Below are 226,276 nucleotides of genomic sequence, written 5' to 3' on the forward strand. Positions count from 1 at the left end.
CTTCATAGCGCCGGCTTCCCGATATGCGCCACCGTGGCGATCTCCACCAGCGCCTCTGGCTTCACCAGGCCGCACTGAATGCAGAACCGAGCCGGCTTATCGCCGGGGAAGAACTCGGCGTAAACTTCGTTAATCGCGGCGTAGTTTTTCCAGTCGGTGATAAAGATGCTGTTGAAGGTCACATCCTCCATACTGCCCCCCGCCGTTTCGATAACGCTGCGGATGGTCTCCAGAACGTGACGGGTTTGCGCCTTTGGGTCGCCGATATAGACCACGTTGTTTTGCTTATCGAACGGCAGCGTACCGGAGACGTACACCACGCCATCGGCCAGCGTGCCGGGAACGAAAGGGGCGATCGGCGTGGTGGTGCCGGGTGGAATAATGACCTGTTTAGGCATAACGTTTCTCCTCCGGGAACGGGATGGGGCTGGCGGGCTGCAGGGCATCGCAGAAGCTGGCGACGTCGCTGACCCAGCCAAAGAAGGTCTCAATATTGAACAGCGCCGCCTGCTGAGCGAAGGCCGGCCCGGCCTGATGGGTGGCGTCCTCCAGCACGATGCCGAAATATTCGAGGAAGAAGCCGTCGCGCAGGGTGGACTCCACGCAGACGTTGGTGGCGATACCGGTGAACACCAGGTGGCGAATGCCGCGGCTGCGCAAGATGCTGTCCAACTGGGTGTTGTAGAAGCCGCTGTAGCGCGGTTTCGGCAGCACCACGTCGCCCGGCTGCGGCCTGAGCTCATCGACCAGCTGGTAGTCCCAGCCGCCTTTAGCCAGCAGCTTGCCCTGCAGCTCGGGGCGGCGGCGCATGGTCTTCAGGGCGTTGGATTTATGGTAATTGGGCGAGCCGGGGCCGCCGGCCTCCATGTACTGGTCGTCCCAGCCGTTCTGAAACCAGATAATCAGCATCCCGGCGGCGCGGGCGGCGGCGACGGCGGTGTTAATGTTGTCGATAACCGGCCGGGTGGCGGAGACGTCAAAACCGGCCAGATCGAGATAGCCGCCCTGGCTTGCGTAGGCGTTTTGCATATCCACCACGATCAGCGCGCTGTTTTGCGCCGCGAAGGTTAGGGATTCCGGGCGAGCGGGAAGGGTAATCATCAGGCAACCTCGCGAGTAGCGGTGGCAATATGGTCGCGGCAGCGCATCAGCGGCTGAATGCGCTCGCCGAAGGCGTCAATGCCGCCGAGGAAATCATCAAAGGTCAGCAGCACGCCGTCGGTACCGGGGACCGCGGCGACTTCATCAAGCATGCGGGCGACGCTGGCGTAGGAGCCGACGAGGGTGCCCATGTTGATATTGACCGCCGAGGTGGGGTCGGCCATCTGGCGGACGTTGGTATCGCTGCCGGAGCGGGTATCCTTCTGGCTCTGCTCGGTGAGCCACGCCAGCGCCTCTTCGTCGGCTCCGGCCTTGTAGTGCTCCCATTTGGCGCGTGCGGCTTCATCCGTTTCGTCGGCGATAACCATAAACAGCACGTACGAGCCGACGTCGCGGCCGGTTTTTTCCGCCGCCTGCATCATGCGCGCGGCGGTTGGGGCGAAGGCGGCCGGGGTGTTGACCCCTTTGCCGAAGCAGAAGTTGTAGTCGGCGTACTGGGCGGAGAAGGCCATGCCGGCATCGCTTTGCCCGGCGCAGATAACCTTCATCGGCTGCGACGGCTGCGGGCTGACGCGGCAGTCGTTCATCGTGAAGTGGTCGCCCTTAAAGTCGCTCTTCCCGGTACCCCACAGATCGCGCAGCACCTGGACATATTCGCTGAGATAGTCGTAGCGGCTGGCGAAATAGTCGTCACCCGGCCAGATCCCCATCTGCTCGTACTCCGGCTTTTGCCAGCCGGTGACCAGGTTAACGCCGAAGCGGCCGCCGGAAATGGAGTCGATGGTGGAGGCCATCCGGGCGACGATGGCCGGAGGCAGGGTCAGGGTGGCGGCGGTGGCGTAGATCTGGATCCGCGACGTCACCGCCGCCAGGCCCGCCATCAGGGTGAAGGATTCGAGATTATGATCCCAGAATTCGGTTTTACCGCCAAAGCCGCGCAGCTTGATCATCGACAGCGCGAAGTCAAAGTTGTAGTGCTCGGCTTTCTGCACAATAGCTTTATTCAGCTCAAACGTCGGCATGTACTGCGGGGCATGGGTGGAAATGAGCCAGCCGTTATTGCCGATCGGAACGAAGACACCAATTTTCATATGCACCTCTTTGCGGTCGTTAAACAAGAAGGCGTGCGGCGCTGCATCCTGCATCTCCCTGAGCCACCTCGCTAATCTGATAAAGCAAAGACGATGCCAGTTTTACAAAAGCCAATGTTATTAATGTGTTGCTTAATGGTTGCCGGATGTGATGCCGAGAAAAGTAGACTAAATGGTCAAAATTGGTGCACGAAAAAACGGCAGTCATGCGCAATTGGGGTGCAGGAGGTCGTGTCGGCGATGGGCTTTTGCTATGCTGATGGCGGTGAAACAAGGAGATAACAAATGGCACAGGGCGCCGAGAAAAAAAGCGGCAAGCGTTCGCTGGCGGTGAGCGCAAAGAAAGAGGCTATCCTCGCCGCCGCGCTGGACGCGTTTTCGCAATTTGGCATTCACGGCACGCGGCTTGAGCAGGTTGCGGAGCTGTCCGGGGTATCGAAAACCAATTTGCTTTACTACTACCCGTCGAAAGAGGCGCTGTACGTTGCCGTTTTACAGCAGATCCTCACCATCTGGCTGGCGCCGCTGAAGGCCTTTCGCGAAGATATCAGCCCGCTGGTGGCGATCCGCGAGTACATACGCCTGAAGCTGGAGGTCTCCCGCGATCATCCGCAGGCGTCAAAGCTGTTCTGCCTCGAGATGCTGCAGGGCGCGCCGCTGCTGATGGGGGAGCTGACCGGCGATCTGAAAGCGCTGGTGGATGAAAAGTCGGCGATCGTTTCCGGCTGGGTTGAAAGCGGCAAGCTGGCGCCGGTCGATCCCCAGCACCTGATCTTTATGATCTGGGCCACCACGCAGCATTACGCCGATTTTGCCACCCAGATTGAGGCGGTGACCGGCGCAACGCTGCGTGATGAAGCGTTCTTTCAGCAGACCGTGGAAAACGTTCAGCGGATGATCGTTGAAGGGATCCGGGTACGCTAGTTGGCCGGCGGCAGCGGGCAGCTCTGATCGCCATCTTCACACTGCAGCAGCGAGGAGAGGTACGATTCACGCTCTACGGTTTTGTCCGCCATGCACTGGTTGATCAGCATCGGCTGGACGCTGCCGCCTTCGGCCCCGGAGGTTAAAAACGCGCAGTCGGCGTCGCGCAGCGCGATCCACGCCAGCTGGGATTTCTTCAGCAGCGCCTGCTGGCTGGCTGAGGCACGCTTCAGGGCCTGCTGGTAGGTCTGGTTGAGCTTGCCGTCGGCCGCCTGATACTGCGCCGCCGTGCACTGGTTCATCTCCATTTGATTGTTGGCGTTGGCGCATTCGTCCGCCAGCGCCTGCCCGCTTGCTAACAGGGCGGCAAGTGCGAGTAAAGTGCGTTTCATTGTTCCACTCCCATACATAAAAAAGGCCCCCGTCCGGGAGCCTTAATTAACCACAGCTTTGGCCTGCTGTCATCTGGTCTGCGATCCCCCGGCGGCGGGCTAGGGTTTTGCCCGACGCCGCCTGCGGGAATCGGCCTTAGCCGATGGTCATCAGGCTGGCGTTGCCGCCCGCCGCCGCGGTATTGACGCTCAGCGAGCGCTCGATATAGAGGCGCTCGAGCAGCAGGTTGGTTTCGCCGCGGGCGAATCCCTGTACCGAAACAATCGCCCCGTCCCGCGCCGCCACCTGCTCGCACAGCGCGCGCAGCTGATCGGAGTCGCCGTGGTAAATCACCGCGTCGAAGGACTGGGCGGTGAGATCGGCCTCTTTGGCGAAGTGGATGCGCTCGCTGACTTCGCGCGGCAGCTTCTTCGCCAGTTCGCGATGCAGGGCGTTATCCGGCCACAGGAGCTCGCAGCCGACGGCGGCAACTGCCGCCAGCTGGGTCAGCGCATCCTGTTCATTATCCGCCACGCACAGCACGCGGTCGCGGGGGATAAAGGTCAGGGTGTTGCGCTCGCCGGTCGGCCCCGGCAGCAGGCGCTGGGTGCCGGCCTGCGCCTGTTCGCTATACTGCTGGCACAACGCCTGCAGCTCCGGCCGGCCTGTGGCCCACTGCTGCAGGGCAACCAGCGGTTTTTCCAGCAGGGTTTTCAACTGTGCGTCCAGCGGACGTTCAGCGTCCTGGCGGGCGAGGGTTGCGCCGACGGCGTTCTGCGGACGGCTTGAGAGCAGGCGGTACAGATACAGCGGACCGCCCGCTTTCGGGCCGGTGCCCGACAGGCCTTCGCCGCCGAACGGCTGAACGCCAACCACCGCGCCGACCATATTACGGTTGACGTACAGGTTGCCGACTTTTGCGCTGCCGGTGACCTGGGCAATGGTTTCGTCGATGCGGGTATGGACCCCGAGCGTCAGGCCGTAGCCGGAAGCGTTGATCTGCTCAACCAGCCGATCCAGCGCGTTGCGGTTGTAGCGCACCACGTGCAGAACCGGGCCAAAGACCTCTTTTTTCAGCTCGTCAAAGCTGTCGAGCTCGATAAGCGTCGGCGGAACGAAGGTTCCGCTCTGCCATTCGCGCGCGTCGTCGCTGTTCTCGCGCACCGCCTGGAAGACGTTGCGCCCCTTGGCGCGCAGCGTCTGAATGTGGCGCTCGATATTCTCTTTCGCTTCGGCATCAATCACCGGCCCGATATCGGTGGTCAGGCGGCCAGGGTTGCCCATCCGGCATTCGCCCATCGCGCCGCGCAGCATGGTCAGCGTATGGTCGGCAATCTCCTCCTGCAGGCACAGCACCCTCAGCGCGGAGCAGCGCTGGCCGGCGCTGTCGAAGGCGGAGGCGAGCACGTCAACCACCACCTGCTCGGTCAGCGCCGACGAGTCGACGATCATCGCGTTCATGCCGCCGGTTTCAGCGATCAGCGGCGTCGGACGCCCCTGGGCATCAAGGCGGCTGGCGATATTGCGCTGCAGCAGCGTCGCGACCTCGGTGGAGCCGGTAAACATCACCCCGCGCACGCGGTGGTCGCCGGTGAGCGCGGCGCCGACGGTTTCCCCGCGGCCCGGCAGCAGCTGGATAACGCCCGGCGGGACGCCGGCCTCCAGCAGAATCGCCACGCCCTGAGCGGCGATCAGCGGCGTCTGCTCGGCGGGTTTCGCCAGTACGCTGTTGCCAGCGGCCAGCGCGGCGGCAATTTGCCCGGTGAAGATCGCCAGCGGGAAGTTCCACGGGCTGATGCACACCACCGGCCCCAGCGGACGGTGGGTTTCATTATCAAAGTCGTCGCGAACCTGGCCGGCGTAGTAGTGCAGGAAGTCGACCGCTTCACGAACTTCGGCGATGGCGTTGCTGAAGGTTTTACCCGCTTCGCGCACCAGAATCCCGATCAGCGTTTGCGTTTGGCCTTCCATCAGGATCGCCGCGCGTTCGAGGATGGCCGCGCGCTCCTGCGGCGGGGTGGCGAACCAGATCGGCGCGCAGTTGACCGCGCTGGTCAGCGCCTGCTGTACCTCTTCGTCGCTGGCTTCGCGCACGTGGCCGACGATATCCTTCGGCTCGGCAGGGTTAACGATCGCCTGCAGCTCGCCTTCGGCAGCCGGATGCTCCAGCATCGGCAGAGCCTGCCACTTGTGCAGGGCGCTGTTGAGTAAAGAGGAGGAGAGGGAGGCGAGGCGGTGCTCGTTCGCCAGATCCAGCCCCGCGGAGTTGCTGCGGCCCTGACCATAAAGGTCGCGCGGCAGCGGAATTTTCGGATGCGGCAGGCCGGCCTGGCCCTCCTGCTGCGCCAGCTTCTCGACCGCGCTGACCGGATCGGCGACCAGTTCGTCAAGCGGCAGGCTGGTATCGGCGATGCGGTTGACGAAGGAGGTGTTGGCGCCGTTCTCCAGCAGGCGGCGTACCAGGTAGGCCAGCAGGGTTTCGTGGGTGCCGACCGGGGCATAGATTCGGCACGGTCGGTTGAGCTTGCCGTCGGCCACTTTGCCTACCACCTGCTCATACAGCGGCTCGCCCATGCCGTGCAGGCACTGGAACTCGTACTGACCCGGGTAATAGTTCTGCCCCGCCAGCTGGTAAATGGCCGCCAGGGTGTGGGCGTTGTGGGTGGCGAACTGCGGGTAAATCAGGCTCGGCACCGTCAGCAGCTTTTTCGCGCAGGCGAGATAGGAGACGTCGGTGTAAACCTTGCGGGTATAAACCGGGTAGCCTTCCAGGCCGTCCATCTGCGCGCGCTTGATTTCGCTGTCCCAGTAGGCGCCCTTGACCAGGCGGATCATCAGACGGCGGCGGCTGCGGGTGGCGAGATCGATCAGCGAGTCGATCACGAACGGGCAGCGCTTCTGATAGGCCTGAATAACGAAGCCGATCCCGTTCCAGCCCGCCAGCTCTGGCTCAAAGCACAGCTTCTCCAGCAGGTCGAGAGAGATCTCCAGGCGATCGGCCTCTTCGGCGTCGATATTAATGCCGATATCGTACTGGCGTGCCAGCAGGGTCAGCGACTTCAGGCGCGGATAGAGCTCATCCATCACCCGATCGTACTGCGCGCGGCTGTAGCGCGGATGCAGGGCGGAGAGCTTGATGGAGATCCCCGGCCCCTCATAGATGCCGCGGCCGTTGGAGGCTTTGCCGATCGCGTGAATGGCCTGCTGATAGGAGACCATATAGGCCTGGGCGTCGGCGGCGGTCAGCGCCGCTTCCCCGAGCATATCGTAGGAGTAGCGGAAGCCTTTCTCTTCGAGCTTGCGGGCGTTGGCCAGCGCTTCGGCGATGGTTTCGCCGGTGACGAACTGCTCGCCCATCAGGCGCATCGCCATATCAACGCCTTTGCGAATCAGCGGCTCGCCGCTTTTGCCAATGATGCGGTTCAGCGAACGCGACAGGCTGGTTTCATTGTGGGTGGAGACCAGCTTGCCGGTAAACAGCAGCCCCCAGGTGGCGGCGTTAACGAACAGCGACGGGCTGCGGCCGATATGCGACTGCCAGTTACCGTTGCTGATCTTGTCGCGGATCAGGGCGTCGCGAGTGGCTTTATCCGGAATACGCAGCAGCGCCTCCGCGAGGCACATCAGCGCCACGCCCTCCTGCGAGGAGAGGGAGAACTCCTGCAGCAGGCTCTGCACCATCCCGGCGCGCCCGCTGGCGTTTTTTTGATTGCGCAGCTTTTCCGCCAGCGTCCAGGCGAGCTTGTGCGCCTGTTCGCCCAGCGCCTGCGGCAGGCGGGCCTGCTCGAGGAGCATCGGCACGGCGTCGGTTTCGGCGCGGCGATAAGCGGCGGTAATGTCCGCCCGCGCCACCGACTGCGGCAGGATCTGCTCGGCAAATTCAAGGAACGGCTGGTACGGCTCTTCGCTCAGCGGACCCGCTTCGTCGCTTTCGTTGGCCGCGCCGGAGAGCAGCGCCGGAAGCTCGGGCAGCGATTCATCATTCTCCAGCTTTTCCAGATAGTTGAAAATCGCCTGCTTAATTAGCCAGTGCGGCGTGCGGTCGATACGGCTGGCGGCGGACTTTATGCGTTCGCGCGTAGCTTCGTCAAGTTTAACGCCCATGGTGGTGGTGCCCATGTCATGAACTCCTGTTATTGGTCATTCGCTTCATCCATGACCCGACCCGTATTGTGGCGGCATGCTTCGGCGAGCTGATCTTCTGTGCGGTTATGCGGTTGCGTAGGAATATCTACTATGTTGCAACTTTGTGCAACCTTGTTAATCGCAACTTGTGGGTCAGACTGAAAAATGGGTTTGTTGTTAAATTTAATAATGGGATTAGCGGTAATTTAACCTTTATTTAAAGGCGTATTTACCTGCGTTAGTTAACAGTTTTACAAGGTGCAACCAATAAAAACGTGAGGAAGTGCAACCTATAACAAAATGAGGTTTGGTCATCGGCGGAATTAGTGTAAATGCTGTGTTAAATCGTTTGTGAAAAACCGCAGCTTCCGTCAGGATACGGTCGCCCAATACAACCATTGTGCCATTACCCCGTTCCGGTAGTGGAATAAAACGACAAATCTGGACGCTGTCGACAAAAAATCTGGAGATTTGCATGGCTATTAGCACCCCGATGTTGGTGACTTTTACTATTTATATATTTGGCATGGTACTGATCGGGTTTATTGCCTGGCGTTCGACGAAGAACTTCGATGATTATATTCTCGGTGGCCGTAGCCTCGGTCCCTTCGTGACCGCGCTGTCCGCTGGAGCCTCGGATATGAGCGGCTGGCTGCTGATGGGGCTGCCGGGAGCCATATTTCTTTCCGGTATTTCCGAGAGCTGGATTGCCATCGGCCTGACGCTGGGGGCGTGGGTTAACTGGAAGCTGGTAGCCGGTCGCCTGCGCGTTCATACCGAGGTGAATAATAACGCGCTGACCCTGCCGGACTATTTCACCGGCCGCTTTGAAGATAAAAGCCGGGTGCTGCGTATTATCTCCGCGCTGGTTATTTTACTGTTCTTCACTATTTATTGTGCCTCCGGCATCGTTGCCGGTGCGCGTCTGTTTGAAAGCACCTTTGGCATGAGCTACGAAACGGCGCTGTGGGCCGGTGCTGCCGCGACGATTATTTATACCTTCGTCGGCGGATTCCTCGCGGTAAGCTGGACCGATACCGTGCAGGCCAGCCTGATGATTTTCGCGCTGATCCTGACGCCGGTGATGGTGATTATTTCCGTTGGCGGCTTCGGCGATTCGCTGGAGGTGATTAAGCAAAAGAGCATTGAAAACGTCGATATGCTGAAGGGGCTTAATTTCGTCGCCATTATCTCGCTGATGGGCTGGGGGCTGGGCTACTTTGGTCAACCGCATATTCTGGCTCGCTTTATGGCGGCGGACTCCCATCACAGTATCGTCCACGCTCGCCGTATCAGCATGACCTGGATGATCTTCTGCCTGGCGGGCGCCGTGGCGGTTGGCTTCTTCGGCATCGCGTGGTTTAACAACAACCCGGCGCTGGCCGGGGCGGTAAATCAGAACTCCGAGCGCGTGTTTATTGAACTGGCGCAAATCCTGTTTAACCCGTGGATTGCCGGTATCCTGCTGTCGGCGATTCTGGCGGCGGTGATGTCAACCCTGAGCTGCCAGCTGCTGGTCTGTTCCAGCGCGATCACCGAGGATTTGTATAAGGCATTCCTGCGCAAGAACGCCGGGCAGAAAGAGCTGGTGTGGGTGGGTCGGATGATGGTGCTGGTGGTGGCGCTGATTGCTATCGCGCTGGCGGCCAATCCGGACAACCGCGTGCTGGGCCTGGTGAGCTACGCGTGGGCGGGCTTCGGTGCGGCCTTCGGTCCGGTGGTGCTGTTCTCCGTTATGTGGTCACGCATGACCCGCAACGGCGCGCTGGCCGGTATGGTTATCGGCGCGCTGACCGTTATCGTCTGGAAACAGTTTGGCTGGCTTGGCCTGTACGAAATCATCCCTGGCTTCATCTTTGGCAGCCTCGGGATTGTGGTCTTCAGCCTGCTGAGCAAAGCGCCTTCGGCATCCATGCAGCAGCGTTTTGCCGAGGCCGACGCCCACTATCACTCCGCGCCGCCGGTCCGCGCGACCGCAGAGTAAGCATAGGCTTTCTGCTAAAGCCCGCCTCAGGCGGGCTTTTTTGTCTCCGCGGTTCGCCGCAGCCGGACCGAGACCGACGGGAACCCTCTTGCTAATTCTCTGAAAATACGCTGATATCTGAGCACAAATAACAATGAGGATAGCAATATGAGTTTCAGACAGGGTGCAATGGCGCTGGTGCTGGCAGGGCTGCTTGGCGGCTGCGTGGCACCAGCCAAAACGACCGTTTCAGCGCCGGCTGCCGGCGCCTGCCCGGCGGACAATTCCATGGAGCAGACCACGCTGTACTTTGGCCTCAGCCGTCCGGCGGGTAAAGATATCACCCCCGCGGAGTGGCAGCAGTTTGTTGACCGCGACGTCACCCCGCGCTTTCGCGACGGCCTGACGGTATTTGATGCCCGGGGCCAGTGGCTGGGTAACGACGGGAGCGTGGCGCGCGAGCAGAGCAAGGCGCTGATGCTGATCCACGGGAAAGATGCGAAGAGCGAAGAGGGGATTGAGGCGCTGCGCACGATCTATAAGTCGCGCTTCGCCCAGGAGTCGGTGATGCGCGTCGATCGCCAGGTTTGCGTTCATTTCTAAATAAGCGTTATTGCTGAATAAGGCTTATTGCTTAAGAAAAGGCGGGGCGATGCCCCGCCTTAATTGCGGCGATATTCGCGGCGCAAGCTCGCGCTTACAGCACCAGACCGGCGAAGCTGGCGGAGAGCAGGCTGACCAGCGTCGCGCCGTAGACCAGGCGCAGGCCGAAGCGGGAAACAATGTTGCCCTGCGGCTCGTTAAGCCCCTTAATGGCGCCGGCGATAATGCCAATCGAGGCAAAGTTAGCAAAAGAGACCAGGAAGACCGACAGAATGCCCAGCCCGCGCGGCGTCATGCCGGCGGCAATTTTCTGCAGCTCGATCATCGCGACAAACTCGTTGGCCACCAGCTTGGTCGCCATAATACTCCCGGCGTTCAGCGCATCGCTGAGCGGAATACCGATCAGCCACGCCAGCGGGTAAAAGACGTAGCCCAGAATCTGCTGGAAGCTGAGGCCAAATACGGTAGCGAAGAGGGCGTTAACGGCGCTGATTAAGGCAATAAAGCCCATCAGCATTGCCAGAATAATCATCGCAACCTTGAAGCCAGCCAGAATATATTCGCCCAGCATTTCAAAGAAGCTCTGCGACTCATGCAGCTTCTCCAGCTTAATCTCTTCTTCGCTGCCCGGTCGCGTCGGGTTAATAATGGACAGCACAATAAAGGTGCTGAACATATTGAGGATCAGCGCCGCGACGACGTATTTCGCGTCCAGCATGCTCATATAGGCGCCAACAATCGACAGCGACACCGTCGACATCGCGGTGGCGGCCATGGTGAACAGCCGGCGAGAGGAGAGATCTCCGAGCACGCCCTTATAGGCAATGAAGTTTTCCGACTGTCCGAGGATCAGCGAGCTGACGGCGTTAAAGGACTCGAGCTTGCCCATGCCGTTGACCTTTGACAGCAGAGTGCCGATGACGCGAATAAAAATGGGCAGAATGCGCCAGTGCTGGAGAATACCAATCAGCGCGGAGATAAAGACAATCGGGCACAGCACGCCGAGGAAAATAAAGGCCAGGCCTTTTTCACTCATGCCGCCAAATACAAAGTTGGTGCCCTCAGCGGCAAAGCCGAGTAATGAGGTGAAAAAGCCGGAGATATTTTTAACTATCCACAGGCCGCTTTCGGCGTGAAGAAAAAAGAAAGCCAGGGCAATTTCAATAACAATTAACTGGATAATATAGCGAAAGCGGATTTTTTGTCGGTCATAGCTGGCAAGCCAGGCAAGGCCAAGGATAACCACCAGCGCCAGCAGGAAGTGTAAAAACTGAGTCATATTATTCTTTTCGCAGATAAATAAGGCCGCTATTTAGCCACAGCCGCTACGCCCGGTAAATATCTGCTGCGAAAAAACCGTCGATCCTGTTCATCGCCGCTGGCACAGGCGAATACTTGCCTAAGTAATTATTTTCCAGCGATTAATTTACACCTCGTCATCATTCTCTACACATTTCACTTGTGTTTCTGATTATTGTAATGATAATCACTATCAGAAATATTTACCTATCTTTGCATCCGTTGACTGCGGCTCACATTTAAGGATGTCTGCATGTTTGTTCCATTTCTCATCATGTTACGTGAAGGCCTGGAGGCCGCGCTGATTGTCAGCCTGATCGCCAGCTATCTGAAACGCACTCAGCGTGGAAACTGGATTGGCGTAATGTGGATTGGGGTCTTCCTCGCGGCGGCGCTGTGCCTCGGCCTGGGGATCTTTATCAACGAAACAACCGGTGAATTTCCGCAGCGTGAACAGGAGCTGTTTGAGGGCATCGTGGCGCTGGTCGCGGTCTTTATCCTGACCTGGATGGTGTTCTGGATGCGCAAGGTGTCGCGCAACGTGAAGCAGCAGCTGGAGCAGGCGGTGGATAACGCCCTGCAGCGCGGTAACAACCACGGCTGGGCGCTGGTGATGATGGTCTTTTTTGCCGTCGCGCGCGAAGGGCTGGAGTCGGTATTTTTCCTGCTGGCGGCGTTCCAGCAGGATGTCGGTATCTGGCCGCCGCTGGGCGCGATACTTGGCCTCGCCACCGCAGTCGTCCTCGGTTTCCTGCTGTACTGGGGCGGCATCCGTCTTAACCTCGGCGCGTTCTTCAAGTGGACCAGCCTGTTCATCCTGCTGGTCGCCGCGGGCCTTGCCGCCGGCGCCATTCGCGCCTTTCACGAGGCCGGGCTGTGGAACCACTTCCAGGACGTGGCGTTCGATCTGAGCGGCGTGCTGTCGACGCACAGCCTGTTCGGTACGCTGCTTGAAGGCATCTTTGGCTATCAGGAAGCGCCGACCGTCAGCGAAGTGGCGGTGTACTTTATCTATTTGATTCCGGCGCTGGTGCTGTTTGCGCTGCCGCCGCGTAGCAATCCAGCAGCCTCGCGTACCGCTCCGCTTAAGTAGGGCGCCGCAGGATATATCGTTACAACATACTTACCGAAAGGGATGATCATAATGACTCATTTTCGCCGTAATGCGCTGCAGCTTGCCGTCGCAGCGTTGTTCAGCTCCGCCTTTTGCGTCCAGGCTGCGGATATTCCGCAGGTAAAAGTGACCGTTAATGACAAGCAGTGTGAACCGATGAACGTGACCGTGAAAGCGGGTAAAACGCAGTTCATCATTCAGAACCACAGTCAGAAGGCGCTGGAGTGGGAGATCCTTAAAGGCGTGATGGTCGTGGAAGAGCGCGAAAACATTGCGCCGGGCTTTACGCAAAAGCTGACGGCTAACCTGCAGCCGGGCGAATACGATATGACCTGCGGCCTGCTGACTAACCCGAAAGGGAAGCTGATTGTCACCGGTGCGGCCACCCAAGACGCGGCGAAAGCCGACGCGCTGCTGAGCCTCGGCGAAGCGATTACCGCCTATAAAGCCTACGTCACGGCACAAACAGCCCAGCTGGTTAGCGGCACGAAGGCCTTCACCGACGCGGTGAAAGCGGGCGATATCGAAAAAGCGAAAGCGCTGTATGCCCCGACGCGTCAGCACTACGAGCGCATCGAACCGATCGCCGAGCTGTTCTCCGATCTTGACGGCAGCATTGATGCCCGTGAAGACGACTACGAGAAGAAGGCGGAAGATCCGAAATTCACCGGCTTCCACCGTCTGGAAAAAGCCCTGTTTGGCGACAACAGCACCAAGGGCATGGAGAGCTACGCCGACCGTCTGAACAGCGACGTGCTGGAGCTGCAAAAGCGCATCAGCGAGCTGGCGTTCCCGCCGTCTAAAGTGGTGGGTGGCGCGGCGGGCCTGATTGAAGAAGTGGCCGCCAGCAAAATCAGTGGCGAAGAAGATCGCTACAGCCACACCGACCTGTGGGATTTCCAGGCCAACGTTGACGGCGCGCAGAAAATTGTCGACCTGCTGCGTCCGCAGCTGCAAAAAGAGAACGCCGCGCTGCTGGCGAAAGTTGACGCTAACTTCAAGAAAGTTGACGCGATCCTCGCGAAATACCGCACCAAAGACGGCTATGAGACCTATGACAAGCTGACCGATGCGGATCGTAACGCGCTGAAAGGCCCGATCACCACCCTGGCGGAAGATCTGGCTCAGCTGCGCGGGATCCTGGGTCTGGACTAAAGCGATGGCAGAACAGAAGCAATTCGACGTGAATGAACCTTCACGTCGGCGGTTACTAAAAGGGATCGGCGCGCTAGGCGGCGCGCTGGCTATCACCGGCGGCTGTCCGGTTGCGCATGCGGCCAAAAGCACCAGCTCGCCGGGCACGCTGTCGCCCAACGCGCGTATGGAGGAGCAGCCCTTTTATGGCCTGCACCAGGCGGGGATCCTCACCCCGCAGCAAACCGCGATGATGCTGGTGGCCTTCGACGTGCTGGCCAGCGATAAGGCCGACCTCGAGCGGCTGTTTCGTCTGCTGACCCAGCGTATTGCCTTCCTCACCAAGGGCGGGCCGGCGCCGGACACGCCGAATCCGCGCCTGCCGCCGATGGACTCGGGCATTCTCGGGCCGTGGATCGCCCCGGATAACCTGACGATGACCGTTTCGGTCGGCCATTCGCTGTTTGACGCGCGCTACGGGTTAGCGAGTCACGCGCCGAAGAAGCTGCAGAAGATGACGCGCTTTCCCAACGATTCGCTGGATGCCGCGCTCTGTCACGGCGATCTGCTGCTACAGATTTGCGCCAACACCCAGGATACGGTGATCCACGCGCTGCGCGATGTGATTAAGCATACTCCGGATCTGCTGAGCGTCCGCTGGAAGCGCGAGGGCTTTATCTCCGATAGCGCCGCGCGGAGCAAAGGCAAGGAGACGCCGGTTAACCTGCTGGGCTTTAAGGACGGTACGGCGAACCCGGTCAGCACCGACGGCGCGCTGATGGACGAGGTAGTTTGGGTTACCGCCGGGCAGGGAGAACCGGCGTGGGCGACGGGCGGCAGCTACCAGGCGGCGCGTATTATCCAGTTCCACGTTGAGTTCTGGGATCGTACGCCGCTGAAAGAGCAGCAGACTATTTTCGGTCGCGACAAGCACAGCGGCGCGCCGCTGGGAATGCAGCACGAGCACGACGTGCCGGATTACGCAAAGGATCCCGATGGCGATATTATCGCCCTCGATAGCCACATCCGGCTGGCTAACCCGCGTACGCCGCAGACCCAGTCGAGCCTGATGATGCGCCGCGGCTACAGCTATTCGCTGGGGGTGACCAACTCCGGGCAGCTGGATATGGGGCTGCTGTTTGTCTGCTATCAGCACGATCTGGAAAAAGGTTTCCTGACGGTGCAAAAGCGTCTCAACGGCGAAGCGCTGGAGGAGTACGTCAAGCCGATCGGCGGCGGCTACTTCTTTGCGCTGCCGGGCGTCAAGGATAGCCAGCACTACCTGGCGCAGTCCCTGCTTGAAGCCTGACGTTCCTGCCCGCAAGGGCAGGGCGTTTTCTGCTGTTTTTCCATTCTTTTTTTGTATTTCCTGCCTTGTGTTATTTTTCTGTAATCTAATTGTCGGAAACTCTCCAGAGCTGCAATGAAAATTATTTGTTGTCTGTATGTGAAAAATAAGTTGCATTAAGAATTATTTTTGATGTACTTATTACAGACGCGGTAGTTCCCGGCAGTGATGTCGTTTCACTATGGAGATCGCGAATGCCCGATTGCTGTAACGGAAAATGTAAAACTTCTTACCGTACTCATCAGCACGGGGGCCACACTTCCGGCCGCGATTCCCACACCCCAAATATTTCTCCAGTCACTACAGACCATCCTAACCCAGACCGGGTGAGCGGTGCGCGTAGCCGTGACCCGTTGTCAATTCGACAGGCAAGCAATGGCTTACAAGGAAGCCAAACCTCAATCGTTCGTGCGCATAATCGCGTCGATATTGACGCGTGTGATGTAAACCAACAACGCAAGGTGCTATCCATGGGAAGACAAAAAGCAGTGACCAAAGCTCGTCGTGAGGCCAAACGTGTGCTGAGACAGGATTCGCGCAGCCATAAGCAGCGCGAAGAAGAATCGGTCACATCGCTTGTGCAAATGAGTGGCGTAGAAGCCATTGGCATGGCGCGGGACAGCCGCGATTTATCGCCGATTGAAGCGCGCAATGACGCTCAGGTGCATTATTTGAATGCCATCGACAATAAACAGCTGATCTTTGCCACCGGTGAAGCCGGGTGCGGGAAGACCTGGATTAGCGCGGCAAAAGCAGCTGAAGCCCTGATCCATAAGGATGTGGACAGAATTATTGTTACCCGTCCCGTTCTGCAAGCCGATGAAGACCTCGGCTTCTTACCGGGAGATATCGCCGAGAAATTCGCCCCCTATTTCCGCCCCGTTTATGACGTGCTGGTGAGAAGGCTGGGCGCTTCCTTTATGCAATACTGCCTGCGGCCGGAAATCGGCAAGGTGGAAATCGCGCCGTTCGCCTATATGCGCGGACGTACATTTGAAAATGCGGTTGTGATTCTGGACGAGGCTCAGAACGTGACCGCTGCGCAAATGAAAATGTTTTTGACCCGCCTCGGGGAGAACGTGACGGTTATCGTCAACGGCGACATTACCCAGTGTGATTTACCCTCTGGCGTAAGGTCTGGCCTGGTCGATGCGCTGGCGCGTTTTGAAGAAGACGAGATGGTTGGTATTGTCCGCTTTACGACCGACGACTGCGTCCGCTCGATGCTCTGCCAGCGAGCGCTGAAAGCCTACTACTAGCGGTTATATTTAGTGCAAAGCCCGGGGAAACCCGGGCTTTGTTTTTTCTGCGCGGAGCCTATCCCGACGCGGTGCGTGGCTTAGCCAATCGCCCCCAGCGCATCTTCGCTGCCCTGATTTTTCGGCAGCAGGTACAGGGTGGCGAAAATGTCCAGCAGATAGAGCAGGGCCAGCAGGGTGATCGCCGCGGTAAACGACCAGTGGCTGACGAACAGGCCAATCACCAGCGGGCCAAATCCGCCGACGCCGCGCCCCAGATTAAACAGCACGTTCTGCGCGGTGGCGCGCACTTTCAGCGGGTAGGTATCGGAGATAAGCGCCCCGTAGCCGCCGATCATCCCGTTGACGAACATCCCCATCAGCGCTCCGGTAAACAGCATGACGACAGGGTCGCGCAGCTGGGCGTAGATAATGACCATCACCACGGCGCCGACCTGGTATATAAGGAAGATTTTCCAGCGCGGGAAGCGATCCGCCAGCACGCCAAACAGCCAGATGCCGAAGGTCATCCCCACCACAGTGACCGCCGTCCACAGTCCGGATTTGGTCAGCGAAAAGCCAAAGCTGGAGGAGAGATAGCTGGGCATCCAGATCATCAGGCCGTAGTAGCCAAAATTCTGCACCGAACACAGGATCAGAATGCCGATACTGGCCTTCGAGGTGGCTCTGTCGGCAAACAGCATCTTGATCCGCGCCGTGAACGACATCTCCTCAGCGACGCGGCTATCTTTGGTAAACGCCTCGGGTTCGCCCATGCCGCGGCGGATGGCAAATGAGACCAGCGCCGGCAGCAGGCCGACCAGAAACATCCCGCGCCAGCCGATGATGTCCAGCAGGAGCGGGGTGATAAAGGCGGCAAGCAGGACTCCTAGCTGCCAGCCGATGCCGACCCATGCCGAGGCCCGGTTGCGCTTATGGGCGGGCCAGACTTCGGCAATCAGCGCCATGCCGATACCGAATTCGCCGCCGAGGCCCATGCCCGCCAGGGTGCGATAGGCCAGCAGATCCCAATAGCCCTGGGCGACCGCACAAAGACCGGTAAAAACGGAGAACATCAAAATTGTGAAGGTCAGGACGCGAATGCGCCCCAGGCGATCGCTGAGATGACCAAACAAAATCCCGCCCAGCACCGCGCCAATGAGCGTCCAGGTGACGAGAGAACCCGCCTGAGAGGTGCTAAGCGCCAGAGAAGCGCTGATTGCCGGCAGCATGAAGCCGAGGATTAGCAGGTCGAAACCATCCATTGCGTAGCCGCTGATCGCCGCGACCATGGCTTTAGCCGGCGTCACGCCGCGTTTGTTTTGTGGGGAAGAGAAGGTCATGTCCAGGCCTTAGGATGAAATTGTGCGCCAAGTATAGATTTGTCAGCGATCGTAATCTACTGCAAAGAGGGGCCCAGGGTGGGGAGGCGCGAGCAAAGCCGGAGCATCGTCAGATGCCCCGCCGTATCGATAAACGAGACGAAATAGTGATGAATAGCGGGCGTCGCCCCATGGAGAGGAAACCAGGGCTTTGTTATTTCCGTTTACAGCAGGTTTTGTAATGAGGGTGCGGCCATCGTGGCTTCAAAAGGGATGATATCGGCCCTGGCAACGCCTGATTGCTGGAACGGATCCTGGCTGAGCGTGGCGCGCAGCGTTTCCATATCATCGCCCCTGGCGAGGATCACGCCGCCAGAACGGGGCATTTTACGACCCGAGGCCAGAAACAAGCCGTCGGCATACCCCTTTTTAAGCCACTCCACGTGCGCGGGAAGCAGGGCGTCAACGTCATCCAGCGGTTTAACGTAAGTCAGAACCACAACGGCAATCGTGCTCATTTTTATATCCATGTTGTTGTTGGGTATATAAAAGTAGCATAGGGGGACCAGGGGCGGTAGCCGGATGAGCGCTGTTTCGTTTCGGGGCGCTCCCTGTGAATGGGGGAGGCAACAGGCGAAAAAAAAGCCCGTACTTGCGTACGAGCTCTTCTTCAAATATGGCGGTGAGAGAGGGGTTCGAACCCTCGATACGTTGCCGTATACACACTTTCCAGGCGTGCTCCTTCAGCCACTCGGACACCTCACCATATTGTTTCGCTGCACACCTTGGGTGGGCAACGGGGCGGTACTATAGGGAGTTGCGCTAAAACGGTCAAGCAGTATTTATTCTTTCCTTACCGTTCGCTCAAGCAATGAACACCGCCCCGGCAAAAAAGGCCGGGGCGGTGGCTTTAACGCTGTGAATCAAGCTGTTCGCCGTTCTTCACCACGTCCTGTGCTTTGGCGTAGCTCTCAATCAGCAGCTGATAGGCCGGGAACACTTTAGTATAAACCTCGGCCCACTCGGCGGCGTCAGGACGGTTCCAGGTCCGCTGCAGCTCGGACGCCACCGCGGCGGTATCCATCGGAATGACGCCGGCCTGAACGACGCGAGCCAGCGTTATCTCCTGCGCCATCTTGCTGTAGGTGCCTGAAGCGTCGATAACCGCGAAGACCTTATAGCCATCGGCGACGGCCGCAATAGACGGAAACGCCATGCACACGCTGGTAATGGTGCCCGCGATAATCAGCGTTTTGCGCCCGGTGGCCTTCACTGCCGCCACGAAATCCGGGTTATCCCAGGCGTTAATTTCACCCTTGCGCGCAATATAGCGAGCATGCGGCGCATTCTCATGGATCTCAGGGATCAGCGGACCATTAGGCCCCTGCGGTACCGAGGCGGTGGTGATGACCGGGATCCCCGCAAGGGAGGCCATCTTCGCCAACGCGGCGGCCCGGGCGCGCAGTTCCGGCATGGGCATATCGCCAACGGTCTGGAACAGGCCGCTCTGATGGTCAATCAGCAGCATGGCGCTGTCGTTTACGTCAATCACCGGGCGAGCCCCGTTAAAATTAGCTGGAGTAGACATTTTTTGTACCTCTGTAGCGTCAGATTTGGCCAAAGCGGCCGCTATTAAAATCGCGCACCGCTTCGGCGATTTGCGTTTTGCTGTTCATGACAAATGGGCCATAGCCGACGATAGGCTCACCCAGCGGTTCGCCGGCCAGCAGCAGGACTTTGGCATCAGCGGTAGCGCTCAGGTGCAGCGTTTCACCCTGCTGACTCAACACCACCAGCTGCCCTTCGCGCGCATTTTCAGCGCCGTTAACGCTGATTTCACCTTCAAGAACAACCAGCGCGGTGCTCCAGCCGGCAGGCTGGCGTAACGAGACGTCGTGGCCCTGCGTCAGCTGCATATCCCAGACGTTCAGCGGCGAGAAGGTGCGCGCCGGGCCGGAAACGTCGGCGTAATCACCGGCGATGACCCGAACGTGGCCTGCGTTATCCGGCAGCGCGACGCGGGGAATGAGGTCAGCGGTGATGCTCTGGTAGCCGGGCGCGGCCATTTTGTCTTTGGCCGGCAGGTTGACCCACAGCTGGATCATCTTCAGCTCGCCGCCGGTACGGGTAAATTCCGCCGAGTGGAACTCTTCGTGCAGGATCCCGGCGCCCGCCGTCATCCACTGCACATCGCCGGGGCCAATCACGCCGCCTTTGCCGGTCGAGTCGCGGTGCTCAACTTCACCTGAATACACGACGGTTACGGTTTCAAACCCGCGATGCGGATGCTCGCCAACGCCGTGTTTGCCGCTTCCCGCCGGGAAGCTATGCGGCCCGGCGTAATCCAGCAGCAGGAAGGGGCTCAGCTGCTCGCCGTGGGTTTGATAAGAAAACAGCGAGCGTACCGGGAAACCGTTACCGACCCAGTGCTGGGATGGCGCGGTATAGACGCCTGTAATCTGTTTCATTGTTCTCTCCTGTGCGGTTGTTTCGATGTCGATAAGCTTAGATGCGCGGCTAATATCCCGGTAGATAGCAAAAATGACCTATACTGTTCTAAAAATGGAACGATGGGGGAAGGATGCAGGATCTCAACGACTTAGCCTGGTTTGTCCAGGTGGTGGATCATGGCGGATTCGCCGCTGCGGGTCGGGCGCTCGATCAGCCTAAATCGAAGCTCAGCCGCCGCATTGCCCAGCTGGAAGAGCGGCTCGGCGTGCGCTTGATTCATCGCACCACAAGGCAGTTCGCGGTAACCGAAGTTGGGCAGACGTTTTATCAGCACTGCAAAGCGATGCTGATCGAGGCCGAGGCGGCGCAGCAGGCGGTGGATACCCTGCGTTCTGAGCCGCGCGGCAGCGTGAAGCTCACCTGTCCGGTTACCCTCCTGCATGTGCATATTGGCCCGATGCTGGCGCGCTTTATGCAGCGCTATCCGGGGGTGAACGTGCATCTGGAGGCAACCAACCGACGGGTTGATGTGGTCGGTGAGGGGGTTGACGTGGCTATTCGCGTGCGCCCGCGGCCCTTCGATGATAGCGATCTGGTGATGCGGGTGCTGGCCGATCGCGGGCACCGGCTGTTTGCCAGCCCCGCGCTGGTGGCGCGCATGGGGCAGCCGCAGGCGCCGTCTGAACTCAGCGAGTGGCCGGGACTGAGCCTGGCCACCGGCAAACATCAGCATAAATGGCAGCTGAGCGGTCCGCAGGGCGCTCGCGCGGAGGTCTATTTTACGCCGCGAATGGTGACCACCGACATGCTGGCGCTGTGCGAAGCGGCGGTCGCCGGCATTGGCGTTGTTCAGCTGCCGCTATTAATGGCGCGCGATCGGCTGGCGGCGGGTGAGCTGGTGGTGGTACTTGACGAGTGGCAGCCGCGCCGGGAGGTGATTCATGCGGTCTTTGCCTCACGTCGCGGGCTATTGCCGTCGGTGCGCGCGCTGGTGGATTTCCTCAGCGAAGAGTATCAGCGGATGGAGGAGGATTAGCTCCGGGGCGTGGGTTTCTCTCTCATAGTGATGGGCATGTCCGGCGAGGATAACCGACTCTTTGCCTGCGCCACCGTTGCGGTGAGGCTTAAGGTCGGTACGTTATCGGTCATCGGCAGAGCGCCGTTCAGGCTGCACAACGGACGAAAAAAAAGCCCGTACTTGCGTACGAGCTCTTCTTCAAATATGGCGGTGAGGGAGGGGTTCGAACCCTCGATACGTTGCCGTATACACACTTTCCAGGCGTGCTCCTTCAGCCACTCGGACACCTCACCATATTGTCGTTCCCGTTGTCGCTGGGAACGGGCGCTAATTTAGGGAAATACGTATCTCTCGTCAATCAACTTTTTAAAAAAAGCGCGCGTTTAGCCAAACTTCGCGCAACCTGCTGGCGAAACGCACGACAATCGTTTTTTTTGTCGCCACTCTCTTTTTCCCGCCGGCCTGGCGAAATTTGCTATGCTGGCAAACCAATAGAAAACAACAAGTAAAATACGACGCTAACGCAAACCTGCTTAAGACATTAGCTATCAGGAGTCACAATGGAGATTATCTTTTACCACCCGACGTTTGATATCCCGTACTGGATTGCCGAGCTGGAAAAACAGCTCCCCGGTGCGCGCGTACGTGAGTGGAAGCCTGGCGACGATCGGCCCGCCGACTATGCGCTGGTCTGGCACCCGCCGGTGGAAATGCTCCAGGGCCGCGACCTAAAGGCCGTCTTTGCGCTCGGCGCGGGGGTGGACTCGATCCTCAGCAAGCTGCGCGAATATCCGCAGATGCTGCCGCTATCGATTCCGCTGTTCCGCCTGGAAGATACCGGTATGGGGCTGCAGATGCAGGAGTATGCGGTCAGCCAGGTGCTGCACTGGTTCCGCCGGTTTGACGATTATCAGGCGCTGAAGCAGCAGGCGCGCTGGCAGCCGCTCGATGAATATCGGCGCGAAGATTTTACCATCGGCATCATGGGGGCCGGCGTGCTTGGCGCGAAGGTTGCGCAAGGGCTGCAGGCATGGGGCTTTCCGCTACGTAGCTGGAGCCGCAGCCGCAAGGCGTGGCCGCAGGTGCAAAGCTTTGCCGGGGCGGACGAGCTGAATGAATTCCTGCGCGAAACCCGGGTCCTGATCAACCTGCTGCCCAACACGGCGGAGACGGTCGGCATTATTAATCAGCAGCTACTGGCGCAGCTTCCGGACGGCAGCTATGTTCTCAACCTGGCGCGCGGCGTCCATGTCGTTGAAGACGATCTGCTGGCGGCGCTGGAAAGCGGTAAACTTAAAGGCGCCATGCTTGATGTCTTTAGCCGCGAGCCGCTCCCGGCAGCAAGCCCGCTGTGGGCGCATCCGCGAGTGGCAATGACGCCGCATATCGCCGCGGTGACGCGGCCGCAGGAAGCGATTACCTATATAGCCGGTACGATTAGCCAGCTCGAGCGAGGGGAAACGGTCGGCGGGCAGGTCGATCGCCAGCGCGGTTATTAAAAGAGAACCCCGCTGCGGCGGGGTTTTGCTAATCATACGTCCTGATTCCTGCTATTCTTGCCACAAACAGAGAAGGAGATTGTGATGTATCCTGTTGACCTGCACATGCATACCGTCGCCAGTACCCACGCCTACAGCACCCTGCACGATTACATTGCCGAAGCAAAGCGTAAAGGGATCAAACTCTTTGCGATCACTGACCATGGCCCGGATATGGCCGATGCGCCGCACTACTGGCACTTCGTCAATATGCGCATCTGGCCGCGGCTGGTGGACGGCGTTGGCATTCTGCGCGGTATTGAAGCCAATATTAAAAATATCCACGGTGAAATTGACTGCTCCGGTCCGATGCTCACCTCCCTGGACCTGTTCATTGCGGGCTTCCATGAGCCGGTCTTTCCACCGCAGGACAAAGCAACCCATACCGAGGCGATGATCGCCGCGATGGCGAGCGGGGCGGTGCACATTATCAGCCACCCGGGCAACCCTAAATATCCGGTTGATATCCCGGCCGTCGCCGAAGCGGCGGCAAAATACCAGGTGGCGCTGGAAATCAACAACTCCTCTTTTATCTCTTCACGCGTAGGCAGTGAAGATAACTGCCGGGCCATCGCCGCCGCGGTGCGTGATGCCGGAGGCTGGGTGGCCCTTGGCTCTGATTCGCATACTGCCTTTACGCTGGGCGAATTCAGGGAGTGCCGCAAGATCCTCGATGAGGTGAATTTCCCCGAGGAGAGGATCCTTAACGTTTCTCCGCGCCGGCTGCTGAACTTCCTTGAATCTCGCGGGATGCCGGCGATCGCTGAGTTTGCCGATCTTTAATTTGTCTAACTGGAATAAATGAATGAACGAGTTTTCAATCCTCTGCCGCGTGCTGGGCTCCCTGTACTATCGTCAGCCACAGGACCCGCTGCTGGTGCCGCTGTTTACCCTTATTCGTGAAGGCAAGCTGGCGGCAAGCTGGCCGCTGGAGCAGGATGAGCAGCTGGAGCGCCTGCAAAAAAGCTGCGACGTGCAGCCGCTGGCCGCCGATTACAACGCGCTGTTTGTCGGCGAAGAGTGCGGCGTCCCGCCGTACCGTAGCGCCTGGGTTGAGGGCGCTACGGAGGCCGAAGTTCGTGGCTTTCTGAGCGAGCACGGGATCCCAACAGGAGAGGGGCGAGCCGACCATATTGGTTCCCTGCTGCTGGCCGCTTCGTGGCTTGAGGATCATGCGACGGAGGATGAAAGCGAGACCCTGGAAACGCTGTTTGCCGACTATATTCTGCCGTGGTGCGGGATCTTCCTCGGCAAGGTCGAAGCCCATGCGGTGACGCCTTTCTGGCGGACAATGGCGCCGCTGACGCGCGAGGCGCTCTCCGCCATGTGGGACGAGCTGCAGGAAGAGAACGAAGAGTAAATGTGATTAATATCACAATTCAAATGCAACAAAGAGAATGCCATTTCAGATAGTGTGCTCAGGATCGCATTTGGAGGGTGCGTATCTGCTATGATACGCGCCATGAACATACTTCTCGCAATTGCAATAACGACGGGCATTCTCTCCGGGATCTGGGGATGGGTGGCGGTCGCGCTCGGCCTGCTGAGCTGGGCGGGCTTTCTCGGCTGTACGGCCTATTTTGCCTGCCCGCAGGGCGGCCTGAAAGGGCTGCTGATCTCTACATGTACGGTGATGAGCGGCGTGATATGGGCCCAGGCGATCGTCTACGGCAGCGCGCTGGCACCGCATCTGGAGCTCCTCGGCTATATGATAACCGGCATCGTGGCGTTTCTGATGTGCATTCAGGCGCGTCAGGTACTGCTCTCCTTCGTGCCCGGAACCTTTATCGGCGCCTGCGCAACCTTTGCCGGCGGCGGCGACTGGCGACTGATTGTGCCTTCTCTGGCGCTGGGGCTGGTTTTTGGCTACGCGATGAAAAACAGCGGACTCTGGCTGGCGGCGCGGGCGGAAAAGAGTAAATCGTTGGCCCACGAAACCCCCGACGAAGCCTAAGCGGCGCTGTCCCACACCTAAAACAGGACCTCAGGTCCTGTTTTGCTTTTCTGTACATCACTTTCCCTGCTTGCGCAGCGCTCCTTTGCGCCACGGCGAGCGTAACACACCCCCGCACTGTACTCTCGAAGCCGTTTTATTCGATGGCTAATCATATTGTTACGCCCTGGTCCAGGCGAAAAATTGAACGGATTGCCGGTCGGTAGCCCGCAAAAGGGAGCCTGCGCGAGGAAAACAGCAAGCCAGTGCAATTAAAGTATATTAATCCGCAACATACCCTTGCTATTCTGGCAACCGAATATCGCGCATTGCCGGGCCTCGGGCTTTCGTCCTCGGGGCCGTCATGCGATATTACCGCTAAGCTTTACTTAAGACGTTTGCCGACAGGAGGCGAAATGGCTGTTAAACCTGAGGTTATTCTCGGAGACATCACGACGCTGGCCGTCGATGTTATCGTCAACGCTGCTAACCCTTCACTGCTCGGCGGCGGCGGGGTTGATGGCGCTATTCATCGGGCCGCCGGGCCGGAGCTGCTGGCCGCGTGCAAAATAGTGCGTCAGCAGCAGGGCGAGTGCGCTCCCGGTCATGCGGTGATCACCACCGCCGGCCAGCTCCCGGCCAGCGCGGTTATTCACGCCGTTGGGCCGGTCTGGCACGGCGGCGATCGCCAGGAGGCTGAACTGCTGGCCGATGCCTATAAAAACAGCCTGCAGCTGGCGGCGGCGAATAGCTACCGCTCTATTGCCTTCCCGGCAATCAGTACCGGCGTGTACGGCTACCCTAAGCAGGCTGCGGCGGAGATCGCCGTGCGGACGGTGAACGCCTTTCTCACGCGCTACAATCCGCTGGAACGCGTCTGCTTTGTCTGTTTTGATGCCGAAACGGCTGAGATTTATCACCGCCTGCTGCAGGCACAATAAGCGCAGCGCAGCCGACGCTGCTGGCCAGGCAGGCGTCAGTAATTATCAATGAAGGAGATCCGTTGGTGGCTGAGGGAAAGGTAGCGCAAAAGCAGCTCGTTCGTCGGGCGGAGATTGTTTCTGCTGCACAAGCATGTTTTGCCGCAAAAGGGCTCCACGGCGCATCCGTTGCCGATATTGCCCGCGAGGCCGGGCTTAGCGTAGGGCAGCTGTACCGCATATTTGCCAGCAAAGAGGAGATTATCGAGGCGATAGTCAGCGAAATTGTTCACGCCAGGGTGGAGGAGATGATTCGCGGCAATCACGACCTCGAGCGGATGGCATTGATGCTGGCTGGCGTCATACCGCCGTCGGCCGCCACGATAACCGACAGCTATCTGCTGATGGAGATTAACGCCGAAGCCTCGAGAAACCCGCGCCTGCGCGAAATTTTACAGCAGGCCGATCGGCGCCTGAAAGAGGAGGGCGGGCGGCTTACCCGTCACTCTCATCCCGAGATGTCGGCGGCGCAGATCGATGCCGCCACTGAACTGATTGCGATATTAACCGAGGGCGCGGCGTATCGTCGCGAGCTGACCACCGCAGCGGAGGCCAATAAGCCGGCGATGGCCGCGATCTATCGCGACCTGTTCCAGCTTCTGTTTGACAAAAAATAATCTTCGCTAGCCTGCTCCGGGGCCGCGTGCCTGGCGCAGCCCCGCCGCGGCTATCCGTTGGCCGAAACCTGCGGCTTCGGCGTTTTAGTCTGGAATTTTCCCGAAAAGAGGAAGCGCAGCAGCGGGATCCGCAGATGAATTTCGTAGAGGATCACCGCAATCCCCACCACAAAAATCAGCCCGGCAATAAAGCCTAAGGTGTTTGATTGGATAGCCGGAGCAATCCATGCGCCGTACAGCAGGGTGAGCGGGTGGTGCACCAGATAGATAAACAGCGAGGCATTGACAAAATATGTCACCCGCGCCGACTGGAAGTTCAGCAGGCGGTGCCCAAGGGAAAACACCACGTTAACCATCCACAGTCCGAGCACCATGGTAATGACGTACTCGGTTTCAAACATCCACGCGTCCCCGGAGCCGTACTGCTGGTTCAGGCGGTAGGCGATAAAGCCCAGCAGCGCCCCGACGTAGCACCACGGCGACGGCCGGGTGAACAGCGCTTTCAGGCGCGGGTTGATAAAGGTCTGCGCGCCGAGAATGAAGAACGGCAGGTAGAACAGGGTCTGCATGACGATAAAATTAAACAGGCCGTTGCTGAGAATCGGCGGGTAGAGAATAAACAGCGTGCGGCGAATCAGCGCGTAGAGCACGCCGAGCGCGAGAAAAATCATCGACAGCTGAGACAATGTGACGGTGTCACCAAGGCTCGGGCCGCCTTCCGTGCGGCGCCCGGTGAGCCATTTGAACAGCACCACCCCGAGGGTGGTGAGAACGACCAGCACCAGTAAAAACCACAGATGCGAGATCAGTTCCCAGGCGAGGGTGTTGAATTTGTCGTACCCTGAGAGCGCGTGCCAGCTATCGGCTTTGCCGTTGACGTACTGCAGCATAATAAACTGCGGCAGGGTCAGCAGCGGAATGGCGGTTAACAGGGGGATGCCCACGCGCTCAACCCGCACTTTCCACCATTTTTTTAGCGGATAGCGAAGAAAAAGCATGTAGGAGAAGTAGCCGGAGATGACGAAAAAAACCTGCATGCGAAATGCATGAATAAAATCGTTGAACAGCGTCAGCCACCACGAAGGTTCGGCGCTATTAACATGCCAGCTGTGGCTGGAATAGATAAGCGATATGTGAAAAGGTATCCCCAGCAACATTAACCATGCGCGGATGCTATCGAAGAAATATTCACGTTCTACTGGCGCATTATTCATACAGTTTCACTACATTCTCAGACAATTCGTCTTATCACTCAAGGTGATAACGTTTAAATTCTCAGCAACCCTACATCAACTCTGGATACCTGTCTCCAGGATAAGCACGCAAAGTGCAAAAGTGACAGAGAACTGTCCATTACCTGTACTGCTAAGCTGAACAATGCAGGGATTATGTTGTCGGATTGCCTGAATTTCCATTAAAATAGATCGGATCGATTTAAGCACACAAAGGGGGAAGTGCTTACTTATATGAAACATAAACCACAGATGATGAAAATGCGCTGGTTAAGCGCAGCCGTAATGTTGTCCCTGTGTACTTCATCTGCATGGGCGTTTAGCATTGATGACGTTGCAAAAGAGGCAAAATCGTTAGCCGGGAAGGGCTATGAAGCGCCGAAGAGCAACCTGCCCTCCGTTTTCCGTGACATGAAATACGCGGACTACCAGCAAATCCAGTTTAACCACGATAAAGCATACTGGAACAACCAGAAGACCCCGTTCAAACTTGAATTTTATCATCAGGGCATGTACTTCGACACGCCGGTCACTATCAACGAAGTGACTGCAAGTAGCGTGCATAAGATCAAATATAACCCGGACTATTTCAATTTTGGCAGCGTCCAGCATGACAAAGACACGGTCAAAGACCTTGGCTTTGCCGGGTTTAAAGTGCTGTACCCGATCAACAGCAAAGATAAGAATGACGAAATTGTCAGCATGCTCGGAGCCAGCTATTTCCGCGTACTGGGCCAGGGCCAGGTTTACGGGCTCTCCGCTCGCGGCCTTGCTATCGATACCGCGCTGCCTTCAGGCGAAGAGTTCCCGCGTTTTCGCGAGTTCTGGATCGAGCGCCCAAAAGCGACCGACAAGCGTCTGACGATTTATGCTCTGCTCGATTCCCCGCGCGCAACCGGAGCGTATCGTTTTGTCATTATGCCGGGTCGCGATACCGTGGTTGACGTGCAGTCCAAGGTTTATCTGCGTGACAAGGTCGGTAAGCTGGGCGTTGCACCGCTGACCAGCATGTTCCTGTTTGGGCCGAATCAGCCCTCTCCGGCGACAAACTACCGTCCGGCGCTGCACGACTCTAACGGTCTCTCTATTCTCGCCGGCAACGGGGAGTGGATCTGGCGTCCGCTGAACAATCCGAAGCATCTGGCCGTCAGCAGCTACGCGATGGAAAATCCGCAAGGGTTTGGCCTGCTGCAGCGCGGACGTCAGTTCTCTCGCTTTGAAGATCTCGACGACCGCTACGATCTGCGCCCGAGCGCATGGATCACGCCGAAAGGTGACTGGGGTAAAGGTAAAATCGAACTGGTTGAGATTCCAACCAACGATGAAACTAACGATAACATCGTGACCTACTGGACGCCGGATCAGCTGCCGGAGCCGGGTAAAGAGATGAACTTCAAATACTCTATTACCTTCAGCCGCGATGAAGACAAGCTGCACGCGCCGGATAACGCCTACGTGATGCAGACCCGTCGTTCCACCGGCGATGTGAAGCAGTCGAACCTGATTCGTCAGCCGGACGGTACTATCGCCTTCATCGTTGATTTCACCGGCGCTGAGATGAAAAAACTGCCGTCAGATACGCCGGTAACGGCGCAGGCGAGCATTGGCGATAACGCGGAGATCGTGGAGAACGCGGTGCGTTACAACCCGATCACCAAGGGCTGGCGTATGATTCTGCGCGTGAAAGTGAAAGATCCGAAGAAAACCACGGAAATGCGCGCTGCGCTGGTCAATGCCGACCAGACGCTGAGTGAAACCTGGAGCTATCAGCTGCCTGCTAATGAATAACATAACCAAGTACATTGACGCCTTACCGCTGTCGGGTGCAGAGAAGTCTGCACTTCCTGATACCAGCCTGAAGGCGGTACATGAAGCGCTGGACGCCGATCGTCACGATTTTCCCCGCGAAGACGATTCCCCTCTCGGGTCGGTGAAAGCGCGGCTGGAGCATAGCTGGCCGGACGCGCTGGCGGGCGATCAGCTCATCAAAGATGATGAAGGTCGCACCCAGCTGCACGCCATGCCGAAGGCGAAGCGCTCCTCTATGTTCCCGGATCCGTGGCGGACCAACCCGGTCGGCCGCTTCTGGGATCGGCTGCGTGGACGCGATGTCACCCCGCGCTATCTTTCTCGTCTGACCAAAGAAGAGCAGGAAAACGAACAGAAATGGCGCACCGCCGGTACCATCCGTCGCTACACGTTGCTGCTGCTAACGCTGGCGCAGACCGTCGTTGCGACCTGGTACATGAAAACCATTCTGCCGTATCAGGGCTGGGCGTTAATCAACCCCGCCGACATGGTAGGGCAGAACCTGTGGGTTTCATTTATGCAGCTGCTGCCGTATATGCTGCAAACCGGCATTCTGATCCTCTTTGCGGTCCTCTTCTGCTGGGTATCAGCGGGGTTCTGGACGGCGCTGATGGGCTTCCTGCAGCTGCTGATGGGGCGCGATAAGTACAGTATTTCCGCCTCCACCGTCGGCGACGAGCCGCTGAATCCGGCGCATCGGACGGCGCTTATCATGCCTATCTGTAACGAGGACGTCGATCGCGTATTCGCCGGTCTGCGCGCCACCTGGGAATCGGTGAAGGCGACGGGCCAGCAGCAGCACTTCGACGTTTACATCCTCAGCGACAGCTACAACCCGGATATCTGCGTAGCGGAGCAAAAGGCGTGGATGGAGCTGATTGCTGAAGTCCAGGGGGAAGGGCAGATTTTCTATCGCCGTCGTCGTCGTCGCGTGAAGCGTAAAAGCGGCAACATCGATGACTTCTGCCGTCGCTGGGGCAGCCAGTATAGCTACATGGTGGTGCTGGACGCCGACTCGGTGATGTCCGGCGAGTGCCTGACCGGTCTGGTGCGCCTGATGGAAGCGAACCCGAATGCCGGGATCATCCAGTCCTCGCCGCGCGCCTCCGGAATGGACACCCTCTACGCCCGTTGCCAGCAGTTCGCGACCCGCGTATACGGCCCGCTGTTTACCGCCGGTTTGCACTTCTGGCAGCTTGGTGAGTCGCACTACTGGGGTCATAACGCCATTATCCGCGTAAAACCGTTCATTGAGCACTGCGCGCTGGCGCCGCTGCCGGGTGAAGGCTCTTTCGCCGGATCGATTCTGTCGCACGACTTCGTGGAAGCCGCGCTAATGCGTCGCGCCGGCTGGGGCGTGTGGATTGCCTATGACCTGCCGGGCTCCTATGAGGAGCTGCCGCCGAACCTGCTGGATGAACTGAAGCGTGACCGTCGCTGGTGCCACGGTAACCTGATGAACTTCCGCCTGTTCCTGGTTAAAGGTATGCACCCGGTACACCGGGCGGTGTTCCTGACCGGCGTCATGTCCTATCTCTCCGCGCCGCTGTGGTTTATGTTCCTCGCCCTGTCGACCGCTCTGCAGGTAGTGCACGCGCTCACCGAGCCGCAGTACTTCCTGCAGCCGCGTCAGCTGTTCCCGGTCTGGCCGCAGTGGCGTCCGGAGCTGGCGATAGCCCTGTTTGCCTCAACCATGGTGCTGCTGTTCCTGCCGAAGCTGCTGAGCATCATTCTGGTGTGGTGCAAAGGGTCGAAAGAGTACGGCGGGTTTATCCGCGTGACCCTCTCTCTGCTGCTGGAGGTGCTGTTCTCCGTGCTGCTGGCGCCGGTACGTATGCTGTTCCACACCGTATTTGTGGTCAGCGCGTTCCTCGGCTGGGAAGTGGTCTGGAACTCGCCGCAGCGTGATGACGACTCCACCCCGTGGGGCGAAGCGTTTATGCGCCACGGTTCACAGCTGCTGCTGGGCCTGGTTTGGGCCGTCGGCATGGCGTGGCTGGATCTGCGCTTCCTGTTCTGGCTGGCGCCGATCGTCTTCTCGCTGATTCTGTCGCCGTTTGTGTCGGTGATCTCCAGCCGGGCGACCATTGGTCTGCGTACCAAACGCTGGAAGCTGTTCCTGATCCCGGAAGAGTACTCCCCGCCGCAGGTGCTGAAAGATACCGACGCCTACCTGACCCTGAACCGTCAGCGTTCGCTGGATGATGGCTTTATGCACGCCGTGTTTAACCCGTCGTTTAACGCGCTGGCAACGGCAATGGCTACCGCTCGTCACCGCCACGGTCCGATCCTCGATATCGCCCGTGAACGTCACGTTGAGCAGGCGCTGAACGAGACGCCGGATAAACTTAACCGCGACCGTCGTCTGGTGCTGTTAAGCGATCCGGTGACCCTGTCGCGCCTGCACTATCGCGTATGGGCCGCGCCGGAGAAATACTCTTCGTGGGTGGATGCCTATGGCAAACTAGCGCTGAATCCGCTGGCGTTAAAAACGAAGTAAGCCGCACGTTAAGAAAAATACCGGCAATTTTGCCGGTATTTTTTTCTCCAGGAATTGAGGTTACAGATGAGAATTTTGCTGGTCATCGTCATGACCGTGGTACTCAGCGGTTGCGGCAGCATTATTAGCCGCACGGTGCCGGGGCAGGGGCACGGCAATCAGTATTACCCCGGCGTCCAGTGGGACGTTCGCGACTCGCCGTGGCGCTATATCACCATCCTCGACCTGCCTTTTTCGCTGGTGTTCGACACGCTGCTGCTGCCGCTTGATGCGAGCCACGGCCCCTACAATTAGCTAGCGCTCGTCCCACTCATCGGCCGCCGTCTGACCCTCTTCCGTATCCAGTGAGGGTTCAAGCTGAAACTCACCCTCGTCCCATTCATGGAGCGTATTCTCTTCCAGCCACTCCTGGCGGAGCTCTATCTCGTCGTAGTCGCCGTCAAAAACGCTCTGCGCCGCTTCGCCGCTGAGCATCGGCAGGCACTCGCCTTCCCCCTCATCGTCGGCAAAGAACTCGGCCTGCCAGGCAATATCGCCATCCTGCAAGACGTACTTCTGGATATTCAGCTGCTCGACGTTGGCGCTCTCCTCGTCGCTCTCCGGATTATTGGCCAGGTACTCTTCGCGGGCTGCATCGATAGCTTCTTCGAGCGTGGCATAGAAAACGGAATCCTTTGGCATGGCTAACCCCCTAAGAAGAATGAGAAATGGACACGATCCAATCTATAGAAGGCGGCGGGCGATGCGTCAAGGGCAAGGAGGCTTTGCGGACCTAATTTACCGAACGATCGCCGGAGCCCCGGCCGTCAGAGGGTTCGCTGCTTCGCGGCTGACGTAAGGTGATGGTCGAGTAGATAGCGTTGAACAGCACCACGCAGGCGGTGACCAAAAAGACCGCCCGGAAGCCATAGTTGGCGGAGACGGAGGCGCCGATGAGCGGGCCGGTGACGTTGCCAATATCGCGAAACGACTGGTTATAGCTGAAGATGCGGCCGGCGACCTGGCTGGTGGAGTTGTACACCAGCAGCGTTTGCACCGCCGGCAGCAGCGCACCGTCGGCGGCGCCGAGCAGGAAACGCAAAATGCCCAGCTGCAGCGGGGTCTGGACGAATGACATCGGAATAAGCAGCATAACGGAGAGGATCAGCGCCACGATGAGGATTTTTTCCGGCCCGATCCGATCTCCCAGCCGGCCGAGACGCGGGGCGCTGATCAGGGCAGCCACGCCGGGCACGGAGGCGATCATCCCGCTGATAAAGGCAATATTGCTGATGTCTCCGCTCAGATCCCGCACGTACAGCGTCAGGATCGGCGCAATCGACCCGGTCGCAACCTGGATAATCAGGGTAGTGACGAACAGGCTGAGTACCAGTTTTGGGCTTTTCAGGGAGGAGAAGACGTCTCTGGCGCTAAGCATCTCTTTTTTCGCCACCGGCACAAACTGCTCGCGAATGAAGAACAGCGTCAGGAGGAAACAGATAAACAGGACGCTGGCGGTGAGAAAGAAGACGGGGCGCAGGCCCCACAGGTCAGCGAGAAAACCGCCGGCCAGCGGGCCAAGCAGGGCGCCGCTGACCGCCCCGGTGGAGAGCGTACCCAGCGCCCATCCGCTCTTCTGGCGAGGAATTTGGGTGGCGATAAGGGCGTTGGCGTTCGGGATAAACCCGCCTAACAGTCCCAGCAGCGCGCGCAGCAGCAGAAATTGCCAGATATTTTGCGCCAGCCCCATCAGCGCCATGACGATAGCCATTCCGAGCGCGGAACGGAGCAGCATGATTTTGCGACCTTTTCGGTCGGCCAGGCCGCCCCAGAACGGTGAGGCAACGGCAGAGAAAAGAAAGGTAATGCTGAAGACCAGCCCCGACCACATATTGAGGGCGCCGTGGCCCGTTACGCCGAGCTGTTCAACGTAAAGCGGAAGGAACGGCATCACGAGGCTGAACGCCGCGCCGGTTAAAAAACAGCCGAACCAGGTGACGGTAAGATTGCGTTTCCAGTTAACAGGTAGATCGGCAGACGACATAGGTTCCCACTGGCCTGCGCTGCAGGTCAAAAGTTGAAAATATGAGCCTGCTAATTATGCGCCTGAGAAAGGATTGCTGCAACGGAGGAGGGCTTTTAATGCTAAGGTCGTGGCCCCCGAACGGGGGCTTTGTGCGTAATAACGGCGGCTATTCGTAGCGCGAAGGAACGCCGGGTGGGCGCGATTTGAAGCGGCGATGCATCCACATATACTGCTCCGGTGCCATCAGAATGCACTTCTCGACGATGTGGTTCATCCACAGGGCGGTCGTCTGTGGGTCGTCCAGCGGCGGATCGCACTCCGGCGGCAGAATAATCAGCTCATAGCCTTTACCGTCGGGCTTACGCCGCGGCACGAAGGGAACGATGCAGGCTTTCGACATTTTTGCCAGCATCCAGGTACCGGAGGTGGTGGCGGCCTGTTCGACGGCGAAAAAAGGCACGAAGACGCTGGAGGCCGGGCCGTAGTCGTGGTCCGGCGCGTACCAGATAACATCGCCTTTTTTCAGCGCCCGAACCATGCCCTTCAGGTCCTTACGGTCGATCATATCCTTGTTGGAGCGCAGTCGTCCCCACGTCTGCAGCCAGTCGATAACCGGATTATCATTCGGGCGATAGACGCCAATACCTGGCTCATTCATCCCGAACATGCGGGCGCCCATTTCGAGAGTGAGGAAGTGGATACCGATCAGCAGAATGCCGCGTTTTTGTGCCTGTACGGCCCTGATATGTTCGACGCCGATAGAGTCGGTCCAGCGCGCAATGCGGCGCGCAGGCCAGAACCAGGCCATACCGGTTTCCATCAGGCCCATGCCAACGGATTCAAAATTTTGTTTTATCAGCTGACGACGTTCCTGCTCGCTCTTCTCGGGAAAGCAGAGCTCCAGGTTACGGTAGGCAATTTTTGCGCGCCGGGTCATCAGGCGCATCGCGAGTCGACCCAGGGCAGTACCCAGGCGATAAATCAGCGGATAGGGGAGCTGGACAACGAGCCACAGCAGGCCGATTCCTGGCCAAAGTAGCCAATAGCGCGGATGCAGCAACGCCACGGAAAATTTAGGTAAATGGGTCATCTCATACCTGTTTAATTAAGCAACGCGTTATATTATCGCATTTTTTTATGGTTCAGCCAAAACCAGCGGCCCGGTTGGCATTTATTGTTAAATCAGAGCGAAGGTTGCGGTAAAAAATGTAGCGTGAAATGTATGGATGTAAATTAATGCCTTTTTACTATATGATGCCGGCCGTTTGTTTTACTCATTTTTATGTCGAGCAGGTACACCATGCCAGTGTTACATAACCGCATTTCAAATGAGACGTTAAAAGCGCAGATGTTGGCCGAGAGCGAGCCGCGCACGACGATCTCTTTCTATAAGTACTTCACCATCGTTGACCCAAAAGCGACGCGCGACGCCCTGTGGATTGCGCTGACTAAGCTGAACGTGTTTGGCCGTATTTACCTGGCCCACGAAGGGATCAATGCGCAAATCAGCGTCCCGCAAAGCCGCGTTGAGGCCCTGCGCGAATATCTGTACGCCTTCAACCCGGCGCTGGAAGGGCTGCGCATGAACGTCGCCCTCGACGACGACGGTAAATCATTCTGGGTGCTGCGCCTGAAGGTGCGTGACCGAATTGTTGCCGACGGTATCGATGACGAGACCTTTGATGCCTCTGACGTCGGTGACTACCTGAAGGCTGCGGAAGTTAACGCGATGCTGGACGATCCCGACGCGATCTTTATCGATATGCGTAACCATTACGAATACGAAGTGGGGCATTTCGAACAGGCGCTGGAAATTCCCGCCGACACCTTCCGCGATCAGCTGCCGAAGGCGGTTGAGATGATGCAGGAGCATAAAGATAAAAAAATCGTTATGTACTGTACCGGCGGTATCCGCTGCGAAAAAGCCAGCGCGTGGATGAAACACAACGGCTTCAGCAAGGTCTGGCACATTGAAGGCGGCATCATTGAGTATGCGCGTCGCGCGCGCGAGCAGGGTCTGCCGGTGCGTTTTATCGGTAAAAACTTTGTTTTTGATGAGCGCATGGGCGAGCGTATTTCTGACGACATCATCGCGCACTGTCATCAGTGCGGTGAGCCCTGCGATAGCCACACCAACTGCCTGAACGACGGCTGCCATCTGCTGTTTATCCAGTGTCCGAGCTGCGCGGAGAAGTTTGCCGGATGCTGCAGTGAATCCTGTATGGAAGAGCATAAGCTGCCGGAAGAGGAGCAGCGTCAGCTGCGGGCCGGGCGTGAGAATGGGAATAAGATTTTCAATAAATCCCGCGGGCGTCTGAATACCAAGCTCGGGATCCCGGATCCTGAGACGTCAGAAAAACCATAGCCAGACGAGGTCGATAATGGCCAGCAGCAGCCACAGAGCGAGATAGATCATAAAGTGCTCGCGGACGTTGTTGATCAGTAAGTCATACAGGCGACGCATAGGATCTCTCAGTGATAAACGGCCTCCGATGAGGCCGTTTTTTTATTGGTGCAGTGGCGGCACCGCGGGTGGGCCATTATTGCTGAAAGCGGGCCAGCGAGAAGGGGGTCAGATCAAACGCTGGCGATTCTCCGCGGGCAAACTGGACGGCGATTTCGCCCAAAACCGGCGCAAATTTAAAGCCATGGCCGCTTAATCCGCTGATGAGCAGCGTTTGCGGATGACCGGGGAGCGTATCGATAATGAAGTCCTCATCCGGCGTATTGTCATAGGTGCAGGATGCGCCGTGCAGGCAGCCGCCGATGCCGGGCAGGACGTTGCGCAGGAAACTGAACGATTCCGAACCGTCCGTTGCCACGCTGCCAAACGGCGTGCGCTCCTGGGCACTGGAGATAAGCTGCCCGCCGTTGTGCTTGCCTATCTTGAGTTCATTATCTTCCGCCGGGAAGCCGTAGAACTGGTCGCCGTTGGGCAGCTCGCCGGTAAACGCCGGGAAGTTGTTTTTGCTGCTATAGCGGCCATCGGCCTGGAACCAGGCAAAGATTTTGCGCACCGGCTGAACCGGCAATTCCGGCAGCAGGCGGGTTACCCAGGTACCGGCGCTGATCAGCAGCTTTTGCGCGCTGTACTGGCCATCCGCGGTGTCGATAGTGACGCCATCCTGGTGATGGTCGATAGCGGTGACCGGACAGTTGAACAGCTGCGCGCAGCCCGCTTCACGGGCCAGGCGAATCCAGGTTTCAATGGCCAGCTCGCTGCGCAGGACGCCTGATGCCGGCTCAAAAACCCCGCGATAGCCCTCAGGCACGCGAATCTCCGGCCAGCGGGCCATAATGGCCTGGGCGTCCATCTCTTCGACGTTAAGCTCAAATTCACGAGCGCTGTTCATGACGTTGGTGAGAAACGCAGACTCCGCCGGGCCAAGATTGATAACCCCGGTACGCTCAAAAACGGCTTCACCGCTGAGGGTCGCCAGTTCATCCCACAGCTGCTGCGCCCGCAGCACCAGAGGGACATATCGTTCACCTTCACCATAGGCGTGGCGAATAAGACGCGTATTGCCGTGATGACTGCCTTCCTGATGCGGAGGCTGGTGGGCGTCGATCATCAGAACGTTGAGTCCTGCGCGACGAGCGTAATAGCCTGCGGCGGCGCCGGTTGAGCCGCTGCCGATAATGATGAGGTCGTATTGCATGGTATGTTCCGGGTTTTTGCTTTATTAGCAGGGTAATTAACAACCCGCACTTATACAAGCCCGAAAATAAATCAGGCACCAATCGGTGCCCGTTTAGTTAGAGTATATGGATGACCGCAGAATCACTAATGTCTGCGGTACTCATTTACCTGGTATTCACCTGCTTCAATCTTCGCAATACCGGCTTCAAGAATAGAAATAAATTGACGTGCGACGTCCGTCGTCAGCCATAAAGTCTGGCCAATTTCAGCTTCATTACTGCTTTCATGAGTGGGGTTCTGGTAGTGCAGGCGCAACATCAGCGCGTCATAGCTATCTACGGTGCTGATGTCCCATCCGACGAGGGGATGGGTCTGGATGACTTCATTATTCTTTTCCATCATAACCCCTTATTCATATGTTAAAAGACAACAATTCTCGAGGTTTAATGCATATTTTTTGAAGCAAGTTAATTATATCAGGTGTTAAGAATAAACTCGAGAAATTAACGCGCGCGGGGCGAGCTTTTCTCTTTTTGCCGCTTTTTTGCGCAAATTTTGTCCCGCTGTACGTTATTTTGTAAGGAAATAATCAGGAAATTAAAGAAAAGTCTGAGTATTCAGGAAGAGGGAATAAAAAAGCCGGGGCGACCCGGCAAAAGAAGCACAATGAGGGAGCAAATTAATTTGCTGTACCGGTCAGATTTCGAGCTGCATGAGCCTGGAGCAGGCAAAAACCTCGATGAACGACCTGAGGTATTTTGCACCGCCGTCTGCATACAACTCGAATGACTCAGGGTACGTCGTGGATAAACCAGTCATCAGCGCTTTCCCAGGTTTCTTGCAGGATTTCGCTTATCCGGTCTTTATCTTCTTTAAGGCCACCAATAACAGAAAGATTGTTAGCGGTGGCGAAGCGTACGGTTACCTGGCTTGGTTTGGCCGGGAACTGCTGATCGATACGTCGGGAGAGTTCATTATTCAGCGCTTCTAAAGCGCCGCTCGGTAAGGCGGTAGTTTTGGCGATAGACACTTCGATGCGCATGATAGCCCCCTGTGTAATATACTGTTTATTTATACAGTATCATTTGCGTATTTACAACAGAGGGCTGCGTTTTATTTTTTCATCGTCCAGCGCACGGTTTCACCGGCCAGGAAGGGGACCAGCGTGTCGCCAGGCAGCGCGATGCTCTCTGCCACAACGCTCTCTTCGCGCACCAGCTCAACAAAGGTCTCGTTGACCGGCAGGCCGTAGAAGCGCGGGCCGTTAAGCGAGCAAAACGCCTCGAAGTGCTGCAGCGCATTTATCTCTTCAAACACCGTCGCGTAGCTGCCCAGCGCGGTCGGCGCATTAAAGCAGCCGGCGCATCCGCAGCTGGCTTCCTTACGATGACGGGCGTGCGGCGCGGAGTCGGTGCCGAGAAACGCGCGCGTAAAGCCGCTGGCGACCAGCTCGCGCAGCGCCTGCTGGTGAATATTACGTTTGAGGATCGGCAGGCAGTAAAGGTGCGGACGAATACCGCCAACCAGCATGTGGTTACGGTTAAACATCAGATGCTGCGGCGTAATGGTGGCGGCCAGCAGCTCGTTACCATCGCGAACGTACTCTGCGGCGTCTTTGGTGGTGATATGTTCGAACACCACCTTCAGGCCCGGCAGGCGCTGGCGCAGCGGCTCCATGACCGTCTCGATAAAGCGCGCTTCGCGATCGAAAATATCGATTTCCGCATGCGTGACTTCGCCGTGGACCAGCAGCGGCATGCCGAGTTTTTCCATGCGCTCAAGCACCGGCATAATGGCATCGATGCTGGTCACGCCGTGGCTGGAGTTAGTGGTGGCATTGGCCGGGTAGAGTTTAGCCGCGGTGAAAACGCCGGCCTCAAATCCGCGCGCCAGCTCGGCTGGGTCGAGCGTATCGGTGAGGTAGCAGGTCATCAGAGGGGTAAAGTCATGCCCGGCGGGCACGGCGTTAAGGATCCGCTGGCGATAGGCGACGGCGGCTTCAACGGTGGTGACAGGCGGCGCCAGATTCGGCATCACGATCGCCCGACCGTAAAACTCGCTGGTGTAAGGCACGACGGTTTCCAGCATATCGTCATCGCGCAGATGGATGTGCCAGTCGTCAGGGCGACGGATTTTCAGTACCTGGGGTTGTGCTGTCATGGAAGGCTCCGGCTAATAGGTTCAGTCATCAGGGCTGTTTTTCACCGGGCACAAAGGATAAGCGTAAACGTTTTCCTTTGCATCAACTTCCGTAAAAAAACGGGCGCCTGGCGCCCGTGATGTTAATTGGTGAAGGGGATGATTATCTCACCCGGCTTGACCTCTATACCTTTCGCGTACTTTTTCGCCAGCGCTTCGCCGGTGCTGGCGTCTTCGCGCAGAACGTAGGCGGGCTGCTGGTTAAAATAGCTGCGCAGGGATTGATTCAGGTAGGGGATCAGCGTCTGCACGACCGACTGCAGCTTCTCCGGCGCGACTTTCGCATCGACGACTTCCATCTCCTGCAGGAAGATCGCTCCTTTTTCCTTGTTGAATACCGGCAGCGCTTTCAGCTTAAGGTCAATCGTGGCTTTTTGATTACCGAACAGCGAATTGAGATCCAGGCTGGCAACGCCGCTCAAAGTCACCTTATTCGGCTCCTCGCGACCAATCGCACTGGTTAAATTGTGCAGTTCAATATGCGCATCCGCCACGCCCGGCAGGCCGATATCCTTGGCGAAGTGATTACGTTTCTGCAGCGCCTGATTAATTTCCTGTTCGCTTACCGAATACTGCGTAAGCTGATTACAGCCGCTCAGGAGGCCGCTCACGATAAGCGCGGCCACGATAAACATCTTTTTCATTGGGTTCCTTAACGTAATGCCATGGACTCATCCTGACACAAAGCAGCATGGCCTGCCAGCACCACAGGCGCTAGCGGAAAATGCTGAAAATCAGCCCGGCATGACGCAGCGAATCAGGTTCGTGGCTCCAGCATGCCGGAGGCCGAACGCCTGGCGCTGAATTGCCACCATAGGGCGATAAAGGTAATGAAGCCGATAATACCCAGCATCAGCCACGGCAGCTCCGGCTGATTGACCGCTTTACCGGCGTCAAATAGCCACCCGCCGCCGGCGTAGCCGAAGGCCCCACCAAAGGCCAGCCCCAGTCGACTAAAGCCCATATAGCTGCCGCGCGCGCGGGCGTCGGCCAGCGATGCACCCAGGGTTTCACGCGCCGGCTCGGCGATGATCGACCCCATATAGAAAATGCAAATCAGCGTAAACAGCTGCTGCAGGTTGCTGGTTAAGCCGATCGGCAGCATGGCCAGCGTCATGACCAGCAGGCCGGCCATCAGCCGATGCTCCAGCCGATAGCGCTTTTCACTCCAGCGGGCAATCGGGTAGAGCAGCGTCAGGGAGATAGCCGCTTCAATGGCATACATCCATTTGACGGCGGCAGGGGAACCGGCGATGTCGTTGACCATAATCGGCAGCATCAGCATGACCTGCACCGCCAGCATGTAATAGCCGGTTAGCGTCAGGACATAGGTCACGAAGCGCCTGTCGCGCAGCACGCGCCCCAGCCCCTCGCGCACCGGCGTTTTCACCGTCGACAGCTTCCACGCCGGGAGATACCAGGCGTTAAAGCCGGCGCAGGCGACGAACAGCGCCGCGCCGACGCTGCAGACGAGGCGGAAATCGTACTGTAACAACCAGCTGCCGAGCAGGGCGCCGATGACCGCGCCGGCGCTGTCCTGCATCATCAGAATCGAAAAGAAGCGGCCGCGCTGATGCGGACGCACCAGCTTAACGACCAGCGCCGCGCGCGGCGGGTCAAACAGCGTCCCGCCGAGGCCAGAGAGAATGCAGGATAGCCAGAGTACCCACGGCTCGTGGGCCACCGCCATCGCGGCAAAGCCGCCCGCGCGCATCAGCATACCGGTGACGATCATCGGCTTGGCGCCGAAGCGGTCGGCAACCGCGCCGCCAAAAATCCCCAGACCCTGCTGAACCAGCTGGCGCAGGCCGAGGGCGATCCCGACCATCAGCGCGGCCCAGCCCATCTGGTCAACAAAGCGAATGGAAATCAGCGGGAAGACGACAAAAAAGCCGAGAACGACCAGCATATTGTCGACCAACAGGAAGTATTTACCCAGGCTCCTTGCCTGCGATACGCGGGACATTTCCCCTCCTGGGAAAATAGAGATTAGCCTTTCTAGTGTGCGGGGAAGAGCGGGCGTTTCCCAGCGTACCTGCGACAATATTTTTTTATCAAAAAGCAAGTTTGATAGAGGCTATTCATCGAAAAGGGGAGATGGTGCAGAAAATGGTATGTTGCTGTTTTCACACCGTCGTTCAGGACAGGTATAGTGAAGGGAGCAGGGTAATAAGTCAGGGGAACAGGAGAGGGGAATGTTTGGCTACCGCAGTAACGTACCAAAGGTGCGTTTGACGACGGACAGGCTGGTGACGCGGCTGGTCCACGATCGTGACGCCTGGCGTCTGGCCGACTACTACGCGGAGAATAAAGGGTTCTTAAAACCCTGGGAGCCGGTGCGCGATGACAGCCACTGCTACCCCTCCGGCTGGCAGGCGCGCTTGTCGATGATTTCGGAGTTTCATAAGCAGGGATCGGCGTTCTACTTTGCGCTCCTCGATCCGCAAGAAAAAGAGATAGTCGGCGTGGCGAATTTTTCGAACGTGGTGCGCGGGTCGTTTCATGCCTGCTACCTCGGCTACTCCATCGGCGAGAAGTGGCAGGGGCAGGGCCTGATGTTTGAAGCGCTGACTTCGGCGATTCGCTATATGCAGCGCACGCAGCATATCCATCGCATCATGGCCAACTATATGCCGCACAACCAGCGCAGCGGCGATTTGCTGGCGCGTCTTGGCTTTGAAAAAGAGGGTTACGCCAAAGATTATCTGCTAATCGATGGCCAGTGGCGTGACCACGTATTGACGGCGTTGACGACACCGGACTGGATCCCGGGTCGCTAAGGAGAGAGCATGAAATATCAGTTAACCGCGCACGAAGCGCGCGTTATTGGCTGCCTGCTGGAGAAACAGGTCACGACGCCGGAGCAGTATCCTCTATCGGTTAACGCGGTGGTGACCGCCTGCAACCAGAAAACCAACCGCGAGCCGGTGATGTCGCTCAGCGAAAGCGATATCCAGGACCTGCTGGATACGTTAGTTAAGCGCCATTTCCTGCGCACGGTGAGCGGGTTTGGCAATCGGGTGACCAAATACGAACAGCGCTTTTGCAACTCCGAGTTCGGCGATCTGAAGCTGACCCCGGCGGAGGTCGCGGTGGTCACGACGCTGCTGCTGCGCGGCGCGCAGACGCCGGGCGAGCTGCGCAGCCGGGCGCAAAGAATGTACGAATTTAGCGATATGGCGGAAATCGAAGGCGTGCTCGAGACGCTGGCAGGCCGCGAGGATGGCCCCTTTGTCGCGCGTCTGCCTCGCGAGCCGGGGAAGCGCGAATGCCGCTACATGCATCTGTTCTGCGATGATATGGACTCGCTGATTACGGCGGTAGAAGCGGTATCGCCGGCGGGAGACGATCTCCAGACCCGGGTTGAGGTGCTGGAGGCCGAAGTGGCGGAACTTAAAGAGCGGCTGGCCTCGCTGCTGGCTCATCTGGGGGATTAATCGTGACGGCGAAACTACGCGTTGGAGTGGTGGGACTGGGCGGCATTGCGCAGAAGGCCTGGCTCCCGGTGTTAGGCGCCGCGGACGGCTGGACGCTGCAGGCGGCCTGGTCTCCGGGGAAAGAGAAGGCGCTGCGCGTCTGCGAAACCTGGCGTATACCCTACGCTGACTCTCTGGAGCAGCTGGCGGCGCAGTGCGATGCGGTCTTTGTCCATACCTCAACGGCCTCGCATTTTGAGGTCGTCAGCCGGCTGCTTGGCGCCGGGGTGCATGTCTGCGTGGATAAGCCGCTGGCGGATAAGCTCAGCGATGCCGAATCCCTGGTCGAGCTGGCCGCCCGCCGTGGGCTAACGCTGATGGTCGGATTTAACCGTCGCTTTGCGCCGCTCTATCGCGAGCTGAAAGCGCATCTGGACGATGCCGCCTCGCTGCGTATGGATAAGCATCGCAGCGACAGCGTCGGTCACGATCTGCGCTTTACGCTGCTTGATGACTACCTGCATGTGGTCGATACCGCGCTGTGGCTGGCCGGCGGGAAGGCGCGTCTCAGCGGCGGTTTGCTGCAAACCACCGCCCAGGGCGAAATGCTCTATGCTGAGCACCACTTCAGCTCGTCGCAGCTGGAGGTGACCACCAGCATGCACCGGCGCGCCGGCAGCCAGCGGGAGTGGGTGCAGGCGGTTACCGACGGCGGCCTGTATGAGGTTCGCGATATGCGCGAGTGGCACGAAGAGCGCGGTCAGGGCGTGGTTCAGCGTCCGGTTCCCGGCTGGCAAACCACCCTCGAGCAGCGCGGCTTTGTCGGCTGCGCGCGTCATTTTATCGAATGCGTGCAAAATCAGACGGTTCCCGAAACCGCTGGCGAACAGGCGCTGCTGGCCCAGCGCATCGTTGAAAAGCTGTGGCGCGAGGCGATGAGCGAATAATTCGTTGTAACATCTGGCAGTAGTAATTCATGACGAACCCGGTAGACTATCGCCACTTTCCAGCGCCCGCCATTGCGGGCGTTTTACTTCAGGGTTGTGGAAAACACCTCAATGAACCTTTTAAAATCACTGGCGGCAGTCAGTTCGATGACCATGTTTTCGCGCGTGCTGGGCTTTGCGCGAGACGCCATCGTCGCGCGTATTTTTGGTGCCGGCATGGCGACGGACGCCTTTTTTGTGGCGTTCAAATTACCGAATCTGCTGCGGCGCATTTTTGCCGAAGGCGCGTTTTCTCAGGCGTTTGTACCGATACTGGCGGAATATAAAAGCAAACAGGGCGAAGACGCCACCCGCGTATTTGTCTCCTATGTTTCAGGCCTGCTGACGCTGGTTCTGGCGGTAGTCACCGTGCTCGGCATGCTGGCCGCGCCGTGGGTCATCACCGTGACCGCGCCAGGGTTTGCCGACTCCCCGGATAAATTTGCGCTGACGACCCAGCTGCTGCGCATCACTTTTCCCTATATTTTGCTTATCTCGCTGGCCTCGTTAGCTGGCGCGATCCTTAACACCTGGAACCGTTTTTCGGTCCCTGCCTTTGCGCCGACTTTTCTTAACGTCAGCATGATTGGCTTTGCGCTATTTGCGGCACCGTATTTCCACCCACCGATGCTGGCAATGGCGTGGGCGGTCACCGTCGGCGGCGTGCTGCAGCTGGCGTATCAGCTGCCGCATCTGAAAAAAATCGGCATGCTGGTGCTGCCGCGTATCAGCCTGAAAGACGCCGGTGCGGTGCGGGTAGTAAAACAGATGGGGCCGGCGATCCTCGGCGTATCCGTCAGCCAGATCTCACTGATTATCAACACCATATTCGCCTCTTTCCTCGTTTCCGGGTCGGTCTCCTGGATGTACTACGCCGATCGCCTGATGGAGTTTCCCTCCGGCGTGCTGGGCGTGGCGCTGGGGACCATCCTGCTGCCGTCGCTGTCGAAAAGCTTTGCCAGCGGCAATCATGATGAGTACTGCCGTTTGATGGACTGGGGGCTGCGCCTGTGCTTCCTGCTGGCCCTGCCGAGCGCGGTGGCGCTGGGGATCCTCGCGAAGCCGCTGACGGTAGCCCTGTTCCAGTACGGCAAGTTTAGCGCCTTTGATGCGGCGATGACCCAGCGCGCGCTGGTGGCCTATTCGGTCGGCCTGATGGGGCTCATCGTCGTCAAGGTCCTGGCGCCGGGGTTCTACTCGCGCCAGGATATTAAAACGCCGGTTAAAATCGCCATCGTCACCCTGATTATGACCCAGGTGATGAACCTGATCTTTATCGGCCCGCTGAAGCATGCCGGCCTGTCGCTCTCTATCGGGCTTGCCGCCTGCCTCAACGCCGCGCTGCTCTACTGGCAGCTGCGTAAGCAAAAAATATTCACTCCGCAGCCGGGCTGGTTTACCTTCCTGCTGCGTCTGGTGATTGCGGTGCTGGTGATGTCTGCGGCGCTGCTCGGGATGATGTATATCATGCCGGAGTGGTCCCAGGGGACCATGCCGTTCCGTCTGCTGCGCCTGATGGCGGTGGTGGGGGTTGGCGTGGTGGCCTATTTTGCCAGCCTGCTGCTGCTGGGCTTTAGGGTGAAAGAGTTTGCCCGACGCACGGCCTGAAGCTAAACGCCGGGTAGAAACAGACCCGCTCCGCAGCGCGGAGCGGGTTTTTTTATTCTTCTGCGCGCTGCAGCGCCGCGATCCGTGCGTTTTCCAGCAGGCGAATTGCAAGGGCGATTGCGCCCGCGGCGACGGCCAGAATCACCACGCCGTTCCAGCCGGCTATCACGTACAGCTTGCTGCCGAGCACGGAGCCGAGCGACATACCAATAAAGACCCCGGTGAACAGCAGGGCGTTCAGCCTGCCGCGGGCCTGCGGCTCCAGGCCGTAGACGAGGTTCTGGTGCGCCACGAGGCTTGACTGCAGGCCAAGGTCGAAGCCGATAGCCGCGATGGCGATCAGTACCAGCTGGCCGTGAGGCGGCAGGACCGGCATCAGGAACATCAGGGCAAAAGAGAGGGTAACCAGCGCGGCACCCAGCTGGGTGACCTTCCCGGCGCCATACTTATCCGCCAGGCCACCGGCCAGCGGTGCGGCGAGCGCGCCCGCGGCCCCGGCGATGCCGAATCCACCGGCAACGGCGCTGCCCATCTGATAGCGTTCGAGCAGCATGACCGCCAGCGTTGACCAGAAGGCGCTGAAGGCGACGGAGAGGAACCCCTGCGCCAGCGCGGCGCGGCGCAGAGCGGGGTAGCGCTGCCACAGATGCGCCATCGACTTCATAAGCTGCGGATAGCTCAGCGCGGAGTGAATTTCAAACCGCGGCACCACCCGCCACATCAGCAGGCCAATCAGTGCGATGCTCACCGCCGCCGCCTGATACATCACCCGCCAGCCAAATAGCGCGCCGACCACGCCGCTCACCGTTCTTGAGAGCAGGATCCCCAGCAGCAGGCCGGTCATGACGGTGCCGACCATTTTCCCCTGTTTTCCCGCCGGGGCGAGGATTGCGGCCGCCGGCACGATGTCCTGGGCCATCGTCGCCGCCATACCGATAAGCAGGCTGACAATCAGCAGGGAAGTGAGCTGCCCCGTCAGGCTACACAGCAGCAGGAGCACGGCCAGCGCCGCGCTTTTAATCAAAATTAGCGTACGGCGGTCATGACGATCGCCCAGCGGCAGAAGAAACAGAATGCCCAGCGCGTAGCCCGCCTGAGTCAGGGTAGGAACCAGCCCCATGCCTTCGACGCTAAGATGCAGATTGGCACCCATCAGCGGCAGCAGCGGCTGCGCGTAGTAAATAGAGGCGACGCTAAAACCTGCGCCAAGTGCGAGTATGAAGATAATCCAGCCGGCTTCGCGGGGGGATAGTGTTGTCGGTGCCATGATAAAGCCCTCGTAGATGCGATGGCGCTATTTTTCCCTGAATCCGGCTGGCGCGGTAGATAGCGTGGTGGTAAAACGGTTATACGCTAAACGTATAGGCATGGTAAATATGAAACGGCAGGAACGTATAGACCGAATTGAACTGATGCGCACTTTTATTCGAATCGTCGAAGCCGGCTCGCTTTCTGCCGCTGCGCTGCAGATGACCACGACTCAGGCGACGGTGAGCCGGCGCCTGCAGTCGCTGGAGGGGCTGCTGGGCAGCAAGCTTATTCTGCGCACCACCCATGCGATGAAGCTGACCGACGACGGCGAGCGCTGCTATCAGCATGCACGTCGGGTGGTTGATGCGTGGCTGGCGCTGGAGGACGACCTGAGCATTGCCGATGACCGACCCGTCGGCGTGCTGCGGGTACGTGCGCCGCACGCGTTTGGTCAGCAGCAGCTGCTGGAGCCGCTGGTCAGCTTTCTGCAGCGCTATCCTCAGCTCGCCGTAGAGTGGATGCTCAATGACAAAAACGTCGATTTTCTCAGCGATAATATCGATTGTGCGATACGCGTCGGGGCCGAAGTCGATCCGGAGACGGTATCGGTGCTGCTGGCTGAAGTACCGCGCAGCGTGGTTGCCTCTCCCTCGCTGCTGGCGCGCTACCCGGCATTAGAAACGCCCCAGCAGCTGTCGCAGCTGCCGTGGGTAGCGATCAGCACCTTTTATCAGCATGAGGTGAAATTATTCCATCAGGAGCAAAGTCAGCAGCAGGTCTTCGGCATCGTGCCGTGCCTGAGCACCGACAGCGTGTACGTGGCGCGCAATACCGCGCTGGCGGGATTGGGAGTGGCTATCGTTTCAAGCTGGGCGGTGGTGGAGGATATCGCCGCCGGGCGGCTGGTCGAGCCGTTCCCGCAGTGGCGAGCCTCTTCGCTGCCGGTCCACCTGGTCTATCCGTGGGCGCGGTACTATCCGACCCGTTTACGCAAGTTTCTCGACCTGATGCGCGAGGTTATGCCGCAGGTGGCGGGTATGCAGCGCCCGGAAGGGGAATAAAAAAAAACCGGCCAGAGGCCGGTTTTTTTAGACTTAACGCTTACTCGACGGACTGTGGACGGGTTGGTTCCGCCGTAGCCTGATGAGTTGCGCTATGACCGCCGGCAGAACCTTTGCCGTCGAACGCGAACGACGGGCGAACCCAGTCGCTGCGACGCGGTGCTTCCGGTTCGTAAGCCGGAGCCGGTGCGCGGGTCATCGGCGCGGTAGCGTGGCGGTCAGTATCGATAACCGCTGCAGCGACGGGAGCGGGTGCTACCGCGGCAACAGGGGCCGGCGCCTGGTCAACGACCTGCGGTGCCACAGCTTCTTCCACTTCAACTGGCGCTTCTGCCTGGACTGCAGGCTCGGCGTCAACGACGGCGGTTTCAGGCTCGGCAGCCGGCTGCTCAACCACGGCTTCTTCGTCTACGGCTGCAGACTCAGCGGCGATGACAGGCTCAGCAGTGATAACCGGCTCAGCGATAGCTTCAGCTTTAACCTCAACTTCAGCTTCAGCTGCGGCTTCTGCGACGGTCTCAGCAACGACTTCCTCAGGCGCCGCCTGCTGTTCGCTGGCGATAACCTGCGCAGCCGCTTCCGGCGCTTCGGCTTCGCTGGCAGCGACGTCAGCCGCGACCGGTGCGATGACTTCCGCAACGGCCGGTTCGCTAACGATCTGCTCGGCAATAGCCGGCTCGGCAACGACAGCTGGCGCGACGGTTTCGGCAACAAAAGCCTGAACCTGCGGCTCTTCCTGCTGCTGGTCGTTCGGGCGGGCTACCGGGTAACGGATCCAGATTTTACCTGAAGCCATTTCCGGCGACGCGCAGGCTACGGTCAGCGGCATCGGTGATTGGGTCGGATAACGCTCGTCACGGTAACGACGACGACGCTGACCGCTCACGCGCAGATGGCGCGGCGAACGACGGGAGCGGCGCGGCATACCGTTAGCATCACGGGATTCGTTGCTCTCTTCGTGCTCAACGTGAGTCTCAACCACCGCAGGCAGGTCAACTTTCGCCAGTTCAGTACGCGGAGCCACAACAACGTCTGGCTGCGCTTTCTCAACTACGGCTTCAGCTGCTTCTACGGCGACTTCCGCTACCGCAGATTCGATGCGAACCTTGTGGGCCAGCTGGCGAGGTTTACGACGCGGCATGTTCTGAACGCGTTCTTCCAGCTCAGCTTCCTGCAGAACAACCGGCTCATCCTGTACCTTAACGGCAACGGCTTCCAGCGGTGCCTGACGCTTATCGTCATTATTACGACGACGGTTACGTTCACGGCGCGGCTGCTGCTCGTCACGGGATTTCGCTTTTTCCGCTTCGTCGCCGGTGGCCTGGCGAGGTTCGCGCAGCTCGACGTTCTGCTGCTGCTTCTCACGACGGTTACGACGGTTCTCCTCGCGGGATTCACGAGACTCACGGCCTTCGCCGTTTTCGCTGCGGTTATCGCGGTCAGCACGCTCTACACGGTTATCGCGCTCGGCACGGTTGTCGCGGTTGTCACGATTCTCGCGGTTATCACGATTTTCACGGTTATCGCGACTATCACGGCCTTCGCGGTTGTCACGACGATCGTTACGATCGCGGCGATTATTGGTACGCGGTTTACGACGTTCCTGCTGGCGTTCCGGCTTCTCTTCGACTTTCTTCTCTTCCTGGACTTCAGCCGGTTTGGCTTCTTCCGTACCAGAGAAGATATTTTTCAAGGCGCCAAAGAAGCGAGAGATCAGGCCCGGCTGGGCCGGCGCTGAGGCCACGGCCGCTGTCGGTGCGCTGGCGGCTACGGCGACGGCTTCAGGCTCTTCATATGCCGGCGCAGGCGGAGCGTCCGGCATGACGAAGGTTGCCAGTGCCGGCTGTTCCGGACGTTTACGTTCCGCCGGTTCTTCATCAGCTGGCAGCGCCATCTCTTCTTCATGCAGCTTCGGCAGCAGATAGCTCAGGGTAGAGGTCTCTTCGCCTTTGCGCACGCGCAGCACGGAATAGTGCGGGGTTTCCATCTGATCGTTCGGCACGATGATAACGCGCACGTCGCCCTGACGTGTTTCGATAGCGCTTACCGCCGCACGTTTTTCGTTCAGCAGATAGGACGCGATTGGCACAGGAACGATCGCGTGAACTTCCTGGGTGTTCTCCTTCAGCGCTTCTTCTTCAATCAGACGCAGAATGGAGAGCGACAGGGATTCGTTATCGCGCACGGTGCCGGTGCCGCTACAGCGCGGGCAGACGTGATGGCTGGATTCGCCGAGCGATGGGCTCAGGCGCTGACGCGACATTTCGAGCAGGCCAAAGCGAGAAATATGGCTGATCTGGATGCGCGCGCGATCCTGACGTACGGCTTCGCGCAGGCGGTTTTCTACCGCGCGCTGGTGGCGTACCGGGGTCATATCGATAAAGTCGATAACGATAAGACCGCCGAGGTCGCGCAGACGCAGCTGGCGGGCAATCTCATCGGATGCTTCAAGGTTAGTGTTGAAGGCGGTTTCTTCGATATCGCCGCCGCGGGTTGCGCGTGCGGAGTTGATATCGATCGCGGTCAACGCCTCGGTGCTATCGATAACGATAGAGCCGCCGGACGGCAGACGAACTTCACGCTGGAAAGCGGATTCGATCTGCGATTCGATTTGGTAGTGGCTGAACAGCGGGATTTCACCGGTGTAGAGCTTAATTTTGCTGCTGAAGTCCGGGCGACCCAGCGCGGCGATGTGCTGGCGAGCCAGCTCAAGCACTTTCGGGTTATCGATAAGAATTTCACCGATATCCTGACGCAGGTAGTCGCGGAACGCGCGCACGATGACGTTGCTTTCCTGGTGAATCAGGAACGGCGCCGGGCGGCTTTCTGCGGCTTTCTGGATAGCTTCCCAGTGCTTCAGGCGGAAGCTAAGGTCCCACTGCAGCGCTTCGGCAGATTTGCCGACGCCCGCGGTGCGTACAATTAGCCCCATACCGTCCGGCAGCTCGAGGCTGGCCAGCGCTTCTTTCAGCTCGGTGCGATCGTCACCCTCGATGCGGCGAGAAATACCGCCAGCGCGCGGGTTATTCGGCATCAGTACCAGATAGCTGCCTGCCAGGCTGATAAAGGTGGTGAGCGCGGCGCCTTTGTTGCCACGTTCTTCTTTATCAATCTGGACAATAACTTCCTGACCTTCACGCAGCACATCCTTAATGTTAGGACGGCCGTGAGCGTTGTAGCTGGCTGGGAAGTATTCGCGGGCAATTTCTTTAAGAGGGAGGAAACCATGACGCTCGGCGCCGTAATCAACAAATGCGGCCTCCAGGCTAGGTTCAATACGGGTGATTTTGCCTTTGTAGATGTTCGCTTTTTTCTGTTCGTGCCCGGGGCTTTCGATATCCAGGTCGTACAGGCGCTGCCCATCAACAAGGGCGACGCGCAACTCTTCCTGCTGAGTTGCGTTGATTAACATTCTTTTCATCGTAACTTACTCATTATTCTTACATTGACGACTAAGCTGCGGGCAGAGTAACGCCTTGCCGGGGGAAACCGATGGCCTCGTGTCTGTTTCACGTCGCCAACCTCACGGTTGTCGCGCGCTTAAGAGGCGCAGAGTGTCGGTCGCCTGCATTTCAAACGGAAACACAGCGCAATTGTCAGGGGAATTGCCTGGGATGTATCACCAGAGAAGATTCCATTTATACACTTCATGCATCGAGCTGCTTTTGCACTGGCTGCGCTCGTTCATCCCTGTTACCTGGCGATGCAGGTTGCCGGGGATTCACTCTCTTGCTGCCATGACGCATCTCGAATAATTTTGCGTATATTCTATCGTCTTTCACGTTGCAGGCGTGTTGGCTTAACCTGCTCATCACAATCATGCGATTATCATGAGCTCCCGGGGATACCCGGAGTCGACGCCTTCCTGCGACGTGAAATCCATAGAGCCTGTACCGGTAAGGACTGCAACCCGCAGCCCGCTAACTGTCTGAAAGATCAATACGTCTTACGCCATTGCTGCGTTGATGATCGGTCAGACAAAATGGGTCATTCCGCTAATCTCTTGTTCTAACAAGATTCAACACGGAAAACGGCATCATTATTCCATTGCTAAGCTTGTTATAGCAAGTTGACTTTTACCTTTTATCACCCGGTTACTCACAGTTTTATCACCTGCGTATACAGATTGTTCTAATAACAAACAAAACGACGATGACCCATACGATGAAAACCGGATAATGATAAATATAAGCATATAAAAATGAGTGGCGCTAATGCGTCGGGCTATTTAGAATCGCGCACCATGAAAACTGAGACCCCAACCGTAAAAATGGTTGCCATTACCGCTGATGAAGCGGGGCAACGCATCGATAACTTTTTGCGTACGCAGCTTAAGGGCGTACCGAAGAGCATGATTTATCGCATCCTGCGTAAGGGCGAGGTGCGGGTAAACAAAAAACGCGTCAAGCCTGAGTACAAGCTGGAAGCGGGCGACGAGATCCGTATTCCGCCGGTCCGCGTAGCCGAGCGTGAGGAAGACGCGGTCTCCCCGCATCTGCAAAAAGTCGCGGCCCTGGCGGACGTGATTCTGTATGAAGACGATCATATCCTGGTGCTCAACAAGCCTTCCGGTACCGCGGTTCACGGCGGCAGCGGTCTGAGCTTTGGCGTGATTGAGGGCCTGCGTGCGCTGCGTCCTGAGGCGCGCTTCCTTGAGCTGGTGCACCGTCTTGACCGCGATACCTCCGGCGTGCTGCTGGTGGCGAAGAAGCGTTCCGCGCTGCGTTCGCTGCATGAGCAGCTGCGCGAGAAGGGGATGCAAAAGGATTATCTGGCGCTGGTGCGCGGGCAGTGGCAGTCGCATACCAAAGTGGTACAGGCGCCGCTGCTGAAAAACATCCTGCAAAGCGGCGAGCGTATCGTGCGCGTGAATCAGGAAGGCAAGCCGTCGGAAACCCGCTTTAAGGTAGAAGAGCGCTTTACCGACGCCACGCTGGTGCGCTGCAGCCCGGTGACCGGTCGAACCCATCAGATTCGCGTGCACACGCAGTATGCCGGGCACCCGATCGCGTTTGACGATCGTTACGGCGATCGGGAATTTGATAAGCAGCTAACGGGAACCGGCCTCAATCGCCTGTTCCTGCACGCCGCGGCGCTGAAGTTTACCCACCCGGGCACGGGTGAGGTGATGCGCGTTGAAGCGCCGCTGGACGGCCAGCTGAAGCGCTGCCTGCAGGTGCTACGCGACAAGAAGTAACGGAACGGCGGATGCACTCTCCGCCGCTTTCACCGCGCGGGCCGATAAGCCCGCAGCGGTGATGCTCAGAACGGGGATCCGCGCTTCAGGCGAGTAGCGGGTTATAGCCTTCTCTGCGCAGCATCTGACAAAGCGCAATCAGCGGCAGGCCGACCAGCGTATTGGGGTCCCGGCCTTCTAAGCGCTCGAAAAGCGTGATCCCCAGCCCTTCGCTTTTAAAGCTCCCGGCGCACTGCAGCGGGTTCTCTTTACGCACGTAGGTCTCTATCTCCCGGTCGCTTAAATGGCGAAAGTGAACGTCAAAGGGCTCGCATTCGGTTTGCAACTGGCCGTTCGCCGAGTTGTAGAGCGCCAGCCCGGTGTAAAACGTCACGATGGTGCCGCTGGCTTTTCTTAACTGCAGGCGGGCGTTCGCTTCGCTATGCGGTTTACCGGTGATTTCGCCGTCAAGGACGCAAACCTGATCGGAGCCTATAATGAGATGCTGCGGGTAGCGCGCGGCGAGAGCCTGCGCCTTAGCCTGCGCCAGACGCACGACCAGCTGGCGAGCGGACTCGCCGGGGTGAGACGTTTCATCGACCTCAGGCGCCGCGCACTCAAACGGCACGGACAGTTTTTCCAGCAGCATGCGCCGCCAGGGCGAGGTCGACGCCAGGATAAGCTCAGACATATTTTTTCATCCACATATAGCGCTTCGAAGAGCATCATTTTAAACTATGGGCCGCAATGTGTGCGAATAAATGGCAAAAGGCAACCTGAGGCTGCCTTTTTCTTTGACTCTATGACATTACAAAGTTAATATGCGCGCCCTATGCAAAAAGTAAAATTACCCCTGACTCTTGACCCGGTTCGCACGGCTCAAAAACGCCTTGATTACCAGGGCATTTATGCTCGCGATCAGGTAGCACGTGTGGCCGATTCTGTAGTCAGCGTGGACACCGATGTGGAATGCAGCATGTCGTTCGCTATTGATAACCAGCGTCTTGCCGTTATAACCGGCGATGCGACGGTGTCAGTAACCCTCGAATGTCAGCGTTGCGGGAAACCGTTCCCTCGTCATGTCCACACAACGTATTGTTTCAGCCCGGTCAGAAATGACGAACAGGCCGAAGCACTGCCGGAAGCGTATGAGCCGATTGAGGTTAACGAATTCGGTGAAATCGATCTGCAAGCGTTGGTTGAGGATGAAATTATTCTCTCCTTGCCTGTAGTTCCGGTGCATGATTCTGAACACTGTGAAGTGTCCGACGCGGACATGGTTTTTGGTGAACTGCCTGCAGAGGCACAGAAGCCAAACCCATTTGCCGTATTAGCCAGCTTAAAGAATAAGTAATTGAGGAGTAAGGTCCATGGCCGTACAACAGAATAAACCAACCCGTTCCAAACGTGGCATGCGTCGTTCCCATGACGCTCTGACCGCAGTCACCAGCCTGTCTGTAGACAAAACTTCTGGTGAGAAACACCTGCGTCACCACATGACTGCCGACGGTTTCTACCGCGGTCGCAAGGTTATCACTAAGTAATCACGCGATACTCTATGAACTTCGTGCTGTATGAAGCCCGCGCAGTTAACGGTGCTGCAGCGTGAAGGACAACGAGTATAAGCGTGGTGAAGCTTAGTGAGGATTTCCCCAGGTAACTGGGGAATAACCGAACCGGGCAGCGACGATACCTTGACACGTCTAACCCTGGCGTTAGATGTCATGGGGGGCGATTTTGGTCCCTCCGTGACGGTGCCTGCAGCACTGCAGGCACTGATCTCTAATTCGCAACTCACACTTCTTTTAGTCGGCGACCCCGACGCCATCACGCCATTACTTGCCAAAGCTGATTTCGAACAACGTTCACGTCTGCAGGTTATCCCTGCGCAGTCAGTTATTGCCAGTGATGCGCGACCCGCGCAGGCGATTCGCAGCAGCCGCGGAAGCTCAATGCGCATGGCGCTCGAGCTGGTGAAAGAGGGGCGGGCAGAGGCCTGCGTCAGCGCGGGCAATACCGGCGCGCTGATGGGGCTGGCAAAACTATTGCTCAAGCCCATTGAGGGAATTGAGCGCCCGGCGCTGGTGACGGTGCTGCCGCACCAGCAGAAGGGGAAAACGGTGGTGCTGGATCTTGGCGCCAACGTCGACTGCGACAGCACCATGCTGGTCCAGTTTGCGGTGATGGGGGCGGTACTGGCGGAAGAAGTTGTCGGTATTGAAAATCCCCGCGTCGCGCTGCTGAATATTGGCGAAGAAGAAATGAAGGGCCTCAGCAGCATTCGCGACGCCGCGGCGGTTTTGAAAACGCTGCCGTCTCTCAACTATATAGGCTATCTTGAAGCCAATGAACTATTGACGGGCAAAACCGATGTTCTGGTTTGTGATGGATTCACGGGCAACGTCACATTAAAAACTATGGAAGGTGTTGTCAGAATGTTTCTTTCGCTGCTGAAATCGCAGGGAGAGGGCAAAAAACGGTCGTGGTGGCTGCTGTTATTGAAACGTTGGTTACAAAAAAGCCTCGCAAGGCGATTCAGTCACCTCAACCCCGACCAGTATAATGGCGCCTGTCTGTTAGGATTGCGCGGTTCCGTGATTAAGAGTCATGGTGCTGCCAATCAGCGCGCCTTTAGCGTTGCAATAGAGCAGGCAGTGCAGGCGGTGCAGCGGCAGATACCTCAACGGATCGCCGCTCGCCTGGAATCTTTATACCCAGCAGGCTTTGAACTGCCGGGGGGCGGCAGAAACGGGAACTCCCGACAGCAAAGTGGGACGAACGAGCAGGATTGACGCCCCAGCGGTTTGAACAAGGCGGGTATGTTACCCAAGAGTGACTGAGCGTACATGTATACGAAGATTATTGGTACCGGCAGTTATCTGCCTGAGCAAGTGCGTACTAACGCCGACCTGGAAAAAATGGTAGATACGTCTGACGAGTGGATTGTCACCCGTACGGGTATCCGTGAACGTCGTATTGCCGCGCCGAATGAGACCGTTGCTACGCTGGGTTTTGAAGCTGCAAAAAATGCGCTGGAGATGGCGGGCGTTAAGCCGGAGCAAATTGGTCTGATTATTGTTGCGACCACCTCCGGCACCCACGCGTTCCCGAGCTCGGCCTGTCAGATTCAGTCTATGCTGGGCATTAACGGCTGCCCGGCGTTTGACGTTGCCGCGGCCTGTGCTGGCTTCACCTACGCCCTGAGCATCGCCGACCAGTATGTCAAAAATGGTGCGGTAGACTACGCGCTGGTTATTGGCGCTGACGTTCTGGCGCGTACCTGCGATCCAACCGATCGCGGGACGATCATTATTTTTGGCGACGGCGCGGGCGCCGTTGTGCTGGGCGCGTCAACCGAGCCGGGCATTATCTCGACCCATCTGCACGCCGACGGCCGCTACGGCGAGCTGTTAACGCTGCCGAACGCCGATCGCGTCGATCCGGAAAATCCGATCTATCTGACGATGGCGGGTAACGAAGTCTTTAAAGTGGCCGTGACCGAGCTGGCGCATATCGTTGACGAAACGCTGGCGGCGAACAATCTTGAACGCTGCGCGCTCGATTGGCTGGTCCCGCACCAGGCCAACCTGCGTATCATCAGCGCGACGGCGAGAAAGCTCGGGATGTCGATGGACAACGTGGTGGTGACGCTCGATCGTCACGGCAATACCTCCGCCGCCTCCGTCCCCTGCGCGCTGGACGAAGCGGTGCGCGATGGCCGCATTCAGCGCGGTCAGCTGATTCTGCTGGAAGCCTTTGGTGGCGGTTTCACCTGGGGTTCCGCGCTGGTTCGTTTTTAGTATAAGGATTTAGAGATGACGCAATTTGCTTTTGTGTTCCCGGGACAGGGCTCGCAGGCGGTAGGCATGTTGTCAGAGATGGCAGCAGCTTATCCGGTGATTGAAGAGACTTTCCGTGAAGCCTCCGCGGCGTTGGGTTACGATCTGTGGGCGCTTGCCCAGCAGGGCCCGGCAGAAGAACTGAATAAAACCTGGCAGACCCAGCCCGCGCTGCTGACCGCCTCCGTGGCGCTGTATCGCGCGTGGCAACAGCAGGGCGGCAAAGCGCCGGCTCTGCTGGCAGGCCATAGCCTTGGCGAATACTCCGCGCTGGTTTGCAGCGGGGTTATCGACTTCACCGACGCCGTGCGTCTGGTTGAGATGCGTGGCAAATTCATGCAGGAAGCGGTACCGGAAGGTACCGGCGCTATGTCGGCCATCATTGGCCTCGACGATGCCTCAATTGCCAAAGCCTGCGAAGAGTCTGCCGAAGGCCAGGTGGTTTCACCGGTCAACTTCAACTCCCCGGGTCAGGTGGTTATCGCGGGCAACAAAGAAGCCGTAGAACGCGCTGGCGCCGCCTGTAAAGCTGCCGGCGCCAAACGCGCGCTGCCGCTGCCGGTAAGCGTCCCGTCCCACTGCGCGCTGATGAAACCTGCGGCGGAAAAGCTGGCGGTTGAGCTGCAAAAAATTACCTTTAACACCCCGGCTATTGCGGTGGTGAACAACGTTGATGTGAAGTGCGAAACCGCGCCTGACGCGATTCGCGACGCGCTGATCCGCCAGCTTTACAGCCCGGTTCAGTGGACCAAAAGCGTCGAGTTTATGGCCTCTCAGGGCGTAGAACATCTGTATGAAGTGGGCCCGGGTAAAGTCCTCACCGGCCTGACTAAACGTATTGTTGACACCCTGACCGCTTCCGCGCTTAACGAGCCTGCAGCGCTGTCTGCGGCGCTTGAGCAATAAAAGAGGAATATCATGAGTTTTGAAGGAAAAATCGCGCTGGTTACCGGTGCAAGTCGCGGGATTGGCCGTGCAATCGCTGAAACGCTCGTCGCCCGTGGCGCGAAGGTTATCGGTACTGCCACCAGCGAGAGCGGTGCGCAGGCGATCAGCGACTATTTAGGTGCTAACGGTAAAGGTCTGCTGCTGAATGTGACCGACCCGGCATCTATCGAATCTGTTCTGGGAAATATTCGCGCAGAGTTTGGTGAAGTTGATATCCTGGTTAATAATGCCGGTATTACTCGTGATAACCTGTTAATGCGGATGAAAGATGACGAGTGGAACGATATTATCGAAACCAATCTGTCATCAGTTTTCCGTCTGTCAAAAGCAGTAATGCGCGCTATGATGAAAAAGCGTCATGGCCGCATTATTACTATCGGTTCTGTGGTCGGTACCATGGGAAATGCTGGTCAGGCTAACTACGCTGCGGCGAAAGCGGGTCTGATCGGTTTTAGTAAGTCGCTGGCACGTGAAGTCGCGTCCCGCGGTATTACGGTTAACGTTGTTGCTCCGGGCTTTATTGAAACGGACATGACGCGTGCGCTATCTGACGATCAGCGTGCGGGTATTCTGGCGCAAGTTCCGGCGGGTCGCCTCGGCGATGCAAAAGAAATCGCCAGTGCGGTTGCGTTTTTAGCTTCTGACGAAGCGGGTTACATCTCTGGTGAAACCCTGCACGTCAACGGCGGAATGTATATGGTCTGACCGAGTTTTGTGCAAAACGTTCAGGAACCGCGCAGTCTGTGCGGTTCCGGGTACGGTTTTGTGCAAAATGATTTGCGTTATGAGGGCAAACAGCCGCAAAATAGCGTAAAATCGTGGTACGACCTGCCGGGATTTAGTTGCAAATTTTTCAACATTTTATACACTACGAAAACCATCGCGAAAGCGAGTTTTGATAGGAAATTTAAGAGTATGAGCACTATCGAAGAACGCGTTAAGAAAATCATCGGCGAACAGCTGGGCGTTAAGCAGGAAGAAGTTACCAACAATGCTTCCTTCGTTGAAGATCTGGGCGCTGATTCTCTTGACACCGTTGAGCTGGTAATGGCTCTGGAAGAAGAGTTTGATACTGAGATTCCGGACGAAGAAGCTGAGAAAATCACCACTGTTCAGGCTGCCATTGATTACATCAACGGTCACCAGGCGTAAGTGAACATCTCCAGGCGGTCATTCGACCGCCTGAGTTTTATCTTTAGTTTGTCCCACAAGAATCTATTTTCCCTCCCTGGAGGACAACCGTGTCTAAGCGTCGTGTAGTTGTGACCGGACTGGGCATGTTGTCTCCTGTCGGCAATACCGTAGAGTCTACCTGGAAAGCTCTCCTTGCCGGTCAGAGTGGCATCAGCCTGATCGACCATTTCGATACTAGCGCCTATGCAACAAAATTTGCTGGCTTAGTAAAGGATTTTAACTGTGATGACATTATCTCGCGCAAAGAGCAGCGCAAGATGGATGCCTTCATTCAATATGGAATTGTCGCTGGCGTTCAGGCCATGCAGGATTCTGGTCTTGAAATAACGGAAGAGAACGCAGACCGCATCGGCGCAGCTATCGGCTCCGGCATCGGCGGCCTCGGCCTGATTGAGGAAAACCACAGCTCGCTGACCAACGGCGGACCTCGTAAAATCAGCCCGTTCTTTGTACCGTCTACAATTGTTAACATGGTGGCCGGACATCTGACCATCATGTTTGGTCTGCGCGGGCCGAGCATCTCCATCGCGACCGCCTGTACTTCCGGTGTGCATAATATCGGTCAGGCCGCGCGTATCATTGCCTACGGCGATGCTGACGCTATGGTTGCCGGCGGTGCGGAAAAAGCCAGTACCCCGCTTGGCGTGGGCGGCTTTGGCGCAGCGCGTGCGCTCTCTACCCGCAACGACAATCCGCAGGCGGCAAGCCGTCCGTGGGATAAAGATCGCGACGGCTTCGTGCTTGGCGACGGTGCGGGCATGGTGGTGCTGGAAGAGTACGAGCACGCTAAAAAACGCGGCGCGAAAATCTACGCGGAAATCGTCGGTTTTGGTATGAGCAGCGATGCCTACCATATGACTTCTCCTCCGGAGAACGGTGCGGGTGCCGCGCTGGCAATGGTTAACGCCATTCGCGATGCGGGCATTGAACCGGGCCAGATTGCCTACGTTAACGCGCACGGTACCTCGACGCCAGCGGGCGATAAAGCGGAAACTCAGGCTGTTAAGTCAGTCTTTGGCGATGCGGCTCGCAGCGTAATGGTTAGCTCGACCAAATCTATGACCGGGCACCTGCTGGGCGCCGCAGGCGCGGTAGAGTCTATCTACTCAATCCTTGCGCTGCGCGATAGCGTGGTTCCGCCGACCATCAACCTGGATAACCCGGACGATGGCTGCGACCTGGACTTCGTTCCGCACGAAGCCCGCCAGGTTTCCGGTATGGAGTACACGCTGTGTAACTCCTTCGGCTTTGGTGGCACCAACGGTTCGCTGATCTTTAAAAAGGTCTAAGCGCGTTAGTTGCCTCACCCAGCCATGACTCAGGCCTGCATTTATGCGGGCCTTCTTTTTTCTTCAGCTTTCTCTGCTTGTCCTGCGTAATTCATCCTGCGACACTAGCGGGCCACCGATAAGGAGCCACTATGTTCTTGATTAATGGCCTTGAACAGGACGTCCTGGCCGCTAACGACCGGGCGATACAGTTTGGCGACGGATGCTTTACCACCGCGCGGATTGTAGAGAGTCAGGTGCAGATGCTGCCTGCCCACCTTCGGCGTTTGCAGCAGGCCTGCGAAAAGCTGATGATCCCCTATACCCACTGGCAAACGCTGGAACAGGAAATGCTGCGCCTGGCGCAGGTCCAGAAAAGCGGCGTCCTCAAGGTTATTCTGACGCGCGGTTCCGGCGGCCGCGGCTATAGCGGTACGCTGTGCCAGCAGCCGACCCGTATCCTCAGCGTATCCCCGCTGCCGGCGCACTACTCCCGCTGGCGTGAAGAGGGCATCACCCTGGCCCTGAGCCCGATACGGCTGGGGCGTAACCCGTCGCTTGCCGGCCTTAAGCACCTTAACCGCCTCGAGCAGGTGCTGATCCGCTCTCATCTTGAGCAGACGGACGCCGACGAGGCGCTGGTTCTTGACAGCGAAGGGTGGCTTACGGAATGCTGTGCCGCGAATCTGTTCTGGCGCAAGGGAATGGCGGTATTTACGCCGCGCCTTGACCAGGCGGGCGTGAACGGGATCATGCGCCAGTATTGTATCGCGCGGCTGGCACAATCGCCGTTTCGCGTTGTCGAAGTCACCGCGGGCCCTGATGCGTTGCGGGATGCCGATGAAGTGCTGATTTGCAACGCCCTGATGCCGCTGGTGCCGGTTCGCCGCTGGGACGAGAGCCGTTGGTCCTCGCGCGAGCTTTATCATTTTTTAGCCCCACTGTGTGAGCTGTCTGGTTAGTCATGAAGAAAATGTTACGTTTTATCCTGCTGTTGTTAGTGGTTTTTGGCATTGCCGCAGGCGTGGGCATGTGGAAAGTCCGCCATCTCGCTGACAGCAAGCTGCTTATCAAAGAAGAGACCATCTTCACCCTGGAAGCCGGCACCGGGCGCATCGCGCTGGGCCAGCAGCTGTATGGTGACAAGGTCATCAACCGGCCTCGCGTCTTCCAGTGGCTGCTGCGCATTGAGCCGGAGCTGTCGCACTTCAAAGCCGGGACCTACCGCTTCACGCCGCAAATGACGGTGCGCGAAATGCTCCAGCTGCTGGGCAGCGGCAAAGAGGCCCAGTTCCCGCTGCGCTTTGTCGAAGGAATGCGGGTGAGCGACTATCTGCGCCAGCTGCGCGATGCGCCGTATGTCAAACATACGCTGGCCGATGACAGCTACGAAACGGTGGCAAAAACGCTCGACCTTGAACACCCGGACTGGGTCGAAGGCTGGTTCTGGCCGGATACCTGGATGTATACCGCCAATACCAGCGATGTAGCGATCCTCAAGCGGGCGCATCAGAAGATGGTCGCCGAGGTGGACAAGGCGTGGGAAGGGCGGATGGATAACCTGCCGTACGAGGACCAAAACCAGCTGCTGACCATGGCGTCAATTATTGAAAAAGAGACGGCGGTACCGGAAGAGCGCGATCGCGTGGCGTCGGTGTTTATCAACCGCCTGCGCATCGGCATGCGCCTGCAAACCGACCCGACGGTGATTTACGGCATGGGTGAGAGCTATAATGGCAGGCTGACGCGCAAGGATCTCGAAACCCCGACGGCCTATAATACCTATGTGATTAGCGGTATGCCGCCGGGGCCGATCGCCGCGCCCGGGGAGGCCTCGCTGACCGCCGCCGCGCATCCGGCGAAAACGCCGTACCTCTATTTTGTCGCTGACGGCAAGGGCGGACATACGTTTAATACCAATCTGTCCAGCCACAACCGCTCGGTTCAGGATTATCTAAAAGTTCTTAAGGAAAAAAATGCGCAGTAATTACATCGTTATCGAAGGCCTGGAGGGCGCAGGGAAAACCACCGCGCGTAACCTGGTGGTGGAGGCGCTGGAACAGTCTGGCGTCAGCGATCTGCTGTTTACCCGTGAACCGGGCGGCACCATCCTCGCCGAGAAACTGCGCAGCCTGGTACTCGATATTCAGTCGACCGGCGATGAAGTGATTAATGATAAAGCCGAAGTGCTGATGTTTTATGCCGCCCGCGTTCAGCTGGTGGAAACGGTGATTAAGCCGGCCCTGGCCCGCGGGCAGTGGGTGATTGGCGATCGCCACGATCTCTCAACCCAGGCGTATCAGGGCGGCGGCCGCGGCATTGACCAGACGATGCTGGCGACGCTGCGCGACGCGGTGCTCGGCGATTTTCGCCCGAACCTGACGCTCTATCTCGACGTGACGCCTGAGGTGGGCCTCAAGCGCGCCCGCGCCCGCGGTGAGCTCGATCGCATTGAGCAGGAGTCGCTGGACTTCTTTAACCGGACCCGCGCGCGCTATCTTGAGCTGGCGGCGCAGGACCCGACGATCCGCACCATTGACGCCACCCAGCCGCTGGAAGCGGTCGCGCGCGATATCCGTGCGACGATCGGCCAGTGGGTGGCGGAGCAGCGCGCATGAAATGGTATCCGTGGTTACGCCCGCCGTTCGAGCAGTTAGTCACCAGCTATCAGGCCGGGCGGGGTCACCATGCGTTACTGCTTCAGGCGCTGCCCGGAATGGGCGGCGATGCGCTGCTCTACGCGCTGTGCCGCTACCTGATGTGCCGACAGCCGGAAGGACACAAAAGCTGCGGCCACTGCCATAGCTGCCAGCTGATGCAGGCCGGTACCCACCCTGACTACTACACGCTGGTGCCGGAGAAGGGCAAAAGCGCTCTCGGCATTGATGCCGTTCGCGAAGTGAATGAAAAGCTCTACGAACGCTCGCGCCTCGGCGGAGCCAAGGTGGTGTGGATTAGCGACGCGGCGCTGCTGACCGATGCGGCGGCCAATGCCCTGCTGAAAACGCTGGAAGAGCCGCCGGAAAATACCTGGTTCTTCCTCGCCTGTCAGGAGCCGGCGCGGCTGCTGGCCACGCTGCGCAGCCGCTGCCGCCTGTATCATCTTGCTCCGCCGGCGGAGTCCTATGGACTGGCGTGGCTGGAGCGCGAAGTAACGCTTGAGCAAAACGCCTTGCTGGCCGCGCTGCGCCTGAGCGCTAATGCGCCGGCGGCGGCGCTGGAGCTGCTCGAGGAGAGCCGCTGGGCCGCCCGGCAGCAGCTCATCCAGACTCTGGCAAGCGCGCTAACCGGCGGCGACTGGCTAACGCTGCTGCCGATCCTCAATCATGAACAGGCCGCCGTTCGCCTGCACTGGCTGGCATCGCTGCTGCTGGATGCACAAAAAAGGCAGCAGGGGATCTCTTTGCTGAGCAACCCCGATGCCTGGACGCTAATCAACCAGCTGGCGCAGGCGCTGCCTGCCAGCCGCCTGCAGGCCATTACGCAGGACGTCAGCGCCTGCCGCGAGCAGCTGCTGAGCGTGGTCGGCGTCAACCGAGAACTGCTGCTAACCGAGCGCCTTCTGCGCTGGGAACATTACCTGCAACCTGGGACGGTCCTGCCCGTTTCCCACCTCTGAGCGAGACATTATGTTTTTAGTCGACTCCCACTGCCATCTTGATGGCCTGGATTATGAAACCCTGCATAAAGACGTGGACGATGTGCTGGCAAAAGCCGCCGCGCGTGACGTGAAGTTCTTCCTTGCCGTTGCGACAACGCTGCCGGGATATCGCGGGATGCGCGAGCTGGTCGGACAGCGTGACAACGTGGTTTTCTCCTGCGGCGTGCATCCGCTCAACCAGGATGAAGCGTACGACGTTGACGAGCTGCGCAAGCTGGCCGCGGAAGAGGGCGTGGTGGCGATGGGGGAGACCGGGCTGGACTATTTTTACACCCCGGAAACCAAGCCCCGCCAGCAGGAGTCCTTCCGCGATCATATCCGCATCGGCCGCGAGCTCAACAAGCCGGTAATTGTGCACACCCGCGACGCGCGGGCCGATACGCTGACAATTTTGCAGGAAGAAAAAGTGACGGATTGCGGCGGCGTACTACACTGTTTCACAGAGGATAGAGAGACAGCGGGTAAATTGCTGGACATGGGGTTCTATATCTCGTTTTCCGGTATTGTCACGTTCCGCAACGCCGAACAGCTGCGCGATGCCGCGCGCTACGTTCCCCTCGATCGCCTGCTGGTGGAGACCGATTCGCCGTACCTCGCGCCGGTACCCCATCGCGGTAAAGAGAACCAGCCGGCGATGGTTCGTGACGTTGCCGAATATATGGCGGTTCTGAAGGGCGTTTCGCTGGAGCAGCTGGCGCAGCAGACCACCGATAATTTCGCCAGATTGTTCCATATCGACCCCTCCCGCCTGTAACCCGCCGATCTTCCTATTATTTTAAGGCTCGTAATTAATACTTAAAGCGAGTAAAGTTCACCGCCACAAAAGGGGCGGTGACCGGATTTTGGCAACATTTAGATACAGCTTATGTAAGTTGATGTAAATTTTCCCACGCCGACTGATTGAAACGTGATAGCCGTCAAACAATCATTCCGCCAATTATTTTACTCTGTGTAATAAATAAAGGGCGCTTAGATGTCCTGTCCACGGCACGGTTCTCCCCCCGTGCCAATGCGTGAAAACGTAAAAAAGTACCAAATACTCAGGAGCACTCTCAATTATGTTTAAGAATGCATTTGCTAACCTGCAGAAGGTCGGTAAATCGCTGATGCTGCCGGTTTCCGTACTGCCTATCGCAGGTATCCTGCTGGGCGTCGGTTCCGCAAACTTCAGCTGGCTGCCAGAAGTCGTTTCCCACGTCATGGCAGAGGCAGGCGGTTCAGTATTCGCTAATATGCCGCTGATCTTCGCTATCGGTGTCGCGCTTGGCTTCACCAATAACGACGGCGTATCCGCGCTGGCTTCGGTCGTTGCTTACGGCATCATGGTGAAAACCATGGCGGTTGTTGCCCCTCTGGTTCTGCATTTACCTGCTGAAGAGATTGCGGCTAAACACCTGGCTGATACCGGCGTACTTGGCGGTATTATTTCCGGTGCAATCGCAGCGTACATGTTCAACCGCTTCTATCGCATCAAGCTGCCAGAGTATCTGGGCTTCTTTGCGGGCAAGCGTTTTGTGCCGATTATCTCCGGTCTGGCCGCTATTTTCACCGGCGTGATCCTCTCCTTTATCTGGCCACCGATCGGTACTGCTATCCAGACCTTCTCTCAGTGGGCTGCGTACCAGAACCCGGTTGTGGCGTTCGGTATCTACGGCTTCATTGAACGCTGCCTGGTACCGTTTGGCCTGCACCACATCTGGAACGTTCCATTCCAGATGCAGATTGGTGAATACACCAACGCGGCAGGTCAGGTCTTCCACGGCGATATCCCGCGCTACATGGCAGGCGACCCGACTGCGGGCAAACTGTCCGGCGGCTTCCTGTTTAAAATGTACGGCCTGCCGGCTGCGGCTATCGCTATCTGGCACTCCGCTAAACCGGAAAACCGCGCGAAAGTGGGCGGTATCATGATCTCCGCAGCGCTGACCTCGTTCCTGACCGGTATTACCGAGCCGATCGAGTTCTCCTTCATGTTCGTTGCGCCGATCCTCTACGTTATCCACGCAATTCTTGCAGGTCTGGCATTCCCGATCTGTATCCTGCTGGGTATGCGTGACGGTACATCGTTCTCTCACGGCCTGATCGACTTTATCGTCCTGTCCGGTAACAGCAGCAAGCTGTGGCTGTTCCCGATTGTCGGTATTTGCTATGCGATCGTGTACTACGTTGTCTTCCGCGTGCTGATTAAAGCACTGGACCTGAAAACTCCGGGTCGTGAAGATTCAACCGAAGACAGCAAAGTGGGCACCACCAGCGAAATGGCTCCGGCTCTGATTGCAGCGTTCGGCGGTAAAGAAAACATCACTAACCTTGATGCGTGCATCACCCGTCTGCGCGTTAGCGTTGCTGACGTAGCTAAAGTTGATCAGGCGGGCCTGAAAAAACTGGGTGCTGCCGGTGTGGTCGTTGCAGGTTCAGGCGTTCAGGCGATCTTCGGGACTAAATCCGATAACCTGAAAACTGAAATGGACGAGTACATCCGCGCCAACTAAGTTGTGATGTGGGGAGACTAAGGCAGCCGAATGGCTGCCTTTTTTATTGGCTTAAGCGAGTAAAAAGGGAGCCGGCTGGCTCCCTGGGTTCTGCTGGTCAGCGCTGAGGATAAATCAGAACTGGTAGCTGGCGGTGATGCTGAAGTTGCGCGGCTCGCCGTAAACCACCGACCCTTCGACGTTGGTGTCGTAGGTTTTATCGAACAGGTTATTAATATTGCCCTGTAAGGCGAAGTTTTTGGTGACCTGGTAGCGGCTGAACAGGTCCACCAGCGCGTAGCTGCCCTGCTCGGCGCGGAAGGTGCCGTACGGGGTCACGGTGTCGGTATAAACGCGGTTTTGCCAGTTCACGCCGCCGCCAACGGTCAGCTCGGGCATTGCCGGCAGACGGTAGCGGGTGAACAGCTTGACGCTGGTGCGCGGCAGGTTGGGGTTCACCGCCTTGCCTTCGTTATCTTCCGCAACGTAGCGCGTGGCCCCGAAGGTCATCTGCCAGTTATCCGTTAAGGCGCCGTTAATCTCGAACTCAACCCCTTTACTGACCGTGCCGTCCGCCGTTCTGTAGGCCGTTTCGCCGTTGCTGCCGGCAATCGGTGTACCGGTAGACTGCGCCAGGTTGTCCTGTTCGATACGGAAAATCGCCAGGGTGGTGGTTAGGCGGCTGTTCATCCAGTCCGACTTCAGACCAAGCTCATAGTTATTTCCGGTGATCGGCGTCAGATATTTCCCGGAGCTGTCGCGCTTATCCTGCGGCTGGAAGACGGAGGTGTAGCTGGCGTAGGTCGACCAGTTATCATCGATGTCGTAAACCAGGCCCGCGTACGGCGTGGTATGGTTTTTCTCCATGCTGTAGGAGAGGGTGTCGATACGCCAGTTGGTATAGCGAACGCCAAGAATTAAGTGCAGCGGATCGGCCAGCGAGAAGCGCGTCGCGGCGTACAGGGACTTCATACGCGTGGTGTCGTCCTGGGCGAGGCTTTGCGGGCCCCAGTTGGTTTCAGGGAAGTTAGCCGCATTGAAGCCAGAGAAGCTGCCGATCTCATCCGGGAATACGTTTGCCCAGGAGCTAAGGTAGCGGTTGTTCTGCTTGCTGTAGCTGCCGCCGATCATCAGGTTATGCTGGCGGCCGAACAGATCGAAGCCGCCGTCGGTAAACAGATCCACGGCATCGACTTTACGTTTGCCGCTGTTCCAGCCCGTTCCGCCAACGTAATCGTAGCCCGGTCCATAGCTGGCGTAGGGGCCGACCAGCATTCCCGTCTCTTTGTTAACGTACGCATCGACGTACATCATTTTGCTGTCGAATTTGACCTCGGAGTGGGTTGCCGTCATGGTCGCCTGCCAGGTATCGGCAAAGCGCTGTTTCAGCGTGACGAAGACTTTGTTGAACTCTTTATCGTTATAGGCCCAGTCCGGCGCGGTGCTGTGGGCGCGATCGTAGTGGTTCTTGCTGCCGTCGGTGTTCCAGCGCGGCAGGCCGCCCCAGGTTGGGCTATTGACGTCGATACGCTGATATTCATAGCCGGCGGAGAGGCTGGTTGCGCTGCCGAGGTCGGCATCGAGAATGCCGGAGAAGAACGTCTTTTCGCTGTTGTAGCGATCGAGCCAGGAGTCATTATTCTGATAGCCGGCGACAATACGCGCCCGCACGTTACCGTCCTCGGTCAGCGGGCTCTGCATATCGGCGACGTAGCGCTGCTTGTTCCAGCTGCCGTACTCGGTGGAGATATTGCCGGTAAACTCGCGGCTGGTGGCATGCTTGCGGATCATGTTGATCGATGCGGAGGGGTTGCCCGTCCCGGTCAGCAGGCCGTTGGCGCCGCGTACGACCTCGACCCGCTCAAAAAGCGCGGTATCGGAGAGCGCGTCGCCGAGGTTCCAGCGGGACTCAAACCAGGTCGGAATGCCGTCGACCATATAGTTGTCTATCTGAAAGCCGCGGGAATAATAGCTGCTGCGATCGGAGTCCGCCTGGCTCCGGCTGATCCCGAGGGTATTATCCATCACGTCGCCGAGGGTTTGCAGCTGCTGATCCTGCATCCGCTGCTCGCTGATGATGCTGACCGACTGCGGAATATCGCGCTGGGTCATCAGCATTTTTGTTCCGGCGGTGGTGGTTTTAACGCTGTAATCCTGCCGCTGTTCGTCGGTGCCGGCTGGCGTTGCTCCTTCTACAATGATGGTGTCGTCGGTCGCGTCGGCGGCAAGGCCGAGGGTGGGGTAGAGCGCTAACGCAATACCGACGGCAAGAAGAGACGGCGCGCGGCGTCCGTCCCGTGAGATGGTAGTGAAAGACATGATTAACCCTTAATGAGGAGCCTGTCGTTATACGCCGGGGCTCTGTGGCCGCGGTCGAATCATTCCCGAAGTGCGGTGCGTCCATGTTGTGAATACAAATGAGAAATATACGCATTTATATTTAATGTGTAAACAGACGTAAGAAGGGGGGCAAAAAGGCGCTTTATCGACGGCGGTGCCGGGACATAATCAGGGATATGCTTAATCCGTCATCAGCTAAGTCCGCAGCCGCGTAAGAAAAAGTGCATTCGGGTTGAAAGAGGGGGAGTAACTCGCTCATACTCTTAGACGAATCCTGTGCATCCGCGTTTATCTGCAGAGGCAGGCCAGAGCACGGTATAAAAATTAATAAGGAATCAGTCATGGCAGAAGAAACGATTTTTAGCAAAATCATTCGCCGGGAGATCCCGTCGGATATTGTTTATCAGGATGAGCTTGTTACCGCCTTTCGCGATATTTCTCCGCAGGCGCCGACCCATATTCTGATTATCCCCAATATCCTGATTCCTACCGTCAACGACGTCACCACGGAGCACGAGCTGGCGCTGGGTCGCATGATGACCGTCGCGGCGAAAATCGCGCGTGATGAAGGTCTTGCCGACGACGGCTATCGCCTGATCGTCAACTGTAACCGCCACGGCGGCCAGGAAGTCTACCATATCCATATGCACCTGCTGGGCGGTCGCCCGCTGGGTCCCATGCTGGCTCACAAAGGCTAATCAATGCGCGCAGCTCATTTCGGCACTCTTCTGGCGGCGGCGCTGCTGGCCGGCTGCGGTTCTCACGCGGAAATTCCGGTGGGAGAGCAGCAGACGCTGGTGATGGAATCTAACGTCTTAGCCGCAGGTATCAGCGCCGATGCGCCTGAGGTCACCGCCTCAGAGATTCAGGCCACCGCGACCTCAAGGCTGTTCAACGAACGCCAGGAGCCGATCGTCGTGCATTACCGCTTTTTCTGGTATGACGCCAGAGGGCTGGAGATGCACCCGCTGGAGCCGGCACGCAGCATAACGGTGCCCGCACGCTCATCCGTGACGCTTTACGGTAGCGCAAATATTTTGGGGGCGCATAAGGCCCGACTCTATCTTTATCTGTAAGAGGTAATTGTGATGATTAAAATGTGTCGCTATGCGTTGATCACAGCACTGGCGATATTCCTTGCCGGGTGCGTTGGGCAGCGTCAGGAGCCCGCGCCGGTAGGGGAGGCGCAGCCGAAACCGGAGCAGCCCGCTCAGCCTACGGTACCAACGGTGCCGGGCATTCCGGCAGTTCCAGCGCAGCCGGGTCCGATTGAGCATGAACAGCAGCCGACTCAGCCAACCCCGCGCGTTCGCCACTATGACTGGAGCGGTGCGGTACAGCCGATGGTCGGGCAGATGCTGCAGGCGGGCGGCGTGAACGCGGGCAGCATTCTGCTGGTTGATAGCGTCAATAACCGCACGAACGGTACGCTGAACGCGGGTGAGGCGACCGAGGCCCTGCGCAATGCGCTGACGGGAAACGGCAAGTTTACGCTGGTCTCGCAGCAGCAGCTCGGCGTGGCGAAACAGCAGCTTGGCCTGTCACCGCAGGATAGCCTCGGCAGCCGCAGCAAAGCGATGGGCATTGCGCGCACCGTTGGCGCCCAGTACGTGCTCTACTCTAATGCCACCGGCAACGTCAACTCACCTGAGCTGAAGATGCAGCTGATGCTGGTACAAACCGGCGAGATTATTTGGTCAGGTAAAGGTGCAGTTCAGCAACAGTAAGCTAACGCGCGATGAGCTATTGTCGCGCTTTTTCCCCCGCTATTCGCCGCTCGACGATCCGGCCTTTGCCGGTCTGAGCGGCGGTAGCTGCATCGTCAGCGACGGCACCCGGCGGCTGGTATTACGCCAGCCGCACGATCCTGCCGCCCCCGCCAGCGATTTCCTTCGTCAATATCGCGCGTTATCCCGGATGCCGGATACGCTTGCGCCGTCGCCGATTTTTTACTCCCCGCGCTGGATGGTGGTGGAATACTGCGTCGGTGAAATGAAAAGCGCGCTGCCGCCGTGCCCGCAGCTGGCCGGGGTGCTGTATCATCTGCACCAGCAGCCGTGCCTGGGCTGGCGTATCGCGCTGGCGCCGCTGCTGGAACGCTACTGGCAGCAGAGCGATCGCTCGCGACGAACCCCGCTATGGCTGCGCTGGTATAAGCGTCTGCTACGCCGCGGAGAGCCCCGGCCGCTGCGCCTGGCGCCGCTGCATATGGACGTACATGCGGGCAATCTGGTTCATACCGCGGGCGGGCTGCGGCTGATCGACTGGGAATATGCCGGCGACGGCGATATTGCGCTGGAGCTTGCCGCCGTGTGGATTGATTCTGCACAGCAGCGACGGCTGACGGCGGAGTATGCCCGGCTGGCGAAGATGAATGAACGTCAGCTGTGGCGACAAATTCAGCGCTGGCGCCCGTGGGTATTGATGCTCATGGCAGGCTGGTACGAGCGTCGCTGGCAGCAAACCGGCGACCGGCAGTTTATCGCCCTGGCAGATGCGGCCTGGCGTCAGTTAGACACATAATATAAGAGAGGTCAGTGTGGGTCCGGTAATGTTGGATGTCGAAGGTTTTGAACTGGATGCGGAAGAGCGGGAGATCCTCGCGCACCCTTTGGTTGGCGGGCTGATTCTCTTCACCCGCAACTATCACGATCCGGCGCAGCTGCGCGAGCTGGTGCGTCAGATCCGCGAAGCTTCGCACAATCATCTGGCGATCGCGGTCGATCAGGAAGGCGGGCGCGTCCAGCGTTTTCGCGAGGGCTTTACCCACCTGCCGGCCGCGCAGTCCTTTGCCGCACTGCTGGGAATGGAAGAGGGCGGCAGGCTGGCGGCGCAGGCCGGCTGGCTGATGGCCAGCGAAATGATCGCGATGGATATAGATATCAGCTTTGCGCCGGTGCTTGACGTCGGCCACATCAGCGCCGCCATCGGCGAGCGCTCTTATCATGAGGATCCCGAGAAGGCGCTGGCCATCGCGCGCTGCTTTATTGACGGTATGCATGAAGCGGGCATGAAGGCGACCGGGAAGCATTTCCCAGGTCACGGCGCGGTAACCGCGGATTCGCATAAAGAGACGCCGCGCGACCCGCGCGCTGAGGCGGAAATTCGCGCCCGGGATATGGCCGTTTTCCGCACCCTGGTTGCGGAGCAGCGCCTTGATGCGATTATGCCTGCCCACGTTATTTATACCGACGTTGACCCGCGTCCGGCCAGCGGCTCGCCGCACTGGCTGAAGACGGTACTGCGCGGGGAGTTAGGCTTTGACGGCGTGATTTTCTCCGACGACCTGTCGATGGAAGGCGCGGCGATTATGGGCAGCTATGCCGAACGCGGACAGGCTTCTCTGGATGCAGGTTGCGATATGATCCTGGTCTGCAATAATCGTAAGGGTGCGGTCAGCGTGCTGGATAACCTGTCGCCGATCAAAGCAGAGCGTGTTACGAAATTGTATCATAAAGGTTCCTTTACCCGTCAGGAGCTAAGGGATTCCGCCCGTTGGAAGAGGGTCAACGCGCAGCTGGAGCAGCTCCACGCGCGCTGGCAGGAGGCGAAGTCCGCGTAGCGAACCTGAAGGGCGTTGTTGTCTGGTGAGGATGCGATGATTATCTATTTACACGGTTTTGACTCTAACAGCCCCGGTAACCATGAAAAGGTGCTGCAGCTGCAGTTTATCGATCCCGACGTGCGGTTGATTAGCTACAGTACGCGGCATCCGAAACACGATATGCAGCACTTGTTAAAAGAAGTCGATAAGATGCTGCAGCTCAACGCCGACGATCGGCCGCTGATTTGCGGCGTCGGTCTCGGCGGCTACTGGGCGGAACGGATTGGCTTCCTCTGCGATATCCGCCAGGCTATTTTTAACCCGAACCTGTTTCCCGATGAGAATATGGAAGGGAAGATCGATCGCCCGGAAGAGTACGCGGATATCGGCACGAAGTGCGTGAATAATTTCCGTGAAAAAAATCGCGATCGTTGCCTGGTGATGCTTTCCCGCAAGGATGAAGCGCTCGACAGCCAGCGTTCGGCTGAGCTGCTGCACCACTACTATGAAATCATCTGGGATAACGAGCAGGGCCATAAATTCAAGAGTATCTCCCCGCACCTGCAGCGGATAAAGGCCTTTAAAACCCTCGGCTGATAGCCCCCCTCCAGCCCGCTGTGTGAACGCACAGCGGGCTTTTTTTTATCCATTCCGTGATTGCCTGCGCAAAAAATATGCGGTAAAACTTGATGCATATCAATTTTGGTATGACCAATGAACCGTTCATGTTATTCTCGATTCCGCTGAATGGTTTCAATGCTGTAACTTGTTGTTAATTAAAGGCTATTTCTATAACTTTTAATTAACAATTGGTTAATAATTTTAGGGGGTCACGTGACTACACCATTGAAAAAAATAGTAATCGTGGGTGGCGGCGCCGGCGGACTGGAACTGGCTACTCAGTTGGGTAAAAAGCTGGGCCGCAGCAAAAAAGCGAAAATCACCCTGGTGGATCGCAACCATAGCCACCTGTGGAAACCGCTGCTGCATGAAGTGGCAACGGGTTCGCTCGACGAAGGTGTAGATGCGCTGAGCTACCTGGCTCATGCCCGCAATCACGGTTTCCAGTTCCAGCTCGGGTCAGTCGCGGATATCAATCGCGAAACCAAAACCATCACGCTCAGTGAACTGCGTGATGAAAAGGGCGAGCTGCTGGTGGCCGAGCGTAAGCTGCCTTACGACACCCTGGTGATGGCGCTGGGCAGTACCTCTAACGACTTTAATACGCCGGGCGTTAAAGAGAACTGCATTTTCCTCGATAACCCGCACCAGGCGCGTCGTTTCCATCAGGAAATGCTGAACCTGTTCCTGAAATACTCCGCGGATCTCGGCGCCAGCGGCAAAGTGAATATTGCTATCGTCGGCGGCGGGGCCACCGGCGTAGAGCTCTCTGCCGAGCTGCATAATGCGGTTAAGCAGCTGCATAGCTACGGCTACAAAGGGCTGACCAACGAAGCGCTGAACGTCACGCTGGTTGAGGCCGGTGAGCGTATTCTGCCGGCGCTGCCGCCGCGTATTTCCGGCGCCGCGCACAGCGAGCTGACCAAGCTCGGCGTGCGGGTGCTGACGAAAACCATGGTCACCAGCGCCGATGCTAACGGCCTGCACACCAAAGACGGCGAGTTTATTAAGGCCGATCTGATGGTCTGGGCTGCCGGGATTAAGGCGCCGGACTTTATGAAAGAGATCGGCGGTCTGGAAACCAACCGCATCAACCAGCTGGTGGTTGAGCCGACGCTGCAAACGACCCGAGATGCGGATATCTACGCCATCGGCGACTGCGCTTCCTGCGCCCGTCCGGAAGGCGGATTCGTGCCGCCGCGCGCGCAGGCCGCTCACCAGATGGCAACCTGCGCGCTGCATAACATCCTCGCGCAGATGAAAAACAAGCCGTTGAAACCTTATGCTTATAAGGATCACGGTTCGCTGGTTTCGCTCTCCAACTACTCGACCGTCGGCAGCCTGATGGGTAACCTGATGCGCGGTTCAATGATGATCGAAGGCCGCATTGCGCGCTTCGTTTACATCTCCCTGTACCGCATGCACCAGATTGCCCTGCACGGCTACTTTAAAACCGGCCTGATGATGCTGGTAGGGCGCATCAACCGCATCATTCGTCCGCGCCTGAAGCTGCACTAATTCTCGGGCGCCCCGCTCCCGGATGACGGCGTTAACGCCTTGTCCGGGTTCGCGGAGCGCGACGAGCTGTCGCCTGGTCAGATAACGCGCTGCCGGGCGATTATCCGGAATATCGTCCTGTAAGATTCGCTATATCCTCTCGGATTCCTCTGAATCCCCGCTGTTTGCTGCAGATCCTCGCATTTTTCATCCGCTTTCTCATTTGCAAGCTCCCCGGGTAGATAGCAAAATTATCGCTATCAGCAACAACGGAGGATGCCCCGTGAATAAATCAATGTTGGCGGGTATAGGGATTGGCGTGGCCGCCGCGCTGGGTGTGGCAGCTGTCGCCGGTCTGAACGTACTGGATCGCGGACCGCAGTATGCGCAGGTGGTCTCCAGTACGCCGATTAAAGAAAGTGTTAAAACGCCGCGTCAGGAGTGCCGCAACGTCACCGTAACCCACCGTCGTCCGGTACAGGACGAAAACCGCATTGCCGGTTCGGTACTCGGCGCGGTTGCCGGCGGGGTTATCGGCCACCAGTTTGGCGGCGGCCGTGGCCGTAGCGTTGCCACCGTCGTGGGCGCGTTGGGCGGCGGCTATGCCGGTAACCAGATTCAGGGATCGATGCAGGAAGGCGATACCTACACCACCACGCAGCAGCGCTGCAAAACGGTGTATGACAAATCGGATAAAATGCTGGGCTATGACGTCACGTACAAAATTGGCGGACAGCAGGGCAAGATTCGCATGGAACATGACCCCGGCACGCAAATTCCGCTGGATAGTAACGGTCAGCTGATCCTGAATAACAAAGCGTAAAAAAGACGTTTATTGATATTTGCCCCTCACGCTCAGGGTGAGGGGCTTTTTTTATCAGAAGCTCAGGGCGTAGTTCAGACCAAAGGTGCGGCCGCGGCCTTTGTACTCATACAGCGAACTGCTGCCGTAGGTTGGGCTGTAGAGCAGCGGCGCGCGCTGGCCCCAGATGGTGACGTAGTCTTCGTTCAGCAGGTTTTCGATGCTGAAGGTCAGCTTACCCAGCGGCAGCGCGTAGCTGCCGATAAAGTCGACGGTGTTGTAGCCATCAAGCTTGTTGCCGCTGGCGTCGCTAAGATCGAACACCTGCTGGGTTTGCACGCGCAGCGACCACGGGTCCGGCGCCCAGCCGACCCAGGCGGTGGCTTTCGACGGTGAGGCGAGGGTCACATCCCATTTCTGCCAGCTGCCTTCGCTTTTCACCTGCGATTTCAGGACGTTGAAGTTAGCTCCTGTGCTCCAGTCGCTCTGCGGGAAGGCGTAATCTACCGCCCCTTCAACGCCGTAAATACGCCGCTTATCGGACTCAACGTCAATCGTCATATCGGTGCGGTTGACGACGATGGTTTTGTCCGACGTTGAGTAGTAGGCCGCCAGCTGCGTGCGCAGGTTGTCGCCGGTGTAGCGCCAGCCCAGCTCGTAAGAGTTAACTTTTATCCCCTGCAGCGGTGAATCACCGACGTTGACGCTCGACAGCAGCGGAAGGTTGCCGTTAACGGCGGCGCCGTATTTACCGATGCCGTAGTATTTGCCCGGATCCGGCAGCTCGACGCCCTGGGAGAAGTTAAACCAGGTCTGCTGGCGGTCGGTAATGTGGGCGACAATCCCGGCATTAAACAGGAAGTTATCGTAATCAGTTTTCCCACCGGGAATGGCGTCCGCCGAGCGGGCTTTCCCGTTGGCGATGTCCTGCTGCTGCGCATAGCCGACAAAATCATTCACCCGGTTTTCCGTCCACTGGTAGCGCACGCCGCCGCTGACGGTGAAGATATCGTTCAGGTCGTAGCTGCTCTGCAGGAACGGAGCGAGATTGGTGATGCTGTAGCCCGGGTAGCGGCCAGTGGTGTAGATGGCCTGATTATTCAGCCCGCCGGAGGCCATCGATTCGTTGAGGTCGAAGAACATCTGGTTGGCGTTGAAGGTTTCATGATCGGCGTCGAGCCCCCAGGTCAGGTCCCAGCCCTCCAGCGGCTGGCTGTTGAGGGTAATTTTGGCTCCGTACTGATCGGTATCCTGCTTCGAGGAGGAGAAGCTGCCGACCTGGCCCTTAGCGAGGGTCGGGAAGGGGTAGAAGGTCAGGGATTCATCGCGATAGTAGATCTGGCTGACCAGATTCTGACCGTAGAAGTCGGCGTCGGAATACTGGAGGCTTATCAGGTGGCGCTCGGTGCCGGGTACGCGGTCGGAGTCCAGCCCGTCGGTGGTGTAGGCCTTGCCGTCGCCGGTCACCGCCGACATGTTTTTCCCCAGGTACAGGCCGTAGTCGTCGCCCTGGCTTTTATAGTACTGCGTGACCAGCTGAAGCTGACGATTATCGTCGATGTTGATGGTGCCGGTGCCCATCACGTCGAGGCGGTCGGAGTGCTGTAAGCCGGTCTGGGTATTATCGAGGATCAGCGCATCGTTATTGCCGTCATACCAGCCGCCGAAGCGCTGATAGGCCACCGATAATCTGCCGGAGGCGTGGTCGGTACCGCCGCTCACCGCTGCCGCCACCCGCTCATCATGATCGTTGCTGTTAGCAAAACCCGTTTTGCCGCCCAGTTCGAGATCGACCTGGCGATCCTGCTGGCCTTTTTTGGTGACAATATTGATCAGGCCGCCGGTACTGCCGCCGCCGTACAGCGAGGTGGCGCCGGAGATGACCTCGATGTGCTCGATGTTGAACGGATCGATGGCGTCGAGCTGACGGCTGTCGGTGCGGGAGGAGTTTAGCCGCACGCCGTCGATCAGCACCACGATCGCGCGACCGCGCATATTCATGCCGTAATTTGTCCGTCCCTGGCTGCTGACGTCGATGCCTGGAATGAGCTGCGCCAGCACATCTTTGAACTCCTTGCCGCCCTGAACCTGCTGTTCAATTTCGTGACCTTCAATAACCCAGGTGGTCTGCGCCATTTCGGCAACGGTACGGTGCGTACGGTTGGCGCTAACGATCAGGTTTTCTTCAGCCGCCTGGGTGCTAAAGACGGGGAGGGTGGTAGCCAGCAGCAGTGGGTTAAGCACCCAGAGACGCGTGTTCATTCGCATTCCTTTTATGAGTTAATTGCTTTGTTGTTAAGCATTGTTGTTCTATTTTTTCGGCGCGTGTGCACCGATTGTTACAGGGTGAAACAAATTGAAAAACTCAAATGCGAATTCTGCACGTAGTGATTATTGTTATCAATATCATTTACAACAAATTAACGCTTAAAGGTGTGAAAACATTAGTGAAAATGGGGTTAAGGCAGAGGATGGTACCGGGAGACGCAGGCCCGGTGACTGAGATCACCGGGCAGCAGAGCGGGTTAGTGCTGGAGGATTTGCCGCCACAGGCGCAGGGTGGTCTCGGCAATTTGCATTAATTTGCTGAAATCGGCGCCTTCACGAGCGCTGATCGACATCCCCTGCAGGACGCAGTTTAAGAACTGCGCGAGCTGGCGAACGTCGCCGTTTTCCGGAAACTCGCCGCGCAGCTGGCGCTGCTGCAGGAACTGGGTCAGCGTCTGCTCCTGCATAGCGTGCCGCGACTTAATGGTGTTGGCGATATCGGTAGAGGAGGCCGCCAGCGCCGCGGAGGTGTTGATCATAAAGCAGCCCGCCGGGGTATCTTTACTGGTAAAGCAGGTGGCGATCGCGGTGAAATAGTCCCGCAGGGCCTGGTCGACCGACTTCTCTTCGTCAAACAGCTGCGCTTCGTGTCTGGCGGCAAAGCGCGAGATATAGCGATCGAGCACCGCGCGAAACAGCCCCTCTTTATTGACGAATTCGGCGTAGAGCGTAGGGGCCTTTGCCCCGGTAGCTTCCACCAGGTCGGCAAGGGAGGTTGCCTCATACCCATGCTGCCAGAACAGCGTCATGGCCTTATCCAGCGCCGCTTCCTTGTCGAACACTTTAGGTCGGCCACGGCTTTTTTTTGTGCAACTTTGAACGTCAGTTGTCATGATGCCGCCTGTACCTATGTTGGTTTGTTGAAGGGCCATTATAAAAATAAACGGCATAACCTGCCAGCAGAGTCAGTCCAAAAATAAATAATTCATATATGTATGAATTTTAAGTTGTTTATAAATAATTAAACGATCGTTATAAAAATGCGTTGACGTGTGATGCAGGTCACATTATTATTTACCTATCGATCGTTAAGTTAATTCTTGCGACCCTAACAAAAAATCATCTGCATAGGTATAATAATCATGAAAACCATCAAAACTCTGACCCTCGCTGCCGTACTAAGCTCACTCTCTTTCGCAAGCTTTGCCGCCGTTGAAGTGCAATCCACTCCTGCTGGCCAGCAAAAAATCGGCACCGTTTCCGCTTCTGCCGGTACCAACCTGGGCTCTCTGGAAGACCAGCTGGCGCAGAAAGCTGAAGAAATGGGCGCGACTTCATTCCGCATTACGTCGGTAACCGGTCCTAACACCCTGCACGGGACTGCGGTTATCTACAAATAAGCTGTTCCCTCTGTCATGCCACTGACAAACGCGGTTCTGACCCCTTTATCAGGCCGCGGTAGTAAGCAGTAAGTTGTTCCCCTGTTATGCCAATATTGCGAAGCGGTCCACACCCTTATGGACCGCGACTCGCTGTCTGAATGTCCGGCTCTTCCCCCAATAAAACACCATAAAGACCCCCCTCAGTTAAGCGGTTTTCCGCTCAGCGGACGCCTTGCATCGCTGCGATCCCCGTTTCCTCGCGTGAGGTTGCAGGCAGTCCCGTCGCCATCTTGCAGCGGATAATATCGGTTGTTTTGAGCGACGCGGATAAACCGGTGCAGAGGAAAAGGCGAACCGAAGGCCGCAAGAGGTGAATTGAGGCAGGAGCGAGTAGGTCGAATTGAGCCGGGCGCAGCGCGCAGCAGCGATTTCGGCGCGGGATTGCGAAGATGGTTACATGAGGTTAAAGGGGAAGAGGCTTCTCTTCCCACAAATCCGCTCACCCGGCGCCGGGGAAGGACGTTCTGCCTGACGGAAAGACGCCAGGCTGAATAGGGCGATTACAGCGCCTGCCCGCTATCCGGCTGATGGCGGGTCACGTCAATCGGCATGCCCGAACGCAGTTCGATTGCGCGCTCCATAACCGGCCGGTCGGTCAGCTGCGCCTCCTTGAAGGCCAGCATTTCGGCGTTAAGCACGATGGGCAGCGTCTGCGGATCGTCATCAAGGTGCTTCGACAGCGGCTGATGAATCTCGACCAGCCGGCTGCCGTTTGGCTCAACGGAAGCTTTAATCGGCGTGTTGATAATATTCACCCGGGTTCCGGGAGTAATTTTATTGAACAGCGTCTTAATATCATTATCGCGCAGGCGAATGCAGCCCGAGCTTACGCGCATACCGATGCCGAAATCGGCGTTGGTACCGTGCAGCAGATAGACGCCGCCGTAGGCCGCCAGGCGGATCGCGTGGTGCCCCATCGGGTTATCCGGCCCGGCGGGAACCACGGCAGGCAGCTCGATGCCCATCGCCTTGTAGCGGGCGCGGATATTGGCCGTCGGCGTCCAGGTCGGGTTGGCGCGCTTATCCGAGACGGTCGTGACCATCGTTGGCGTAAGGGTATCGCCCCCGAGCTGGCCGATACCGATAGGGTAGACGGTCACCTCATTCTTGCCCGGCGGATAGTAGTACAGACGAAGTTCGGCGAGATTAATCACCAGCCCTTCGCGCGGCGCGTCCGGCAGCAGCGTCTGCAGCGGAATGGTCAGCACGCTGCCGGCGCGGGGAACGTAGGGGTCGACGCCGGGGTTAGCCTGCAGGAGCGCCAGAAAACCGACGTTATACTTTTTGGCAATGGCTTCCAGCGAACCGCCGTTATCCTGCACCACGTGGAACTGATTTTGCCCCACCAGACGGCTTCCCGGCGGCGGTAAAGGCCAGGTGTTAGCATGGGCCGGAAGCGCCAGCGCGGCGACAACGGCAACCAGCGCCAGCCACAGAGAGATACGCGAAGAGTTTATGACCATAATAAGTAAGTGGTTATTTTCCTACGGAAACAGAGACAAATTATGGCGCGGGGGAGTGTGGGGAAACCCTGGTGGATTGCAAAACATTTGTAAAGTTTGCTGAATGTGTCGGATGAAAAAATGGATACGATGAATATCACCGTATCCATTTTCTCCGTCACGGTTAGGCGACGGCGTTCTCTTCCAGCTGGCGCATAAACTGGCGAACCCACTCCATGCGCGTTTTCCGCTCGGCGAGATCCTGCATAAACTTCAGCCGCGTCGGCCCGTCGAGGCGGAAGTGCTGCGGCTGTTTCTGCAGCAGGCCAATCAGCCACACCGGGTTGACGTGGTTCTTTTCGTTAAACTCAATCATGCCGCCTTTTTCGTTCCCCTCCAGCTTGCGAATGCCAAGCTTCTGCGCCTGCTGGCGCAGACGGGCGATATCCAGCAGATTTCTGGCCGCGTCCGGCAGCAGGCCGAAGCGGTCGATAAGCTCAACCTTGATCTCCTCCAGCTCGTGCTCGCTTTTGGCGCTGGCGATGCGCTTGTAGAACGAGAGTCGGGTATTTACATCCGGGATAAAGTCGTCCGGCAGCAGGGACGGCATCCGCAGTTCGACCTCCGTTTGCTGGCTGGTCAGGTCTTCCAGCGACGGCTCGCGCCCGGCCTTCAGGGCATCAACGGCGTTCTCCAGCAGCTCCATATACAGCGAGAAGCCGATGGTGGTCATCTGCCCGCTCTGGTCTTCGCCCAGCAGCTCGCCGGCGCCGCGAATTTCCAGATCGTGGGTTGCCAGGGCGAACCCGGCGCCGAGGTCCTCCAGCGAGGCGATCGCTTCCAGACGCTTTTGCGCATCGGTGGACATCGCCTTTGGATGCGGAGTCAGCAGCCAGGCGTAGGCCTGATGGTGTGAACGCCCGACGCGCCCGCGCAGCTGGTGCAGCTGAGCAAGGCCGAAATGATCGGCGCGCTCGATGATGATCGTATTGGCGGTCGGGATATCGATCCCGGTTTCAATAATGGTGGTGCAGACCAGCACGTTAAAGCGCTGGTGGTGGAAATCGTTCATCACCCGCTCAAGCTCGCGTTCGCGCATCTGCCCGTGACCGATGGCGATGCGAGCCTCGGGCACCAGCTCGGCCAGGCGGTCGGCGGCTTTCTGGATGTTTTCCACGTCATTGTAGAGATAGTAGACCTGGCCGCCGCGCAGTATTTCACGCAGCATGGCCTCGCGTACCACCAGCGCATCGTACTCGCGAACGAAGGTTTTCACCGCCAGACGGCGAGCCGGAGGAGTGGCGATAATCGACAGATCGCGCATGCCGCTCATGGCCATATTCAGGGTACGCGGGATCGGCGTCGCGGTGAGCGTCAGAATATCGACATCGGCGCGCATGGCCTTGATGCGCTCCTTATGCCGCACGCCGAAGCGGTGCTCCTCATCGACGATCAGCAGACCAAGATCGCGCAGCTTCACTTCGCTCTGCAGCAGCTTGTGGGTGCCGATCAGAATATCGATTTTGCCCTCGGCCGCCTGTTCCAGAATCTGCGCCTGTTCTTTGGCGCTGCGGAAGCGAGACAACATTTCGATGCGCACCGGCCAGTTGGCGAAGCGATCGCGGAAGTTGTCGAAGTGCTGCTGAGCGAGCAGGGTCGTTGGCACCAGCACCGCCACCTGCTTATGGTTTTCTACCGCCAGGAAGGCGGCGCGCATGGCAACTTCGGTTTTACCAAAGCCCACGTCGCCGCAGACCAGACGATCCATCGCCAGCGGCTGGCACATATCGCTCAGCACCGCGTTGATGGCCTGGGCCTGATCGGGGGTGGTTTCAAACGGGAAGCCGTCGCAAAAGAGCTGATACTGTTCGCGATCGTGCTTGAAGGCAAACCCGGATTTGACCGCGCGCTGGGCATAAATATCCAGCAGCTCCGCCGCCACGTCGCGCACCTTCTCCGCCGCTTTTTGCCGCGCTCGCGCCCAGGCGTCGCCGCCGAGCTTGTGCAGCGGGGCGCTCTCCTCCGCGCCGCCGGCATAGCGGCTAATCAGATGCAGCGAGGAGACCGGGACGTACAGTTTGGCGTCATTGGCGTAGGTGAGCATCAGGTATTCACCCTTGATGCCGCCGGCCTCGAGGGTGGTCATTCCCGCATAGCGGCCGACGCCGTGCTCAAGGTGCACCACCGGCTGGCCGATATGCAGCTCCGCGAGGTTGCGAATCAGGGTATCGGGGTTGATGGTGCGCCGCGAGTCCTGGCGTCGGCGCGCCACGCGCTCGCCCAGCAGATCGCTTTCACAAATCAGCGCCAGGCCGCGCGGGCCATCGATAAAGCCGTGCTCGGCGGCGCCAATCATCAGATAGCGGCCGCTGCCGGTCGCCTCTTCGAGACGCAGGATATGCTTTGGCGCAACCTTAATGCGCGCCAGCATTTCGCCCAACGCTTCGCGACGGCCCTCGCTCTCGACCGAGAAGATAACCGGCCCGCTGAAGGATTCGAGGAAGCGACGCAGGTTATCCAGCGGCGCTTTGTTCTGCGCCTGAATCGCCAGCTCCGGCAGCTTCTGATAGCCGAGGTTGGTATGGGCCGCTTTCTCCGCCAGGCGGTCGGTTTTTAACTGCACGCGCGGCCATTTTTTCAGCTCGCTGAACAGCTCATCGCTGCGCAGCCAGAGCAGCTCCGGCTGCAGCAGCGGGCGCATTGGGTCAACGCCGCGGCTCTCAAAGCGGGCGTGAGTTTCACTCTGGAAACGTTCGGCGCTGGCTTCCAGCTCGCCGGTATTGACGATCAGCGTGTTCGCCGGGAAGTAGCTAAACAGCGGCGGCAGCGGCTCGTTGAAAAACAGCGGCTGCCAGTATTCGATGCCGGTGGGCAGGGTGCCTTTGCTGACCTGCTGATAGATATGCTCGGCATCGCGCTTGACCTCGAAGCGATCGCGCCACTGGCTGCGGAACAGCTCGATGGCGGCCTGATCGGTCGGGAATTCGTGGGCGGGCAGCAGATTGATCGCCGCCACCTCTTCGAGCGTGCGCTGGCTGTCAACGTCAAACAGGCGCAGGCTGTCTATCTCATCATCGAAGAAATCGAGGCGATACGGCTGCTCGCTGCCCATCGGGTAGAGGTCGAGCAGGGCGCCGCGGGTCGCGTATTCGCCGTGCTCCATGACCTGATCGACGTGGCGATAGCCCGCGCTATCCAGCTGCTCGCGCAGGGTATCCCGCGACAGGCGCTGGCCTTTTTTCATCACCAGCGCGTGGCCGTGCAGGTAGTTATGCGGACAGACGCGCTGCATCAGCGTGCTGACCGGTACGATCAGCACGCCGCGCTGCATGGTCGGCAGCTGATAAAGGGTCGCCAGACGGGAGGAGATAATATCCTGATGCGGCGAGAAGCTATCGTAGGGCAGGGTTTCCCAGTCCGCCAGGGCGATGACCATGCTGTCGGTAAACTGCCGAATTTCATCATTCAGGCGCAGGGCGTTTTGCATATCGGGGGCGACGAGGATCACCGGGCCGTCGTGGCGCTCGGTCATTTCTGCGACCAGGGTCGCGCAGGCCGCGCCGGTGAGTTCGCCGAGCTGCCGCTGATCGCCGGGTTTGACCGGCAGTGAGTATCGATATTGTTGAGACATAGCGGTTGTCAGGATCCCTTAGAGCCTATCCCATTAGGCTTTTTTATTTGCCAGCAAAGTACGCCTACCGCAATAGGCTCTGAGTGATTCGCTCTACGATGTAGGGGCAAATCGCTGATATTCAATGCCCCTGATTATCCGCGATTGGCCTTAATTCGCCAACCCGAATGACAAAAGGATGTTCGTTTGCGGGGAAAGATTCTGATAGATAAGAACTGACATATCAAATATCCGATTGATTTATCTTTGCTTTTTCTCCGTCTGGCGACAAAAACTTACCGTTTCAGTGATTTACGCGTTGTGCTATGACATATATACTCGTGCATCGGCTATTAGCAACCAGATGGAATACATGTACCAACCTGCCGCACTCTTTATCGGCCTTCGCTACATGCGCGGGCGCGCAGCTGACCGCTTCGGTCGTTTCGTCTCCTGGCTTTCAACCATTGGCATTACGCTCGGCGTGATGGCGCTGGTGACCGTCCTGTCGGTGATGAACGGCTTTGAACGCGAGCTGCAGAACAACATCCTGGGGCTGATGCCGCAGGCCATTCTTAGCGCCCAGCAGGGCTCAATCAATCCGCAAACGCTGCCGGAAAGCGCCGTCAAGCTGCAGGGCGTCAGCCGGGTCGCGCCGCTGACCACCGGCGACGTGGTGCTGCAAAGCGCGCGCAGCGTCGCGGTTGGGGTGATGCTCGGCATCGACCCGGCGCAAAAAGATCCGCTGACGCCGTACCTCGTTAACGTCAAGCAGAGCGACCTGCAGGCCGGGAAATATAACGTCATTCTCGGCGAGCAGCTGGCCGGCCAGCTCGGGGTTAATCGCGGCGACCAGATCCGCGTGATGGTGCCGTCCGCCAGCCAGTTTACGCCGATGGGCCGCGTGCCGAGCCAGCGCCTGTTTAACGTTATCGGCACCTTCGCCGCCAGTAGCGAAGTCGACGGCTACCAGATGCTGACCAATATCGACGATGCGTCGCGCCTGATGCGCTACCCGCTGGGGAATATTACCGGCTGGCGCCTGTGGCTGAATCAGCCGCTGCAGGTGGATACGCTCAGCCAGCAAACCCTGCCTGCAGGCACGAAGTGGCAGGACTGGCGCGAGCGCAAAGGCGAGCTGTTCCAGGCCGTGCGGATGGAAAAAAATATGATGGGCCTGCTGCTGAGCCTGATTGTGGCGGTGGCGGCCTTTAATATCATCACCTCGCTCGGAATGATGGTGATGGAAAAACAGGGCGAGGTGGCTATCCTGCAAACCCTCGGCCTGACGCCGCGGCAGATTATGCTGGTCTTTATGGTACAGGGCGCCAGCGCCGGTATCGTCGGCGCGCTGCTCGGCGCGCTGCTCGGCGTGCTGCTCGCCAGCCAGCTGAACAATTTGATGCCGATTATCGGCGCGTTTCTTGACGGCGCCGCGCTGCCGGTAGCCATCGAACCGCTGCAGGTGACGATGATTGCGCTGGTGGCGATGGTGCTGGCATTGTTGTCGACGTTGTATCCTTCCTGGCGCGCTGCCGCCACCCAACCCGCTGAGGCTTTACGTTATGAATAAGATCCTGCTGCAATGCGACAATCTGTGCAAACGCTATCAGGAAGGCAACGTGCAAACGGATGTGCTGCACGATGTCAGCTTCAGCATTGAAGAGGGCGAGATGATGGCGATTGTCGGCACCTCGGGTTCCGGCAAAAGTACGCTCCTGCATCTGCTCGGTGGCCTCGATACGCCGACCTCAGGCGACGTTATTTTCTCCGGCCAGCCGATGAGCCAGCTCTCCGCCGCGGCCCGCGCCGACCTGCGCAACCGCGAGCTGGGCTTTATCTATCAGTTCCACCACCTGCTGCCGGATTTCACCGCTCTTGAAAACGTGGCGATGCCGCTGCTGATCGGCAAGCAGAAAGCGGCCGATATCGAACGCCAGGCAAAAGAGATGCTGCGCGCGGTTGGCCTTGAGCACCGCAGCAGCCATCGTCCGTCCGAGCTCTCCGGCGGCGAACGCCAGCGCGTGGCGATTGCCCGTGCGCTGGTTAACAAGCCGCGGCTGGTGCTGGCGGATGAGCCGACCGGTAACCTTGACGCCCGCAATGCCGACAGCATCTTCCAGCTGCTGGGCGAGCTCAATATCGCGCAGCGCACCGCTTTCCTGGTGGTGACCCACGATCTGCAGCTGGCAAAACGGATGAACCGTCAGCTGGAGATGCGTGATGGCCACCTGAACGCGGAACTGACCCTGATGGGGGCCGAGTAATGGCCTCTCCGTTATCCCTATTGATCGCCCTGCGCTTTAGCCGGGGCCGTCGACGCGGCGGCATGGTATCGCTTATTTCGGTGATTTCGACCGTCGGCATTGCGCTGGGCGTGGCGGTGCTGATCGTCGGCCTGAGCGCTATGAACGGCTTTGAGCGCGAGCTCAATAACCGCATTCTGGCGGTGGTTCCCCACGGGGAAATCGAGCCGGTTAAGCAGCCCTGGAGCAACTGGAACGAGGCGCTGGCGAAGGTTGAGAAGGTCAAGGGCATCGTTGCTGCGGCGCCCTATATCAACTTTACCGGGCTGGTGGAGAGCGGCAGCAACATGCGCGCCATTCAGGTCAAGGGCGTCGATCCTCAGCAGGAGAGCCGCCTGAGCTCGCTGCCGACCTTCGTGCAGAACAACGCCTGGGCCGGTTTTAAGCCCGGCGAGCAGCAGATTATTTTAGGCAAGGGCGTCGCCGATGCGCTGCACGTTAAGCAGGGCGACTGGGTATCGATAATGATCCCGAACTCCGACGCCGAGCACCAGCTGCTGCAGCCGAAACGCGTCAGGCTGCACGTCACCGGGATCCTGCAGCTGAGCGGCCAGCTCGATCACAGCTTCGCCATGATCCCGATGCCGGATGCTCAGCAGTATCTGGATATGGGCAGCAGCGTCACCGGGATCGCGATTAAAGTCACCGACGTCTTCCACGCCAACACCCTGGTGCGCGACGCCGGTGAAGTCACCAACAGCTACGTCTATATCAAGAGCTGGATCGGCACCTACGGCTATATGTATCGCGATATCCAGATGATCCGCGCCATTATGTATCTCGCGATGGTGCTGGTTATCGGCGTTGCCTGCTTTAACATCGTCTCCACCCTGGTGATGGCGGTGAAAGATAAAAGCAGCGATATTGCGGTGCTGCGCACGCTCGGCGCGAAAGACGGCCTGATCCGCGCGATTTTCGTATGGTATGGTTTACTTGCCGGTTCGGTCGGAAGCCTGATCGGGGTCGCCATTGGCGTGGTTTGCGCGCTGAAGCTGACGTCGATTATTAACGGCCTTGAATCCCTGATTGGGCATAAATTCCTCTCCGGCGACATCTATTTTATCGACTTCCTGCCGTCTGAACTGCACTGGCTGGACGTCATTTACGTGCTGGTGACGGCACTGTTGCTGAGTTTGCTGGCCAGCTGGTATCCCGCCCGCCGCGCCAGCCGCATTGACCCGGCGAGGGTGCTGAGTGGCCAGTAATTTATCGTCATGACCCGCTAATGCGCTTCATTTTGCAAGGTGAAGCGCAGGGTTAGAAAGAGGAATTGCTGAAATGTATTACGGATTTGACATTGGCGGCAGCAAGATTGCGTTGGGCGTATTTAACAAGGAGCGGCGGCTGCAGTGGGAAAAGCGCGTCGCCACTCCGCAGGACAGTTATGAAGATTTTCTCCAGGCGGTAGAGGCGCTGGTGCTTGAGGCGGACGCCCGCTTCGATTGCCAGGGCTCGGTCGGGATCGGCATTCCGGGAATGCCGGAGACCGCGGACGGCACTCTGTACGCCGCCAACGTGCCTGCCGCCAGCGGTAAACCGCTGCGCGCCGACCTTAGCGCCCGGCTGGGGCGTGAAGTGCGTCTGGATAACGACGCCAACTGTTTTGCGCTCTCGGAAGCCTGGGACGACGAGTTTACCCGCTATCCGCTGGTGATGGGGCTGATTCTTGGCACCGGCGTAGGCGGCGGCCTGATCCTCAACGGCAAATCGATTACCGGACATAGCTATATCACCGGCGAATTTGGCCATATCCGCCTGCCGGTGGATGCCCTGGAGGTGGTGGGGCGTGACTTTCCACTGACCCGCTGCGGCTGCGGCCAGCTGGGCTGCATCGAAAACTACCTTTCCGGCCGCGGCTTTGCCTGGCTGTACCAGCACTTTTATCACCAATCCCTGACCTCACCCGAAATCGTCGCGCTGTGGCAGCAGGGCGATGAAAAAGCGCGCGCCCACGTCGAGCGTTATCTTGATCTGCTGGCGGTGTGTCTGGGGAATATTTTAACCATCGTTGACCCGGATCTGCTGGTAGTTGGCGGAGGATTGTCTAACTTTACTGCAATAACCGAAGGGCTGGCGCAGCGCCTGCCGCGTCACTTACTTCCCGTTGCCCGGGTGCCTCGGATTGAGCGGGCGCGCCACGGCGATGCGGGAGGAATGCGCGGTGCGGCCTTCCTTCATTTGACTGATTAATCACAGAGGTAGCTATGTTGTCGCGCCGCTTACATCGATTGAGCCGTTTTCGCCGCAATAAACGACGCCTGCGCGAGCGACTGCGTCAGCGAATTTTCTTTAAAGAGGATAAGGTGGCTCCGGAAACGATGGAAAAACCCAGGGTAGTGGTGCTCACCGGCGCAGGCATTTCCGCTGAGTCGGGGATTAAAACCTTCCGCGCGGCCGACGGCCTGTGGGAAGAACATCGGGTGGAAGACGTGGCGACGCCGGAAGGCTTTGCCCGCGATCCCGCGCTGGTGCAGGCGTTTTACAACGCCCGCCGTCGTCAGCTGCAGGGGCAGGATATCGCCCCTAACGCCGCGCATCTGGCGCTGGCGCGGCTGGAAGAGGCGCTGGGGGATCGTTTTGTGCTGGTGACGCAGAATATCGACAACCTGCACGAGCGCGCCGGCAACCGCCGGGTTATCCATATGCACGGCGAGCTGCTGAAGGTGCGCTGTTCGTGGAGCGGACAGGTGCTGGAGTGGACCGGGGACGTCACCGTGGACGACAAGTGCCACTGCTGCCAGTTCCCGGCGCCGCTGCGCCCGCACGTGGTCTGGTTTGGCGAGATGCCGCTGGGAATGGACGACATTTACAGCGCGCTGGCCGATGCTGATATTTTCATCGCTATCGGCACTTCCGGGCACGTCTATCCGGCGGCGGGCTTCGTTCACGAGGCCCGCCTGCAGGGGGCGCATACGGTTGAGCTCAACCTTGAGCCGAGCCAGGTGGGCAGCGAGTTTGCCGAAAAACGCTATGGCCTCGCAAGCCAGGTGGTACCGGAGTTTATCGACCAGCTGCTCAAAGATCTCTGATCGCGCGACGCGAATCTCAGGGCCGGAGGGCGTTACCGGGTAGCGCCCTCCGGCGTATTGCCGCCCGGCGCTCCCGGCATTATCGTCTGAGGTTGTGGAATTGATACGATGATGTGACAGGTAAAACAGTATTGCGTGCTCTTTTATGACATCTTCTTACATTCTTGCAACAGAAAGGGAGTGTAAGCATGCGCACAGAGTATTTTGACTACCTGATCCTCGGGGATGAACATCACGGCGAGATCTACAGCGGCGTTAAAACCCACCGTCTTGAAGTTCGTTCGAAATACCCGCTGGCGAATCATGCCCATTCCCCTGCTGAAGAAGCCTCCGGCATCCAGCCGCGAACGGTGAATTACAACGTCCACGAATATCCAGCCCAGGATGGCCGCTTCTATATGGTGGCGACGAACTACCCGCTGAGCGATTTTGACGTGGAAGATGCGTTGATTAAATCGCGGGCGCATCCCGTGCGCGCCTGATCGCTGGCCGCGAAACCGAATCCAGAAAATTCGCATCATCCCCTAAGGCGCCCGTATCGGCGCTTTTTTTTGCCCGAAAAGCGCGCCAACGCCGCGGAGAAGCTGCCATGCACCCATCGATGATGTATCAGGATTTAACCACCGGAACGTTAATCAATCACGCGGCGCGCTATCATGCCGATAGCGAAATCGTCTCCGTGTCCACGAGCGGGGAGAGGGAGTACAGCAGTTGGGGAGCGGTGGCGGATAACGCGCGCCGCCTGGCGTCTGCCGTCGATCGGCTGGGCATTCCCGCCGACGCCCGCTGTGCTACCCTGGCGTGGAATAATCGCCGCCATCTGGAGATCTATTTCGCCATCGGCTCGGGAGGGCGGGTTACCCATACCCTCAACCCGCGGCTGTCGATTGAGCACCTGACCTTTATCATCAACGACGCCGAGGATCAGGTGCTGTTTTTTGACGCCACCTTCCTGCCGCTGCTGCGCCAGCTGCGACCCCATCTGACCACCGTGCGCTACTTTGTGCTGATGGAAGCCCGCAGCGAAGAGGCGCTCAGCGAGCTCGATTCGCTGCTGTTTTACGATGAGCTGCTGGCCTCAGGGGATCCCGGCTACGACTGGCCGGCGCTGAGCGAAACCACCCCCGCATCGCTGTGCTACACCTCGGGCACAACGGGGAAACCCAAAGGGGTGCTCAATACCCATCGTTCGCTGGTGCTGCACGCGCTGAGCGGCAATCAGCCCGATGCCGCCGGGATCTCCGCCTGCGACTCCCTGCTGCCGGTGGTGCCGATGTTTCACGTCAACGCCTGGGGAACGCCGTTTATCGCCGCGATGGTCGGGGCGCGGCTGGTGCTGCCGGGGCCGCATCTCGACGGCGAGAGCCTGCTGCGGCTGCTGAGCGCCGAGCGGGTCAGCGTGGCCTTTGGCGTGCCGGTGATTTGGGCCGGACTGCTGGCGGCGCTGCGTAAATCGGATATCCGCCTGCCCTATTTTAAACGCTCGTTCGTCGGCGGTTCGGCGCTGCCTCCTTCGATGGCGGAGGCGTTTCGCCGCGACTACGGTATCGAGCTGATCCACGCCTGGGGGATGACCGAAACGTCGCCCATCGGCACCATCAATACGCCATTGGGTAAACATCAGGCGCTGACCGAGGCGCAGCGCCAGCGGGTGGCCGAGGGGCAGGGAAGGGCTATCTTTGGCATCGATCTGCGGGTGGTGGACGTCGACGGAGAGCCGCTGCCCGACGATGGCGAAAGCCGCGGGTATCTGCAGGTCCGCGGTCACTGGGTGGTGGCCAGCTACTTTGGTCGCAGCGAAACGGCGCTCACCGACGACGGCTGGTTTGATACCGGCGATATCGGCACCGTCGATGCGAACGGCTATCTGACGATTCAGGATCGGGCCAAAGACATTATCAAGTCCGGCGGGGAGTGGATCTCAACGGTGGAGCTGGAAAATATTGCCCTTGCCCACCCGGCCATTCGCAGCGCGGCGGCGATTGCCGCGCAGCATCCGCGCTGGGATGAGCGTCCGGTGCTGCTGTGCGTCAGGGCGGAAGGGGGAGAGGTCGAGGAGCAGGCGCTGCTGGCGTGGTACCAGCAGCGGGTGCCGAAATGGCAGGTACCGGACCGCATCGTTTTCATTGATGCCCTGCCTGTGAGCGCCACCGGCAAGGTCCTGAAGAATCAGCTGCGGGCCGAATTCGGCCAGATACTGATGCGCGAGCCGCGGGATTAACGACCGGCCTTAAGCTTTTGATAATACTCTTCGTACAGGGTGCTGGCGCTGCCGACGTCGTTCTGCCATTCGCCTTTCTGGATGGTTTCCGCATCCGGGTAGAGCGACTTATCGTTGGCAACGCTCGGGCTGAGCATCCGGCGCGCGGCGAGGTTCGGCGTCGGATAGCCGATGGTCTCGGCAACCTGTTTGGCGACGTCCGGGCGCAGCAGGAAGTTGATAAGCTTCAGCGCGCCGTCGACGTTTTTGGCATTGGCCGGAATCGACAGGCTATCCATCCAGAAGATGCCGCCTTCTTTCGGCCATACCACCTCCAGCGGCGTCCCGGCCTGGCGAGCGACGAACGCCGAGCCGTTCCATACCATGCCGAGATTCACTTCCCCTTCCATATACGGATTCGCCGGGTTATCGGAATTGAACGCCGCGACGTTTGGCATCAGCTTTTTCAGTTCGTTATACGCGGCGGCAATCTCTTTCGGATCGGTGGTGTTGCCGGAGTAGCCCAGCTTGCGCAGCGCAATCTGGAACACCTCCCGGGCATCGTCGGTCAGCAGCAGGCTGCTTTTGTACTCGGGCTTCCACAGGTCGGCCCAGCTGGTCACGGTTTTCGGGTCGATGGCGTCGCTGTTTACGCCGATCGCCGTTGCGCCCCAGATATAGGGAATAGAGTAGTCGTTATTCGGGTCGAACGGCTTATTCAGCATCTGCGGATCGAGGTTGCTGAAATTGCTCAGCTTGCTCTTATCGATCTTCTGCAGCATGCCCTCTTTGCGCATCTTATCGACGAAATAGGTCGACGGCACCACCAGGTCGTAGGCGCCGTCTTTATAGGTTTTGAGCTTGGCGTACATGGTTTCATTCGACTCGTAGGTCGAATAGATAACCTTGATCCCGGTCTCTTTGGTGAACTGTTCCAGCAGGCCTGGCGGCACGTATTCGGTCCAGTTATAGAAATAGAGCGTTTTGCTATCGTCCGCGTGCGCGGCGCTCATCCCGACTGCCAGAGCACCCGCCGCGAGCAGGTGGCGTGACCATTTTTTCATTTAACGTCCCCTGGTTTAAGCCTGTTCAGCAGGCTATGGTAGTTGCCGGTCCGGGACGAGGCCCGAACCGGCTGCAGTAATCAGGCCCGTTTGGGTGAGCCTTTGGTGCCGTCGCGGGCAATGAGCTGGCTGGCGACAACCATCACCAGCGACAGAATCAGCAGGATGGTTGCCAGCGCGTTCACCTCCGGCGACACGCCCACTTTGACCATCGAGTAGATCTTCAGCGGCAGTATTTCATAGCCCGGTCCGGTGACGAACGATGACACCACGACGTCATCCATCGATAGCGTAAAGCTCAGCAGCCATCCCGCCGCCACCGCCGGCAGCGCCAGCGGCAGGATTATCTTGCGCAAAATGGTTAACTCGCTGGCGCCGAGATCCTTCGCGGCTTCCAGCATCCGCACGTCGAACCCCTTGAGCCGCGAAAACACCGTCACCACCACGAAAGGCAGGCAGAAGGTGATATGCGAGAACAGCAGCGACCAGAAGCCCAGCTGAATGCCAATCAGCATAAACAGCACCAGCAGGGAGATCGCCATCACGATATCCGGCGACATCATCACCACAAACAGCATTCCGCTGACGAAGGGCTTACCGCGAAAGCGGTAGCGGTAGAGCGCAACGGCGGTCAGCGAACCGATCAGGGTGGCAAAGGTCGCCGACAGCACCGCCATGGTGAGCGAGTGCTGCGCGGCCTGCAGCAGGCTGTCGTTGTTCATCAGCAGGCTATACCAATGGGTGGTAAACCCCTGCCAGCTGATGCCGAAGCGCGAACTGTTAAACGAGTTAACGATCAGAATAATAATGGGAATGTAGAGATACGCGTAAATGGCGGTCATAAAACCGCCGCGCAGCAGTCGACCGATCATTCCAGCTCCACCTTGTTGTTAAGCAGCCTTGCCGCGCGCCAGTAAATCAGCAGCATCAGGCCCATCACGAGGGTTAACGTAATGCTGGTGGCCGCGCCAAACGGCCAGTCGCGAATATTGAGGAACTGGCTCTTAATGACGTTGCCGATCAGCAGGTTCTTCGCGCCGCCCATCAGGTCGGAGACGTAGAACAGCCCCATCGCCGGCAGCATCACCAGCAGGCAGCCGGCGATAATCCCCGGCATGGTCAGCGGGATGATAATGCGGATAAAGGTTTGCAGCCGGCTGGCGCCGAGGTCCTTCGCCGCTTCCAGCAGCGGGCGATCCAGCTTCTCAATGCTGGAGTAGAGCGGCATCACCATAAACGGCAGCAGAATGTAGACCAGGCCGATAATCACCGCCGACGGGGTGTACATGATGCGCAGAGGCGTCTCAATGACCCCCAGCCACAGCAGAAACTCGTTGAGGTAGCCCTTGGTGCTGAGAAAGATTTTCAGCCCATAGATGCGGATCAGCGAGTTGGTCCAGAACGGGACGATCAGCAGAAACAGCAGCAGCGGACGGACCTTTTCCGGCAGCCTGGCGAGAAACCAGGCAAAAGGGTAGCCGAGCAGCAGGCAGGCGAGCGTCGCCATCAGCGCCATATTCAGCGAGTGCAGCAGCACGGCGTAATAGAGCGGATCCAGCAGGCGCGCATAGTTATCCAGCGTAAAGACCAATTTGACGAAGTTAGCGTCGTCGCGGGTCAAAAAGCTGGTGCCGATAATCATCAGGTTGGGCAGGAAAACAAACAGCACCAGCCAGCCGACGATGGTGGCAATCACCACATTTTGGAATTTACTGGTGTTCTTCATTAGCCAGTACAACCTCCCAGCTCTCGACCCAGTTAATGGACATTTTCTGGTCAAGCGGGTGGTCAAAGTCGGGATCGTCCTCGTTAAAGAATTCGCTGACCAGCACCATTTTGCCGTTTTCCAGTTCGACCACCGATTCGAGGGTCATGCCTTTGTAATTGCGCTCGCGGATATAGCCTATCAGGCCATCGGCTTCGCTGGCGTCGTGAACCTCATCGACGCGCAGATCCTCAGGACGCAGCATGACGTTCAGCGACTGCCCCTGCTCAACGGCAAAGTTAACGTAGATATTGCATTCGCGGCCTTCAACGCAGGCGCGAACGCGCTGCTCGTCGAGGCGCTCAATCACCGTCGCGCTAAAGATATTGATCTCGCCGATAAAGCTGGCAACAAACAGGTTCTTCGGCTCTTCGTAAATTTCGCGCGGGGTGCCGTCCTGCTCAATTTTGCCATCGCGCATCACCACGATGCGGTCGGACATCGTCAGCGCCTCTTCCTGATCGTGGGTGACGAAGACGAAGGTGATGCCGAGCTTGCGCTGGAGCGCTTTGAGCTCGTTTTGCATCTGCTTGCGCAGCTTGTAGTCCAGCGCCGAGAGGGATTCATCGAGCAGCAGCAGGCGCGGCTTGTTGACCACCGCTCTGGCAATGGCTACGCGCTGCTGCTGGCCGCCGGAGAGCTGGTGCGGCTTGCGCTGGGCAAACTCCTCCAGCTGCACCATGCGCAGGGCGTCGACGACGCGGGGCGCTATCTGCGCCGCCGGCGTTTTTTGCATCCGCAGGCCGAAGGCGACGTTTTCGAATACCGTCATATGCGGGAACAGGGCGTAGCTTTGAAAGACGGTATTGACGTGACGGTTTTCCGCCGGAACGTGGGTGATATCGTGCTCTTCGAGATGAATGTGTCCGCAATCGACATTTTCCAGCCCGGCAATAAGGCGGAGAACGGTTGTTTTACCGCAGCCAGAAGGGCCAAGCAGAGTGAGAAACTCACCGTTATTGATGGTCAGATTCAGATCGGCGATAACCGTTTTGCCATCAAAGCTTTTACCAATTCCCGCCAGCTGAACCAGCGGAGAACGTGAACGCGGTTGTATATTCAATTTTTGACTCTGTCCCGTGTAGACGCAGCGGAAGGCTTACCGATGCGGGGTTTGTGGTTAACCACCTTTGGGGCTGCACATAATTAATAAGGGCAAGCATTCTACGGCAAAGGTTACCGATCGCCAATCCTTGTAGCCTGCAGATAGCTTACCTTTACAACATTACGTGAGTTAATGTATTAAATTCCTGTTTGCCGGGTTAAAAATGACCTGACGCAATATTTGTCTTTTCGGGCTTATCAATAATGTTGTCACAAAAGATGAGGGTGGCCACATGGATAAATTGCTTGAGCGTTTTTTACAGTACGTTTCTTTAGACACGCAGTCGAAGGCCGGCGTGCGTCAGGTTCCGAGCACGGAAGGGCAGTGGAAGTTGTTGCGCCTGCTGCAGGCGCAGCTGGAAGAAATGGGGCTGGTTAACGTGACGCTAAGCGAGAAAGGGACGGTGATGGGAACCCTGGCCGCGAACGTGGCGGGGGATATTCCGCCCATTGGCTTTATCTCCCACGTCGATACCGCGCCTGACTTCAGCGGCAAGCACGTCAGCCCGCAAATTGTCGAAAACTACCGCGGCGGCGATATCGCCCTCGGCATCGGCGACGAGGTGCTCTCGCCGGTGATGTTCCCGGTGCTGCATCAGCTGCTGGGGCAAACGCTGATCACCACCGATGGCAAAACGCTGCTCGGCGCGGACGATAAGGCCGGCATTGCCGAAATTATGACCGCGCTGGCGACGCTGCAGGCGAAAAATATTCCCCACGGCGATATCCGCGTGGCGTTTACCCCCGACGAAGAGGTGGGGAAAGGGGCGAAGCACTTTGACGTTGCCGCCTTCGACGCGCGCTGGGCCTACACCGTTGACGGCGGCGGCGTCGGCGAGCTGGAGTTTGAGAACTTCAATGCCGCCTCGGTGACCATTAAAATCGTTGGCAATAACGTTCACCCCGGCACCGCCAAAGGGGTGATGGTTAACGCCCTGTCGCTGGCGGCAAGAATTCATGCCGAAGTCCCGGCCGATGAGGCGCCGGAAACCACCGAAGGCTATGAAGGCTTTTACCATCTGTCGACTATCAAGGGCAGCGTTGACCGCGCCGAGATGCACTACATTATCCGCGATTTTGACCGCAAGCAGTTTGAAGCCCGCAAGCGCAGGATGATGGAGATCGCCAAAAAGGTCGGCAAAGGGCTGCATCCGGACTGCTATATCGAGCTGGTAATTGAAGACAGCTACTACAACATGCATGAAAAAGTGATCGCCCATCCGCACGTCGTGGAGATTGCCCGCCAGGCGATGGTCGATTGCCATATCGAACCGGAAATGAAGCCCATTCGCGGCGGCACCGACGGGGCGCAGCTCTCTTTTATGGGCTTGCCCTGCCCGAACCTGTTTACCGGCGGCTATAACTACCACGGCAAGCATGAGTTCGTGACGCTGGAAGGGATGGAGAAGGCGGTACAGGTTATCGTGCGGATAGCCGAACTGACGGCAAAGCGGGGCGCGCAGTAGCGCCCGGCTGAACCGGGCTGCCGGCATCGCGACCACTTAGCAGGCATTAACCGGATGTATGAGTGCGTTTGTACGTTACCCGAGTGGACGTACAAACTGCGAAAATTCTATCCGTTATTTCCCCAAAAGGCGGTGAAGGCAAGTCGACTTTCGCTGCCTACCTCGCTCGTGGCAAGTTCAAAGCGATAGAATCAATTATCACCACTGCTACCGTGAGGGGCAAGAAGATTAACTGGAGGCTTTGGGCCTGACTCCTCTCTCCAAATAAACGACTCACGTCACAACATCTGTTCACCTTTATGACCCTATTCTGTTCATCCTTTGGTATTTTAGTTTCTTCCCTGCATTGCTATAACTAACATTAAAGAAGCCCCATATCTCCACCAGGATGTTGATAATGAGCGTGCTGAATCAAAGACAAATTAACCTGATTAACTTGTTGGCTAACGAAAATGAATGGTTGGCAACGAATCACGCGGCTGAAATTTTAAATGTTTCGGTCAGCACGTTGCGTAGAGATATCGACACTGTCAATGCTTTCTATCGTTATAAAGGGAACCGCATTGACAGCAAACCTGGGTTAGGCCTCAAACTTGTCGGTACTAAAGTACTCACTCGGCCGCACAACTCCGGTGATAGTTCTATTAAGGAAATATTAAAAAGCAAGCGGCTTATCGGAATTGCCACCGATTTATTAACTCATTCTCCGGCTCCTCTCTCCATCAATGCGCTTGCAGAAAAATATTTCATTAGTCGTTCATCTATTGTTGTTGACTTAAAGAAGGTGGAGGCATGGGTAGCGTCTTTTAATCTAACGATGATAAGAAATCATACCGGAACCTATATTGGAGGTAATGATTTTAATATTCGCATAGCCTTAAAAGATATTATTACTTATAGCGTACTCAATAATTACCAGATGACCGATAGCCGTATCGACCGCTTTTCACGCATACAGCTCATCAAGGAATTTGGCAAGAAAAATGTCGCTAATTGCATGACGCTGATTTCACTCATCGAAGAGGACCTGCAATCCTCAATTAGTGAGCCGTATTATACCAATTTATTCTCACATCTTTTAGTCACCATTCGACGGGCTAAAAATCATTTTCGCGATCATTGCGATGATGATTACGTACGCGCCGAGAATAAAGAGTGGCATATTGCGGAGAAGGCCATCCAGTGGCTGGAAACAGAATACAGCACCTCACTGCCGACAATCGAAGTGAGCTATATCTATCAGTATATTGTCTCTTCAGGAATTCACTCCACTCTCGCTCCGCCGGATGAAAACCTGCATAGCAACCACGAGGCGACTCATTACGTGGAACAGCTTATACAAGAGATTTCGGCGTCGCTGGCTATCGATCTGTCGTACGACCCCACTCTCAAAAGTGCCCTGATATCACATATCAAACCGATGCTTAACCGGCTAGCCTATGGCATTACCATCCATAACCCATTACTGGAAGAGATTAAACAGGAGCTGACTTCCGTCTTCACATCGGTCAAGGCAACGGTCGAAAAAATCAATACACAGCAGGCGCTTCTCTCTGCCTCAGACGACGAAGTCGCATACCTGACCGTTTATATTCAGGCCGCCATTGAGAAAATAAAAATTAGCAAGAAAATTATTCTTGTCTGTTCCAGCGGCATTGGTACCTCACAACTATTGTATAGCCGAATTAAACGGGCATTTCCGGAGTGGGACATCGTAGATATTGTACCAGGTGCCCGTCTGAAAGAAACGCTGGAGCAGAAAGCTTGCGACCTTATCATTTCCACCATTCGTCTCGACGATATTAATCTGCCAATCGCTTATGTTTCGGCCCTGTTCTCAACCAAAGATATTATCCGCGTGACTGAGTGTCTTGGGTCAGACCTGAATATAAATATTAAGGAGAATTATGATGTTAGATAAGATTGTCATCTCTGATCTACTTAGTAAAGAGTGCGTGCTGACTGACCTGGTCGCCAATACCAAACTTGATGTTATTGAAAAAATGACCGATCGACTGTGCTCAGCAGGAGCGATAAGTGATAAAAAAGGGTTTATTCAGGATGTTCTGGCCCGTGAGGAATTAGGCTCTACCGGTTTCGAAAATCAAATTGCGATTCCTCATGGAAAATCACCGTGGGTCAGAGAGACACGTATCGCCGTGGCGAAATTAAAACATACCGTTGATTGGGAAACGATGGACAGCACGGATGTCAAACTCGTCATTCTTTTTGCCGTAAAAGATGCTGATAGCGGTGCCGGACATATTCGTGTCCTCGCCAAAATTTCTATTGCTCTTGGTGATGATGACACTGTCGAAAAATTACTTAATGCTAATTCACAAGAGGAACTATACGGTTTGATTGTTAACAATACTGAAGAATAATAACTTTCCCAGGAGAGATATCTTGAACATTATAGCCATAACGGCCTGTCCAACAGGCGTTGCTCACACGTACCTTGCAGAAGCTAATTTAAAAAAACATGCAAAAAAGATGGGCCTCAATCTACTGGTTGAAACGCAGGGCGCAGTAGAAAGTGAATATATATTTACTGTCGATGATATTAAATTAGCGGATATTGTTCTGATTGCCGCAGATAAAGTTATCGACATGTCCCGCTTCGCAGGTAAAAAAATCATTCGGGTTTCAGTCACCCGTGCAGCTAAAGATGCATCAGGATTATTACAAGATATTGTCTCAGGTAATTTAGCGCCTGAGTTGATGGAAAGCCGCGATGCGAAATCTGCCAATGAACCCACTACAGCGGGAGATAAATCAACATTACTATCGCAAATTTACGTCCATTTGATCACTGGCGTTAATTTGATGATCCCCTTCGTCGTTGCGGGAGGGATATTGATTGCCTTGAGCTTTTCGTTCGGTATTACAGCCGCCACTCCGGGAGATCCGCATTTCAGCCCCCTCGCTAAAATGCTTTCCGATATTGGTGGGGGAGCAGCATTTGCACTGATGTTGCCGATCCTATCATTGGGGATCAGTAAATCAATTAGCGGCAACGCCGGAATTGTCTCCGGCGCGGTAGGAGGGATGCTGGCCATTCATACCGGTTCAGGCTTCCTGGGGGCGCTACTTGCCGGATTTATGGCCGGATACGTCACCTTTGCTATCGTGAAGTATATCAACCTGCCTAAAGCTATCGCAGGCCTGAAGCCTATTCTGATAGTCCCTCTGCTAAGCGTTTTTATCACCGGCGCATTGATGATTCTGGTGATTGGCGAACCGATCAAACTGCTTCTCGAAGCCCTGACGGCTTTCCTCGCCAATATGGGGAATACCAATGCGGCAATTATGGGTTTGATGATGGGCATGATGGTTGCCTTTGATATGGGCGGGCCGTTAAACAAAACGGTATGTATGTTCGCCATTGGCTTAATGTCCACCGGTATCTATGAGCCCATTGCCGCATGTATGGCGGCGGGCATGGTGCCACCGCTGGGCATCGCCCTGGCAACCACCTTATTTAAAAGCAAATTCACTGAACAGGAGAGAGAAACGGGCAAAGTCACTTATGTGCTGGGTCTTTCATTCATTACTGAAGGTGCAATCCCTTACGCCGTTGCCGATCCCCTGAGAGTGATCCCCGCAATCGTCGCGGGTTCTGGTCTGGCGGGGGCGCTTTCAATGGCGCTGGGCTGCGCCTCTCGAGCACCGCACGGTGGTGTGTTCGTGATGTTTATTCCCAATGTTATTACCAATGTACTGGGCTATCTCTTTGCCATTCTTGCAGGTGCAATTTTGACCGCCCTCATTCTGCGCTTTATTAAAAAAGACGCTCCACAAACTGTTCTGGAGAATTAAACCATGTTGATAAATATGAAAGATCTGCTGCGCGTTGCACAGGAAAACCAATTTGGGGTAGGCGCATTTAATATCGCCTCGGCGGAATTTGCCCGGTTGGTTATTGAGGTTGCCGAAGCGCAGCGCTCACCGGTTATTCTGGAAATCCACCCGGATGAACATGAGTTTGTGGGGGATGCATTCATCGGTTATTTGCGGGAACTGGCGATAACCGCCACGGTGCCGGTCGTTATTCATCAGGATCACGGGCAGACGTTTGAACATATTATGCGGGCGATCCGCACTGGCTATACCTCAGTGATGATCGATGCCTCCGCAGTACCGCTAGAAGATAATATTGAAATTACCCGACGCGTCGTCGAAGTCGCTCATACGGTGAACGTTTCCGTTGAAGCAGAATTGGGTACCATCGGTGTCGCCCTGGGTAGTGCAGAAGGCGGACACAGCGAGATCCTCTATACCGATCCCGCGCAGGCAGAACGTTTTGTTGCTGAAACTGGAGTCGACACGCTTGCGGTGGCGATTGGTACCTCTCACGGACTTTATCCTGTGGGGATGCAACCTAAGCTCGATATTGAACGTTTGCAGGAAATCCGTCAGCGTCTGAATATCCCACTAGTGTTGCACGGCGGTTCCGGCAATAAGGACAGCGAAGTCGCCGAATCTATTCAATTTGGCGTGGGTAAAATCAATATTTCCAGCGATATGAAAAAGGCATTCTTTGTGGCGCTGGAAGAGGAGCTCAAAGGTAACAGCCATGAGCCAAATGCGCTGTTTCTCAAGCCGATGGCTGCGGCTCGAGAAGTCGTCGCACACAAAATGCGTCTGTTTTCGTCTGTAGGCAAAGCATCACTTTACGCTTAACGACCAGAACGGGGATGAGGGCGGCATCGCTCTCATTCTCCCTGGCTCAGACTGGCTCAGGTAAAACAGGTTAAGCGGGAAAGCGAAGGCAAACGGAAACTTTGGTTGGCTGTTCTGAAGGCCTGGCGTTTTTTACTGCAATATCAGTTAAGCGCATGGCGGGCCTCCGGTAAGGTAGATGTCGGTAAAAAACTCACCGAACTGAGTTTACCAACTTTTTACCAACAAAAAGCGGTGGCTGCCAGTGTATGTCAAGGAACAGTAGTGAACATGAAGAACGGGATAACATGTTGACTTCATAAAGCAAAACGGACGCCAAAGAGCGTCCGTTTCTGAATGTCTGGTGCCCCGAGCTCGGAATCGAACCAAGGACGCAGGGAGCTCATTATTCCGGCCCGCAGGCCGGGAAAGCTAGCTTAGTCTTCGAAGAACCAGTAGCCGCTGTTGACCAGCGCCGCCAGCATCGCGAGGAACGACGGATCTTCCAGCGCATCGCCGAAGTGCTCCGCGTTGAGCGCCAGGTGCATGGCCAGCGCGTCCAGCGCCGGACGATGCGGGGAGTTAATCCTCTCGCCGTTGACGAACACTTCGCCGTCAATGCGCACCACGCGCAGCCCGCCGAGCCTCACCAGCTTGTCGCCCTGCTGCAGCGCGTCGTAAATTTCATCCGGCTGATACGGCGGCTCCGCAGGGGCCACGTCCAGCTCGTGACGGGACTGGGTAATAAACTCGCCATACCACTGTTTGAAATGCTCAGGCTGGTTAATCAGCTCCAGCATCATCTCGCGCAGGCGATCCAGCTCGACGGGTAAAATATCCGCCGGATGCTCGCGCGACGGTACGTCAGGATCGGCGTAGCGCTGGCTGCCGAGCTCGCGCTGCAGGATATAGTCGGCAAAGCCGCTGAACAGCTCGCGGGCGTTCGGCGCGCGGTAGCCCACGGAATAGTTCAGCGAGTTTTCCAGCGAATAGCCTTCGTGCGGGAATCCCGGCGGAATATAAAGGATATCGCCCGGCTCCATCTCTTCATCGATGATCGCCTCGAACGGGTCAACCTGCAGCAGATCCGGATGCGGGCAGTGCTGCTTCATCGGTACCTTGTCGCCCACGCGCCAGCGGCGGCGTCCGGTTCCCTGAATAATAAACACGTCGTACTGATCGAGATGCGGGCCTACGCCGCCGCCGGGAACCGAGAAGGAGATCATCAGATCGTCGATGCGCCAGTCCGGCAGGGCGCGGAACGGGTGCATCAGCGCCGCCGTCGGCTCGTGCCAGTTGTTGACCGCCTGCACCAGCAGCGACCAGTTGTTCTCGCTCAGGTGATCGTAGCTTTCAAACGGGCCGTGGCTGACCTGCCATTTTCCGTCCTGATGGCTGACCAGGCGGCTATCGACTTCGTTTTCCATCGCCAGTCCGGCCAGCTCATCCGGGCTAATGGGATCGACGAAATTGGCAAAGCCCCGCTTTAATACCACCGGGCGTTTTTGCCAGTAGCGTTCGATAAAGTCAGGCCAGTTAAGCGTTAATTGATAATCCATTTTTATATTCCACAGCAGGTGTCTGTTTGGGATTATACACGCCATCCCTCAAACTGCCTCTTTGTTGGCAGCGTTTGTTCGTCTGGTCACAGAGATCCGCGACGCCCGCAGGACGCAGGCGTCATTGGGGGAGAAGGGCGGTTAGCCTTCGCTCTCGTCGGGCAGCTGGCGGCCGAAAATCACCTCCATACAGGCGCCGCCGAGCAGGCTGTCGCCGGTAAGAATATCGCCATCGTACTGCTCAACGATATCGCGGGCGACGGCGAGGCCTACGCCCTGGCCTGGACGCAGCGTATCGGCGCGCTGTCCGCGATCGAACACTACGCTCCGCTGGCCGTGCGGGATCCCCGGGCCGTCGTCTTCGACCAGAATATGCAGGTAGTTATCGTTCGCCTGGCGGACGGAGACTTCAACAAACTCCAGGCAGTATTTACAGGCGTTATCCAGCACGTTGCCCATCACCTCCATAAAGTCGTTCTGTTCGCCGACGAAGCTAATTTCGGGCGAGATATCGAGGGTGATGTTGACCCCTTTGCGCTGATAAACCTTATTCAGCGCCGAGGTGAGGCTGTCGAGCAGCGGGGCAATAGGATGCAGCTCGCGGCTGAGCAGGGTTCCGCCGCTGCGCATGCTGGCGCGGTGCAGGTAGTAGCCAATCTGCTGCGAGATGCGGCTGATCTGCTCGAGCATTACCGGCTCCGCGGCGTTGACGTCAATCTTTTCGCTGCGCAGCGAGCGCAGGGTGCTCTGCATCACCGCCAGCGGCGTTTTCAGGCTGTGGGTGAGATCGGTCAGCGTCGTGCGGTACTTATCGTAGCGCTCGCGCTCGCTTTTCAGCAGACGGTTCAGGTTGCTGACCAGCCGCGTCAGCTCCCGGGTGGTATTCGGGTTGAGCATTTCGCGGTGGTGCTCTTCCAGCTCGCGGACCTCTTTAGCCAGCGATTCGATGGGCCGCAGGCTCCACCACGCGGCGACCCACAGCAGCGGAATCACCAGCAGCAGGTTGGCGACCAGGACGTAGATAAACCAGCTCCACACCATATAGGAGCGTTTGAGCTCCACCGGGATGGTGTCGACCACCACGATGCTCAGCTGCGGCATCTTGTCGGTTGCCGGATAGATATTGATAGCCACCGAGTGGGTCATCTCAGAACCATCGTCCTGCTGGCGCAGCGCGTCCAGCTCCTCCTGCACCTCATGGTTATTGCGCAGCAGCATGCTGGTGCTGTCGACGTCGGATTCAATTTCGTGGAAGCCGTTGCTCTTCAGCCACTCCGGCTGAATACGTTTGGTCAGCCACGGGACGTCGTGCTGAGTCCACAGCAGCTTGCCGTTAGCGTCGTAGATAAGGGTGACCGTCGGGCTCTGCATATTGAGATTTTCGGGGATATCAACGTCGATGCGGTTGTTTTCCCACTTCGCCAGCATATAGAACAAATTGCTTTCGCCGCGCAGCAGGCGGAAGGTGGTTTTATCGAAGCTGACGCTATAGCCGACCAGCGCGACCATGCCGTAGGCCAGCGAGAGCACCAGCACCACGGCCGCCGTCGCCAGCAGAAAGCGGACGCGCAGGGAAAGCGGCAAAATATGCCGTAGCGGACCCTTCATCCGCGCAGTTCGAACAGATAGCCCTGGCCGCGCACCGTGGTAATCACGTCGTGCGGATGCTGAGCCTGGATTTTTTTGCGCAGACGCCCCATCAGCACGTCGATAGTGTGGCTTTCGCGCAGCTCGGCGTCAGGATAGAGCTGCAGCATCAGCGAATCTTTGCTGACCACTTTGCCGCGGTTGCGGATCAGCGTTTCCATAATGGTGTACTCAAACGCCGTCAGCTTAATCGGCTGCTCGTTGACCGACAGCTCGCGCCGCGACAGGTCGACCTGGAAAGGCGGCAGGGAGATAACCTGCGACGCCAGGCCGCTGTTGCGGCGCAGCAGGGCCTGCATGCGGGCGGCGACCTCTTCGATATGGAAGGGTTTGGTGACGTAGTCGTCCGCGCCGGCGCTCAGCACCTCGACCTTATCCTGCCAGCCTTCGCGGGCGGTGAGCACCAGTACCGGCACCGACACCTCGTGGCTGCGCCAGCGGCGGATCAGCGACAGGCCGTCTTCATCCGGCAGGCCGAGGTCGACAATGGCGATATCCGGCACGTGTTCGCCGAGATAGTAGTCGGCCTCTTTTGCATCTTCCGCCGCATCGACCTGGTGGCCTAACTCCTGAAGCTGAACTTTCAGGTGATGGCGCAGTAAAGCGTTATCTTCAACCACGAGTACGCGCATGCCGGTTCTCCATATTCATTATTTGATTTGAATAGTTTAGCGCTAATTATACACGTTGAATATAAACGGCTGTTAAATAACGAATTTCAATTATTTTTCCCCGCGCTTTCTCGCTGGGCCGCTATTTTCGCAGCAGGTCATTGATAAGCGGGCGGAATATTTAAACGCGCGGCGCCGGCCGCTATCCGTCCGCCTGCACCTTGCGGACCTCGGTCGCCGAAGGCAACAGCGGGGCGCCGTCTTCGGCCGTCGGCGCCATGGGCGGAACCGCCTGCAGCGTGCGTTTATCGATCAGGACGGAATGTGGCTCGCCGCTGGCGAAAAGATAGCGCTCCCCCCACTGACGCAGCGCGACCACGAGGGGAAACAGGCGCTCTCCCTTTTCCGTCAGGACATACTCCTGATACGCGGTGCCGTCCGAGGCGGCCTGGGTTCTGAGGATGCCGGCAGCAACCAGCTTTTGCAGGCGATCGGAGAGAATATTGCGCGCCATTCCCAGGCTGCGCTGAAAGTCGCTAAACCGGCTCATGCCATCAAAAGCGTCGCGCACGATCAGCAGCGACCAGCGGTCGCCGATAATATCCACGCTGCGGGCGACGGGACAGGTTTCGTTTTTCATCATGTTGTGCCGCGCGATGCGCGCTCCTCGGCGTGATGTAATGTAGTTGCATTTTAAAACTACATGCTCTAGCCTTCAAGTGGTTTTATTTTGAAACCAGATTAGTGAGGCAGAGAATCATGAAGGCATCCATTGCATCCCTGGCACCCGCTGACCCGGCCGTGGCTATGCCCGCAGGCCTGGTCTGGCTGTTCGCTATCGCCAGCGGCCTGAGCGTCGCAAACGTCTATTACGCCCAGCCGCTGCTCGATGCCCTGGGACGGGAGTTTGCTATCAGCGACGCCTCCGTCGGCGGCGTGGTAACGGCGACCCAGATTGGCTGCGCGCTGGCGCTATTGCTGCTGGTGCCGCTTGGCGATCGGCTAAATCGCCGTCGGCTGATGGGCGCGCAGCTGATCCTGCTGATCGCCGCGCTGGTGGCGGTCAGCGCCGCAACGTCGGCGCTTATGCTGCTGGTCAGCATGCTGGCGGTGGGCCTGCTGGGCACCGCGATGACCCAGGGGCTGATTGCCTATGCCGCCAGCGCCGCCGGGACGCACGAGCAGGGGCGGGTGGTCGGCGCCGCCCAGAGCGGGGTGTTTATCGGCCTGCTGCTGGCGCGGGTATTCTCCGGCGGCATCAGCGACCTCGTCGGCTGGCGCGGGGTTTATCTCTTTGCCGCGCTGCTGATGCTGGGTATTGCCCTGCCGCTCTGGCGACGGCTGCCGGCGCTGGCGGCGGCAAGGAGTCCGCTGAGCTATCCCCAGCTGCTGGCATCGATGCTGACGCTGCTGCGCCAGGAGAAAATACTCCAGGTTCGCGGCGTGCTGGCGCTGCTGATGTTTGCCGCCTTCAATATCTTCTGGTGCGCGCTGGTGCTGCCGCTGAGCGCGCCGCCCTATAGCTACTCCCATACCGCTATCGGCGCCCTGGGGCTGGTGGGGGTTATCGGGGCGCTGGCCGCCGGACGTGCCGGGAAGTGGGCCGACAGGGGCTACGGGCAGCGTACCAGCGCCGCGGCGCTGGTGATCCTGCTGCTCGCCTGGTGGCCACTCGCGCTGATGGCGTGGTCGCCGGTGGCGCTGCTTATTGGCATCGTGCTGCTGGATCTGGGCGGCCAGGCGCTACACGTGACCAATCAGAGTATGATTTTTCGCACCCGGCCGGAAGCCCACGGCCGGCTGGTGGGCCTCTATATGCTGTTTTATGCCGCCGGCAGCGGCCTGGGCGCCGCCGCTACGACGGCGGTATACGCCGCCGCCGGATGGCAGGGGGTGTGCCTGCTGGGGTCTGCCGTCAGCCTGCTGGCGCTCATATTCTGGTTTGCGACCCGGCGCGTGGCCTCCGGCAAATAGGCCGCCAGGCACGCTGACTTAGACGGTTGGGATGGTGCCGCCGTCAATAACGTACTCGGCGCCGGTGATGGCGCTGGCGCGCTCGGAGGCCAGGAAGGCGATCAGATTGGCTATCTCATCTGGCCGGCAGGGGCGGCCGAGCGGAATGCCGCCGAGGGCGTCCATAATGATCTTTTGTCCGCCAGCGTAGTCAGTACCCGCCTGCGCCGCCAGCCGGTTGGCTAAGCCGACGGCGGCTTCGGTTTCAATCCAGCCGGGGGATACGCTAAGCACGCGCACGCCTGCCGGCGAAACCTCTTTGGACAGGCTTTTGCTGTACACCGAGAGCGCGGCCTTGGCGGCGGCGTAGGCGGTGGTCGCTTCCGGCAGCGGCAGGGTCCGCTGGATGGAGGAGACGTGAATAATCACCCCGGACCGCCTTTCGAGCATCTCAGGCAGCAGGAGCCGATCGAGGCGCACCGCCGGAAACAGATTAAGCGCCAGCTCCCGCTGCCACTGCGCGTCATCGAGTGCGGCAAACCCGCCCGCCGGCGCGGAAGAGCCTCCCAGCATATGCACGATAATATCGACGCCACCCAGCTGCTCCTGTACGCGCTTTGCCAGCAGGGCGCAGCCCGCCTCGTCGCTCAGATCGGCTTTGACAAAGAGCGCCTCTGAGGGGACGGCGGGCGAATGGCGGGCGCAGGTGAGCACCCGCGCGCCGAGCTGGCTGAACAGCGCGACGGTGGCGGCGCCGGCGCCTTTGGTTCCGGAGGTGATGAGAACGCGTTTGCCGCTGAAGGTCAGAAAGTCAGCCATTATTTAATCTCCAGGCGGGCGATGCGCGCATCCGCCAGCTGAAAGCGGTAGTCGAGCACCACCGGGCTGCCGGGGAAATTACCGCTCACCCTGGCGCGTACCGTCACGATATCGTCCTGGCTCAGCGCTTCGAAGGGCTCGGCAACGAACTGATACTGCGCTCTTGCTGCGATCCGCCATGCCCGAATGGCCTGACGCCCGCGGTAGGTATGACCCTCATCGCGGACCACGGCGTCGGCGGTGAACGCTTCGGCAATCGAATCTTCATCGTGGGCGGTAAAAAAAAGCTGGACGGCTGCGGGTATATTCATCGGTAAACTCCGGTAATTAAATGACCTGCTTACTGTAAGAACTCTTTATAATTTAAACAATTGGGTCCAACCGGGATGCCACAATGAAGGAATCGGGATAATGTCGCGTATTGCGCTCACTGATTTAGATGCTGTGATGGCGATTGCTCGCCGGGGAACGTTTCGGGCGGCGGCCATTGAACTTGGGGTGTCCACCACCGCGCTGAGCCATGCCGTTGCCAAATTTGAGGCCAGCCTTGGCGTGCGGCTATTTAATCGCACCTCGCGCAGCGTGGCGTTAACCGATGCCGGGCAGCTGTTCATCGCGCGCATGGGCCCCTCGCTGCAGGGCGTTCACGACGCGCTGACGGAGGTGCGTTCGCGGCGGGAGACCCCGTCGGGCGTGCTGCGGATTAACGCGCCGCCGTTTGCCGGGCGCGCGATTCTGACGCCGCTGGTGCTGGAGTTCCTGCGGCGCTATCCGGAGATGCACGTCGATCTGGTGACGGAGGGGCGGCTGATAGATATCGTCGCCGAGGGTTTTGATATCGGAGTCCGCGTCGCCCATTTGATACCCAATGACATGATCGCCCTCTCCCTCGGGCAGCCGCAGCGCTATGCGGTGGTCGCCTCCCCGGGCTATCTGGCCAACCGCGAGGCGCCGCGCGAGCCGGCAGATCTGCACAATCATCCGTGCATTCGCGTGCGGCTGCCGGACGGCTCTCTCTATCGCTGGCATCTGGAAAAGCAGGGGGAGGTAGTCCATCCGCAGATCGATGGCCCGCTGACGCTGGACGAGGCCTCGCTGGTCCGCGCTGCGGTGCTTGAAAACGTCGGGATCGGTTTTTTTCTGGAGCAAAACGTGATGGATGACATTGCCGCCGGGCGACTGGTTCGGCTGCTGTCGGACTGGACGCCGCCGTTTCCGGGGCTGTGTCTTTACTATCCCGGTCGGCGCAATCCGTCTGCCGGACTGACCGCTTTTTTGGCGCTGGCACGCGAGGTGGCAAAACCCTCTTCCCCTGCGGGAAGAGGGTAGCGGGGCTTACTTCAGCTCGTCAACCATGGTGGTCGCGCGGCCGATGTAGTTGGCCGGCGTCATGGCCTTGAGGCGCACTTTTTCGTCTTCCGGCAGCGGCAGGCTGTCGATGAACTGCTGCATGCCTTCGGCGTCGACGCGCTTGCCGCGGGTCAGCTCTTTCAGCTTTTCGTACGGCTTCTCGATCCCGTAGCGGCGCATCACGGTCTGAATCGGCTCGGCCAGCACTTCCCAGTTGTGATCCAGCTCGTCGAGCAGGCGATCGCCGTTCAGCTCCAGCTTGCTGATGCCTTTCAGGGTGGACTGATAGGCGATCAGGGAGTAGCCGATACCGACGCCGAGGTTGCGCAGGACGGTGGAGTCGGTCAGGTCGCGCTGCCAGCGGGAGACCGGCAGCTTGCTTGCCAGGTGCTGCATCATGGCGTTAGCCAGGCCCAGGTTGCCTTCGGAGTTTTCGAAGTCGATAGGGTTGACCTTGTGCGGCATGGTGGAAGAGCCGATTTCACCGGCGATGGTCTTCTGCTTGAAGTGGTTGAGCGCGATGTAGCCCCACACGTCGCGATCGAAATCGATCAGGATGGTGTTGAAGCGCGCCATGCAGTCGAATAGCTCGGCGATATAGTCGTGCGGCTCGATCTGCGTGGTGTAAGGGTTCCACTGAATACCCAGGGAGGTGACAAACTCTTCGCTGAACTGGTGCCAGTCCACTTCCGGATAGGCGACGATGTGGGCGTTATAGTTGCCGACCGCGCCGTTAATTTTGCCGAGGATCTCGACCTGGTTCAACTGACGGTACTGACGCTCCATGCGGTAAGCGACGTTAGCCATCTCTTTACCCATGGTGGACGGCGTCGCCGGCTGGCCGTGAGTACGGGAGAGCAGCGGCACGTCGCGGTACTGCGTGGCGAGATTTTTTACCGCGTCAATCATCTGGCGCCAGTAGGGCAGGATCACTTCGTCGCGGGCGGTTTTCAGCATCAGCGCGTGGGACAGGTTGTTGATGTCCTCGGAGGTGCAGGCGAAGTGAATAAATTCGGAAACCGCGTGCAGCTCGGCAACGTCGGCCACTTTTTCCTTGAGGAAATACTCCACCGCTTTCACGTCGTGGTTAGTGGTGCGCTCGATGGTTTTGATACGCTGCGCATCTTCTACGCTGAAATCAGCAACGATTTTATCAAGGAAACCGATTGCGTCAGCAGCAAAAGCAGGAACTTCCTTGATCGCTGCGTGCGCGGCTAGTTTTTGCAGCCAGCGTACTTCTACCTGAACACGGAACTTCAGCAAACCGAATTCGCTGAAGATACCGCGCAGCGCGCTGACTTTATCGCCGTAGCGTCCATCGACAGGGGAAACGGCGGTCAGTGAGGATAATTCCATAGATCATAACTCCGGGGTTAAATGAGCAAGAATTTGTTTTGCCTGGTTAACCAGACGATTACGAGAAAACATGAGCTGCAGACGTCCGCCGCCAACCTGGTTCCACAGCACCGCCGCGCGGATGCCGGCCAGCAGCGAGGCGCGAACCTTCGCCTGCACCTGCGGGCTTTGCAGCACGGCAGGAGAACCGGTGACCTGGATGCGCGGTCCCAGCGGGCTGATAACGTCTACGTAGATGCCCGCCATGGCGCTGAGCAGGGTTTCAGACTGCAGATCGAAATGTTCCAGCTGGCGGTGCAGGCCGGCGATGCGGTTGCCAAGGGTATCCATGGCGCCTTTGCCTGCCGCAAGCTTACGTTCGAGCACCATCATGCTTAAGGTGTAGCGGGTCAGTTCAGCGTTCAGCCCCTGACGGCTGCCGGTGTTGAGGACGCCGAGCAGGGTTTCAAGCCCGAGGCGAAGATTGGCTTCACTGCCACCGAACACCGCCAGCGTTGAATCCGGGTTGAGGTCGATGATGCTGTTCAGCGAGACGTGCAGGGCGTCGCTATCGCAATGCCCCTGGTGCGCCAGCTGCTGAACCAGACGGGCTGCCTGGCAAACGCCAGCCAGCGCCAGCGTGATGTCATAGTAATTCTTCGCCACAGGTGCTCCTTGTAAGCCGCCGGTAGCGGATTCAGCTATCGGCGGTAAAAACTGTCTGTCAGGCCTGCAGCGGCAGGCGCTGTTCGATAACGCCGCCGCCGAGGCACACTTCACCGCTGTAGAAGACCGCCGACTGGCCCGGCGTCACCGCCGCAACCGGCTCATCAAAGATGACTTCGATGCGCTCGTCGTCCAGCGCCTTCACGGTGCAGGGGATATCGGTCTGGCGGTAGCGGGTTTTCACCGTACAGCGCAGGGTGCCTTGTACCGGCTCGCGATCGACCCAGTGCAGCTGCTGGGCAATCAGCCCCACCGACATCAGGCGCGGGTGATCGTGACCCTGAGCGACCACCAGAATATTATTCTCGACGTCTTTATCGACGACGTACCACGGATCTTCGCTGCCCTCTTTGGTGCCGCCGATGCCGAGGCCCTTACGCTGACCGAGGGTATGGTACATCAGCCCCTGATGCTCGCCGATCTCCTCGCCGTCCACGGTGAGGATTTTACCCGGCTGGGCGGGCAGGTAGCGGCCAAGGAATTCGCGGAACTTGCGTTCGCCGATAAAGCAGATGCCGGTAGAGTCTTTTTTCTTCGCGGTGATGAGGTCCAGCTCTTCGGCGATTTTACGTACCTGCGGCTTTTCCAGCTCGCCGACCGGGAACAGGCTCTGGGCGATCTGTTCGTGGCCGAGGGTGTAGAGGAAGTAGCTCTGGTCTTTGTTACCGTCGAGCCCGCGCAGCAGCTGGCTTTTGCCGTTAACGTCGGCGCGGCGCACGTAGTGGCCGGTGGCGATATAGTCGGCGCCAAGATCTTCTGCCGCGAACTCGAGGAAGGCTTTAAATTTGATCTCTTTGTTGCACAGAATATCCGGGTTCGGCGTGCGTCCGGCTTTATATTCAGCCAGGAACAGTTCGAACACGTTGTCCCAGTATTCGGCGGCAAAGTTGACGGTGTGAAGCTCAATGCCGAGCTTATCGCAGACGGCCTGAGCGTCAGCGAGATCGGCGGCGGCTGTGCAGTATTCCTCACCATCGTCTTCTTCCCAGTTCTTCATGAACAGGCCTTCGACCTTGTAGCCTTGCTGGATCAGCAGCCAGGCGGAAACCGAGGAGTCGACGCCGCCGGACATGCCGACGATCACTTTTTTTGGATTTTCTGACATTGGAATACTCACCACATTGAACTTCAAGGCGGCATATTCTAGCACGCAGTCGCGGCTCAGGCACCCCCTCAAGGGGGCATACTTTGCGTGCCGCTGCGCTGACCGGCCTTATCTCCGCGGGGATAGCGCGCGAGCGCGCCAAAAGTGCCGCCGCGTCCCGCCAGCGCTGGCTCCGGTTTTACGTGTTAAAACGGCCAGTTAAAGGCGCCGATCAGCGACAGCGGGTGGCGCGGATCGCCCTGATAGCTGCGGATACTTTCTGCCACCAGCTGAGAGCGCAGGTTGGGCGCGTGGAGTATCTCCTCGGCGCTTAGCCACAGGCAGCGGTCGATATCGCTGTCGTGCGGTTCGGTAGCGCAGGGTTCGTCAAGCTCGATGGCGAACAGAAAGCGCAGAAACGGCGTGCGGTCCGGCGCGATCCACTGATGCATGCGGATAAAGTGCTGGGGAGTGGCGCGGATCCCGGTCTCTTCCCACAGCTCGCGTTCGGCCGCCTGCACCAGGGTTTCATCCGCCTCGAGATGACCGGCCGGCTGGTTCCACAGCGCTTTGCCGTTGATGGTCTCTTCTACCACTAAAAATTTATCTTTAGCGTGTACGATGCAGGCTACGGTGACGTGCGGTTTAAACATATTCCACTCCTGGGATGATTATTCGACCTGACGCCACTGGCCGTTGTCCAGACCGTCGAGAGTATAGCCGCCCATCGCGTAGCGAATCAGGCGCAGCGTGGGGTAGCCCACGTGCGCGGTCATGCGGCGTACCTGACGGTTGCGGCCTTCATAGAGGGTGATTTGCAGCCAGCTGGTGGGGATCGCCTTGCGTTCACGGATGGGGGGATTGCGCGGCCACAGCCATTCGGGCTGCGCGACGCGCTCAATTTCGGCGGGCAGGGTGGGGCCGTCGTTGAGCGTAATGCCGTTGCGCAGCGCCTCCAGCGCTTCTGGCGTCGGTTCGCCTTCCACCTGGACGTAGTAAATTTTACCGGTGCGCTTGCCCGGCTGGGTGAGCCGCGCCTGGAGCGCGCCGTCGTTGGTTAACACCAGCAGCCCTTCGCTATCGCGGTCAAGACGGCCCGCCGCGTAGACGCCGGCGTGCGGAATAAAATCTTTTAGCGTGCTGCGTCCGGCTTCGTCGGTAAACTGCGGCAACACATCATAGGGTTTATTGAACAAGATCACGCTGGTTGGTTGGCGTTCTTTACGTTGTCTGGTGACTTGTTGTGAGCTGAATCGCTCAACGCGATGTTTTCTAAATGAAGTTTTCTGCATGGTATTTTCAGGCCCCGTCAATTGCCGCATTATAGCCTAATTACGAATGCCTTTCATGGATGCAAACATTCAGGTAGTATTGACATGCTCATCACAATTTTTTAACAAAAATATTGCTCAAACTGATTCGCGCTACTAGAAGGCGGCACGGACGCGAATCTCCGGTTAGCGGGATCACCCGGTAGCGGAGTGGGCGGATAAAGCCAACGCTCGGTTAGTGTGAAAAGGAAGAGCAGAACCAGAAGCGCTCGAAGGAGAGGTTAATGGAAAGCAAAGTAGTAGTTCCGGCGGAAGGTCAAAAAATCACCCTGAAAGATGGCAAACTGAACGTCCCTAATAACCCGATTATCCCGTTTATCGAGGGTGATGGTATCGGTGTTGATGTGACCCCAGCGATGCTGAAAGTGGTGGATGCCGCCGTTGAGAAAGCCTATAAAGGCGAGCGTAAAATTTCCTGGATGGAAGTTTACACCGGCGAAAAATCGACCCAGGTTTATGGCCAGGACGTCTGGCTGCCTGCCGAAACTCTTGATCTGATTCGTGACTATCGTGTTGCTATCAAAGGCCCTCTGACGACGCCAGTTGGCGGCGGTATTCGTTCTCTGAACGTTGCCCTGCGCCAGGAGCTGGACCTGTACGTCTGCCTGCGCCCGGTACGCTACTACCAGGGTACGCCAAGCCCGGTTAAACATCCTGAACTGACCGATATGGTTATCTTCCGTGAAAACTCAGAAGATATCTATGCGGGCATCGAATGGAAAGCAGACTCCGCTGAAGCCGAAAAAGTTATCAAATTCCTGCGTGATGAGATGGGCGTGAAGAAAATTCGCTTCCCGGAACATTGCGGCATCGGCATCAAGCCGTGCTCCGAAGAAGGCACCAAACGCCTGGTTCGCGCTGCTATCGAATATGCCATTACCAACGACCGTGATTCGCTGACGCTGGTACACAAAGGCAACATCATGAAGTTCACCGAAGGCGCCTTTAAAGACTGGGGCTACGAGCTGATTCGCGAAGAATTCGGCGGTGAACTGATTGACGGCGGCCCGTGGCAGAAGGTTAAAAACCCGAACACCGGTAAAGAGATCATCATCAAAGACGTTATCGCTGACGCCTTCCTGCAGCAGATCCTGCTGCGTCCGGCCGAGTATGACGTTATTGCCTGTATGAACCTGAACGGCGACTACATCTCTGACGCCCTGGCGGCGCAGGTTGGCGGTATCGGTATTGCACCGGGCGCGAACATCGGTGACGAGTGTGCGCTGTTCGAAGCGACCCACGGTACTGCACCGAAATACGCCGGCCAGGACAAAGTGAACCCAGGTTCCATTATCCTCTCCGCTGAGATGATGCTGCGCCACCTGCAGTGGTTCGAAGCCGCAGACCTGATCGTTAAAGGCACCGAAGGCGCAATCGCCGCTAAGACCGTGACCTATGACTTTGAACGTCTGATGGAAGGCGCTAAACTGCTGAAATGTAGCGAGTTTGGCGACGCGATTATCGCGAACATGTAATCCAGTCTCTGGGTTAGACAAAAACGGGAGCCATTGAGCTCCCGTTTTTATTATCATCCAACGCTTTCCCCAAAATCTTCTCCAAAACTATTCCCCAAAACCGACGAAAAATTATACCGATTTATTTCCTACAACGACCTATTCTTTGACTCGGTCATCGTTGTAGTTATCCGCCATTTCTTAGATTTATGGCCTAACAGTTTTGAGTATCCAAACCCTGTTCACGATATAAACGTTCAGAAAGAGACCTCTGCTCATGAAAGGTGGGCGCAGTTCCGTCATCCCGGATATCTGACAGCTTCATATTGCATATGTCACCAATGCGTTGGCAGGTCAACTGCACCGTCTCAAAAGACGTCTACACAACGCTGGCCGACCTTGTTAAGGGCATTTATCAGTCCGACCCTCAGCTCAGCTAATGCCTTTGCTTTCTCTTCAAGCTGTTCGAGCTTGCGGTGCAGACAGGCCTGCTTTTGCGCAACGGTAAATTGGTCTTCTATCCAGACAGCTAAGACATCAGAAATCTCTGCCAGAGTAAACCCCAGCATTTTGGCATGTTTGATCATTTTTAAACGTTGCAAATCCACCGCGGAATAGACTTTATAGTTGTTGCTGCCATTAGGTTGAGGAATTTTCTCCAGCAATCCCAGTCTTTCATAGTAGCGTACCGTATCCTTAGATAACCCCGCTTTTACACACAGCTCACCGATTCTCATATTGCCGCCCTTACCTCGTATAAAATCACTCTGGACCGTTGACCTAAGTGCACGGTTTATCTTGTTGTGCGCATAATGGCAAACAGGAAACATGGTATGAATTCTTTTGATTATACAGGGAAAACAGCGCTGGTTACGGGGGCATCCTCAGGAATAGGGAGGGTCTTCGCTCAACAGCTGGCTGCTCGCGGTGTGGTACTGATCCTAACGGCTCGCTCAGAGCTAAAACTGCAGGTTCTCGCGGCCGAGTTAGAAAGGGATCATGGTGTATCAGTGACTATCATTGTGCAGGACTTAATGGCATCTGATGCCATTCCGCACATTGCGGCACGACTTGATGCATTACGGCTTTATCCCGATATTCTTATTAATAACGCTGGCTTTGCGACATATGGGCCGTTCGAAACGCTATCTCTTGAGCGACAACGTGAAGAAATAAAAGTTAACTGCCTGGCGCCCGTCGAACTCACTCACGCTATGCTGCCCAAAATGCTGCTAAGCGGTTCCGGTGTGATTATTAACGTCGCCTCTACAGCCGCTATGCAACCAGATCCATATATGGCGGTTTATGGTGCCACGAAATCATTTTTGCTTTCATTTTCGAATGCGCTTTGGGCGGAATATCGCGCGCGCGGCATCCGCGTATTGGCGCTTTGCCCCGGCGCAACGGATACGGCCTTTTTTGATGTGGTCAATGCGCAGAAGGCTTCAGTGGGTAAACGAATGTCGGCTGAAAGCGTGGTAAAACAGGCGCTATACGCCGTTGATACTAACCGTAATTATCTGATTACTGGCTGCAAAAACTGGTTGCTCGGCCAGTTACAACGTTTCGTTACGCGCCAGCGCCTCTTGCTCATTGCAGAAAAAGTCTTACGCCCAAAGCCAGCGCGAGATTAATCGCAGCTGGGCCTGGACATCAATGTGTGCAAGCCCAAAAACCTTTATGAACTGCCATCGAACATAAGGGGGAGACGGCAATGACCGGGCGCTGCGACAGGTAAGCAACGGAAATATCGCGCACATGGCGTAAAGGTTAACCGGCAACCGCTTATCTGTCTTAATCATCAAGGGCAGGGTCCGAATATTCGACCTCAGCAAGCACATGCTCAGGTCGAATTGCAAAGCGGGTCTGGAGAGAGTCTTCAGCGAGTTACTGCATGACGCCGGTCCAGCCGTGATAGCCCATATAAATCCCCACCAGAGCAATCAACACGCAGGAAAAATAGGGAGCACGTCGCGCCAGCGTATCAAGACCACTCCAGCGTTTTGTCGCCTGCCGCACGCTGTATGCCGCAGTAGCACCGACCGTGACCAGGGTGATCGCCAGACCGACGCTGAAGCATAAAACCAGCGCCGCGCCGAGCGAAAATTCTTTCACCTGGATGCAAAGCAGAAGCACGGTGATGGCCGCCGGGCACGGGATCAGTCCGCCCGTCAGACCAAAGAGGATTATCTGACCCGTGGTCACATTCCGGTTGGCAAAACGTTTTGCAATGTCGTTGGCGTGCGCTTTTTCATGTGCATCCTGGTACTCCTGTGATGATGCATCCACTCCTGCCAGCGCCGAACGATCGTGATGGTGCTCATGGAATGTCAGGTCGTAGTCATGAACATGGCCGCGATGGCCCAGCGTCAGACGAACATCAAAGCTGTGCGGTTCAGGGATAGTCTTTGTGGACTCCATGAAACCGTCCATGTCGACAAAATCGAAAACCTGCGAGGAAGTGCCTTGCCCCCGGTTTGTCTCCAGTGACACATCCCGCGTTTGCCAGCTGCGTCCGCTCAGGGTGCGCAAACGCCAGCGCGCTAACTGTCCTTCTGCAAAAATAGAGAGTTCAACTCGACCGTGGCCGGTATCAATAATCCGCGTTTCGGCATGATGATGATGGCCGTGCGTATGCTCTTCTTCCTGCTCCCGTTGCCACAGGCGCTCTCCGCGCCAGGTGCGCCAGAACATCCAGGCCGCAGTGCCCAGAATGATGACGGCAGAAATGAGCTGAAACCAGGGTTCAGCCGATTCAGCGGTGAATTTGCGGCTTATATACATGCCGCCTGCCGCAATCATCCAGACTATTACCGTATGCGAAAGCGTGGCGGCGAGGCCCAGCATAACGGCCTGCTTCACCGTGCCGCGGATAGCGATGATAAAAGCCGCCATCATCGTTTTTGAGTGACCGGGCTCCAGGCCGTGCATGGCACCGAGAAGGATCGCGCTGGGGATGAAGATCCAGGCATTGCCCTGCTGCAAAAGCGTTGTGAATTCAAACATGAGGATGATCGACATAGTAGAATACGTGACGGGAATTCTACTCCCCCCCAGTACCAAATACTACCCCCCAGTAGAACGACAATGATATAATCTCTAATAATTTACAGCTTTTAAGAGGGCAGCATGTCACACACTATTCGTGATAAACAGAAACTTAAGGCCCGGGCCAGTAAAATCCAGGGACAGGTCATTGCGCTAAAAAAAATGCTCGATGAACCTCATGAATGCGCTGCCGTACTACAGCAAATTGCCGCCATTCGTGGAGCAGTCAATGGCTTGATGCGTGAGGTTATTAAAGGCCATCTGAGCGAACACATTGTTCATGAAGAGAGTGAAGCAAAACGTGAGGGTGATTTAGACGTAGTGCTGAAAGTTTTAGACTCTTATATTAAATAAATCAATTACCTGACACTCACCCGCGTTGTAGATTAATCAGGCTGCCTGGGCGATAAACTGAAGCGGTCAGCGTATGGGTGACTGTTGCACCTTAAATCACCCTCCGGCGCCATCGAAGCCACTCCATGCAATATGTTGAAATCAGCAATCGGGTAGCCATTTTGGCGCTTGAAACCAGGCACTAATAATTTCGCACGATCCTCTCTGTAACCCGACCCGGAATTCCCCTTCAGTTAGTACTTAATTCAAAATTAATACTGATCGTTATATCCAGAATCGTGAACGGTTATTCGAGCGGGCGGCCCTCGGCGTCAACGTCTGATTGAGACTGGAGCACATTGGTCAGGGCAGGGCCACAGCATAAGATTTAACTCATTTATCTGCTGGGTATTACGGCGTAATCGGGCGGCCCGCGTCGAGCGTTGATGAGGGGCAAGTATTGGCGAAATAATGGCGCTCAATGTAAAGCTTTGTATGATCTTCTGCACGGTTTCTCCTCAATTTTCGCTCATTAACTGCAGCTCTTTTTGGCATAGCGGCGGAGAGGAACCAAAAGCCAGATAATTGCGGTGCGTTATTACTGTTTTCATTACTATGATTTATAAGAATATTAATGAGTGTTTGGTGGTTGAGTATTTTCCAATATCTATTTCTTTGTTCCTCTATCGATGGCCTTACGTTTATTTACATATAAACCGCAAAGCCATCAAATAATGTAGAAAAAAAGGAGGATCTATTTCGGCGTGTATACAATGAGAATCACTCTCATTATCATAAGCATTTACTTACAAATATTAACTCTTCTGGGGATTATTTAAGTGAATGTAACTTTAGATAAAAAGCGCCCAATTGCGCTGTTTTTGGCCGGCTTGCTCAGCTCACCCGTTTTTGCACAAGAAGCCACGGAGAAATTGGCTGACGACGAAACGATGCTCGTCACCGCCGAACAGGTGCTCAAACAGCAGCCCGGTGTGTCAATTATCACCGAAGAAGATATTCAAAAAAGCCCTCCTGTTAACGATCTTGCCGACATCATCCGCAAAATGCCGGGTGTGAACCTGACCGGCAATGGCGCCAGCGGCAGCCGCGGTAACAATCGGCAAATCGACATCCGCGGCATGGGCCCGGAAAACACCCTGGTGCTGATTGACGGCGTGCCGGTGAGCTCTCGCAACTCCGTGCGCTACAGCTGGCGCGGCGAACGCGACTCTCGCGGCGATACCAACTGGGTGCCGGCAGAAATGGTGGAACGTATTGAGGTGATTCGCGGCCCGGCAGCGGCCCGCTATGGTTCTGGCGCTGCGGGCGGCGTGGTCAATATTATTACTAAACGCCCCACCAATGACTGGCATGGCTCGCTCTCCCTCTTCACCAATCAGCCGGAAAGCAGCAAAGAAGGTGACACCCGACGCGCTAACTTCAACCTCAGCGGCCCGCTGGCGGGTGACGCGCTAACGATGCGTCTGTATGGCAATATCAACCGCACCGATGCCGATGCCTATGACATCAATACCGCACAAAACGGTTCCTATGCTGCGGGTCGCGAAGGCGTGCGTAATAAAGATATCAGCGGCGTGCTCTCCTGGAAAATCACCCCGGCCCAGATCGTTGATTTCTCCTATGGCTATAGCCGTCAGGGCAATATCTACGCGGGCGATACGCAAAACAGCAACAGTAATAGCAGCGCTGGTGGCTTAGTAGAGTCGCTCTATGGCGATGAAACCAACCGCTTATACCGTCAAAACTATGGCATCACTCACAACGGTATTTGGGATTGGGGGACGTCCAGACTTAACTTTAACTATGAAAAGACCAATAACACCCGTTTAAAAGAGGGCACCGGCGGCAGTACGGAAGGGATGATCAACAGCGATGTCTACTCAACCAGCCGGCTGGAAAGCTATCGGGCGGGCGGGGAGGTCAGCTTCCCGCTGCAGCTGCTGGTCGATCAAACGGTGACCCTCGGCGCGGAGTGGAACCGCGATGAGCTCAACGATCCCGCCTCCATGCAGTCGTCGAGTACTAACCTCTATTTACCGGGTAGCTCAGGCGATCCGTCCCAGCGCAGCAGTGAAAACTCGGCCACGATTAGCTCACTCTATTTCGAGGATAATATTGCCGCGACCGACAGCACCGAGGTGATTCCGGGGCTGCGCTTTGATTATCACGATAATTTCGGCGCTAACTGGAGCCCAGGCCTGAATATTTCGCAGGGGCTGGGGGAATATTTCACCATGAAAGCCGGTATCGCCCGCGCGTTCAAAGCGCCTAATCTTTATCAGTCAACGCCGGGCTACCTGCTTTCTACGCGCGGCAACGGCTGCCCGATTGGCCTCAGTCAATGTTATTTACTGGGTAACGACAATCTCGACCCTGAAATTAGCGTGAACAAAGAGGTGGGTCTGGAATTCAGTCATGCGGGCTATGCCGCGGGTATTACCTACTTCCGCAATGACTACAAAAATAAAATCGTCTCTGGCACTTCGGCTATTTACAGCAACGGCGCCTATAACGTGCTGCAGTGGGAGAATGGCGGTAAAGCTATCGTTGAAGGGCTGGAAGGTAACCTGACCATTCCTCTGATTGCCGATACGCTGGAGTGGCGCTCTAACGCCACCTACATGTTCCGTTCTGAAAGCAAGAAGACCGGCAATCCGCTGTCGGTGATCCCGGAATTTACCATCAACTCCCAGCTGGAATGGCAGGCCACTGAAGATCTGAGCGCGAACGTTAACTGGACGCAATATGGTCGGCAGAAACCGCGCCAGTATGCGGAAACGTCCCTTGAAAACAATAACGGCCTTTCACAACGTGAAATTAGTCCTTATTCCATCGTTGGCCTGAACGTTAACTACGATATTACCAGGAATCTGCGCGCCAATGCGGGTATCAACAACCTGTTTGATAAGCAGATCTACCGTGAGAACGCGGGGGCTTCAACCTATAACGAACCGGGTCGCGCTTATTACGCCGGCGTAACCATGTCGTTTTAATCAACGGGGCGGTCTTCAGGCCGCCCTCATTGTTTTTATCGCTGCCGGCTCAATCAGGGCGCGGATCGGAAGAGGGGGAGGAACCGTCCGTCGCTTCCGGGTGTATCTCCTCGCCATGCGTGCTGATCAGCTGCGTCAGCGCGATTTGCTCCTGGAATTTGGTCAACAGAAGCTCAGCGTCCGTTTTCAGAACCTCTTCGGACGATTCAAGAACGGAATTTATCGCCTTAGAAACGCTGCCTACCAGTTCTGATACGCCGCCTTCCTTGCCGATGGCCAGCATTAAGGCGCTGATAAGTAATGACTGTGCTTCAACCTGAGCAGCAAGCTGTTTGCTTTCTGCGTCCATAGAAGAGATTTTCGCGATTATGCTGAGAATGACATTGTTCATGATACTCCTCAAATCAATAAGATAAACGGGGTTGCCGATGGCTATCTTCGTTGTTGGTGCGGCGAAATACCCATAGCACATAAATATGCCAGAAAAAATATCTTCAGTGTTAGCAGGGCTGCGATCTTGTCGCCATGTTGTCACAACACGGGCCGTTTTCCCGATGCGGATATCCTCAACCAGCGTTCACCGGGGTCGGTACGCGAGCATACGTCATCTGAAAAAAGAGAATCAAGCAGAGAAGTGCGTGTTTATATTAAGATGGTGCGGCTGTTATTTATCCTCATGCCTTAATAATGCCTATTTTGTTTAATTTTAAATAATTTTAGCGCTGCGGTGATGTGTAAAAATAAACTTTATCAATGCGGTTGTTCTGACCTGAAAATAACAATAAGATATTTTTTATTAATAAGTTTCAACAACGTCCGGCGCTGATAATATCAGGCCAACTTAATAGAGATAATACGATGAAAAAAATCATTCTGGCCCTGGCCTTCGCTACCGTCGCGCTTCCTGCCTTTGCTAATCATCCCGTCGCCCGCACCACCATTGTGGCTAAGTCCGACCACCCCGTTGCCGCCGCTGCCGTCACCGGCGATAACACCAAACATCCTGTCGCCACCGCCGATGCGCTGAGCTGCAATGACGGGCACTGCATTAAAGACAATAGCGTCCGTCGTTAATTCCGCAGATTGCTGAACCTATTTTTAGCCGAGCGCTGAGCGAGCAAGGAGCGGAATTTCCTGCCCCAAATGCGGAGGTTAAAATATCGCCGTGAACGCACGTTCATTCACCTGCGCGGTCAGGAAGCCGCGGTTTTACGCTCGGCGAAATAGTGCGCCGGGGTACTGCCCATCATTTTTCTGAACATGGTGATGAAGGCATTCACGGACTCATAGCCCAATTGAGCCGCGACGTTCTGCACGGAGGTGCCGCTGGCCAGCTCCCGTAGCGCAATAATCAGGTGCAGCTGCTGGCGCCAACGCCCGAAGGTTAAGCCCGTCTCGCGCTGCATCAGCCGCGCCAGCGAGCGCTCGCTGAGCGCTAGCCGCTTCGCCCACTCCTGCAGCGTGCTGCGATCCTCCGGATGGCTCACCAGCGCATCGGCCATGGCGCGTATTTTGGCATTCGCCGAGACCGGCAGGCTGAAGTTCTGCTGCGGCATGGCGGCCAGCTCATCGAGCGTTACTCGGGTCAGCCTGGCGGCGTGGCTGTCTGCCGAATAGCCGACCTCCTCGCGGGTTAAGCGCTCGACCAGCTCTTTGATCAGCCCGGATACCGCCAGGGTACAGCAGCGTTCCGGCAGCGCCGCGGCGCCGGGCTCAATGAATAAATAGTTGAGATGCGCGTTCCACGTGGCTTTAGCGCTATGAGGGACGCCGCCGGGGATCCACACGGCGCAGTCGGGTGGGACGATCCACAGGTTGTTCTCCGCGCGACAGATAACGGCGCCGTAAAGCGCGATAATCAGCTGCCCCTTACGGTGGGTGTGGACCGGCACTTCCGCGGCGTAATCAACGAAATCAAGCTGCCGGGCGACCGCCGGCGATCCTGCGGCGTCCGGGTCAAAGAATGTGGTGGCGTATTGGGACGGCATCGTATTGGCAGTATTTAGGTATTTTTTGACAGAATATAGTATTTAATGAGATGCGCAACCCGGTAATAATTGCCGGCATGAGCCAAATAAACGATTGTCCCTCCCGCCTGCTGCGGGCTAAAAGCGTGGTCTTCCGTCGTGCGGGGGCGCTACTCTCCTCGCCCGGCCTCCTGAGCGATGCCGGCGCTCTGCTCTATTCCGCGAGAAGTTTTGCGGCCGCGATGCTGGCATATTACCTCGCCTTATCCATCGGCCTGGAAAGGCCCTCCTGGGCCATTATTACCGTCTACATTGTGTCGCAAACGTCGGTGGGCGCGTCGCTGAGCCGGTGCGTCTATCGCCTGATCGGCACGATAGCCGGCGCCGGGGCGACCGTACTGATCGTGCCGGCCTTTGTTAATATGCCGCTGGTCTGCAGCGCGGTGCTCGCCGGCTGGATCACCTTCTGTCTTTACCTGTCGCTGCTTGAGCGCACGCCCCGCGCCTATGCGTATGTATTAGCCGGCTACACCGCCAGCCTGATCGGCTTTCCCGCGGTGCTCGATCCCGGCGCCATTTTTGATGTCGCCATCACCCGGGTGCAGGAAATCACCATCGGCATCTTCTGTGCAGCGCTGGTCCACAGGTACGTTTTGCCAAAGCGGCTCTCCGGAGTGTTTAACAGCAAGGTTGCGGATACGCTGCGCGCCGTGCGCCAGACCCTCGCCCACGCGCTAACGGGTAAACCCGATGAGGCCGCGGGTAGCCTGCAGCTGGCGCTGGCGCTGCAGTTCCTGCAGGGCGTCAATCACCATCTCCCCTATGACTTTGCGATCCCGGGACTTGCCCGCAACGGCCGAAAAGCGATCCATGACCGGCTGGCGCAGCTGCTGGTGGTCAGCTGCGAATTACGCGATCGCCTGCAGATGAACGGCGCCATTCCGGGCGATCTGCAGCGGCTGCTGGAGGAGGTCAAAACATGGCTGACCTGGGAGGAGGCGGGGCCGCGGAAAATAGCGGGAGACGCGCTGGCAGAACGCAGCGCACGCCTCACGGCGCGGCTCGCGGCCGATGCGCAGACGTTTGCCCGACACCAGCAGGTGAGCCTGGCTCGTCACCTTCAGCAGGCAATCATCCTGCTGCAGCAGTGCGAGCGACTCGCTGACGCCATCCGCCATGCGCAGCCCGCGCAAATAGCGGCCGAAGGCAGGGCGGTAAAAGGCTACGTTTTCCACCGCGACGGCCTGTCGGCTGCGCGTACCGCGTTGGGCGCTTTCACGATAATAGCGAGCGGCTGCGCGGTATGGATTGACTCTGCCTGGCCCGATGGCGGCACGGCGGTTTCCATTCTCGGAGTCTGCTGCACGCTGTTTGGCAGTTTCGATACTCCGGCGCCCCATATCGTTAAGTATATCGTCGGCTCGGCCTATGGCGTGGCGGCCAGCCTGCTCTACAGCTTCGTGCTTCTCCCCCAGATTACCGATTTCAGCGTGCTGGTTGCGGCGCTGGCCCCGGTCTATTTGCTGGCCGGCTCGCTGCAGGCGCGGCCGCCCACCACGTTTATGGCCATGGGGATTACGCTGACGCTGCCCATTTTATGCGAGCTGGGCCCTCACTATAGCGGCGACTTCGCGGTGGCGATCAACACGGCCATCGCCCTGTTTGCCGCCACCGGTTTTGCCGTAGCGAGCATGGGCGTGCTGCAAACGGTGCAGGCAGACTCCGCCATCAATCGCCTGCTGCGCATTTGCCGCCGCGACGTCAGGCGCAGCCTGAAGGGGACGTTTGCGCCGGATGAGGCGCAGTGGACGAATCTGATGATTGACCGCACGGCGCTCCTGCTGCCGCGCCTGCCGCGAAGCCGGCAATCGTCGGGGCAGGCGCTCAACCACATGCTGCACCATCTGCGCGTGGGGCTCTGCGTGATGCGGTTACGCCACCTGCGTCTTCAGATGGGGAGCGAGGCGGCGAAAGAGATTAACGCGCTATTTTCCCTGCTGGCCCGTGGGGAAGAGGCCGCCGTCTTACGCCAGCGGATCCTGGCCATAGCGGAGCGCTATGCGCCGGCGACGGATGGCCTATCGCGTCGGCTGACGGACGAGCTTGTCGATCTGCACTGTGCCTTAAGTGAACAAAACAGGAAGTCATCCGATGATGAGTGACGTTAATTTTGGCGGAGTCTTCGTTCCCGGTCTGCTGGTGGTCGCGCTGGTGACCCTGCTGTGCACGCTGCTGCTGGTGGCGCTTTTCGCCTTCAGCAGGCTATACCGCAGTTTGCCCTGTCGTCCGCTGATTGGGCTCTCGACCTATATTTTCACCTTTTTCCTGCTGCTGCAGGGACTGAACGCGCTGGGGTTATTAGCATGAAGTCATTTCTGTCTCTCCTGAGCCGCTACGCGCTGACGCTTATTGCGGTCGCGGCGGCATCCATTCTGGCTTTCATGATGTGGAAGCATTATGCCCAGAGACCCTGGACCCGGGATGGCCGGGTGCGCGCGGATGTGGTGCGGATTGCGCCGGATGTTTCCGGGCCGGTGAACGGCGTGGCGGTGAGGGATAATCAGTGGGTCAATCGGGGCGATGTGCTCTATACCATCGATCCGCACTGGCTGAAGCTGGCGGTAGCCAGCGCCGAGGCCGAAGTTGAAGCCAGGCGCCATGAGATGTCGATGCGTCAGGACGCCGCCCGCAGGCGCGCGCAGCTCAGCAGCGTGATTTCGAAGGAGGATTTACAGCAAACGGGCAGCGCGGCGAACGTCGCGGCGGCGAACTATCACGGCGCGCTGGCGGCGCTGGAGCTGGCGCAGCTCAACCTGGCCCATGCTACGGTTCGGGCGCCGGTCGCCGGCTACGTCACCCATCTCAGGCTGCGTCCCGGCGATTACGCCACCGCCGGAGTGACCACCGTTGCCGTTATCGATGCGCAGAGTTTCTGGGTAGTGGGCTATTTTGAGGAGACGAAGCTGCGCCATATTCGGGTGGGCAACAGCGCGCAGATCGCGCTGATGGGATTTGAAGCGACCATCGCCGGCCACGTTGAGAGTATCGGACACGGCATCGGCGACAGTAATGATGAAACCGGCGGGCTGGGTCTACCGGAGGTAAACCCGACCTTCAGCTGGGTGCGGCTTGCGCAGCGGGTGCCGGTACGTATCCATATAGACAGGCTACCGGCAGGGGTTGAGCTGGTCGCCGGGCTGTCGGCGAGTATCGCCATCACCCCGTAACGAGACTACCTGTTTGCGAGCTCGCGGCGAATAATCTCCGCGCCCGCGCTTAAGGCGTTGAGTTTACCCGTGGCTACCCGGCGAGAGAGGGGAGCCATGCCGCAGTTGGTCGAAGGGTAGAGCTTGTCGGCATCGACAAACTGCAGCGCTTTTCGCAGGGTAGCGGCGACTTCCTCTGCCGTCTCGATGGTATTGGTTGCCACGTCGATGGCCCCGACCATCACTTTTTTACCGCGGATCAGTTCGAGCAGATCCATCGGCACGCGCGAGTTGTGGCACTCCAGCGAGATGATATCAATATTAGAGGTTTGCAGTTTGGGGAACGCTTCTTCGTATTGCCGCCACTCTGAGCCCAGGGTCTTTTTCCAGTCGGTGTTGGCCTTGATGCCGTATCCATAGCAGATATGTACCGCCGTTTCACATTTCAGCCCTTCGACGGCTCTCTCTAAAGCGGCGATCCCCCAGTCATTCACCTCGTCAAAAAAGACGTTAAAGGCGGGCTCATCAAACTGAATGATATCGACGCCGGCCGCCTCCAGCTCTTTTGCTTCCTGATTGAGAATTTTTGCGAATTCCCAGGCGAGTTTTTCGCGGCTTTTATAGTGGTTATCGTAAAGCGTATCGATCATCGTCATCGGCCCCGGCAGGGCCCATTTAATCGGCTGACTGGTGAGCTGGCGCAAAAAGCGCGCATCTTCGACGAAAACGGGCTTTTGACGCGCCACGGCGCCAACAACCGTCGGAACGCTGGCGTCGTAGCGGTTACGTATTTTAACCACCTCGCGTTTCTCAAAATCAACGCCGCTGAGGTGCTCAATAAACGTGGTGACAAAGTGCTGACGGGTTTGTTCGCCGTCGCTGACGATATCGATCCCCGCACGAAGCTGATCATCCAGGGAGAGGCGCAGCGCATCCTGTTTGCCCTCGACGAGCTCCTCGTTGTGCAGTTTCCACGGCGACCACAGGGTCTCGGGCTGCGCAAGCCAGGAAGGTTTCGGTAAGCTGCCGGCGGTTGAAGTCGGTAATAACGTTTTCATAATGGATGACCTTTATTTTCTATTAATCAAAGAGGGCAGCTAGCAGACCATTGCGCAAGAATATTCTGGTATGGTTTGATGAAATGCTCTTCGGTAAATTTTCCCTGCTCAATAGCCAGCCGGCTACGCTCTTCCCGGTCATAAACGATTTTGGTCAATGAATGATCCTGGTGATTCAGGTTGGGCTGATAGTATTGCCCTGCTGCGGAGTTGGCGTTGTAAATCTCCGGGCGGTAAATTTTCTGGAATGTCTCCATGGTGCTGATGGTGGCGATCAGCTCAAGGTCGGTGTAATCACTCAGCAGATCCCCGGTGAAATAAAAGGCCAAAGGCGCCGCGCTATTTTTAGGCATGAAATAGCGAACCGTTAAGCCCATTTTTCCGAAATACTCTTCGGTCAAAGACGATCCGTTTTGCTGGTATTCGATACCTAATACCGGATGCTGGTTGCCGGTTCGCTGGTAGGTATCCTTACTTGAAATGCTTAAGCAGATGACCGGCGGTTTTTTAAAGTTCTCTTTATATTCGCTGGAGCTAACAAAGTTTTTAAATATATTGCCGTGCAGCACGCCGAAGTTGTCCGGGATGCTAAACTGCGCCTGGTTCTTATTGTGCTCTAACAGCACGACGCTAAAGTCATAATCTCGCACGTAGGATGAGAAATTATTCCCCGCAATACCGTCAAGGCGCTGCTGGGTCTTTTTATCAATAATATTGGGTTTTAAAATTTCGATCGCCGGGAAGGTTTCGCCATTGGCTTCGAGCTTCATTTCAACAGAAATAATTTCAAGTTCGACAGCATAGCGATCGCCTTTAGGGTTATCCCAATGCGCCAGCGTATTAAAACGATTGTCAATCATCACCAGCGTGTTGCGCAAATTCTGCTGCCGCTCTTTCCCGCGGGCTAAATTCGCGAAGTTGGTGGTAATACGCGTATTTTCAGAAGGATTATAGTTTTCATCGAAAAGCGTGCGCTTAACCGTAAACGTAAAGTCTTTATTCATCGCGATCTGGTATCCCTGGTTCTAACATGAAAACTGAATTTGCGTGGTGATTTTCCAGCAGCGGCTGGTCTTTTCGTCCGCCGCTGTTCATGTTGTCAATAAGTTAATATTGTGTATTTATGCCAGAGGCGTTAGATGAGCGAAAGCGACTTAATTTCATTACAACATGAGCTATCTTCATGATCCGGGAAACAGCAGAATGCGTCGGCGTTGTGCACGGCCCTTGAGTGGAGGATTTCCCCCATCAACCGATGGGGGAAGGGCGCTGCGCGGAGGTTTTGGCGGGGATTAGCTTTCGCAGAAGCGCAGCCTGTTGCCAAAGGGATCGTGAACCTCGAGGGTTTTTCCCCACGCCTGGTGCACGATTTCCGGCCGCCCGTAGCCGTAATTCTTGTGCCTTAACTCATCCCTGAATAATTCAATGTTGCGCATCGGTATGAAAATTGTCGCTCCCGGGCTGGCGTCTCCGTGATGTTCAGAGAGGTGAATCTGCAGGCCGTTTCGGCCGATCCCGAGATAAAGGGGGAGGTCTGGCGCGAAACGATGCTCAAATTCAACGCTGAAGGCGAGGAAATCGACGTAGAATTCGCGCGCTTTACGCTCGTCAAACATGCGTAAAATGGGGATGCTTTTTTCAAATGAGACCGCAGCGGGCGCCGCTGGCGGATCTAACCTTGCCGCTGCCGTATTCCAGTCCTTATAGCCCAGCTGCTGCGCCACAATTTCAAGCGCGGAAGAGTGGGGGAGGGTGACGTTGCGCGACTCAAGGGAGTTGCGCAGTTTGGTTGCCATAAGCTTTGCCTGCTCGATCGAAAACATCATTTTCTCCTGTCGTCAGGGCATTTTGGCGCTCGCATTACCAAACCCCGATCGTCACAAGATGTGAGCTAAGCAACGTGGGTCAATGATGTGCTTTCACCTTTTCCTTCCGGAAGCGAGCGGCGGGCAGCACGGGCCAGGGATTAAAATATATAATGAGGGTCAATGACGCAAGCCCTGCGCCAGGCCGCTATCCCTGAATGAAAAAAGCGCTAACAGCGGGCGTCGGTTTCTTCGTCCGACCGTCGCCGATCGCTGGCGTACCGCTTATCGCTGCCCGTAGGTTCTTAAGCGGCTTAACGCGGATGAGCGCTTTTGCTCGGGCGCGCCGTTTGGGAAACCCCTCGCAAACGGGGCAGGTGGCCTGGTATATCGGCTAAAATTACGGGTATAATCCCACGCATTATTCAACGGGTTCAGAAGCGGAAATGACAAAACTTACCTTACAAGAGCAGATGCTAAAAGCGGGTCTGGTGACCAGCAAGAAAATGGCTAAAGTCCAAAGAACGGCTAAAAAATCACGGGTTCAGGCGCGTGAGGCCAGAGAGGCGGTGGAAGAAAACAAAAAGACCCAGCTTGAGCGTGATAAGCAGCTGAGCGAACAGCAAAAGCAGGCCACCTTATCGAAAGAGTATAAAGCGCAGGTCAAGCAGCTGATTGAAATGAACCGAATCAGCGTCGCCAGAGGCAATATCGATTTTAACTTCACCGATAACAACTTAATTAAAAAAATCGTGGTCGATAAGCCAACCCACGCTCAGCTGATTAGCGGCCGTCTCGCCATCGCGCGCCTGATTGCTGAGGGCAGCGGCGAGAACGAATACGCGATTATCCCCGCCGTCGTCGCCGATAAAATTGCCCAGCGCGATGCCAACAGCATTGTCTTAAACAGCGCGCTGAGTCAGGAAGTGCAGGATGAAGACGATCCGTACGCCGACTTCAAAGTGCCTGATGATTTGATGTGGTAAATCTGCCTGTGCCGCCGCGTTCAGATGAAAAGTCCTGTCGGACTTTTCATTCACTCTGCGGTGCGGATAGCTTTTGCAAAACGCGGCCTTGGTCCCGGACGCTGCGCCATGCGCTGGCGGGGCTTTAGCCGCGGGCCCGTTCGCAGGTTCTCAGACTTTGAGCATTTTCACCGTGGCATCGACGTCTATCTCGTCTTCCGAGAAGATTAACGTCGTCCCCTGGAAGGTGGTGATCGCCAGCTTTTTCAGCGCGCGCATTTCACCCGGCTCGGCGGCTGCCTTCGGCCGAATGCTGCCCATCAGCGCCCCCACGGAGAGCACCGCATTTTCTTTATCAATGCGGATATCGGCAGGCACTTCTTCGCTGTAGACCAGGTAAGACTTGATCGACGTGAGCTTAATGCGCTCGCCGGCGATATAGATATATTTGCTTTCCGGGGCCACCTTCACCGCATAGGCTGACAGGCCCTTGTTATTGGTCGTGGGCTCAAAAGTCACCGCCGCATCTTTCTTAATCAGCTCCGGATTGGCGACCTTAATCACATGAAAATAACGGTTATCGCCGTTTTCATCTTTGATAAATCCAAAGCCTTTATCTTTAAACCAGGTTGTGATTGTTCCGTTCATCGCCATTACCGCCTACTTAATCGTTTATCTACTGAGTTTTTGCAGCGCGCAGTGTAAAACACAATCCCTGCGCAGACTACGTCTTTGCTTTAAGTCTGGATGATAAATTTCAGCTATGCGAGCAGGCGGCGGCCGGCTAACGGCGAATGAGCCGTGGCCAGGCTCATTCAGCGCGGGTTAACCCGCGCAGACATCGCTCAGGGAATGAGCTTCAGCTGGCGGAACTGGGTAAACAGCTGAAAGAACATCTGCTCGGTTTCACAGTAATCATGGAAGCCGGCGCGGCGTATTTTGCTGCCATCGGCGAACATGTCGTAGTCCCAGCTGAAAACGAAATCGACGAATTCCCAGCCCGTAATGGCGCCGATATTGCTCTCCCTGAGCTGATATTTGGCCGCCATTTTTTGCCAGATGGCCGCTTTATCCGCCATCACCTCCTGCAGCGACATCGGCAGAGGCGAGGCGACCGGCAGATCGAACCAGGCGGCAATACGCGGCCACATCTCCTGCCAGCGGAACAGATCGCCATTATTGACGTTGAACGCCTGGTTCTCAGCCGCCTCGCTGGTGGCCGCCCACAGCGTCGCCCTGGCCAGCAGGCCGGAATCGGTCATCTCAATCAGGCTGTGCCAGGCGCCCGGTCGGCCGGGGAAGCGCAGCGGAATATTGAGCTCCTTGCAGATAGCCGCATACACCGCCAGCGACAGGGCAAGGTTCATCGGATTACCGGTGGATAGCCCGCCCACGACCGACGGGCGTAACGCCGTCCAGTGCCAGTTTGTTCCCGGCTGACGCGCTTCCAGCAGCATCTGCTGCGCCACGTTGAACTCCGGGGGCATATGCCCCGCATCGCTTTCGCGCGCCGGGGTCTTAAACGGGCCAAGATGCGCGCCATAGACCTTATAGCCCTGCATCAGGCTGACGTGCACAAGCCGGGGCGACTGCTCGGCGGCGCTGAGCACGTTATCCAGCATCGTGAGGTTCGGCTCCACCAGTCCGGCCCAGCTATCGGCATGCTGATAGGCGGCATAAAACAGATGGCTGACCGGCAGACTCGCCAGCGCCGCCATCGTCGCCTTGCGATCGTGCAGGTCCACCGCCAGGTAGCGAACGCCGGGACGCGAGGCGCCTCCCCGCCGCGACAGCCCGATGACCTGCCAGCCGGAGCGCTCCAGCTCATCAATAAGCTTGTTTCCGGCGACGCCGTTGGCGCCGGCAACCACGGCCAAACGCTGATGTTGTTGAGTCTTCATGCTAAGCACCTCTTTGCGAGTCGAAAGTGGAATTGCGGGTCAAAAGTGAAACCTGAGCATGATTCATTAGGGATGAAGGCAGAAGAGGGGCATTTGTAATAAGATTAATAACAAAATCTTTGAAGTGAAGACGATGAACAAGCTCAAAGCGATGGAAGTTTTTATCCGGGTGGCTGAAACCGGCAATCTCTCGGCCGCGGCCCGCAGCCTCGGGCTGACCCAGCCGGCGGTCAGCCAGCAGGTGATGGCCCTCGAGCAGAGCCTCGGGGTGGCGTTACTGTTGCGCACCACCCGCTCGGTGACCCTGACCGTGCCGGGCGAGCGCTACTATCAGCAGATCCGCCCAATCCTCGATGCGCTGAGCGAAACGGAAGAGACGCTGCTTGAGCAGCAGCAGAAACTTAGCGGAACGCTGCGCGTGCAGGCGCCAACGGGGATTGGCCAGCATCTTCTGACGCCGATCGTTGTCGCCTTTCAGCAGCAGAATCCGCAGCTCAGCGTCGAGCTGACGCTGGAGGACCGGCTTGCCGATGTGGTGAGCGAGGGCGTCGATCTGGCCATCCGCCTGGGAGAGCCCGCAGGTCTCAGCCAGGTCGTCAGACGGCTGGCTAACGTTCAGCGCGTGCTGGTCGCCGCGCCGCACTATCTGCAGCAGGCGGGGACGCCGGCGCGGCTGTCAGAGCTGGCACAGCACCGGACGCTTCGCTACAGCGGCCTCGCCGCCGGAGACGAACTAACCCTGCAAGGCGCGGGCGGCAAAGAGAGCGTCCGCCTGAACCCTGTCTTTCGCGCCAACAATAGCTTCTCGCTCATTGCCGCGCTGGAGGCGGGGGCCGGGATTGGCGGCATACAGCAGCCGCTGGTGGCCAGGCAGTTGGGACAGGGAACGCTGGTCCAGGTGCTGCCGGAGTACCGCTGGCAGCCACTCGCGCTGTATGCGCTCTATCCTACCCGACGCTTTATCCCGCTGAAGGCGCGGATGCTCACCGAGGCCATTATCAGCGGGATGAGCAACGTCAGTGGAATAGCCATGCACCCGTCCCTGGCCCCTCGCGAAAAATAGCGGGTTGAATTCAGTCGGTCTTTAGCATCCCGAAGCTGACGATCCGCGAGCGGCCGAGCTCTTTTGCCCGGTACAGCGCGGCATCGGCGGCGCGCAGCAGGCTGTCGCTTTGCGTATGCTGCGGGAAGCTGGCAATCCCGATAGAGACATCGATCTGACCCATTTCGCTCAGGCCGTAGCGCAGCGTCATGTTGCGAACGTTGTTGTAGATATCCTCGGCGCAGGCCAGGGCGGACTCTTCGTTGGTCCCGGCGAGCAGGACTAAAAACTCTTCCCCGCCGTAGCGGAAAGCCATGCCGATATCACGCACCGCGCGCTGAACGATGGTCGCCACGTTTTTAATCACCAGATCGCCCGCCTCGTGACCGTACCTGTCGTTGATCGCCTTGAAGTGATCAATATCGATCATCAGGCAGCTCAGCGGCGTGCCGTTGCGCGCCGCCAGGTTCATCTGGGTATGCAGGGCGTCTTCAAGGTGATGGCGATTGCGCAGCCCGGTTAGCGAGTCGAAAAGCGCCTTTTCCAGCAGCGCGCTGCGCAGGCGCTGGTTCGCCAGCGCCAGGCCCAGCGCTTCGGCCATCAGCTCAAGGTAGGCGCGCGAAGGGGCGGTGGCCGGCGTGACGTTTCTGAAGGAGAGCAGGCCGATGGCTTCTCCCTGGGCAATCAGCGGGACGCAAAGCGACCACTGGGCGCTTGACTCCGGCAGATGGTAGCAGGCGATATCCGGCTCGCCGTTGACCGGAGGATGGCTCAGCCCGCGACGCACGGCCCAGCAGTCATCGGGATGAAAGAGCTCGGGCTCATCCGGCGGCGAGAGCCAGCTGGCGACGCAGCGCATCTGCCAGGGATCGAGGTCGAGAATATAGAGCCGCCCGGGGATCTCCGGCGCGATGTTGGGCGCGAAAAGCTCGGCCACTTTAATCACATCCTCGAAAGACTCGCATCCCTGCAGGCGCTGGGTCATCCGCGCCAGCAGCTCGCGGATCGCCCAGTCAGCGTCGCGCTCCTGTTCCAGACGCTGGCGCGCCAGGCCGTTCTCGCGGAAAATGCGGATCGCCTGCGCCATATCGCCAATCTCATCAATCTGGGTGAAGTTAGGCGCCTCGACGGCGTAATCCTGCGAGGCGAGCCTTTGCACGACATCGCTCAGGCGTACAACCGGGTACAGCACCCGGCGCTGCAGAATAAAACCTAGCACAAACAGGAACATCAGTGCCGTCAGCCCGACCATCAGCTCGGAGAGGCTGCGCCAGGTGTGGGACTTCTCGGTGGCCTGCACAATAGCGCCGCTGGCCCGGCCATCCAGCAGCAGGCGGAAGTGGTCGATCTGCGTCTGAATCCGTTCGAGCTCGCGCTCATAGGCCTTGCCGTAGAGCAGGTCGATAGCCTCTCTCTCTTCGCCGCGGGCAACGCTAGCCAGCGCCGCCTGCTGTTCGTCCTGCAGCTCGTCGGCAATGCGTAAACCCTCGCGCAGCAGCGCCAGCTCCTGGGGCGTCGCGCCGCTATCTTTAAGCTTTCCTAGCCGGTGCTCGATAGCGATCGTCGCCTGAGCCTGCTGGCGATACTCCTCTAAAACGTCAGGATTTTTATTGATGACATAGGTCCGCGCGAGGTCTGAAAGCTCCCAGGTGTCGGTTTCGACTTCTTCGGTAAGCTGGTCGAAAATCTGGCGCTGCTGTACCGCCTGGCGTTCGGCAGTATCCGCGTTTGAGGCCATCAGCATCGCAATGCCTGAGGCGAGGGTCAGGGCGACGGTTATACCGTAGGCCCAGTTGGTCATGGTGGCGATTCTCACCGGTAATTTCCTTGCGTGCAGATGAATTTATAACGTTATTTTTTTATTATAGAACCCCGTCCTGTCCGCAGGCTGCCGGCAGGTTACGGCGGTGACCGATCGCGTTTTTTACCGATGATGTCGCGATGAAGCGTGTCGGCATGCTGGCATAAAACGGCAAAAACATTCGCGTCCAGCGCGCCATTTATAACATCGTTTTCAATCAGCCGTAATGCCTGCTGATAGCCCATTGCCTGACGATAGGGGCGATTTTCGGTCAGCGCGGTAAAAATATCGGCGATGGCGATGATTCTGTCCGGCAGATGCAGATAATCCGCGTTCAGATGCAGCGGATAGCCGCTGCCATCGAGCTTTTCATGATGGTTGGCGGCCCAGTTAATAATCTCGCCGAGCTCGCTAAAGGCGCTGAGGAGTTCGCCGGTCATATAGCTATGTTCGCGCACCTGCAGCAGCTCCTCGGGGGCGAGCTCCCCCTGTTTTTCCAGAATATCCAGCGGGATAAATATTTTGCCAATATCGTGCAGGTAGCCGGCAGCCTCGATTTTCTTACACTCCTCGGGCGGCAGATCCATATAGCGCGCCAGCTGCCAGGAGATTTCCCCGACCATAATGCTGTGGCTGGCGGTGAAGCTGCTGTAGGTATCGACGATTTTGGCGATCAGCAGGCAGATATCCTTCAGGCCGTCGATATCGATGTACAGATCGTTAATCGGGCCGATGATCTCCAGCATCCGCTGAATATGGCCGGGATTAAGATGCAGCCAGAAGTGCTCCTTTTTCGCCAGCTGACACAGGGTCTGGCACAGCTGCGGATCCAGCTCCTGATGCAGGGCGCGGAATTTATCAATAATAATATCAGTCTGATACTCGGCGTTGGCTTCGCTGGCGGAGAGCAGGCGTTCGAAGGCGTCGGCAAAACAGACGATATGCTCGTCGAGGCTACCTTTGTAGTCCGCGCTGAGGTGGTGGTGGCGAATAATGGGCAGAATGGGCGCGAGGGTGGTCAGGCCGCTGAGCATTTCCGCCCCCCGATGCTGGTGAGGATCGTTCAGGTTATCTATCGCATTGAGCGAGGTAATCATCCGCTTGTCGCCCAGCACGCCGATGTCGTGCAGCAGCGCGGCGCAAAAGATGGTCTGCTGCTGCTGACGCGGCAGCTGCAGCGCCAGCGAGAGCTCAAGGGCGATCAGCGCCGTGCGCTGCATATGCAGGTGGAGTTCGGGATTGATTGTCTGTATGACGCGAGTGGTAAGCATCAATGCTGATTTTAAGGCGAGACGCATCGTTATTCCCTCTTCGCGATATCCACATAAAATAGGTCGATCATGTCCGTTACGGTATTGATAATTTAATGGCAAGGCGTCTGAAGCGGGACGACGAAAAATAATAAACGGTGAGCCCGGCGGCGGTTTCACCGTCTGACGCGCCCGTCCTGGGAGCATCGCTGCACCAAATTTGCGCGAAAAATGAATGAAAAAGCCTTTGTTGCCCGATAGTTAACCATTTTGCCCGTAAAAAGAAAATAAATAGTGGCAAGCCGTTTGCATTAACTCTCCGCCAGTTTGATAAATGTCTATTTTGGGGAAGAGTGAATATGAATTTTAGAGCATTACTTGCGATTGCGTTACTGACGATGAGCTCCCTGGCTGCCAGCGAAACGCGCCTGCCGCATATCGTGATCCTCGCCACCGGCGGAACCATTGCCGGGTCGGCGGCCAGCAATACCCAAACCACCGGCTATAAGGCCGGCGCGATTGGCGTCCAGACCCTGATCAACGCGGTGCCCGAAATGAGCAAGGTGGCGCGGGTGGACGGCGAGCAGGTGGCGAATATCGGCAGCGAAAATATGACCAGCGATATTATTCTCAAACTCTCTAAGCGGGTGAATGAGCTGCTGGCCAGGGATGACGTTGACGGGGTGGTGATCACCCACGGTACCGATACGCTGGATGAGACGCCTTACTTCCTCAACCTGACGGTGAAAAGCAATAAGCCGGTGGTGCTGACGGCGGCGATGCGGCCGGCAACGGCGATAAGCGCCGATGGCCCGATGAACCTGCTGGAGGCGGTAACCGTCGCCGCCGATCCCGAGGCGAAGGGGCGGGGCGTGATGGTGGTGCTGAACGACCGCATCGGCGCCGCACGCTTTGTGACCAAAACCAACGCTAACAGCCTCGATACCTTCAAGGCGCCGGAAGAGGGCTACCTGGGCGTTATCGTCGGCGGCAAGCCGCAGTTTGAAACGCGCGTCGATAAGATTCATACCCTGCGCTCGGTCTTTGACGTTCGTCAGCTGAATACGCTGCCGAAGGTGGTGATTATCTACGGCTATCAGGACGACCCGGAATATATGTACGATGCGGCGATTGCCCATCACGTTGACGGCATCGTCTACGCCGGAACCGGCGCCGGTTCGGTATCCGTGCGCAGCGCCGCTGGGATCGAAAAAGCGCAAAAAGCCGGTATCGTGGTGGTACGCGCCTCCCGCACCGGCAGCGGCGTGGTCCCGGCCGACGATAGCCAGCCTGGGCTGGTGGCCGACTCGCTGAACCCGGCAAAAGCGCGCATCCTGCTGATGACCGCCCTGACGCAAACGCGTAACCCGGAAGTGATTCAGAACTACTTCCATACTTACTGATTCTCCTGCGAGCGCAAGGTGTACACTATTTCATCACGCACATCGGGCGCCGTGAGATAGGGTCGGGGTGGATTTCAGCCTCCAGCTGGAAAACGCTGCGCAGCAGCGCGGGCCTCAGCACCTGCTCCGGCAGGCCCTGGGCCCGCACTTTCCCGCTTTCCAGCACCACCAGGTGGTCGCAGTAGCGGCTGGCCTGATTAAGATCGTGAAGGACGGTCACCACCGTCTTTCCGCACATCTGCAGCTCGCGCATCAGCTTCATCAGCTCCACCTGATGATTGATATCCAGCCAGGTTGTCGGCTCATCAAGCAGTACCAGTGGCGTCTGCTGGGTAAGGATCAGCGCCACAAACGCCCGCTGCCTCTGCCCCCCGGACAGCTCGCTCAGCGCCTGCCCGGCGAGCGGCGTCATGCCGGTACGCTCGAGCGCTTCGTCAACTATCCGCCGATCGTCGGCATTGAGGCGTCCCCACAGCGGCAGCCACGGGCTGCGGCCGTAGCTCACCAGCTCGCGTACGCTAATCCCCTCCGGAACGTGGTGCTGCTGCGGCAGCAGCGCCAGATGCCGTGCCAGTTGGCGCGGGCTAAAGCTAGGCAGGGGCCGCTCACCGAGCCATATTTTGCCGGCGGTCGGCGCCAGCAGCCGCGAGAAGCACTTCAGCAGCGTCGATTTACCGCAGCCGTTTGGCCCGAGGAGGGCGCTGATCTGTCCGCCGGGCAGGGTCAGATCCAGCCGGTCGATAATGCGCTTTGCGCCATAGCCGGCGCTCAGGTTTTCGGTTCTTAGTTCCATTCAACGTATCCTTACCAGCAGCCAGATGAACCATGGCGCGCCGATAACGGCGGTTAATACGCCCGCCGGCAGCTCCATTGGGGGATGAATCGTACGGGCCAGCAGGTCGGCCAACAGCAGCACCAGCCCGCCGGTCAGCGCCGAAACGGGCAGCAGGTAGCGATGGCTGCCGCCCGTTAAGCGGCGCACGAGGTGCGGCACCACCAGGCTAATAAACGCGATTGGGCCGCAGACGGCGACGCTCACCGAAGCGAGTGCGACCGCCAGCAGCAGGCCGCCGCGCTGAAGCTGGCGGAGATTGACGCCGAGGGTCCCGGCCCGCTCATGACCGAGCGCCAGTAAGTCCAGGCCGCGGCTGAGCAGCAGGCTTAACGGCAGCAGGAGCGCCAGAACGGGTAGGGCGATAGCGACGAATGAACCGTCCCGCGCCCACAGGCTCCCCGTCAGCCACAGCAGCGCGTTGTTGATCTCCTGGGGCCGGGAGAGCAGCAGGTAGTCGGTAAGGCTGGCCCAGCAGGCCGACAGCGCCACGCCGGTGAGCGCCAGACGCATCGGGCGGGCAAATCCGGCCAGCGCAATCAGCGCCAGCATCGCCGCCATGCCGCCGCTAAACGCCACCAGCGGCAGCCACAGCACGGACAGCGAGGGGATAAAATAGAGCGTGGCGACCGACGCCAGGCTGGCGGCGTGGTTGATGCCAAGAATATCCGGCGAGGCCAGAGGGTTGCGCACCAGGCCCTGAATCAGCACCCCGGCGACCGCCAGCGCGGCGCCGACGATCTGCGCCAGCACCACCCGCGGCAGGCGATACTGCGTCAGCGCGTAGTGGTACTCGCTGGCGCCGTTCCAGCCCTCGAACAACGCCCGCCAGGGCAGCGGAACGGCCCCCATAAGCAGGGAGATAACGTTTAACGCCAGCAGCGCCAGCAGCAGGCAGGCGATGCGCATTTTCATCCGCGCCTCCTGACCAGCCAGACAAAGCACGGCGCCCCAACCAGCGCCAGCACTGCGCCCGCCGGAAGCTCCGCGGGCCAGGCCAGGGCGCGGGCGAGAATATCCGCCAGCAGCATAAATACGCCCCCCAGCAGCACCGCCATCGGCAGCAGGACGCGGCAGTCCTGGCCCACCCATAGCCGCGCGAGGTGCGGTACAAGCAGGCCGATAAATGCCACCGGCCCCGCCACGCTGACGCAGGCGCCGGTCAGCAGCAGCACCGCCGCGTTGATTAGCAGCCGCAACCGGGAGATATTTACTCCCAGCGAGTGGGCGGTGCTATCGCCGACGTGGAGCAGGTTCAGGGCGTTCGCCAGCAGAAACACGCCGGGGATAATCAACGCCGCAAAGGGAAACAGCTGCCAGAACTCCGGCCAGCGAACGTGCGAAACGCCCCCGGCCAGCCAGTATAAAATGCCGTAGGCGCGATCTTCGGCGAGCAGCAGCGTGACGCGGGTCAGCGCCATGCACAGCGCTGACAGGGCGATCCCGGCGAGGATCAGCCGGCTGCGATCGAGCTCCTGACGCCAGCCGCCGCCGGCCGCCATCACCAACAGCCAGCAGACGCCGCCGCCGCAGGCGGCAATAAATGCCAGAGAGTAGCCCGCCAGCGGCGCCGGGCTGAAAGCGCTGGTCAGCGACATCGCCAGCGCCGCACCGCTGTTGATGCCGAGCAGGGACGGCGAGGCTAGCGGATTGTGGGTCAGAATTTGCAGCAGCGCGCCCGAAAGCGCCAGGCTGGCGCCAAGCGCGATCGCCACCAGGCTACGCGGCAGGCGCAGATTAAGCACCAGCGCCTGGGCCAGAGAGGGGTTTTTGGGGGCCAGCAGCGCCTGCAGGGCCTCCAGCGGCGCAATGGGGATCGGCGAAAAGCCAAACAGACTCAGCCACAGCAGGCCCGCCAGCCCGACCAGCGGCAGCCCCCAGATCGGCAGAGCGGAGCGGGATGATTTCATTGCTGCCCGTCGACCGCCCGATGGTGAATGATGTTAACCGCATCAGCGGCGATGCGTTCGGCGGCAAACATGCCGCGCATCCGCGCCCAGCTGTTGCTGTCCACTGCGGCCACCTGCTGCTTCTGCTGCGCCTGCAGCATCTGCCATAGCGGGTCCTGCTGCCATTTGCGCACGATGCTTTCCGTTCGATAGTGGGCCACAAACAGCCACTGCGGGTTGATGGCCAGCAGCTGCTCGAGGCCGATCGTCGCCATCGGCGCGCCGCCGATAGCCGCCGGAACCGACAGCCCCAGCGCGCTCAACACGCTGCCGGTATAGGTATCGCGCGAATGGAGGTTGAACTGCTGTTCGCGGGAGGTGCCGAAGACTACGCTGGCGCCTGCCGGCAGCTGAGCGGCGAAATCGGCCATCCGCCGGCGGTGCTGCGCGAGGCGCTGCTGCATAAGCGGGTCCTGGCCGACGACTTTGCCGATAATGGCCGCCGATTGCAGGTTTTCGGCATAGGTTTCATTGCGCGACTTTAGCAGCAGCACCGGAGCGATTTGCCGCAGGGCGGCATAAATACCGCGATGGCGGCTGCTATCGGCTACGATCAGGTCCGGGCGCAGGGCGCTAATCGCCTCCAGAGACGGCTGGGCGCGGGTGCCGACCGACCGCCACGGCTTCAGGCGCGCGCGGACCTCGGGCAGAATGCGCTCGGGGTCGTTATCGTCAGCGATGCCGACGGGGCTGAGGTCAACCGCCGCCAGCGCATCGGCGAAAGAGAGCTCCAGCACGACGATCCGCTGCGGGGTTTTATCAAGGGTAAACTGCCCCTGCAGATCCTCGACCGTCATGGCAAAAGCCGGGCCGCCGAGCGCCAGCAGCGCGGCAAAGACAAGACGTAAAATAGCCAACATACTCACTCCACAATGGCGGGACGCTTCAACCGTCCCGCCGATATCAATCAGCTCCAGCGCCGCCTCAGGTCGAGGCGGCGAACGGACAGTGTCAGAATTTCAGCGATCCCTGCAGGTACAGGGTGCGCGGCTGACCGGCGTAAATGCCTTTGTTGTTGTCGTCGTACGAGCGGGTGTAGTACTCGTGGTCGAAGATATTCTTCACCCCGACCGCGAGGTTGAGGTCGGCCATCTGCGGACCAAAGTCGTAGGCGACGCGCGCGCCCCACAGCATAAAGCCCGGGATGCGGCCGGTGCTGCCGTCGGCGCTCTCTTCGACGGTGTTGGCGTTGTCGGCAAACTGGCTGGACTGGAAATCGCTATTGAGGTTGAAGGTCCAACTGCCCGGCTTATAGTCGACGCCGAGGGTGCCTTTATGCTTCGGCGAGAAGGGGACCTGATTACCGTAGGTGTCGCCTTTTTCGCGGATTTCAGCATTAACGTACGCGTAGCTGGCGTAGACCGACAGGTTGTCGAAGCGCGGCGAGAGATCGCCGAGGTCGTAGCGTGCCTGGGTCTCCAGCCCGCTGTGGCGGGTTTTGCCGCGGGTGGTGACGGTATCGTTGGTCTGGTTGGAGTCATACTGATTATTGAAGTTAATCAGGAACAGGCCCATTTCCGCGCTCAGCGCGCCGTTGTCGTAGCGGCTGCCGATTTCCCAGGTGCGGGCCTTTTCCGGCTCCACGTTGCCGCTCTCCACAGCCTTGCCAATTTGGCTGTACTGTACGGTGCCGAACGATCCTTCGGTATTAGCATAAAGATTCCAACTGTCGGTGAGATGATAAAGCACGTTGAGCGCCGGCAGAGGGGCGTTGTAGCTGACCTGCTCGCGGCTACCCTTCAGGTTATTGTCCTGATAAGACTCAATATGTTCGAAGCGCATGCCCGGGGTGATCGTCCAGTTGCCGATATCCACCCGGTCGTCGATATACCAGGCGTGCGCTTCGGTACCGGAACGGGTATCGCGATCGTAAGGGCTGGCGGTGCTCGGCAGCTCGCCGCTGGCGGTGGTGGTGTAGTAGCGCATCTCATGGGTGGATTCGTTCACGTAGCGATAGCCGACGCCCACTTCGTGCGCGGTAGCGCCGAGCGTAAAGCTCTGGCTGTAGCGCGGCTCAATTCCGCGCACCCAGTATTCGCGCGGCGAGAGCGTAATGCGCTTGCCCTGCTCAAGGTAGCTGCTGCGCAGCGTATGGGTGTAGAAGCCCTGAATATTGAACTTGTGCATGGCGTCCGGCTGAAACTGATAGCCGAGGCTGGCGAGCTGGCGGCGTCCCCAGAAGCGGTCGTACGGGCGGGTAGACTGCCAGCGGTCGGCATCATAATCGGCGCGGGAGAGCCCGCCGGGCATGTCGGCCTCGCCGTCATAATATTGCAGCAGGCTGTTAAAGGTATGCACCTCGTTGGGCGCATATTTACTTTTTAGCATCACGTCGTCAATGCGGGTAGCGCTATGCTCGCGCCAGTCGCTGCCGCGGGTGCCGGAATAGAGCAGCGCGGAGCCAAAGCCGTTATCCGCCGTGCCGCCAATCATCAGGTTGTGGGTCTCTTTGGGGTTGTTCTGCGAGGAGGTTGGGCTCAGCTGGCCCTCGACGCCGCCCGCAATGCCAAAATCCTGCGGAATAGCGCGGGTGACGAAGTTAACGACGCCGCCCACGTTCTGCGGTCCGTAGCGCACGGCGCCCGCGCCGCGAACAACGTCCACGGCATCCATATTGCCCAGCGATACCGGCGCCAGCGACAGCTGGGGCTGGCCGTAGGGGGCGAAGGGCACCGGGATGCCGTCCATCAGCACCGTCGAGCGGCTGGCCAGCCGAGGGTTGAGGCCGCGGATGCCAAAGTTCATCGCCAGGTCGTGACTACCGGTCCCGGTATTCTCCGGGGCGTTGACTCCCGGAATGCGGTTCAGCACCTCGCGCATGGTGGTGGCGCCAGTTTTGGCAAACTCCGCGCGGCGAATAACGTCGCGGGCGCCGGCGTGCTCAAACACGTCGTTTTCGCGCGCGTCGCCGAGCCAGTCGCCGACAACCGTCAGCGTCGCTTCGTTGTCAACGGGGGCGGGTTCCAGCGTCCAGGCGTTATTGCCCAGCGCTTTGAGCCGCAGGCCGCTGCCGTCGAGCAGCGTCTGCAGGCCATCCTCAACGTCGTAGCTGCCGTGCAGGCCGTCGCTGTGCTTGCCCCGGGTCAGGCTGGCATCGGCTGCGAGGGTGATGCCGCTGCGGGCGGCGTACTGATTGAGCGCGGTATCTAAATCTCCGGCGGCAATATCAAACTGCGCGGCGGCAAAGGCCGGCGCGGCGGCGAGCGCTATCAGCGGCAGCAGGCTTAAGCGGATTGCCATCACCAGAGGCATTGGTTTGCGTAGAACGCGTAAAGGCGTCATCTGTTCTCCACGATTGTTTTGGTTGTTTTCACCTGTTAAGTCGAACGAGCAGGGGAAAAGGGACAATGGAGAATGAGAATTTTTTGTATTTTTTTCTCAGGCGGGTACGACGGTGACCCAGTAGCGGGTGGCAAACTGCAGTTTTACCGGCAGCGTTTGCGTAATAATCTGCAAAATCTGCCCGGTATCGCTCAGCGGAAAGGCGCCGCTGAGGCGTAAATCGGCAACGCGGGGGTCGCAGCGCAGAATGCCGGGACGATAGCGGGAGAGCGTGGCGATAACCTCGCCCAGCGGACGGTCGCGAAAGCTGAGCACGCCCTGGGTCCAGCTATCTTCCCCGGCGCTCAGCGTCCGTATTGGCGAGAAGGCCCCGGCGCTGAAGCGCAGGCTTTCTCCGGCCTCGACCCGCTGAATCTGGCCGTGCGCTAAGCGCACCTCAACGGCGTGCTGCTGCACCGCCAGGCGGGTTTCATCGGCAAACTGGCGCACGGTAAACTCGGTGCCCAGCGCGGTGAGGTTCCCGTCGCGGGTCTGCACGAGAAACGGCCGCTGGCTCTCGTCGCGGGCGGTGCGGATGGCAATTTCGCCGTAGCGCAGGCGCACCAGGCGCTGGCGCGCGTCGAAATAGACGTCGGCGGCGCTGTCGGTGTTGAGGGTCAGAATCGAGCCGTCCGCCAGCGGCTGGCGACGCGTCATCCCCTTGGCGGTGCGGTAGTCGGCACGAAGTCCCTCCGCCAGCTCGCTGTCCCACAGCCGCCAGCTTCCGCCGGCGATGGCCAGCAGCATCAATCCTTTCAGCACCTGACGGCGTGCGGCCCGACCATCGTTGAGCGCCCGGCTGGCGAGCGCGCCCGGAAGATGGCCCATCTGCTGACGCAGGTTTTCGACCTGCTGCCAGGCCCACTGGTGATCGTGGTCCTGCTCGTACCACTGTTGCCAGCGGGCTTCCTGCTGCGGACTGGGGCGGCCGTCGCTGAGTAGGGCATACCAGTGGGAGGCCGAGCGCAGGGCCTGGCGACGGGAGTCGGTAAGCTTTGGGCTCACAGACCGTTCTCCAGGCGAAAAATCAGGCAGTGCTCGGTCGCTTTGGCAACATATTTTTTCACCGAGCTGACGGAGACCGTCAGGCGTACGGCGATCTCGGCGTAGGTCAGGCCTTCCAGCTGCGAGAGCAAAAACGCCTCCCGCGCCTTCTGGCTCAGGCCATCCAGCATCGCGTCGATCTGCTGCAGCGTCTCCAGCTGAATTTGCTGCAGCTCGGCGGAGGGCGCCAGCGCCTCCGGAAGCTGGGCGATCATCTCCAGCCAGGCGCGCTCCAGCGCATTGCGGCGAAACAGGTCGATCATTACCCGCTTCGCGATGGTGCACAGAAAGGATTTCGGATCGCGGATGGTTGTTAAGGGTTCACCGCCCATCACCCGCATAAAGGTGTCCTGGGCGACGTCATCGGCGTCGAAAGAGGATTGCAGCCTGCCGGTCAGCCAATTTTTCAGCCAGCCGTGATGGGCGTGATACAGCGAAGCAAGCGTCAGCGGTGCGGCGGTGGCGGAGAGTGAGGACATGGCCGGATTCAGGAAAAATGGAACGATGGCGCATATGTTAATATGAGAATGGTTCTCATTACAATTAAAACGCAGCGCTAAGCGCGCCTCCAGGCCGGATTATCACCTTAAGTAATTGTTACCCATTACAATTGATTTTATCTCCTCCTGGCGCCCGGCGGCGGCTTCTCACTGGTCAAATGCAAATAAAAGTCATTATCAATATTCCCTCACCAAAAATAATACTGTATTTATAATGCATCTTATGGAGCGTGAGGTTCTGCAGATGAATGCGAGTGAAAAGGCCGGACACACATTTTTAGCCAGCCTGGGGAAAACCCGGCTGCGGCCCGGTGGCGTAGAGGCGACGGAATGGCTGTTCCGCCAGGCCGATTTGTCCTCGGACAGTACGGTACTGGAGGTGGCCTGCAATATGGGGACCACCTCAATAGAGCTGGCGAAACGATTTGGCTGTCGGGTGTACGCCATCGATATGGATAAAGACGCGCTGGCGAAGGCCCGGCAAAATACCGTTCTTGAGGGCGTGGATAATAAGGTTCTGGTGATGGAGGCTAACGCCACGAGCCTGCCGTTTCCCGACGCCACCTTTGACGCGGTGATTAATGAGGCGATGCTGACCATGTATGCCGATAAAGCCAAAGCAAAGCTGGTGGCGGAATATTATCGCGTGCTCAAGCCCGGCGGCCGCCTGCTGACCCACGACATTATGTACACCCGGCAGGCGCTGGGGGAGGGAGATCGCATGGCGCTGCAGGGAGTGGTCAAATCTCACGTCAGCCCGATGAGCCAGGCGCGCTGGCAGTCTCTCTTCGAAGAGGCGGGGTTTGACTCCGTGCGCTGCCACGCGGGACCGATGTCGCTGATGTCGGCGCGGGGGTTGATAAAAGACGAAGGTTTGCGCCAGGCCCTGAGGATCATCTGTAATGGCCTGCTTAAGCGGGAGAATCGTCCGCGCTTTCTGGCGATGATGCGCTTTTTTCGGCATCAGCGGCGGCAGCTTAATTTTATTGCCTGCTGTTCGGCTAAAGGCCGTACTGTACAAAAATAATGCACAATAAACGTTCGAAATAAAAACAACTCTCTATATCTGTCATTATTTGTCAGGAAGATAAAATAAGCTGAGTCTTATTTTTCGCTTCCCCGCCGGCGGTAAATTTTTGGCCGAATATGCGCGCAAGGCCTTATTCTTCCCGCTGTCGCCGGCGATGCCACGGTTGATTCCGCGCCGCCTCGTTCTGCGTCATTATTAAGCCGCGCCTGAGGGCGGCTGAAGGCACGGACCGCGCCGGATCGTCGGGCTTTTGCCGATCGACGGCGATGTCGGCAACGGCGGCGGAAAAGGGCGTTTCAGCAGGCGCAAGTTTGGCGCTTGTATAAATGAATAGCATGAAAATGATTTTACAGATGAATATTCTTAATTAATTATTGATTTTTAATTTACATTTTGTAACAAGTGTGCTGGCATTATGTTTTTTTATCCTCAGCGTTCATTTTTACTTGCCCGAGTGAATTTAGGCAGATTACTATTGTCGTACTTGCTATATGTACCGCCTAACGACTGATGAAGGGAATCGTTTTTTCCTTAAGCGTTACCTCATTTAGGATGTTTACAGGAAAAATGATGCCTTCCGCTTTTGATAAGAGTCTTTTGCATCCCCGCAATTGGGGAACCTGGTTTGGCCTGGCCATTCTTTGGTCGCTCGTGCAATTACCCTATCCGCTCCTTCACCGCATCGGCACCCGCGCCGGTAAGCTGTCGCGACGCTTCCTTAAGCGCCGGGAGCAGATTGCCAGAAGAAACCTTGAGCTCTGTTTCCCCGAGATGTCTGCTGAAGCGAGAGAAAAGCTGATCGAGCAGAACTTTATGTCGCTGGGAATGGGGTTAATTGAAACCGGCATGGCGTGGTTCTGGAGCGACGAGCGCGTCAGGAAATGGTTTGATGTCGAAGGTCTCGACAATCTCGAAAAGGCGATGAGCGCGGGTAAAGGCGTCATGGCGGTCGGCGTGCACTTTATCTCTCTTGAGCTCGGCGGCCGTACGATGGGCATCTGCCGACCGATGATGGCAACCTACCGCCCGCACAACAGCCCGCTGATGGAGTGGGTGCAAACCCGCGGACGCCTGCGTTCGAACAAAGCGATGATCGATCGCCGCAATTTATCCGGCCTGGTGCACGCCCTGAAAGCCGGTGAGGCGGTGTGGTTTGCGCCCGATCAGGATTACGGCCCCAAAGGCAGCGTCTTTGCCCCGTTCTTCTCCGTGCCCCAGGCCGCAACGACCAACGGCACCTACGTTCTGTCGCGCCTCTCGGGTGCCAAAATGCTGACCATCAGCATGGTGCGTAAAGCGAACGGCAAAGGCTACACCTTATATATCGGCGACACGCTGGACGATTATCCTGTTGAAGATAAGCAGGAAGCGGCCACCTACATCAACAGGGTTATCGAAAGAGAGATCCTGCGCGCGCCTGAACAATATCTGTGGGTTCACCGACGCTTCAAAACGCGTCCGCTGGGCGAAGCCTCTCTGTACTAAGCCACCAGGCAGAGTAAGCTCTTTCAAAATCACGTTAGTTGCGTTAACGTGAGCGCGATCATATTTCTTGTTGAACGCGAAGGAGTGCAGTGTGTTCGCTGAGTTTGGTGTTTTGAACTATTTGACCTACCTGGTCGGGGCTATTTTTATCATCCTGGTGCCCGGCCCAAATACCTTTTTTGTCCTCAAAACCGGCATCGCGCACGGCATCAGGAAAGGCTATCTGGCGGCGGCTGGCGTGTTTATCGGCGACGCGGTGCTGATGCTGCTGGCCTTTGCCGGCGTCGCGACGCTGATCAAGACGACGCCGGTACTGTTCAATATCGTGCGCTATCTCGGGGCCATCTATCTGCTGTGGCTGGGTGGCAAAATGCTCTACGCGGTGCTGACGCAGCGGGAAGGGCATAGCGATACCGACGCCGAGCCGGCGAGTGCGATCCTCAAGCGTTCGCTGACCCTCAGCCTCACCAACCCTAAAGCTATCCTGTTTTACGTCTCCTTCTTCGTCCAGTTTATCGACGTCAGCGCGAAGACGCCGGGCCTGGCCTTCTTTATTCTGGCGCTGACCCTGGAAGTGATTAGCTTCATGTACATGAGCTTCTTAATTGTTTCCGGCTCTTTCGTGACGCGCTACGTTAAAACGAAGAAGAAGCTCGCCAAAATTGGCAACAGCCTGATAGGCCTGGTCTTTGTCGGCTTTGCCGCGCGCCTGGCGACGCTGCAGTCGTAGCCGTCCGGCCGGTGGCGTGGTGCCGGCCCGCAGCGATAATCTCTGGATTGTAACAAAAGCCCTTCAATTTTAATTGCATTGGTGTTACATATACAGCCGATTATCGGTCAGATAAAAGGGAACCCGGATGATTCTGCATAAACTCATCAGCAATAAAAACAGTAAGAAATTTTTCTTGTCGATAGCGGTGGTGTTTGCCATCGCGCTTGCCGTGGTTGGACGCGCGACGTTTGGCGGCGTGGTGAGCGAGTACAATATGCCGTACTCCGAATGGACAACCTCGATGTTCTTCCTGCAAGGGGCGATGGTGACGGTCTACAGCATCGTATTTACGCTGCTTTTTTCTATTCCGCTGGGCTTCGTCTTCTTAGGTTCTGACCGCCAGGACTAAATGAAACAAGGCGAACCCATGTTCGCCTTGATCCGCCTTTTTTCACCAGCCTCTGCCGTCGTAATGATGGTGGTGGTGTCTGTGATGATAGCCATCATCAACAATGCATCCCGATAACAGCGTGCATAGCGCGAGCATCAACGACAACACGATCGGTTTTTTCATTTCTCACTTCTCCGTTAGTCCGCCGTCCGCCCGCGACTGGCGACGGGTTCGGCTGGTGAAGTGAGTGTATCGCGTTAAGTTATTGAGTGGATAAGACAACTCTGCAATTCAGGCGCGGCGGTAAAGGGCGGTTACCACCAGCCAAACTGCACGCCGGCCAGCGCAATAACGGCGATAACAAGCATCAAAATGGTGCTTTTTTTCACGAAGCACCGCCCGGTGCCGCGTATCCGCCAACAAAAAACCAGCCAAGAAAAATGACGGCGATAATAAAAATTACTACCGGGAAAAGAATACCCAATTTCATTGTGTTGTCCCTGAGCCTGCAAGTGATGTCCGCTATCATACTGGAAATCCCGCCGGGTTAGTCAATATCCAGGAAGGTCTCTTTGCGGCGCGACTTTTTATCCTGATACATCGCATCGTCAGCGGCCCGCAGCGCGCTCTCCATATCCATCGTTTGTGGATCCACGTCGATCACCCCAAAGCTGGCGCCAGGGTAGCTAATCCGGTGCTCTGCGAGGAAGTAAATCCCGCCGAGCTCCTTGCGCAGAGCGGCGATAAACGCCTGCTGTTCTTCGGCTTCGAGGCCCGCGCCGATAATCAAGAACTCGTCACCGCCGAGGCGACCCACCAGATCCCCCTGGCGCACGCGGGCGTTTAAACGCTCGCCGACCTGGACAAGGAAGTTATCGCCGCACGGGTGGCCGAACCGATCGTTGATCGCCTTAAAGTCGTCGAGATCGATGAAGATCAGCAAGATATTGCGCTGCAGTTCCCGCGCGCGCGGGAACATCGTCGAGAGGTGCTTGAACAGCGCGCGACGGTTGGGTAAGCCGGTTAATTCGTCGGTGTAGGAGTGCAGCTCCAGCGCCGAGTTGGCGGCGCGCAGCTGCTCGACCAGCGTCTCTTTCTCAACGTAGTGCGAGATGAGGTTGGCGAACAGGCCCATCACCTGCTCGCCTTCCAGGTTGTAGGGCTGTCTCTGGCGGCTGGTCGCACAGAGCGTGCCGTACAGCGAGCCGTCGGTCAGGCGCACGGGGATACTGAAAAAGGTAGTGATACCGAGCTCCTGGGCGGCAATGCACGAGCGCCAGCGGCTGGCGACGTCGTTGCTGAACAGGCAGTTATCATCGATAGCGCGCTTGCACAGCGACTCGTTCCACGGGACGGAAAAGCCCTCCGGGATCGTCATTTCGCTACTGTTATGCGCATACATAACCAGCTGGCGCTGGGCGCTAAGATCAATTCGGGTCAGATAGGTCGACTCCATTCGGGTCACAAGTTCCAGCATCTCAAGCAGTTGTCGCACCAACAGCTCCAGCGAATGTTCGTTGGCGAGCGTTTGCGAGACGCGAGCAAGAATAAAATCTGACATGAATGTACGGCTCCCGATCGCCGAGCGCTATCGCCGGTAAAAGGCTGAAACGGCTAACAGCGAAAAGTAAACATAGATACAACAAATTTAACACATTAGCGGCGGGAATACCTGCGGTCGCAGTGGGAAAAAAAGCCCCGTCGGGGGCGACGGGGAAAAACTCATTGATTATGGAATGATCTGTTCTCTGGTCAATTCGAGAACAAGGGCTACTCTACGGCGCAAAAGTGTAGTTAAAATGGAGAAATCGTGAAGAATCAGGGCCCTCATCGCGGCGCTGGTCAATAGAAGGAGTCAAAATGAAGTGGATGACAATACTACTGCCGCTGGCGCTGGCCGGATGTGCGAAGCCGACAACGCCGCCGGATGCACCGCCGCCGCCGAAGTCAATCGGCATGGCGAACCCGGCCTCGGTCTACTGCGGCGAGAAGGGCGGTAAGCTGATACCGGTACAGACGCCGCAGGGCGTGCGTAGCGACTGCAGGCTGCCCGGCGGTGAAACCCTCGATGAATGGGAGCTGTGGCGCCGGGATCATCCTGCTAAGGCGTAACCTCGCCGACCGGCAGGTTTTCCAGCCACTCGGCCAGCACCAGCGCGTGGTTTTGCCGGGTATCTTTTGCGGCGTAGATCAGCGTTAGCGGCTGCCGGTGAGCCAGCGTGGCCAGGCGTAGCCCCTCGTCACGATGGCTTTCCAGCTCCCGGCAATACTGCTCGCGGAAGCTGGCGAAGTCGATAGCTTCGCCGTGCAGGGCCTTGCGCAGCTCCGAGGACGGGGTCAGGGTTTTGCACCACTCATCGTAGCGCAGCGCCTCTTTTTTAATCCCCCGAGGCCAAAGCCTGTCGACCAGCACGCGATAGCCGTCGCCGGCGTCGGCCGGATCGTAGACGCGTTTACATTGAATCATCGCTATTCTCCATCCGTTGCATCCAGGCAAGCAGCTGCGGGATCTGCCCGTCGGAAAAAACCGTAATACCCTGTTCGCGCAGCAGGGCGGCCGCCACGCCGGAGCCGGGTTTGCGCTGCCCGCTAAAGGAGCCGTCGTAGATAAACTGGCTGCCGCAGGTCGGGCTGCCGTCGGTGAGCAGCGCCGCCTCGCAGCCCTCCTCCCGGGCGGCCTTCAGCGCCAGCCAGGCGGCCAGCTGATAGTGCGCGGTGACGTCGTGGCCGTCGCTTTCCACGATGCGCCCGCGATTTTGCATCACCTCCGCGCCCTGAGAGTCGACAATTTCCGCCGGCAGTCTCGGCACCGGTAGCCCGGCGGCCAGCTCGGGGCAGTGGATAACCAGCCGGTTTTCGCGCTGCCAGCGCGCCAGAGTCTCGGCCAGCTGCGCCTTGTCGCTGCCGTTATAGCGTACCTGGAACCCCATCAGGCAGGCGCTCACCAGTAGCTTACCGCCGCCGGGGCGGGGCGAAAGCAAACGGGTCGTCCCGTCATCGGCCGTAATGGGAAGTGGTTTTTGCATCGGTCTCTCCGGTATAAAAAATTCACCGTACTGCCTCATTGATTCCGCAGCAGTCGCGGAAGGCTGACGGCAGCGCGTGGCGATACCGATATTATCATCTGCCATCACCGACTACCAAAGCGTCGTCAGGGCGTCGCCGCCGGCGGGCGGCCTGTTGTCAAAGCGGGGAATCCCCCTGGAATCAGGAGTGTTATTTTTCTGTGCGACGCATAGAATAGCTCAGGACACATTGAGTTGTTATTGCTACAAATGGATTTTGCGCTTTAAATCAGCCCGTATCTCTGCGGGTTTTTTTTTGTTTAAAAATGGGACTTTTCTCCGCTATAGCGCTCTTGTAATATATTATTTTACGCCTTCTGAAAATCTCTTATTTATAATAGCGTATTAAAAATGATACCTTAAAAATATATTAAATTTCAGGTGCTATTTTTGATACTTTAAAAGTCCTCGCGATAAATCAGGTTATGTGATCGCCGTATATACATCAGTTTGGCTTAATTTAATAAAATAGCAAAACAAACACAGCAATTTATTACCTGAAACAGAGTCAGTTAAATCTGACTCCTCTCTATATTATTGAGGCCATATTATGGAAAGCGTTCAAAATACCCTCGTTGCTCGCGAAAGCAGCGGCTGGAGAAAAAGTGACACCGTCTGGATGCTGGGGCTGTACGGGACGGCGATTGGTGCCGGGGTGCTTTTTCTGCCGATTAATGCCGGGGGTGGCGGCCTGATTCCGCTGATCATCATGGCCATCCTCGCCTTTCCGATGACCTTTTTTGCCCACCGTGGTTTAACCCGTTTCGTGCTCTCAGGTAAAAATCCTGGCGAAGATATTACCGAAGTGGTGGAGGAGCATTTTGGTGTCGGTGCCGGCAAGCTGATTACCCTGCTGTACTTCTTTGCGATTTACCCGATTCTGCTGGTTTATAGCGTCGCGATCACCAATACCGTCGACAGCTTTATTACCCATCAGCTCGGCCTGGTCTCTCCGCCGCGCGCAATTTTATCGCTGATTTTAATTGTGGGCATGATGGGCATTGTGCGTTTTGGCGAAAAAATGATTGTTAAGGCCATGAGCGTACTGGTATTCCCGTTTGTCGCGGCGCTGATGGTCCTGGCGCTCTATTTGATTCCTCAGTGGAACGGTGCGGTACTGGATACCCTGTCGTTCAGCAGCGCTGCCGCCACCGGTAACGGTCTGTGGATGACGCTGTGGCTGGCTATTCCGGTGATGGTGTTTTCCTTCAACCACTCGCCGATTATCTCCTCCTTCGCGGTAGCGAAACGGGAAGAGTACGGTCAGGACGCCGAACGTAAATGCGCCCGCATCCTCAGCTATGCGCACATCATGATGGTGCTGACGGTGATGTTCTTCGTGTTCAGCTGCGTGCTAAGCCTCTCTCCGGCAAACCTCGCGGAAGCGAAGGCGCAAAACATCTCCATCCTCTCCTATCTGGCAAACCACTTTAACGCGCCGCTGATTGCCTGGATGGCGCCGATTATCGCCATGATCGCGATTACCAAATCCTTCCTCGGCCACTACCTCGGCGCGCGTGAAGGCTTTAACGGTATGGTTATCAAGTCCCTGCGCGGTAAAGGCAAAACCATTGAAATTACCAAACTGAACAAGATCACCGCGCTGTTCATGCTGGTGACTACCTGGATAGTGGCGACCCTCAACCCAAGCATTCTGGGGATGATCGAAACCCTGGGCGGCCCGGTTATCGCCATGATCCTGTTCCTGATGCCGATGTACGCCATCAATAAAGTCCCGGCCATGCGTAAATACAGCGGCCACATCAGCAACGCGTTTGTGGTGGTGATTGGGCTGATTGCCATCTCCGCCATCTTCTACTCTCTGTTCAGCTAAGCTCCCGGCGCCTCCCGTCACGGGAGGCGCATTCGTTTTGCTTTGTAACCCTATGGGTGCCACATGATTAGCGTTTTCGATATTTTTAAAATCAGTATCGGGCCCTCCAGCTCACACACCGTCGGGCCGATGAAAGCGGGAAAACAGTTTGTTGATACCCTGCAGGAAAAGGGCCTGCTGCATAAAGTGACTCGCCTGGTGGTGGACGTCTACGGCTCCCTTTCGTTAACCGGTAAGGGCCACCATACCGATATTGCGATTATTCTTGGACTCTCGGGTTATTTGCCGGATACCGTTGATATCGACGCCATTCCCACGATTATCCGTGATGTTAATACCCTACAGCGTCTGCGTATTGAAGAGGGCCAGCGGGAAATTGAGTTCCCGGTGGTGGAGTGCATGCGTTTTCATAATGAGTTTTTACCGCTGCATGAGAACGGTATGAGCATCACCGCGCTTTGCGACGGAAAAATCGTCCACTTCCAGACCTACTACTCCATCGGCGGCGGCTTTATCGTCACCGAGGAGGAGTTCGGCAAGAGCCAGGATGCGGAGGTCGATATCCCGTTCCCGTTCTACTCCGCGCGCAACCTGCTGGCGCACTGCCACGATAACTGCCTGTCGATTTCTGCGGTGATGATGAAAAATGAGGTTGCCCGCCACGGCAGAGAAAACGTTGAGCAAAATATGGCGAAAATCTGGGAGACCATGAGAAACGCCATTAATCGGGGCATGAGCACCGAAGGCCTTCTGCCGGGGCCGTTAAAGGTGCCGCGTCGCGCCTCCGCGCTGCACCGCGTGCTGGCTCCCCAGAGCCAGTCCATAACGCCGCTCAGCGCGATGGACTGGGTCAATATGTTCGCGATGGCGGTCGGGGAAGAGAACGCCTCCGGCGGCCGGGTGGTCACTGCGCCCACCAACGGCGCCTGCGGTATCGTGCCGGCGGTGCTGGCCTATTACGACCGCTTTATCAAAACGGTGACGCCGGAAATCTATATGCGCTACTTCCTGACCGCCGGCGCGGTAGGCATATTGTACAAAATGAACGCCTCCATTTCCGGCGCGGAAGTTGGCTGCCAGGGGGAGGTGGGCGTGGCGTGTTCCATGGCTTCCGCCGGGCTGGCGGAGCTGCTGGGCGGCAGCCCGGAGAAGGTTTGCATTGCCGCTGAAATCGGCATGGAGCACAACCTTGGGCTGACCTGCGACCCGGTTGCTGGCCAGGTTCAGGTGCCCTGTATCGAGCGCAACGCGATTGCGGCGGTGAAGGCGATCAACTCCGCCAGCATGGCGATGCACCGCACCAGCGATCCGAAGGTTTCGCTGGATAAGGTCATCGATACCATGTTTGAGACGGGCAAAGACATGAACGCCAAGTATCGCGAAACCGCCCGCGGCGGGCTGGCGATTAAAGTCGCGGTCTGCGAATCCTGACGTTTGCTCACGCCGCCTGCGCCGCAGGCGGTTTTTTCGGCCATTCTTTGCCCGCGCGGCTATCTCAGCCGGCGGGCGATTTCCCCCACCAGGCTAGTTTTTTTCCTCTGCTTCCGCCGGCGGAAAAGACCAGACAACGCTGTGAGATGCTGACGAGGTGTACCATTCGTTAATGGTGGCGTTCGCGTCGCTGGCCTTTTCGGCAACGGCGCATTTCTCTTTTGGCGGCTGCGCTTTTTTGCGAATACGGATACGGGGAGGGGCGGTGGCGTTGATTTGCGCATTAAAAGTACGAATGTGCGAATCGAATAAAACGGACTCCAGCTGATGCAAACGATCCAGACCGCGCAATATTCCGATTAGCGTGCTCAGGGTAACAGATTCACCTAATTCTACGCGTTTGATGGTTGCTGCGCCGACCTGCGCACGTTCGGCGAGTTCAATTTGGGAGAGCCCGAGCTGCATACGCGTTTCTTTAATTCTGCGGCACAGTTCAGAGATAATTTCGCTATCGGACATGGTACTGAAACGCATCTTGCTGCCTCTACTGCTTAATAAATCATTACGAATTATTTAACAGGCTAATTTATAAATAAAGTGAATAATTCCTTTTTTGCGAGAGTAATAACACTGTTTTTTTATTTAACAAAGTAGCTACAAAAAGAGCAGGGTAAATAAATAGCGGGAATTGAATAAGATAGTCAAAAAGCGGAGAGGACTTTTAATTTATTTTCAGCGCGGGCAGCGCCTCTCACGCCAAATGCGGATCGCCCGCCGGGCGAAAAATAAGGATTGTGTTCCGTGAGGGAGATCGCTAACCTGAGGCTCCTTGTGTTGCCCGAAAATCGTTCTGACATAAGGACCCTGCTATGAACACTCCCCTGCGTATTGCCCTGGTTGGCGACTACAACCCTGACGTTGTCGCTCACAAAGCGATTCCCCTGGCCATCGACGATGCTGCTGCCGTGCTGGAGCTGCCTCTGCGCTATGACTGGCTGGCAACCAGCGATATCCACGATGCCGAAGCGCTCGCCGACTACGACGCCATCTGGGTGGTTCCCGCCAGCCCCTATAAAAATGCCGCCGGCGCGTTTATCGCGATCCGCTATGCGCGCGAAAACAGTATTCCGTTCCTCGGCACCTGCGGCGGTTTTCAGCACGCGATCGTTGAGTATGCGCGCAACGTCCTGGGCTGGCAGGATGCGGCGCATGCGGAAACGGATAGCGAAGGGCGAATGGTGATTGTGCCGCTGAGCTGCTCGCTGGTGGAGAAAACGGCGGCGATTGAGCTGCGCGCGAATACGCTGATTGCCCGCGCCTACGGCCGCGACAGCATCGAAGAGGGCTATCACTGCAGCTACGGCATTGCCGAGGAGTTTGCCCGCGAGCTGGAGCAGGGTGACCTGCGGGTGACCGGCTGGGACGAAGAGGGGGATATTCGGGCGGTGGAGCTGGTAACGCATCCGTTCTTTGTCGCGACCCTGTTCCAGCACGAGCGCAACGCGCTGGCCGGAAGTCCGTCGCCGCTGGTGCACGCCTTTTTACGCGCCGCCAGCCAATAGCGCGCTCTGACCTCCGCCACGATCCCGGAACGCCGGGGCCGTGGCGGAGGTAAAAAAGAACGTTAGCCGTTAATCTCCCTGGCGCGACCGGCAAGGGCGCCGAATATGGCCATCACCACGGCGGTCAGCGCTACGGCGATGAGCGGAATATGCCAGTCGCCGTTGGCATCATGAATTTTCCCCATCACCGGCGGCCCGCAGGCGGCCAGCAGATAGCCAACGGCCTGCGCCATGCCGGAGAGGGCCGCCGCCTGGTGCGCCGAGCTGGCGCGCAGGCCGATAAAGGTCAGCCCCAGAATCATCGTCGCCCCGGAACCGAAACCAAAGATCAGCGTCCAGAGAACCGCCTGCCCCGGCGCCAGCCACAGCCCGGCCGAGCTGACGGCGCACATCAGCGCCACCAGCACCGCGATACCGCGCTGGTCTTTCAGGCGGTGCAGAATCAGCGGGATCGCGAGACCCGGCGCGGCGGTGGCCAGCTGAAGCAGACCGTGCAGGGAGCCGGCCTGCGCTTCGCTATAGCCGAGGCTCTGCAAAATGGCCGGCAGCCAGCCGATTATCACGTAATACACCAGCGAGTTAATGCCGAGGAACAGCGTCACCTGCCAGGCCAGCGCCGAGCGCCAGATCCCGCGGTTGTGCAGGGCGCCTGACGCGGTCAGCGGGGCGGCGGCCTCTTTGCGCGACTGCGGCAGCCAGATGAACAGCGCCAGCAGCGGGAAGACCATCAGCATCAACAGCGCCCCGCGCCAGCCAAAGCCGGCCAGCGCCAGCGGGACCACCATGGCGGAGCCCAGCGCCGCGGCGGCCCCCATGGTGAGCGAGTAGGCGCCGGTCATTTTAGCTACGTGCTGCGAAAAATCGCGCTTGATTAAGCCCGGCAGCAGCACGTTGCCTAACGCAATCCCGCAGCCTATTACGGCCGTTCCGCCAAACAGCATGGCCGCGGAAGGCAGCGAGCGCAGGCCGATGCCGAGGCAAATCAGCCCCAGCGCGATCAGCAGGCTGCGCTCGATACCAAAGCGGCGGGCAACGCCTGCCGCCAGCGGCGAAACCAGGCCAAAGGCCAGCAGCGGCAGGGTGGTTAACAGCCCGGTTTGGGCGGTGGTCAGCCCGTACTCCGCGCGAATGGCATCGAGCAGCGGGGCGGCGCCGGTAAAGGTCACGCGCAGCGTGGTGGCGATAAATAAAATACCGGCAATCAGCAGCAGATTACGGCGGCCGGCAGAAGGAAGAACAGAACTCATGGCTATCTCAAACGAGTAAACAGGGAGGCTACAATAGCGCGTTTGCCGAATGTTTAAATCAAGCTAAAATGACAGATTATCGCTAATATCGGACAATCTGATGATTGGATTAAATCTTGACGGCTATGACCCGGACAGCGGGCACGAGGCGGCTCTCGCGTTCCATATTCGGGTGGTGGAGGACGAGCAGTTTATTCCGCGCCACCAGCACCGCAAGGGGCAGCTGATCCTCGCGCTGCACGGCGCGCTGACCTGTGAGGTGGAAAGCGGAATGTGGATGGTGCCGCCGCAGTATGCGGTGTGGGTACCGGGCCAGCAGCCCCATAGCAACCGCGCGACGCCGGGGGCGCGGATCTGCTTTTTATTTATCGAGCCGGGAGCGGCTCCGATGCCGCAGCGCAGCTGCACGCTGAAGATCTCTCCGCTGGTGCGGGAGCTGATCCTGACCCTTGCCGGGCGCAGCGCGACCGAGAGCGAGGCTCCCGCCACCCGACGGCTGGTGCAGGTGCTGTTTGACGAGCTGCCGCAGCAGCCGGAGGAGCATCTGCAGCTGCCGGTTTCCGCGCACCCGAAAATCCGCCAGATGGCGGAGCTGATGGCGGTAGCGCCGGCACAGTGGCAAACCCTCGGACAGTGGGCGGCGGAGTTCGCGATGAGCGAGCGCAACCTGGCGCGGCTGGTGGTTCGCGAAACCGGCCTCAGCTTTCGCCGCTGGCGCCATCAGCTGCAGCTGATCCTCGCGCTACAGATGCTGATCCGCGGGCAAACGGTGCAGCAGACCGCGCACGGCCTGGGATATGACTCGACGACCGCCTTTATCACCATGTTCAAAAAGGGCCTCGGCCAGTCTCCCGGACGCTATCTTGCCAGCCTGACTACGACTTTCCGATAAACAGCGAGATGATCCCCGCGGCGATCAGCGGGCCGACGGGCACCCCGCGGAACAGCGCGACGCCGAGGACGGTGCCCACCAGCAGTCCGGCGACCAGCTGCGGCTGCGAGCCCATCAGCGAAATGCCGCGCCCGCCGAGCCAGGAGACAAACACCCCGACGGCGATAGCCAGCAGCGACTTCCAGTTCACGAACGAGTGCAGCAGCGTCGAGGGCGGCAGGGTACCGCTGGCGATAGGCGCCATCACGCCGATGGTTAAAATAATAATACCGATCGTCAGCCCCTGTTTTTCAATCCACGGGAAAAAGACGTTGAGCGGCGTAACGCGCACGATAATCAAAACCAGGATAGAGATTGCCACGGTGGTGTTGTGGCTGATAAAGCCGAGCGCGGCCAGCCCCAGAAGAACGAACAGGGTGGTATCGAACATGTCAGGAGATCCTTGCCAAAATAATAAGCCCGTCTACTTTACGCATAATAGCGTGAATAAACAGGCTTATTTATCATGCCGGCGCGCTTTCTGCTGATGGCCTGGCGCGGCAGAGATGGAGAACCCTCAGGCTTCCCGGCGAAAGGCAACCAGCTCGGGACGGGCGATACGCAGATAGTCTGCCGTATTGAGGATAATTGAGCGGTCCAGCCGCCCGGCGTTAAAGGCGATTTCGCTGAAGTTCTCGAACAGCAGCGGGTCGGCCACCAGGCGCAGCGCCGGATGGAAGCTGAAAGGGGGAATGGCGCCAAAAACGCAGGCCGTCAGCGCATCGACTTCGGCGGGGCTGGCCAGCGAGGCTTTGCTGCCGCCAACGTGCAGCGCCAGGCGCGCGAGATCGGCCTGCTGGTCGGCGGCGAGGATCGCCAGCAGGTGCTGATTGACGCCGTGGCCTTTCACCTTGCAAACCAGCGCCTTCGCCCCTTGTCCGAGCGCGGTGCCGCGAATTTCAGAAACGGCCTCGCATTTCCCCATCGCCTCATGCTCGACCAGCCGGTAGCGGGCCTGGCGCTCGTCGAGCAGCGCCAGCAGCAGTTGGTGGGTGTTCGGTTTTTCAGGTGCGTTCATGCGCGGTTCTCTCCGGGGATAAAACCGCCAGTCTAATCCTCCCCGTGGCGAATGAAAACCGTTGGCGAGCGCCGCATTCTTCCACATTAAATCCATATTTCACTCATTTTATCTGCGTATCGATATGCTGGAATAGTGAAACGTATTACTATCCTTGCGCTGCTTAAAGCGAAAGGAATTTATTAATCAAGCGAACTTTTCTCATTTTCTTTAGTCCTTAATCAGACTAACGAGGTGCTGTTGATAGTGGTAACGAGGTTATGATGATGGAAAACGCAGCGGTGCAGGTATCCCCCCGGAAGTTCAAAAAAATAAGGGAACTGAACAGGCGTCGTAATTATTTTATTAAGAAAGTCCGCAACCTGATGCGTGTTTATATTGCAAAAGCGTTTTGGGACCAGCATACCCGTCGTGAGGCCGACTTCGGCTCGGCGAAAACCGTGCTGCTGATGCGCAACGAAGGCGCCGTTGGGGACGTGGTCGTCGATTCCGCGCTGGTGAAATGCCTGCATGAATCGGGCTATACCGTGGATTTCCTGCTGACCAAATCGAATAGCCAGGTGATGCGCCATAACCCGCGGATCCGCCATATCTATGAGGCTGATAACGTCGACTCCGCCGCTTTTCTGCGGAAATTTACCCACAACGTTCCTCAGTCCGTTATTAATGAGCTGGCAAATAATAAGTACGATATCGTTATTGACCCCTCTTTGTTTGATATGCCCGTACACCGAATGCTGCTGCTTCGACAAATAAAAGCAAAAGCCGTACTCGGTTTTAATAAATGGCCATCTATTAACCATTACACCACCTCGTTTAAATTTGATTGTGAAAACTGGCATGTCAGCAAAACCTTTGATTTTATTGCTGAGCATATGCAGCTGGATAAGAAACATCTCGGGACCTACGACCTGCATATTCCGCAGGATGTCCACCAGCAGGTTCGCCAGCATCTGGCCGCTATTGAGGGGCCCAAAGCGGTGGTGAACATTTTTGCCGGCCATCAGGACCGCAGCCTGTCGCAGGAGCAGCTGTCGGCGCTGATCGCCAGGCTGCAGGCGGAGTATCCTCGGGTCAACGTTATTCTGCTCGACCATCGCAACGAAATTCGCATTCCGCTTGCGGAAAAGGTGAGCGTCAATCCGTTTAAAACCCTGCACCACGCGATGGCGCTGATTGCCGAAGCCGACCTGGTTATCTCGCCGGATACGTCGATCGTGCACATGGCGGCGGCGTGGAAGAAACCGCTGGTTGCGGTCTACAAAGATGTGCAGATGAACAACCGCCTGTGGGCGCCGGGGTACGACAACGCCCGGCAGATCATCGTTAAATGCGGCAAGGTGCACCAGCAGCACGATCTTGCCGACCTGATCGTCGCGCAGATCGATCCCCAGGTGCTGAAGAGCCGCTAGGCGCAGCACCGATTCGGATTGCGGCCCCGCGCTAAAGACGGCGCCGGATCCGAAGCCCGCCACGGGATGCTCACGCCGCCGGTTTTAGCACGCGCCCGGCGACCGCAACCGTCGCGGGGCGCTATACCCGCTCGATCCTCGCCGGTAGCCCCTGACGTACCGCCGCGCCGGAGACCCAGTCCAGCCAGGTATTACTCACCCTGCGGGTCGGGTCCGCAAACCCCAGATCGTTCAGGTTCACCCCCGATCCTACCTGCGGGCTAAACGACAGCGGTTCGCCGTCCAGCGTATGCTGCGCCGCCCCCAACTCCCGATGTCCGTAGCCGTGCTCGATAGCGATAACCCCCGGCATCACGCCGTGCAGCAGGCTGATCCCCGCCTCTACCTCGCCGCCGGGGGTGATAATGCGCACCCTGTCGCCGTGCGCCACGCCGAAACGCTGGCCGTCGAGGGGATTCATCGCCACCAGGTTGAGCGGCTTAAGGTGGTGCTGCCGGGGGATCGTCGTCGAGGCGCTGCCCATGGTGTTCGACTTAAAGGAGATAAGCTTCAGCGGCCACTGCCTGGGCGGAAAAAGCTCATCGATAGCGCGGCCGTCGGAGAGCCTGGGCGGATACCACGTCGGGCAGCCGCTGTAGCGCTCGCCGGTAATAGCGTGACGATGGGCGGCCACCTCCGCGTTCCAGATCTGCAGCGGTTTTTCCCAGCTAGTGCCTATCTGGTTGCCGCTGCGCCCGCTTTTGTCGGGGGCGAAACGGCCCCCGCGCGAGTAGATAAAGGCCACCCGGCTCACCTCATCGGATTTCAGCGTCTGCGCCATAAGCGGCAGAATACGCTCAACGCCGGTCAGGGTGAGGTCCTCCTGGATGGCCTCGGCGACCGGGGTTTTGCCCATAAACGCGATGTTGGCAGCCATGCGCAGGTAGTAATCCTCGGCGCGATTCAGCGGGTAGCTGTTGCCCTCGGCGTCGGTAATCGCACGATCGCCGAACCCCGGCAGATCCAGGCGCCGGGCGACCGCGATGCAAAAAGACTCCATCGAGATCGGCTGACCGTCGGCGCTACGCGCGGTCGCCGACGGAACAATGGGCCAGCGCGCGGTGCTGGCTTTGCTGGCAACCCCGGCCCACGGGGCGCTGAATCCCCAGCTTTCGAAATTATGCGTATCCGGCACGATGTAATCGGCCAGGGCGGTGGTTTCGTTCATAAAGGCATCAATGGCGATAAACAGCGGCAGGCGCTGCGGATCCTTGAGCTTCTCCTCCGCCACGGCCCGCAGGCCAGGAATGCCGTACAGCGGGTTGGTCATGTTGGAGATCCACGCCTTCAGCGGATAAGGATACCCCTCCAGCGCCGAGCTCAGCAGCTCGGTCAACTGCCCGGCAACGAACGGGTACCACGGGGCCTTCGCCGGGAAGGGGGAGATCCCGGCCGCCACCTTGTCGCGGTACTCTTCGGAGGATTCATACGCCGTTTTACTGCGCGCAATGCTCAGCCCTTTGGGCTTCACCTTGCCAGGGAAACTCTCCAGATTGTAGCGCGGGCCGTCGGTTGCACCGTTGAAGCGGCCGCCGCCGACGAAGACCCCGCCCTGCAAGCTAAGGTTGCCAATTAGCGCGTTGAGCATCATCACCGCCCAGGCGTTGTAAAAACCGTTGCCTGCCATCATCCCGCCGTGGGTGATAACCGCCGCCCGGCGTCCGTGGCGGGTAAAGGCATCCGCCAGAGCGATGATTTTTTCCTCCGGCACGCCGCACCGCTGGCCGTATTGCGCCATCGTCAGCTTTTCGGCCGACTCTTTCAGGCAGAGGAAGCTGCTTTTCACCGTCACTTCGCGCCCGTCGGCAAGCGTGACCCGGCGGGAGACCAGCAGCTGCGCGCGCGGGCAGGTGGCGGCGGAGACCAGCTCGCCGGCCTCGTTAACGACCACCGGCTCATCGGCGCCGCCGGCGCTCAGATGGGCGAGAGTTAAATGCTGTCCTGCCAGACCCGGGATCTCATCGGTTATCACCAGATGGCTGGCGTTGGTGGTGCTTTTTTCTCCGGCCTGGCGCATCGCCTGCGCGCCGGGCATCGCCAGATAATCGGCGTTAAAGCGCTGGTTTTCGATTATCCAGCGGATCATCGCCATCGCCAGCGCCGAATCGCTGCCGGGGATCACCGGCAGCCAGCGGCCGCGATCGTCGGCCATCACCGTGGTCAACGGCAGCGCCGGAGCGACCACCACGTAGCGAAAGTCGCTACGCAGGCGGGCGCTGGCGAGCTGCCTCGCCTGGCGCTTAAAGGGGTTGCCGGACTGGGCGGGGGAGGTGCCTATAAACAGCGCGAACTCAACGTGCTCCCAGTCGGGTTTCACGTGCGGGTTTTTATCCAGATCGCCCATCAGCGCACCGGAGCCTGCGCGGTAGGCCAGGCCGCAGTATGAGCCGTGGGCGCCAAAGTTTTTGCTGCCAAAGCTGTTCAGCGCAAAGCGGCGTAGAAAGGTATCGCGACCGTCGTCGCTGGTATTGGTGACCAGCAGCTGGTTGCTTTTGGGGCCGAACCCGGGATGCTGCGGGTCCACCGGCGTTGTCGGGGCATGGATGGCGCGCAGGCCCTCAACGTGGCCCTCGCCAAACAGATCGCCGCCTTCCACCACCTCGTGGATCAGCTGTTTAAAACTGATGCGCTGCCATCGGCCTTCGCCGCGTTTACCTGCGCGCTTCATCGGTTGCAGAATGCGCAGCGGGCTGTAGAGCCCTTCCAGCAGCGTTGCGCCCCGCGCGCAGGCGGTGGAGCGGCCGTCGAGGCCGCTTTCGCCCGCCAGCTGCTGCATTGCGCTGGCAAAAGGAACCGCCGAATCTACGTGCTGCTCGTGCGACAGCGGATGATAGGGGTTGCCGGCAATGCGCAGCGCCTTATGGCTTTGACGATCGACGCGAACCCGCACGCCGCACTGGGTCCAGCAGCCGAAGCACTGGGTCATGGAGATGACCTGCTGCGGGTTTTGCTGCCAGCGGGGCCGCGCGTTCGCTTCAGGGATCAGCGCATTGCCAAAGATGCGGTCGCGGGTGATTTTACCGGACGTGCCGTTGAGCAAGCCGTCGAGGGCGCGTCTGGCAACCTCCCGATAGCTGAGGGCGAAGGTTGCCATACCGCCGACGGCCAGGCCGACTTTGAGCCACTGGCGACGGGTTAAATTAGCCATGTTGCACTCTCCTTGCGAGGCCGTTTACGGTTTCGCGCACAATAATCAGCAGCGCCACCCACAGGCCAAATGTGCCGAGGATCGCCAGCCAGCCGTCGGTGCCGGCGGGCAGGGTATAGGGATTAAACCCGGCGTTGAATTTCGGAATCCTTTGTACCTGGATAAGCAGCGTCCAGCGGATCAGCCAGCACAGCGCCATCGCCACGACCGCCAGCGCCCCGCGCGCGTGCAGCGCCAGCGGACGGCGAAGCGCGAGGCCGCAGCAGGCCAGCGATGCCGCCCACAGCAGCGCCCAGCCGGCGGCGTAGCCCCTCGCCGACGGTGAGACCGCCAGCCACTGACGAATGGCGTGGCCGGAGAGCGTGTCGCCGCTGAGCCAAATGATGACCACCGCAGCCAGCAGGATCAGGGCCGCGAGCTGCCGCTGCGCCAGCCGCCGCTGCAGGTGAAAATCATCCCCCGCGGCCACCGCTATCAGGCTGAAAAAGGCCTGCAGCGCGCTGAGGAACATCACGACGGGCAGGGCGTAGCTGAACCACACCGGGCGGGCCAGCACCACCGATACCTCGCGGCCGGTGTAGAGCAGCAGACCGACCGCCAGCAGGGCGCTGGCGAGGGCTAACCATTTTGTGACGATGTAACTTTTACGCCACAGCCGCTGCGCCAGCAGCGCGAGGAACCACAGCCCGAGAAACAGGGTAAACAGCGGTAAAAACAGGGCTCCCCACGGCATCCACGACCACGGAGTGGGCCAGGCATAAAAGTGCCAGAAGCGGGCGGTCTGATGGAGATCCGCGGTGAGCGCGAGCGGGGCGGTTATCGCGCAGGTCAGGGTAATCAGCAGCGTCAGGTATTCCAGCTTTTCGCTGCTCCCGGCGCGCCAGCGCAACGCGCAGGCAAACAGCGCCCCGCAGGCGGCAATGCCGATAAAAAAGAAATACTGCACTGCCCACGGGAGCCAGCTCACCTCCTGCGGCTGGGTCAGAACCTCTGCAATCAGCGCTGAATGCGACATTTAAACCTCCTGCCAGAGAGCGGGCTGCGCCCGTCCCATCAATGGGCTAACAAACGCCGCGTCCAGCCCCAGATAGAACACGTGGGGGGCGGTGCCGTTCTCCGGTTTCAGCACCCTGATGTCGTCGTGATGCTGGTGAAGCATCTGCGCGATGCGGCTGTGCGGATCCTTGATATCGCCGATGATGCGTGCCCCGCCCACGCAGGACTCCACGCAGGCGGGAAGCAGCCCGGCCTCAAGGCGGTGGACGCAGAAGGTACATTTATCGGCGGTTTGCGTCTCATGGTTAATAAAGCGCGCGTCGTAGGGGCAGGCCTGCACGCAGTAGGCGCAGCCGACGCAGCGGGTGTTGTCCACTACCACGATCCCGTCCTCGCGCTGAAAGGTCGCCTGCACCGGACACACCGGGACGCAGGGCGGGCTATCGCAGTGGTTGCACAGGCGCGGCAGCAGCACGTTGGTCACCTCATCCGCCAGCCGCACCTGATACTGATTGACGTGGGTACGAAACTCCCCCTGCGGAGTCTGGTTTTCTATCGCGCAGCTGACGGTACAGGCCTGGCAGCCGATGCAGCGGCGCAGATCGACCAGCATCGCGTAGCGCCGCTGCGCAGACCCGCCGTGACGCTCCGGCGACAGGGGGAATTTTGCCTGCGCCAGCGGCACCAGCGAGGCGCCAGCGGTCAGAACGCCCAGCTGCTGGAGAAACTGCCGTTTACTGCTGTCCATATTTTCTCCCCTCACGCGGCAACAACGAAACATGGGTCACGCCGTTGGTTTACGTATGATGAATAAACAATGTCGATGATTTACAGTGTAAAAATCGCCGCCGGGCGGCTCTATTGTGGTTAACCACATACCCGGCGGCTTGTTGATCTAAAACAACATAATCGGCATGGATGATGGGGTGAGAGAGAAAACGGTGAGATCTCTGGCGTTACTGGGGCTGGCGTGGCTGCTGAGCGGCGCGGCGTGGGCGGGGTCATGGCAGGTGGGCGTCCTCGCGATGCGCGGAGAGGAGGCCACGCGCGGCCACTGGCTGCCGCTGGAGGCACAGCTCAATCAGCAGCTGCCGGGCGAACGGTTTCATATTCTGCCGCTGGATTTGCCGCAGATGCAGGCGGCGGTGAGCAGCGGCAGCGTGCAGTTTGTGGTGACCAACCCCGCGCAGTTTGTGCAGCTGAACAGCCACGCGTCGCTGCGCTGGCTGGCCTCCCTGCGCTCTTCGCCCGCAGCGGGCAACGTCACCGGCAGCGCGATCCTCGTGCGCCGCGACGGCGGGATCGCCGCCGTTCATGATTTGATCGGCAAAACGGTGGGCGCCATCGACCCGCTGGCTTTCGGCGGCTATCTGCTGGGGTACAAGGCGCTGAGCGATAGCGGCCTGCGCCCCGAGCGCGACCTTCGCCTGACGTTTAGCGGCTTTCCCGCCGATGCGCTGATCTATCTCCTGCGCGAAAAGGCGATCGACGCGGCGATTGTCCCGGTGTGTCTGCTGGAGAAAATGGACCACGAGGGGCTGATAAATAAAAGCGATTTCGTCGCCCTGATAAAGCGGCCGACCGCCATTCCCTGCTTAACCAGCACGCCGCTCTATCCCGACTGGTCGTTTGCCGCGCTGCCTGCGGTGAGCGATGCCCTCGCCGACAGGGTCACCCGCGCGCTGTTTAATGCGCCGCAGCAGGCGGCATTTCACTGGGGGGCCCCGGCGTCTACCGCCGAGGTTGAGGCCCTGCTGCGTGAGGTGCAGCAGCATCCGCAGCAGCGGCGTCTGTGGCTGGACGTTAAAAGCTGGCTGATTCAGCATCGGCTGCTGATGGGCTCCGCGGCGCTGGCGCTGCTCCTGCTGACGCTGAACTACGTCTGGGTGATGCTGCTGGTGCGCCGGCGCGGCAGGCAGCTTGAGCGTAATGGCGTCCAGCTGCGCCAGCAGGAGCAGGCGCTGGCGACGGCAAGGCAGATGAGCGTGCTGGGGGAGATGACCTCCGGTTTCGCCCATGAGCTGAACCAGCCGCTTTCGGCTATTCGCCATTACGCGCAGGGCTGCGCGATCCGTCTGCAGGCCGAGGATCGGCAGCATCCGTTACTGCCCGCGCTGGAGCATATTGACCAGCAGGCGCAGCGCGGGGCCGATACCGTGCGTAATCTGCGCCGCTGGGTCAGCCAGGCGCAGGGAAACCCCGTCCCGACGGACGAGTGGGAGAGCATCGCCGTTGGCGATGCGCTGCAGCACGTCTGGCAGCTGTTAGGCATGGCGCAGCATTTTCCCGCGCTGGCGCTGCACAACGGAGCCCGCGGCGACCTGAGGATAACCCTGCCGCCGGTTCTGCTGGAGCAGGTGCTGGCTAACCTGATCCTCAACGCCGCGCAGGCGGGCGCCACGGCGGTGTGGCTTGAGGCGACTGGCGAAGCCGGCGGCCTGCGCATCACGCTGCAGGACAACGGGGGCGGAATTGATGACGCGCTGATGCAGCAGGTTTTCCAGCCGTTTGTGACCAGCCGCCGGGAGGGCATGGGGCTGGGGCTGGTGATTTGCCAGCGGCTGGTGCGCTACTGTCAGGGGGAGATAGCGATCGTCAACCGGGCGGCGCCCGACGGGCTGGCCGGAGCGGCTGTGATACTGGATTTCACCCATCGGGAGGAGAAGCGCGACAATGGCGATAATACATCTGCTGGATGATGACGTGGCGGTGACCCGCGCCTGCGCCTTTCTGCTGGAAAGCCTCGGCTACGCGGTGCGGTGCTGGGAGCAGGGCGAAAGGTTTCTGGCCGAGGCCGATCTGTATCAGCACGGCGTGCTGCTGCTGGATATGCGCATGCCGGTGCTGGACGGCCAGCGGGTGCATGAGGCCCTGCGACGGCGCGAAAGCACCCTGGCGGTGGTGTTTCTGACCGGCCACGGCGACGTACCGATGGCCGTGGAGCAGATGAAGCGCGGGGCGGTGGATTTTTTGCAGAAGCCCGTTTCGGCTCAGGCGCTGCAAACGGGGCTGGAACACGCGCTGGCGGTCTCTTCGACGGCGATCTCCCGGCGCCAGATAGTGAACTGCTATCAGCAGCTCACGGCGAAGGAGCGCCAGCTGCTTGGGCTGGTGGTAAAAGGGCTGATCAACCGCGAGATTGCCGAAGCGATGAGCATCGCCGTGCGTACGGTTGAGGTGCATCGCGCAAGGGTCATGGAAAAGATGCAGGCCGGCAGTCTCGCGGAGCTGGTCAGCAGGGTACAGGCCGTGCCCGATACCCTGCGCGGGGAGGCCACGGGGAGATAGCCCCGGCCGATCCGGCGGCGCGCGTGCTCAACCACATTCGGCAGCGGCCGATGAATTTACGCCTGGCGCAGCTCCCGCAGGGCGGAAAGCAGGTGCTGCGTCGAAAGCTCATTTTCACTCTCCCGCCAGGCTAATCCCAGCTCTCTCCACAGCGGCGGCTGTAAGGGGCGAATGGCGATGCGGCTATCGGCGGCTAGCTGGGTACCCGATTCAAGCGGCAGCAGCGTGGCGCCATAGCCGGCACCCACCAGACTTTTAATGGCATCGTTATAATCCAGCTTGATCCGCGGCGTGGGGCTATGGCCGGTATCGGCAAACCAGCCGTTGGTCAGCTGCGACAGGTGGGTGCCGGAGCCGTTGAGCAGCAGGGGCCTGGCAATCATCCATTCCGGGGTCACAAACTCCGGGGCCGTCCAGTCCGCGGGCAGGAACGCGACAACGGGGTCCCGCCGCCAGGCGTCAATCTTCAGGCCGCTGCTCCGGGGCTGCGGAAGCGCCACAATACCAATATCGAGCGAACCGGATTTCAGCTGCTCAAGGGTCTGCTGCGACGTCAGGATGGTGATATGCACGTCAATATGCGGATGGGACTGCGCCAGCTTTTCAAGGGCCTGGGGCAGGAGGTAAGCAATGGCGCCGGTGGAGGCGCCTAGTCGGACCTGGCCGGTGAGCCCCTGAGCCTGGCGGGATATATCGTCAAGCGCATAGGCGACGTCGGCAAGGAGCCGGCGGGCGTGGGCGACCATGTTCTCGCCAATGGCCGTCGGCCTGACTTTGCCCCGGGTGCGGGAGAGCAGCTTCGCCCCCACGCGGCCTTCGAGCTCGGAGATGTGCAGGCTGACCGTCGGCGGCGCCAGGTGCAGCTGCCGGGCGGCTTCGTTGAAGGAGCCGGTGTCGGCAATGGTGATCAGCGTGCGCAGCTGATCGAGATTGATCTCCCGCATTGGCATACCTCAGAAAAACTGAATTTGACGTTAGGATAATGCAACTTTACCAATACTTAAACCTGGCACAACATTCATGCACTGACGTTCTAACCGGTTTAAGGAAATGACGATGACTCACGTATTTATTGATGGCGAGCAGGGCACGACGGGTTTGCAAATCCACGACCGCCTGCGCCACCGTACGGATATTAAGCTCATGACTCTGCCCCCGTCCCAGCGCAAAGACCGGCGGCTTCGGGCGGAGATGCTCAACGGCTGCGATATCGCCATTCTGTGCCTGCCCGATGAGGCGGCGCGCGAGTCGGTGGCGATGCTGGAGAATCCGCAGGTGCGCGTAATCGATGCCAGCTCGGCCCATCGCACCGTCTCCGGGTGGACGTACGGTTTCCCGGAGATGAGCGCCGACCAGCCCGCACGCATCAGGGCCTCGAAGCGCGTCACTAACCCAGGCTGCTACCCAACCGGCGCTATCGGTCTGCTGCTCCCGCTGGTTAACGCCGGGCTGCTGCCCGCTGATTACCCCGTTTCCATTCACGCCGTGTCCGGCTATTCGGGCGGCGGCAAGGCGGCGATCGAGCTGTACGAGGGCGGGGAAGCGGGCTCCGGCCCTGCTTTTCAGGCGTATGGCTTAGGCCTCCGACACAAGCATGTTCCGGAGATTGCGCGCTACGCCGGGCTCTCAATGCCGCCGTTTTTCATGCCGGCTTACGGCGCCTACCGCCAGGGGATTATCCTCAGCGTGCCGCTTCAGCAGCGCCTGCTGCCTGAACATGCCGACGCGGCAGCAGTACATGCCTGCCTGACGCAGCATTATCGCCATAGCGAGCTGGTCAAGGTGCTGACGCCTGAAGCCGTCGGCGAGATTGAGCGTCTCGATCCCCAGCCGCTGAACGGTACCAACGAGATGGCGCTGGGCGTATTTTCCAATCCTGAGAGCGGGCAAATCCTGCTGACGGCGGTGTTCGATAACCTCGGCAAAGGGGCATCGGGCGCCGCGGTGCAAAACCTCGACCTGATGATCGGCGCCGCCTGACCGTCGCTGCAGCTTTTAGGGCTGCAGCCATTGACGCCTTCCCGCCACATCCTTTAGATGGCGTCGGGAGGGCTTGTCCGCCGGGGCGGAGATGATGGCGGGCGCCGGGATGACGTTATTTGGCTACGCTAAATCCAGACATCATTTTTTGCAGTTCGCTCTCCCCCTTCATGGCCGGTATTCACTATGCCGCGGGGTTCGATAAGCATGATTTTTGCTTCAGCTTGTGCGTAGGTTTTATGTTCGATTCCGCGCGGAACAACGTACATTTCGCCCGCATTCACCGCCACTTCGCCATCACGGAAATAAATTGTCAAAACACCGTCGATGACAATAAACACCTCATCGGTTTCCGGATGAGCGTGCCAGACAAAGTCGCCGAGGATTTTGACGACCTTAAACTGATAATCATTCATCTCCGCAATGACTTTGGGCTGCCATTGCTCGGTGATAAGCGAAAGCTTATGTTCAATATTAATCGGTTGCTGCATTTTCAGACTCCTCATGTAAGAAGAGTCGAGCATAGTGAATCCCACAAAGGATAGATTGAACGATCGTGCAGGCTGCCTTATACGTTTTTAATGAACCGCAGCCAGCGGCCGGGAGAAACGCCAAAGTTGCCGATAAACTGGCGAGTCATATGGCTTTGATCCGAAAAACCGCAATCAACGGCAATATCCGCCAGGTTTTTGCCCGTTAACATCAGCCTTTTGCACTGTATCAGCCGACGCATCGTCACGTATCTGTACGGGCTGGTGCCGAAGAGGGCGCGAAAGTCGCGGCTGAGGCTCCAGCGATCTTTTCCGCTGACAAAGGAGAGCTCATCCAGGGTAATAGGGGTGTCAAAACGGCAGTGGATGTACTCTCTTGCCCGCTCCGCCGCCGGATAGTCGTAAACTTTTCGTCTGGAATGCTGCCCTCCTACCGCCGCAAGCGTGTGGGCCAGATCGTAAAGCGCATCGTCTTCTTCAAGAGTTTCAAACGACTCATCCATCGCCTTGAGTAAGGGCTGAGTGGCGGCAAATAGCCGCGGGTCGGTAGAGAGTCCGTCCGCGATAAAGGGTAATGGCCTGCCGCCAAGTATCTTTTGAACCAGCGCCGGCTCGATATAGATCATGCGATAGCGGAATCCATCCTCGGTCCCCGCCTCTCCGTCGTGGACTTCATCCGGATGCAGCACCATCGTCCCCCCAGGCAGGCTATGGCGCCGGCTGCCGCGGTAGCTGAAGCTCTGCACCCCGGAGAGCGTGCGGCCGATAGCGTAGGTATCGTGCCGATGCGGCGAGTACCCATGGCCGCTAAAAAAAGCTTCAATGCGCTCTATTTTCGCCGCAGAGTGGGCCGGTTTGACCCAGTCTTTTAAGCCTTTAATGTGTGACATCAGGACACGCCTTCGCCTGGCAAAACGGTGAGCCCATTGTGCAACAGCCTTGCGCTTGCGCAAAGCGGACTGTTCGGCAGGCGGCTGAAGATGGCTACGCCATCCAGTCGCCGATAAGCTCCCCGTACAGCCGCTCGGCCTCCTCCAGCCGGCTGAGCAGGCAGTACTCGTCGGTCTGGTGGGCCATCGACGGCTCGCCGGGACCGAGAATAATGCACGGCGGATTACCCAGCGCGGGCAGCAGCAGGGAGGCGTCGGTAAAGTAGGGCACCACCCGCGGCGTCAGCGGCATATCGTGCAGCGGCTGGCAGCGCTGATAAACCTGGGCTATCCATGCGTGCCGCGCTTCGCTCAGCACCGCAGGCAGATCGACCAGGGTGGTAAGCGTTACGCTCTCGCCAAGCAGCGCGCTCAGCCGCTGTCGAATGACGGCGTGCTGTAAATTGGGCGCGCTGCGGATATCGACATCAAAGCACGCGCGGTCCGGCACGGAGTTAATATTGAGTCCGCCCTCAATGCGCCCGACGTTGAGCGTGGGCTGCTTCATCAGCGGATGCGGCGCGCCTGGCGAAAAATGACGAATCTTACCCAGCGCATCCGCCGCCAGATAGATGGCGTTAATCCCCAGCTCCGGCATCGCGCCGTGGGCGGTTTTGCCCCGGGTTTCAGCGCGCAGCCACAGCGCGCCTTTGTGCCCGATAACCGGGTAATTGGCGGTAGGTTCACCGACGATCAGCGCGCCAATCTCCGGCAGCGTGCCGGAGGCGATCAGCGCCCGCGCGCCGTCGCAGCCGGTCTCTTCCCCGCCGGTGATCAGCAGCACCGCGCCGCGCCCGGCGAGGATCGCCTCCCGCCGCTGGACGCAGGCGACGGCAAACGCCGCTATCGCCGCCTTCATATCGCTGGACCCTCGCCCGTAAAGCCGGCCGTTCTCAACCTGCGAGCCGAAGGGATCGAAGCGCCACTGCGCATTGCCGAGCGGCACGGTATCGAGATGGCCGGTAAAGGCCAGCGGCTTACCCGCCGTCGCCCCCGACAGCCGGGCAATCAGGTTGCAGCGCCCTTCGCCGAACGACGACAGCGCAACCTCGAAGCCGCTATCGCGCAGCCAGTCGGCAAAAAAACGCATGCAGTCGGCTTCGTTTCCCGGCGGGTTGATGGTGTTAAAGCCCAGCAGCCGCCGGGCCAGTTCGCGGGTAGCGTTCGCCATCAGCCGCGTTCCGTCAGCCAGTCGAGGCAGTTAATCCACAGCTGGCGATAGCCGGGCCATTGCGCAAACTCCTCGGGCAGCCAGTGGGCGGACATATCGCTGGTCCACACCAGCGAACGGCCCTGCTGATATTCGCGCACCGCCAGCAGCGGATGCCCGGTCCCGGCAACCGTCGCCAGCAGCCTGCCCTCCGGGTGCATTTCCACTTCGTTATAGCCCAGCAGCCACGGCCACTCGCCGGGAATATCGTTAAACAGGGCGTGGGATTCGGTGACTTCGGCGTAGCAGCCTTCCGGGGTTTCAATACGATCGTCCCACGCCAGGCAGCGCACCGGCAGAACCTTCTCCACCGCGGTATGGCGATAGCGCGCGCCGCCGTTTATCCCCTGGAAGCTGTAGTAGCCGCCAATCATCATCAGCGAGCCGCCGGCGGCAACGTAGTCATGCAGCAGCGTCAGGCGGTTGGCGGTGCGGCGGCTTTTCAGCCAGGTGTCGGGGTGCAGCAGCAGCGTGTTGGCGCCAATGTCCGACAGGATAATCGCATCCCACGCCTGCAGCTCTTCCTGGGTCAGCGGGAACTCGGTGGCCGCCGCGTGGGCCGGCATATAGGTGATGGCATAGCTGCTGTCGGCCAGCGCGGCCAGAAAATCCGTCGCGCCGGTGTGCCAGGTGGCGGTAGCAAACTGATCGAAGCCTTTAACGTGCGTTGAGGTGCTGGTCCAGGATTCACCGACCAGTAAAACTTTCTTCTTCATTATCACTTTCCTTTTTATCCGCCAAATACCCGCTGGGGATTGCCAATCATCAGGGTTTCAAGCTGTTCGCCGCTGACGCCGTGGCGGCGCAGGCGAGGAACGAAATGCTTGAGTATGTAGCCATATCCGTGACCGCCGTAGCGGGTGAGCATGGTCTTCAGGAAGACGTCCTGCGACAGCAAAATCTGCTGGATATAGCCGTCATCAATCAGCTCCCGGATGGCGCGGGCGTTCTCCTCGTCGGAGGGCGACTGCGCCGACTCATCGGCGTAGTAGTAGCTCATGCCGATCATGTCGTATTCGAGGAACGCCCCGCGCTGCGCCAGCTCGCGCTGATAGCGCTTGTCGGCAAAACTTGGGTTCATATGGCACAGGACCGTATGGCGCAGATCGGCCCCTTCCTGTTCGAGAATATCCAGCACCCGATGGCCCAGCCGCTCCCAGCCCGGCAGGTGGACCTCGATCGGCACGCCGGTCGCGGCGCTTGCCCGGCCCGCCGCGCGCAGGGACTTCTCTTCATCGGCGGTGAAGCGGCTGGAGACGCCGATCTCGCCGATCAGCCCGGCGATCACCTCCGGCTTCTCCTCCGCGCCGCCGAGATCGTAAATTAGCCGCTCGGTCAGCCGTTCGACGCTGCTGCTCTTCACCCACTCGGGGTGCGACGGCTCCAGATAGAAGCCGGTGCCCATAACAATGTTCAGGCCGGTGAGGCGAGCGATGCGCGCCAGCGCCAGCGGATCGCGGCCGATGCCGATATTGGTCGGATCGACCACCGTTTCCCCGCCCAGGGCGCGATATTTGGTCAGTTCTTCAATGGCCACGTCGACGTCAAACAGCTGGCAGTTGTCGCGGCTGATGAGCGGGTTCAGCGACAGCTCGCCGAGGTTTTCCATCTTCACCGGCATTTCGGCAAGGTGGCGATCGCTGCAGCAGCAGGGCGGTACCCATTTGCCGGAGGCATCCAGCAGAATATGCTCATGCATCAGCGTGACGCCCATCTCGCTGACCGGCAGCGGGCCGAGCACCGTCATCACGTAGCCGCTGCTGACGCCGACCGGCAGCGGAGTGGGGTGGCGAAAAATTGATCCTTTCATGAGCTATCCTTTCGCCGCAGATCGCGTGGGGTTAAGAATGCGGGTGTTGAGCCAGATAGCCAGCAGGATAATGGTGCCGGTGGCTATCTGGGTGTAGAACGGCGAGATATGCGACAGGATCAGCCCGTTCTGGATAACCGCAATCGACAGCGCGCCGAGCAGCGTGCCGATAATGGTGCCGAAGCCGCCAAACAGGCTGGTGCTGCCGAGGACTACGGCGGCAATCACCTGCAGCTCGAAGCCTTCCCCCTGGTTGGACGAGCCACTGCCGAGGCGCGCGGTAATGATCATGCCGGCCAGCGCGGCGGCCATTCCGCTGATGATGTACACCCGCATGGTCACCGCTTTGGTGTTAATCCCGCTGCGACGTGCGCCCTCGGCGTTGGCGCCGATCGCCGTGACGTAGCGGCCAAAGCGCATATGATTCAGCACGATATGCCCGATAACCAGGATCATAATGCCGATCAGCGCCGGCATCGGGATACCCACAACCCACGCGCGCCCGATAAAGGTAAACAGGCTGTCGGCGGGGACCGGGATCGAGTAGCCCTGGGTCACCAGCAGCGCGATGCCGCGGACCACGGCGAGGGTGGCGAGGGTGACGATAAACGCCGGAATGCCTTCATAGGCAATAAAGAAGCCGTTGATGGCGCCGACTAATCCGCCGAGCAGCAGGCCGCCGAGCAGCACCACCGGCCACGGTAAACCCCAGTTGTTGAGGGCGATGGCGGAGAGCGCGCCCACCAGCGCGAGGGTGGAACCCACCGACAGGTCGATGCCGCCGGTGGTAATCACCAGGGTCATCGCGGTCGCCACGATCAGCAGCGGGGCGCTCTGGCGAATGATATTCAGCCAGTTGGTCCCGGTAAGGAAGTTGCTGGTAATGAGTGAAAACACCACGCAGCAGAAGACGAAAAACAGCGCGATGCTAACCACGCCAGAGTGGTTATGCAGCAGGCGGCGCGGCAGCGAATGCTGGATCATGCGGGAGCTGCTTAAGTTCATGATACTCATCCTGTTACCTCAGTGTGCTGCCGCTGAGCGAGCGGTGAATTTTTCGCCCACGATCAGGTTTACGATATCGCTCAGGCTGGTGTCGGCTACCCGCCGGTCGGCGACGTTGGTGCCTTCATACATCACCATGATCCGATCGCAGACGAGGAACAGATCCTGCAGACGGTGGGTGATGAGAATGACGCTTACGCCGCGAGCCGAAACGCGACGAATAAGCTCCAGAACCGCCTCCACTTCCGCCACGGCAAGCGCGGCGGTGGGCTCATCCATAATCAGCACCTTGGGGTCAAAGGCCGCCGCGCGGGCGATGGCAATGGCCTGGCGCTGACCGCCGGAGAGGTTGCGGACCAGCAGGCGGGTATCGGGAATGGAAATCCCCAGCCCCTTGAGCATCTCCCGCGCGTCGGCGTGCATTTTGGCCTCGTCGAGGAAGGGGATGCCGAGCACCGATTTCATCGGCTCGCGGCCCATAAACAGGTTGCCCGCAACGTCAACGGTGTCGCACAGCGACAGGTCCTGATACACCATCTCGATATGGCAGCGGCGAGAGTCCGCCGGGTTAGTAAACTGGTGCTGTTCGCCGTCGATGCGGATAGTGCCGCTGGTGGGGATCACCGCCCCGGACAGCACTTTGGTCAGGGTTGATTTCCCCGCGCCGTTATCGCCCACCAGGCCCAGCACTTCGCCCGGAGCCAGCTCCAGGTTTACGCCGCGCAGGGAACGTATCGACCCGTAGGTCTTGGTGATATTGATCATCTCTACCCTTGGCGGGATAGTTTGTGGCTGCTGCATCCGATCGCTCCCATCGCTATTGCCGGGAAAATGTTTGCCGTCGTGGGTAAAAGACTCCATCCAACACGGTTTACACCCTTGTAAACCGGTTTACCTGCGGAGTGGAGCTTTCACAAGCACAGTCAGGTCAAACGCTATTTAAGATATTTGTTCGCCAGTAAGAACATTGCAGCATCCGTGCCAGGGCAGAAAAACCACAGCAGCCCCATCACTTAACCCTATGTAACAGAAAGAATTTATTAGCGGTTTATAAGTAAACCGGTTTACTGATTATAATAAAGGGATTTTAAGTTGAACGTTTTTTGCGCCAAAATTGGGCGCTTTTGCGCCATTTTGGGACGCGCTTAACAAATCTTGATCGAATCGCGGCCAATCCATTCCACCGGCAGGCGGGTTTCCGCCGGGATATTCTGCTCGTTATTCAGCAGGCGCAGCATGATGCTCACCGCGGTGCGGCCCAGCTCCCGCGCGGGCTGGCGGATGGTGGAGATGCGCGGCTGGGTAAAATCGGCATAGTTAGCGTCATCGAAGCCGACCAGCGACAGCGCCTCCGGCGCCTGTAGTCCGCAGGCGCGCAGCCCGTCGAGCAGGCCAAGCACCAGATAGTCGCTGGCGGCAAAGACGGCGGTGGGGCGCAGCGGCTGGCTGAACAGGCGCTTAAGCGCCTGCTGGCCGAACTCGCGCTGGTAGTCGCCGTACATGACCCACTCGGGGGGCCAGCTGAGGCCGGCCTGCTCCATGGCGGTGCAGAATCCCTGGTAGCGTTCACGCACGCTCATCAGCTTGTCCGGCCCGCCGACGAAGGCGATACGGCGATGCCCGGCGGCGATCAGCTTTTCCGTGGCAATTCGCCCGCCCTGGACGTTATCGGCAAAGACCTTCGGCACCTTGCTGCCGGGAATATCCTCATCCAGCAAAACGATGCGCTCGTGACGCTGAACCTCTTTACGCAGCAGGCCGTTATCGGGGCGGTTGGTGGTGAACAGCAGGCCGTCAACCTGGCAGGTATCCAGCCAGCGAATGAACTGGCACTCTTTTTCCGGGTTGTTGCGGGTGATGCACAGCACCAGGCTGTAGCCGCTGGTCGAAGCGGCCTCCTCGGCGGCGTCGGCCAGTTCGGCGAAGAAGGGGTTGGTGATATCGGGGAGGACCAGACCGAGGGTTTCGCTGCCCCCTTTGCTAAGGCGGCGTGCCAGGCTGTTTCCGCGATAGTCCAGCTCGCGGATCGCCGTTTCAATGCGGTCGATAGTTTCCTGCGGCAGCACGATATTGTTGTTCATATAGCGAGATAAGGTGGCCTTCGACAGTCCCGCCAGCTTTGCCACATCGGATAACAATACGCGTTTTATACTCATTTCCTGCGCCATTTCTGCCAGAGTCGGCTATCTGTAACATAGTTAAGCGCGGTCAATACAGCAATTTTTCCGCCCGCGGCGGCGCTAAATAAAGACTTGACAAAATTTAATCGGCGGAGAATTGTATAGGAAGTTTACCGCATCATCCGGGAAGTCATTCCCAAACCCGCTTAAAACATTCCAGTCGCGCACCGAAACGGACCGGTTGCCGGAATGCATCAAGCAGGTATTAGCCAAACGATCTGCGATCGTGCTGGCCAGATACGATATTTGCCCGCCAAAAAAATACTCCTTCTGCGTTCGCATCGCGGCGCGGAACTCTGCTGGCTATCAATTATTCCCGACGAGGATACTGATGATGTTATTTAACACCGGAAAACTGCGTTTTATTGCTGTTGCAACGTCTCTGCTGGCATCGCTTAGCTTTATTTCTTGCGCCAGTGCCGCCAATCCAACCTATGCGTTAGTGCAAATCAATCAGCAGGCGCTGTTTTTTAATCTGATGAATAAAGGCGCGCAGGATGCGGCCACGGCGAGCGGCAAGGATTTAGTTATTTTCAACTCCAACGATAATCCCGTCGCGCAGAATGATGCGATTGAAAACTATATTCAGCAAGGCGTTAAAGGCATCCTGGTTGCCGCCATCGACGTCAACGGAATTATGCCAGCGGTAAAAGAGGCCGCCGCCGCTAACATTCCGGTGATTGCTATTGATGCGGTATTACCGGCGGGGCCTCAGGCGGCCCAGGTCGGCGTGGATAATATCGAAGGGGGACGCATTATTGGTAAATACTTCGTTGACTACGTGCAGAAAGAGATGGGCGGTCAGGCGCGGCTGGGGATCGTCGGCGCCCTGAACTCGGCGATTCAGAACCAGCGGCAGAAGGGCTTTGAGGAGACGCTGAAAAGTAACCCGAAAATTACCATCGCCAACGTCGTTGACGGCCAGAACGTGCAGGATAAAGCGATGACCGCGGCGGAAAACCTGATTACCGGCAACCCGGATCTGACGGCGATCTACGCCACCGGCGAACCCGCGCTGCTCGGCGCGATTGCCGCGGTGGAAAACCAGGGGCGGCAGAAGGATATTAAGGTCTTCGGCTGGGATCTGACGGCGAAGGCGATTTCGGGCATCGACGGCGGCTACGTTACCGCCGTGCTGCAGCAGGATCCTGAGCAGATGGGGGCCCAGGCGCTGAAGGCGCTGAACACGATTACTTCGGGTAAAACCGTGCCGAAAACCATTCTGGTTCCGGCTACGGTGGTAACCAAAGCGAACGTGGATTCCTACCGCTCGCTGTTTAAGTAATCTTCAGGCATCGTCCGCCGCGAGCAGGGCGGCGAGCTCGTGGCCGTCGGGAAAGGCGCTGAACGTACCCCGACGGCTCACGGTGATGGCGGCCGCGCGGCTGGCATGAGCCAGCGCCAGAGCGTCGGGCGCCACGCCACGCCGCAGCGCGGATGCCAGCATAACGGCGAGAAAGGTGTCGCCCGCGCCGGTGGTATCAAGCGCCTCGGCGGCGGCGGCGGGAGAGAACCGGCGCTGGCCATCGCGAACCAGCCAGGCACCGGCGGCGCCCTGGGTAATGACGAGGGTGGGTACGCCGTAGGGCTGTAGCTGCTCCGCTTCCGACTCATTCACGACCGCGATATCGATGAGCGGCCACAGGAGGGAGAAATCAGGATTGACCGGCGAAGGGTTAAATACCGTGGTCATCCCGCGCGCTTTGGCGAACTGGAACAGGGCCCGGGTCTTTTCCAGCGAGAAATTACCCTGCTGCAGCACAATATCGCCCGCAGCGCCCTCTGCCAGATGCGGCAGAATATCATCGAGGCTAAAAGTATCGGCGGCAGCGGTAGTGGTAATAATGGCATTATCGCCATCGGCGCTATTTAAAATAATCGAGGTGTCGCTATGTTGGTTGAAATTTTCGACGGGTAGCAGCGTCAATGGTTCATTTATTAGCTGCTGGCGTATCCAGGCTCCGTTGCTGTCATTTCCCGTGGCCGCAATTAAGCGCGTATCTATACCGCAGCGGGATAATATAATCGCCTGATTCGCGCCTTTTCCGCCGAGATCCTGCGAAACTTTAATGCCATGAATCGAGGTGCCTTTTTTCGGTATATCCGAAATAGACCAGGTTTCATCTACGGTAATATTACCGATAACGTAAACACGCATAGTGTTCCCTTAACAGGATGGATAACATGACTTCTATATCAGCAGAAAAACCTAACGCAATACAAGATATTTTTTCTCGTCGCAAAGTGGTCATCGGTGTCATTCACTGTGACCCTTTTCCAGGTACGCCTAAATATCGTGGTAAATCAGTGAGCGCTATTATTGAAAGAGCGCTTCGGGATGCCGAAAATTATATTGCGGGGGGCGTTCACGGCCTGATTGTTGAAAACCACGGCGATATTCCCTTTGCCAAACCAGAGGATATTGGCCCTGAAACATCGGCGCTGATGGCGGTCATTACTGAGAAAGTTCGCGAGCGTTTCGGCGTGCCGCTGGGGATTAACGTGCTGGCCAACGCTGCGATTCCCGCGCTGGCGACCGCGCTGGCCGGCGGGGCCGATTTCGTCCGCGTAAACCAGTGGGCCAACGCCTATATCGCCAACGAGGGGTTTATTGAAGGGGCGGCGGCGAAGGCCCTGCGCTATCGCAGCCAGCTGCGTGCGGAGCATATTCGCGTCTTTGCCGACAGCCACGTCAAGCACGGCAGCCACGCCATCGTCGCCGATCGTTCGATTCAGGAGCTGACCCGCGACGTGGACTTCTTCGAGGCCGACGCGGTGATCGCCACCGGCCAGCGCACCGGCGATAGCGCCACCATGGAGGAGATCGATGAGATCCGCGCCGCCACCGAGCTGCCGCTGCTGGTGGGTTCCGGCGTGACGCCGGCCAATGTCTGCCAGATCCTCGGGCGCACGCAGGGGGTGATCGTCGCCAGCACCATGAAGGTGGACGGCGTCTGGTGGAACGATGTCGATCTGGCGCGGGTGAAGCACTTTATGTCGGTTGCTCAGGCCGTGCTGGAGGAGGCGTAATGGAGGACTTTAGCGAGCGCCTGCTGCGTGAACATCAGCCGGTCTGGCAGGCGATGCAGCAGCACCGCTTTGTGGTCGATATCGAGCAGGACAGCCTGCCGGAGTCGGTTTTTAACCGCTATCTGGTCTTTGAGGGCAACTTTGTCGCCACGGCGATTGCCATTTTTGCCCTCGGCGTCAGCAAGGCGCCGGATATTCGCCAGCAGCGCTGGCTGATCGGCGTCCTCAACGCGCTGGTGGACACCCAGATCGCCTGGTTTGAACAGGTGCTGGCCGAGCGCCGGGTTAATCCTGCCGACTATCCGGACGACCACCCCGGAGTGCGTCGCTTTCGCGACGGCATGCTGCGCATCGCCCGGGAGGGGAGCTATGAACAGATTATTACCCTGATGTTCGGCGCGGAGTGGATGTACTACTGCTGGTGCCGGCGGGTGAGTGAGGGCCGCCAGAGCGACGCGGATCTGCGGCGCTGGGTCGAGATGCATGCGGAGGAGGCGTTCTACCGCCAGGCCTGTTGGCTGAAGGAGGAGCTGGACCGTTGCGCAATGGCGCTTAATGAGAGCGAAAAGCAGGCGCTGTCGGCGCTGTACGGCGAGGTGCTGCAGTGGGAGATTGATTTCCATACCGCGGCGTATGAGGCGTAGCCGCAGCGATAAACAGGGGCGACCTGAAACGGCGCCCCTGCCGCCTGGCGTTAAAGAGGGTATCCGGCGCATCGTGGGGTAGAGGGGACAGCCGATTCCCCACGATGCGCCGCTTGCATGCGTGCGTCAGGGGAGCAGACGGAAGCCGCGTCGCGCGCCGCCTTCGAAGGCTGGCGGCCTAACGACGGGTGATATGCTTGACGTTGTATTTGTTAGTGTTCTGGTAGATATCGGATAAATCGACGCAGATATTATTCTGCGTATAGCTGAGCGACTGGACCCGCAGCAGAAGGCTGTTTGCCGGTACCTGCAGAAACTCCGCCTGTTCCCGGGTGGCGAGAACCGGGGAGTAGCTGCGGTGGCTCTCCAGAATGGAAATATTGCACTCTTTCTTGAAATAGTTAAATTTCGATCTTTCCAGATTGCCGATGCTCAACCATGGAAAAACCGCCACCGGGATATAGCTGTTTTCAATCAAAATAGGCACGTCGTCGATAAGGCGAATGCGCCTGACGTAATAGACCTTCTCCCCCGGCTCAATTTTTAGCTGCTGGGCGATCGCCAACGGGGCGTCGATCATGGTGAATTCAATCACCTTATTGCGGTAATTGGTCACGCCGACGACATGCATCTGGTAATTAAACCCATCAAGTTCGCCGCCGTGGTAGTTGCTCTTGCGCGCCACGTACGAGCCGCTGCCGTGCCGTTTGACGATCAGCTTTTCCTCTTCAAGCAGCGCCAGCGCTTTGCGGATAGTCATCACCGACGCCTGCAGTTCCTCAGCCAGCGTCTTCTCGCTGGGTAGCGCATCCCCGATTTCGTACTCATCGCTGTTGATGCGATTTTTTAGCTCACCTGCAATTGATTTATATATCACTTATAGATGTCTCAGGTTGATGAGTGACTTTACGAGATCTCAAGTAATTCATTGATTAGTATCTAAATGAATAAACGCATGAAAGCTGGAGGCACAATGTCATCTAAAAATAAGGTTTTACATATATATCTATTCCACCCAAAGGTATATGACTTCTATCACAAATGATGGTTTTGCCGATCTGATTTATTTTGGCCTCGACATAAGCTGAGTTCCATGTTCCGCGGCGCTGGCAGGCGTCGGATGGTAAAGGGGTCGACAATGGTTGGGGTTAAAAAATTACAGGACTTTTCGAAGGCGATGATTGGGCCAGTTTTATATCTGCCGGTCGTTGGCCTTTTGATTGCATTACTCAGCATCACTACCAATAAATTATGGGTGGCCGAAAGCAGCACGCTTTATCTACTGGGTAAATATGTTTCCAGTATGCTTTGGGCAATCATGAATAACCTCGGCTTTTTCTTTTGCCTCGGGCTGGCCAGCGGGCTGGCAAAAAGCCGCAAAGCGGAAGCGGCTTTCGTGGCGGCCATGACCTGGTTTATGTATCTGGCGGCGAATAACAGCTGGCTAACCCTCACGCAACGACTGGCCGAAGGCAGCAGCAATGCGCAGCTATACGGCAGCGGCCAAACCTTTATTTTTGGCTTCCAGGTTATTGATATGGGGGTGTTTCTCGGCATCATTCTCGGCTGCGTCGTGGCGTTTATTCATAACCGCTTTGTGGCGATAGAGTTTCAGGGCGCGTTCTCCATCTACGGCAACAGCAAGCTGGTGCTGATCGTCATGATCCCGCTGGTGGGCCTGTTTGCCATCGGCACCGTCTATATCTGGCCGATTGTTGAGCATGGCATATCGGCGCTCACCGGCGTGATGAAAACCTTCGGTGCGGCGGGCGTGTTTCTGTACGGCTTTCTTAACCGTTTTCTTATTCCAACAGGCTTACATCACCTGATCTGGTCGCCCTTTGTGTTTACCTCCATCGGCGGGCAGCTGCTGATAGACGGCCAAACGGTCGTCGGGGCGAAGCCCATTTTTCTCGCCGAAATTGCCAGTAATACCGGCGGCGCCTTAAGCGATTCGGCGCGTTTTTTAACCTACGGGATGGTGAAAATATTCGGTACGGCGGGAATGGCCCTGGCATTTTATAAAACCGCGAGGCCGGAAAATAAGCAGAAATTAAAAATCACCCTTATTCCGCTGATCGTCACCTCGTTTCTGGTCGGCATCACTGAGCCCTTTGAGTTCCTGTTTATCTTTACCGCACCGCTGCTCTGGCTGGTCTATTCGCTGCTGGATGGCTTTTTCCAGATGCTGGCCTGGCTCCTTAACGTCCGGGTCTGTGCAACCAACGGCATTATCGATTTCATTGTTTATAACATCCCGGCAGGGGCGCACCTGACGCGCTGGCCCATCTTTGTGGTTCTGGGCCTGATGGAAACCGCGACCATGTACTTTGTCGGTAAATTCCTGATTACCCGCCTTCGGCTAAATACGCCGGGCCGGGAGCAGGGCGAGCCCGGCGCTAAAAAAAAGGCGAGCGCCGGTCCGGCGGATCAGGCATCGGGTGAACAGGTGGTCCTCGGGCTTGGCGGTAAAGGGAACGTCTGCTCTGTCGATAACTGCTTTACACGACTGCGGGTTGACGTGCGGGACCCCGCTTTGATTCAGGAGAGCCTTCTGAAGAGCAGCGGCGGCGCCAGCGTCATTATCAACGGTCATCACGTTCAGGTTATCTACGGCGTAGGGGTGAATAAAGTCCGCAGTGCCGTAAATAGCTATTTAGATATTCATGAATAAAGAGGTGGAAAATGAAAGATAAATTTGTCGTCACTATTGCCGGCGGTGGCAGTACCTATACTCCGGGGATTGTTATGATGCTGCTGGAAAATATGGACCGCTTCCCCCTGAGCGAGATCCGGCTGTATGACAATAACCCCGAGCGTCAGCGCGTTATCGGCGAAGCCTGTACCATTCTGGTGGCGGAGCGCTATCCGCAGGTTGCGTTCAGCTTCACAACCGATCCGCAGGAGGCGTTTACCGGCGTTGATTTCGTGATGGCCCATATTCGCGTTGGCCTGTATGAGATGCGGGAAAAGGACGAGAAAATCCCGCTTAAGTACGGCGTTATCGGCCAGGAGACCTGCGGGCCGGGGGGCATTGCCTACGGTATGCGCTCCATCGCCGGCGTGCTTGAGCTGGTGGATTATATGGAGACCTACTCGCCGGGGGCGTGGATGCTTAACTATTCCAACCCGGCGGCTATCGTTGCCGAGGCGACCCGTCGATTACGCCCCACGGCGAGGATTATCAATATTTGCGACATGCCGGTCGCCATTGAAGGATTGTTTGCCGACATCCTCGGGCTCTCGTCGCGTAAAGAGATGAACGTCAGGTATTTTGGCCTGAATCATTTCGGCTGGTGGACCAGTATTACGGATAAAGCCGGCAATGATTTAATGCCCGCCCTGAAGCACCACGTTGCCGAGCTGGGGTACTGCAGCCCGAAAGAGGATTTTCAGCATAAAGCGCCGAGCTGGATTGAGACCTTCAAAAAGGTGAAAGACGTCTTCGCCCTCGATCCCGATACGCTGCCGAATACCTACCTGAAATACTACTTCTACGCCGATTACGAGGTTGCCCACTCCGACCCTGATTTTACCCGCGCCAATGAGGTCATGGCGGGAAGAGAGAAGGAGGTGTTCGATATGGCCAGAGAGATAGTCGTGCGCCAGAGCGCCAGCGAGGCCCATTTCCACGCCGGGGCGCACGCGACCTTCATCGTCGACCTTGCCTGCGCCATCGCGTTTAATACCCAGGAGCGGATGCTGCTGATCGTGGAAAATAACGGCGCTATCGCTAATTTTGATGATACGGCGATGGTTGAGGTCCCTTGCCTGGTGGGAATTAACGGTCCGGAGCCGCTGGCGATGGGAAAAATTCCGCTTTTCCAGAAGGGGATGATGGAGCAGCAGGTGGCGGTGGAGAAGCTGGTTGTTGATGCCTGGGTTGAGGGCAGCTATCAGAAGCTCTGGCAGGCCATCACCTTGTCTAAGACGGTGCCGAGCGCCTCGGTGGCTAAAGCTATTCTCGATGACTTAATTGCTGCTAACCGCAGCTACTGGCCGGCGCTGAAGTAAACCTCTGCCTGCCGTCGCTATGCCCGATGAACCCTGTCGGGCATAGACGGGAGCAGGGCGCCAAACGCTGTGCTCCTTGCTCATCCGGGGCGCCGCGTTGGCGCCCGTCGGATTATCTGAACGGAGAGCTCAGGGGCACTTCTGCATCAGGTTGGTGAGTTATCCGGTTGCGCAGATCGCGACGGATCATCTCAATCGCCCAGAACCAAAATATATGTCCGACCAGTTCAGAGATATATTCCCCGGCGGGTATATTGAGCAAGGAGGGCGTCAGGCCCAGCAGCGGGAATGAAATCCAGTGAACGGCAATAGTGGCGATAATCCCTGCCCATGCCCCCTGCCATAATTTGACTTTAGGAAATACCTCAGCGACTACGCAATACCCAATGGCGAACACCAGAGAGAAAATAATATGCGTTACCATCACCGGGTTAATAATGTGTTCTGAAAAGGTGTAGACCATTTGGGTCGGATCGATGCCAAGGTAATCACGTAAGAAAATATACGGCGGGTTAAACTCATCCCGGCCACCGGAGAATGTTCTCGGCGGTAAAGGAACCTCTGCTCCCCATTTGACAAACGCCGACATCACCCCGGCAATAATACCCACGAAGAGCGCCACGCCATAACGACGCCTGCCGGGCTCTGTTTGCACAAAAAAATCCTTAACTGCCATTTCTACCACCCTGTAATTACATAAGTTTACGTTCACTCATACTCATAAATAAGTAGTTTTGATTCTTTGATCTCGATCACACTAAGTCCATAGAGTCGAACTTGTACTCTTCATGAAATGAGAGTAAAGAAACACCATTTATAGTCGTTGACAAACCCCATATTGAGGCGGTTATAAACGCTTTTATCGCGTTCGCTCTCCCTCAGGAGAGCGCCCATCATGCCCGGTCACGGCGTCTGACCGGGGCTATTTTCACGTGCGCTAAAAACGCGATGGCTACCGTTTAATAAACTTAACCGACTTCCCCGATTCCCTTTTAAATAGCGTCCCGGGGCCGTGATTTTTATTTCAGCAGCCGTGGAGCATCATCGCCTGCCTATTTTTATCGCCGTATAAGAGAAAAACAGGTTGCCGAAACGTAATGGCAATAATGTCCCGTTCCGGTTTAGCGTAATTTATATACCCCCGCCTGCCACGGACTCAACGCGATCGCGGTACTCTCTTTTGCCGTATCGCTTTGCTGATTGGTCTCTATCATCACCTGTTCAATAGCGTCATTATCCGGCAGGGCATAGCGAACCGGCTGTTCTTTAAAGTTCACCACCACCAGATAGCGTTCGTTATCAAGGGTTCGGGTATAAGCGTAAACGTTATTATCCTGCGGGTTGAGATCCTGATAGGCGCCGTAAACCAGCGCCGGGAGCTCATGACGCAGGTGAATCATCTGCTTGTAGTAGTTGAGCACTGATTTATTCTCAGTTAACTCACGCGCCGCGTTGATTTGCACATAGTTCGGGTTGACGTGAAACCAGGGCTTACCGGACGTAAACCCGGCATTTTGGCTGTCATCCCACTGGAAAGGCGTTCTGCTGTTATCCCGGCTGGTCAGGCGCACGTTGTCGAGAAACTCCGCGGCCGTGACTTTTCCACTTTCGACATAGTCATGCCAGAAGCCTTTTACTTCAATATCGTCAAATTCGCTTAGCTTTTTAAACGGATAGTTGGTCATTCCCAGCTCAGAGCCCTGATAAATAAACGGCGTTGCCCGCTGGGTTAGGGTGACTGTCGCCAGCGCTTTAGCGGAGGCCTCCCGCCACTGCGGTGAATCATCGCCAAAATGCGACACCGCGCGAGGATTGTCATGGTTATCAAGGAAGAACGTGTTCCAGCCATACTCCCCGACGGTAGTATCCATTTTGCTGACGATCTGACGGAACTGGGAGAGCGTCCAGGGCCTGTGGCGCCAGCGCTCGTTGCTGTCGCGGTCAAGACGGATGAGGTCAAACATAAAGGCCATATTCAGCTCATGACGACGGCGGTCAAAGAACTGCGACGAGCGATCCAGCGGTACGCCAAAGATTTCACCGGCGGTGGCAACATCATAGTGGGACAGCACCTCCCGGTTCATTTCCTGAATATACTGATGAATGTTGGGGCCCATGGTGTACTGCTGGGCAAAGTTTTTCTGCTGTTCGGGAGTGAGATCGGGGAATCCCGGAATTTTGGAGTAGGTCGCCACGGTATCAAAGCGCATTCCTGAAACGCCTTTATCCAGCCAGAAGCGGAGCATCGCGTAGAGATCTTCGCGTACCTTCGGGTTATCCCAGTTCAGGTCAGGCTGCTGCCTGGCAAAATAGTGCAAATAGTATTGCCCTGACTTCGCGTCTTTTTGCCATGCCGAACCGCCAAAAAATGACGGATAGTTATTCGGCGGCTGATTATCCTTTCCGTCACGCCAGAAATAGTAGTCGCGGTAAGGATTGTTTTTACCGCTTTTACTTTGAATAAACCACGGATGGCGATCGCTGGTATGATTGATGACGACATCGATCATTAAGCGCATATTGCGCTTTTTCATTTCGGCGATCAGCGTATCGAAGTCCGCCATGGTGCCGTACTCTTTCATGATTTGCTGGTAATTGCTGATGTCGTAACCGTTGTCGGTATTCGGTGAGTCGTAGTGGGGGTTTATCCAGATTGCGTCGATGCCGAGAGATTTGAGATAGTCCAGCTTTTCGATAATACCTCGAATATCGCCAATGCCATCGCCGTTGGTATCTTTAAAAGAACGCGGATACACCTGATAAAAAACCGCCTCTTTCCACCACGCCGGGAAAGTATTTTCCTTATGAACGTCGATATCATCGGCGAAGGAGGGGGTGGCGCTGAGGCTTGGGCAAGCCCAGGTCATCATCAGTGATGACAGTGCCAGCGCCGCCGCCGTGCGGCGTTTAATAAAAGACATACTGTTTTCCTTATAAGTGAGTTGTGAGTGCTTAAATTTTTAATCGTTAAATAAAGGTGTAAATCATCAGCAGCCAAAGCATGGCGCCAACGACAGTGATAAATTTCAGCAGCAGGTTATTGCCCGGGAAGTTATATACCGGAGGCAGCGACGAGCGTCGGGCCTTAATCAGCAAGCAGGGCGGTAGTAATATGCTCCACAGCACCAATGAGATCCCGGCAAAGGCCAGCGCAGATAAAAAACCTTGTGGGGCGAAAATGCAGGCCAGGGCCGGAGGGAAATAGGTCAGGAATATCGCCAGCGGCCGCGAGGCGCGGCGGTAGCGTTTATTGAGTATATCCTCAAGATAATCACACAGGCCGATTGAGGCGGACATCAGAGAGGCCAAAACGGCAATGCATCCGAATGATATGAACATCAGGCCGGTGGCGGACGTGGGCTGGTTGATATTGAGAGCAGCAAGAAACGCGCCGATGTTTCCACCTTCGTTGCTAACATGCTGAATAGCCTGGGGAGTGAGTACTCCCAGGGTAATGGTCAGCCAGAAGGCGTAGATCAGCAACGAGACGGCGAAGCCGTAATAGAGAGAGCGCGTAATAGCGCGGTGGTTGTCCCGTCGGTACATCCTCGTCAGGGAGGGAATACTGCCATGAAAACCAAAGGCAATAATGCATACGGGAATGACGGGCAGGTAATACTGTAGCGACGTTCCACGGGTGGTTTCCAGCAGCCTGAGCAGCTTCACGCCGCCGGCAGCCCCTGCGAACAGCAGCAGAAAGAGGGTAAACTTCACCGCAATCAGGCAGGAGAGAATATAGCCGGGGAGCCTGCCGCCGGCCCACAGAATAACCGAGGTCGTCAGCGACAGCAGGACAATTGGCAGCCAGCCGCGGCCCATCCCGGCGGGAGGAATGAGGCCGTTTAATATTGATGCCGCGCCTGATATATACGCATAGGTGAGCAAATAAAGCACAAAACAAAAAGCGATACCGATGACAACGCTGGCGCCTGGGCCGAGCAGCGCTTTCGTGAAGGAATGAAAGCTTGCTCCCTGTGGAAATCGCATCGTGATATCCACGAGGATCAGCCCCGTCATCAGCATCAGGAGCCCCGTCGCCGAGAGTGCCAGCAGACCCTTCAAATACCACACGTGGACGAAGGCAACCGGCAACGCGAACATGCCTCCGCCGATAATTGTTGCCACCATGAGAGACGTTCCCCGCAGAGGGAACCCGGTTCCTTTCATATGAGTGATGTCCGTAAGCGGCCCGTCTTCGCGGGCCAGCAGTTGCTATTTTGTGGCTTCAGCCAGTGATTTTTCGAAGCTTTCGTGGAAGCTGTCGATTTGTCCGCTCTGGTGGAGAGCCGACAGGGCGCAGCGCAGAATGGCATGCCCCTCTTCAACGGTCGGATACATCGCGACGGTGGTGGCGAAGCCGCGGTCGTGCATTTTTTTGCACATCGTGATGGCGAGATCCTCGTCACCAATCAGGATCCCCCTAATCGGCATCGTGGTACCCCGGTTAACGATTGCGGTATTAGCAAACACTTCGTCGAAATAGCGAATGACGTTGTGCAATTTCTCCTGGCGGGCGGCAACGGTACCGTCGAGGTGGAGATCGGCTGCGGCTACGCAGGCGGCAATCCCGGGCAATGACGGCGGCCCGCCAAAGGCGTAGGTGGTTCCGTAGGTCTTGATAAAGTTAATGGTCTCCGCACTGCGGCAGGCAATAAATCCGCCGTGGGAGCCGAATGCTTTGGATAGCGACCCGGCGATAATAATGCGTTCGTCAAGCTGATGGTCGAGGCATGACATCACGTATCCCGAACCATATTCGCCATAGATAGAGGTGCCGTGCGCGTCATCGATATAGGCATAGCCGTCATACTGATGCGCCAGGCGGACGATGAGCGCCACGGGGGCCACGCCGCCCATTGACCCTACGCTGTCTGATATTGAGACCGGCGTCAGACCGTTGCTGAAAGCGTAGCGGAAGGCTTGTTCAATTCGCGCCTCGTTCTGGAAATCAATCCTGACCACTTCCCCGAACTGCTGGAGAAGACCGCGGTTTATCTGCAGCGTGGCATGCGCCGTTTTCTCCATAATAAAGTAGGGTTTTTTGCTGAACGTAAAGTTCGGCAGCGTCCCGGACGCCAGCAGTGGTAAGACCGCAATATGGCAGGGAGTCACCGCGTTGAACGTCAGGGTATGGGCCCCATGCATGATTCTGTTCAGACGTGCTTCCAGCTGCGGGAAGAGATCGACCTTCACTCGCGTTCTGGCGACCGACAGCTGCACTCCAAACCGGTCGATAGCGTCAACAACCGCCTGTTTCAGCGCCGCGTGCGTCTCGAGGCCGAGGTAAGAGCAGGAGACGAACTCGACCATTTTTCTCCCGTCATCGAGGGTAATTTCTTTTCCTTCTCGCTGCACCGCCACCAGTTCATTAATATGCTCTGAAAATACCCGGGACTGATATTTCAACGACCTGTCTATTTTCTTTTTTTGCCAGTTTTCCATTGTGTTACCTTAATTGAAGTGACTACCACAAGAGACAGCATCGCCAGCGATAAGGTGCTCACGCCAAGCGTCCTGTCGAAACCAATACCGGTATCCGTCAGTTTTACCGCCAAAAAGCTAATGGTTCCGGCGCTCGCTGTTTGAATAAATCCGGTGAGGGATGCGGCCACCCCCGTTTTATTGCCTTTAATTTGCAGCGCGATAAAGTTAGCGGTCGGATAATAGGCGCCAAGGCTGAAGTTAAAAACCATCGCGCCGGCAACGCATAAACTAAGCGAGTGGCTGCCGAGGATAAATGGCGCAACCGCCAGGGCGTTTAGCGAAAATAAAACCCACGGATTGATGAACTGCTCGAATTTCGCCGCCTGATTACCAATAATGAAAAACAACACCGATGCTGAAAACAGCAGGGAATAATTCATCGTACTCAGACCAAGCTGCTGCATAAAGATCGCCGGAGATAGCGAGATATAACAAAACAGTGAGCTGAGGATCAGCGAAACCAGCAAGGTTCCGTGGATAAATGCCGGCGTGATAAAACCGCCGGTGGAGGAAGCGGCGACCCGATCGTGATGCGCGAGGGCGCGTGGGGAGAGGAGCATGGTCAGGACGCTAAATAGCGCCATGACCAGGAAAATCACGTTCCAGCTCAGATGCCCGAGGATCGCCGCCCCCGCCAGCGGGGCAATAAGAGGAACGACGGCACTGGCTGAGGAGATATCGGAAAGCGCGCGTTTTAGCTTCAGCGGGGGGAACGTTTCTTTGGCGATGGCTTTTGAAAGCACCGGACCGGCCCCGGCGCCTACGGCCTGTAATACCCTGCCGGCCAGCAGCATCGTTAAGCTCTCGGCCATAAAACAGAGGACACTTCCGGCGAGGAAAATGGCAAAGCTGCACGTCAGTACCCGTAATTTACCAAATTTATCCCCGATAAATCCCGATACTAATTGGCTCGCTGCGTATATCACAAGAAAGCCGCTAATTGTCAACTGGATGGTTGAATAATCTGTATTGAAGGCCGTCTGGAGGATCGGCAGCGCGGGCACGATCATATCCGTTGCCAGCGCCGATACCGATGCGGCAAGAATAAGATACAGATACATCCTGAGCATAATAAGCTCTTCCTTAAGTTAGCGGGTTAAATCATCGGGGTGGTTATTTAATTTCTGCAGGCTTTTTTCTCGACGGAACAGATGCCGATCCCTGTCATGATTAACAGGGCACTTGCCAGGTGATATACGTGCGGTGGAGTATGTAAAAACAGGATGCTTAATATCCCGCCGGAAAGAGGAATAATATGCGTGTAAATTTCACCGCGGGTGGCACCGATGGCGGCGATGCCTTTATTCCAGAATAAATACGCGAGCCACGAGGGGAAAATAACCAGGTACGCCAGGCCGCTGAGGAAAAATACGTCGTGGTAAGCGGCGAAGGAGAGGGCCGGATGGCGCGCGAGCCACAATACCACCACCGGGATCAGCAGAAGGGCGCCCACGAGCGAGCTGACGGCGACGAAAGCGTTCGCCGGAATGCGGCGGTCCTTATTGCGCAGCAGGGAGCAGTAGAGCGCCCAGCTCAGCGCCGATCCCATCGCCCAGAGATCGCCCGACTGGAAACTCCTCAGCCCCTCTGGATGCAGCAGGTTGCCCTGCAGAAGGAGGATCAGCACGCCCGCCGTACTGAAGACGACGCCCAGCCAGTTACGCGCCGAAACCCGGTCGCGGAAAATAAGACGATTAATAATCAGGACCATGCAGGGGGTCGCGGACATGTAGATCGCCGCATTCAGCGCAGAGGTCGTCTGCAGGCCTATATAGAGCGTGAGGGGGAAACTTACCTGCCCGCAGAGGGTTAAGATCAGCAGCGTGGGGGCATTTTCACGCAGCAGCACGCGGCTCTCCCGGATTTGCCGATGATAGAGCACCACCAGCAGCAGCGCCGTCAGCGCCCATCGTGCTTCGGTCATGAGGATCGGATCTGCACCCTGCACAAGAATATGTCCTACGACATAATTCCCCCCCCAGAACAGGGCCGCCAGCGTGAGTAACAGATAAGGCATGCTGATTCCTTGCATCGCTTAAAACTGTACTAAATGGTAACGTTAAAATTTTAACAACATCAACTTTTTTTTAATATAAAATAAAGTTTAGAAATTTTTATATTATTATCATTGGTTTAGTTATTTATTGCGGGTGTGCTAAAAATCTTATTGCGGCGTGTATGGCTGTACTATAACGTATATATACCATGCATTTTACAGGGATAAATTAATGCGTACCAATGAGAATGATTTCACCGGTAACGAGCGTCATGGCTCTGTGTCGATGCCTTCTCTGGATGAAACGATCGACCAGCTCATCCACAGCAATGCACTTTCGCTGAAGCTAACGGCCAATCCGCTGCTCGCAGACAGGGTCTGGCATCTTACGGAGAACACCTGCGCCAGGGCTTTTTCCGCCGGCGACCCCGAGGCACGAAAGTGCGCCCACGGTGCGCTGTTCAAGCTTTATCAGGCCTGGCTGGCTGAGCCGCTATCCGCGCCGGCGCAGAACCAGTTCCACCCTCTGCTCTCTGCGGTAAGAAGCTATATTGAGTCAGAGTGGCTGCGGGCAGAAAACAAACGTTTTATTGCCCATAAGCCGGTACTGAACGCCGGGAATATCGTCGAAGAGCTGCGTGATTTATGTCAGAGGCACCCGGCCTCGCACCATCCGCTTTTCGACTTTCTCTCCGCTTGCGCTTCAGAAGCGCAAATAGAGTATTTTTTCAAAAGCGATAGCGCGCTGAACCTGCTGTTCTTCGATCTGGTGGCGATGGGGCTGGTGGGCTCTATGCCGGAAACCCGCGCGGAGATTGCGCAAAACCTCTGGGATGAGATAGGCCAGGGAAGCAATGAGATCACCCACGTCAATCTGTATAAGGATCTGCTGAAACGCCGGGATATTGCCTTACCCGATAACCATTTCGCCCATCTGTATGACTGGCAGGGGCTCGCCGGATACAACGCTTTCATGCTCGGCGGCGTTAACCGGCAGCATTACTATAAATCCCTTGGCGTAATGGCGATGACGGAGCTGCTGGATCCGCCGCAGTATCAGAAACTCGTTGCAGGGTGCCGCCGCATTGGCCTGACGGAGCGCGACGTGCATTACTATTCGGAACACATCACGGTGGATATCGGCCATGCCGACGGATGGCTGAATAACGTTATTGTCCCCATCGGCAAAAAATATCCGGCGGCGCTGGAGGAGGTCTACGCCGGCGCGGCGCTTCGACTTCAGACGTGCTGCGATTACTACGATCGCCTGCTCGAGTCCCTGCAGGCGCTGGATGCGCCCGGCGCGGCGTGAGGATCAGAGCGTTCCACCTTCGGAGTAAATAAGCGCTTTCGCCGCGCTCCAGGCCGTCATACCCGGGGGGATCTCCCGACACTCTGACGACTCCGCCTGCTGGGCGGCGATTGCGCCGTCGATAAGCATGACCATCATCATTGCCACCCGCTCGGCTGGCTCCGGTTTTAAGATTAGCCGCAAAATATCGCGGAAAAACTGGTAGAGGCGCGATTTAAACCGCGAGCATTTCTCGCGGATTGCCGGGGACGAGGTGCCATATTCGAACAGCGCGCGGGTAAACATGCAGCCGTGGAAATCCTCGCAGGTGAACCAGTTGTTATAGTACTCAAACACGGCAAACAGCTTCTCTCGCGGAGAGGGTTTATCCGCAGTAATGCTCTGCAGAGCCTGCATAAACTCGTGCTCTTTCAGCTGTAAAATGGCCAGGATGAGCGCTTCTTTATCCGGATAGTAACGATAGAACGTCATTTTGGAGATGCCGGCGTTCTCCGAAATACGATCGATGCTCGGCGACTGATATCCCTCCCTGTTAAACAGAGACGTGGACTGGCGGATAATGTCCGCCTGTTTTGGCTTCATGCTGGTTCCTGTCGAGCTCTTTAACGTCATCTCTGTTCTCTTCTCCCGCAGCACTCACCCTGCGGTTCTTTTAGCCGGTTGCGCAAAATGATTGAGGGCGTCAAGAAGCTCCGCCAGCTCGGCTTCCGATAGCCGGCAGGCGGATTCTATGCGCTCGCTTATGCACCAAAGTTTGTCCTGCAGGGCGTTCCCTTCATCGGTCAGGGTGATGAGAACGCGCCTTTCATCCGCGCTGTCGCGGGTGCGGCAGATGCGTCCTGCGCGCTCAAGACGTTTCAATACCGGCGTAATGGTTCCGGTATCCATGCCGAGACTGTTGCCAATGTCACCCACCGTACGGGGCGTCATGCGAAAAAGTTCAAGCATGACTAAATACTGTGGGAAGGTAAGCCCCAGCGGATCGAGGAAAGGCTTATGCAGCCGGTTCATGCGGCTGGCCGCGCCGTAAAGCGCGAATGAAAGCTGAGTGCCGATTTCCCGTCGCGTCTGCGTTTTCATAGCGAGAAAGTTACCTTGCTGTTGATTATCTTGCGCAACAGATAAAATTTTAAGGGAATTTATCAGAGAGATAAAGAACGGCGGCGGGGTATTTTTGCGCGGTGTGGCGCAGAATCCTCACCCTGGCCGCTCGGCGGGAGGCGCACCGGCCGTCGTTTGCCCGACGCGCAGGGCTTACTCTTCTCTTTCGCCGGGCTGCGGCTTTTCAGCACTGCGCTGGGCGCATAAAGAGACAACGTATCACCTCGAACCGGTGGTGAGCGAATCAAACTACTCGCTGGGAATGTTCGTCGGCCCGGTGATTATGGGACTGATGCTGCAGCATATTAATCTGTCGTCCGGCTATCTGTTAATTGCCGCGCTGTCGGTGGTTGCCGCCATTATTACGCCGCTGTCCGTGCGCTGGGTTAATAACCGGCAGATCGATGCCTCATCTCAGCTATCCGATAACGCACGGCTGGCCTCCGCCCGCGAGTTTCAAAGATGGTCTGCAGTCAGGCCTGCGATAGATGCCGCCGCATTGAGGAATGGGGTATTCTTCAGCTATCTATTATCAGGCCGTTGCCGATCGGCGTTTGATTCTCTGCGCCCGTCCCGGTATTAACACCCGCTGCCGGGCAAAGTGCACAACGAGGCACGGCGAATAACAGGAAAACGCGATGACCCGCACGCAAAGGCTCCTTGAAATGCTCCAGATCCTGCGGGAGCACCGCTATCCGGTTACCGCATCGACCCTTGCAGAAAATTTGGCGATAAGCGTGCGCACCGTTTACCGGGATATTCAGACGCTCCAGCAGCAGGGGGTCTGCATTGAGGGCAGTTCCGGCATGGGATATATGATTAAGTCGGACTATCATCTGCCGCCTCTGGTTTTTACGGCCCAGGAAATTAACGCCCTGACGCTCGGGCTAAGCTGGGTTTGTCATAATACCGATGCGGATTTTAAAAGGATCGCTAAAAGCACGCTGGCTAAAATACATTCGGTGACGCCTGATAAATTAAAGGAGCATATCGAGTATCAGTCATTGCTGACCGGGCCGGGTGAAAGAGATGAGGCTTTTTTCCCTGAGCTGCGCCACGCAATTAATCACCGACATAAAGTTCAAATAGCCTATTGCGCTAAAAACGAGCGGCGCTCCTCCCGAGTAATATGGCCGGTGGCGCTGGTTTATATGGAGGAGTGTTGGCTGCTGGCCGGATGGTGCGAACTGCGAAAAGATTTTCGCCACTTCAGAACTGACCGGATAATACAAATCGCGCTGCTTGCCGATAAATATAACGAAAGCAGGATCGGCTTATTGCGAAAATGGAGGGCGCAGGAGGGACTTCGCCTGGACGACGAGTACTGACAAAAGCTGTCACTGCCTTTTCATATACTCCTGTAGAGCAAAAAACATCATTCTCTACAGGAGCGAACATGAGCTTTCAACACAAAGTGGCAATAGTGACCGGCAGCACCGCCGGCATCGGTGAGGTGGTCGCGGAGCAATTACACCAGGCGGGGGCGCGGGTGATCGTGGTCGGTCGATCCCGCGAACAGGCGGAGCGCAAGGCTAAATCGCTGTCAGCGGATGGACGCACCGCCGCCGGTATCGCGTGCGATGTTTCGCAGCCGGAGCAGGTGAGGCGGATGATCGATGAGGTGGTGTCCCGCTTTGGCAGACTGGATTATGCGGTTAATAACGCGGGAATCACCGGCGAAAGTAATAAAAATATTGCGCAGCAGACGATAGATAACTGGGAGAAGGTGATCGCCACCTCTTTGAGCAGCGTGTTTTACTGTATGAAATATGAAATTCCGCTGCTGCTGAAATCCGGCGGCGGGGCGATCGTGAATTTATCCTCAGTCAATGGCCTGGTCGGTATTCCCGGGCTGGCGCCCTACACGACGGCCAAACACGGCGTTATTGGCCTCACCCAAACCGCCGCGCTGGAGTTTGCGCAGCAGGGCCTGCGGGTCAACGCCGTGGCTCCGGGATACGTCAGCACGCCGCGTATAAATCAACTGCCCGCAGACGTTCAGCGCGCCTTTGCGAATAGCCATCCGCTAAAGAGAATGGCTAAAATGCAGGAGGTGGCAGATTTTATCCTGTTCCTGCTGTCAGAAAAGTCAGGGTTCTGCAGCGGAGGCGTCTATCCCATCGATGGCGGCTACCTGGCGGAGTAAATGCTTGCCTGAGACGATATTCTCCGACCAAAAGGAGATTAAGGACCAACGATGTTCATTATTTTCAGCGGCTTACCCGGTAGCGGGAAAAGCACGATTGCGCAGGCGCTGGTGAAGCGACTCGGCGCCTTCTATCTGCGGATAGACACCATCGAGCAGGCAATCCGCGAAGCGGATGAACATCCGCGGGAGATGGGGCCTGAGGGCTACTTTGTCGCCTGTTCAGTGGCGAGGGAAAACCTCAAGATGGGGGCGACGGTCGTTGCCGATTCGGTGAACCCCCTGACCCTCACGCGCGATGCTTACCGCGACGTTGCGCGCTCTACGGGGCGCGACTTCTTAGAGATAGAAGTGGTGTGCTCCGACAGGGATGAACATCGCCGGCGAGTCGAAACCCGGACATCAGAGGTCAAGGGATTAATCCTGCCGGAGTGGCATAACGTTACCGGCCTGCATTATGAGCCCTGGAACAGAGAGCGGCTGGTGCTCGACAGCGGAAAACTGTCCGTTGAGCAATGCGTTACGCTGGCGGTCGCCGCGCTTGCTCGGTAAGCTTGCAGTCACTTCCCCGAGAGGTGGATAGCTCAAAAAAGGAGCAGGGCGATGATTTCAAAAGAGAACGCTGAGCATTATGTCTGGGGCGATAGCTGCGACGGTTGGTATCTGCTCAACCGCCAGGACATGCTCATTATTCACGAAAAAATGCCGCCGGGCACCTGCGAAAAGCGCCACTATCATTGCCTGTCCAGACAGTTCTTCTTCGTGCTGCAGGGGGTTCTTACCATGGAGCTGGCGGGGAAGAGGCACGAGATCGGCGCTCAGCAGGGGCTGGAAATTCCCCCCGGGTCAGAGCACCAGGCGAGAAACGATAGCGATTCTGCGGTGGAATTTATCGTTATCTCCCATCCGACGACGCGCGGCGATCGAACCGACCTCGCGCCATCCTGACAACCAATCCCGGGCTGGCACCGGGCGCGATGAGTTAGCGGCGATCGTCCGGGGCATAAAACGGGCCGTCAGCGCTGCTCGGGGTCGCGATAAGCGAAAGGGTCCGCCGCCGACGTTCTCAGCGTCCTCAGCAGCGACTCATACAGGCTCCCGACCGCCAGAGACTCTTTTGACGCCCGGCTTCGGTATAAGGCCACCGCCATCGGCTCCAGCGGCCCGAGCTGCTGCTCCCTGCCCAAAATTTGCAGGTGCGGCGGGGCGCTACACTGGGTCAGCACCGCGACCGCCAGCCCGCTCTCCACTGCCGCAATCTGGCCTGAGAGGCTGGAGCTGTTATAAACCACTTTATACCGGCGTCCCTGTAGGGCTAGTGCGTTGATAGCGCTGCCTTTGGCTTCGCGGCCTCGCAGGAGGGCCTAAGCCATCTTACGGCGACCATGATGAGCCTGCTGGTTTTCGCCGGCTACGCCCAGTTCGCCGCGCTTGGCCTGTGGGGAGAGCCGGTGCCGCTAGTCACGCTTGCGGCGACCGTTTTCGCGATCAATGCCAGGCATCTGCTAATGGGGGCCACGCTGTATCCGTGGCTACGCTATTTATCCCCGGCTAAGCGCTATGGGATCCTTGTCTCAGCATTCGTCAGACGGTGATTAACGCGCGTCGGCTTGCTGACGGGCGGTGAAAAACGTCAGCACGACGGCGCCGAGCAGCAGCGCGAGACTCATCGCAAAAGCGTACTGCCAGCCGAAATGGTCAAACACAACGCCGCCTGCCGTCGAACCCAGGGCGATAGAGAGCTGGATCGTCGCGACCATCAGCCCACCTCCGGCCTCGGCATCTTCGGGCAGGGTGAGGGCTACCCATGTCCACCATCCGGTGGGCGCAGCGGTGGCAAACATCCCCCAGAGGCCCAGCAGCAGGGCAACCATCCACAGGCTGTGCCCGGCCAGTATCAGCATCCCGGCGATGGCGGCCATCAGCAGAGGCAGGGCCATCAGCGTCAGGTAAAACCTCGCGTTGAGGAACGCGGAGACGAACAGCGTGCCAACAAAACCCGCCACCCCGATAGTGAGCAGGATAAGCGACAGGCCGGAGCTATTTACCCGCGTTACCGTCTCCAGAAACGGGCGCACGTAGGTAAATAACGCAAACTGCCCCATAAAGAACAGGCCGCAGGCAAACATGCCCATGACGACCACCGGGCGGCCGAACAGCCGAAAGACGTTTGCGCGCGGCGCGCGGCTTGTGCTGCCCGCCATATTAGGCAGGCTGATGCACTGCCAGATGAAGGCGACGATCGCCACGGGCACCAGGCACAGGAAGGCTCCGCGCCATCCGATAGTCGCCCCGAGATAGCTACCCAGCGGCGCGGCCACCACCGTCGCCAGCGCGTTACCGCCGTTAAAAATAGCCAGCGCGCGGGAGACCTGGTGCTGCGGCACAAGGCGAATGGCGGTGGCTGCAGACATCGACCAGAATCCGCCGATGGCAATACCAATCAGGGCTCGTCCCGCCATGTAGATCGCAAAGCTGGAGGCGAGGGCGATAACGATCCCCGACACCGCCATCAGAGCCGTCATTCCCAGCAGGAGGTATTTGCGATTCAGGTTGCCGGCAATAGCGGAAAGGGTCAGGCTGGTCAGGACCGCCAGCGCCCCGGAGATGGCAATTCCCTGGCCTGCCAGCCCCTCGGTCACGGCCAAATCTTTGGCAATCGGCGTCAGCAGGCTGACCGGCATAAATTCCGAGGCAATCAGCACGAAAACGCACAGGGTCATGGCAAAAATGCCGCCCCAGTGGGCGTGCTCTTTAGCGCGGGGTGTTACAGGGTTCAGTATGGACATGGGCTACATCTCTGAATATCGCCCCGGGCTGGCGGTGCTCGCGCCGGAACGGACGCTATTTATGCAATAGCGATCAACATTATGGATAAGGATGAAGTGCGATGCTGTCAGCGGGGCTCGATAACATCTGCCTGGAGGCGTCGGAATAAAAGCCGCCGGCCAGCGTCCGGCGGCTTGTCAAAGGTTAGCTTTCGAGGTTTCTACTTTAAGCCGTCTTTGAAGAACTGCTCGAAGCGCGCAAAAGGTATTTTACCGGCGACGTTGTCGTAGAGGTCCACGTGGTTCGCGCCCGGCACAATAACCAGCGCCTTCTGCTTGCTGCCGACGGCTTTAAAAGCATCTTCCGCAAAGTAGCGCGAGTGGGCCTTTTCCCCCGTCACGATAAGCGTTGGGATGGTGATTTCACTGGCGTAGCTCAGCAGCGGCATATTCATAAACGATAAAGGCGTCGTCGCCGTCCATGCGCCGGTGGAATTCACCGAACGTTCGTGGAAACCGCGCGGCATTCGGTAGTAGTCAAAGAACTCTTTCAGCACCGGGTGAGGATCGGCGGGGAGGGTCTCAGGCAGAATACGTTCTGCAGCGCTGGCTTTGCCGTTCTGGTCGACGTAGATGTCGTGACCGGCATGGGCGAAGGTTCCACTCTGCGCATCTTTCCAGCGCTGCTCGTTCAGGTACTGCAGGACGGCGCGGCGATCGGCCGTGGAATAACGGTCTTTGCCTTCGCCAACGCCGTGGCCCATCGCCCGGCTCATGTCGTACATCACGCTGGTAGCGACCGCCTTAATGCGGGTATCCATTGCCGCCGCGTTCAGGGCCATCCCGCCCCAGCCGCAGATGCCGAGGATGCCAATACGGTTGCGATCGACCTCTTTTTGTAAGCCGAGGAAATCAACCGCCGCGCTAAAGTCCTCGGTGTTGATATCCGGGGAGGCGACGTTGCGGGGGTGACCGCCGCTCTCGCCGGTATAGGAGGGATCGAACGCCAGCGTCACAAAGCCTTGCTCAGCCATAGTCTGCGCATACAGGCCGCTGGATTGCTCTTTCACCGCGCCAAAAGGCCCGCTGACCGCGATTGCCGCCAGCCGGCGATCTCCCCGCTGTTTGGGGAGATAAAGATCGCCCACCAGGGTTATGCCATACCGGTTCTGGAATGACACCTTACGGTGATCCACCTTACTGCTTTCGGCGAAGGTCTTATCCCATTTCTCAACCATCGAAACGGGCGCATTTGGATTGGTCGTATCAGCATAACTCATTGTCGTGACTCCACTTAATGATGCACATAGCAGCATCGCAGGTATAGCGGACGTCAGTTTTTTGGTGAAAGTATTCATCAAAAATTCCCCTGGAAAAAAGGATACAGGTACAGGTTTCATCCGGACAACGCTGCGGTGCTTTGTTTCATGGAGCTCATTATAGTTAGCAGAAATAGTGCTGATTAGAGGGGGTAAAGTGCTAGGATTAATATCATATTGTTATAGAAAGGGCGGTGAAGCGGGCGAGATGTCGCCCGGCACCGCAGGAGGCGCTGGTGGCCAAACGGGAAAACTATAATGAGCTCTACCTGTTTATGCAGGTGGTGCGGGAGGGGAGCTTCACCGCAGCGGCCCAGCGGCTTGGGCTGGCGCAGTCGGGAATTAGCCGTTCCGTTCGCGAGCTCGAAGAAAGGCTGGGCGTCCAGCTTCTGGTACGCACCACGCGCAGGTTATCCTTGACGCAGGCGGGCGAGCAGCTCTACCAGACGGCCGAGTCCGGATTTGACGCCTTAGATTCGGGGCTTGCCACGCTGGCGCACTATCGTCAGACCCCGTCCGGCACGGTGCGCATCAATGCCAGCCAGCACGCCATTGATAAATGCCTCCTGCCAAAGCTCGCGGTATTTAAGCAACGCTATCCCGATATCCGGCTGGAGCTGATGAGTGAAAGCCGCTTCGTCGATATTATTGCCGAGAGATTCGATGCGGGCGTCCGTTTGGGGCCGGAGGTGGGCAGCGGCATGATCGCGGTACGCATTACGCCGGATATGGAGATGGTCGTTGTCGCCACTCCCGAGCATTTCCGTCGCTACGGCTTTCCGCAAACTCCGGCTGAGCTGGCGGCGCACCCCTGTATTGCCTATCAGTTTGGCGACGGAAGCCTGTACCAGTGGGAGCTCAATCTTGACGGTAAAAAAATGACCCACCGACCGCAGGGGCAGTGGGTCTTCTCCGACAGCTACATGGAGGCAGAGGCCGCCCGGCTAGGCCTGGGGCTGGCCTATGTTCCCGAAGAGCTGGTGGCCGATGATTTAGCGCGCGGCGTGCTTATCCGTGTGCTGCAGCCCTACAGCCTGCGCATGGAGGGCTCATTCCTCTATTATCCCCATCGCAACGTGTCGCCGGCCCTGAGAATCGTCATTGATACACTGAAGATATGAGGCGCGCCGCGACAGTTTAATGCAGGGCATCAGGGAACCCGGAGCGAGCTGCGGGGGCTAAAGCGACAATAGCCGGAAGGGAACAGGTGAGGAAGACGATGGAATATCAGCAGGCGTTGCAGAGAGTGTTGTTAGACGATGCCGTGAGGATGAAGGCGCTTTATGCCGTTCAAACCTTAAGGCTCAACGACGGCTGGATCGGCGCCGGATTCGTGCGGGATGCGGTCTGGGACCACCTGCACGGATACGGCCAGCGGCCCGTCGGCGGAGACGTTGACGTGGTGTGGTTTGACGCTGCGCGCTGCGCTGCCGATGGCGATCGCCTTCTGGAAGCCGCGCTTAATCAAGTGAGCCCCGCGTTCGACTGGTCGGTGAAGAACCAGGCCAGAATGCATCACCATAGCGGCAATGCGCCGTACCGCTCTACGGAGGATGCTATCCGCTACTGGCCTGAAACGGCCACCGCTGTCGCCGTCAGAATTGGCGACACGGGCCTGATTGAGGTTATTGCTCCCTACGGCCTTGCCGATCTATTCGCGCTCCGCCTAAGGCCGACGCCGCAGTTTGAGCAGCAAAGGTTGTCCGTATTTAAACACCGGGTTGCCGCCAAAAGATGGGTTGAGCGTTATCCCCTGCTGCAGCTGATTGTTCCCGGATAGCCGGAGCAGGGCGAACGGGCATGTTCCTGATGGGCGTCACTCTCGAACCGCGGACATTTTTCGCAATGAATAGCGTCATGGCTTACCACTGCTTCGCTATCCAGGCAGCAAAGTCGCGCATGGCGGCAGTTTCGGGGCGCGACTGCAGCCGGGTGAGCCAGTATCCACCGCAATCAATCTCCGTCGGGAACGGCTGCACGATGCGCCCGGCGCTGAGCAAATGGCTAAACATGCTGGCTGGCGCAATCGCAATCCCGGCCCCGCACTGCGCCACCTCCAGCATCGCCAGCGAGGTGTCAAAAACCATCACCGGATGCGTCGGTGCTGGCGGGGCTTCACCGGCCGTCGTCATCCATGTTGCCCATTCGTCGCGGCGATAGGAACGCAGCAAGGTGTACTTAAGCACATCCGCCGGTTTGTAGAGCGTCTGGGCTATCGCCGGCGTGCAGAGCGCGGTGAGCGGCGCATCGCAAAGGAATATGGCCTCGGTATCGTGCCAGGCGCCGTTGCCGAAACGAAGGGTATAGTCCAGCCCTTCGGCTGCGGGATCGACCCGGTTGTTATGCGTCGACAGATGCAGGTCGATATGCGGGCAGCAGCGGCGAAAATCCTCCAGCCGGGGCAGCAGGAACCCCACCGCAAATGTTCCGACGACGCCTATTTTTAGTTTTTCTCGCCGTTGCGGGGCGCTAAAACGATCGAGCGTGTCGGCGATGATGTCGAAAGAACCGTTCAGCACCGGCAGGAGGTTTTCGCCCTCTGTCGTCAGCGTCAGCCCGCGCGATACCCGCACAAATAGCTGACAATTAAGGTGTTCTTCCAGCGATCTTACCTGCTGACTAATAGCAGAGTGCGTGACGTTGAGCTCAACGGCTGCGCGAGTAAAGCTTAAGTGCCGGGCAGCGGCTTCGAAAGCGCGTAGGGCATTCAGTGGGAGATAGCTTCTGGTCATGGCCGTATGTGTTAGAAAAACTGCAGGTAGATGATAAGTTTAATCGTTTGTCAGAGCGAGTCAAAGCCCACAGACTTAGCGCGTTTTCAGGCCCTGAACTCTCTCTCACTCTATGGAAGGTTTTACCCATGCACAAAATGTTGAACGGCGTTCTGGCACTGTCCGCGCTTTCGCTCACCGCGGCAAGTCTTGCTGCGCCGAAGACGCTCACCGAGCAGCAGATTTCTCAGGTGGTCACCCAAACCATCGAGCCTCTGCTCAAAGAGCAGGCGATCCCTGGCATGGCGGTGGCGGTTATTTATCAGGGCCAGCGGTACTATTTTACCTGGGGCAAAGCGGACGTCGGCAGCGGCCGCCCGGTCACGACGGACACGCTGTTTGAACTTGGCTCAGTGAGCAAAACTTTCACCGGCGTACTGGGCGCAGACGCCGTGGCCCGCGGCGAAATCAAGCTCAGCGACAACGCCAGCCGCTACTGGCCGGAGCTTAACGGCAAGCGGTGGCAGGGGATAACGCTGCTGGATCTGGCAACCTATACCGCAGGCGGGCTGCCGCTACAGGTGCCGGATAACGTTACGGACAGGGCCTCGCTGCTCGATTTCTACCGGCGCTGGCAGCCGCAGTGGGCGCCGGGCAGCATGCGTGTTTATGCCAACAGCAGCATCGGTCTGTTCGGCATGCTGGCAGTGAAGCCTTCCGGGCTCGGTTTTGAAGACGCCATGAGCCGGCGGGTCCTGCGGCCGCTGAAGCTCAACCATACGTGGATTAACATTCCGGCTGCGGAAGAGAAAAACTATGCCTGGGGCTATCGCAGCGGCCAGCCGGTGCACGTTTCACCCGGTATGCTGGATGCCGAATCCTACGGGGTGAAATCAACGATTACGGATATGGCCGCCTGGCTACAGGCCAATATGGCCCCCCGGGAGGCCGGCAGCCCCACGCTCAGAAAAGGCCTCGAGATGGCGCAGGCGCGCTACTGGCGGATTGGCGATATGTATCAGGGGCTGGGCTGGGAGATGCTCAACTGGCCGGTCAATGGCGCGGCGATAGCGAAAGGCGGCGATAACGCGGTGGCGCTGGCCCCGCATCCGGCAGCGGCGATAGAACCGCCGGTCCCGGCGGTCGCCGCCTCATGGGTACATAAAACCGGCTCTACCGGGGGATTCGGCGCCTATGTGGCGTTTATCCCGCAGCTGCAGCTGGGGATTGTTATGTTAGCGAATAAGAGCTACCCGAACCCGGCGCGCATCACCGCCGGATATACCATCCTCAACGCTTTGCAGTAAATCCGTGCGCCCGCAAGATAGGCTCTTCGGGCGCCGCGGTATTTCGGTGAGCCGCTTAAACGCCAGCGGTAACGGGGCGCGGGTTAATATGCACGGGCGGGGTTTACCCCGTCCCGTGCAGCGGCAGAGCCTTCGCCTTTACCCTGATAATGCGTTCGCTTCAGGGCTTATTTTCCCGCGCTTCGTTTCTGGCTTGGTACCAGGCTTCAAAGGCAGCAGATGCCATCGGCCTGGCATAAAAATATCCCTGAACTTCATCGCAGCCCAGGTCTTTTAAAATCTCAGCCGTTTTGCCATCCTCGACGCCTTCGGCCAGGACGACATAATCCAGTTGCTTGAGCAGCCTGATAACGTTGCGCGCAATAATTAGGCTGGCTTTGTCGCGGTCAATTTTATTCACAATAGAGCGGTCGAGCTTGATGATGTCCATTGGAATTTGCCGCAGGTAGTTAATGTTGCTGTATCCGGAACCAAAGTCATCCAGCGATATTTTAAAACCGCGTTGTTTGAGCATCTCCAGTCCGTTAAGGGCGGCCGGACTTTCAAGCATCTTCTCTGTCTCCAGACACTCGACCCCCAGCAGGGATGGATCCAGATGCGCATCCCGCAATTTCTGTTCAAGCTGCTCAGCGAAATCGGGTCGCGAAAAATCACTGGCGGCCAGGTTTATTGACACGGGAAGCGAAAGCCCCCGGCGTCGCCAGGCACTCAGCTGCGCGATAGTGTGATCGATTACCCATGCCGTGAGTTCACGCATCAGGCCGGTCTTTTCGACCAGAGGAATAAATTTTCCCGGCAGCACTTCGCCGTTTTTAGGATGCTGCCATCTTAGCAGTGCTTCAGCACCGGTCACACGCCCCGTCAACAGCGAGATTTTCGGCTGATAGACGAGATATAACCCCTGGTTTTCCTGCAGCGTTTGCCTGAGTTCGGTCAGAAGGCTGAAGTCACTCTTCTTGCGGGTATCGAGAGCGTCATCATAGGTACTAAAACGGTGTTTCTGGCTTATCGCCTCATGCAGTGCGCTGATCGCACGACGCAGAATTTCATTCGGCGTCAGGGTGTTATCACAAAGTCCGGAGTCACCCATGTGGATATCCAAATCCAGGGGGACTTCCGGGTTGAGCCTGGCCTGGGTTCCCTGAAGACTTAAGGCGATATTTTCCAGTGACAGAGTCTTTTGCGTATGGGTGTAAAAGGCAAATCGTCCGACCGCCACGGCGTAAAGTTTCCCCTCCAACGGCAGCCGAGCCTGCAGCTCTACGGCCATATCACGAAGTAGATTTTCTACGGCAATCATCCCCAATGAGCGGGCCATCTCGTAGGCAAATGGCATATCAATACAGTCAATGATGACGAGCCTGAAGGTGCTCACCGCCGAAACGTCGATGTCCTTCAGAAGTCGCTGTCGATTGGGTAACAGCGTGACAACATCGATGAAGCCGACAGCGTGCCAGGACGCTAAAAAATCTGCTATCAGCTGGGCGAACGTCTCTAAAATACCGATCTGCTCGTCCGAAAGCACTCTGGGTTGAGTATCTAAGACGCACAGGGTGCCCACGGGTATCCCGTCCTGGGTTTTCAGTGGGCATCCGGCATAAAAGCGAATGAATGGCGCTTCTCTGACCGCCTGATAGCGACGAAAGGCCGGGTGCTGATGTGTATCATGACAAATGAACGTTTCGCCCTGTTTCACGGTCTGTACGCAAAATGCCTCGCCCAGGCTGGTTTCCGTGATGGTGATATTTTGAGCGGATTTGATGTATTGCTTTTCATCATCGAGAACCGACACAAAGCTCATCGGCATTTTCAGCAGCTGGCAGACCAGATGCGTGTATTTTTTTAACGCGTCGTCCCGGCCTTCGTCAGGATTTTTCAACAGGTCAATCGCCGCGCGTCTTTTCCTGTCATCACTGCTGAGATTAGTCAACATAGTAACGCTCCCCGCTGCAGTCTATTTTTTGGTCATCCAAACCTGATGGTCGCGTAGGTCTCTTTACTCACTATAGGTGTCAACACGGGTACCATCGCCCGTCTGGCCCCATACACATTAGAATGTTTGCCATTGATTGTCTGCGAAAAGTAACGTCCTCCTGACGTTTTTGGAACGGCCTGCCGCACGGCGGTGGCCTGCACCCGATCGGACAACATCCGTGACAGATGGCGCGAAGCAGGCTGCTGTCGGACTTACAGCGAGAGGGGGGCGTTAACGATTGTTTATCTCGTCGGCCAGAATGCCGGGCCGATCCTGTCACTCAACCTGCACCCGTACTTTCGGTTTGGATAACAAAATAGTGACTAATTCAGCGAAAGGGACGGGCCTGAAGAAATAGTACCCCTGCATAAATGTGATTTTTTTGCGCATGAGATAGTCGAGCTGCTCCTGCGTTTCCACACCTTCAGCAACGATGCTTATCGAGAGTTTATGTGCCAGGTCAAGTACGGAATCCAGTATAAGCGTCGAGTCCTCATGCTCATTTACCCTGCCGACAAAACTTTGATCAATTTTGATGTAATCGATATGAAGGTCCTGCAGGTAGGAAAGCCCGGAGTAGCCGGTGCCAAAATCATCAAGCGCAATGGCAAAACCATTTGCATGCAGTTTCTTGAAAGTCTGGACAAGTGTTTCATTGATCTCCAAAGGCTCACGCTCCGTCAACTCAATGACCAGGTTCAAATCGCGCCGGCTGAAACTGTCCTTATATTTCAGACACTCTTCAGGGAATGTCGGTGCAGCGATATGGGAAGCGCTGTAGTTAAGCCCAACGTGGAAGCCTTCCGGCAATTTACTGGCGATGGTGTTCATATCAGACGCAACCTGAGCCATCAGGCTTTGCGTTAACGGCACGATCAACCCTGATTTTTCCGCTACAGGAATAAATGACGCCGGTGAAATATCGCCTTCTAGCGGATGCCGCCATCTGGCCAGCACTTCCACACCACGCAGCGTGCCGTCTTTGCCATTGACGATGGGCTGATAAAAAGGGACGATTTCACCCTCGTCAATTGCCCGGTGGAGCTCTTCTTCAGGGGACGTATTTTTAGTCAGATACTTCTTCAGAATATAAGCGGCAAGGCAGGACATCAGCAGTAAAAACAGTAATACACCTCCGGCCCGGCTGAGCATATTCAGCAGGTTTTGCAGACTGAAAAACGCAGTGGGGTCGTATTGAATGCTGAAGGGATATTCTGTAGCCGCAAGGTGTAGAAGATGATGCTGCGCTTCATTTACCTTGGTGACGTCACCCGAGATACCTAAGAGAGTATTTCCTACCTTCAGTGCGTACCCGGCGCCTTTTAGCGGGATGTCCAGGGCATCCCTGATATGCTTGTCGCTCACGGTGACGATGATACGGCTGTCAGCAAATTCTGTCTGAATTAAAAGAACAGGCAGACCGTTTACGGTGCCGCTGGCAGGTATGAGGAACAAAGGTGAATTCGGCCATGCGGAAACGTTAACAAGTAGCACGCGATTCCCCGGCAGTGATGAACACCAGACCACGCCCTGGCGAAGAATAATGATCGTTCTGAGATGGGGCTGCAGTGATGCTTCGCTGCCGAGCCGATATTGCTCTTCCGGGCCACAGCCTTTTTCGACAATACTCATTGCCGTCCGCGTGGCAAGCCTGGCTTCATTAAGAATCACATTCATATTCTTTACCGCATGCTCTGCGCCAGCAAGTCTGTCTGCGCGCTCGGTATACCAGAATTGTGTATTCAGAATAAAAACACCCAATATAAACATTGCCACGGCTACGACAATGGGAATAAGCGTGTTGCGCATTTATATATCCTGGGTAAGTTCGAAGCCGACTTCTCTGGGGCATCAGAAGTGCCTGGTTTTATCATTATAAAAAGCATGGTTGATAAAATTTAAATTAACCATCATTAACAGTGAAATATATCATAGGAAACCGGTACTTATTCTGAGAGGTTAAGCTCCAGGCTTGAAGCGGGCGATGGCCTTGCGTTGCGGGTCAGCGGTGAGCGAAAAGCGGAGCGACAGCCGTGAAGAAGCCTGTGCTGGCACCCTGAGTTTTTTCGAACTACGCAGCGACGCTTCCGGGAAAAACCATAAGGTGCTTTCCAGAGGTATGGTTATATCTTTAGCATCACACGAGGAAGAATTGATGATTGTCAGGACCTGGCACGGCTGTGTTCCGCTTAAACATGCGGAAGGTTTTGCGAAGCACCTTGAAAGGACCGGCGTGGAGCATTCAAGGAGCATACGCGGAAACCGGGGGGCGTTCGTACGCCGGGAAACCCAGGGAGACCGGGAGCATTTCTTTCTGGCAACCTACTGGCAGGATCTGCATTCGGTAAAGGAATTCGCGGGAGAAAACTATCACGTGGCAGTGACTTACCCGGACGACGAAGAGTTTGAGCTCCTTTCCGATCCTTACGTTTTCCAGCACGTTGTCGAAGCTGTTTCACCGCTTTGACTTGATCTCCACGGCACCCGTCTACCGGTTGCCCGGATTTGCTTTCACATTGGCCATCGCTGCGCAGTGCTAAAGGCCTGATTAGGGCTTGCGGGGCGGCTGACTTTCTGCCGGGAAGGACGTGCCGTCGTGCACTTCCCGAGAGCAAACGCTATGCTGCTGCCAGCAAAAAATGACGGAAGTCGGCGCGAACGGGCCCGGTGCGGCCGAAGTCCCGGTCATCCCCGGGACGATTGCGTATCCGTTTTCACTGAGAGGACCCTATGCTAAAAGTCATTGCCGAAGATTTTATCAAGCTCGAATGCGTTGCAACCGTTCTGCCGTTATACCGGGAGCTGGTCGCGGCAACCAGGCTGGAGCCGCTGTGCATCGCCTACGATCTCTATACTGATGAAAAGGACCCCGGACATTTCATTTTTATCGAGGAGTGGCCAGACCATGCGGCCCTCGATGCCCACTGTGCCAGCGAGCATTTCAGACGGCTGGTCCCGTTGATCGACCGGCACAAGCGGGAAGAGGCCCGATATATCCTGATGAACGGTCAGGTGAACCCGACGGGTGAGTAAAGCCGGCACCAGCTCTATAATTGCTCAGGCGACCCGCCGTGGCGTTCGTACTAGTCTTCCCGGCGACGGATGGCCCGAGGCGGCTTTAGGCGCAGGGGCATGGTGAAACGGGAAGAAGCGCTGCGGCAAGGGGAGAATAGCTCTACGGCGGCGGTGAGAAAATCAGCCAGAAAATAGCATTAACTGGCTGATTTTTTAGGGTTAGCTGGTGGTGGTGCCCTGCTTATGGAACAGCTCGCGGAACACCGGGTAGATATCTTCCTGGTCGCGTATATGCTGCATGGCGAAGTTTTCAAAGGTCGTCTGCAGATGTTCATATTCACGCCATAGCGTCTGGTGGGCGCGGCGGGTTATCTCAATGTAGCTGTAGTAGCGCACCACCGGCAGGATGTTCTTCGCCAGCAGCTCGTGACACAGCGGCGAGTCGTCCGCCCAGTTATCGCCGTCCGACGCCTGCGCGGCGTAGATATTCCACTGCGACGGGTCGTAGCGCGCTTTAACCACTTCATCCATCAGCTTCAGCGCGCTGGAGACGATAGTGCCGCCGGTTTCCTGCGAATAGAAAAACTCGTGTTCATCCACCTCTTTTGCCTGGGTATGGTGGCGGATATAGACCACCTCGACGTTTTTATAGGTCCGGCTGAGGAACAGATACAGCAGGATGTAAAAACGTTTGGCCATATCTTTGGTGACCTGATCCATTGAGCCGGAAACGTCCATCAGGCAGAACATCACCGCCTGGCTGGAGGGCTCGGGCCGTTTTTCGTAATTCTTATAGCGCAGATCGAAGGTATCGATAAACGGCACGCGGTCAATCTTCGCCCGCAGCTCGGCTATCTCCTGGCGCAGACGCTCCTCTTCCAGCAGCTGCGCAGGCTCGCTTTTGCTAATGACGTCCAGATCCGCTTCCAGCGCGCGCAGTTCGCGGCGCTTGCCGGCGGTCATAGCGGTACGTCGCGCCAGCGAGTTTTGCAGCGAACGCACCACGCTGATGTTCGCCGGGACGCCGTTAGCGGTAAAGCCCGCCCGGTGCGTCTTGAACTCGGTAAGCTGCCGCTGCTGGTTTTTCTTCAGATTCGGCAGGGCGAGATCTTCAAACAGCAGGTCGAGATACTCGTCTTTGGATATCTGAAAGACAAACCCATCTTCGCCTTCGCCGTCGGCGCTGGCTTGCCCCTGGCCGCTACCGCCGCCGCCTCCGCCGCCCTGCGGGCGTTCAATACGGTCGTTTTGCACAAAATGGTCGTTGCCGGGATGCACGCGATTGCGCAGGCCGCCGCGACCCTGATGAAACATCGGTTCGTTGATATCATCCGTCGGAATAGAGACGGATTCTCCGCTCTCAATATCGGTCACCGAGCGCTTGTTGATAGCCTCAGAGATCGACTGTTTTATCTGCGCCTTGTAGCGACGCAAAAAGCGCTGGCGATTCACCGCACTTTTATTCTTTCCGTTCAGGCGCCGGTCTATAAACCAGGTCATATGCCCCCCGTACTGCATTTGCCAACCATACACGTCATACTTCAAGCCGCATTTGCGTTGCTTACCCCGGACGTTTACCTGAGTAAACGTCCGGAGCTCCCTGCAACTCGAATTGCTGGTCTCTCTGTCTTACCCCGCTGCGAGCGGGCTTGCCGTACGTCAGGACGATTTACGTACCCGCAAATACCATTCGCACAGCAGACGTACCTGCTTACGTGTGTAGCCTTTCTCCATCATCCGGTCGACGAAGTCGTCGTGCTTTTTCTGCTCGTCGGTAGAGGTTTTGGCGTTGAACGAAATAACCGGCAGCAGCTCTTCGGTATTGGAGAACATCTTCTTCTCAATAACCGTGCGCAGTTTTTCGTAGCTGGTCCAGTTCGGGTTGCGTCCGCTGTTATTTGCTCTGGCGCGCAGCACGAAGTTGACTATCTCGTTACGGAAGTCTTTCGGGTTGCTGATCCCCGCCGGTTTTTCAATTTTTTCCAGCTCCGCGTTCAGCGATTCACGGTCAAACAGCTGGCCGGTATCCGGATCGCGGTACTCCTGATCCTGAATCCAGAAATCCGCATAGGTGACATAACGGTCAAAAATGTTCTGCCCGTATTCGGAGTAGGATTCGAGATAGGCGGTCTGGATCTCTTTGCCGATAAACTCGGCGTATTTCGGGATCAGGTAGCCTTTGAGGAACTCGAGGTAGCGCTCCGACTGCTCCTGCGGGAACTGCTCGCGTTCGATTTGCTGCTCGAGGACGTAGAACAGATGCACCGGGTTAGCGGCAACCTCGGCGTGATCGAAGTTAAATACCCGCGACAGTATTTTAAAGGCGAAGCGGGTGGAGAGACCGTTCATGCCTTCATCGACGCCGGCATAGTCGCGATACTCCTGGTAGGATTTCGCTTTCGGGTCGGTATCTTTCAGGCTCTCACCGTCATAGACGCGCATTTTAGAGTAAATGCTCGAGTTTTCCGGCTCTTTCAGGCGCGACAGAATCGAGAAGCGCGACAGCGTTTCAAGAGTGCCTGGGGCGCAAGGCGCGTGGGTCAGTTCGCTGTTGTTGAGCAGTTTTTCATAGATACGCATCTCTTCGGAAATGCGCAGGCAATAAGGCACCTTGACGATATAGACGCGGTCGAGGAAGGCCTCATTGTTTTTGTTATTACGGAAGGTCACCCACTCAGATTCGTTCGAGTGCGCGAGGATAATCCCGTTAAACGGCAGGGCGGAGATCCCTTCTGTGCCATTATAGTTGCCTTCCTGGGTCGCGGTCAGCAGCGGATGCAGCACCTTAATCGGCGCTTTGAACATCTCGACGAATTCCATAATCCCCTGGTTGGCGCGGCACAGGGCGCCGGAGTAGCCGTAGGCATCCGGATCGTTCTGCGCGTAGTGCTCGAGCTTGCGAATATCAACCTTACCGACCAGGGCCGAGATATCCTGGTTGTTCTCATCGCCGGGTTCGGTTTTGGCGATGGCAACCTGCTCCAGAATCGACGGCCACACCTTGATGACGCGGAATTTGGTGATATCGCCGCCAAACTCATGCAGGCGCTTGGCCGCCCACGGCGACATAATGGTGCCGAGATAGCGGGTCGGTACGCCATATTCCTTATCGAGGATCTGCGCATCTTCCTGCGGATTAAACAGGCACAGCGGGTGGTCGTTCACCGGGCTGCGCTCGCCGTTGGCGCTCAGCACGTAAACGGGTACGCGCTGCATTAATGATTTCAGACGCTCGGCAAGGGATGATTTACCGCCGCCCACCGGCCCCAGCAGATACAGAATCTGTTTCTTCTCTTCCAGACCTTGTGCGGCATGCTTCAGGTAAGAAACGATCTGCTCAATGGCATCTTCCATGCCGTAAAACTCTTCAAATGCCGGATAGCGTGCGACAACCCGGTTTGAAAAGAGACGGGACAGCCTTGGCTCCAGGGCCGTATCGACCATTGCGGGTTCACCAATGGCCATCAGTAGCCTTTCTGCCGCGTTGGCATAAGCACTGCGATCTTGCCGGCAGATGGTAAGAAACTCCTGCAGTGTGAACTCTTCGTCCTTGGCAGCTTCATAACGCTGGCGATAGTGATCGAATATATTCATGGCATGCCGTCCTTTCGTATTTAGCACAAGTTGAGAGCGTTCATATGAATAGTGGGTGCTCCCGGAAGAGGTAAGCAGAGCGCGACGTCTACTGATTCTCCAGCAACCCTTATGCCAGGTTGTCGACGAGATTAAGATAACGCGCCCTGCAATGACGCCTTCTAAATTAAAGCGTAGATGCATTTAGAAAACTTGCATGCAGCGAAAAATCAATTTCAATGACATATCAATAACTCATCCTAAAAAAGGCCGCTATTTCGCACGTCTTGCCAGGGACCTTCATCCTGTTGTCATGAAGCCGCAGGTGCGGGCTCGCGAATTGACGAGAGAGTGAGTCATTTTTTGTAATGACGGGTAAAGAATTTGAGGCATGAGGCCTACGACGTTAAACTGCCTGCGCGGATTATTTGACAAACGGGAATATGGATTGTGAAGAAGATCAAATCTCTGGCACCAGGCGTGTGTCTTTTGGCTTGTGTCTCGGCAGCGCACGCCGACGGGAAGTTAACGCTGGGGGCCGGCGTGGGTATCGTCGAAAGCCCGTATAAGCAATATGACGTTGACGTTTACCCGGTGCCGGCTATCAGCTACGAAAGCGATAACTTTTGGTTCCGCGGCTTAGGCGGCGGTTACTATTTATGGAATGACGAGACCGATAAGCTGTCGGTTACCGCCTACTGGTCGCCGATGTACTTTAAGCCCGGCGACAGCGACAGCGAGCAGATGCGTAAGCTGGATCGGCGTAAAACGACGATGATGGCCGGGCTCTCCTACGTGCACAATACCCAGTATGGCTTCCTGCGTACGGTGCTGGCCGGCGACACGCTGGACAAAAGCAACGGCATTACCTGGGACATGGCCTGGCTCTATCGCTATACCAACGGCAACCTGACCTTAACGCCGGGTATCGGTATGGAGTGGAGCAGCGACAACCAGAACGAATACTACTACGGCATCTCGAAGCGCGAATCCGAGCGCAGCGGCCTGCGCAGCTACGACCCGGATAGCAGCTGGAACCCGTATCTCGAACTGTCGGCAAACTATCGCTTCCTCGGCGACTGGAGCGTGTACGGCGTGGCGCGCTACACCCGTCTGTCCGACGAAATCACCGACAGCCCGATGGTGGACAAATCCTGGAGCGGCCTGATTTCTACCGGGATCACCTACACTTTCTGATAGTGCATCTTTATAGAGATATCTGTGCATCAAAACAGGGCGTAATGCCCTGTTTTGCATTGCGGTGGTGCAAGATTAACAGGAGGTAGCGATGAGCGTAAAAATGCGCCGTTTCGGCGACCAGCAGGCGGTTCCCGCCATCGGGCAGGGAACCTGGTATATGGGGCAAAGCAGCGCGCATCGTGCGCAGGAAGCGGCTGCACTGCGAGCGGGCGTTGAGCTCGGGCTGACGGTTATCGATACCGCCGAAATGTACGCCGACGGCGGGGCGGAAGAGGTGGTGGGCGAGGCGATTCACGGCCTGCGCGACCGCGTGACGCTGGTGTCCAAAGTCTATCCCTGGCACGCCGGCGGGCACAAAATGCGCGAGGCCTGTGAAGCCAGCCTGCGTCGCCTGAAGAGTGATTATCTCGATCTCTATCTGCTGCACTGGCCGGGGGAGTTCCCGCTGGCCGAAACCGTCGAGGCGATGGAGGCGCTGGTTGCCCAGGGCAAAATTCGCCGCTGGGGCGTCTCCAACTTCGATACCGACGATATGCAGGCGCTGTGGCAGGTGCCCGGCGGCAGACGCTGTGCGACCAACCAGGTGCTGTACCATCTGGCATCGCGCGGCATTGAATACGATCTGCTGCCGTGGTGTCAGCAGCAGCAGCTGCCGGTGATGGCCTACAGCCCGCTGGCTCAGGCCGGTCGCCTGCGCGACGGTCTCATGAATCATCCCGCTCTCAACGGCCTGGCGCGGGAAAAGGGCGTCACGGTCGCGCAGCTCCTGCTGGCGTGGATCATCAGCCACGAAGGGGTGATGGCGATCCCAAAAGCCGGGAGCATTGCCCACGTCAAAGAGAACGCTGCCGCGCTTGAGTTGGTGCTCGATGAGAACGATATCGCGGTGATGGAACAGGCCTTTCCGGCGCCGGGGCGCAAAACGCCCTTAGATATGGTGTAAGGGTGCTGATTTTGTAACGGTATCTACGTGATTCGTTGATGGATATCAATGCTCAGCCGTGCTTCTCCTCCTAAAGATAAAAGAAAAAGGAGAATCACATGACTGAACCTAACAAACCCCTGGACGTGAAGCTGGCTTTTCCCCTCTGGAAAGCCGCCCTGACAATCCTGTTCGGCGCACTTATCTGGTTTATCCCTCCCCCCGATGGGTTAGCCATTCACGCATGGCAAATGTTTGCTATTTTTACCGCAACGATCTTTGCCATCATCCTGAAGGTAATGCCGATGGGGGCGGTGACGATGATCGCGCTGATCGTCTCCGCATTTTTAGGGGTAACGCCTCTCTCGCCGGGCAAGAGCGACAAAGTCGCGGCGCTGTCCGGCTTTGCCAACGGTACGATCTGGTTGATTGGTATCGCGATGTTTATCTCCCGGGCGGTGATTAAGACCGGGCTGGGCAAGCGGGTGGCGCTGTGGTTTATTTCCAAATGCGGTTCAAGCATGCTGGGCGTCGCCTATGGTCTGGCTCTCTCTGACGTGGTCCTCGGGCCGGGCATTCCCTCGGCATCGGCGAGGGGCGGCGGCATTATGTATCCGATCACGCAGTCCATTGCCACTGCCTACCAGTCGGAGCCCGGCCCAACGGCCAGAAAAGCCGGCGCCTTTTTAATGCTCTGCGTTTCTCAGATTGACGCCATTGTCTGTACGATGTTTTTAACGGCGATGGCGGGTAACCCGCTGATCGCCGAACTGGCGAGAAGCCAGGGCATTGAAATCACCTGGACGACCTGGTTTGTCGGCGCGATCGTGCCGGGGATCGCCTCGCTGATCCTGCTGCCGCTGGTGCTGTACGCTATTTATCCGCCGCAGCTGAAGAAAACGCCGGAAATCCCGGCGATCGCCAGAGAAGAGCTGCGCAAGATGGGGCCGATGTCGCTGGCGGAAAAAATCCTCGCGCTTGATTTTGTCCTGCTGATCCTGCTCTGGACGGTGGGCGACATTTTCTTTGCCATTCCCGCCACCCTTTCCGCGTTTATTGGGCTGATGGTGCTGCTGGTCAGCAATATTATGTCGTGGAAAAATATCATCGAAGAAAAAACGGCCTGGGATACGATGTTCTGGTTTGCCGTGCTGGTGATGATGGCCAACGCGCTCAATAAATACGGCATGATTAGCTGGATATCTGAGCGAATTGTCGGCTACGTCGGCCACTTTGCATGGATAACGGTGTTTTTACTGCTGGTGCTGGTCTATTTCTATACCCGCTACTTCTTCGCGTCGGCGATGGCGCATATTTCCGCGATGTATCTGGCGTTTCTGGCCGTTGCCGTTTCCGTCGGCGTACCGCCGCTGTTCGCCGCCCTGGTGCTGGGCTATACCTCTAACCTGTCGATGGGCCTGACGCAGTACTCTGGCGGCCCGGGGCCTGCTCTGTTTGGCTCCGGCTATAACACCGCGGGTCAGTGGTGGGGCGTCAGTTTCGTGGTGTCGGTGGCGTCTATTCTCATCTGGCTGGTGCTGGGGGGCGCGTGGATGAAGCTGGTGGGGTTCTGGTAACGCCGCAGCGCCTGCGGCGTCATGCGTAAAAAAACAGGGCCATTGCGCCCTGTTTTTGATCCTGCGTCTGTGGCTCAGGAAGCGCTGCGGTTTTAGCGCCGCGTGACGCGAATAGTCTGCGCCAGGCGAGACGGCTTCTCTTCGCTGGCTTTCTGCGGCTCGGTAACGCAGCAGGTTTCGACGCAAACGAAGGTTTTGTAGCCGTCGTCCGGCATATCGCCCATGCTCACGGACAGCGCCGGGCCTGGGTTCCAGCCCACCACGTTGTGGTGATGATGATGGACAACGTCAATGCTGCGGTTCAGCGCGCCGTCGTGGATAACGCTGCAGGCATCCGCGTTGAGATAGACGCGGTCGGTGCGATCCGGGAAGGTCTCTTCGCCGTTGCTCAGCACGCCTTCCTGGGCGTTGTTCACCTTATCGATATAGCGATCGCCGAGGCCGCTGACCTTCACCGCCGCGATATCCCCAACGTTGAAGTAGCTGTGCAGGGCGGAGGTGGTTTCAAATTCGCCGTGCGCTTCCAGTTCGATTTCGCAGGTTTTACCCAGCTTGAAGCGCGCGTACAGCGTAAATTCGTGCGGCCAGTACTGACGGGTCTTATCGCTGCTTTTCAGTTCGAAGGTCAGCATCACGCCGCTTTCATCTTCATCATGGCCCTTCAGCGTCCACGGCAGATTGCGGGCGAAACCGTGGGAGGGAAGGCCCTGCTGTGCCGACGGACCAAACCACGGCCAGCAGACAGGCACGCCGCCGCGCAGCGCGACGCCGGTTTTAAACGGCGTGTTCCCGCTCAGCCACAGCACCTCTTCTTCTCCGGCCGGTTTCCAGGAGAGCAGGTGCGCGCCCTGGTAGGCGACGGAGGCTTTGACCAGCGGATGGTCAACGACAATCAGCTCGAGATCGTCAAGCTGGCGGCGGGAGAGGGTAGGGGTAACTTGTTCAATAACCGGGAGAGCAAATATTTTGTTAATCATGGTGCAATCCTTGGTGTGCAGGTACTGAGTTAAGCCATAAAAAAAGGCGACCGAAGTCGCCTTTTTGGATCAGGTTCTCATCTCAACTTATTTGGAGATGTGAGCGATCAGGTCCAGAACTTTGTTGGAGTAACCAGTTTCGTTGTCGTACCAGGAAACCAGTTTCACGAAGTTGTCGTTCAGTGCGATACCCGCTTTAGCATCGAACACGGAAGTGCAAACTTCGCCGTTGAAATCGGTAGATACAACGTCGTCTTCGGTGTAGCCCAGAACGCCTTTCATTGCGCCTTCGGAAGCAGCTTTGATTGCTTTCTTAATTTCTTCATAAGAAGCAGCTTTTTCCAGACGAACGGTCAGGTCAACAACGGATACGTTCGGAGTAGGAACGCGGAACGCCATACCGGTCAGTTTGCCATTCAGTTCTGGCAGTACTTTACCAACTGCTTTAGCAGCACCGGTAGAGGACGGGATGATGTTCTGGGATGCGCCGCGGCCGCCGCGCCAGTCTTTGTGAGACGGGCCATCAACGGTTTTCTGAGTTGCGGTGGTCGCGTGAACGGTGGTCATCAGCGCTTCGACGATGCCGAAGTTGTCGTTGATAACTTTAGCCAGCGGTGCCAGGCAGTTAGTGGTGCAGGATGCGTTAGAAACGATGTCCTGGCCTTCGTATTTGTCAAAGTTAGCGCCTTTAACAAACATCGGAGTGTTGTCTTTGGACGGGCCAGTCAGAACGACTTTTTTCGCGCCAGCAGTGATGTGTTTACGAGCGGTTTCGTCAGTCAGGAACAGACCAGTTGCTTCAGCAACGACGTCAACGCCTACTTCGTCCCACTTCAGGTTAGCCGGATCGCGTTCAGCGGTAACACGGATTTTTTTACCGTTAACGACCAGATGACCGTCTTTCACTTCAACGGTACCGTTGAAACGGCCGTGAGTGGAGTCATACTTCAGCATGTAAGCCATGTAGTCAGCGTCTAACAGGTCGTTGATTGCAACGATCTCGATGTCAGAACGTTCTTGAGCAGCACGGAAAACAATGCGACCGATACGGCCAAAACCGTTGATACCTACTTTGATAGTCATATATTCCACCAGCTATTTGTTAGTGAATAAAAGGTTGCCTGTAAAATTACAAAAACCTTACGCAGCGTCAAGCGGAATCGTGTCAATCATTGCGACAAATCAATCCTGAGCACACCTTTGCGCGATCGATTTGCCTCACTCTCCCTTTGAGCCCAATTCCATATGGGGACTGCGCGCGGAATTTTAAAGGTCGTTAAAGATAAAAATGTGATTTGCATCACAATTATCTAGCTGCCCATCGGCATCGAATAAGTTTAGAACAAAAGTCCACGCTTCATTGTTAATGTTTTGTTAGAATCGAGCAGTTAAAGTTGTCCTTTCACAGCGAGAAGCATGCACATGTCGAATAAACCCTCCTCGGACGAGCTCAAAAAAGAGTTGAGCGAGATGCAGTTTTACGTGACGCAGAATCACGGCACCGAGCCGCCGTTCACCGGCCGACTGCTCCACAACAAGCGAGACGGCGTCTACCACTGCCTGGTGTGCGACGCGGCGCTGTTTCACTCGCAAACCAAGTACGATTCAGGCTGCGGCTGGCCGAGCTTTTTTGAGCCGGTGAGCGATGAGGCTATTCGCTACCTGAATGATTACTCCCACGGTATGCAGCGCACGGAAATTCGCTGCGGCAAATGCGATGCTCACCTTGGGCACGTCTTCCCGGATGGTCCGCAGCCGACCGGCGAGCGTTTTTGCGTAAATTCGGCGTCGTTAAGCTTCAACGACGATGATAACGGCGAGCAGATCAAGGGTTAGAGAAACGATTCAGCAAATTATTCCAATGCGGAGTTGAGCGGACGATGGATATCGAGCAAATTATCGACAGTATGACCCCGGAAGTTTATCAGCGTCTGGCTACGGCGGTAGAGCTGGGAAAATGGCCGGATGGGGTGGCGCTAACCCCGGAACAGAAAGAGAACAGCCTGCAGCTGGTGATGCTGTGGCAGGCGCGACACAACGTCCAGGCCCAGCATATGACGATTGATACCAACGGGCAGATGGTGATGAAGAGCAAGCAGCAGCTGAAGGTGGAGTTTGGCATTACGCCAGAACCTATTGCGACGTTTAAATCCTGAGCGGCTCGCGCGGGGATGCTTACGCAGGCCCGGCGGGTTTCGCCGCCGGGCGCTGAAGCTTTACGAACCGGTTACTTCTTGTTCATCATCGCTTTAAGATCGGCAAACGGGTTATATTTCGCCTCACCGACGCTCTTCTGCGCGTCTTCGCCCGCCACCACCGTTGAGCCATACTGATCGGCTTCCGTGTACTTGGAGTGCTCGTGGTCGTGACAGTACAGGCACAGCATCTCCCAGTTACTGCCATCTTCCGGGTTGTTGCCGTGATCGTGATCGATATGGTGCACGGTCAGCTCACGCAGGTTCGAATAGACAAATTCACGGGAACAGCGTCCGCAGACCCACGGGAAGAGTTTTAGCGCCTTTTCGCGATAACCGACTTCCAGACGGGCGTAGTTTTTGGGGATAAAAGCCATAAAGCCCCATGCCTCCTGTAGCAAATGAAAAGCTGCGCCAAAGCCTGGCGCAGCCGATTGCAACAATCATAACCTATCCCAGGACGCGACACACCTCATCTCCTCCAGAGCGCCGAGTCCCGCGCTGCGGGGCCGTAACGGTCCGCAGGCTAGTGCTTAATGCCTAACGACTCTGCCAGCTGTTTAGCCAGCTGATTTTGCTCGTCAGCGCCGTACTCCCAGAACATCGCCCCTGCCAGCCCCTTACTCTTGATATAGTCGGCCTTGAGGGCCACGGAGCGCGGGTTTTCGTAGGAGAGCGCAAACAGCGCCTTGCCGTCCGCCGACTGCACCGACAGCCACGGCACCTTCGCCTGCTCATCCCAGTGCTCGCTAAAGCGCTTGTGCGGATCGTTAAGCAGCTTCGCGACGATATCGTTGTACTTCACGTAGGTATCTTTGCTCAGATCGAAGCCGAGAGATTTGAACAGCGCGATCTGCTCGCTGCCGAAGTACGGCTGGGTGACGGGATTTTTCTGCGCATCGGGTTTGCTCCAGTCGATACCCGGCTCAACCGCCCGTTTTGGCACCCGGCCATAGAAACCGATGCCGAGGTTCATCTGGCTCGGCTTTAAACCGGCGGCAAGATAGTTATTAACCACAAAATCGGCGCTGTACTTATCCGCTGCCGCCACCGTCGGCCAGCGCGTTGAATCGTACAGATTCGAGTTGAAGTACTGGGTGCCGTAGGCCATGTCGTAGGTCATCAGGTTGATGTAATCCAGCAGCGGGGCGATAGCTTTGACATCGACCCAGCTTTTAGGGCTTTCGGCGTTGGCACCCACGGCGATGGTCACCAGCTTTTTATGGCCAAATGCGCCACGCAGCTCCTTCAGCAGGGCGGTGAAGTTATCGCGATCGGCAGGCTGGCTGGCGACCAGTCCCCACGCGCCGTTGACCGGATACTCCCAGTCGAGGTCGATACCGTCGAGGCCATACTGCGCGACGATCTCCTGCGCCGAGCGGATAAACGTCGCGCGGCTCTCCTCGCTGGCCGCTGCGCCGGAAAAGCCGCGTGCGCCCCAGCCGCCAACGGAGAGCAGAACCTTCAGCTCCGGGTTCTGCTGGCGCAGGGCGGGGATTTTGCGTAAATCAGCCTGCACTTTTGGCGACAGCCAAATCTGATGCAGGCGGGCAGGGTCTTTTAGCGCCGCGTTGGTTTCATCCTTTTCGTCGTTGTAGACCAGGCCAAAGGAGTAGTTGAGGTGGGTGATCTGGCGCACGTCCAGCTTATCGATGTCGCCGCCCGGACCGGCGGTCACGTCGCCGCCGCCGTTAAAGTAGCCGACGGACATCAGGGTTTGAGCTGAGACTGCAGAAGCGCAAAGCAGGGGTAATGCTGCCAGCAAAGGCAAAAGTTTCATGGACGATCCTCTTTGACATTAAAAAAGCAAACACGCCACGGAATGGCGTGGCGAAAAAATAGCCCGCCCACACTATCAGCAATAGCCTGTTGAATCTGCGAGTTAGCTCAATGAATCGCGCAGAGGAAGCGCAAGGGAGTGGCCCGAAGCGGCGGCCTCGGGCGAGGGGTCAGGCCTGGGTTTCCAGCCAGTCGCTGAGGGTATAGAGCGTCGCGCCGGCGGCGGCCATGGCCATAAAGGCGTGGGCGCTGTCCTGCGGCTGGATATTGACGCCGCGACAGCCGTCAGTAATCACGTTAACGCGATATCCGAGGTTGAGCGCATCGAGCACCGTAAACTGGACGCAGTAGTCGGTCGCCAGACCCAGCACGATAAGCTCGGCGATCCCGCGCGCGCGCAGCCAGTCGTCAAGCTGAGTTTTGTGGCGATGGCCGTTGTCGAAAAAGGCGCTATAGCTATCAATCGCCGGGTTTTCGCCCTTGTGGAACACGGCGGCGATATCCTGCTGCTTAAGCAGCGGATGCAGCTCTGCGCCGGCGCTGTGCTGCACGCAGTGATCCGGCCAGAAGGTCTGCGCCAGCCCGTCGAGCTCACCCTGCGAGTAGGGCTCGGCCTGGTGCTGGCTGGCGAAGCTGCCGTGGTTTGCCGGATGCCAGTCCTGGCTGGCGACCACGATTTCGCCGCGCGCCAGGCTCCAGTCGATCAGCCGGTTGGCGACATCAACGGTGCTATCGCCCTGCGGCACGGCGAGCGCGCCGCCCGCGCAAAAATCATTTTGTAAATCAACCAGCAGCAGTGCTCGATTGGTCATCATCAGCTCCTTACTCATCGGGAGTCAGCTCGCCGCGCAGGTTTTCCTGCATCAGGCGGCGAATGGCCTCAACGTCCAGATTCTGGCTCAGCAGGTAGTGCAGCTTGGTCAGCGTCGCCTCGACGGTCATATCGAAACCGCCGATCACGCCCGCCTGGGCGAGGGCGTTGCCGGTGGCATAGCCCCCCATGTTGACCTTGCCGGACATACACTGCGTCAGGTTAATGACCACAATCCCGCGCTGGCTGGCTTCGGTCAGAACCTGAATAAACTCGCCGTTCTGCGGGGCGTTACCGACGCCGTAAGAGCGCAGGATCAGCGCCTTCACCGGCTGACGGAGGAAGTTGCGCACCACGTCGGCGGAGATCCCCGGGTAAATCGTCACCACGCCGATCGGCTGCGGCGTAATCGGGTGCACGATCAGCTCGCCCACGCCGTGCGGTGCCGGCGGCGTCCCGAGGCGGCGAATGTGGATCCCGGCCTCCAGCAGCGGCGCCAGGTTAGGCGAAGCAAAGGCGTTGAAGCCGTCGGCATGGGCTTTGGTGGTGCGGTTGCCGCGATAGAGGCAGTTGTTGAAAAACAGCGCCACTTCGTTAATCGGATAGTTCGCGGCAACGTACAGCGCGTTCAGCAGATTGATCTGCCCGTCGGAGCGCAGCTCTGCCAGCGGGATTTGTGACCCTGTCACAATTACCGGCTTGCCCAGATTCTCCAGCATGAACGACAGCGCCGAGGCGGTAAACGCCATGGTGTCGGTGCCGTGGAGGATCACGAAGCCATCATACTCATCATAGTGGGCGCGGATGTCTTCCGCGATATGCTGCCAGTCCTCCGGCGTCATATCGGACGAATCCATCAGCGGGGCATATTCGTGAATGGTAAAGTCCGGCATCTCCGGACGGTGGAACTCAGGCATCAGTGCGAGCTGACGCTGCAGGTGGCCGGAAACGGGGATATAGCCGTGTTCGGAGCGCTGCATACCGATGGTCCCACCGGTGTAGGCAACGTAAATCGATTTCTTTTGCATAACATCGCTTAGGTTGTACGTAGACAGGCGCAGTATAAAGTGGTCGCGAAAAAAATACCCGTCATACTTCGAGCTGCAGATGCGTTGGCGGCGCTTGCTCACCCCAGTCACATAGTGGCCTATGCTCCCGGGGATTCGCTCACTTGCCGCCTTTCTGCAACTCGAATTATTTAGGGTATACCCGTTATTCGGGTTACAGATGTGCTGGCTGCGTATGCTCGCCCCGTGGCCTGTGCTCTCGGGGATTCGCTCACTTGCCGCCTTTCTGCAACTCGAATTATTTAGGGTATATC

General features: G+C 57.7%; 214 protein-coding genes, 2 tRNA genes and 2 pseudogenes (1 of these 218 running past the window's edge). 107 read left to right on the plus strand and 111 right to left on the minus strand.

Features of this window, described 5'->3' with window-relative positions; translation table 11 throughout:
* The 4 genes in view from rutD to rutA are tightly spaced (each overlapping or abutting the next) and all read right to left on the minus strand, a layout consistent with a single transcriptional unit that may run on beyond the window.
* Positions 1-6, minus strand: the beginning of a protein-coding gene (gene rutD, locus RTE01_RS03610; protein WP_123551200.1) for a pyrimidine utilization protein D. 795 nt of this gene lie to the left of the window's left edge; only the first 6 of its 801 coding nucleotides appear in the window; the start codon lies at positions 4-6; the stop codon falls past the left edge of the window.
* The gene (gene rutC / locus RTE01_RS03615; protein WP_041144918.1) at positions 3-398 is read right to left on the minus strand and encodes a pyrimidine utilization protein C; all 396 of its coding nucleotides are present in this window, start codon (positions 396-398) and stop codon (positions 3-5) included. The genes rutD and rutC overlap by 4 nt, the downstream gene beginning before the upstream one ends.
* Positions 391-1,101 (minus strand): pyrimidine utilization protein B, encoded by a 711-nt coding sequence (gene rutB / locus RTE01_RS03620; RefSeq protein WP_041144919.1) that lies wholly within the window; start codon positions 1,099-1,101, stop codon positions 391-393. Before rutB ends, rutC begins: the two co-directional genes overlap by 8 nt.
* Positions 1,101-2,192 (minus strand): pyrimidine utilization protein A, encoded by a 1,092-nt coding sequence (rutA, locus tag RTE01_RS03625; RefSeq protein WP_041147574.1) that lies wholly within the window; start codon positions 2,190-2,192, stop codon positions 1,101-1,103. The genes rutB and rutA overlap by 1 nt, the downstream gene beginning before the upstream one ends.
* Positions 2,193-2,477: 285 nt before the next feature.
* Between rutA and rutR the strand changes: the two genes are divergently transcribed.
* Positions 2,478-3,116, plus strand: coding sequence for an HTH-type transcriptional regulator RutR (gene rutR / locus RTE01_RS03630; protein WP_041144920.1), 639 nt, complete (start codon positions 2,478-2,480; stop codon positions 3,114-3,116).
* On the opposite strand, the gene RTE01_RS03635 is transcribed toward rutR, so the two are convergent.
* Together RTE01_RS03635 and putA are read right to left on the minus strand one after the other, a co-directional pair.
* Positions 3,113-3,508, minus strand: a complete 396-nt coding sequence (locus RTE01_RS03635; RefSeq protein ID WP_041144921.1) for a lysozyme inhibitor LprI family protein — start codon at positions 3,506-3,508, stop codon at positions 3,113-3,115. The two genes, rutR and RTE01_RS03635, sit on opposite strands and share 4 nt — an antisense overlap.
* Before the next feature lie 136 nt (positions 3,509-3,644).
* Positions 3,645-7,607 (minus strand): trifunctional transcriptional regulator/proline dehydrogenase/L-glutamate gamma-semialdehyde dehydrogenase, encoded by a 3,963-nt coding sequence (gene putA, locus RTE01_RS03640; RefSeq protein WP_134525536.1) that lies wholly within the window; start codon positions 7,605-7,607, stop codon positions 3,645-3,647.
* A 481-nt stretch (positions 7,608-8,088) separates the two neighbouring features.
* Here putA and putP point away from each other — a divergent pair, with 481 nt between their 5' ends.
* Positions 8,089-9,597, plus strand: a complete 1,509-nt coding sequence (putP, locus tag RTE01_RS03645; protein WP_041144923.1) for a sodium/proline symporter PutP — start codon at positions 8,089-8,091, stop codon at positions 9,595-9,597.
* Between the two features lie 147 nt (positions 9,598-9,744).
* Positions 9,745-10,179: a DUF3574 domain-containing protein gene (locus RTE01_RS03650; RefSeq protein WP_041144924.1), complete on the plus strand. Its 435-nt coding sequence runs from the start codon at positions 9,745-9,747 to the stop codon at positions 10,177-10,179.
* Positions 10,180-10,273: 94 nt separating this feature from the next.
* Here the strand turns inward: RTE01_RS03650 and RTE01_RS03655 are convergent, their stop codons facing one another.
* Positions 10,274-11,458, minus strand: coding sequence for a NupC/NupG family nucleoside CNT transporter (locus RTE01_RS03655; RefSeq protein ID WP_041144925.1), 1,185 nt, complete (start codon positions 11,456-11,458; stop codon positions 10,274-10,276).
* Between the two features lie 273 nt (positions 11,459-11,731).
* Between RTE01_RS03655 and efeU the strand changes: the two genes are divergently transcribed.
* The 4 genes from efeU to phoH all read left to right on the plus strand — a co-directional run bounded on the left by efeU (position 11,732) and on the right by phoH (position 16,333).
* The gene (efeU, locus tag RTE01_RS03660; RefSeq protein WP_041144926.1) at positions 11,732-12,571 is read left to right on the plus strand and encodes an iron uptake transporter permease EfeU; all 840 of its coding nucleotides are present in this window, start codon (positions 11,732-11,734) and stop codon (positions 12,569-12,571) included.
* A 48-nt stretch (positions 12,572-12,619) separates the two neighbouring features.
* On the plus strand, positions 12,620-13,747 hold the full coding sequence (efeO, locus tag RTE01_RS03665; RefSeq protein ID WP_115193989.1) for an iron uptake system protein EfeO: 1,128 nt from the start codon (positions 12,620-12,622) through the stop codon (positions 13,745-13,747).
* Between the two features lie 4 nt (positions 13,748-13,751).
* A complete protein-coding gene (efeB, locus tag RTE01_RS03670; RefSeq protein ID WP_134525538.1) occupies positions 13,752-15,035 on the plus strand; it encodes an iron uptake transporter deferrochelatase/peroxidase subunit in 1,284 nt (427 codons plus the stop codon).
* A 509-nt stretch (positions 15,036-15,544) separates the two neighbouring features.
* On the plus strand, positions 15,545-16,333 hold the full coding sequence (gene phoH, locus RTE01_RS03675; RefSeq protein WP_041144929.1) for a phosphate starvation-inducible protein PhoH: 789 nt from the start codon (positions 15,545-15,547) through the stop codon (positions 16,331-16,333).
* A gap of 80 nt (positions 16,334-16,413) precedes the next feature.
* Here the strand turns inward: phoH and RTE01_RS03680 are convergent, their stop codons facing one another.
* The 5 genes from RTE01_RS03680 to RTE01_RS03700 all read right to left on the minus strand — a co-directional run bounded on the left by RTE01_RS03680 (position 16,414) and on the right by RTE01_RS03700 (position 20,102).
* Entirely contained in the window at positions 16,414-17,655 is a 1,242-nt protein-coding gene (locus tag RTE01_RS03680) for an MFS transporter (protein WP_041144930.1), read from the minus strand.
* A 203-nt stretch (positions 17,656-17,858) separates the two neighbouring features.
* Complete coding sequence (locus RTE01_RS03685) at positions 17,859-18,152, minus strand: YciI family protein (protein WP_041144931.1); 294 nt, start codon at positions 18,150-18,152, stop codon at positions 17,859-17,861.
* Positions 18,153-18,311: 159 nt separating this feature from the next.
* Positions 18,312-18,399: transfer RNA gene (locus RTE01_RS03690), tRNA-Ser, on the minus strand.
* 145 nt (positions 18,400-18,544) lie between these two features.
* Positions 18,545-19,222, minus strand: a complete 678-nt coding sequence (locus RTE01_RS03695; protein ID WP_123551205.1) for an isochorismatase family protein — start codon at positions 19,220-19,222, stop codon at positions 18,545-18,547.
* Positions 19,223-19,241: 19 nt separating this feature from the next.
* Entirely contained in the window at positions 19,242-20,102 is an 861-nt protein-coding gene (locus RTE01_RS03700) for a pirin family protein (protein WP_141334695.1), read from the minus strand.
* 113 nt (positions 20,103-20,215) lie between these two features.
* On the opposite strand from RTE01_RS03700, the gene RTE01_RS03705 reads away from it, so the two are divergent.
* Complete coding sequence (locus RTE01_RS03705) at positions 20,216-21,121, plus strand: LysR family transcriptional regulator (RefSeq protein ID WP_141334697.1); 906 nt, start codon at positions 20,216-20,218, stop codon at positions 21,119-21,121.
* Positions 21,122-21,308: 187 nt separating this feature from the next.
* Here RTE01_RS03705 and RTE01_RS03710 read toward each other — a convergent pair.
* Positions 21,309-21,396 (minus strand) — tRNA-Ser (locus tag RTE01_RS03710).
* Between the two features lie 267 nt (positions 21,397-21,663).
* Between RTE01_RS03710 and ghrA the strand changes: the two genes are divergently transcribed.
* From ghrA to RTE01_RS03740, 6 genes are all read left to right on the plus strand, one after another.
* Positions 21,664-22,602, plus strand: coding sequence for a glyoxylate/hydroxypyruvate reductase GhrA (gene ghrA, locus RTE01_RS03715; RefSeq protein WP_141334699.1), 939 nt, complete (start codon positions 21,664-21,666; stop codon positions 22,600-22,602).
* Between the two features lie 84 nt (positions 22,603-22,686).
* Complete coding sequence (locus tag RTE01_RS03720) at positions 22,687-23,424, plus strand: phosphatase (RefSeq protein ID WP_041144936.1); 738 nt, start codon at positions 22,687-22,689, stop codon at positions 23,422-23,424.
* A gap of 22 nt (positions 23,425-23,446) precedes the next feature.
* Positions 23,447-24,001, plus strand: coding sequence for a TorD/DmsD family molecular chaperone (locus tag RTE01_RS03725; RefSeq protein WP_041144937.1), 555 nt, complete (start codon positions 23,447-23,449; stop codon positions 23,999-24,001).
* Positions 24,002-24,103: 102 nt separating this feature from the next.
* Positions 24,104-24,595 carry a DUF1097 domain-containing protein gene (locus RTE01_RS03730; protein WP_141334701.1) on the plus strand — a complete coding sequence of 164 codons (492 nt, stop codon included), beginning with the start codon at positions 24,104-24,106 and terminating at the stop codon, positions 24,593-24,595.
* A gap of 395 nt (positions 24,596-24,990) precedes the next feature.
* Positions 24,991-25,515, plus strand: a complete 525-nt coding sequence (gene ymdB / locus RTE01_RS03735) for an O-acetyl-ADP-ribose deacetylase (protein WP_041144939.1) — start codon at positions 24,991-24,993, stop codon at positions 25,513-25,515.
* Positions 25,516-25,580: 65 nt separating this feature from the next.
* Entirely contained in the window at positions 25,581-26,171 is a 591-nt protein-coding gene (locus tag RTE01_RS03740) for a TetR/AcrR family transcriptional regulator (protein ID WP_041147575.1), read from the plus strand.
* A gap of 50 nt (positions 26,172-26,221) precedes the next feature.
* On the opposite strand, the gene mdoC is transcribed toward RTE01_RS03740, so the two are convergent.
* On the minus strand, positions 26,222-27,385 hold the full coding sequence (gene mdoC / locus RTE01_RS03745; protein ID WP_041144940.1) for a glucans biosynthesis protein MdoC: 1,164 nt from the start codon (positions 27,383-27,385) through the stop codon (positions 26,222-26,224).
* A gap of 252 nt (positions 27,386-27,637) precedes the next feature.
* Between mdoC and mdoG the strand changes: the two genes are divergently transcribed.
* The 3 genes from mdoG to RTE01_RS03760 all read left to right on the plus strand — a co-directional run bounded on the left by mdoG (position 27,638) and on the right by RTE01_RS03760 (position 32,006).
* On the plus strand, positions 27,638-29,191 hold the full coding sequence (mdoG, locus tag RTE01_RS03750; protein WP_076945190.1) for a glucans biosynthesis protein MdoG: 1,554 nt from the start codon (positions 27,638-27,640) through the stop codon (positions 29,189-29,191).
* Positions 29,184-31,712: a glucans biosynthesis glucosyltransferase MdoH gene (gene mdoH, locus RTE01_RS03755; RefSeq protein WP_041144942.1), complete on the plus strand. Its 2,529-nt coding sequence runs from the start codon at positions 29,184-29,186 to the stop codon at positions 31,710-31,712. The genes mdoG and mdoH overlap by 8 nt, the downstream gene beginning before the upstream one ends.
* A gap of 66 nt (positions 31,713-31,778) precedes the next feature.
* Positions 31,779-32,006 carry a YceK/YidQ family lipoprotein gene (locus RTE01_RS03760; protein WP_041144943.1) on the plus strand — a complete coding sequence of 76 codons (228 nt, stop codon included), beginning with the start codon at positions 31,779-31,781 and terminating at the stop codon, positions 32,004-32,006.
* Here the strand turns inward: RTE01_RS03760 and RTE01_RS03765 are convergent, their stop codons facing one another.
* The 3 genes from RTE01_RS03765 to RTE01_RS03775 all read right to left on the minus strand — a co-directional run bounded on the left by RTE01_RS03765 (position 32,007) and on the right by RTE01_RS03775 (position 34,807).
* Positions 32,007-32,393 (minus strand): MysB family protein, encoded by a 387-nt coding sequence (locus RTE01_RS03765; RefSeq protein WP_041144944.1) that lies wholly within the window; start codon positions 32,391-32,393, stop codon positions 32,007-32,009.
* Between the two features lie 91 nt (positions 32,394-32,484).
* On the minus strand, positions 32,485-33,735 hold the full coding sequence (mdtG, locus tag RTE01_RS03770; RefSeq protein ID WP_141334703.1) for a multidrug efflux MFS transporter MdtG: 1,251 nt from the start codon (positions 33,733-33,735) through the stop codon (positions 32,485-32,487).
* 148 nt (positions 33,736-33,883) lie between these two features.
* Complete coding sequence (locus RTE01_RS03775) at positions 33,884-34,807, minus strand: Kdo(2)-lipid IV(A) acyltransferase (protein ID WP_134525540.1); 924 nt, start codon at positions 34,805-34,807, stop codon at positions 33,884-33,886.
* Between the two features lie 210 nt (positions 34,808-35,017).
* Between RTE01_RS03775 and trhO the strand changes: the two genes are divergently transcribed.
* Entirely contained in the window at positions 35,018-36,082 is a 1,065-nt protein-coding gene (trhO, locus tag RTE01_RS03780) for an oxygen-dependent tRNA uridine(34) hydroxylase TrhO (RefSeq protein WP_041144947.1), read from the plus strand.
* On the opposite strand, the gene RTE01_RS03785 is transcribed toward trhO, so the two are convergent.
* From RTE01_RS03785 to mdtH, 7 genes are all read right to left on the minus strand, one after another.
* Positions 36,068-36,181 (minus strand): DUF2770 family protein, encoded by a 114-nt coding sequence (locus RTE01_RS03785; protein ID WP_071844905.1) that lies wholly within the window; start codon positions 36,179-36,181, stop codon positions 36,068-36,070. The genes trhO and RTE01_RS03785 overlap by 15 nt on opposite strands.
* A gap of 76 nt (positions 36,182-36,257) precedes the next feature.
* On the minus strand, positions 36,258-37,376 hold the full coding sequence (solA, locus tag RTE01_RS03790; RefSeq protein WP_041144948.1) for an N-methyl-L-tryptophan oxidase: 1,119 nt from the start codon (positions 37,374-37,376) through the stop codon (positions 36,258-36,260).
* 125 nt (positions 37,377-37,501) lie between these two features.
* Positions 37,502-37,756, minus strand: a complete 255-nt coding sequence (bssS, locus tag RTE01_RS03795) for a biofilm formation regulator BssS (protein WP_041144949.1) — start codon at positions 37,754-37,756, stop codon at positions 37,502-37,504.
* Between the two features lie 391 nt (positions 37,757-38,147).
* Positions 38,148-38,399 (minus strand): DNA damage-inducible protein I, encoded by a 252-nt coding sequence (gene dinI / locus RTE01_RS03800; protein WP_041144950.1) that lies wholly within the window; start codon positions 38,397-38,399, stop codon positions 38,148-38,150.
* 71 nt (positions 38,400-38,470) lie between these two features.
* Positions 38,471-39,517 (minus strand): dihydroorotase, encoded by a 1,047-nt coding sequence (pyrC, locus tag RTE01_RS03805; RefSeq protein WP_141334705.1) that lies wholly within the window; start codon positions 39,515-39,517, stop codon positions 38,471-38,473.
* 122 nt (positions 39,518-39,639) lie between these two features.
* Positions 39,640-40,200 carry a lipoprotein gene (locus tag RTE01_RS03810; RefSeq protein ID WP_041144952.1) on the minus strand — a complete coding sequence of 187 codons (561 nt, stop codon included), beginning with the start codon at positions 40,198-40,200 and terminating at the stop codon, positions 39,640-39,642.
* Positions 40,201-40,313: 113 nt separating this feature from the next.
* Entirely contained in the window at positions 40,314-41,522 is a 1,209-nt protein-coding gene (gene mdtH, locus RTE01_RS03815) for a multidrug efflux MFS transporter MdtH (protein ID WP_041144953.1), read from the minus strand.
* A gap of 229 nt (positions 41,523-41,751) precedes the next feature.
* Here mdtH and rimJ point away from each other — a divergent pair, with 229 nt between their 5' ends.
* From rimJ to murJ, 4 genes are all read left to right on the plus strand, one after another.
* Complete coding sequence (gene rimJ / locus RTE01_RS03820; RefSeq protein WP_041144954.1) at positions 41,752-42,336, plus strand: ribosomal protein S5-alanine N-acetyltransferase; 585 nt, start codon at positions 41,752-41,754, stop codon at positions 42,334-42,336.
* A gap of 9 nt (positions 42,337-42,345) precedes the next feature.
* Positions 42,346-42,993 (plus strand): YceH family protein, encoded by a 648-nt coding sequence (locus RTE01_RS03825; RefSeq protein ID WP_041144955.1) that lies wholly within the window; start codon positions 42,346-42,348, stop codon positions 42,991-42,993.
* A gap of 2 nt (positions 42,994-42,995) precedes the next feature.
* Complete coding sequence (locus RTE01_RS03830) at positions 42,996-43,919, plus strand: Gfo/Idh/MocA family protein (protein ID WP_134525542.1); 924 nt, start codon at positions 42,996-42,998, stop codon at positions 43,917-43,919.
* 111 nt (positions 43,920-44,030) lie between these two features.
* Positions 44,031-45,566, plus strand: coding sequence for a murein biosynthesis integral membrane protein MurJ (gene murJ, locus RTE01_RS03835; protein ID WP_041144957.1), 1,536 nt, complete (start codon positions 44,031-44,033; stop codon positions 45,564-45,566).
* 52 nt (positions 45,567-45,618) lie between these two features.
* Here the strand turns inward: murJ and RTE01_RS03840 are convergent, their stop codons facing one another.
* Entirely contained in the window at positions 45,619-46,833 is a 1,215-nt protein-coding gene (locus RTE01_RS03840) for an MFS transporter (RefSeq protein WP_134525544.1), read from the minus strand.
* A 16-nt stretch (positions 46,834-46,849) separates the two neighbouring features.
* Here RTE01_RS03840 and RTE01_RS03845 point away from each other — a divergent pair, with 16 nt between their 5' ends.
* Positions 46,850-47,878, plus strand: coding sequence for a LysR family transcriptional regulator (locus tag RTE01_RS03845; RefSeq protein WP_166793720.1), 1,029 nt, complete (start codon positions 46,850-46,852; stop codon positions 47,876-47,878).
* Between the two features lie 40 nt (positions 47,879-47,918).
* On the opposite strand, the gene rne is transcribed toward RTE01_RS03845, so the two are convergent.
* Positions 47,919-51,299: a ribonuclease E gene (gene rne / locus RTE01_RS03850; RefSeq protein WP_134525546.1), complete on the minus strand. Its 3,381-nt coding sequence runs from the start codon at positions 51,297-51,299 to the stop codon at positions 47,919-47,921.
* Between the two features lie 822 nt (positions 51,300-52,121).
* Between rne and rluC the strand changes: the two genes are divergently transcribed.
* Positions 52,122-53,075 (plus strand): 23S rRNA pseudouridine(955/2504/2580) synthase RluC, encoded by a 954-nt coding sequence (rluC, locus tag RTE01_RS03855; RefSeq protein WP_166646121.1) that lies wholly within the window; start codon positions 52,122-52,124, stop codon positions 53,073-53,075.
* An 85-nt stretch (positions 53,076-53,160) separates the two neighbouring features.
* On the opposite strand, the gene RTE01_RS03860 is transcribed toward rluC, so the two are convergent.
* Positions 53,161-53,745, minus strand: a complete 585-nt coding sequence (locus tag RTE01_RS03860) for a Maf family protein (protein ID WP_041144961.1) — start codon at positions 53,743-53,745, stop codon at positions 53,161-53,163.
* A gap of 141 nt (positions 53,746-53,886) precedes the next feature.
* Between RTE01_RS03860 and yceD the strand changes: the two genes are divergently transcribed.
* From yceD to ptsG, 14 genes are all read left to right on the plus strand, one after another.
* Positions 53,887-54,408 carry a 23S rRNA accumulation protein YceD gene (gene yceD, locus RTE01_RS03865; RefSeq protein ID WP_041144962.1) on the plus strand — a complete coding sequence of 174 codons (522 nt, stop codon included), beginning with the start codon at positions 53,887-53,889 and terminating at the stop codon, positions 54,406-54,408.
* A gap of 16 nt (positions 54,409-54,424) precedes the next feature.
* Positions 54,425-54,598 carry a 50S ribosomal protein L32 gene (gene rpmF / locus RTE01_RS03870; protein ID WP_071844907.1) on the plus strand — a complete coding sequence of 58 codons (174 nt, stop codon included), beginning with the start codon at positions 54,425-54,427 and terminating at the stop codon, positions 54,596-54,598.
* Between the two features lie 150 nt (positions 54,599-54,748).
* The gene (plsX, locus tag RTE01_RS03875; RefSeq protein ID WP_206110955.1) at positions 54,749-55,846 is read left to right on the plus strand and encodes a phosphate acyltransferase PlsX; all 1,098 of its coding nucleotides are present in this window, start codon (positions 54,749-54,751) and stop codon (positions 55,844-55,846) included.
* 54 nt (positions 55,847-55,900) lie between these two features.
* Positions 55,901-56,854, plus strand: coding sequence for a beta-ketoacyl-ACP synthase III (locus RTE01_RS03880; protein ID WP_134525548.1), 954 nt, complete (start codon positions 55,901-55,903; stop codon positions 56,852-56,854).
* Between the two features lie 15 nt (positions 56,855-56,869).
* Positions 56,870-57,799 (plus strand): ACP S-malonyltransferase, encoded by a 930-nt coding sequence (gene fabD, locus RTE01_RS03885; RefSeq protein WP_041144965.1) that lies wholly within the window; start codon positions 56,870-56,872, stop codon positions 57,797-57,799.
* Between the two features lie 12 nt (positions 57,800-57,811).
* A complete protein-coding gene (fabG, locus tag RTE01_RS03890) occupies positions 57,812-58,546 on the plus strand; it encodes a 3-oxoacyl-ACP reductase FabG (RefSeq protein ID WP_041144966.1) in 735 nt (244 codons plus the stop codon).
* 210 nt (positions 58,547-58,756) lie between these two features.
* Positions 58,757-58,993: an acyl carrier protein gene (acpP, locus tag RTE01_RS03895; RefSeq protein ID WP_000103754.1), complete on the plus strand. Its 237-nt coding sequence runs from the start codon at positions 58,757-58,759 to the stop codon at positions 58,991-58,993.
* 89 nt (positions 58,994-59,082) lie between these two features.
* On the plus strand, positions 59,083-60,324 hold the full coding sequence (gene fabF, locus RTE01_RS03900; protein ID WP_041144967.1) for a beta-ketoacyl-ACP synthase II: 1,242 nt from the start codon (positions 59,083-59,085) through the stop codon (positions 60,322-60,324).
* Positions 60,325-60,455: 131 nt separating this feature from the next.
* Positions 60,456-61,265 (plus strand): aminodeoxychorismate lyase, encoded by an 810-nt coding sequence (pabC, locus tag RTE01_RS03905; protein WP_041144968.1) that lies wholly within the window; start codon positions 60,456-60,458, stop codon positions 61,263-61,265.
* A gap of 2 nt (positions 61,266-61,267) precedes the next feature.
* On the plus strand, positions 61,268-62,290 hold the full coding sequence (yceG, locus tag RTE01_RS03910) for a cell division protein YceG (protein WP_141334707.1): 1,023 nt from the start codon (positions 61,268-61,270) through the stop codon (positions 62,288-62,290).
* Positions 62,280-62,921: a dTMP kinase gene (tmk, locus tag RTE01_RS03915; protein WP_041144970.1), complete on the plus strand. Its 642-nt coding sequence runs from the start codon at positions 62,280-62,282 to the stop codon at positions 62,919-62,921. The genes yceG and tmk overlap by 11 nt, the downstream gene beginning before the upstream one ends.
* Complete coding sequence (gene holB, locus RTE01_RS03920) at positions 62,918-63,922, plus strand: DNA polymerase III subunit delta' (RefSeq protein ID WP_115193155.1); 1,005 nt, start codon at positions 62,918-62,920, stop codon at positions 63,920-63,922. The genes tmk and holB overlap by 4 nt, the downstream gene beginning before the upstream one ends.
* Positions 63,923-63,932: 10 nt before the next feature.
* Positions 63,933-64,718, plus strand: a complete 786-nt coding sequence (locus tag RTE01_RS03925) for a metal-dependent hydrolase (protein ID WP_041144972.1) — start codon at positions 63,933-63,935, stop codon at positions 64,716-64,718.
* Positions 64,719-65,022: 304 nt separating this feature from the next.
* Positions 65,023-66,456, plus strand: a complete 1,434-nt coding sequence (ptsG, locus tag RTE01_RS03930; RefSeq protein ID WP_041144973.1) for a PTS glucose transporter subunit IIBC — start codon at positions 65,023-65,025, stop codon at positions 66,454-66,456.
* A 114-nt stretch (positions 66,457-66,570) separates the two neighbouring features.
* Here the strand turns inward: ptsG and fhuE are convergent, their stop codons facing one another.
* Positions 66,571-68,754: a ferric-rhodotorulic acid/ferric-coprogen receptor FhuE gene (fhuE, locus tag RTE01_RS03935; protein WP_134525552.1), complete on the minus strand. Its 2,184-nt coding sequence runs from the start codon at positions 68,752-68,754 to the stop codon at positions 66,571-66,573.
* 362 nt (positions 68,755-69,116) lie between these two features.
* Here fhuE and hinT point away from each other — a divergent pair, with 362 nt between their 5' ends.
* From hinT to RTE01_RS03980, 8 genes are all read left to right on the plus strand, one after another.
* The gene (gene hinT, locus RTE01_RS03945; RefSeq protein ID WP_041144975.1) at positions 69,117-69,473 is read left to right on the plus strand and encodes a purine nucleoside phosphoramidase; all 357 of its coding nucleotides are present in this window, start codon (positions 69,117-69,119) and stop codon (positions 69,471-69,473) included.
* Positions 69,474-69,476: 3 nt separating this feature from the next.
* Positions 69,477-69,851: a YcfL family protein gene (locus RTE01_RS03950; RefSeq protein WP_041144976.1), complete on the plus strand. Its 375-nt coding sequence runs from the start codon at positions 69,477-69,479 to the stop codon at positions 69,849-69,851.
* Positions 69,852-69,872: 21 nt separating this feature from the next.
* Positions 69,873-70,502 carry a penicillin-binding protein activator LpoB gene (lpoB, locus tag RTE01_RS03955; protein ID WP_161795674.1) on the plus strand — a complete coding sequence of 210 codons (630 nt, stop codon included), beginning with the start codon at positions 69,873-69,875 and terminating at the stop codon, positions 70,500-70,502.
* On the plus strand, positions 70,483-71,298 hold the full coding sequence (thiK, locus tag RTE01_RS03960) for a thiamine kinase (protein ID WP_141334710.1): 816 nt from the start codon (positions 70,483-70,485) through the stop codon (positions 71,296-71,298). Before lpoB ends, thiK begins: the two co-directional genes overlap by 20 nt.
* Positions 71,299-71,326: 28 nt before the next feature.
* Positions 71,327-72,337, plus strand: a complete 1,011-nt coding sequence (gene nagZ, locus RTE01_RS03965; protein WP_161795650.1) for a beta-N-acetylhexosaminidase — start codon at positions 71,327-71,329, stop codon at positions 72,335-72,337.
* Between the two features lie 36 nt (positions 72,338-72,373).
* On the plus strand, positions 72,374-72,916 hold the full coding sequence (ycfP, locus tag RTE01_RS03970) for an alpha/beta hydrolase YcfP (RefSeq protein ID WP_041144980.1): 543 nt from the start codon (positions 72,374-72,376) through the stop codon (positions 72,914-72,916).
* A 237-nt stretch (positions 72,917-73,153) separates the two neighbouring features.
* Positions 73,154-74,458: an NAD(P)/FAD-dependent oxidoreductase gene (locus tag RTE01_RS03975; RefSeq protein WP_076945221.1), complete on the plus strand. Its 1,305-nt coding sequence runs from the start codon at positions 73,154-73,156 to the stop codon at positions 74,456-74,458.
* Between the two features lie 262 nt (positions 74,459-74,720).
* Positions 74,721-75,260 (plus strand): glycine zipper 2TM domain-containing protein, encoded by a 540-nt coding sequence (locus RTE01_RS03980; protein ID WP_052698707.1) that lies wholly within the window; start codon positions 74,721-74,723, stop codon positions 75,258-75,260.
* Positions 75,261-75,314: 54 nt separating this feature from the next.
* Here the strand turns inward: RTE01_RS03980 and RTE01_RS03985 are convergent, their stop codons facing one another.
* Complete coding sequence (locus RTE01_RS03985) at positions 75,315-77,501, minus strand: TonB-dependent siderophore receptor (RefSeq protein ID WP_134525557.1); 2,187 nt, start codon at positions 77,499-77,501, stop codon at positions 75,315-75,317.
* 263 nt (positions 77,502-77,764) lie between these two features.
* Entirely contained in the window at positions 77,765-78,400 is a 636-nt protein-coding gene (locus RTE01_RS03990) for a TetR/AcrR family transcriptional regulator (protein ID WP_134525559.1), read from the minus strand.
* A 249-nt stretch (positions 78,401-78,649) separates the two neighbouring features.
* On the opposite strand from RTE01_RS03990, the gene bhsA reads away from it, so the two are divergent.
* Complete coding sequence (gene bhsA, locus RTE01_RS03995) at positions 78,650-78,907, plus strand: multiple stress resistance protein BhsA (RefSeq protein WP_041144985.1); 258 nt, start codon at positions 78,650-78,652, stop codon at positions 78,905-78,907.
* A 542-nt stretch (positions 78,908-79,449) separates the two neighbouring features.
* On the opposite strand, the gene ldtC is transcribed toward bhsA, so the two are convergent.
* Positions 79,450-80,412, minus strand: coding sequence for a L,D-transpeptidase LdtC (gene ldtC / locus RTE01_RS04000; RefSeq protein WP_134525561.1), 963 nt, complete (start codon positions 80,410-80,412; stop codon positions 79,450-79,452).
* A gap of 163 nt (positions 80,413-80,575) precedes the next feature.
* Positions 80,576-84,022: a transcription-repair coupling factor gene (gene mfd, locus RTE01_RS04005; protein WP_141334712.1), complete on the minus strand. Its 3,447-nt coding sequence runs from the start codon at positions 84,020-84,022 to the stop codon at positions 80,576-80,578.
* Between the two features lie 352 nt (positions 84,023-84,374).
* Between mfd and lolC the strand changes: the two genes are divergently transcribed.
* The 7 genes from lolC to RTE01_RS04040 all read left to right on the plus strand — a co-directional run bounded on the left by lolC (position 84,375) and on the right by RTE01_RS04040 (position 91,557).
* Positions 84,375-85,574, plus strand: a complete 1,200-nt coding sequence (gene lolC / locus RTE01_RS04010) for a lipoprotein-releasing ABC transporter permease subunit LolC (protein ID WP_134525563.1) — start codon at positions 84,375-84,377, stop codon at positions 85,572-85,574.
* Positions 85,567-86,268, plus strand: a complete 702-nt coding sequence (gene lolD, locus RTE01_RS04015; RefSeq protein ID WP_041144989.1) for a lipoprotein-releasing ABC transporter ATP-binding protein LolD — start codon at positions 85,567-85,569, stop codon at positions 86,266-86,268. Before lolC ends, lolD begins: the two co-directional genes overlap by 8 nt.
* Positions 86,268-87,512: a lipoprotein-releasing ABC transporter permease subunit LolE gene (gene lolE, locus RTE01_RS04020; protein ID WP_076945223.1), complete on the plus strand. Its 1,245-nt coding sequence runs from the start codon at positions 86,268-86,270 to the stop codon at positions 87,510-87,512. Before lolD ends, lolE begins: the two co-directional genes overlap by 1 nt.
* A 73-nt stretch (positions 87,513-87,585) precedes the next feature.
* Complete coding sequence (gene nagK / locus RTE01_RS04025; protein WP_041144991.1) at positions 87,586-88,497, plus strand: N-acetylglucosamine kinase; 912 nt, start codon at positions 87,586-87,588, stop codon at positions 88,495-88,497.
* A 14-nt stretch (positions 88,498-88,511) separates the two neighbouring features.
* The gene (cobB, locus tag RTE01_RS04030; protein WP_041144992.1) at positions 88,512-89,336 is read left to right on the plus strand and encodes a Sir2 family NAD+-dependent deacetylase; all 825 of its coding nucleotides are present in this window, start codon (positions 88,512-88,514) and stop codon (positions 89,334-89,336) included.
* A gap of 188 nt (positions 89,337-89,524) precedes the next feature.
* Positions 89,525-89,818: a hypothetical protein gene (locus RTE01_RS04035; protein WP_134525565.1), complete on the plus strand. Its 294-nt coding sequence runs from the start codon at positions 89,525-89,527 to the stop codon at positions 89,816-89,818.
* Positions 89,819-89,925: 107 nt separating this feature from the next.
* Positions 89,926-91,557, plus strand: a complete 1,632-nt coding sequence (locus tag RTE01_RS04040; RefSeq protein ID WP_134525567.1) for a long-chain fatty acid--CoA ligase — start codon at positions 89,926-89,928, stop codon at positions 91,555-91,557.
* Here the strand turns inward: RTE01_RS04040 and potD are convergent.
* The 4 genes from potD to potA form a co-directional block, all read right to left on the minus strand.
* Positions 91,554-92,600, minus strand: coding sequence for a spermidine/putrescine ABC transporter substrate-binding protein PotD (gene potD, locus RTE01_RS04045; RefSeq protein ID WP_041144995.1), 1,047 nt, complete (start codon positions 92,598-92,600; stop codon positions 91,554-91,556). The genes RTE01_RS04040 and potD overlap by 4 nt on opposite strands.
* Before the next feature lie 80 nt (positions 92,601-92,680).
* Positions 92,681-93,472, minus strand: a complete 792-nt coding sequence (gene potC, locus RTE01_RS04050) for a spermidine/putrescine ABC transporter permease PotC (protein ID WP_041144996.1) — start codon at positions 93,470-93,472, stop codon at positions 92,681-92,683.
* Entirely contained in the window at positions 93,469-94,326 is an 858-nt protein-coding gene (potB, locus tag RTE01_RS04055) for a spermidine/putrescine ABC transporter permease PotB (protein ID WP_123551227.1), read from the minus strand. Before potB ends, potC begins: the two co-directional genes overlap by 4 nt.
* Entirely contained in the window at positions 94,310-95,428 is a 1,119-nt protein-coding gene (gene potA / locus RTE01_RS04060; protein WP_134525569.1) for a spermidine/putrescine ABC transporter ATP-binding protein PotA, read from the minus strand. Before potA ends, potB begins: the two co-directional genes overlap by 17 nt.
* Positions 95,429-95,702: 274 nt before the next feature.
* Here potA and pepT point away from each other — a divergent pair, with 274 nt between their 5' ends.
* The 5 genes from pepT (at position 95,703) to RTE01_RS04090 (ending at position 101,618) form a co-directional block, all read left to right on the plus strand.
* Positions 95,703-96,935, plus strand: coding sequence for a peptidase T (pepT, locus tag RTE01_RS04065; RefSeq protein ID WP_041144999.1), 1,233 nt, complete (start codon positions 95,703-95,705; stop codon positions 96,933-96,935).
* A gap of 397 nt (positions 96,936-97,332) precedes the next feature.
* Positions 97,333-98,856 carry a BglG family transcription antiterminator gene (locus tag RTE01_RS04075; protein ID WP_134525573.1) on the plus strand — a complete coding sequence of 508 codons (1,524 nt, stop codon included), beginning with the start codon at positions 97,333-97,335 and terminating at the stop codon, positions 98,854-98,856.
* Positions 98,846-99,319, plus strand: coding sequence for a PTS sugar transporter subunit IIA (locus tag RTE01_RS04080; protein ID WP_041145001.1), 474 nt, complete (start codon positions 98,846-98,848; stop codon positions 99,317-99,319). Before RTE01_RS04075 ends, RTE01_RS04080 begins: the two co-directional genes overlap by 11 nt.
* A gap of 22 nt (positions 99,320-99,341) precedes the next feature.
* Positions 99,342-100,754, plus strand: a complete 1,413-nt coding sequence (locus RTE01_RS04085; protein WP_134525575.1) for a PTS fructose transporter subunit IIC — start codon at positions 99,342-99,344, stop codon at positions 100,752-100,754.
* A gap of 3 nt (positions 100,755-100,757) precedes the next feature.
* Entirely contained in the window at positions 100,758-101,618 is an 861-nt protein-coding gene (locus tag RTE01_RS04090) for a ketose-bisphosphate aldolase (RefSeq protein ID WP_123551230.1), read from the plus strand.
* Between the two features lie 416 nt (positions 101,619-102,034).
* Here the strand turns inward: RTE01_RS04090 and RTE01_RS04095 are convergent, their stop codons facing one another.
* The 4 genes from RTE01_RS04095 to RTE01_RS04110 all read right to left on the minus strand — a co-directional run bounded on the left by RTE01_RS04095 (position 102,035) and on the right by RTE01_RS04110 (position 106,057).
* On the minus strand, positions 102,035-103,156 hold the full coding sequence (locus RTE01_RS04095) for a ribosomal protein uL16 3-hydroxylase (protein ID WP_041145004.1): 1,122 nt from the start codon (positions 103,154-103,156) through the stop codon (positions 102,035-102,037).
* 141 nt (positions 103,157-103,297) lie between these two features.
* Complete coding sequence (phoQ, locus tag RTE01_RS04100; RefSeq protein ID WP_041145005.1) at positions 103,298-104,764, minus strand: two-component system sensor histidine kinase PhoQ; 1,467 nt, start codon at positions 104,762-104,764, stop codon at positions 103,298-103,300.
* Positions 104,761-105,435, minus strand: a complete 675-nt coding sequence (gene phoP, locus RTE01_RS04105; protein ID WP_041145006.1) for a two-component system response regulator PhoP — start codon at positions 105,433-105,435, stop codon at positions 104,761-104,763. Before phoP ends, phoQ begins: the two co-directional genes overlap by 4 nt.
* A 181-nt stretch (positions 105,436-105,616) precedes the next feature.
* Positions 105,617-106,057 (minus strand): winged helix-turn-helix transcriptional regulator, encoded by a 441-nt coding sequence (locus tag RTE01_RS04110; RefSeq protein WP_076945230.1) that lies wholly within the window; start codon positions 106,055-106,057, stop codon positions 105,617-105,619.
* Between the two features lie 116 nt (positions 106,058-106,173).
* Here RTE01_RS04110 and RTE01_RS04115 point away from each other — a divergent pair, with 116 nt between their 5' ends.
* Positions 106,174-107,388 carry an MFS transporter gene (locus tag RTE01_RS04115; protein ID WP_134525579.1) on the plus strand — a complete coding sequence of 405 codons (1,215 nt, stop codon included), beginning with the start codon at positions 106,174-106,176 and terminating at the stop codon, positions 107,386-107,388.
* 18 nt (positions 107,389-107,406) lie between these two features.
* Here RTE01_RS04115 and RTE01_RS04120 read toward each other — a convergent pair whose 3' ends face one another.
* Positions 107,407-108,186 (minus strand): SDR family oxidoreductase, encoded by a 780-nt coding sequence (locus RTE01_RS04120; RefSeq protein WP_132510949.1) that lies wholly within the window; start codon positions 108,184-108,186, stop codon positions 107,407-107,409.
* Positions 108,186-108,497, minus strand: a complete 312-nt coding sequence (locus RTE01_RS04125) for a nuclear transport factor 2 family protein (RefSeq protein ID WP_076945233.1) — start codon at positions 108,495-108,497, stop codon at positions 108,186-108,188. The genes RTE01_RS04120 and RTE01_RS04125 overlap by 1 nt, the downstream gene beginning before the upstream one ends.
* A 100-nt stretch (positions 108,498-108,597) precedes the next feature.
* Here RTE01_RS04125 and RTE01_RS04130 point away from each other — a divergent pair, with 100 nt between their 5' ends.
* Positions 108,598-109,515 carry a LysR family transcriptional regulator gene (locus RTE01_RS04130; RefSeq protein WP_041145011.1) on the plus strand — a complete coding sequence of 306 codons (918 nt, stop codon included), beginning with the start codon at positions 108,598-108,600 and terminating at the stop codon, positions 109,513-109,515.
* Positions 109,516-109,521: 6 nt separating this feature from the next.
* Here the strand turns inward: RTE01_RS04130 and purB are convergent, their stop codons facing one another.
* From purB to rluE, 5 genes are all read right to left on the minus strand, one after another.
* Positions 109,522-110,892, minus strand: a complete 1,371-nt coding sequence (gene purB / locus RTE01_RS04135) for an adenylosuccinate lyase (RefSeq protein WP_041145012.1) — start codon at positions 110,890-110,892, stop codon at positions 109,522-109,524.
* A 3-nt stretch (positions 110,893-110,895) separates the two neighbouring features.
* Positions 110,896-111,537: a high frequency lysogenization protein HflD gene (hflD, locus tag RTE01_RS04140; protein WP_041145013.1), complete on the minus strand. Its 642-nt coding sequence runs from the start codon at positions 111,535-111,537 to the stop codon at positions 110,896-110,898.
* Positions 111,538-111,595: 58 nt separating this feature from the next.
* On the minus strand, positions 111,596-112,702 hold the full coding sequence (gene mnmA / locus RTE01_RS04145) for a tRNA 2-thiouridine(34) synthase MnmA (protein ID WP_141334716.1): 1,107 nt from the start codon (positions 112,700-112,702) through the stop codon (positions 111,596-111,598).
* Between the two features lie 185 nt (positions 112,703-112,887).
* Positions 112,888-113,334 carry an NUDIX hydrolase gene (locus RTE01_RS04150; RefSeq protein WP_134525581.1) on the minus strand — a complete coding sequence of 149 codons (447 nt, stop codon included), beginning with the start codon at positions 113,332-113,334 and terminating at the stop codon, positions 112,888-112,890.
* 18 nt (positions 113,335-113,352) lie between these two features.
* The gene (gene rluE, locus RTE01_RS04155; RefSeq protein WP_041145016.1) at positions 113,353-114,003 is read right to left on the minus strand and encodes a 23S rRNA pseudouridine(2457) synthase RluE; all 651 of its coding nucleotides are present in this window, start codon (positions 114,001-114,003) and stop codon (positions 113,353-113,355) included.
* A gap of 233 nt (positions 114,004-114,236) precedes the next feature.
* Here rluE and icd point away from each other — a divergent pair, with 233 nt between their 5' ends.
* Positions 114,237-115,487 carry an NADP-dependent isocitrate dehydrogenase gene (gene icd, locus RTE01_RS04160; protein ID WP_041145017.1) on the plus strand — a complete coding sequence of 417 codons (1,251 nt, stop codon included), beginning with the start codon at positions 114,237-114,239 and terminating at the stop codon, positions 115,485-115,487.
* Positions 115,488-115,625: 138 nt separating this feature from the next.
* Here the strand turns inward: icd and RTE01_RS04165 are convergent.
* A pseudogene (locus RTE01_RS04165) lies at positions 115,626-115,767 on the minus strand (integrase); the annotation flags it as partial.
* A gap of 67 nt (positions 115,768-115,834) precedes the next feature.
* Entirely contained in the window at positions 115,835-116,203 is a 369-nt protein-coding gene (locus RTE01_RS04170) for a MerR family transcriptional regulator (RefSeq protein WP_134525583.1), read from the minus strand.
* Positions 116,204-116,299: 96 nt separating this feature from the next.
* Here RTE01_RS04170 and RTE01_RS04175 point away from each other — a divergent pair, with 96 nt between their 5' ends.
* Entirely contained in the window at positions 116,300-117,100 is an 801-nt protein-coding gene (locus RTE01_RS04175) for an SDR family NAD(P)-dependent oxidoreductase (protein ID WP_134525585.1), read from the plus strand.
* A gap of 253 nt (positions 117,101-117,353) precedes the next feature.
* Here RTE01_RS04175 and RTE01_RS04180 read toward each other — a convergent pair whose 3' ends face one another.
* Positions 117,354-118,472: a nickel/cobalt efflux protein RcnA gene (locus tag RTE01_RS04180; protein ID WP_134528449.1), complete on the minus strand. Its 1,119-nt coding sequence runs from the start codon at positions 118,470-118,472 to the stop codon at positions 117,354-117,356.
* Between the two features lie 123 nt (positions 118,473-118,595).
* On the opposite strand from RTE01_RS04180, the gene rcnR reads away from it, so the two are divergent.
* Positions 118,596-118,868: a Ni(II)/Co(II)-binding transcriptional repressor RcnR gene (rcnR, locus tag RTE01_RS04185; protein ID WP_115193127.1), complete on the plus strand. Its 273-nt coding sequence runs from the start codon at positions 118,596-118,598 to the stop codon at positions 118,866-118,868.
* 818 nt (positions 118,869-119,686) lie between these two features.
* Positions 119,687-121,861, plus strand: coding sequence for a TonB-dependent siderophore receptor (locus tag RTE01_RS04190; RefSeq protein WP_041145020.1), 2,175 nt, complete (start codon positions 119,687-119,689; stop codon positions 121,859-121,861).
* A gap of 49 nt (positions 121,862-121,910) precedes the next feature.
* On the opposite strand, the gene iraP is transcribed toward RTE01_RS04190, so the two are convergent.
* On the minus strand, positions 121,911-122,252 hold the full coding sequence (gene iraP / locus RTE01_RS04195) for an anti-adapter protein IraP (protein ID WP_123551480.1): 342 nt from the start codon (positions 122,250-122,252) through the stop codon (positions 121,911-121,913).
* 467 nt (positions 122,253-122,719) lie between these two features.
* Between iraP and RTE01_RS04200 the strand changes: the two genes are divergently transcribed.
* Positions 122,720-122,935, plus strand: coding sequence for a hypothetical protein (locus RTE01_RS04200; RefSeq protein WP_115193125.1), 216 nt, complete (start codon positions 122,720-122,722; stop codon positions 122,933-122,935).
* A 119-nt stretch (positions 122,936-123,054) separates the two neighbouring features.
* Here RTE01_RS04200 and RTE01_RS04205 read toward each other — a convergent pair whose 3' ends face one another.
* Complete coding sequence (locus RTE01_RS04205) at positions 123,055-123,849, minus strand: AraC family transcriptional regulator (RefSeq protein WP_076945242.1); 795 nt, start codon at positions 123,847-123,849, stop codon at positions 123,055-123,057.
* Between the two features lie 77 nt (positions 123,850-123,926).
* Here RTE01_RS04205 and RTE01_RS04210 point away from each other — a divergent pair, with 77 nt between their 5' ends.
* From RTE01_RS04210 to RTE01_RS04220, 3 genes are read left to right on the plus strand one after another with little or no spacing between them, the layout of a single operon-like run.
* Positions 123,927-125,990, plus strand: coding sequence for an FUSC family protein (locus RTE01_RS04210; RefSeq protein WP_134525587.1), 2,064 nt, complete (start codon positions 123,927-123,929; stop codon positions 125,988-125,990).
* Positions 125,980-126,195, plus strand: coding sequence for a DUF1656 domain-containing protein (locus tag RTE01_RS04215; RefSeq protein WP_041145023.1), 216 nt, complete (start codon positions 125,980-125,982; stop codon positions 126,193-126,195). Before RTE01_RS04210 ends, RTE01_RS04215 begins: the two co-directional genes overlap by 11 nt.
* The gene (locus RTE01_RS04220; protein WP_041145024.1) at positions 126,192-127,055 is read left to right on the plus strand and encodes an efflux RND transporter periplasmic adaptor subunit; all 864 of its coding nucleotides are present in this window, start codon (positions 126,192-126,194) and stop codon (positions 127,053-127,055) included. Before RTE01_RS04215 ends, RTE01_RS04220 begins: the two co-directional genes overlap by 4 nt.
* A gap of 5 nt (positions 127,056-127,060) precedes the next feature.
* On the opposite strand, the gene RTE01_RS04225 is transcribed toward RTE01_RS04220, so the two are convergent.
* The 3 genes from RTE01_RS04225 to RTE01_RS04235 form a co-directional block, all read right to left on the minus strand.
* A complete protein-coding gene (locus RTE01_RS04225) occupies positions 127,061-128,092 on the minus strand; it encodes a methionine synthase (RefSeq protein WP_115193124.1) in 1,032 nt (343 codons plus the stop codon).
* Between the two features lie 26 nt (positions 128,093-128,118).
* Positions 128,119-129,096, minus strand: coding sequence for a DUF1852 domain-containing protein (locus tag RTE01_RS04230; RefSeq protein ID WP_123551241.1), 978 nt, complete (start codon positions 129,094-129,096; stop codon positions 128,119-128,121).
* A gap of 288 nt (positions 129,097-129,384) precedes the next feature.
* Positions 129,385-129,918, minus strand: coding sequence for a glyoxalase superfamily protein (locus tag RTE01_RS04235; protein WP_227544444.1), 534 nt, complete (start codon positions 129,916-129,918; stop codon positions 129,385-129,387).
* Positions 129,919-130,343: 425 nt separating this feature from the next.
* Here RTE01_RS04235 and RTE01_RS04240 point away from each other — a divergent pair, with 425 nt between their 5' ends.
* Positions 130,344-130,883: a DUF2058 domain-containing protein gene (locus tag RTE01_RS04240; protein WP_141334718.1), complete on the plus strand. Its 540-nt coding sequence runs from the start codon at positions 130,344-130,346 to the stop codon at positions 130,881-130,883.
* A gap of 150 nt (positions 130,884-131,033) precedes the next feature.
* Here the strand turns inward: RTE01_RS04240 and RTE01_RS04245 are convergent, their stop codons facing one another.
* Both RTE01_RS04245 and RTE01_RS04250 read right to left on the minus strand, forming a co-directional pair.
* Complete coding sequence (locus RTE01_RS04245) at positions 131,034-131,516, minus strand: cold-shock protein (RefSeq protein WP_041145029.1); 483 nt, start codon at positions 131,514-131,516, stop codon at positions 131,034-131,036.
* A 191-nt stretch (positions 131,517-131,707) separates the two neighbouring features.
* Positions 131,708-132,763, minus strand: a complete 1,056-nt coding sequence (locus RTE01_RS04250) for an SDR family oxidoreductase (RefSeq protein ID WP_141334720.1) — start codon at positions 132,761-132,763, stop codon at positions 131,708-131,710.
* Positions 132,764-132,896: 133 nt separating this feature from the next.
* Here RTE01_RS04250 and RTE01_RS04255 point away from each other — a divergent pair, with 133 nt between their 5' ends.
* The gene (locus RTE01_RS04255) at positions 132,897-133,826 is read left to right on the plus strand and encodes a LysR family transcriptional regulator (RefSeq protein WP_134525589.1); all 930 of its coding nucleotides are present in this window, start codon (positions 132,897-132,899) and stop codon (positions 133,824-133,826) included.
* Between the two features lie 10 nt (positions 133,827-133,836).
* Here the strand turns inward: RTE01_RS04255 and RTE01_RS04260 are convergent, their stop codons facing one another.
* Both RTE01_RS04260 and RTE01_RS04265 read right to left on the minus strand, forming a co-directional pair.
* Complete coding sequence (locus RTE01_RS04260; RefSeq protein ID WP_134525592.1) at positions 133,837-135,621, minus strand: diguanylate cyclase; 1,785 nt, start codon at positions 135,619-135,621, stop codon at positions 133,837-133,839.
* Between the two features lie 83 nt (positions 135,622-135,704).
* A complete protein-coding gene (locus RTE01_RS04265) occupies positions 135,705-136,904 on the minus strand; it encodes an HD domain-containing phosphohydrolase (protein ID WP_141334722.1) in 1,200 nt (399 codons plus the stop codon).
* Positions 136,905-137,215: 311 nt separating this feature from the next.
* Here RTE01_RS04265 and fraE point away from each other — a divergent pair, with 311 nt between their 5' ends.
* A complete protein-coding gene (fraE, locus tag RTE01_RS04270; RefSeq protein WP_076945267.1) occupies positions 137,216-138,259 on the plus strand; it encodes a fructose-asparagine asparaginase in 1,044 nt (347 codons plus the stop codon).
* A gap of 25 nt (positions 138,260-138,284) precedes the next feature.
* On the opposite strand, the gene fecE is transcribed toward fraE, so the two are convergent.
* From fecE to fecI, 7 genes are all read right to left on the minus strand, one after another.
* Complete coding sequence (fecE, locus tag RTE01_RS04275) at positions 138,285-139,052, minus strand: Fe(3+) dicitrate ABC transporter ATP-binding protein FecE (protein WP_041145035.1); 768 nt, start codon at positions 139,050-139,052, stop codon at positions 138,285-138,287.
* Positions 139,053-140,000, minus strand: a complete 948-nt coding sequence (fecD, locus tag RTE01_RS04280) for a Fe(3+) dicitrate ABC transporter permease subunit FecD (RefSeq protein ID WP_227699916.1) — start codon at positions 139,998-140,000, stop codon at positions 139,053-139,055.
* Positions 140,001-140,002: 2 nt separating this feature from the next.
* Positions 140,003-141,001, minus strand: a complete 999-nt coding sequence (gene fecC / locus RTE01_RS04285) for an iron-dicitrate ABC transporter permease FecC (RefSeq protein ID WP_134525596.1) — start codon at positions 140,999-141,001, stop codon at positions 140,003-140,005.
* Complete coding sequence (locus tag RTE01_RS04290; protein WP_134525598.1) at positions 140,998-141,900, minus strand: Fe(3+) dicitrate ABC transporter substrate-binding protein; 903 nt, start codon at positions 141,898-141,900, stop codon at positions 140,998-141,000. Before RTE01_RS04290 ends, fecC begins: the two co-directional genes overlap by 4 nt.
* Positions 141,901-141,991: 91 nt before the next feature.
* Complete coding sequence (gene fecA, locus RTE01_RS04295) at positions 141,992-144,322, minus strand: TonB-dependent Fe(3+) dicitrate receptor FecA (RefSeq protein ID WP_134525600.1); 2,331 nt, start codon at positions 144,320-144,322, stop codon at positions 141,992-141,994.
* A 96-nt stretch (positions 144,323-144,418) separates the two neighbouring features.
* Positions 144,419-145,366, minus strand: coding sequence for a ferric citrate uptake sigma factor regulator FecR (fecR, locus tag RTE01_RS04300; protein WP_115193114.1), 948 nt, complete (start codon positions 145,364-145,366; stop codon positions 144,419-144,421).
* Entirely contained in the window at positions 145,363-145,884 is a 522-nt protein-coding gene (gene fecI, locus RTE01_RS04305) for a ferric citrate uptake sigma factor FecI (RefSeq protein WP_134525602.1), read from the minus strand. Before fecI ends, fecR begins: the two co-directional genes overlap by 4 nt.
* Before the next feature lie 265 nt (positions 145,885-146,149).
* Between fecI and RTE01_RS04310 the strand changes: the two genes are divergently transcribed.
* From RTE01_RS04310 to RTE01_RS04325, 4 genes are all read left to right on the plus strand, one after another.
* On the plus strand, positions 146,150-146,932 hold the full coding sequence (locus RTE01_RS04310; protein ID WP_134525604.1) for a class I SAM-dependent methyltransferase: 783 nt from the start codon (positions 146,150-146,152) through the stop codon (positions 146,930-146,932).
* Between the two features lie 573 nt (positions 146,933-147,505).
* Entirely contained in the window at positions 147,506-148,420 is a 915-nt protein-coding gene (gene lpxP / locus RTE01_RS04315; protein ID WP_123551251.1) for a kdo(2)-lipid IV(A) palmitoleoyltransferase, read from the plus strand.
* A gap of 91 nt (positions 148,421-148,511) precedes the next feature.
* On the plus strand, positions 148,512-149,150 hold the full coding sequence (leuE, locus tag RTE01_RS04320; RefSeq protein ID WP_041145044.1) for a leucine efflux protein LeuE: 639 nt from the start codon (positions 148,512-148,514) through the stop codon (positions 149,148-149,150).
* Between the two features lie 127 nt (positions 149,151-149,277).
* Complete coding sequence (locus tag RTE01_RS04325; protein WP_041145045.1) at positions 149,278-149,541, plus strand: DUF2534 family protein; 264 nt, start codon at positions 149,278-149,280, stop codon at positions 149,539-149,541.
* Positions 149,542-149,583: 42 nt separating this feature from the next.
* Here RTE01_RS04325 and RTE01_RS04330 read toward each other — a convergent pair whose 3' ends face one another.
* From RTE01_RS04330 to RTE01_RS04340, 3 genes are all read right to left on the minus strand, one after another.
* A complete protein-coding gene (locus RTE01_RS04330; protein ID WP_115193110.1) occupies positions 149,584-149,706 on the minus strand; it encodes a hypothetical protein in 123 nt (40 codons plus the stop codon).
* A gap of 202 nt (positions 149,707-149,908) precedes the next feature.
* Positions 149,909-150,013, minus strand: coding sequence for a YoaK family small membrane protein (locus RTE01_RS04335; RefSeq protein ID WP_041145046.1), 105 nt, complete (start codon positions 150,011-150,013; stop codon positions 149,909-149,911).
* 57 nt (positions 150,014-150,070) lie between these two features.
* Positions 150,071-151,084: a GGDEF domain-containing protein gene (locus RTE01_RS04340; RefSeq protein WP_134525605.1), complete on the minus strand. Its 1,014-nt coding sequence runs from the start codon at positions 151,082-151,084 to the stop codon at positions 150,071-150,073.
* Between the two features lie 299 nt (positions 151,085-151,383).
* On the opposite strand from RTE01_RS04340, the gene RTE01_RS04345 reads away from it, so the two are divergent.
* Positions 151,384-151,635, plus strand: coding sequence for a putative hemolysin (locus tag RTE01_RS04345; RefSeq protein ID WP_041145048.1), 252 nt, complete (start codon positions 151,384-151,386; stop codon positions 151,633-151,635).
* On the opposite strand, the gene RTE01_RS04350 is transcribed toward RTE01_RS04345, so the two are convergent.
* Positions 151,625-151,990 (minus strand): DUF488 domain-containing protein, encoded by a 366-nt coding sequence (locus RTE01_RS04350; protein WP_134525607.1) that lies wholly within the window; start codon positions 151,988-151,990, stop codon positions 151,625-151,627. The two genes, RTE01_RS04345 and RTE01_RS04350, sit on opposite strands and share 11 nt — an antisense overlap.
* Positions 151,977-152,453, minus strand: coding sequence for a 2-thiouracil desulfurase family protein (locus tag RTE01_RS04355; RefSeq protein ID WP_041147582.1), 477 nt, complete (start codon positions 152,451-152,453; stop codon positions 151,977-151,979). Before RTE01_RS04355 ends, RTE01_RS04350 begins: the two co-directional genes overlap by 14 nt.
* A 685-nt stretch (positions 152,454-153,138) precedes the next feature.
* On the opposite strand from RTE01_RS04355, the gene RTE01_RS04360 reads away from it, so the two are divergent.
* Together RTE01_RS04360 and RTE01_RS04365 are read left to right on the plus strand one after the other, a co-directional pair.
* Positions 153,139-154,422: an HAAAP family serine/threonine permease gene (locus tag RTE01_RS04360; protein WP_041145050.1), complete on the plus strand. Its 1,284-nt coding sequence runs from the start codon at positions 153,139-153,141 to the stop codon at positions 154,420-154,422.
* A 63-nt stretch (positions 154,423-154,485) separates the two neighbouring features.
* Complete coding sequence (locus RTE01_RS04365; protein WP_123551265.1) at positions 154,486-155,853, plus strand: L-serine ammonia-lyase; 1,368 nt, start codon at positions 154,486-154,488, stop codon at positions 155,851-155,853.
* A 93-nt stretch (positions 155,854-155,946) separates the two neighbouring features.
* On the opposite strand, the gene RTE01_RS04370 is transcribed toward RTE01_RS04365, so the two are convergent.
* A complete protein-coding gene (locus RTE01_RS04370) occupies positions 155,947-156,387 on the minus strand; it encodes a helix-turn-helix domain-containing protein (RefSeq protein WP_134525609.1) in 441 nt (146 codons plus the stop codon).
* A gap of 335 nt (positions 156,388-156,722) precedes the next feature.
* Here RTE01_RS04370 and RTE01_RS04375 point away from each other — a divergent pair, with 335 nt between their 5' ends.
* Positions 156,723-157,415: a CTP synthase C-terminal region-related (seleno)protein gene (locus RTE01_RS04375; protein WP_041145053.1), complete on the plus strand. Its 693-nt coding sequence runs from the start codon at positions 156,723-156,725 to the stop codon at positions 157,413-157,415.
* Between the two features lie 62 nt (positions 157,416-157,477).
* Here the strand turns inward: RTE01_RS04375 and RTE01_RS04380 are convergent, their stop codons facing one another.
* Positions 157,478-158,662, minus strand: a complete 1,185-nt coding sequence (locus tag RTE01_RS04380; RefSeq protein ID WP_041145054.1) for a CynX/NimT family MFS transporter — start codon at positions 158,660-158,662, stop codon at positions 157,478-157,480.
* Positions 158,663-158,759: 97 nt separating this feature from the next.
* Here RTE01_RS04380 and RTE01_RS04385 point away from each other — a divergent pair, with 97 nt between their 5' ends.
* The gene (locus RTE01_RS04385) at positions 158,760-159,554 is read left to right on the plus strand and encodes an AraC family transcriptional regulator (RefSeq protein WP_166793773.1); all 795 of its coding nucleotides are present in this window, start codon (positions 158,760-158,762) and stop codon (positions 159,552-159,554) included.
* Here the strand turns inward: RTE01_RS04385 and RTE01_RS04390 are convergent.
* Together RTE01_RS04390 and RTE01_RS04395 are read right to left on the minus strand one after the other, a co-directional pair.
* Entirely contained in the window at positions 159,538-159,984 is a 447-nt protein-coding gene (locus tag RTE01_RS04390) for a DUF441 domain-containing protein (RefSeq protein WP_041145056.1), read from the minus strand. The two genes, RTE01_RS04385 and RTE01_RS04390, sit on opposite strands and share 17 nt — an antisense overlap.
* Positions 159,985-160,110: 126 nt before the next feature.
* Complete coding sequence (locus tag RTE01_RS04395; protein ID WP_041145057.1) at positions 160,111-160,611, minus strand: YbaK/prolyl-tRNA synthetase associated domain-containing protein; 501 nt, start codon at positions 160,609-160,611, stop codon at positions 160,111-160,113.
* 263 nt (positions 160,612-160,874) lie between these two features.
* On the opposite strand from RTE01_RS04395, the gene RTE01_RS04400 reads away from it, so the two are divergent.
* Positions 160,875-162,023 (plus strand): glycosyltransferase family 9 protein, encoded by a 1,149-nt coding sequence (locus RTE01_RS04400; protein WP_134528452.1) that lies wholly within the window; start codon positions 160,875-160,877, stop codon positions 162,021-162,023.
* 121 nt (positions 162,024-162,144) lie between these two features.
* Here the strand turns inward: RTE01_RS04400 and ttrA are convergent, their stop codons facing one another.
* From ttrA to ttrB, 3 genes are read right to left on the minus strand one after another with little or no spacing between them, the layout of a single operon-like run.
* Positions 162,145-165,210 carry a tetrathionate reductase subunit TtrA gene (ttrA, locus tag RTE01_RS04405; RefSeq protein WP_134525613.1) on the minus strand — a complete coding sequence of 1,022 codons (3,066 nt, stop codon included), beginning with the start codon at positions 165,208-165,210 and terminating at the stop codon, positions 162,145-162,147.
* A complete protein-coding gene (gene ttrC, locus RTE01_RS04410) occupies positions 165,203-166,225 on the minus strand; it encodes a tetrathionate reductase subunit TtrC (RefSeq protein ID WP_141334724.1) in 1,023 nt (340 codons plus the stop codon). Before ttrC ends, ttrA begins: the two co-directional genes overlap by 8 nt.
* Positions 166,226-166,954, minus strand: a complete 729-nt coding sequence (gene ttrB, locus RTE01_RS04415; protein ID WP_041145060.1) for a tetrathionate reductase subunit TtrB — start codon at positions 166,952-166,954, stop codon at positions 166,226-166,228.
* A 178-nt stretch (positions 166,955-167,132) separates the two neighbouring features.
* On the opposite strand from ttrB, the gene ttrS reads away from it, so the two are divergent.
* Both ttrS and ttrR read left to right on the plus strand, forming a co-directional pair.
* A complete protein-coding gene (gene ttrS / locus RTE01_RS04420) occupies positions 167,133-168,905 on the plus strand; it encodes a tetrathionate respiration histidine kinase TtrS (protein WP_134525615.1) in 1,773 nt (590 codons plus the stop codon).
* On the plus strand, positions 168,880-169,494 hold the full coding sequence (gene ttrR / locus RTE01_RS04425) for a tetrathionate respiration response regulator TtrR (RefSeq protein WP_041147584.1): 615 nt from the start codon (positions 168,880-168,882) through the stop codon (positions 169,492-169,494). The genes ttrS and ttrR overlap by 26 nt, the downstream gene beginning before the upstream one ends.
* Before the next feature lie 56 nt (positions 169,495-169,550).
* Here the strand turns inward: ttrR and RTE01_RS04430 are convergent, their stop codons facing one another.
* Positions 169,551-170,438: a LysR family transcriptional regulator gene (locus RTE01_RS04430; RefSeq protein ID WP_041145062.1), complete on the minus strand. Its 888-nt coding sequence runs from the start codon at positions 170,436-170,438 to the stop codon at positions 169,551-169,553.
* 112 nt (positions 170,439-170,550) lie between these two features.
* Between RTE01_RS04430 and argC the strand changes: the two genes are divergently transcribed.
* The gene (gene argC / locus RTE01_RS04435; protein ID WP_255313502.1) at positions 170,551-171,474 is read left to right on the plus strand and encodes an N-acetyl-gamma-glutamyl-phosphate reductase; all 924 of its coding nucleotides are present in this window, start codon (positions 170,551-170,553) and stop codon (positions 171,472-171,474) included.
* A gap of 128 nt (positions 171,475-171,602) precedes the next feature.
* On the opposite strand, the gene RTE01_RS04440 is transcribed toward argC, so the two are convergent.
* The 8 genes from RTE01_RS04440 to RTE01_RS04475 all read right to left on the minus strand — a co-directional run bounded on the left by RTE01_RS04440 (position 171,603) and on the right by RTE01_RS04475 (position 179,087).
* Positions 171,603-171,965: a cupin domain-containing protein gene (locus RTE01_RS04440; protein ID WP_041145064.1), complete on the minus strand. Its 363-nt coding sequence runs from the start codon at positions 171,963-171,965 to the stop codon at positions 171,603-171,605.
* Positions 171,966-172,042: 77 nt separating this feature from the next.
* Positions 172,043-172,855, minus strand: a complete 813-nt coding sequence (locus RTE01_RS04445; protein ID WP_076945290.1) for an AraC family transcriptional regulator — start codon at positions 172,853-172,855, stop codon at positions 172,043-172,045.
* Between the two features lie 94 nt (positions 172,856-172,949).
* Positions 172,950-174,065, minus strand: coding sequence for a M20 family metallopeptidase (locus tag RTE01_RS04450; protein WP_134525619.1), 1,116 nt, complete (start codon positions 174,063-174,065; stop codon positions 172,950-172,952).
* Positions 174,065-174,820 (minus strand): glutamine amidotransferase, encoded by a 756-nt coding sequence (locus RTE01_RS04455; RefSeq protein ID WP_041145067.1) that lies wholly within the window; start codon positions 174,818-174,820, stop codon positions 174,065-174,067. The genes RTE01_RS04450 and RTE01_RS04455 overlap by 1 nt, the downstream gene beginning before the upstream one ends.
* 14 nt (positions 174,821-174,834) lie before the next feature.
* Entirely contained in the window at positions 174,835-175,914 is a 1,080-nt protein-coding gene (locus RTE01_RS04460) for a phosphotriesterase family protein (RefSeq protein ID WP_041145068.1), read from the minus strand.
* A 3-nt stretch (positions 175,915-175,917) separates the two neighbouring features.
* On the minus strand, positions 175,918-176,919 hold the full coding sequence (locus RTE01_RS04465; protein ID WP_166793722.1) for an ABC transporter permease: 1,002 nt from the start codon (positions 176,917-176,919) through the stop codon (positions 175,918-175,920).
* An 18-nt stretch (positions 176,920-176,937) separates the two neighbouring features.
* On the minus strand, positions 176,938-177,684 hold the full coding sequence (locus RTE01_RS04470) for an ATP-binding cassette domain-containing protein (RefSeq protein ID WP_161795676.1): 747 nt from the start codon (positions 177,682-177,684) through the stop codon (positions 176,938-176,940).
* 380 nt (positions 177,685-178,064) lie between these two features.
* Positions 178,065-179,087 carry a LacI family DNA-binding transcriptional regulator gene (locus tag RTE01_RS04475; RefSeq protein WP_141334726.1) on the minus strand — a complete coding sequence of 341 codons (1,023 nt, stop codon included), beginning with the start codon at positions 179,085-179,087 and terminating at the stop codon, positions 178,065-178,067.
* Positions 179,088-179,430: 343 nt separating this feature from the next.
* Here RTE01_RS04475 and RTE01_RS04480 point away from each other — a divergent pair, with 343 nt between their 5' ends.
* Positions 179,431-180,384, plus strand: coding sequence for an ABC transporter substrate-binding protein (locus RTE01_RS04480; RefSeq protein WP_134525621.1), 954 nt, complete (start codon positions 179,431-179,433; stop codon positions 180,382-180,384).
* 3 nt (positions 180,385-180,387) lie between these two features.
* Here RTE01_RS04480 and RTE01_RS04485 read toward each other — a convergent pair whose 3' ends face one another.
* Positions 180,388-181,257 (minus strand): PfkB family carbohydrate kinase, encoded by an 870-nt coding sequence (locus tag RTE01_RS04485; protein ID WP_134525623.1) that lies wholly within the window; start codon positions 181,255-181,257, stop codon positions 180,388-180,390.
* Between the two features lie 26 nt (positions 181,258-181,283).
* Here RTE01_RS04485 and RTE01_RS04490 point away from each other — a divergent pair, with 26 nt between their 5' ends.
* Together RTE01_RS04490 and RTE01_RS04495 are read left to right on the plus strand one after the other, a co-directional pair.
* Complete coding sequence (locus RTE01_RS04490) at positions 181,284-182,129, plus strand: BtpA/SgcQ family protein (RefSeq protein ID WP_041145073.1); 846 nt, start codon at positions 181,284-181,286, stop codon at positions 182,127-182,129.
* Positions 182,129-182,773, plus strand: coding sequence for a TenA family protein (locus tag RTE01_RS04495; RefSeq protein WP_123551276.1), 645 nt, complete (start codon positions 182,129-182,131; stop codon positions 182,771-182,773). Before RTE01_RS04490 ends, RTE01_RS04495 begins: the two co-directional genes overlap by 1 nt.
* Before the next feature lie 178 nt (positions 182,774-182,951).
* On the opposite strand, the gene RTE01_RS04500 is transcribed toward RTE01_RS04495, so the two are convergent.
* Positions 182,952-183,650 carry a GntR family transcriptional regulator gene (locus RTE01_RS04500; RefSeq protein ID WP_134525625.1) on the minus strand — a complete coding sequence of 233 codons (699 nt, stop codon included), beginning with the start codon at positions 183,648-183,650 and terminating at the stop codon, positions 182,952-182,954.
* Positions 183,651-183,911: 261 nt separating this feature from the next.
* Between RTE01_RS04500 and RTE01_RS04505 the strand changes: the two genes are divergently transcribed.
* Together RTE01_RS04505 and RTE01_RS04510 are read left to right on the plus strand one after the other, a co-directional pair.
* Positions 183,912-185,447, plus strand: a complete 1,536-nt coding sequence (locus RTE01_RS04505) for a PTS transporter subunit EIIC (RefSeq protein ID WP_134525627.1) — start codon at positions 183,912-183,914, stop codon at positions 185,445-185,447.
* An 11-nt stretch (positions 185,448-185,458) separates the two neighbouring features.
* The gene (locus RTE01_RS04510; protein WP_141334728.1) at positions 185,459-186,787 is read left to right on the plus strand and encodes a 6-phospho-alpha-glucosidase; all 1,329 of its coding nucleotides are present in this window, start codon (positions 185,459-185,461) and stop codon (positions 186,785-186,787) included.
* A 112-nt stretch (positions 186,788-186,899) separates the two neighbouring features.
* On the opposite strand, the gene RTE01_RS04515 is transcribed toward RTE01_RS04510, so the two are convergent.
* The 6 genes from RTE01_RS04515 to RTE01_RS04540 form a co-directional block, all read right to left on the minus strand.
* Positions 186,900-187,463 (minus strand): YagU family protein, encoded by a 564-nt coding sequence (locus tag RTE01_RS04515; RefSeq protein WP_141334730.1) that lies wholly within the window; start codon positions 187,461-187,463, stop codon positions 186,900-186,902.
* 445 nt (positions 187,464-187,908) lie between these two features.
* Positions 187,909-189,657 (minus strand): glycoside hydrolase family 13 protein, encoded by a 1,749-nt coding sequence (locus tag RTE01_RS04520; protein ID WP_227544478.1) that lies wholly within the window; start codon positions 189,655-189,657, stop codon positions 187,909-187,911.
* A 97-nt stretch (positions 189,658-189,754) separates the two neighbouring features.
* The gene (locus tag RTE01_RS04525; RefSeq protein ID WP_134525631.1) at positions 189,755-190,954 is read right to left on the minus strand and encodes an aromatic amino acid transport family protein; all 1,200 of its coding nucleotides are present in this window, start codon (positions 190,952-190,954) and stop codon (positions 189,755-189,757) included.
* A 45-nt stretch (positions 190,955-190,999) separates the two neighbouring features.
* Entirely contained in the window at positions 191,000-192,229 is a 1,230-nt protein-coding gene (locus tag RTE01_RS04530; RefSeq protein ID WP_123551281.1) for an aminotransferase class I/II-fold pyridoxal phosphate-dependent enzyme, read from the minus strand.
* Positions 192,202-193,341 carry an MFS transporter gene (locus tag RTE01_RS04535; RefSeq protein WP_134525633.1) on the minus strand — a complete coding sequence of 380 codons (1,140 nt, stop codon included), beginning with the start codon at positions 193,339-193,341 and terminating at the stop codon, positions 192,202-192,204. Before RTE01_RS04535 ends, RTE01_RS04530 begins: the two co-directional genes overlap by 28 nt.
* Before the next feature lie 47 nt (positions 193,342-193,388).
* Entirely contained in the window at positions 193,389-194,288 is a 900-nt protein-coding gene (locus RTE01_RS04540) for a DMT family transporter (protein ID WP_041145083.1), read from the minus strand.
* A gap of 211 nt (positions 194,289-194,499) precedes the next feature.
* Here RTE01_RS04540 and RTE01_RS04545 point away from each other — a divergent pair.
* Positions 194,500-195,607: pseudogene (locus tag RTE01_RS04545) on the plus strand (iron-containing redox enzyme family protein).
* Here the strand turns inward: RTE01_RS04545 and RTE01_RS04550 are convergent.
* Both RTE01_RS04550 and RTE01_RS04555 read right to left on the minus strand, forming a co-directional pair.
* Positions 195,583-196,161, minus strand: coding sequence for a TetR/AcrR family transcriptional regulator (locus RTE01_RS04550; protein ID WP_134525635.1), 579 nt, complete (start codon positions 196,159-196,161; stop codon positions 195,583-195,585). The pseudogene RTE01_RS04545 and the gene RTE01_RS04550 sit on opposite strands and share 25 nt — an antisense overlap.
* A gap of 54 nt (positions 196,162-196,215) precedes the next feature.
* Positions 196,216-196,659 carry a MarR family winged helix-turn-helix transcriptional regulator gene (locus tag RTE01_RS04555; RefSeq protein ID WP_227699850.1) on the minus strand — a complete coding sequence of 148 codons (444 nt, stop codon included), beginning with the start codon at positions 196,657-196,659 and terminating at the stop codon, positions 196,216-196,218.
* Between the two features lie 103 nt (positions 196,660-196,762).
* On the opposite strand from RTE01_RS04555, the gene RTE01_RS26335 reads away from it, so the two are divergent.
* From RTE01_RS26335 to RTE01_RS04580, 5 genes are all read left to right on the plus strand, one after another.
* Positions 196,763-197,263, plus strand: a complete 501-nt coding sequence (locus RTE01_RS26335; protein WP_255313504.1) for a hypothetical protein — start codon at positions 196,763-196,765, stop codon at positions 197,261-197,263.
* Between the two features lie 55 nt (positions 197,264-197,318).
* Positions 197,319-198,008: a helix-turn-helix transcriptional regulator gene (locus tag RTE01_RS04565; protein WP_134525637.1), complete on the plus strand. Its 690-nt coding sequence runs from the start codon at positions 197,319-197,321 to the stop codon at positions 198,006-198,008.
* Positions 198,009-198,076: 68 nt separating this feature from the next.
* Positions 198,077-198,826 carry an SDR family NAD(P)-dependent oxidoreductase gene (locus tag RTE01_RS04570; RefSeq protein WP_141334732.1) on the plus strand — a complete coding sequence of 250 codons (750 nt, stop codon included), beginning with the start codon at positions 198,077-198,079 and terminating at the stop codon, positions 198,824-198,826.
* A 51-nt stretch (positions 198,827-198,877) separates the two neighbouring features.
* Positions 198,878-199,378 carry an AAA family ATPase gene (locus RTE01_RS04575; RefSeq protein ID WP_115193090.1) on the plus strand — a complete coding sequence of 167 codons (501 nt, stop codon included), beginning with the start codon at positions 198,878-198,880 and terminating at the stop codon, positions 199,376-199,378.
* Between the two features lie 51 nt (positions 199,379-199,429).
* Positions 199,430-199,774: a cupin domain-containing protein gene (locus RTE01_RS04580; RefSeq protein ID WP_076945314.1), complete on the plus strand. Its 345-nt coding sequence runs from the start codon at positions 199,430-199,432 to the stop codon at positions 199,772-199,774.
* Positions 199,775-199,842: 68 nt separating this feature from the next.
* On the opposite strand, the gene RTE01_RS04585 is transcribed toward RTE01_RS04580, so the two are convergent.
* Entirely contained in the window at positions 199,843-200,118 is a 276-nt protein-coding gene (locus tag RTE01_RS04585; protein WP_228283744.1) for a type 2 periplasmic-binding domain-containing protein, read from the minus strand.
* A 96-nt stretch (positions 200,119-200,214) separates the two neighbouring features.
* Between RTE01_RS04585 and RTE01_RS04590 the strand changes: the two genes are divergently transcribed.
* Positions 200,215-200,421, plus strand: a complete 207-nt coding sequence (locus RTE01_RS04590) for an AzlC family ABC transporter permease (RefSeq protein ID WP_227503281.1) — start codon at positions 200,215-200,217, stop codon at positions 200,419-200,421.
* Here RTE01_RS04590 and RTE01_RS04595 read toward each other — a convergent pair whose 3' ends face one another.
* Together RTE01_RS04595 and RTE01_RS04600 are read right to left on the minus strand one after the other, a co-directional pair.
* Complete coding sequence (locus RTE01_RS04595) at positions 200,422-201,615, minus strand: MFS transporter (RefSeq protein WP_134525639.1); 1,194 nt, start codon at positions 201,613-201,615, stop codon at positions 200,422-200,424.
* Positions 201,616-201,815: 200 nt separating this feature from the next.
* Entirely contained in the window at positions 201,816-202,952 is a 1,137-nt protein-coding gene (locus RTE01_RS04600; protein WP_123551289.1) for an alpha/beta hydrolase, read from the minus strand.
* Between the two features lie 197 nt (positions 202,953-203,149).
* Here RTE01_RS04600 and RTE01_RS04605 point away from each other — a divergent pair, with 197 nt between their 5' ends.
* Together RTE01_RS04605 and RTE01_RS04610 are read left to right on the plus strand one after the other, a co-directional pair.
* Complete coding sequence (locus RTE01_RS04605; protein ID WP_115193087.1) at positions 203,150-204,034, plus strand: LysR family transcriptional regulator; 885 nt, start codon at positions 203,150-203,152, stop codon at positions 204,032-204,034.
* A gap of 98 nt (positions 204,035-204,132) precedes the next feature.
* Positions 204,133-204,693: a nucleotidyltransferase family protein gene (locus RTE01_RS04610; RefSeq protein WP_134525641.1), complete on the plus strand. Its 561-nt coding sequence runs from the start codon at positions 204,133-204,135 to the stop codon at positions 204,691-204,693.
* Positions 204,694-204,775: 82 nt separating this feature from the next.
* On the opposite strand, the gene ampR is transcribed toward RTE01_RS04610, so the two are convergent.
* The gene (gene ampR, locus RTE01_RS04615) at positions 204,776-205,645 is read right to left on the minus strand and encodes a LysR family transcriptional regulator AmpR (protein ID WP_041145095.1); all 870 of its coding nucleotides are present in this window, start codon (positions 205,643-205,645) and stop codon (positions 204,776-204,778) included.
* 128 nt (positions 205,646-205,773) lie between these two features.
* Between ampR and ampC the strand changes: the two genes are divergently transcribed.
* Positions 205,774-206,931, plus strand: coding sequence for a class C beta-lactamase (ampC, locus tag RTE01_RS04620; protein ID WP_141334734.1), 1,158 nt, complete (start codon positions 205,774-205,776; stop codon positions 206,929-206,931).
* A 160-nt stretch (positions 206,932-207,091) separates the two neighbouring features.
* On the opposite strand, the gene RTE01_RS04625 is transcribed toward ampC, so the two are convergent.
* Together RTE01_RS04625 and RTE01_RS04630 are read right to left on the minus strand one after the other, a co-directional pair.
* A complete protein-coding gene (locus tag RTE01_RS04625; RefSeq protein ID WP_134525643.1) occupies positions 207,092-208,864 on the minus strand; it encodes a sensor domain-containing phosphodiesterase in 1,773 nt (590 codons plus the stop codon).
* Between the two features lie 318 nt (positions 208,865-209,182).
* Positions 209,183-210,715, minus strand: coding sequence for an EAL domain-containing protein (locus tag RTE01_RS04630; protein WP_115193083.1), 1,533 nt, complete (start codon positions 210,713-210,715; stop codon positions 209,183-209,185).
* A gap of 346 nt (positions 210,716-211,061) precedes the next feature.
* Here RTE01_RS04630 and RTE01_RS04635 point away from each other — a divergent pair, with 346 nt between their 5' ends.
* Positions 211,062-211,373 carry a hypothetical protein gene (locus tag RTE01_RS04635; RefSeq protein ID WP_041145099.1) on the plus strand — a complete coding sequence of 104 codons (312 nt, stop codon included), beginning with the start codon at positions 211,062-211,064 and terminating at the stop codon, positions 211,371-211,373.
* A gap of 263 nt (positions 211,374-211,636) precedes the next feature.
* Positions 211,637-211,939, plus strand: coding sequence for a putative quinol monooxygenase (locus tag RTE01_RS04640; RefSeq protein WP_041145100.1), 303 nt, complete (start codon positions 211,637-211,639; stop codon positions 211,937-211,939).
* 201 nt (positions 211,940-212,140) lie between these two features.
* Here RTE01_RS04640 and RTE01_RS04645 read toward each other — a convergent pair whose 3' ends face one another.
* Both RTE01_RS04645 and yeaG read right to left on the minus strand, forming a co-directional pair.
* Positions 212,141-213,421: a YeaH/YhbH family protein gene (locus RTE01_RS04645; protein ID WP_041145101.1), complete on the minus strand. Its 1,281-nt coding sequence runs from the start codon at positions 213,419-213,421 to the stop codon at positions 212,141-212,143.
* Between the two features lie 159 nt (positions 213,422-213,580).
* Positions 213,581-215,515: a protein kinase YeaG gene (yeaG, locus tag RTE01_RS04650; protein ID WP_041145102.1), complete on the minus strand. Its 1,935-nt coding sequence runs from the start codon at positions 215,513-215,515 to the stop codon at positions 213,581-213,583.
* A 429-nt stretch (positions 215,516-215,944) separates the two neighbouring features.
* Here yeaG and RTE01_RS04655 point away from each other — a divergent pair, with 429 nt between their 5' ends.
* The 3 genes from RTE01_RS04655 (at position 215,945) to RTE01_RS04665 (ending at position 219,193) form a co-directional block, all read left to right on the plus strand.
* A complete protein-coding gene (locus tag RTE01_RS04655; RefSeq protein ID WP_134525645.1) occupies positions 215,945-216,691 on the plus strand; it encodes a MipA/OmpV family protein in 747 nt (248 codons plus the stop codon).
* Positions 216,692-216,782: 91 nt separating this feature from the next.
* On the plus strand, positions 216,783-217,637 hold the full coding sequence (locus RTE01_RS04660; protein ID WP_123551294.1) for an aldo/keto reductase: 855 nt from the start codon (positions 216,783-216,785) through the stop codon (positions 217,635-217,637).
* A 98-nt stretch (positions 217,638-217,735) separates the two neighbouring features.
* Positions 217,736-219,193, plus strand: a complete 1,458-nt coding sequence (locus RTE01_RS04665; RefSeq protein ID WP_041145105.1) for a DASS family sodium-coupled anion symporter — start codon at positions 217,736-217,738, stop codon at positions 219,191-219,193.
* 92 nt (positions 219,194-219,285) lie between these two features.
* On the opposite strand, the gene RTE01_RS04670 is transcribed toward RTE01_RS04665, so the two are convergent.
* Both RTE01_RS04670 and gapA read right to left on the minus strand, forming a co-directional pair.
* Positions 219,286-220,170, minus strand: a complete 885-nt coding sequence (locus RTE01_RS04670; protein ID WP_041145106.1) for a D-hexose-6-phosphate mutarotase — start codon at positions 220,168-220,170, stop codon at positions 219,286-219,288.
* A gap of 87 nt (positions 220,171-220,257) precedes the next feature.
* Positions 220,258-221,253, minus strand: coding sequence for a glyceraldehyde-3-phosphate dehydrogenase (gapA, locus tag RTE01_RS04675; RefSeq protein WP_041145107.1), 996 nt, complete (start codon positions 221,251-221,253; stop codon positions 220,258-220,260).
* A 339-nt stretch (positions 221,254-221,592) separates the two neighbouring features.
* Here gapA and msrB point away from each other — a divergent pair, with 339 nt between their 5' ends.
* Together msrB and RTE01_RS04685 are read left to right on the plus strand one after the other, a co-directional pair.
* Positions 221,593-222,006, plus strand: a complete 414-nt coding sequence (gene msrB / locus RTE01_RS04680; RefSeq protein WP_041145108.1) for a peptide-methionine (R)-S-oxide reductase MsrB — start codon at positions 221,593-221,595, stop codon at positions 222,004-222,006.
* Between the two features lie 44 nt (positions 222,007-222,050).
* On the plus strand, positions 222,051-222,326 hold the full coding sequence (locus RTE01_RS04685) for a YeaC family protein (protein WP_041145109.1): 276 nt from the start codon (positions 222,051-222,053) through the stop codon (positions 222,324-222,326).
* 71 nt (positions 222,327-222,397) lie between these two features.
* Here the strand turns inward: RTE01_RS04685 and yajD are convergent, their stop codons facing one another.
* The 4 genes from yajD to ansA all read right to left on the minus strand — a co-directional run bounded on the left by yajD (position 222,398) and on the right by ansA (position 225,983).
* Positions 222,398-222,742 (minus strand): HNH nuclease YajD, encoded by a 345-nt coding sequence (gene yajD, locus RTE01_RS04690; protein ID WP_041145110.1) that lies wholly within the window; start codon positions 222,740-222,742, stop codon positions 222,398-222,400.
* Positions 222,743-222,891: 149 nt separating this feature from the next.
* Entirely contained in the window at positions 222,892-224,145 is a 1,254-nt protein-coding gene (locus RTE01_RS04695; protein WP_141334736.1) for a glycoside hydrolase family 18 protein, read from the minus strand.
* Positions 224,146-224,314: 169 nt separating this feature from the next.
* Complete coding sequence (pncA, locus tag RTE01_RS04700; RefSeq protein ID WP_041147587.1) at positions 224,315-224,956, minus strand: bifunctional nicotinamidase/pyrazinamidase; 642 nt, start codon at positions 224,954-224,956, stop codon at positions 224,315-224,317.
* Between the two features lie 10 nt (positions 224,957-224,966).
* A complete protein-coding gene (gene ansA / locus RTE01_RS04705; protein WP_134525647.1) occupies positions 224,967-225,983 on the minus strand; it encodes an asparaginase in 1,017 nt (338 codons plus the stop codon).
* Between the last annotated feature and the right edge of the window lie 293 nt (positions 225,984-226,276).

The organism is Klebsiella terrigena (assembly GCF_006539725.1).
Classification (GTDB): domain Bacteria; phylum Pseudomonadota; class Gammaproteobacteria; order Enterobacterales; family Enterobacteriaceae; genus Klebsiella; species Klebsiella terrigena.

Excerpts from the sequence above, each read along its gene's own strand:
- rutC (WP_041144918.1), bottom strand. The coding sequence starts at position 398 with ATGCCTAAACAGGTCATTATTCCACCCGGCACCACCACGCCGATCGCC.
- rutB (WP_041144919.1), bottom strand. The coding sequence starts at position 1,101 with ATGATTACCCTTCCCGCTCGCCCGGAATCCCTAACCTTCGCGGCGCAA.
- rutA (WP_041147574.1), bottom strand. The coding sequence starts at position 2,192 with ATGAAAATTGGTGTCTTCGTTCCGATCGGCAATAACGGCTGGCTCATT.
- rutR (WP_041144920.1), top strand. The coding sequence starts at position 2,478 with ATGGCACAGGGCGCCGAGAAAAAAAGCGGCAAGCGTTCGCTGGCGGTG.
- RTE01_RS03635 (WP_041144921.1), bottom strand. The coding sequence starts at position 3,508 with ATGAAACGCACTTTACTCGCACTTGCCGCCCTGTTAGCAAGCGGGCAG.
- putA (WP_134525536.1), bottom strand. The coding sequence starts at position 7,607 with ATGGGCACCACCACCATGGGCGTTAAACTTGACGAAGCTACGCGCGAA.
- putP (WP_041144923.1), top strand. The coding sequence starts at position 8,089 with ATGGCTATTAGCACCCCGATGTTGGTGACTTTTACTATTTATATATTT.
- RTE01_RS03650 (WP_041144924.1), top strand. The coding sequence starts at position 9,745 with ATGAGTTTCAGACAGGGTGCAATGGCGCTGGTGCTGGCAGGGCTGCTT.
- RTE01_RS03655 (WP_041144925.1), bottom strand. The coding sequence starts at position 11,458 with ATGACTCAGTTTTTACACTTCCTGCTGGCGCTGGTGGTTATCCTTGGC.
- efeU (WP_041144926.1), top strand. The coding sequence starts at position 11,732 with ATGTTTGTTCCATTTCTCATCATGTTACGTGAAGGCCTGGAGGCCGCG.
- efeB (WP_134525538.1), top strand. The coding sequence starts at position 13,752 with ATGGCAGAACAGAAGCAATTCGACGTGAATGAACCTTCACGTCGGCGG.
- phoH (WP_041144929.1), top strand. The coding sequence starts at position 15,545 with ATGGGAAGACAAAAAGCAGTGACCAAAGCTCGTCGTGAGGCCAAACGT.
- RTE01_RS03680 (WP_041144930.1), bottom strand. The coding sequence starts at position 17,655 with ATGACCTTCTCTTCCCCACAAAACAAACGCGGCGTGACGCCGGCTAAA.
- RTE01_RS03685 (WP_041144931.1), bottom strand. The coding sequence starts at position 18,152 with ATGAGCACGATTGCCGTTGTGGTTCTGACTTACGTTAAACCGCTGGAT.
- RTE01_RS03695 (WP_123551205.1), bottom strand. The coding sequence starts at position 19,222 with ATGTCTACTCCAGCTAATTTTAACGGGGCTCGCCCGGTGATTGACGTA.
- RTE01_RS03700 (WP_141334695.1), bottom strand. The coding sequence starts at position 20,102 with ATGAAACAGATTACAGGCGTCTATACCGCGCCATCCCAGCACTGGGTC.
- RTE01_RS03705 (WP_141334697.1), top strand. The coding sequence starts at position 20,216 with ATGCAGGATCTCAACGACTTAGCCTGGTTTGTCCAGGTGGTGGATCAT.
- ghrA (WP_141334699.1), top strand. The coding sequence starts at position 21,664 with ATGGAGATTATCTTTTACCACCCGACGTTTGATATCCCGTACTGGATT.
- RTE01_RS03720 (WP_041144936.1), top strand. The coding sequence starts at position 22,687 with ATGTATCCTGTTGACCTGCACATGCATACCGTCGCCAGTACCCACGCC.
- RTE01_RS03725 (WP_041144937.1), top strand. The coding sequence starts at position 23,447 with ATGAACGAGTTTTCAATCCTCTGCCGCGTGCTGGGCTCCCTGTACTAT.
- RTE01_RS03730 (WP_141334701.1), top strand. The coding sequence starts at position 24,104 with ATGAACATACTTCTCGCAATTGCAATAACGACGGGCATTCTCTCCGGG.
- ymdB (WP_041144939.1), top strand. The coding sequence starts at position 24,991 with ATGGCTGTTAAACCTGAGGTTATTCTCGGAGACATCACGACGCTGGCC.
- mdoC (WP_041144940.1), bottom strand. The coding sequence starts at position 27,385 with ATGAATAATGCGCCAGTAGAACGTGAATATTTCTTCGATAGCATCCGC.
- mdoG (WP_076945190.1), top strand. The coding sequence starts at position 27,638 with ATGAAACATAAACCACAGATGATGAAAATGCGCTGGTTAAGCGCAGCC.
- mdoH (WP_041144942.1), top strand. The coding sequence starts at position 29,184 with ATGAATAACATAACCAAGTACATTGACGCCTTACCGCTGTCGGGTGCA.
- RTE01_RS03760 (WP_041144943.1), top strand. The coding sequence starts at position 31,779 with ATGAGAATTTTGCTGGTCATCGTCATGACCGTGGTACTCAGCGGTTGC.
- RTE01_RS03765 (WP_041144944.1), bottom strand. The coding sequence starts at position 32,393 with ATGCCAAAGGATTCCGTTTTCTATGCCACGCTCGAAGAAGCTATCGAT.
- mdtG (WP_141334703.1), bottom strand. The coding sequence starts at position 33,735 with ATGTCGTCTGCCGATCTACCTGTTAACTGGAAACGCAATCTTACCGTC.
- RTE01_RS03775 (WP_134525540.1), bottom strand. The coding sequence starts at position 34,807 with ATGACCCATTTACCTAAATTTTCCGTGGCGTTGCTGCATCCGCGCTAT.
- trhO (WP_041144947.1), top strand. The coding sequence starts at position 35,018 with ATGCCAGTGTTACATAACCGCATTTCAAATGAGACGTTAAAAGCGCAG.
- RTE01_RS03785 (WP_071844905.1), bottom strand. The coding sequence starts at position 36,181 with ATGCGTCGCCTGTATGACTTACTGATCAACAACGTCCGCGAGCACTTT.
- solA (WP_041144948.1), bottom strand. The coding sequence starts at position 37,376 with ATGCAATACGACCTCATCATTATCGGCAGCGGCTCAACCGGCGCCGCC.
- bssS (WP_041144949.1), bottom strand. The coding sequence starts at position 37,756 with ATGGAAAAGAATAATGAAGTCATCCAGACCCATCCCCTCGTCGGATGG.
- dinI (WP_041144950.1), bottom strand. The coding sequence starts at position 38,399 with ATGCGCATCGAAGTGTCTATCGCCAAAACTACCGCCTTACCGAGCGGC.
- pyrC (WP_141334705.1), bottom strand. The coding sequence starts at position 39,517 with ATGACAGCACAACCCCAGGTACTGAAAATCCGTCGCCCTGACGACTGG.
- RTE01_RS03810 (WP_041144952.1), bottom strand. The coding sequence starts at position 40,200 with ATGAAAAAGATGTTTATCGTGGCCGCGCTTATCGTGAGCGGCCTCCTG.
- mdtH (WP_041144953.1), bottom strand. The coding sequence starts at position 41,522 with ATGTCCCGCGTATCGCAGGCAAGGAGCCTGGGTAAATACTTCCTGTTG.
- rimJ (WP_041144954.1), top strand. The coding sequence starts at position 41,752 with ATGTTTGGCTACCGCAGTAACGTACCAAAGGTGCGTTTGACGACGGAC.
- RTE01_RS03825 (WP_041144955.1), top strand. The coding sequence starts at position 42,346 with ATGAAATATCAGTTAACCGCGCACGAAGCGCGCGTTATTGGCTGCCTG.
- murJ (WP_041144957.1), top strand. The coding sequence starts at position 44,031 with ATGAACCTTTTAAAATCACTGGCGGCAGTCAGTTCGATGACCATGTTT.
- RTE01_RS03840 (WP_134525544.1), bottom strand. The coding sequence starts at position 46,833 with ATGGCACCGACAACACTATCCCCCCGCGAAGCCGGCTGGATTATCTTC.
- RTE01_RS03845 (WP_166793720.1), top strand. The coding sequence starts at position 46,850 with ATGCGATGGCGCTATTTTTCCCTGAATCCGGCTGGCGCGGTAGATAGC.
- rne (WP_134525546.1), bottom strand. The coding sequence starts at position 51,299 with ATGAAAAGAATGTTAATCAACGCAACTCAGCAGGAAGAGTTGCGCGTC.
- rluC (WP_166646121.1), top strand. The coding sequence starts at position 52,122 with ATGAAAACTGAGACCCCAACCGTAAAAATGGTTGCCATTACCGCTGAT.
- RTE01_RS03860 (WP_041144961.1), bottom strand. The coding sequence starts at position 53,745 with ATGTCTGAGCTTATCCTGGCGTCGACCTCGCCCTGGCGGCGCATGCTG.
- yceD (WP_041144962.1), top strand. The coding sequence starts at position 53,887 with ATGCAAAAAGTAAAATTACCCCTGACTCTTGACCCGGTTCGCACGGCT.
- rpmF (WP_071844907.1), top strand. The coding sequence starts at position 54,425 with ATGGCCGTACAACAGAATAAACCAACCCGTTCCAAACGTGGCATGCGT.
- RTE01_RS03880 (WP_134525548.1), top strand. The coding sequence starts at position 55,901 with ATGTATACGAAGATTATTGGTACCGGCAGTTATCTGCCTGAGCAAGTG.
- fabD (WP_041144965.1), top strand. The coding sequence starts at position 56,870 with ATGACGCAATTTGCTTTTGTGTTCCCGGGACAGGGCTCGCAGGCGGTA.
- fabG (WP_041144966.1), top strand. The coding sequence starts at position 57,812 with ATGAGTTTTGAAGGAAAAATCGCGCTGGTTACCGGTGCAAGTCGCGGG.
- acpP (WP_000103754.1), top strand. The coding sequence starts at position 58,757 with ATGAGCACTATCGAAGAACGCGTTAAGAAAATCATCGGCGAACAGCTG.
- pabC (WP_041144968.1), top strand. The coding sequence starts at position 60,456 with ATGTTCTTGATTAATGGCCTTGAACAGGACGTCCTGGCCGCTAACGAC.
- yceG (WP_141334707.1), top strand. The coding sequence starts at position 61,268 with ATGAAGAAAATGTTACGTTTTATCCTGCTGTTGTTAGTGGTTTTTGGC.
- tmk (WP_041144970.1), top strand. The coding sequence starts at position 62,280 with ATGCGCAGTAATTACATCGTTATCGAAGGCCTGGAGGGCGCAGGGAAA.
- holB (WP_115193155.1), top strand. The coding sequence starts at position 62,918 with ATGAAATGGTATCCGTGGTTACGCCCGCCGTTCGAGCAGTTAGTCACC.
- RTE01_RS03925 (WP_041144972.1), top strand. The coding sequence starts at position 63,933 with ATGTTTTTAGTCGACTCCCACTGCCATCTTGATGGCCTGGATTATGAA.
- ptsG (WP_041144973.1), top strand. The coding sequence starts at position 65,023 with ATGTTTAAGAATGCATTTGCTAACCTGCAGAAGGTCGGTAAATCGCTG.
- fhuE (WP_134525552.1), bottom strand. The coding sequence starts at position 68,754 with ATGTCTTTCACTACCATCTCACGGGACGGACGCCGCGCGCCGTCTCTT.
- hinT (WP_041144975.1), top strand. The coding sequence starts at position 69,117 with ATGGCAGAAGAAACGATTTTTAGCAAAATCATTCGCCGGGAGATCCCG.
- RTE01_RS03950 (WP_041144976.1), top strand. The coding sequence starts at position 69,477 with ATGCGCGCAGCTCATTTCGGCACTCTTCTGGCGGCGGCGCTGCTGGCC.
- lpoB (WP_161795674.1), top strand. The coding sequence starts at position 69,873 with ATGTGTCGCTATGCGTTGATCACAGCACTGGCGATATTCCTTGCCGGG.
- nagZ (WP_161795650.1), top strand. The coding sequence starts at position 71,327 with ATGTTGGATGTCGAAGGTTTTGAACTGGATGCGGAAGAGCGGGAGATC.
- ycfP (WP_041144980.1), top strand. The coding sequence starts at position 72,374 with ATGATTATCTATTTACACGGTTTTGACTCTAACAGCCCCGGTAACCAT.
- RTE01_RS03985 (WP_134525557.1), bottom strand. The coding sequence starts at position 77,501 with ATGAACACGCGTCTCTGGGTGCTTAACCCACTGCTGCTGGCTACCACC.
- RTE01_RS03990 (WP_134525559.1), bottom strand. The coding sequence starts at position 78,400 with ATGACAACTGACGTTCAAAGTTGCACAAAAAAAAGCCGTGGCCGACCT.
- bhsA (WP_041144985.1), top strand. The coding sequence starts at position 78,650 with ATGAAAACCATCAAAACTCTGACCCTCGCTGCCGTACTAAGCTCACTC.
- ldtC (WP_134525561.1), bottom strand. The coding sequence starts at position 80,412 with ATGGTCATAAACTCTTCGCGTATCTCTCTGTGGCTGGCGCTGGTTGCC.
- mfd (WP_141334712.1), bottom strand. The coding sequence starts at position 84,022 with ATGTCTCAACAATATCGATACTCACTGCCGGTCAAACCCGGCGATCAG.
- lolC (WP_134525563.1), top strand. The coding sequence starts at position 84,375 with ATGTACCAACCTGCCGCACTCTTTATCGGCCTTCGCTACATGCGCGGG.
- lolD (WP_041144989.1), top strand. The coding sequence starts at position 85,567 with ATGAATAAGATCCTGCTGCAATGCGACAATCTGTGCAAACGCTATCAG.
- lolE (WP_076945223.1), top strand. The coding sequence starts at position 86,268 with ATGGCCTCTCCGTTATCCCTATTGATCGCCCTGCGCTTTAGCCGGGGC.
- nagK (WP_041144991.1), top strand. The coding sequence starts at position 87,586 with ATGTATTACGGATTTGACATTGGCGGCAGCAAGATTGCGTTGGGCGTA.
- cobB (WP_041144992.1), top strand. The coding sequence starts at position 88,512 with ATGTTGTCGCGCCGCTTACATCGATTGAGCCGTTTTCGCCGCAATAAA.
- RTE01_RS04035 (WP_134525565.1), top strand. The coding sequence starts at position 89,525 with ATGCGCACAGAGTATTTTGACTACCTGATCCTCGGGGATGAACATCAC.
- RTE01_RS04040 (WP_134525567.1), top strand. The coding sequence starts at position 89,926 with ATGCACCCATCGATGATGTATCAGGATTTAACCACCGGAACGTTAATC.
- potD (WP_041144995.1), bottom strand. The coding sequence starts at position 92,600 with ATGAAAAAATGGTCACGCCACCTGCTCGCGGCGGGTGCTCTGGCAGTC.
- potC (WP_041144996.1), bottom strand. The coding sequence starts at position 93,472 with ATGATCGGTCGACTGCTGCGCGGCGGTTTTATGACCGCCATTTACGCG.
- potB (WP_123551227.1), bottom strand. The coding sequence starts at position 94,326 with ATGAAGAACACCAGTAAATTCCAAAATGTGGTGATTGCCACCATCGTC.
- pepT (WP_041144999.1), top strand. The coding sequence starts at position 95,703 with ATGGATAAATTGCTTGAGCGTTTTTTACAGTACGTTTCTTTAGACACG.
- RTE01_RS04075 (WP_134525573.1), top strand. The coding sequence starts at position 97,333 with ATGAGCGTGCTGAATCAAAGACAAATTAACCTGATTAACTTGTTGGCT.
- RTE01_RS04080 (WP_041145001.1), top strand. The coding sequence starts at position 98,846 with ATGTTAGATAAGATTGTCATCTCTGATCTACTTAGTAAAGAGTGCGTG.
- RTE01_RS04090 (WP_123551230.1), top strand. The coding sequence starts at position 100,758 with ATGTTGATAAATATGAAAGATCTGCTGCGCGTTGCACAGGAAAACCAA.
- RTE01_RS04095 (WP_041145004.1), bottom strand. The coding sequence starts at position 103,156 with ATGGATTATCAATTAACGCTTAACTGGCCTGACTTTATCGAACGCTAC.
- phoQ (WP_041145005.1), bottom strand. The coding sequence starts at position 104,764 with ATGAAGGGTCCGCTACGGCATATTTTGCCGCTTTCCCTGCGCGTCCGC.
- phoP (WP_041145006.1), bottom strand. The coding sequence starts at position 105,435 with ATGCGCGTACTCGTGGTTGAAGATAACGCTTTACTGCGCCATCACCTG.
- RTE01_RS04110 (WP_076945230.1), bottom strand. The coding sequence starts at position 106,057 with ATGATGAAAAACGAAACCTGTCCCGTCGCCCGCAGCGTGGATATTATC.
- RTE01_RS04115 (WP_134525579.1), top strand. The coding sequence starts at position 106,174 with ATGAAGGCATCCATTGCATCCCTGGCACCCGCTGACCCGGCCGTGGCT.
- RTE01_RS04120 (WP_132510949.1), bottom strand. The coding sequence starts at position 108,186 with ATGGCTGACTTTCTGACCTTCAGCGGCAAACGCGTTCTCATCACCTCC.
- RTE01_RS04125 (WP_076945233.1), bottom strand. The coding sequence starts at position 108,497 with ATGAATATACCCGCAGCCGTCCAGCTTTTTTTTACCGCCCACGATGAA.
- RTE01_RS04130 (WP_041145011.1), top strand. The coding sequence starts at position 108,598 with ATGTCGCGTATTGCGCTCACTGATTTAGATGCTGTGATGGCGATTGCT.
- purB (WP_041145012.1), bottom strand. The coding sequence starts at position 110,892 with ATGGAATTATCCTCACTGACCGCCGTTTCCCCTGTCGATGGACGCTAC.
- mnmA (WP_141334716.1), bottom strand. The coding sequence starts at position 112,702 with ATGTCAGAAAATCCAAAAAAAGTGATCGTCGGCATGTCCGGCGGCGTC.
- RTE01_RS04150 (WP_134525581.1), bottom strand. The coding sequence starts at position 113,334 with ATGTTTAAACCGCACGTCACCGTAGCCTGCATCGTACACGCTAAAGAT.
- rluE (WP_041145016.1), bottom strand. The coding sequence starts at position 114,003 with ATGCGGCAATTGACGGGGCCTGAAAATACCATGCAGAAAACTTCATTT.
- icd (WP_041145017.1), top strand. The coding sequence starts at position 114,237 with ATGGAAAGCAAAGTAGTAGTTCCGGCGGAAGGTCAAAAAATCACCCTG.
- RTE01_RS04170 (WP_134525583.1), bottom strand. The coding sequence starts at position 116,203 with ATGAGAATCGGTGAGCTGTGTGTAAAAGCGGGGTTATCTAAGGATACG.
- RTE01_RS04175 (WP_134525585.1), top strand. The coding sequence starts at position 116,300 with ATGAATTCTTTTGATTATACAGGGAAAACAGCGCTGGTTACGGGGGCA.
- RTE01_RS04180 (WP_134528449.1), bottom strand. The coding sequence starts at position 118,472 with ATGTTTGAATTCACAACGCTTTTGCAGCAGGGCAATGCCTGGATCTTC.
- rcnR (WP_115193127.1), top strand. The coding sequence starts at position 118,596 with ATGTCACACACTATTCGTGATAAACAGAAACTTAAGGCCCGGGCCAGT.
- iraP (WP_123551480.1), bottom strand. The coding sequence starts at position 122,252 with ATGAACAATGTCATTCTCAGCATAATCGCGAAAATCTCTTCTATGGAC.
- RTE01_RS04200 (WP_115193125.1), top strand. The coding sequence starts at position 122,720 with ATGAAAAAAATCATTCTGGCCCTGGCCTTCGCTACCGTCGCGCTTCCT.
- RTE01_RS04205 (WP_076945242.1), bottom strand. The coding sequence starts at position 123,849 with ATGCCGTCCCAATACGCCACCACATTCTTTGACCCGGACGCCGCAGGA.
- RTE01_RS04210 (WP_134525587.1), top strand. The coding sequence starts at position 123,927 with ATGAGCCAAATAAACGATTGTCCCTCCCGCCTGCTGCGGGCTAAAAGC.
- RTE01_RS04215 (WP_041145023.1), top strand. The coding sequence starts at position 125,980 with ATGATGAGTGACGTTAATTTTGGCGGAGTCTTCGTTCCCGGTCTGCTG.
- RTE01_RS04220 (WP_041145024.1), top strand. The coding sequence starts at position 126,192 with ATGAAGTCATTTCTGTCTCTCCTGAGCCGCTACGCGCTGACGCTTATT.
- RTE01_RS04225 (WP_115193124.1), bottom strand. The coding sequence starts at position 128,092 with ATGAAAACGTTATTACCGACTTCAACCGCCGGCAGCTTACCGAAACCT.
- RTE01_RS04230 (WP_123551241.1), bottom strand. The coding sequence starts at position 129,096 with ATGAATAAAGACTTTACGTTTACGGTTAAGCGCACGCTTTTCGATGAA.
- RTE01_RS04235 (WP_227544444.1), bottom strand. The coding sequence starts at position 129,918 with ATGATGTTTTCGATCGAGCAGGCAAAGCTTATGGCAACCAAACTGCGC.
- RTE01_RS04240 (WP_141334718.1), top strand. The coding sequence starts at position 130,344 with ATGACAAAACTTACCTTACAAGAGCAGATGCTAAAAGCGGGTCTGGTG.
- RTE01_RS04245 (WP_041145029.1), bottom strand. The coding sequence starts at position 131,516 with ATGGCGATGAACGGAACAATCACAACCTGGTTTAAAGATAAAGGCTTT.
- RTE01_RS04250 (WP_141334720.1), bottom strand. The coding sequence starts at position 132,763 with ATGAAGACTCAACAACATCAGCGTTTGGCCGTGGTTGCCGGCGCCAAC.
- RTE01_RS04255 (WP_134525589.1), top strand. The coding sequence starts at position 132,897 with ATGAACAAGCTCAAAGCGATGGAAGTTTTTATCCGGGTGGCTGAAACC.
- RTE01_RS04265 (WP_141334722.1), bottom strand. The coding sequence starts at position 136,904 with ATGCGTCTCGCCTTAAAATCAGCATTGATGCTTACCACTCGCGTCATA.
- fraE (WP_076945267.1), top strand. The coding sequence starts at position 137,216 with ATGAATTTTAGAGCATTACTTGCGATTGCGTTACTGACGATGAGCTCC.
- fecE (WP_041145035.1), bottom strand. The coding sequence starts at position 139,052 with ATGGAACTAAGAACCGAAAACCTGAGCGCCGGCTATGGCGCAAAGCGC.
- fecD (WP_227699916.1), bottom strand. The coding sequence starts at position 140,000 with ATGCGCATCGCCTGCCTGCTGCTGGCGCTGCTGGCGTTAAACGTTATC.
- fecC (WP_134525596.1), bottom strand. The coding sequence starts at position 141,001 with ATGAAATCATCCCGCTCCGCTCTGCCGATCTGGGGGCTGCCGCTGGTC.
- RTE01_RS04290 (WP_134525598.1), bottom strand. The coding sequence starts at position 141,900 with ATGTTGGCTATTTTACGTCTTGTCTTTGCCGCGCTGCTGGCGCTCGGC.
- fecA (WP_134525600.1), bottom strand. The coding sequence starts at position 144,322 with ATGACGCCTTTACGCGTTCTACGCAAACCAATGCCTCTGGTGATGGCA.
- fecI (WP_134525602.1), bottom strand. The coding sequence starts at position 145,884 with ATGTCCTCACTCTCCGCCACCGCCGCACCGCTGACGCTTGCTTCGCTG.
- RTE01_RS04310 (WP_134525604.1), top strand. The coding sequence starts at position 146,150 with ATGAATGCGAGTGAAAAGGCCGGACACACATTTTTAGCCAGCCTGGGG.
- lpxP (WP_123551251.1), top strand. The coding sequence starts at position 147,506 with ATGCCTTCCGCTTTTGATAAGAGTCTTTTGCATCCCCGCAATTGGGGA.
- RTE01_RS04325 (WP_041145045.1), top strand. The coding sequence starts at position 149,278 with ATGATTCTGCATAAACTCATCAGCAATAAAAACAGTAAGAAATTTTTC.
- RTE01_RS04330 (WP_115193110.1), bottom strand. The coding sequence starts at position 149,706 with ATGAAAAAACCGATCGTGTTGTCGTTGATGCTCGCGCTATGCACGCTG.
- RTE01_RS04335 (WP_041145046.1), bottom strand. The coding sequence starts at position 150,013 with ATGAAATTGGGTATTCTTTTCCCGGTAGTAATTTTTATTATCGCCGTC.
- RTE01_RS04340 (WP_134525605.1), bottom strand. The coding sequence starts at position 151,084 with ATGTCAGATTTTATTCTTGCTCGCGTCTCGCAAACGCTCGCCAACGAA.
- RTE01_RS04345 (WP_041145048.1), top strand. The coding sequence starts at position 151,384 with ATGAAGTGGATGACAATACTACTGCCGCTGGCGCTGGCCGGATGTGCG.
- RTE01_RS04350 (WP_134525607.1), bottom strand. The coding sequence starts at position 151,990 with ATGATTCAATGTAAACGCGTCTACGATCCGGCCGACGCCGGCGACGGC.
- RTE01_RS04355 (WP_041147582.1), bottom strand. The coding sequence starts at position 152,453 with ATGGGGTTCCAGGTACGCTATAACGGCAGCGACAAGGCGCAGCTGGCC.
- RTE01_RS04360 (WP_041145050.1), top strand. The coding sequence starts at position 153,139 with ATGGAAAGCGTTCAAAATACCCTCGTTGCTCGCGAAAGCAGCGGCTGG.
- RTE01_RS04365 (WP_123551265.1), top strand. The coding sequence starts at position 154,486 with ATGATTAGCGTTTTCGATATTTTTAAAATCAGTATCGGGCCCTCCAGC.
- RTE01_RS04370 (WP_134525609.1), bottom strand. The coding sequence starts at position 156,387 with ATGCGTTTCAGTACCATGTCCGATAGCGAAATTATCTCTGAACTGTGC.
- RTE01_RS04375 (WP_041145053.1), top strand. The coding sequence starts at position 156,723 with ATGAACACTCCCCTGCGTATTGCCCTGGTTGGCGACTACAACCCTGAC.
- RTE01_RS04380 (WP_041145054.1), bottom strand. The coding sequence starts at position 158,662 with ATGAGTTCTGTTCTTCCTTCTGCCGGCCGCCGTAATCTGCTGCTGATT.
- RTE01_RS04390 (WP_041145056.1), bottom strand. The coding sequence starts at position 159,984 with ATGTTCGATACCACCCTGTTCGTTCTTCTGGGGCTGGCCGCGCTCGGC.
- RTE01_RS04395 (WP_041145057.1), bottom strand. The coding sequence starts at position 160,611 with ATGAACGCACCTGAAAAACCGAACACCCACCAACTGCTGCTGGCGCTG.
- RTE01_RS04400 (WP_134528452.1), top strand. The coding sequence starts at position 160,875 with ATGATGGAAAACGCAGCGGTGCAGGTATCCCCCCGGAAGTTCAAAAAA.
- ttrA (WP_134525613.1), bottom strand. The coding sequence starts at position 165,210 with ATGGCTAATTTAACCCGTCGCCAGTGGCTCAAAGTCGGCCTGGCCGTC.
- ttrC (WP_141334724.1), bottom strand. The coding sequence starts at position 166,225 with ATGTCGCATTCAGCGCTGATTGCAGAGGTTCTGACCCAGCCGCAGGAG.
- ttrB (WP_041145060.1), bottom strand. The coding sequence starts at position 166,954 with ATGGACAGCAGTAAACGGCAGTTTCTCCAGCAGCTGGGCGTTCTGACC.
- ttrR (WP_041147584.1), top strand. The coding sequence starts at position 168,880 with ATGGCGATAATACATCTGCTGGATGATGACGTGGCGGTGACCCGCGCC.
- RTE01_RS04430 (WP_041145062.1), bottom strand. The coding sequence starts at position 170,438 with ATGCGGGAGATCAATCTCGATCAGCTGCGCACGCTGATCACCATTGCC.
- argC (WP_255313502.1), top strand. The coding sequence starts at position 170,551 with ATGACTCACGTATTTATTGATGGCGAGCAGGGCACGACGGGTTTGCAA.
- RTE01_RS04440 (WP_041145064.1), bottom strand. The coding sequence starts at position 171,965 with ATGCAGCAACCGATTAATATTGAACATAAGCTTTCGCTTATCACCGAG.
- RTE01_RS04445 (WP_076945290.1), bottom strand. The coding sequence starts at position 172,855 with ATGTCACACATTAAAGGCTTAAAAGACTGGGTCAAACCGGCCCACTCT.
- RTE01_RS04450 (WP_134525619.1), bottom strand. The coding sequence starts at position 174,065 with ATGGCGAACGCTACCCGCGAACTGGCCCGGCGGCTGCTGGGCTTTAAC.
- RTE01_RS04455 (WP_041145067.1), bottom strand. The coding sequence starts at position 174,820 with ATGAAGAAGAAAGTTTTACTGGTCGGTGAATCCTGGACCAGCACCTCA.
- RTE01_RS04460 (WP_041145068.1), bottom strand. The coding sequence starts at position 175,914 with ATGAAAGGATCAATTTTTCGCCACCCCACTCCGCTGCCGGTCGGCGTC.
- RTE01_RS04465 (WP_166793722.1), bottom strand. The coding sequence starts at position 176,919 with ATGAACTTAAGCAGCTCCCGCATGATCCAGCATTCGCTGCCGCGCCGC.
- RTE01_RS04470 (WP_161795676.1), bottom strand. The coding sequence starts at position 177,684 with ATGATCAATATCACCAAGACCTACGGGTCGATACGTTCCCTGCGCGGC.
- RTE01_RS04475 (WP_141334726.1), bottom strand. The coding sequence starts at position 179,087 with ATGGCGCAGGAAATGAGTATAAAACGCGTATTGTTATCCGATGTGGCA.
- RTE01_RS04480 (WP_134525621.1), top strand. The coding sequence starts at position 179,431 with ATGATGTTATTTAACACCGGAAAACTGCGTTTTATTGCTGTTGCAACG.
- RTE01_RS04485 (WP_134525623.1), bottom strand. The coding sequence starts at position 181,257 with ATGCGTGTTTACGTTATCGGTAATATTACCGTAGATGAAACCTGGTCT.
- RTE01_RS04490 (WP_041145073.1), top strand. The coding sequence starts at position 181,284 with ATGACTTCTATATCAGCAGAAAAACCTAACGCAATACAAGATATTTTT.
- RTE01_RS04495 (WP_123551276.1), top strand. The coding sequence starts at position 182,129 with ATGGAGGACTTTAGCGAGCGCCTGCTGCGTGAACATCAGCCGGTCTGG.
- RTE01_RS04505 (WP_134525627.1), top strand. The coding sequence starts at position 183,912 with ATGGTTGGGGTTAAAAAATTACAGGACTTTTCGAAGGCGATGATTGGG.
- RTE01_RS04510 (WP_141334728.1), top strand. The coding sequence starts at position 185,459 with ATGAAAGATAAATTTGTCGTCACTATTGCCGGCGGTGGCAGTACCTAT.
- RTE01_RS04515 (WP_141334730.1), bottom strand. The coding sequence starts at position 187,463 with ATGGCAGTTAAGGATTTTTTTGTGCAAACAGAGCCCGGCAGGCGTCGT.
- RTE01_RS04520 (WP_227544478.1), bottom strand. The coding sequence starts at position 189,657 with ATGATGACCTGGGCTTGCCCAAGCCTCAGCGCCACCCCCTCCTTCGCC.
- RTE01_RS04525 (WP_134525631.1), bottom strand. The coding sequence starts at position 190,954 with ATGAAAGGAACCGGGTTCCCTCTGCGGGGAACGTCTCTCATGGTGGCA.
- RTE01_RS04530 (WP_123551281.1), bottom strand. The coding sequence starts at position 192,229 with ATGGAAAACTGGCAAAAAAAGAAAATAGACAGGTCGTTGAAATATCAG.
- RTE01_RS04535 (WP_134525633.1), bottom strand. The coding sequence starts at position 193,341 with ATGCTCAGGATGTATCTGTATCTTATTCTTGCCGCATCGGTATCGGCG.
- RTE01_RS04540 (WP_041145083.1), bottom strand. The coding sequence starts at position 194,288 with ATGCCTTATCTGTTACTCACGCTGGCGGCCCTGTTCTGGGGGGGGAAT.
- RTE01_RS04550 (WP_134525635.1), bottom strand. The coding sequence starts at position 196,161 with ATGAAGCCAAAACAGGCGGACATTATCCGCCAGTCCACGTCTCTGTTT.
- RTE01_RS04555 (WP_227699850.1), bottom strand. The coding sequence starts at position 196,659 with ATGAAAACGCAGACGCGACGGGAAATCGGCACTCAGCTTTCATTCGCG.
- RTE01_RS04565 (WP_134525637.1), top strand. The coding sequence starts at position 197,319 with ATGACCCGCACGCAAAGGCTCCTTGAAATGCTCCAGATCCTGCGGGAG.
- RTE01_RS04570 (WP_141334732.1), top strand. The coding sequence starts at position 198,077 with ATGAGCTTTCAACACAAAGTGGCAATAGTGACCGGCAGCACCGCCGGC.
- RTE01_RS04575 (WP_115193090.1), top strand. The coding sequence starts at position 198,878 with ATGTTCATTATTTTCAGCGGCTTACCCGGTAGCGGGAAAAGCACGATT.
- RTE01_RS04580 (WP_076945314.1), top strand. The coding sequence starts at position 199,430 with ATGATTTCAAAAGAGAACGCTGAGCATTATGTCTGGGGCGATAGCTGC.
- RTE01_RS04590 (WP_227503281.1), top strand. The coding sequence starts at position 200,215 with ATGAGCCTGCTGGTTTTCGCCGGCTACGCCCAGTTCGCCGCGCTTGGC.
- RTE01_RS04595 (WP_134525639.1), bottom strand. The coding sequence starts at position 201,615 with ATGTCCATACTGAACCCTGTAACACCCCGCGCTAAAGAGCACGCCCAC.
- RTE01_RS04600 (WP_123551289.1), bottom strand. The coding sequence starts at position 202,952 with ATGAATACTTTCACCAAAAAACTGACGTCCGCTATACCTGCGATGCTG.
- RTE01_RS04610 (WP_134525641.1), top strand. The coding sequence starts at position 204,133 with ATGGAATATCAGCAGGCGTTGCAGAGAGTGTTGTTAGACGATGCCGTG.
- ampR (WP_041145095.1), bottom strand. The coding sequence starts at position 205,645 with ATGACCAGAAGCTATCTCCCACTGAATGCCCTACGCGCTTTCGAAGCC.
- ampC (WP_141334734.1), top strand. The coding sequence starts at position 205,774 with ATGCACAAAATGTTGAACGGCGTTCTGGCACTGTCCGCGCTTTCGCTC.
- RTE01_RS04625 (WP_134525643.1), bottom strand. The coding sequence starts at position 208,864 with ATGTTGACTAATCTCAGCAGTGATGACAGGAAAAGACGCGCGGCGATT.
- RTE01_RS04630 (WP_115193083.1), bottom strand. The coding sequence starts at position 210,715 with ATGCGCAACACGCTTATTCCCATTGTCGTAGCCGTGGCAATGTTTATA.
- RTE01_RS04635 (WP_041145099.1), top strand. The coding sequence starts at position 211,062 with ATGATTGTCAGGACCTGGCACGGCTGTGTTCCGCTTAAACATGCGGAA.
- RTE01_RS04640 (WP_041145100.1), top strand. The coding sequence starts at position 211,637 with ATGCTAAAAGTCATTGCCGAAGATTTTATCAAGCTCGAATGCGTTGCA.
- RTE01_RS04645 (WP_041145101.1), bottom strand. The coding sequence starts at position 213,421 with ATGACCTGGTTTATAGACCGGCGCCTGAACGGAAAGAATAAAAGTGCG.
- yeaG (WP_041145102.1), bottom strand. The coding sequence starts at position 215,515 with ATGAATATATTCGATCACTATCGCCAGCGTTATGAAGCTGCCAAGGAC.
- RTE01_RS04660 (WP_123551294.1), top strand. The coding sequence starts at position 216,783 with ATGAGCGTAAAAATGCGCCGTTTCGGCGACCAGCAGGCGGTTCCCGCC.
- RTE01_RS04665 (WP_041145105.1), top strand. The coding sequence starts at position 217,736 with ATGACTGAACCTAACAAACCCCTGGACGTGAAGCTGGCTTTTCCCCTC.
- RTE01_RS04670 (WP_041145106.1), bottom strand. The coding sequence starts at position 220,170 with ATGATTAACAAAATATTTGCTCTCCCGGTTATTGAACAAGTTACCCCT.
- gapA (WP_041145107.1), bottom strand. The coding sequence starts at position 221,253 with ATGACTATCAAAGTAGGTATCAACGGTTTTGGCCGTATCGGTCGCATT.
- msrB (WP_041145108.1), top strand. The coding sequence starts at position 221,593 with ATGTCGAATAAACCCTCCTCGGACGAGCTCAAAAAAGAGTTGAGCGAG.
- RTE01_RS04685 (WP_041145109.1), top strand. The coding sequence starts at position 222,051 with ATGGATATCGAGCAAATTATCGACAGTATGACCCCGGAAGTTTATCAG.
- yajD (WP_041145110.1), bottom strand. The coding sequence starts at position 222,742 with ATGGCTTTTATCCCCAAAAACTACGCCCGTCTGGAAGTCGGTTATCGC.
- RTE01_RS04695 (WP_141334736.1), bottom strand. The coding sequence starts at position 224,145 with ATGAAACTTTTGCCTTTGCTGGCAGCATTACCCCTGCTTTGCGCTTCT.
- pncA (WP_041147587.1), bottom strand. The coding sequence starts at position 224,956 with ATGACCAATCGAGCACTGCTGCTGGTTGATTTACAAAATGATTTTTGC.
- ansA (WP_134525647.1), bottom strand. The coding sequence starts at position 225,983 with ATGCAAAAGAAATCGATTTACGTTGCCTACACCGGTGGGACCATCGGT.